At 55.2% G+C, this 194,473-nt stretch carries 178 protein-coding genes, 1 tRNA gene, 1 other RNA gene and 1 pseudogene; 95 read left to right on the plus strand and 86 right to left on the minus strand.

The genetic code is table 11. The features are described from left to right. Positions 1-228: 228 nt before the first annotated feature. Both ACOSDM_RS15430 and eutB read right to left on the minus strand, forming a co-directional pair. Complete coding sequence (locus tag ACOSDM_RS15430; protein ID WP_420725445.1) at positions 229-1,266, minus strand: cyclodeaminase; 1,038 nt, start codon at positions 1,264-1,266, stop codon at positions 229-231. Further along, positions 1,226-2,239, minus strand: coding sequence for a hydroxyectoine utilization dehydratase EutB (gene eutB / locus ACOSDM_RS15435; protein WP_420725446.1), 1,014 nt, complete (start codon positions 2,237-2,239; stop codon positions 1,226-1,228). Before eutB ends, ACOSDM_RS15430 begins: the two co-directional genes overlap by 41 nt. 137 nt (positions 2,240-2,376) lie before the next feature. Here eutB and ACOSDM_RS15440 point away from each other — a divergent pair, with 137 nt between their 5' ends. Next, a complete protein-coding gene (locus tag ACOSDM_RS15440; RefSeq protein WP_420725447.1) occupies positions 2,377-3,777 on the plus strand; it encodes an amidase in 1,401 nt (466 codons plus the stop codon). A gap of 11 nt (positions 3,778-3,788) precedes the next feature. On the opposite strand, the gene ACOSDM_RS15445 is transcribed toward ACOSDM_RS15440, so the two are convergent. Beyond that, complete coding sequence (locus ACOSDM_RS15445) at positions 3,789-4,628, minus strand: prephenate dehydrogenase/arogenate dehydrogenase family protein (RefSeq protein WP_420725448.1); 840 nt, start codon at positions 4,626-4,628, stop codon at positions 3,789-3,791. A 78-nt stretch (positions 4,629-4,706) separates the two neighbouring features. Between ACOSDM_RS15445 and scpA the strand changes: the two genes are divergently transcribed. The 3 genes from scpA to ACOSDM_RS15460 all read left to right on the plus strand — a co-directional run bounded on the left by scpA (position 4,707) and on the right by ACOSDM_RS15460 (position 7,419). Then, the gene (scpA, locus tag ACOSDM_RS15450; RefSeq protein ID WP_420725449.1) at positions 4,707-6,869 is read left to right on the plus strand and encodes a methylmalonyl-CoA mutase; all 2,163 of its coding nucleotides are present in this window, start codon (positions 4,707-4,709) and stop codon (positions 6,867-6,869) included. Positions 6,870-6,931: 62 nt separating this feature from the next. Beyond that, complete coding sequence (locus ACOSDM_RS15455) at positions 6,932-7,144, plus strand: TA system antitoxin ParD family protein (protein ID WP_420725450.1); 213 nt, start codon at positions 6,932-6,934, stop codon at positions 7,142-7,144. Next, positions 7,141-7,419, plus strand: coding sequence for a type II toxin-antitoxin system RelE/ParE family toxin (locus ACOSDM_RS15460; protein WP_420725451.1), 279 nt, complete (start codon positions 7,141-7,143; stop codon positions 7,417-7,419). Before ACOSDM_RS15455 ends, ACOSDM_RS15460 begins: the two co-directional genes overlap by 4 nt. A gap of 3 nt (positions 7,420-7,422) precedes the next feature. Here ACOSDM_RS15460 and ACOSDM_RS15465 read toward each other — a convergent pair whose 3' ends face one another. From ACOSDM_RS15465 to ACOSDM_RS15485, 5 genes are all read right to left on the minus strand, one after another. Further along, the gene (locus ACOSDM_RS15465) at positions 7,423-9,258 is read right to left on the minus strand and encodes a potassium/proton antiporter (protein WP_420725452.1); all 1,836 of its coding nucleotides are present in this window, start codon (positions 9,256-9,258) and stop codon (positions 7,423-7,425) included. A gap of 111 nt (positions 9,259-9,369) precedes the next feature. Continuing rightward, positions 9,370-9,621, minus strand: coding sequence for a hypothetical protein (locus tag ACOSDM_RS15470; RefSeq protein WP_420725453.1), 252 nt, complete (start codon positions 9,619-9,621; stop codon positions 9,370-9,372). Between the two features lie 23 nt (positions 9,622-9,644). Next, positions 9,645-9,845, minus strand: a complete 201-nt coding sequence (locus ACOSDM_RS15475; RefSeq protein WP_420725454.1) for a DUF6494 family protein — start codon at positions 9,843-9,845, stop codon at positions 9,645-9,647. 17 nt (positions 9,846-9,862) lie between these two features. Continuing rightward, entirely contained in the window at positions 9,863-10,885 is a 1,023-nt protein-coding gene (locus ACOSDM_RS15480) for a DUF6352 family protein (RefSeq protein ID WP_420725455.1), read from the minus strand. Between the two features lie 6 nt (positions 10,886-10,891). After that, complete coding sequence (locus ACOSDM_RS15485; protein WP_420725456.1) at positions 10,892-11,635, minus strand: biotin/lipoate--protein ligase family protein; 744 nt, start codon at positions 11,633-11,635, stop codon at positions 10,892-10,894. Positions 11,636-11,764: 129 nt separating this feature from the next. On the opposite strand from ACOSDM_RS15485, the gene ACOSDM_RS15490 reads away from it, so the two are divergent. Continuing rightward, complete coding sequence (locus ACOSDM_RS15490) at positions 11,765-12,661, plus strand: substrate-binding domain-containing protein (RefSeq protein ID WP_420725457.1); 897 nt, start codon at positions 11,765-11,767, stop codon at positions 12,659-12,661. 19 nt (positions 12,662-12,680) lie between these two features. Here ACOSDM_RS15490 and ACOSDM_RS15495 read toward each other — a convergent pair whose 3' ends face one another. Further along, positions 12,681-14,468, minus strand: coding sequence for an acyl-CoA dehydrogenase (locus ACOSDM_RS15495; RefSeq protein ID WP_420725458.1), 1,788 nt, complete (start codon positions 14,466-14,468; stop codon positions 12,681-12,683). Positions 14,469-14,503: 35 nt separating this feature from the next. Further along, complete coding sequence (locus ACOSDM_RS15500; protein ID WP_420725459.1) at positions 14,504-15,952, minus strand: FAD-binding oxidoreductase; 1,449 nt, start codon at positions 15,950-15,952, stop codon at positions 14,504-14,506. 196 nt (positions 15,953-16,148) lie between these two features. Here ACOSDM_RS15500 and ACOSDM_RS15505 point away from each other — a divergent pair, with 196 nt between their 5' ends. The 7 genes from ACOSDM_RS15505 to ACOSDM_RS15535 all read left to right on the plus strand — a co-directional run bounded on the left by ACOSDM_RS15505 (position 16,149) and on the right by ACOSDM_RS15535 (position 22,143). Beyond that, positions 16,149-17,231 (plus strand): LacI family DNA-binding transcriptional regulator, encoded by a 1,083-nt coding sequence (locus ACOSDM_RS15505; RefSeq protein WP_420725460.1) that lies wholly within the window; start codon positions 16,149-16,151, stop codon positions 17,229-17,231. Further along, positions 17,228-18,241, plus strand: a complete 1,014-nt coding sequence (locus tag ACOSDM_RS15510; protein WP_420725461.1) for an ABC transporter substrate-binding protein — start codon at positions 17,228-17,230, stop codon at positions 18,239-18,241. The genes ACOSDM_RS15505 and ACOSDM_RS15510 overlap by 4 nt, the downstream gene beginning before the upstream one ends. A gap of 87 nt (positions 18,242-18,328) precedes the next feature. Continuing rightward, positions 18,329-19,147 carry an ABC transporter permease gene (locus tag ACOSDM_RS15515; RefSeq protein ID WP_420725462.1) on the plus strand — a complete coding sequence of 273 codons (819 nt, stop codon included), beginning with the start codon at positions 18,329-18,331 and terminating at the stop codon, positions 19,145-19,147. A gap of 10 nt (positions 19,148-19,157) precedes the next feature. Next, a complete protein-coding gene (locus ACOSDM_RS15520) occupies positions 19,158-19,937 on the plus strand; it encodes an ABC transporter permease (RefSeq protein WP_420725463.1) in 780 nt (259 codons plus the stop codon). A gap of 18 nt (positions 19,938-19,955) precedes the next feature. Further along, positions 19,956-20,966, plus strand: a complete 1,011-nt coding sequence (locus ACOSDM_RS15525) for an ABC transporter ATP-binding protein (RefSeq protein WP_420725464.1) — start codon at positions 19,956-19,958, stop codon at positions 20,964-20,966. A 17-nt stretch (positions 20,967-20,983) separates the two neighbouring features. Further along, positions 20,984-21,802: a phosphodiesterase gene (locus ACOSDM_RS15530; RefSeq protein WP_420725465.1), complete on the plus strand. Its 819-nt coding sequence runs from the start codon at positions 20,984-20,986 to the stop codon at positions 21,800-21,802. A 113-nt stretch (positions 21,803-21,915) separates the two neighbouring features. After that, positions 21,916-22,143: a hypothetical protein gene (locus tag ACOSDM_RS15535; protein WP_420725466.1), complete on the plus strand. Its 228-nt coding sequence runs from the start codon at positions 21,916-21,918 to the stop codon at positions 22,141-22,143. Between the two features lie 78 nt (positions 22,144-22,221). Here ACOSDM_RS15535 and ACOSDM_RS15540 read toward each other — a convergent pair whose 3' ends face one another. Both ACOSDM_RS15540 and ACOSDM_RS15545 read right to left on the minus strand, forming a co-directional pair. After that, positions 22,222-22,704 (minus strand): peroxiredoxin, encoded by a 483-nt coding sequence (locus tag ACOSDM_RS15540; RefSeq protein ID WP_420725467.1) that lies wholly within the window; start codon positions 22,702-22,704, stop codon positions 22,222-22,224. A 112-nt stretch (positions 22,705-22,816) separates the two neighbouring features. Continuing rightward, positions 22,817-25,009, minus strand: coding sequence for a protein-disulfide reductase DsbD family protein (locus tag ACOSDM_RS15545; RefSeq protein ID WP_420725468.1), 2,193 nt, complete (start codon positions 25,007-25,009; stop codon positions 22,817-22,819). 201 nt (positions 25,010-25,210) lie between these two features. On the opposite strand from ACOSDM_RS15545, the gene ACOSDM_RS15550 reads away from it, so the two are divergent. The 5 genes from ACOSDM_RS15550 (at position 25,211) to rsmI (ending at position 37,400) form a co-directional block, all read left to right on the plus strand. Beyond that, positions 25,211-25,789: a YqgE/AlgH family protein gene (locus ACOSDM_RS15550; RefSeq protein WP_420725620.1), complete on the plus strand. Its 579-nt coding sequence runs from the start codon at positions 25,211-25,213 to the stop codon at positions 25,787-25,789. Positions 25,790-25,905: 116 nt separating this feature from the next. Beyond that, positions 25,906-26,895, plus strand: coding sequence for a protein-methionine-sulfoxide reductase catalytic subunit MsrP (msrP, locus tag ACOSDM_RS15555; RefSeq protein ID WP_420725469.1), 990 nt, complete (start codon positions 25,906-25,908; stop codon positions 26,893-26,895). A gap of 420 nt (positions 26,896-27,315) precedes the next feature. Beyond that, entirely contained in the window at positions 27,316-35,289 is a 7,974-nt protein-coding gene (locus tag ACOSDM_RS15560) for a FecR domain-containing protein (protein ID WP_420725470.1), read from the plus strand. A gap of 120 nt (positions 35,290-35,409) precedes the next feature. After that, the gene (locus ACOSDM_RS15565; protein ID WP_420725471.1) at positions 35,410-36,081 is read left to right on the plus strand and encodes a hypothetical protein; all 672 of its coding nucleotides are present in this window, start codon (positions 35,410-35,412) and stop codon (positions 36,079-36,081) included. Next, on the plus strand, positions 36,078-37,400 hold the full coding sequence (gene rsmI / locus ACOSDM_RS15570) for a 16S rRNA (cytidine(1402)-2'-O)-methyltransferase (protein WP_420725472.1): 1,323 nt from the start codon (positions 36,078-36,080) through the stop codon (positions 37,398-37,400). The genes ACOSDM_RS15565 and rsmI overlap by 4 nt, the downstream gene beginning before the upstream one ends. A 344-nt stretch (positions 37,401-37,744) precedes the next feature. On the opposite strand, the gene ACOSDM_RS15575 is transcribed toward rsmI, so the two are convergent. Further along, entirely contained in the window at positions 37,745-38,626 is an 882-nt protein-coding gene (locus ACOSDM_RS15575) for a LysR family transcriptional regulator (protein WP_420725473.1), read from the minus strand. Positions 38,627-38,858: 232 nt separating this feature from the next. On the opposite strand from ACOSDM_RS15575, the gene glyA reads away from it, so the two are divergent. The 4 genes from glyA (at position 38,859) to ACOSDM_RS15595 (ending at position 42,000) form a co-directional block, all read left to right on the plus strand. Further along, positions 38,859-40,178 carry a serine hydroxymethyltransferase gene (gene glyA / locus ACOSDM_RS15580; RefSeq protein WP_420725474.1) on the plus strand — a complete coding sequence of 440 codons (1,320 nt, stop codon included), beginning with the start codon at positions 38,859-38,861 and terminating at the stop codon, positions 40,176-40,178. A gap of 185 nt (positions 40,179-40,363) precedes the next feature. After that, positions 40,364-40,630 (plus strand): hypothetical protein, encoded by a 267-nt coding sequence (locus tag ACOSDM_RS15585; protein WP_420725475.1) that lies wholly within the window; start codon positions 40,364-40,366, stop codon positions 40,628-40,630. Then, positions 40,631-41,005: a helix-turn-helix domain-containing protein gene (locus ACOSDM_RS15590; protein WP_420725476.1), complete on the plus strand. Its 375-nt coding sequence runs from the start codon at positions 40,631-40,633 to the stop codon at positions 41,003-41,005. Beyond that, on the plus strand, positions 41,002-42,000 hold the full coding sequence (locus ACOSDM_RS15595) for a pentapeptide repeat-containing protein (RefSeq protein ID WP_420725477.1): 999 nt from the start codon (positions 41,002-41,004) through the stop codon (positions 41,998-42,000). Before ACOSDM_RS15590 ends, ACOSDM_RS15595 begins: the two co-directional genes overlap by 4 nt. Before the next feature lie 29 nt (positions 42,001-42,029). On the opposite strand, the gene ACOSDM_RS15600 is transcribed toward ACOSDM_RS15595, so the two are convergent. Continuing rightward, positions 42,030-43,175 carry an aromatic ring-hydroxylating oxygenase subunit alpha gene (locus tag ACOSDM_RS15600; protein WP_420725478.1) on the minus strand — a complete coding sequence of 382 codons (1,146 nt, stop codon included), beginning with the start codon at positions 43,173-43,175 and terminating at the stop codon, positions 42,030-42,032. A 106-nt stretch (positions 43,176-43,281) separates the two neighbouring features. Further along, the gene (locus ACOSDM_RS15605; RefSeq protein WP_420725479.1) at positions 43,282-44,187 is read right to left on the minus strand and encodes a LysR substrate-binding domain-containing protein; all 906 of its coding nucleotides are present in this window, start codon (positions 44,185-44,187) and stop codon (positions 43,282-43,284) included. Between the two features lie 211 nt (positions 44,188-44,398). On the opposite strand from ACOSDM_RS15605, the gene ACOSDM_RS15610 reads away from it, so the two are divergent. Continuing rightward, positions 44,399-45,355, plus strand: a complete 957-nt coding sequence (locus ACOSDM_RS15610) for a PDR/VanB family oxidoreductase (protein ID WP_420725480.1) — start codon at positions 44,399-44,401, stop codon at positions 45,353-45,355. A gap of 9 nt (positions 45,356-45,364) precedes the next feature. Further along, a complete protein-coding gene (locus tag ACOSDM_RS15615) occupies positions 45,365-45,826 on the plus strand; it encodes a flavodoxin family protein (protein ID WP_420725481.1) in 462 nt (153 codons plus the stop codon). A 946-nt stretch (positions 45,827-46,772) separates the two neighbouring features. Here the strand turns inward: ACOSDM_RS15615 and ACOSDM_RS15620 are convergent. From ACOSDM_RS15620 to ACOSDM_RS15645, 6 genes are all read right to left on the minus strand, one after another. Then, positions 46,773-47,765: an MDR family oxidoreductase gene (locus ACOSDM_RS15620; protein ID WP_420725482.1), complete on the minus strand. Its 993-nt coding sequence runs from the start codon at positions 47,763-47,765 to the stop codon at positions 46,773-46,775. A 27-nt stretch (positions 47,766-47,792) separates the two neighbouring features. Beyond that, positions 47,793-48,902, minus strand: a complete 1,110-nt coding sequence (locus tag ACOSDM_RS15625) for a dimethylsulfoniopropionate demethylase (protein ID WP_420725483.1) — start codon at positions 48,900-48,902, stop codon at positions 47,793-47,795. 139 nt (positions 48,903-49,041) lie between these two features. Further along, entirely contained in the window at positions 49,042-51,771 is a 2,730-nt protein-coding gene (locus tag ACOSDM_RS15630) for an ATP-binding protein (protein ID WP_420725484.1), read from the minus strand. Beyond that, entirely contained in the window at positions 51,771-52,061 is a 291-nt protein-coding gene (locus ACOSDM_RS15635) for a hypothetical protein (protein WP_420725485.1), read from the minus strand. Before ACOSDM_RS15635 ends, ACOSDM_RS15630 begins: the two co-directional genes overlap by 1 nt. Then, complete coding sequence (locus ACOSDM_RS15640; RefSeq protein ID WP_420725486.1) at positions 52,058-52,447, minus strand: response regulator transcription factor; 390 nt, start codon at positions 52,445-52,447, stop codon at positions 52,058-52,060. Before ACOSDM_RS15640 ends, ACOSDM_RS15635 begins: the two co-directional genes overlap by 4 nt. Before the next feature lie 78 nt (positions 52,448-52,525). After that, a complete protein-coding gene (locus ACOSDM_RS15645) occupies positions 52,526-54,136 on the minus strand; it encodes a helix-turn-helix domain-containing protein (protein ID WP_420725487.1) in 1,611 nt (536 codons plus the stop codon). Between the two features lie 318 nt (positions 54,137-54,454). Between ACOSDM_RS15645 and ACOSDM_RS15650 the strand changes: the two genes are divergently transcribed. The 10 genes from ACOSDM_RS15650 (at position 54,455) to ACOSDM_RS15695 (ending at position 64,500) form a co-directional block, all read left to right on the plus strand. Further along, positions 54,455-55,804 carry a substrate-binding protein gene (locus tag ACOSDM_RS15650; protein ID WP_420725488.1) on the plus strand — a complete coding sequence of 450 codons (1,350 nt, stop codon included), beginning with the start codon at positions 54,455-54,457 and terminating at the stop codon, positions 55,802-55,804. 118 nt (positions 55,805-55,922) lie between these two features. Then, positions 55,923-56,960 carry a branched-chain amino acid ABC transporter permease gene (locus ACOSDM_RS15655; protein WP_420725489.1) on the plus strand — a complete coding sequence of 346 codons (1,038 nt, stop codon included), beginning with the start codon at positions 55,923-55,925 and terminating at the stop codon, positions 56,958-56,960. Positions 56,961-56,964: 4 nt separating this feature from the next. Further along, positions 56,965-58,128 carry a branched-chain amino acid ABC transporter permease gene (locus tag ACOSDM_RS15660; protein ID WP_420725490.1) on the plus strand — a complete coding sequence of 388 codons (1,164 nt, stop codon included), beginning with the start codon at positions 56,965-56,967 and terminating at the stop codon, positions 58,126-58,128. A 2-nt stretch (positions 58,129-58,130) separates the two neighbouring features. Further along, the gene (locus ACOSDM_RS15665; RefSeq protein WP_420725491.1) at positions 58,131-58,886 is read left to right on the plus strand and encodes an ABC transporter ATP-binding protein; all 756 of its coding nucleotides are present in this window, start codon (positions 58,131-58,133) and stop codon (positions 58,884-58,886) included. After that, entirely contained in the window at positions 58,883-59,644 is a 762-nt protein-coding gene (locus tag ACOSDM_RS15670) for an ABC transporter ATP-binding protein (RefSeq protein ID WP_420725492.1), read from the plus strand. The genes ACOSDM_RS15665 and ACOSDM_RS15670 overlap by 4 nt, the downstream gene beginning before the upstream one ends. Before the next feature lie 928 nt (positions 59,645-60,572). Further along, complete coding sequence (pcaC, locus tag ACOSDM_RS15675) at positions 60,573-60,983, plus strand: 4-carboxymuconolactone decarboxylase (RefSeq protein WP_420725493.1); 411 nt, start codon at positions 60,573-60,575, stop codon at positions 60,981-60,983. Positions 60,984-60,987: 4 nt separating this feature from the next. Further along, positions 60,988-61,689 carry a protocatechuate 3,4-dioxygenase subunit beta gene (pcaH, locus tag ACOSDM_RS15680; RefSeq protein ID WP_420725494.1) on the plus strand — a complete coding sequence of 234 codons (702 nt, stop codon included), beginning with the start codon at positions 60,988-60,990 and terminating at the stop codon, positions 61,687-61,689. A 4-nt stretch (positions 61,690-61,693) separates the two neighbouring features. Beyond that, the gene (gene pcaG, locus ACOSDM_RS15685; RefSeq protein ID WP_420725495.1) at positions 61,694-62,284 is read left to right on the plus strand and encodes a protocatechuate 3,4-dioxygenase subunit alpha; all 591 of its coding nucleotides are present in this window, start codon (positions 61,694-61,696) and stop codon (positions 62,282-62,284) included. A gap of 83 nt (positions 62,285-62,367) precedes the next feature. After that, complete coding sequence (locus ACOSDM_RS15690; RefSeq protein ID WP_420725496.1) at positions 62,368-63,534, plus strand: acetyl-CoA acetyltransferase; 1,167 nt, start codon at positions 62,368-62,370, stop codon at positions 63,532-63,534. A 12-nt stretch (positions 63,535-63,546) separates the two neighbouring features. Further along, positions 63,547-64,500 (plus strand): cation diffusion facilitator family transporter, encoded by a 954-nt coding sequence (locus tag ACOSDM_RS15695; RefSeq protein ID WP_420725497.1) that lies wholly within the window; start codon positions 63,547-63,549, stop codon positions 64,498-64,500. 9 nt (positions 64,501-64,509) lie between these two features. Here ACOSDM_RS15695 and ACOSDM_RS15700 read toward each other — a convergent pair whose 3' ends face one another. The 6 genes from ACOSDM_RS15700 to ACOSDM_RS15725 form a co-directional block, all read right to left on the minus strand. Beyond that, positions 64,510-65,589, minus strand: coding sequence for a mandelate racemase/muconate lactonizing enzyme family protein (locus tag ACOSDM_RS15700; protein ID WP_420725498.1), 1,080 nt, complete (start codon positions 65,587-65,589; stop codon positions 64,510-64,512). 79 nt (positions 65,590-65,668) lie between these two features. Continuing rightward, positions 65,669-66,211 (minus strand): bactofilin family protein, encoded by a 543-nt coding sequence (locus tag ACOSDM_RS15705; RefSeq protein ID WP_420725499.1) that lies wholly within the window; start codon positions 66,209-66,211, stop codon positions 65,669-65,671. Positions 66,212-66,349: 138 nt separating this feature from the next. After that, positions 66,350-67,321, minus strand: a complete 972-nt coding sequence (gene trxB / locus ACOSDM_RS15710) for a thioredoxin-disulfide reductase (RefSeq protein WP_420725500.1) — start codon at positions 67,319-67,321, stop codon at positions 66,350-66,352. A 93-nt stretch (positions 67,322-67,414) separates the two neighbouring features. Then, positions 67,415-67,939 carry a dihydrofolate reductase gene (locus ACOSDM_RS15715; RefSeq protein WP_420725501.1) on the minus strand — a complete coding sequence of 175 codons (525 nt, stop codon included), beginning with the start codon at positions 67,937-67,939 and terminating at the stop codon, positions 67,415-67,417. Next, a complete protein-coding gene (locus tag ACOSDM_RS15720; RefSeq protein ID WP_420725502.1) occupies positions 67,936-68,349 on the minus strand; it encodes a TfoX/Sxy family protein in 414 nt (137 codons plus the stop codon). Before ACOSDM_RS15720 ends, ACOSDM_RS15715 begins: the two co-directional genes overlap by 4 nt. Before the next feature lie 10 nt (positions 68,350-68,359). Then, the gene (locus tag ACOSDM_RS15725) at positions 68,360-69,154 is read right to left on the minus strand and encodes a thymidylate synthase (RefSeq protein WP_420725503.1); all 795 of its coding nucleotides are present in this window, start codon (positions 69,152-69,154) and stop codon (positions 68,360-68,362) included. 39 nt (positions 69,155-69,193) lie between these two features. On the opposite strand from ACOSDM_RS15725, the gene ssrA reads away from it, so the two are divergent. From ssrA to ACOSDM_RS15740, 3 genes are all read left to right on the plus strand, one after another. Further along, positions 69,194-69,593, plus strand: a transfer-messenger RNA (tmRNA) gene (gene ssrA / locus ACOSDM_RS15730). A 165-nt stretch (positions 69,594-69,758) separates the two neighbouring features. Further along, on the plus strand, positions 69,759-70,304 hold the full coding sequence (locus tag ACOSDM_RS15735; protein WP_420725504.1) for a methanogen output domain 1-containing protein: 546 nt from the start codon (positions 69,759-69,761) through the stop codon (positions 70,302-70,304). Continuing rightward, the gene (locus tag ACOSDM_RS15740) at positions 70,304-71,491 is read left to right on the plus strand and encodes a sensor histidine kinase (RefSeq protein ID WP_420725505.1); all 1,188 of its coding nucleotides are present in this window, start codon (positions 70,304-70,306) and stop codon (positions 71,489-71,491) included. The genes ACOSDM_RS15735 and ACOSDM_RS15740 overlap by 1 nt, the downstream gene beginning before the upstream one ends. 223 nt (positions 71,492-71,714) lie before the next feature. On the opposite strand, the gene ACOSDM_RS15745 is transcribed toward ACOSDM_RS15740, so the two are convergent. Genes ACOSDM_RS15745 through ACOSDM_RS15755 form a run of 3 tightly spaced genes read right to left on the minus strand, consistent with a single transcriptional unit; the run spans position 71,715 to position 77,004 of the window. Continuing rightward, positions 71,715-74,774 (minus strand): efflux RND transporter permease subunit, encoded by a 3,060-nt coding sequence (locus ACOSDM_RS15745; protein WP_420725506.1) that lies wholly within the window; start codon positions 74,772-74,774, stop codon positions 71,715-71,717. Then, a complete protein-coding gene (locus tag ACOSDM_RS15750; RefSeq protein WP_420725507.1) occupies positions 74,774-75,862 on the minus strand; it encodes an efflux RND transporter periplasmic adaptor subunit in 1,089 nt (362 codons plus the stop codon). Before ACOSDM_RS15750 ends, ACOSDM_RS15745 begins: the two co-directional genes overlap by 1 nt. Further along, positions 75,859-77,004 (minus strand): efflux RND transporter periplasmic adaptor subunit, encoded by a 1,146-nt coding sequence (locus ACOSDM_RS15755; protein WP_420725508.1) that lies wholly within the window; start codon positions 77,002-77,004, stop codon positions 75,859-75,861. The genes ACOSDM_RS15750 and ACOSDM_RS15755 overlap by 4 nt, the downstream gene beginning before the upstream one ends. Before the next feature lie 157 nt (positions 77,005-77,161). On the opposite strand from ACOSDM_RS15755, the gene ACOSDM_RS15760 reads away from it, so the two are divergent. Continuing rightward, positions 77,162-77,593: a MarR family winged helix-turn-helix transcriptional regulator gene (locus ACOSDM_RS15760; protein WP_420725509.1), complete on the plus strand. Its 432-nt coding sequence runs from the start codon at positions 77,162-77,164 to the stop codon at positions 77,591-77,593. 114 nt (positions 77,594-77,707) lie between these two features. Here ACOSDM_RS15760 and ACOSDM_RS15765 read toward each other — a convergent pair whose 3' ends face one another. Beyond that, positions 77,708-78,598 carry a putative metalloprotease CJM1_0395 family protein gene (locus ACOSDM_RS15765; protein ID WP_420725510.1) on the minus strand — a complete coding sequence of 297 codons (891 nt, stop codon included), beginning with the start codon at positions 78,596-78,598 and terminating at the stop codon, positions 77,708-77,710. Positions 78,599-78,887: 289 nt separating this feature from the next. On the opposite strand from ACOSDM_RS15765, the gene ACOSDM_RS15770 reads away from it, so the two are divergent. Then, a complete protein-coding gene (locus ACOSDM_RS15770; protein ID WP_420725511.1) occupies positions 78,888-79,604 on the plus strand; it encodes a phosphoadenylyl-sulfate reductase in 717 nt (238 codons plus the stop codon). A 29-nt stretch (positions 79,605-79,633) separates the two neighbouring features. Here ACOSDM_RS15770 and ACOSDM_RS15775 read toward each other — a convergent pair whose 3' ends face one another. From ACOSDM_RS15775 to gpmI, 5 genes are all read right to left on the minus strand, one after another. Continuing rightward, positions 79,634-80,179, minus strand: a complete 546-nt coding sequence (locus ACOSDM_RS15775) for an RNA pyrophosphohydrolase (RefSeq protein WP_420725512.1) — start codon at positions 80,177-80,179, stop codon at positions 79,634-79,636. A gap of 97 nt (positions 80,180-80,276) precedes the next feature. Then, positions 80,277-81,647: a divergent polysaccharide deacetylase family protein gene (locus ACOSDM_RS15780; protein WP_420725513.1), complete on the minus strand. Its 1,371-nt coding sequence runs from the start codon at positions 81,645-81,647 to the stop codon at positions 80,277-80,279. A gap of 272 nt (positions 81,648-81,919) precedes the next feature. After that, the gene (locus tag ACOSDM_RS15785) at positions 81,920-83,194 is read right to left on the minus strand and encodes a S41 family peptidase (protein ID WP_420725621.1); all 1,275 of its coding nucleotides are present in this window, start codon (positions 83,192-83,194) and stop codon (positions 81,920-81,922) included. A 92-nt stretch (positions 83,195-83,286) separates the two neighbouring features. Beyond that, positions 83,287-84,678, minus strand: a complete 1,392-nt coding sequence (locus tag ACOSDM_RS15790) for a murein hydrolase activator EnvC family protein (protein ID WP_420725514.1) — start codon at positions 84,676-84,678, stop codon at positions 83,287-83,289. Further along, a complete protein-coding gene (gene gpmI / locus ACOSDM_RS15795; protein ID WP_420725515.1) occupies positions 84,665-86,224 on the minus strand; it encodes a 2,3-bisphosphoglycerate-independent phosphoglycerate mutase in 1,560 nt (519 codons plus the stop codon). Before gpmI ends, ACOSDM_RS15790 begins: the two co-directional genes overlap by 14 nt. A gap of 146 nt (positions 86,225-86,370) precedes the next feature. Here gpmI and ACOSDM_RS15800 point away from each other — a divergent pair, with 146 nt between their 5' ends. Continuing rightward, positions 86,371-86,877 (plus strand): hypothetical protein, encoded by a 507-nt coding sequence (locus ACOSDM_RS15800; protein ID WP_420725516.1) that lies wholly within the window; start codon positions 86,371-86,373, stop codon positions 86,875-86,877. Here the strand turns inward: ACOSDM_RS15800 and ACOSDM_RS15805 are convergent. The 8 genes from ACOSDM_RS15805 to ACOSDM_RS15840 all read right to left on the minus strand — a co-directional run bounded on the left by ACOSDM_RS15805 (position 86,872) and on the right by ACOSDM_RS15840 (position 94,612). Then, complete coding sequence (locus ACOSDM_RS15805) at positions 86,872-87,366, minus strand: GNAT family N-acetyltransferase (RefSeq protein WP_420725517.1); 495 nt, start codon at positions 87,364-87,366, stop codon at positions 86,872-86,874. The two genes, ACOSDM_RS15800 and ACOSDM_RS15805, sit on opposite strands and share 6 nt — an antisense overlap. Further along, positions 87,360-87,809: a molybdenum cofactor biosynthesis protein MoaE gene (locus tag ACOSDM_RS15810; protein ID WP_420725518.1), complete on the minus strand. Its 450-nt coding sequence runs from the start codon at positions 87,807-87,809 to the stop codon at positions 87,360-87,362. Before ACOSDM_RS15810 ends, ACOSDM_RS15805 begins: the two co-directional genes overlap by 7 nt. Before the next feature lie 3 nt (positions 87,810-87,812). Beyond that, positions 87,813-88,064, minus strand: a complete 252-nt coding sequence (moaD, locus tag ACOSDM_RS15815; protein ID WP_420725519.1) for a molybdopterin converting factor subunit 1 — start codon at positions 88,062-88,064, stop codon at positions 87,813-87,815. After that, positions 88,065-89,360 carry a gephyrin-like molybdotransferase Glp gene (gene glp / locus ACOSDM_RS15820; protein ID WP_420725520.1) on the minus strand — a complete coding sequence of 432 codons (1,296 nt, stop codon included), beginning with the start codon at positions 89,358-89,360 and terminating at the stop codon, positions 88,065-88,067. A 70-nt stretch (positions 89,361-89,430) separates the two neighbouring features. Then, positions 89,431-91,155, minus strand: a complete 1,725-nt coding sequence (locus ACOSDM_RS15825) for an adenylate/guanylate cyclase domain-containing protein (protein WP_420725521.1) — start codon at positions 91,153-91,155, stop codon at positions 89,431-89,433. 65 nt (positions 91,156-91,220) lie between these two features. Next, positions 91,221-91,727: a molybdopterin-guanine dinucleotide biosynthesis protein B gene (gene mobB / locus ACOSDM_RS15830; RefSeq protein ID WP_420725522.1), complete on the minus strand. Its 507-nt coding sequence runs from the start codon at positions 91,725-91,727 to the stop codon at positions 91,221-91,223. A gap of 21 nt (positions 91,728-91,748) precedes the next feature. Then, entirely contained in the window at positions 91,749-92,303 is a 555-nt protein-coding gene (gene pgsA / locus ACOSDM_RS15835; RefSeq protein WP_420725523.1) for a CDP-diacylglycerol--glycerol-3-phosphate 3-phosphatidyltransferase, read from the minus strand. Positions 92,304-92,395: 92 nt separating this feature from the next. Continuing rightward, complete coding sequence (locus ACOSDM_RS15840; RefSeq protein WP_420725524.1) at positions 92,396-94,612, minus strand: primosomal protein N'; 2,217 nt, start codon at positions 94,610-94,612, stop codon at positions 92,396-92,398. 153 nt (positions 94,613-94,765) lie between these two features. On the opposite strand from ACOSDM_RS15840, the gene fsa reads away from it, so the two are divergent. From fsa to ychF, 7 genes are all read left to right on the plus strand, one after another. Continuing rightward, positions 94,766-95,419, plus strand: coding sequence for a fructose-6-phosphate aldolase (fsa, locus tag ACOSDM_RS15845; protein WP_420725525.1), 654 nt, complete (start codon positions 94,766-94,768; stop codon positions 95,417-95,419). A gap of 54 nt (positions 95,420-95,473) precedes the next feature. After that, positions 95,474-96,181 carry a DUF484 family protein gene (locus tag ACOSDM_RS15850; protein ID WP_420725526.1) on the plus strand — a complete coding sequence of 236 codons (708 nt, stop codon included), beginning with the start codon at positions 95,474-95,476 and terminating at the stop codon, positions 96,179-96,181. 40 nt (positions 96,182-96,221) lie between these two features. After that, positions 96,222-97,178 carry a tyrosine recombinase XerC gene (locus ACOSDM_RS15855; protein ID WP_420725527.1) on the plus strand — a complete coding sequence of 319 codons (957 nt, stop codon included), beginning with the start codon at positions 96,222-96,224 and terminating at the stop codon, positions 97,176-97,178. 207 nt (positions 97,179-97,385) lie between these two features. Continuing rightward, complete coding sequence (locus ACOSDM_RS15860) at positions 97,386-98,321, plus strand: ribose-phosphate pyrophosphokinase (RefSeq protein WP_420725528.1); 936 nt, start codon at positions 97,386-97,388, stop codon at positions 98,319-98,321. Positions 98,322-98,476: 155 nt separating this feature from the next. Further along, entirely contained in the window at positions 98,477-99,142 is a 666-nt protein-coding gene (locus ACOSDM_RS15865; protein WP_420725529.1) for a 50S ribosomal protein L25/general stress protein Ctc, read from the plus strand. A gap of 34 nt (positions 99,143-99,176) precedes the next feature. Further along, complete coding sequence (pth, locus tag ACOSDM_RS15870; protein ID WP_420725530.1) at positions 99,177-99,887, plus strand: aminoacyl-tRNA hydrolase; 711 nt, start codon at positions 99,177-99,179, stop codon at positions 99,885-99,887. A gap of 32 nt (positions 99,888-99,919) precedes the next feature. Then, positions 99,920-101,020, plus strand: coding sequence for a redox-regulated ATPase YchF (gene ychF, locus ACOSDM_RS15875; RefSeq protein ID WP_420725531.1), 1,101 nt, complete (start codon positions 99,920-99,922; stop codon positions 101,018-101,020). Here ychF and ACOSDM_RS15880 read toward each other — a convergent pair. After that, on the minus strand, positions 101,017-101,940 hold the full coding sequence (locus ACOSDM_RS15880; RefSeq protein WP_420725532.1) for a LysR family transcriptional regulator: 924 nt from the start codon (positions 101,938-101,940) through the stop codon (positions 101,017-101,019). The two genes, ychF and ACOSDM_RS15880, sit on opposite strands and share 4 nt — an antisense overlap. Before the next feature lie 106 nt (positions 101,941-102,046). Between ACOSDM_RS15880 and ACOSDM_RS15885 the strand changes: the two genes are divergently transcribed. Continuing rightward, positions 102,047-102,646 carry a short chain dehydrogenase gene (locus ACOSDM_RS15885; RefSeq protein WP_420725533.1) on the plus strand — a complete coding sequence of 200 codons (600 nt, stop codon included), beginning with the start codon at positions 102,047-102,049 and terminating at the stop codon, positions 102,644-102,646. 258 nt (positions 102,647-102,904) lie between these two features. Here the strand turns inward: ACOSDM_RS15885 and ACOSDM_RS15890 are convergent, their stop codons facing one another. From ACOSDM_RS15890 to ACOSDM_RS15900, 3 genes are all read right to left on the minus strand, one after another. Next, positions 102,905-104,569 (minus strand): heparinase II/III family protein, encoded by a 1,665-nt coding sequence (locus tag ACOSDM_RS15890; RefSeq protein WP_420725534.1) that lies wholly within the window; start codon positions 104,567-104,569, stop codon positions 102,905-102,907. A 29-nt stretch (positions 104,570-104,598) separates the two neighbouring features. Beyond that, positions 104,599-105,264, minus strand: a complete 666-nt coding sequence (rpe, locus tag ACOSDM_RS15895; RefSeq protein WP_420725535.1) for a ribulose-phosphate 3-epimerase — start codon at positions 105,262-105,264, stop codon at positions 104,599-104,601. 81 nt (positions 105,265-105,345) lie between these two features. Then, on the minus strand, positions 105,346-105,720 hold the full coding sequence (locus ACOSDM_RS15900; RefSeq protein ID WP_420725536.1) for a VOC family protein: 375 nt from the start codon (positions 105,718-105,720) through the stop codon (positions 105,346-105,348). A 98-nt stretch (positions 105,721-105,818) separates the two neighbouring features. Between ACOSDM_RS15900 and ACOSDM_RS15905 the strand changes: the two genes are divergently transcribed. The 4 genes from ACOSDM_RS15905 to ACOSDM_RS15920 all read left to right on the plus strand — a co-directional run bounded on the left by ACOSDM_RS15905 (position 105,819) and on the right by ACOSDM_RS15920 (position 109,381). After that, the gene (locus tag ACOSDM_RS15905) at positions 105,819-106,265 is read left to right on the plus strand and encodes a GlcG/HbpS family heme-binding protein (RefSeq protein WP_420725537.1); all 447 of its coding nucleotides are present in this window, start codon (positions 105,819-105,821) and stop codon (positions 106,263-106,265) included. A 17-nt stretch (positions 106,266-106,282) separates the two neighbouring features. Beyond that, the gene (locus ACOSDM_RS15910) at positions 106,283-107,041 is read left to right on the plus strand and encodes a class I SAM-dependent methyltransferase (RefSeq protein WP_420725538.1); all 759 of its coding nucleotides are present in this window, start codon (positions 106,283-106,285) and stop codon (positions 107,039-107,041) included. Between the two features lie 350 nt (positions 107,042-107,391). Further along, the gene (locus ACOSDM_RS15915; protein WP_420725539.1) at positions 107,392-107,829 is read left to right on the plus strand and encodes a universal stress protein; all 438 of its coding nucleotides are present in this window, start codon (positions 107,392-107,394) and stop codon (positions 107,827-107,829) included. A gap of 10 nt (positions 107,830-107,839) precedes the next feature. Next, positions 107,840-109,381: an alanine/glycine:cation symporter family protein gene (locus ACOSDM_RS15920; protein ID WP_420725540.1), complete on the plus strand. Its 1,542-nt coding sequence runs from the start codon at positions 107,840-107,842 to the stop codon at positions 109,379-109,381. Between the two features lie 31 nt (positions 109,382-109,412). Here the strand turns inward: ACOSDM_RS15920 and ACOSDM_RS15925 are convergent, their stop codons facing one another. Both ACOSDM_RS15925 and ACOSDM_RS15930 read right to left on the minus strand, forming a co-directional pair. Next, on the minus strand, positions 109,413-110,237 hold the full coding sequence (locus ACOSDM_RS15925; RefSeq protein WP_420725541.1) for a glycosyltransferase: 825 nt from the start codon (positions 110,235-110,237) through the stop codon (positions 109,413-109,415). 16 nt (positions 110,238-110,253) lie between these two features. Then, positions 110,254-111,189 (minus strand): hypothetical protein, encoded by a 936-nt coding sequence (locus ACOSDM_RS15930; RefSeq protein WP_420725542.1) that lies wholly within the window; start codon positions 111,187-111,189, stop codon positions 110,254-110,256. A gap of 311 nt (positions 111,190-111,500) precedes the next feature. Here ACOSDM_RS15930 and ACOSDM_RS15935 point away from each other — a divergent pair, with 311 nt between their 5' ends. The 4 genes from ACOSDM_RS15935 to queG all read left to right on the plus strand — a co-directional run bounded on the left by ACOSDM_RS15935 (position 111,501) and on the right by queG (position 115,719). Next, positions 111,501-112,082: a queuosine precursor transporter gene (locus tag ACOSDM_RS15935; RefSeq protein ID WP_420725543.1), complete on the plus strand. Its 582-nt coding sequence runs from the start codon at positions 111,501-111,503 to the stop codon at positions 112,080-112,082. A 7-nt stretch (positions 112,083-112,089) separates the two neighbouring features. After that, a complete protein-coding gene (queA, locus tag ACOSDM_RS15940) occupies positions 112,090-113,148 on the plus strand; it encodes a tRNA preQ1(34) S-adenosylmethionine ribosyltransferase-isomerase QueA (RefSeq protein WP_420725544.1) in 1,059 nt (352 codons plus the stop codon). A 292-nt stretch (positions 113,149-113,440) separates the two neighbouring features. After that, positions 113,441-114,568, plus strand: coding sequence for a tRNA guanosine(34) transglycosylase Tgt (gene tgt / locus ACOSDM_RS15945; RefSeq protein WP_420725545.1), 1,128 nt, complete (start codon positions 113,441-113,443; stop codon positions 114,566-114,568). Between the two features lie 26 nt (positions 114,569-114,594). After that, complete coding sequence (gene queG, locus ACOSDM_RS15950; protein ID WP_420725546.1) at positions 114,595-115,719, plus strand: tRNA epoxyqueuosine(34) reductase QueG; 1,125 nt, start codon at positions 114,595-114,597, stop codon at positions 115,717-115,719. A 71-nt stretch (positions 115,720-115,790) separates the two neighbouring features. Here the strand turns inward: queG and rpmB are convergent, their stop codons facing one another. Continuing rightward, the gene (gene rpmB / locus ACOSDM_RS15955; RefSeq protein ID WP_420725547.1) at positions 115,791-116,084 is read right to left on the minus strand and encodes a 50S ribosomal protein L28; all 294 of its coding nucleotides are present in this window, start codon (positions 116,082-116,084) and stop codon (positions 115,791-115,793) included. Between the two features lie 312 nt (positions 116,085-116,396). Here rpmB and ACOSDM_RS15960 point away from each other — a divergent pair, with 312 nt between their 5' ends. Further along, entirely contained in the window at positions 116,397-116,918 is a 522-nt protein-coding gene (locus ACOSDM_RS15960; RefSeq protein WP_420725548.1) for an acyloxyacyl hydrolase, read from the plus strand. Here ACOSDM_RS15960 and ACOSDM_RS15965 read toward each other — a convergent pair. Continuing rightward, positions 116,915-117,358 carry a VOC family protein gene (locus ACOSDM_RS15965; protein ID WP_420725549.1) on the minus strand — a complete coding sequence of 148 codons (444 nt, stop codon included), beginning with the start codon at positions 117,356-117,358 and terminating at the stop codon, positions 116,915-116,917. The two genes, ACOSDM_RS15960 and ACOSDM_RS15965, sit on opposite strands and share 4 nt — an antisense overlap. Positions 117,359-117,360: 2 nt before the next feature. Beyond that, positions 117,361-118,302, minus strand: a complete 942-nt coding sequence (locus tag ACOSDM_RS15970; protein ID WP_420725550.1) for an MJ0042-type zinc finger domain-containing protein — start codon at positions 118,300-118,302, stop codon at positions 117,361-117,363. A 217-nt stretch (positions 118,303-118,519) separates the two neighbouring features. Between ACOSDM_RS15970 and ftsE the strand changes: the two genes are divergently transcribed. The 5 genes from ftsE to ACOSDM_RS15995 all read left to right on the plus strand — a co-directional run bounded on the left by ftsE (position 118,520) and on the right by ACOSDM_RS15995 (position 123,993). Then, positions 118,520-119,200, plus strand: coding sequence for a cell division ATP-binding protein FtsE (ftsE, locus tag ACOSDM_RS15975; RefSeq protein ID WP_420725551.1), 681 nt, complete (start codon positions 118,520-118,522; stop codon positions 119,198-119,200). Then, complete coding sequence (locus ACOSDM_RS15980; protein ID WP_420725552.1) at positions 119,193-120,095, plus strand: cell division protein FtsX; 903 nt, start codon at positions 119,193-119,195, stop codon at positions 120,093-120,095. The genes ftsE and ACOSDM_RS15980 overlap by 8 nt, the downstream gene beginning before the upstream one ends. An 11-nt stretch (positions 120,096-120,106) precedes the next feature. Beyond that, positions 120,107-120,739 (plus strand): YdcF family protein, encoded by a 633-nt coding sequence (locus tag ACOSDM_RS15985; protein WP_420725553.1) that lies wholly within the window; start codon positions 120,107-120,109, stop codon positions 120,737-120,739. Next, positions 120,736-121,458: a lysophospholipid acyltransferase family protein gene (locus tag ACOSDM_RS15990; RefSeq protein WP_420725554.1), complete on the plus strand. Its 723-nt coding sequence runs from the start codon at positions 120,736-120,738 to the stop codon at positions 121,456-121,458. The genes ACOSDM_RS15985 and ACOSDM_RS15990 overlap by 4 nt, the downstream gene beginning before the upstream one ends. A 249-nt stretch (positions 121,459-121,707) precedes the next feature. Then, positions 121,708-123,993 (plus strand): adenosylcobalamin-dependent ribonucleoside-diphosphate reductase, encoded by a 2,286-nt coding sequence (locus ACOSDM_RS15995; RefSeq protein ID WP_420725555.1) that lies wholly within the window; start codon positions 121,708-121,710, stop codon positions 123,991-123,993. Positions 123,994-124,122: 129 nt separating this feature from the next. Here ACOSDM_RS15995 and ACOSDM_RS16000 read toward each other — a convergent pair whose 3' ends face one another. From ACOSDM_RS16000 to ACOSDM_RS16020, 5 genes are all read right to left on the minus strand, one after another. Continuing rightward, complete coding sequence (locus tag ACOSDM_RS16000; RefSeq protein WP_420725556.1) at positions 124,123-125,244, minus strand: alanine racemase; 1,122 nt, start codon at positions 125,242-125,244, stop codon at positions 124,123-124,125. 4 nt (positions 125,245-125,248) lie between these two features. Beyond that, positions 125,249-125,407, minus strand: a complete 159-nt coding sequence (locus tag ACOSDM_RS16005) for a YqaE/Pmp3 family membrane protein (protein ID WP_420725557.1) — start codon at positions 125,405-125,407, stop codon at positions 125,249-125,251. A gap of 96 nt (positions 125,408-125,503) precedes the next feature. Continuing rightward, entirely contained in the window at positions 125,504-126,274 is a 771-nt protein-coding gene (locus ACOSDM_RS16010) for a 2-keto-4-pentenoate hydratase (RefSeq protein WP_420725558.1), read from the minus strand. Between the two features lie 3 nt (positions 126,275-126,277). Next, complete coding sequence (locus ACOSDM_RS16015; RefSeq protein ID WP_420725559.1) at positions 126,278-127,033, minus strand: dimethylsulfonioproprionate lyase family protein; 756 nt, start codon at positions 127,031-127,033, stop codon at positions 126,278-126,280. 14 nt (positions 127,034-127,047) lie between these two features. After that, on the minus strand, positions 127,048-128,256 hold the full coding sequence (locus ACOSDM_RS16020; RefSeq protein ID WP_420725560.1) for a pyridoxal phosphate-dependent aminotransferase: 1,209 nt from the start codon (positions 128,254-128,256) through the stop codon (positions 127,048-127,050). 251 nt (positions 128,257-128,507) lie between these two features. On the opposite strand from ACOSDM_RS16020, the gene ACOSDM_RS16025 reads away from it, so the two are divergent. From ACOSDM_RS16025 to ACOSDM_RS16035, 3 genes are all read left to right on the plus strand, one after another. Then, on the plus strand, positions 128,508-130,634 hold the full coding sequence (locus ACOSDM_RS16025; protein WP_420725561.1) for a marine proteobacterial sortase target protein: 2,127 nt from the start codon (positions 128,508-128,510) through the stop codon (positions 130,632-130,634). Continuing rightward, positions 130,631-131,248, plus strand: coding sequence for a sortase domain-bontaining protein (locus ACOSDM_RS16030; protein ID WP_420725562.1), 618 nt, complete (start codon positions 130,631-130,633; stop codon positions 131,246-131,248). Before ACOSDM_RS16025 ends, ACOSDM_RS16030 begins: the two co-directional genes overlap by 4 nt. A gap of 88 nt (positions 131,249-131,336) precedes the next feature. Next, a complete protein-coding gene (locus ACOSDM_RS16035; RefSeq protein ID WP_420725563.1) occupies positions 131,337-131,636 on the plus strand; it encodes a hypothetical protein in 300 nt (99 codons plus the stop codon). On the opposite strand, the gene serB is transcribed toward ACOSDM_RS16035, so the two are convergent. Next, the gene (serB, locus tag ACOSDM_RS16040; protein WP_420725564.1) at positions 131,609-132,514 is read right to left on the minus strand and encodes a phosphoserine phosphatase SerB; all 906 of its coding nucleotides are present in this window, start codon (positions 132,512-132,514) and stop codon (positions 131,609-131,611) included. The two genes, ACOSDM_RS16035 and serB, sit on opposite strands and share 28 nt — an antisense overlap. 145 nt (positions 132,515-132,659) lie before the next feature. On the opposite strand from serB, the gene miaA reads away from it, so the two are divergent. The 3 genes from miaA to ilvN all read left to right on the plus strand — a co-directional run bounded on the left by miaA (position 132,660) and on the right by ilvN (position 136,115). Continuing rightward, positions 132,660-133,619: a tRNA (adenosine(37)-N6)-dimethylallyltransferase MiaA gene (gene miaA, locus ACOSDM_RS16045; RefSeq protein WP_420725565.1), complete on the plus strand. Its 960-nt coding sequence runs from the start codon at positions 132,660-132,662 to the stop codon at positions 133,617-133,619. Positions 133,620-133,731: 112 nt separating this feature from the next. Then, positions 133,732-135,498, plus strand: a complete 1,767-nt coding sequence (locus ACOSDM_RS16050) for an acetolactate synthase 3 large subunit (protein WP_420725566.1) — start codon at positions 133,732-133,734, stop codon at positions 135,496-135,498. Positions 135,499-135,548: 50 nt separating this feature from the next. Next, positions 135,549-136,115, plus strand: coding sequence for an acetolactate synthase small subunit (gene ilvN, locus ACOSDM_RS16055; RefSeq protein ID WP_420725567.1), 567 nt, complete (start codon positions 135,549-135,551; stop codon positions 136,113-136,115). Here ilvN and ACOSDM_RS16060 read toward each other — a convergent pair. The 4 genes from ACOSDM_RS16060 to ACOSDM_RS16075 are packed head-to-tail and all read right to left on the minus strand — an operon-like array spanning position 136,112 to position 138,254. Then, a complete protein-coding gene (locus ACOSDM_RS16060; protein ID WP_420725568.1) occupies positions 136,112-136,315 on the minus strand; it encodes a ribbon-helix-helix domain-containing protein in 204 nt (67 codons plus the stop codon). The genes ilvN and ACOSDM_RS16060 overlap by 4 nt on opposite strands. A gap of 56 nt (positions 136,316-136,371) precedes the next feature. Next, entirely contained in the window at positions 136,372-137,343 is a 972-nt protein-coding gene (locus ACOSDM_RS16065) for an aldo/keto reductase (RefSeq protein ID WP_420725569.1), read from the minus strand. A 39-nt stretch (positions 137,344-137,382) separates the two neighbouring features. Continuing rightward, positions 137,383-137,868, minus strand: coding sequence for a hypothetical protein (locus ACOSDM_RS16070; protein WP_420725570.1), 486 nt, complete (start codon positions 137,866-137,868; stop codon positions 137,383-137,385). Positions 137,869-137,876: 8 nt separating this feature from the next. Beyond that, positions 137,877-138,254: a c-type cytochrome gene (locus ACOSDM_RS16075; RefSeq protein WP_420725571.1), complete on the minus strand. Its 378-nt coding sequence runs from the start codon at positions 138,252-138,254 to the stop codon at positions 137,877-137,879. A gap of 120 nt (positions 138,255-138,374) precedes the next feature. Here ACOSDM_RS16075 and ACOSDM_RS16080 point away from each other — a divergent pair, with 120 nt between their 5' ends. From ACOSDM_RS16080 to ACOSDM_RS16100, 5 genes are all read left to right on the plus strand, one after another. Further along, positions 138,375-140,420 carry an EF-hand domain-containing protein gene (locus tag ACOSDM_RS16080; protein WP_420725572.1) on the plus strand — a complete coding sequence of 682 codons (2,046 nt, stop codon included), beginning with the start codon at positions 138,375-138,377 and terminating at the stop codon, positions 140,418-140,420. 3 nt (positions 140,421-140,423) lie between these two features. Then, a complete protein-coding gene (locus ACOSDM_RS16085; RefSeq protein ID WP_420725573.1) occupies positions 140,424-140,807 on the plus strand; it encodes a VOC family protein in 384 nt (127 codons plus the stop codon). 140 nt (positions 140,808-140,947) lie between these two features. Beyond that, positions 140,948-142,867, plus strand: coding sequence for a 1-deoxy-D-xylulose-5-phosphate synthase (dxs, locus tag ACOSDM_RS16090; RefSeq protein WP_420725622.1), 1,920 nt, complete (start codon positions 140,948-140,950; stop codon positions 142,865-142,867). Positions 142,868-142,881: 14 nt separating this feature from the next. After that, positions 142,882-143,247 carry a YbaN family protein gene (locus ACOSDM_RS16095; RefSeq protein ID WP_420725574.1) on the plus strand — a complete coding sequence of 122 codons (366 nt, stop codon included), beginning with the start codon at positions 142,882-142,884 and terminating at the stop codon, positions 143,245-143,247. Between the two features lie 87 nt (positions 143,248-143,334). Next, positions 143,335-144,738, plus strand: coding sequence for an MATE family efflux transporter (locus ACOSDM_RS16100; protein ID WP_420725575.1), 1,404 nt, complete (start codon positions 143,335-143,337; stop codon positions 144,736-144,738). Here ACOSDM_RS16100 and ACOSDM_RS16105 read toward each other — a convergent pair. From ACOSDM_RS16105 to galU, 4 genes are all read right to left on the minus strand, one after another. Further along, complete coding sequence (locus tag ACOSDM_RS16105; protein WP_420725576.1) at positions 144,735-145,436, minus strand: HAD family hydrolase; 702 nt, start codon at positions 145,434-145,436, stop codon at positions 144,735-144,737. The two genes, ACOSDM_RS16100 and ACOSDM_RS16105, sit on opposite strands and share 4 nt — an antisense overlap. A gap of 3 nt (positions 145,437-145,439) precedes the next feature. Beyond that, complete coding sequence (pgmG, locus tag ACOSDM_RS16110; RefSeq protein WP_420725577.1) at positions 145,440-146,831, minus strand: phosphoglucomutase/phosphomannomutase PgmG; 1,392 nt, start codon at positions 146,829-146,831, stop codon at positions 145,440-145,442. 64 nt (positions 146,832-146,895) lie between these two features. Next, complete coding sequence (locus ACOSDM_RS16115) at positions 146,896-148,212, minus strand: UDP-glucose dehydrogenase family protein (RefSeq protein WP_420725578.1); 1,317 nt, start codon at positions 148,210-148,212, stop codon at positions 146,896-146,898. A gap of 49 nt (positions 148,213-148,261) precedes the next feature. Continuing rightward, positions 148,262-149,131: a UTP--glucose-1-phosphate uridylyltransferase GalU gene (gene galU / locus ACOSDM_RS16120; protein WP_420725579.1), complete on the minus strand. Its 870-nt coding sequence runs from the start codon at positions 149,129-149,131 to the stop codon at positions 148,262-148,264. Positions 149,132-149,400: 269 nt separating this feature from the next. Between galU and ACOSDM_RS16125 the strand changes: the two genes are divergently transcribed. Further along, on the plus strand, positions 149,401-149,631 hold the full coding sequence (locus ACOSDM_RS16125) for a hypothetical protein (protein WP_420725580.1): 231 nt from the start codon (positions 149,401-149,403) through the stop codon (positions 149,629-149,631). Here the strand turns inward: ACOSDM_RS16125 and ACOSDM_RS16130 are convergent. From ACOSDM_RS16130 to ACOSDM_RS16140, 3 genes are all read right to left on the minus strand, one after another. Continuing rightward, positions 149,628-150,353 carry a DnaJ domain-containing protein gene (locus tag ACOSDM_RS16130; RefSeq protein ID WP_420725581.1) on the minus strand — a complete coding sequence of 242 codons (726 nt, stop codon included), beginning with the start codon at positions 150,351-150,353 and terminating at the stop codon, positions 149,628-149,630. The two genes, ACOSDM_RS16125 and ACOSDM_RS16130, sit on opposite strands and share 4 nt — an antisense overlap. Next, positions 150,350-151,078: a VWA domain-containing protein gene (locus tag ACOSDM_RS16135; protein ID WP_420725582.1), complete on the minus strand. Its 729-nt coding sequence runs from the start codon at positions 151,076-151,078 to the stop codon at positions 150,350-150,352. The genes ACOSDM_RS16130 and ACOSDM_RS16135 overlap by 4 nt, the downstream gene beginning before the upstream one ends. A gap of 64 nt (positions 151,079-151,142) precedes the next feature. Continuing rightward, positions 151,143-152,189, minus strand: coding sequence for a division plane positioning ATPase MipZ (locus ACOSDM_RS16140; RefSeq protein WP_420725583.1), 1,047 nt, complete (start codon positions 152,187-152,189; stop codon positions 151,143-151,145). 214 nt (positions 152,190-152,403) lie between these two features. On the opposite strand from ACOSDM_RS16140, the gene ACOSDM_RS16145 reads away from it, so the two are divergent. The 6 genes from ACOSDM_RS16145 (at position 152,404) to ACOSDM_RS16170 (ending at position 156,875) form a co-directional block, all read left to right on the plus strand. Then, positions 152,404-152,973 carry a hypothetical protein gene (locus ACOSDM_RS16145; protein WP_420725584.1) on the plus strand — a complete coding sequence of 190 codons (570 nt, stop codon included), beginning with the start codon at positions 152,404-152,406 and terminating at the stop codon, positions 152,971-152,973. 72 nt (positions 152,974-153,045) lie between these two features. Beyond that, positions 153,046-153,825 carry a DUF3750 domain-containing protein gene (locus ACOSDM_RS16150; protein ID WP_420725585.1) on the plus strand — a complete coding sequence of 260 codons (780 nt, stop codon included), beginning with the start codon at positions 153,046-153,048 and terminating at the stop codon, positions 153,823-153,825. A gap of 111 nt (positions 153,826-153,936) precedes the next feature. Continuing rightward, positions 153,937-154,674, plus strand: a complete 738-nt coding sequence (locus tag ACOSDM_RS16155) for a TerB family tellurite resistance protein (RefSeq protein ID WP_420725586.1) — start codon at positions 153,937-153,939, stop codon at positions 154,672-154,674. Then, on the plus strand, positions 154,671-155,549 hold the full coding sequence (locus ACOSDM_RS16160) for a DMT family transporter (protein WP_420725587.1): 879 nt from the start codon (positions 154,671-154,673) through the stop codon (positions 155,547-155,549). The genes ACOSDM_RS16155 and ACOSDM_RS16160 overlap by 4 nt, the downstream gene beginning before the upstream one ends. Before the next feature lie 22 nt (positions 155,550-155,571). Further along, on the plus strand, positions 155,572-156,231 hold the full coding sequence (locus tag ACOSDM_RS16165) for an N-acetylmuramoyl-L-alanine amidase (RefSeq protein WP_420725588.1): 660 nt from the start codon (positions 155,572-155,574) through the stop codon (positions 156,229-156,231). Positions 156,232-156,266: 35 nt separating this feature from the next. Then, entirely contained in the window at positions 156,267-156,875 is a 609-nt protein-coding gene (locus tag ACOSDM_RS16170; RefSeq protein WP_420725589.1) for a 2-hydroxychromene-2-carboxylate isomerase, read from the plus strand. A 100-nt stretch (positions 156,876-156,975) separates the two neighbouring features. On the opposite strand, the gene ACOSDM_RS16175 is transcribed toward ACOSDM_RS16170, so the two are convergent. Next, positions 156,976-157,317, minus strand: a complete 342-nt coding sequence (locus tag ACOSDM_RS16175) for a DOPA 4,5-dioxygenase family protein (protein ID WP_420725590.1) — start codon at positions 157,315-157,317, stop codon at positions 156,976-156,978. 244 nt (positions 157,318-157,561) lie between these two features. Here ACOSDM_RS16175 and gmd point away from each other — a divergent pair, with 244 nt between their 5' ends. The 4 genes from gmd (at position 157,562) to ACOSDM_RS16195 (ending at position 161,902) form a co-directional block, all read left to right on the plus strand. Further along, positions 157,562-158,602, plus strand: coding sequence for a GDP-mannose 4,6-dehydratase (gene gmd / locus ACOSDM_RS16180; protein ID WP_420725591.1), 1,041 nt, complete (start codon positions 157,562-157,564; stop codon positions 158,600-158,602). A 5-nt stretch (positions 158,603-158,607) separates the two neighbouring features. Next, the gene (locus ACOSDM_RS16185; protein WP_420725592.1) at positions 158,608-159,561 is read left to right on the plus strand and encodes a GDP-L-fucose synthase family protein; all 954 of its coding nucleotides are present in this window, start codon (positions 158,608-158,610) and stop codon (positions 159,559-159,561) included. A 24-nt stretch (positions 159,562-159,585) separates the two neighbouring features. Then, positions 159,586-160,962 (plus strand): SLC13 family permease, encoded by a 1,377-nt coding sequence (locus ACOSDM_RS16190; RefSeq protein ID WP_420725593.1) that lies wholly within the window; start codon positions 159,586-159,588, stop codon positions 160,960-160,962. Between the two features lie 109 nt (positions 160,963-161,071). Further along, positions 161,072-161,902 carry a universal stress protein gene (locus ACOSDM_RS16195; RefSeq protein WP_420725594.1) on the plus strand — a complete coding sequence of 277 codons (831 nt, stop codon included), beginning with the start codon at positions 161,072-161,074 and terminating at the stop codon, positions 161,900-161,902. Positions 161,903-161,952: 50 nt separating this feature from the next. Here ACOSDM_RS16195 and ACOSDM_RS16200 read toward each other — a convergent pair whose 3' ends face one another. The 6 genes from ACOSDM_RS16200 to ACOSDM_RS16225 all read right to left on the minus strand — a co-directional run bounded on the left by ACOSDM_RS16200 (position 161,953) and on the right by ACOSDM_RS16225 (position 168,698). Beyond that, positions 161,953-163,050 carry a TAXI family TRAP transporter solute-binding subunit gene (locus ACOSDM_RS16200; RefSeq protein ID WP_420725595.1) on the minus strand — a complete coding sequence of 366 codons (1,098 nt, stop codon included), beginning with the start codon at positions 163,048-163,050 and terminating at the stop codon, positions 161,953-161,955. A gap of 161 nt (positions 163,051-163,211) precedes the next feature. Next, positions 163,212-164,213 carry a ketopantoate reductase family protein gene (locus ACOSDM_RS16205; RefSeq protein WP_420725596.1) on the minus strand — a complete coding sequence of 334 codons (1,002 nt, stop codon included), beginning with the start codon at positions 164,211-164,213 and terminating at the stop codon, positions 163,212-163,214. A 167-nt stretch (positions 164,214-164,380) separates the two neighbouring features. Continuing rightward, positions 164,381-165,148 (minus strand): amino acid ABC transporter ATP-binding protein, encoded by a 768-nt coding sequence (locus tag ACOSDM_RS16210; protein ID WP_420725597.1) that lies wholly within the window; start codon positions 165,146-165,148, stop codon positions 164,381-164,383. A 23-nt stretch (positions 165,149-165,171) separates the two neighbouring features. Next, positions 165,172-166,287 carry an amino acid ABC transporter permease gene (locus ACOSDM_RS16215; RefSeq protein ID WP_420725598.1) on the minus strand — a complete coding sequence of 372 codons (1,116 nt, stop codon included), beginning with the start codon at positions 166,285-166,287 and terminating at the stop codon, positions 165,172-165,174. Positions 166,288-166,296: 9 nt separating this feature from the next. Then, a complete protein-coding gene (locus tag ACOSDM_RS16220) occupies positions 166,297-167,496 on the minus strand; it encodes an amino acid ABC transporter permease (RefSeq protein WP_420725599.1) in 1,200 nt (399 codons plus the stop codon). A 185-nt stretch (positions 167,497-167,681) separates the two neighbouring features. Then, positions 167,682-168,698 (minus strand): amino acid ABC transporter substrate-binding protein, encoded by a 1,017-nt coding sequence (locus ACOSDM_RS16225; RefSeq protein WP_420725600.1) that lies wholly within the window; start codon positions 168,696-168,698, stop codon positions 167,682-167,684. Positions 168,699-169,173: 475 nt separating this feature from the next. On the opposite strand from ACOSDM_RS16225, the gene ACOSDM_RS16230 reads away from it, so the two are divergent. Further along, the gene (locus tag ACOSDM_RS16230; protein WP_420725601.1) at positions 169,174-169,581 is read left to right on the plus strand and encodes a hypothetical protein; all 408 of its coding nucleotides are present in this window, start codon (positions 169,174-169,176) and stop codon (positions 169,579-169,581) included. Positions 169,582-169,625: 44 nt separating this feature from the next. Next, positions 169,626-170,249, plus strand: a complete 624-nt coding sequence (locus tag ACOSDM_RS16235) for a flavin reductase family protein (protein WP_420725602.1) — start codon at positions 169,626-169,628, stop codon at positions 170,247-170,249. Between the two features lie 47 nt (positions 170,250-170,296). On the opposite strand, the gene ACOSDM_RS16240 is transcribed toward ACOSDM_RS16235, so the two are convergent. Further along, positions 170,297-171,106 (minus strand): DUF4197 domain-containing protein, encoded by an 810-nt coding sequence (locus ACOSDM_RS16240; RefSeq protein ID WP_420725603.1) that lies wholly within the window; start codon positions 171,104-171,106, stop codon positions 170,297-170,299. A 187-nt stretch (positions 171,107-171,293) separates the two neighbouring features. Between ACOSDM_RS16240 and ACOSDM_RS16245 the strand changes: the two genes are divergently transcribed. Together ACOSDM_RS16245 and ACOSDM_RS16250 are read left to right on the plus strand one after the other, a co-directional pair. Beyond that, a complete protein-coding gene (locus tag ACOSDM_RS16245) occupies positions 171,294-172,223 on the plus strand; it encodes a hypothetical protein (protein WP_420725604.1) in 930 nt (309 codons plus the stop codon). 39 nt (positions 172,224-172,262) lie between these two features. After that, entirely contained in the window at positions 172,263-174,056 is a 1,794-nt protein-coding gene (locus tag ACOSDM_RS16250; RefSeq protein ID WP_420725605.1) for an ATP-binding protein, read from the plus strand. 15 nt (positions 174,057-174,071) lie between these two features. On the opposite strand, the gene ACOSDM_RS16255 is transcribed toward ACOSDM_RS16250, so the two are convergent. Then, positions 174,072-174,506: an acyl-CoA thioesterase gene (locus ACOSDM_RS16255; protein ID WP_420725606.1), complete on the minus strand. Its 435-nt coding sequence runs from the start codon at positions 174,504-174,506 to the stop codon at positions 174,072-174,074. A 343-nt stretch (positions 174,507-174,849) separates the two neighbouring features. Between ACOSDM_RS16255 and ACOSDM_RS16260 the strand changes: the two genes are divergently transcribed. After that, positions 174,850-176,511: an ATP-binding protein gene (locus tag ACOSDM_RS16260; protein WP_420725607.1), complete on the plus strand. Its 1,662-nt coding sequence runs from the start codon at positions 174,850-174,852 to the stop codon at positions 176,509-176,511. Positions 176,512-176,624: 113 nt separating this feature from the next. Next, on the plus strand, positions 176,625-177,230 hold the full coding sequence (locus ACOSDM_RS16265; protein WP_420725608.1) for a histidine phosphatase family protein: 606 nt from the start codon (positions 176,625-176,627) through the stop codon (positions 177,228-177,230). A gap of 136 nt (positions 177,231-177,366) precedes the next feature. Here the strand turns inward: ACOSDM_RS16265 and mtgA are convergent, their stop codons facing one another. Both mtgA and ACOSDM_RS16275 read right to left on the minus strand, forming a co-directional pair. Next, positions 177,367-178,032 (minus strand): monofunctional biosynthetic peptidoglycan transglycosylase, encoded by a 666-nt coding sequence (mtgA, locus tag ACOSDM_RS16270; RefSeq protein ID WP_420725609.1) that lies wholly within the window; start codon positions 178,030-178,032, stop codon positions 177,367-177,369. Then, complete coding sequence (locus ACOSDM_RS16275) at positions 178,033-178,779, minus strand: cupin domain-containing protein (RefSeq protein WP_420725610.1); 747 nt, start codon at positions 178,777-178,779, stop codon at positions 178,033-178,035. It abuts the gene before it with no gap. A gap of 430 nt (positions 178,780-179,209) precedes the next feature. Between ACOSDM_RS16275 and ACOSDM_RS16280 the strand changes: the two genes are divergently transcribed. The 4 genes from ACOSDM_RS16280 (at position 179,210) to ACOSDM_RS16295 (ending at position 184,677) form a co-directional block, all read left to right on the plus strand. After that, the gene (locus ACOSDM_RS16280) at positions 179,210-180,109 is read left to right on the plus strand and encodes a hypothetical protein (RefSeq protein WP_420725611.1); all 900 of its coding nucleotides are present in this window, start codon (positions 179,210-179,212) and stop codon (positions 180,107-180,109) included. A 203-nt stretch (positions 180,110-180,312) separates the two neighbouring features. After that, complete coding sequence (locus ACOSDM_RS16285; RefSeq protein WP_420725612.1) at positions 180,313-181,011, plus strand: hypothetical protein; 699 nt, start codon at positions 180,313-180,315, stop codon at positions 181,009-181,011. A gap of 439 nt (positions 181,012-181,450) precedes the next feature. Then, positions 181,451-182,428, plus strand: a complete 978-nt coding sequence (locus ACOSDM_RS16290) for a tyrosine-type recombinase/integrase (RefSeq protein ID WP_420725613.1) — start codon at positions 181,451-181,453, stop codon at positions 182,426-182,428. A gap of 1,574 nt (positions 182,429-184,002) precedes the next feature. Continuing rightward, positions 184,003-184,677 (plus strand): recombinase family protein, encoded by a 675-nt coding sequence (locus tag ACOSDM_RS16295; protein ID WP_420725614.1) that lies wholly within the window; start codon positions 184,003-184,005, stop codon positions 184,675-184,677. A 402-nt stretch (positions 184,678-185,079) separates the two neighbouring features. Here ACOSDM_RS16295 and ACOSDM_RS16300 read toward each other — a convergent pair whose 3' ends face one another. The 3 genes from ACOSDM_RS16300 to ACOSDM_RS16310 are packed head-to-tail and all read right to left on the minus strand — an operon-like array spanning position 185,080 to position 190,223. Next, on the minus strand, positions 185,080-186,300 hold the full coding sequence (locus ACOSDM_RS16300) for a hypothetical protein (RefSeq protein ID WP_420725615.1): 1,221 nt from the start codon (positions 186,298-186,300) through the stop codon (positions 185,080-185,082). Next, positions 186,297-186,779, minus strand: a complete 483-nt coding sequence (locus ACOSDM_RS16305) for a hypothetical protein (RefSeq protein WP_420725616.1) — start codon at positions 186,777-186,779, stop codon at positions 186,297-186,299. The genes ACOSDM_RS16300 and ACOSDM_RS16305 overlap by 4 nt, the downstream gene beginning before the upstream one ends. After that, positions 186,780-190,223 carry a hypothetical protein gene (locus ACOSDM_RS16310; protein WP_420725617.1) on the minus strand — a complete coding sequence of 1,148 codons (3,444 nt, stop codon included), beginning with the start codon at positions 190,221-190,223 and terminating at the stop codon, positions 186,780-186,782. It lies immediately after the preceding gene. 319 nt (positions 190,224-190,542) lie between these two features. Between ACOSDM_RS16310 and ACOSDM_RS16315 the strand changes: the two are divergent. After that, a pseudogene (locus ACOSDM_RS16315) lies at positions 190,543-190,713 on the plus strand (transposase); the annotation flags it as partial. Positions 190,714-191,286: 573 nt separating this feature from the next. Here the strand turns inward: ACOSDM_RS16315 and ACOSDM_RS16320 are convergent. Together ACOSDM_RS16320 and ACOSDM_RS16325 are read right to left on the minus strand one after the other, a co-directional pair. Then, a tRNA-Val gene (locus ACOSDM_RS16320) sits at positions 191,287-191,361 on the minus strand. A gap of 116 nt (positions 191,362-191,477) precedes the next feature. Then, on the minus strand, positions 191,478-192,734 hold the full coding sequence (locus tag ACOSDM_RS16325) for a hypothetical protein (protein ID WP_420725618.1): 1,257 nt from the start codon (positions 192,732-192,734) through the stop codon (positions 191,478-191,480). A 56-nt stretch (positions 192,735-192,790) separates the two neighbouring features. Between ACOSDM_RS16325 and ACOSDM_RS16330 the strand changes: the two genes are divergently transcribed. Continuing rightward, positions 192,791-193,510, plus strand: coding sequence for a hypothetical protein (locus ACOSDM_RS16330; RefSeq protein ID WP_420725619.1), 720 nt, complete (start codon positions 192,791-192,793; stop codon positions 193,508-193,510). Positions 193,511-194,473 lie beyond the last annotated feature (963 nt).

Genomic DNA, 194,473 nt, shown 5'->3' on the forward strand with positions numbered 1-194,473 from the left:
GCGCGCGGGTCCGGCAAATCCCCGAACGTGTCTTCAAACTGCTCCATGAGGTCCTCCGCAAATGGAAAACCTCCTTAGAATCCTGTTCGCCGCCTATGGCAAATCTGCCATATGCGATTCCCCTGCCTCAAGGGGGGAGGGGTAAAATATGGGGCTCCCCTCCTCAAGGGGGGAGGGCAATAGAAAGTTCTCATGCGATGGGCGGGACCAGCTATCCGTCCTTAAAACTCAGTTTGAGATTTTAGTGCCAAAGCCGTTTTCTTCGGCAACGCTCAGCGTATGGATGGCAATGGCGGTGTCTTGTACGCCGGTGCCGGTCAGGTCACAGATAGTCACATCACTGGCGGATTTGCGTCCCTTTTTCGGGGTGCTTAGGATAGCGCCCAACTCTGCAACGGGCATGTCTTCTGGCACGATTCCGGCCCCGACCGCGTGATGCAATTCGCCCAGGCGGGCCGACTGGCTGTGACGGTCACAGGTGAACAAATCCGCTTCTGCGATCACATCAGGCGCCAGTTCGTTCTTATGTTCGGCATCGGATCCCATCGCGGTGATGTGCAGGCCGGGATGCAGCATGCTGGCATCAATCAAAGGTTTACGGCTGGGGGTGGTGGTGACCACGATATCGGAATCCCGTACCAGACCGGCTATAGAGCTGGATACCGTGACAGTGGCGGATGTCAGGCGTTCAATATCCTGGGCGCAGGCTTTGGCCTTATCGGCATCGCGCCCCCAGACATGGACCGTATCAATAGGCCGCACCATCGCCAGGGCCTGCATTTGCAGCCGGGCCTGAACGCCGGTGCCGATCACGCCGGCGCGTGTCGCCCCTTCCGGGGCCAGACAGCGGGCGGCGACCGCGCCTGCCGCTGCGGTGCGCATGTCAGTCAGATAACCATTGTCCAACAGCACCGCGCGAACCTGGCCTGTCGTGGCATCATGGACAACCATCAGTCCGCTGGTGGTTGGCAGGCCGATTTTGGGATTGTCAAAAAAGCCGGGGCTGATCTTGATCGCAAATCCTTCCAGACCGGGGACATAGGCGGTTTTTACGTCCACTTCGCCATTCTTGTCTTCCATATCCATCCGCAGGATGGGCGGCATGGAGACTTTGCCCGCCGATAGTTTCTTGAAAGCATCTGCGATCAAATCGATCAGGGTCATATCCAGCGATACCGCCTGGCGCAGCTCGTTTTCTGTCAGGATCAGAATTTCCCGCATTGGGTTATGCTCCTCCGTCGGGTTGCACATTGGCAAGGTCAACATCTTCCCCACCTGCGATGCGGGTGAAGATATCCATATCAACATTTCTGCCGCTGATCACAACGGTAATTCGTTTGCCTTTGGCTTGTATTTTATCGGCCAGCAGGGCGGCAATGCCGACGCTGCCCCCACCTTCTGCAACAATTTGTTGATCGCGATACAGGGCGCGCATGCCTGCTGCAATCTCTGCCTCGCTGACCAACAATGTCTCATCCACCAGATCGCGGCACATGGCGAAGGTATAGTCATTCTCCAGGCCAATGCCGCCACCAAGAGAATCCGCCAGCGTCGGCGTTTCAACTACTTCGACGGGATGGCCTGCGCGGATGCTGTCATACATGGCGGGCCCGCGCTCCATTGTGACCCCGATAATTCTGGTGTCGGGTTTCAGGGTTTTCACAGCCTTGGCAATACCCGCCATCAGGCCGCCCCCGGATAGCGGCACGATGACCATATCCAGTTCCGGCCAATCCTCGATCAATTCAAGCCCAATCGTGCCCTGACCGGCAATGACATCGGGATGATCAAAGGGGGACAGATAGACCAGGCCTTCCTCTTTCATCAGGCGCAGGGCTTCCAACTCTGCCTCATCCTGGCTTTTGCCACAGATGCGGACCTCGCCACCGAATCGTTTGATGCCATCGATCTTCACTTTGGGCACCAGTTCGGACATGCAGATCACCGCGCGCACGCCCAGCAAATTGGCGGCATAGGCAACGCCGCGCCCATGATTCCCGGTGGAGCATGTCACGACGCCCTTGGCACGGTCTTCCTTCGATAGGGTCATAATCGCATTGGTCGCACCGCGCAGTTTGAACGCGCCGGTCGCCTGCAAGGTTTCCAGCTTCAGGCGAACCTCTGCCCCACACGCATCGGACAGCGGAAAGGCTGGCACCAGGGGGGTGCGCAGCACATGCGGGGCTATTTGATTGCGGGCCGCCTCAATCGCGGAAAAGGGAACGTGTTTCTGTGTCATCGTGCCAAGGTATGTGTCTGAACCCGATAGCACAAGATGCCGATGTATTGTCGGCGAAACACGAACCTGCTCTAGTATGGGAAAGCCTGTTTTCATATCACTGCCCCCATGCTTCTTCTCCGAAAGGCCAATTGACGATGAATGTTACACGGCAATCCGCTGGTGTTCTGGTGGCTGAAATGCGGACGGGTCGGTTGCGTTGTGTTGAGGTGATGGAAGCTTTTGCTGATCGGATAGAGCGGTATAATTCACGCGTGAATGCGATCATTCAGTTGGACCTGGTCAAGGCTTTAGATGCTGCTGCGGTCGCAGATAAGGCGCGCGATGCCGGACAGGCGATGGGGCCGTTATTCGGCCTGCCGGTTGCGGTGAAGGATAATTATGATGTGGTCGGGTTTCGAACCACCTATGGTGCCCCTGCTTTGCGCAACAATTGGCCGGATGCAGACAGTTTGCATATCGCGCGAATGAAGGCCGCCGGGGCCATTGTCGTGGGCAAAACCAATATGCCGGAATTCGCCTTTGGGGAGGATACGGATAATCCCCTGTGGGGGCGCACGCGCAATCCCTATTGCCTGAACCGCACGGCCGGATCCAGTTCCGGCGGGTCCGGCGCGGCACTGGCATTGGATCTGGTCGCGCTGGCCGATGGCAGTGATCTGGGCGGGTCAACCCGCATCCCCGCCAGTTGGTGCAATATCGTCGGCTATCGCCCGACCACTGGGGTGGTGCCTAAGGTTCCCAGTGTGGCCCCGTTCGACCGGTTGCATGTGGTGGGGCCTATGGCGCGACGGGTCGATGATATCCGACTTTCCCTTTCGGTGGTGTGTGGCCGTGATGTCAGAAGCCCGATCACCGCCCCCTTTGGACCACAGGAATTCGCCGCGCCGCTGACAGGCAATCTGGCGGGAATACGGATCGCCTTTTCCGTGGACAGCGCGATCTTTCGCATCGATTCCTCGGTGACGGACGCCCTGACCCCCTGTGCGGATGTGCTATCTAAAGCCGGGGCCAAGGTAACTGACGCCGCACCGGATGTGCGGTTCCTTGCCCGCAGTCAGCCGGTCTTTCGCGCCCTGTGTGCGGCGGAATATGCCGGTTGGGCGGTCGATGAACATGGCCTGGAACTGGGGCATCTGATCCTGGACCTGGTGGGTCAATCCCGCCGCCTGACAGGGTATGAGATTGAGCGCGCCAATATGATGCGGGTCAAGGCCTGGCACCGCATGGCAAATTTCTTCGACAGTTATGATCTGGTCTGTTGGCCAACCAGCAGCGGTTCCCCCTTTGCGCCGGATATGCCGGGCCTGAAGGAATTTGACTGGGATACGGTTTGCATCAGCCCGGCGCTGGATTTGCCCAGCATCTCTGTGCCGGCAGGGTTCACCCAGGATGGATTGCCAACAGGCCTTCATATCCTGGGACCGCCCGGCAGCGACCGGCTGGTGTTGGAAGCGGCGGAGGCAATAGAGCGCGGTCTGCAAATGTGGCAGCGCAATCCCCCGAATGAGAAACTGGAAGTGGCCTCAACGCGATAATTAAGCTGGATTCAGGCAGAATTGCCTGTCTGTGGAATTGGATCCAGGTTCAACAGCCTTTGTCGGATGGATTGTTCGCTGATATCGAACCGCCGGACGACATCCTGACAATAGGGGTTGAAGCGGCAGACTTCTTCAAACAGCTGCATATCATGGCGCACGCTGTCGACCGCATCCATCAGGAAGCCAAAGGATACCGTGTCGATTTCTGTGCGCTCAAAGCCGCTATGGGAAATGATCTGACCGATGTAATGGGTCAGGAACAGTGTTTCGGCCAATTCACGGTCATGGGTGTCGGCAGTCTTTTCCACCACAACGAAGCCTTCCTGGCGCAACCGCTCCCGGAAGGGTTGGTCCAGGTCAGGGCCTAGATTCGATTCCGTAATGACAATGCGGAAACCAGAGACATTTCCCGCCTTCTTCGCATAGCTTTCGGGCCCGAACATCGGGTGGGTACAGATATAGGGCTGATTGGGCACCAGGTCGCGGATCAGTTGGCCCGTATAGCCCTTGACGGTTGCAACATCGATCAGAATGGTATCGGGGCGCAAGCGGTCACGGATCGACAGCAGTGTATCGGCATAGGCACTGATTGGCATGCACAACAGCAAGGCATCACAGTCCAGGGCGTCTTCCAGCGTTGTGAACAGGCCGTCTCCCGGTGTGGCGCGACGACGATACAGGCGCACGGATACATCTGGCAGAAAACGCTCTGCCAATTTATGCAGGAACGAGCCGAAATGCCCATAACCTAAGATACCCAGCGAGAAGCCCGCCATATTCACCACTCCATACTGCGATAATGCCGCGTCTTTATCGGCTTCGTCGCCAATGGGCAACCATGCTGCCATGCAAACGCAACAATTGAAGCATTGGACGAACCGGGTTTAGGGGCGATATACTAGGGGAAACATAAGGAGTAATGCGGAATGGCGGATTTTGAGAAGAAGACTTTGGCGGAATGGCGCGCCCTGTTGGAAAAGGAATCCAAGGGGAAGGGCGAAGCCGATTTGACCTGGGACTCCCCGGAAGGAATATCGGTAAAGCCGCTGTACACCGCTGAGGATCTGGCCGGGCTTGAGCATATTGATACCATGCCGGGTTTCGCGCCCTTCACCCGCGGCCCCAAGGCATCGATGTATGTTGGTCAGCCCTGGACCGTGCGCCAATATGCCGGTTTCTCTACCGCCGAAGAATCAAATGCCTTCTATCGCCGCAATCTGGCGGGTGGGCAGAAGGGGTTGTCTGTTGCCTTCGATCTGGCGACCCATCGTGGCTATGACAGTGATCATCCTCGTGTCGTGGGCGATGTGGGCAAGGCGGGTGTTGCGATTGACAGCGTTGAGGATATGAAGATCCTGTTCGACCAGATTCCCCTGGATCAGATGTCGGTTTCCATGACCATGAATGGGGCGGTGCTGCCGGTTCTGGCAGGCTATATCGTCGCGGCGGAGGAACAGGGCGTATCCCCGGAAAAGCTGTCCGGGACGATCCAGAATGATGTGTTGAAGGAATTCATGGTCCGCAACACCTATATCTATCCCCCCAATCCATCGATGCGGATCGTGGCGGATATTATTGAATATACCGCCCAGAACATGCCGCGTTTCAACTCAATCTCGATTTCTGGCTATCACATGCAGGAGGCGGGATCGACGCTCACTCAGGAACTGGCGTTTACGCTGGCTGACGGGCTGGAATATGTGCGTGTGGCGGCTGCCAAGGGATTGGATGTGGATGCCTTTGCGCCGCGTTTGAGTTTCTTTTTCTGTATCGGCATGAATTTCTTCATGGAGGTCGCGAAGCTGCGCGCTGCGCGGTTCCTGTGGGCCGATCTGATGAAAAAGCACTTCCAGCCGAAGAATCCAAAATCGTTGATGTTGCGCACCCATTGCCAGACATCCGGCTGGTCGCTGACGGAACAGGACCCTTACAACAATGTCGTGCGCACAGCGGTTGAGGCGATGGCAGCCACGCTGGGCGGCACGCAATCGCTGCATACCAATGCCTTTGACGAGGCAATTGGCCTGCCCACGGATTTCTCTGCCCGGATTGCCCGCAATACGCAATTGATCCTGCAGGAGGAAACCCAGATCACCCGCACCGTCGACCCGATGGCAGGCTCTTATTACGTGGAAAGCCTGACCGGTGCGATGATTGAGGAAGCCCGCAAGCTGATCGATGAAGTCGAAGCCATGGGTGGTATGACCAAGGCGGTCGATACCGGTTGGCCAAAGATGAAGATCGAAGAAAGCGCGGCAGCCCGCCAGGCCCGAATTGATCGGGGCGAGGAAACCATTGTTGGTGTCAATAAATACAAATCCGGCGATAAGGACCGCATCGATATTCTGGATATCGACAATGATCAGGTGCGCGAGAAACAGGTTGCGCGGTTAAAGAAAATCCGCGCCAGCCGGGATCAGGCGGCCTGTGACGCGGCCCTGGACGCCCTGACCGCGGCAGCGCAGGATGGCTCTGGCAATTTGCTGGACCTGGCCGTTAAGGCCACGCGGGCGCGGGCTACAGTGGGCGAGATTTCTGATGCGATGGAAAAGGCGTTCACCCGGCACCGGGCCGTCATTCGCTCCATTACCGGGGTCTATGGCTCCGCCTATGACGGGGATGCGGGCTTTATGAAGATACAAGAGGATATTGCCGGATTTGTCGAACGCCAGGGCCGCCGCCCGCGTATGCTGGTGGTGAAAATGGGCCAGGATGGTCACGATCGCGGTGCCAAGGTCATCGCCACCGCCTTTGCCGATATCGGCTTTGACGTGGATATCGGGCCGCTGTTCCAAACCCCGGAAGAGGCCGCCAACCAGGCGATTGAGGCGGATGTCCATGTTATTGGTGTTTCTTCTCAGGCAGCGGGTCACAAAACACTGGTGCCCCAGATGATCAAGGCCCTGAAGGACAAGGGCGCCAATGATATCCTGATCGTCTGCGGCGGCGTCATTCCGCCTCAGGATTATGACTTCCTGCTGGAAGCAGGCGTCTCAGCAATTTACGGCCCAGGCACCAACATCCCGGCCGCAGCAGGCGAAATTCTGGGCCTGATCGAAGAGGCGGTGGCAGCACAGGCAGCGGAGTAGGGTTGCAAAAAGGACCGAAAAGGACCATTTTGGACCAATCCAGTGACTGAGGAGGTTCTGCTGTGGCTGTAAATGTTAAGTTATCAGAAGCGCTGGTTGCAGAGGCCAAACGGGTGGGGTCTGTAAGTCATCGCTCTTTACCTAAGCAGATTGAATATTGGTCGCAGATCGGAAAAATATCTGAAGAAAATCCCGACCTGCCCTTCAGTGTCATTAAAGATATTCTGACGTCGCGAACTGAAACGGCGACGGAAGAGTATGTCTTTGGCGAATGACGCGCGTCTTTCAAACACCCACATTTAAGCGAACCATAAAAAGGCTGCGTGGCGAGCAAAAGGTGGCCCTTGATGCTGCGATTCGGGCTGTTCTGAACGCACCAACGCTGGGAGATGCCAAAGTTGGTGATCTGGCGGGCGTGCGCGTTCACAAGTTTCGCGATCATACGCATATGGTGCTTATGGCCTATGCGTATTCTGAGGCAGACGATGCAATCACGTTACTGGCGCTTGGCAGTCACGAAAATTTCTATCGTGATTTGAAACGCGGTTAGGATTCAGTCTGTGTCGGGCTTGTTGTCCCGGCTGAGCCCGCGCCTGCGGGAAAAGTCGCTGAGGCGCAGTTGGGTGCGTTGGCGCATCAACTGAACATGGCTGCGCAGGGTGGGGGTCTGTTTGGGTTCCAGGACCAGGCCGATTTCTGTGATTTTGCCATCGTCATCAATGGTCCGCACCACCAGTTCGACGCTGCCCAGGCGGGCGCGGTCGCCCTGGGCGGGCTGGCCATGGAATTCCTGGGTCATGAAGTCCGCCAGGGACAGTTGGGCATTTGCGGCAGGAACGGTCGCGCCATATTGTTCTGATACATCCGCCAGTGTCGCCTCCGCCGATAGGGTGAAGTCGCCTAGAATGGCGGTGTCATCGGACCCGGCGGGTGCCGCATAGATGTTATCCAGCAAGGAGATCAGGCGGGGGGCGGCGAATAGATAAACATGGTCATTCGCCTTCAAAGGCCCTGCCTTATGCACGGTCAGGGCCTGACCATCGCGCAGGATCAGCACCGGCCTTGCCCAGCGCGGTACGCGATCGCCCCGGGCGACGGTGCTGTCTGGATGAATGCGATAGGAAATAAGCTCCATCGCAGCATTGCCGGGCAGTTCCAGTTCCACACGCTCAACAATACCCGGCTCGTCCGGGGCCAGCACCTTCAGTTTTCGGGCGGTCAGCGGGATCGTCCAACCCTGAATCAACAGGGACGACAGAACCATGATGAAAACGATGTTGAAGTATAAATCCCCATTGGGAACCCCACCCAAAGTGGGCATGACTGCCAACAGGATAGAGACCGCGCCGCGCAGCCCCACCCAGCCGACAAAACCGATTTCGCGGTTTGAGAACCGAAAGGGCTTGAGGCAAAGATAGGTGGCAACGGGCCGGGCGATGAAGATCAGGAACAGCGCCAAAATGATCGCGGGCAGGGCAACAGCGGCAAATTGTGAAGGGGTCGCCAACAAACCCAGCGCCAGGAACATGCCAATCTGGGCCAGCCATGTCATGCCCACCTGAAAGCGCCGCAACCGGGCGGCATAACGAACCCCGCGGGCGCGGGCGACGACGCCGGCCAGATAGGCCGCCAGAAACCCGCTGCCGCCAATCAATCCGGTTCCGGCAAAAAGCATCAGGGCGGCGGCCAGGGCCAGGATGGGATACAGCCCGGCCTCTAAACTGCGCATCCAGTTCAGCATCCAGGCGATGGCGAACCCACCGACCAGCCCGGCCAGGAAACCGATCCCAATTTGTTGTGCGAACCGGTTCAGCAATTCCCATCCCAATGTATCCAGCGGCAACCCTTCGCTTGCGGCAATCAGACTGACCAGGCTGGCGACCAAAAAGATTGCCATCGGGTCGTTGGCACCGGATTCGATTTCCAGCGTTGTGCGCACACGATTGCGCAGCGTAATGCGCCCCGTGCGCAGCAAAAAGAACACCGCCGCCGCATCGGTAGAAGCAACGATCGCACCGATCAGCATCCCTTCCTGCCAATCAAGATCCAGTAGAAAGTAAGCCGCCACACCGACCAGACCGGTCGTCAGGATGACGCCCAATGTGGCCAGAACCAGGGCCGGTGCGCCGGCCGTGCGGTAACTTTTCAAAGGGGTTTCAAAACCACTGTCGAACAGGATGATCGCCAATGCCAGGGAGCCGATGAAATAGGCCGTGGCCCCGCTGTCAAAATCAATCCCCAACAGGCCGTCTTCGCCGGCCAAAAGGCCGATACCCAGAAACACCAGCAATAGGGGCGCGCCAACACGCTGAGAGATCAGGCTGGTCAGCGCACTGATGGCGACCAGCCCAGACCCGATAAGGATTGCAATGTTGATGCCGTCAAACACGTTTTTTCTTCTTTATAAATGCAATGAACTAGATATAGGGCATCTGACGAATATTTATAGCGATAGAATTGTTTGCAGGCAGCCAAACAGGCCTGACCCCCTACAATGGGATCACCCCCCGGCCTGACTGCGGCACAAGGCATCGGCGCGGGATTTGAACAGGGTGGCCTGCTGGGCAGTGATGGTGCCATCTGCCTGCATCTTATCGATCCCGGCATCGCGTTCGGTGACACAGGCCTGATAGGCGGCCTCTGCTGGATCAATGGGGGCAATGGGGGCGGGCATCAGGTCGTCGCGGTGGTGCCAGGCGATCACACCGGCGCTAGCAATCATGACCAGAACTGCAATCACACGACCCAGCATGATTGGATCCTTACTGCATGGGATTAAGCGACATCAATGGTACCATTAATTTCCACAGTCAGGTCCACCCCGTCTACCGTCAGGACCATTTTTGCTTTAAGCGGTGAGTCCAGTCCCCCTTTTTCTGAGGCCTGGCGCACCGCAGCCTCTATTTCCCGTTGGGAGGTGACCCCCACCGTTTTCAGGAACTTGCGGACGGACATGTTAAAGGCATCTTCATTCATGGCAGATTACTCCTGTTTCAGCCGACTTCATTCAAGGGCAGGTTGACCAGAAGGTTCTGGGGCTTCATGCGCAGGGTGTTGGTATCATCCATCGCCAGGCCCAGATAGATCGGTCGACCCTGGACCCGCTCCAGCACTGCATCCTGGTTTTTGATCTCCAGACGGAACAGAGATAACAGACGGGCAAGCCGGGCTTCTTCAGGTTCCTTCCCATGATACAGATCATTCAGCAGCGCCGAGGATTCCGTGTCCAACCCGGTATGCCAGACCCATTTCTCGTCCCGAATGGATTGCACGGGGTGAATCCGGCATTCCACGTCCAGAAAATAGGCGATCCATTTCTCCGCCACCCGACAAAAGGCATCCAGACCCGGCTGGGCGAAGGTCAGGTTCAGCACTGTATCAAACCGATCAGATCGCGCCCAATAACTGCCTGCCGTTTCTTCGGTCAGGACATCCAGATCCACCTGGGGCATCGCGGTTTTGCTTTCCACCAATAGGCGTCCCAGGTCGCCAAAGCCGCCGGTCGTGGCATAACGATCCACGGTTTCTTCATCGGCCAGCATGATCTGACCATCCTGAATGGTCACCTTTTGCGTGCGAAAGAACAGCTCTGCTGCGCGCGCTTGCAGTGGGTTTTGTTCAGCATTCAAAATGTGGCGCATCACGGCATGGGCCAATTGATCCATAAACAGCGCGGGGACGGGAAAGGTCGGCCCCTGGACCAGTTTACGATATGCGGCTTCCAGGGTTCCGGCCTGAACCAGAAGGTCGCGGAAATTCAGAAAAACCTCAAAATTGTAACGCGCATCCTGGTCTTCGAAGGCATCCAGCCGCGCGGTTTCAATATGTTGACGTGGGTTGTCCATCAGGTCGGCATGAACCGCCCGCTCTATGGCGCAGGACTCGGCGACCGGCGCTAATTCCGGGCGGCTCAGATAGGCGCAAATCAGCGCATCGGTGACCGGCAAATGCCCTTCGGCATTCGGGGGGGTCAGTCCATAACCGGAGGATATCCAAAAATCGGGTCGAGAGGCCATAATCACCTATAACTCCCAGCTTGGGCCAGCAAGCAAGCCGCTGAGCTTCAGGGTTTGAGGCTTTCCATCGCCGGTGATGATCAAGTCACCCGTGTCCGTCAGGTCTGTGACCAGACCGCGCACCAGCGTCCCATCATTGGGGAAGCTGACCTGACTATCGCGCCCGGCGGCGCGTTCCAGCCATAAATCCTTTATAGAGACCAGGCCATCACGCTGCCAGCGATCCAGCCAGTTCAGAAAATAGCGACAGAAGCTTTCCAGCAAAGCCGGGGCGGAGGCTTCCCCGGCCCCCTCTTCATACAGCGATGTGCGGTCCAGTGTTTCACCGGGAAAGGGGTTTTTAGGATTGCCCATGATATCAATGGAAATCCGCGCCAGCATCCAGTCAGGAACAGTTGAAAGGTCCTCTTGCTGGGTGAATAAGGCCAGCCCCCCGGCCAGAGCGCCATTCACAAATAAGCGGTCAGGCCACGCCATATGAACCGCAACGCCCGGCGGCAGGGTTGCGCCCAGGGCATCATTGGCCGCCAGCATCAGGGGATAGATCACCTGAATCGCGTGCGATAATTCCGTTTCCGGTGCCAGCATGATAATGGCGTCCAACTGATCGGGGCGTTGTGAATAGCAAACCGTGCCGGGATCCATCCGCCTGCGTGTTGCGCGATACAGTGCCTCTCCCGGCAGGTTTGCATCGGGGGCGAAACCCATTCCAGTAAACAGCGGTGGTAGATTCAGGTCTTGTGACGGCACAGAGAACACACTTTCACGAAACGAAGTCTTGCGGTCAGCGTTTCTGACGTTAAGACTGTCCAATATTAATCCTTGTGAATATCTTTACGGTATCGGAGCCGACGTTTCCAGATGTCGAAACAGCATTTGATGACAACCAGTGAAATTGCCGCCTATCTGCGCATTAAAGAGCGCAAGATTTATGATCTGGTCGCCTCGAACCGGATCCCGTGTACGCGGGTGACCGGCAAGCTGCTGTTTCCCAAGCCCTTGATCGATTTATGGATCGCGTCAGAAACAGAAGGCGGCGGATTGGAGCGGACAGAGCGCCGCCCCCCAATCGTTGCAGGCAGTCATGATCCTTTGCTGGATTGGGCCTTGCGACAGGCCGATGCCGGGTTGGCGACCCTGTTTGATGGCAGCCTGAATGGATTGCGGCTGTTCCTGGAGGGTCAGGCGCTGTTCTGTGGTCTGCATGTGCCCGATGCCAGCGCCGAAGACCCTTTGGGGTCGACGGCGAACCGATATCTGTTTGGTGCTGGGGGAGAGGCTGGCGGCGCTGCCGCCCGTGTTGTTCTGGTGGAATGGGCACGGCGCAGCCAGGGACTGATCTTGCCAAAGGGGAATCCAAAAAATATTCAATCCTTGCAGGATCTGGCTCAGCAGGGGGCGCTGTTGCGTCCACGCCAGCCCCAGGCTGGCAGCCGGGTTTTGCTGGAAACCCTGATCATGAAAGCAAATATGAAACCCGGTTCTGTGCAGATGGATAAGACCGTCGCCCGCAGTGAGATGGAAGCCGCAACCGCTATTGCCGATGGAGAGGTCGATGCGGCCTTTGGCATTGCAGCGGTCGCGAAACGATTCGATCTGGATTTCGTCCCACTGGCGACGGAACGCTATGATCTGGCCATCGACAGGCGCGATTATTTTGAAAAACCGTTTCAGGCCTTGCTGGCCGTTACCCGCAGTTCGCAATTTGCAGAGCAGGCAGAACGGCTCACCGGCTATGACATTTCCGGTCTGGGCCAGGTCATGTTTAACGGCTGAGGGTTAAATCGCGGTTCTGTTACAGTGCGTCATCGGAGATGGTACGCAGCGTTTGCCAACCGCCCTCCATGGCGATGAACAGGGCCGGCACTTGCGGCAGAATGTTTTCCGCATAAAATCGCGCTGTGGCAATTTTCGCCTTCAGGAATTCAGTATCCCCTTGTGGGTCTTGAGCCAGCTTTTCCAGGCACGTGCGGGCTGCGCGGGCCAGGACGGCACCCCCTGCAGTAATGCCAAAGGCGCGCAGGTAATACGCAGCACTTCCGCCCACTGCATCCGGATTATCCTTTGCTGTGTCCAGCAACCATTCCGTGGCATCTTCCAGCGTGTCGACGGCGATGGCGAAACGCTTGCGAATGACGGCCATATCGTCGCCTTCGACATCGTTCAGGGCGGTGATCAGGATATGCACCTCATCCAGATATTCCTGGGCAGCCTTGCCTTCATCGCGCAGCAGTTTACGACCGACCAGATCCATTGCCTGAATGCCATTCGTGCCTTCATAAATTGGCAGGATACGACTGTCGCGGAAATGCTGGGCGATCCCGGTTTCTTCAATAAAGCCCATCCCGCCATGAATTTGCACGCCCATGGACGTCAGTTCGACCGCCATATCGGTAAACCAGCCTTTGATAACAGGCGTTAACAGACCGACCCGGCGTTCCGACCACAGGCGCCAGGATTCATCATGATGTCGCTTTTGTTGATCCAGGGCCAGCATGGTTTCCAACACCAGCCCGCGCATCGCTTCTGCATGGCTGCGCATTGTCATCAACATGCGGCGCACATCGGCATGATCCGCAATGGGGGCCAGCTTCTTGTCACCTGCGCGACCCTGTTTGCGATCCAGGGCATAGCTGCGCGCCTGTTGATAGGACCGTTCGATGATAGAAAGGCCTTGCAGGCCAACGGCCAATCGGGCGTTGTTCATCATCGTGAACATATATTCCAGGCCCCGGTTTTCTTCCCCGACCAGATAGCCGATTGCCCCGCCATTATCACCATAAGACATGACGCAGGTAGGTGATCCGTTGATCCCGGTCTTGTGTTCGATGGAGACACAGCGCAGATCGTTGCGCTCGCCCGGGGTGCCATCGTCTTTAAGGATATATTTCGGCACCACGAACAGAGAGATTCCCCGCACACCTTCTGGCGCATCTTCACAGCGGGCCAGTACCAGATGGATAATGTTTTCCGCCATTTCATGTTCGCCATAGGTGATGAAAATCTTCATCCCCTGAATGCGATAGTGATCACCATCCCGTTTGGCCCTGGTCTTGATCAGGGATAAATCCGATCCGGCCTGTGGCTCGGTCAGGTTCATCGTGCCGGACCATTCGCCGGAAATCATTTTTGGTAGATAGGCCGCTTGCTGTTCCGGCGTGCCATGGACCTGCAACGCTTCGACCGCACCCTGATTCAGCAGGGGGCACAGCGCCCAGGCCATATTCGCCGATTGCCACATCTCGGTAACGGCGGTGGCAATCGTCCAGGGCAGTTCCTGGCCGCCATATTCTGCCTCAAACGGCACGGAATTCCAGCCGCCTTCAACAAAGGCATGATAGGCCTCTGTATAGCCATCGGGGACACGCACGACGCCGTTCTCAATTGAGGCACCCTGCTTGTCGCCGGAATAGTTGATCGGGGCCAGTTGCTCTGAGGCAAATTTTCCAGCCTCCTCTAAGATCGCATCCACCAGATCAGGAGTTACCTCTCCGCAGCCGGGTAACTGCATGACCTGTTCCAACAGGCCCATGTCTTTCAGGACGAATTGCAGGTCACGGATCGGCGCGGCGTAAGGAATCATGGGAACCTCATTTCAACAGGAATTGGCGCAGATCTTTAAGCGTCAGGGATCGTTTTGCCGGGATTCATAAGTCCTTTTGGATCAAATAGAGTTTTCAGCGACCGCATCATATCCAATTCCACCGCAGATTTACAACGCAACAACTCGTCGCGCTTGGATCGCCCGATACCGTGTTCTGCTGAAATCGACCCATCCAGGGACAGGGCGACATCATGAACACGATGCTGCAACTCGGCATAACGGCCCAAAAACTCCCTGGCGGGCATGTCGATCGGCTGGGACAGATTGTAATGAATATTGCCATCGCCGACATGGCCGAAGGGATAGGGGCGAATGCCAGGCATCATCTCTTCCACCGCCGCATTGGCCTCGCGGATAAAGCGTGGAACCTGGCTTACGGGGACGGAGACATCGTGCTTCACCTGAGCCCCTTCGCGAACTTGCGCTTCGACAATGGCTTCGCGCAGGAACCAGATCTGGGCGCGTTGATCTTCCGATTGTGGCAATACCGCATCGATCACAAGGCCGTCTTCAAAGGCGCTTTCCAGCAGGGATTCCAGGGCAATTCTGGCGGCCCCATCGGTGCGGGGCCCACCGATTTCCATCAGGATCGTCCAGTCATAGGTTGTGTCGAAGGGCTGTTTGGCTCCCTCGACATACTTTTCTGCCCAATCCAGCGCAAATCCAGGCATCAATTCAAAGGACATCAGCGCATCGCCGCTGGCGGACCGGGCCCGCTCCAACAGGGTGACAGCCGTATCAAGATCGGCAATAGCCACCAGGGCGGTTGCACGTTCTTTTGGCAGCGGGAACAGCTTCAACACCGCTGCTGTGATAATGCCCAAAGTACCTTCGGACCCTAAAAATATCTGTTTCAGGTCATAGCCGGTATTGTCTTTGCGCAACCGTCGCAATCCGCTCCAAATCCGCCCGTCGGGCAGCACGACTTCCAGCCCCAGCACCAGATCGCGGGCATTGCCGTAACGCACAACATTAATACCCCCGGCATTGGAGGCCAGATTACCGCCGATCTGACAGGACCCTTCCGCCCCCAGGCTGAGTGGGAACAGTCGATCTGCCTGTTCCGCCACGCCCTGCAGGTCTTTCAGAATGCAACCCGCCTCAACCGTCATTGTGTAATTGGCGGCATCCACATCGCGCACCGAATTCATGCGCCCCAGATTAAGCAGCAGTTGCCGTCCCGTTGTATCGGGTGTCGCCCCCCCGACGCGGCCGGTATTGCCACCCTGTGGCACAATTTGCAGACCTGCTTTGTAAGCGATTGCCAGTATTTCGGCCACTTCTTGTGTATTGGCGGGGCGGGCCATTCCCAGGCACCGTCCTTCATAGACGCGCCTGGAATCAATCAGCCAGGGGGTCAGCGTTTCAGCATCGTCGACCCATCCTTTTGGGCCGAGGCATGTGCGGATACGAGACAGCGCGTCGCGCTCCACGTCGGTCGGTGTATAGGGCATCTCTGTCATAAGGTCAGATGTAGACCTTGATCCGCCGTCAAGCAAGAAGCTGCGTAAGGGGATGGGCGAAGGACACCCAACATACGATATGAAATATTAAATTTGTCACATCCGGGTCACACAGAAGTAACTCAGAAAAACTAAGAATGTAAACGGTTACAGCCTAGACTTGGGCGTACCTTATTTTGTGCGGATTTGATGGAAGATGTCAGATAAGAAGCGATCAAAAAATACGATCCGGGATGTGGCGCTGGATGCAGGGGTTTCCATCGCAACGGTTTCCCGGGTAGTCAACAAATTGGGGACCGTCAGTAAGGAAACTGAAGAGCGGGTGCAGCAATCCATTGATCGCATGGGTTTTCGGTTAAATGCATTTGGGCGCGGCCTGTCGACATCGCGCAGTTATACTATCGGGGTGATGATCCCCAGCCTGTCCAACCCGGTTTTCGCCGATGCGGTATCCGGGATCACTCAAGAGGCCAGCAAGGCTGGCTATAATGTCATGATCGCTGCAACGGACTATCAGCATGCGGCAGAAATCAGCACTGTTTCGACATTCCTAGAGCGACAGATCGACGGAATGATTTTAACCGTCGCCGACCCGATGCACAGTGATGCCCTGGATATGCTGGAGGCTGCACAGGCCCCCTATGCCCTGATTTACAATCAAGTCTCAAAGAGTGACAGGCTGACTGTGACGGTCGATAACGTTGCGGCCGGGGACGCTGTGGCGCGGTGTTTTCATGCTCAGGGTCACAGAACCATGGCGATGATATCCGGCAGTTTTGCAGAATCCGATCGCGCCATTGCCCGTCGGGATGGCTTTGTGACGGGGATTGCCGCACTGGGTCTGCCCACGCCCGTCATCCATGAAGTCGGCTTTGTGAATCTGGATATAGAACCTGTCTTGCAATCTCTGTTTGAAGATCAGGACAAAGCCCCGACCGCGCTGTTCTGCTCTAATGATCTGCTTGCCATATCCGTCATCAGCGGCCTGGAGCGACGCGGCCTTCGTGTGCCCGATGATGTTTCGGTCATGGGCTTTGATGGAATTGCAATCGGCACACATCTTCACCCCACTCTGGCAACGGTGGTTCAGCCGTCCAAACGGATGGGAGAAGTTGCGGCGCAGTGTTTGCTGTGTCGTATCAACGGGGAGGGGGGCATGCAGTCAACACTCCTTCCCTTCACATTAAGACTGGGAGAATCGACGGGGCGCGCCTGCAAGCAACTCCCCGCCGATCTTCAGACCCCACACAAATCCGTGCACAGGAGACCCGCACAATGATTCATAGGACCCTGAAACTGTTAGGTTTGGCCGCTGCATTCAGTGTAACGGCAGGATTATCCGCAGCGCAAGCTGAAGACGCCATTTGCTATAACTGCCCCCCGCAATGGGCCGATTGGGCAACGCAATTGACGGTGATTAAAGAAAATCTGGGTTATGACATTCCCCATGACAATAAGAATTCCGGTCAGACCTTGTCTCAACTTCTGGCGGAAAAGGACAATCCTGTCGCAGACGTCGCCTATTATGGTGTGTCCTTTGGCATCCAGGCGGCCGAACAGGGTGTCGTAGACGCCTATAAGCCCACCCATTTCGATGAAATTCCAGAAGGCCTGAAAGATCCAGAAGGCCGCTGGTTTACCATTCATTCCGGTACGCTGGGTTTTTTCGTGAATGTGGCGGCGCTGGAAGGCAAGCCGGTACCCCAGTCCTGGGCTGACCTTTTGAAGCCGGAATACAAAGGCATGGTTGGTTACCTGGATCCGACATCCGCTTTTGTTGGTTATGCGGGCGCCGTTGCCGTTAATCGCGCGATGGGGGGCAGCCTGGACGATTTTGGTCCCGGTATCGAGTATTTCAAGAAACTGGCCGCCAATGATCCAATCGTGCCGAAACAGACTGCCTATGCACGCGTCGTGTCGGGTGAAATTCCAATCCTGCTGGATTATGACTTCAACGCCTATCGCGCGAAATACAAGGACATGGCCGATGTTGCCTTTGTCATTCCCGCCGAAGGCACCGTTGTGGTCCCCTATGTGATGAGCCTGGTTAAGAATGCCCCCCATGCGGAAAAGGGCAAAAAGATACTGGACTTCATCATGTCCGATAAGGGTCAGGCCGTTTGGGCCAACGCCTTCCTGCGTCCAATCCGGGCCTCTGCCATGAGTGAAGACGTGGCGAAGAAATTTCTGCCCGAGTCAGATTATGCGCGCTCCACGCCGGTTGACTATTCGAAGATGGCCGCCGTGCAGGACGGTTTTGCCCAGAAGTACCTTGCCGAAGTTCGTTAAGGTTTAAGCGTCTCCAGGCGCGGGGGGATGCATTCCCCCGCGCCTGGATGGCCCTTCAGATTGACCCTTTATTGCTTGGATCGCCTGATGAAAGCCAACAATACCCTATTGTTTTTTCTCGCCTTACCAGCGGGTCTGGTCTTTTTGGCCTTCTTTCTGATCCCCATGGTTCGGTTATTGGGTATCGGCGCATCCGGGGACGAGGGAATGGCTGCCTATCTTTCCATCCTGACAACACCGCGCCATTTTCAAAGCATGATCGCGACCGTTCTTCTGTCCTGTGGTGTGACCCTGGCGGCGGTTGCTGTTTCAACGGTTTCTGGCCTGTTTCTGGTGCGCAATCAGTTTCCAGGCCGCAGCATTCTGATTTCCATGCTGACCTTACCGCTGACCTTTCCCGGCGTCGTTATTGGCTTCCTGGTCATACTGCTGGCCGGACGACAGGGCCTCCTGGGGATCTTCACTAAGGCGATCAGCGGGGACAAGGTTGTCCTTGCCTATTCCATGGTCGGTTTGTTTATCGGTTATCTGTATTTTTCAATTCCGCGGGTGATTTTAACGGTTATGGCCGCAGCGGAAAAACTGGACTCCGCCCTGGAAGAGGCCGCCCGGTCGCTGGGTGCACCCACCTGGCGTGTTGTGTGGGATGTTATTCTGCCTGCGCTGAAACCCGGTCTGATCGCGTCCGGGGCGATCTGTTTCGCGACATCGATGAGCGCGTTTGGCACCGCCTTCACGCTGGCGACCAATATCGATGTGCTGGCTATGACGATTTACACGGAATTTACCTTGGGTGCCAATCTTGCAGGCGCAGCCAGCCTTTCCATTGTCTTAGGGCTGGTGACCTGGGCGGCCCTGTTTATCGCCCGCAACCTGTCAGGCGCTGCTGTCGCCGGGGGCGGGTAGGAAACATCCAATGAAATCGCGCACTCTCTTTTGGCTGCAATTGGCATTCACGTTGGTCCTGTGTGCCTTCCTGATTGGACCGGTGCTGCTGTCCGTCGCTGCAGGCGTTACGGAAAACTATTTCCTGGGCATAACCAGCGGCATCACAGTGCGGTGGGTGATGGAAGTATTGGCCCTGTATATGGATACAATCTATCTGTCCCTGTGGATCGCTGTGTGTTGTTTGCTGTCCAATCTGGTCCTTGGTGTGCCCATGGCCTATGTCCTGGCAAAAAAGGGCGGGCGTCTGGCGCGCTTTCTTGAGGAACTGATCGTCCTGCCGATCGCCATTCCCGGCCTTGCCATCGCCCTGGCTTTGATTGTCAGCTATGGCGGTTTTCGGGATTTCCGAACCGGCTGGGCCTTTATCCTGGTCGGTCACATTCTCTATACGCTGCCCTTTATGGTGCGGTCAGTTCTGGCCGTCCTGCAAAGCATCAATTTCCGCGAATTGGAGGAAGGGGCTGCCAGCCTGGGGGCAGGTTTCAGGCAGCGTTTTTTTGGTGTCATCATTCCCAATTGTCGTTCCGGCATATTGGCGGGGGCCTTGATGACATTCACGCTGTCTATCGGGGAATTCAACCTGACCTGGATGCTGCATACACCGCTGACAAAGACATTGCCCGTTGGACTGGCCGATTCCTATGCATCGATGCGGTTGGAAGTCGCTAGCGCCTATACCCTGATTTTCTTTATTCTGATCGTGCCGGTCCTGATCCTTATGCAGGCGCTGACCAATCGACGTTTCTGATCGCAGAAGGGGACCCCAATGTCCGCTAAGACTGAAATACATCTACGCCAATGTGGTAAAACATTTCCAGATGGCACCCGGGCACTGGAGCCCCTGGACCTGACCATCGCAGGCGGTGAAACGCTGGTCCTATTGGGGCCTTCGGGCTGTGGTAAGACGACCTTGCTGCGGATGATTGCTGGATTGGAAAGCCCTGATCGGGGCGGCCAGATCGTCTTTAACGACGATGATGTGACCCATCTGCCTATTGAGAAACGGGCTGTTGGGATGGTGTTTCAATCCTATGCCCTGTTTCCAAACATGACCGTTTGGGAAAATGTCGCCTATGGCCTGAAGGTCCAGCGACGCCCGGCTGCGGAAATCAAACAGCGCGTCCGGGGCGTCATGGATATGATGCAGATAACCCCATTGGCCGATCGTCGCATTAATCAGCTCTCCGGGGGGCAGCGCCAGCGGGTGGCCTTAGCGCGTGCGACGGCGGTTCAACCCCGGGTGCTGCTGTTGGACGAGCCGCTGACCGCCCTGGATGCATTATTGCGAGACCATCTGCGTGTCGAAATTGATACCCTGCTGCGCACGCTTGGGATTACGGCGGTCTATGTCACGCACGATCAGGGCGAAGCCATGGCACTGGGCGACAGGATCGTGGTAATGAGCAACGGTCGTATCGAACAGATCGGAACGCCACGCCAAATCTATTTTGAGCCCCACACCGATTTTGTGGCTGATTTCATCGGCACAATAAACCGGGTGCCGTCATCGCTGATCGCGAATGACAAGGGAAGCTCCCATCACGGTCCTTCTGTGATGTTCAGACCCGAGGATGTCGAAATCGTGCCTGTCGGGCAGGGGGAAATGGAAGGTCATGTCGTCTCCTGCCTATTCCTTGGGGATCGTGTTCGCATTGTCTTGGACGTTGCGGCGACAAATACTGTCACGATTGATCTGCCCGCCCGTTACACTGTTGAAATTGGTCAGAAATTGGCGCTGGTCATCGCAAAGAAGATGGCCCTGTCCTGCGTCGAATAAATCATAAGGATGATCCTATGCGCATCGCGCAATTAACCGACACACATATAAAAGCCCCTGCAACCCTGGCCTATGGGCGGGTTGATACTGCCCGGTATTTGGAAGCCGCAGTCGCCCATATCAATAGCATGGCGTCGGATCTGGATGCCGTCTTTATAACAGGTGACTTGGTCGATGGCGGTAAGGCCATAGAATATGCGGTTTTGTATTCCATCCTATCAGGCCTTACCGTTCCGTTTTATCTGGCCTGTGGCAATCATGATGACCGTGCCGGCATCCGTCAGGCTTTTCCCGATCCCCGATATGACGATGACCCCAAAGCCCCGCTGCAATATGTGATCGAATGGAAAAATCTGCGCGGCATTGTGCTGGACAGTTCTGTCCCAGGCGAATCCCATGGACAGTTTTGCGAAAGCCGTCTGGCATGGCTGGCAGATACATTGAAAGCGCGCCCAGATATCCCGGCTATGATCTTCATGCATCATCCGCCCTTCGAAACCGGCATCCATCATATGGATGTACAGAATTTACGTCAGTCTGAACGGTTTTTTGAGGTGCTGACAAAGGCAGGCACGGTACGCCATATCGCCTGTGGACATGTTCACAGGGCCTGCGAAACGGTCCTGAACGGCATTGGCGTCAGCATCGCCCCAAGTCCTGCCCATGCTGTGTCTTTGGATTTTGACCCAACTGGGCAGCCTGGATACACACTGGAACCGCCACTGCTGAGAGTGTTCAATGTCAGCGACAAAGGACAGGTCGTTTCGCATTTGAGCCCGATTGGCCAATTTGACGGTCCCCACCCGTTCTTTAACAGCGATGGTTCTTTCTTATAATCAATCACTATCGGGTATTGTGACACACTGGTGGAGAAATATGCCGCGTTAAGCACACGTTAATACCTGCTGCTTTATCATTAATGAATATAAGGTAGTAGGAGCGTGATGACATGATATCTGCATGCAAGAATGCTGTTAGCAACGCGTATCGTATGATCGGGGATCTGGACGAGTCCGGTGCATCGCGCGTTGAGAAGCATTTGTCCGCATGCAGTATTCGCGATGCCTGTCCCTATGCACAAGAATGCAGCCGGACGCTGGCCCTGTTGCGCCGCGATATCGGTGATACGAACGGGTCAGATATCGTGTATCTGTTTTCCCGTCACGCAGCACAGTAATCGCAATGTGCTGGAAAACACAAACGCCCCCGTAACCAGGACGGGGGCGTCAATGTAACGCTGTATTGGCCCACTGATTTACAGGGCTTTCAGGATTGCCTCTGCGGAGGAAACTTCGAAAGCGCCCGGTGCTTCAACAGCCAGATGGGTGACGGTGCCATCGTCTACCACCATCGCGAACCGCTGACCGCGCACGCCCAGACCGGCCGCGACCAGATCCAATTCAAGACCCAGGGCCTTGGTGAAGGCGGCGGAACCGTCGGCCAGCATATCGACCTTATCGTCTGCGCCCTGGTCCTTGCCCCAGGCGCCCATGACAAAGGCGTCATTGACCGCAAGGCAGGCAATCTTGTCGACGCCCTTAGCCTTCAAGGCGTCGGCATTTTGCACGAATCCCGGCACATGTTTGGCAGAGCATGTCGGGGTAAACGCACCTGGAACCGAAAACAGGACGACCTTACTGCCTGCAAAATACTTTGCCGTATCAACTTCTTCAGGCCCATTCGTGCCCATCTTCTTTAATGCAATGGCAGGAATTTTTTCGCCTTCTTGTATGCTCATTGGTTTGCTTCCCTTTGATCTGGTTTGTAATGGGCCACGCCTGATTTGTGACCGCCGTTAATCGTATCTGGACATAAGCGGTTTTCAGGACTTGTCCAGAGGGTCCTGTTTCTTAATCTGAGGTCGCTATGCGCGCCTGTGGATCTGCCTGCACGGCAGCGGATTTCACCGCGTTGGCAGTCAGCAGTTCCGGCAACGCTATGCCTTGTGGGGCGGCAGGTCCATAGACAATGTTAAACGGAATACCATAGCGTCCATGCTGGGCCAGGAAGTCGGAAATAACCGGGTCCGGCTGGGTCCAGTCGGCTTTCATGGCAATCACATCGGGCCCTGACAGCCAGTCAGCGACAGATCCAACCTCTACAACCGTTTTCTTGTTCCATTGACAGGTGACGCACCAATCCGCCGTGACATCGACAAAGACGGTTTTGCCACCTGCAACCAGATTGGAAATCGCGCCAGGGTCAAATTGTTGCCACTGAATGCCTGAAGCATCGGCGTGGCTTTGCCCACCGGCGGTCGGGCTGTGCGGGGTCATTGTCAGGGGGGCCAGTACTGCGGCCAGGGCCAGGACGGCGGAAACGGGCCAGGCGGCCCGCGCCAACCTGGATCCTGCAAGTTTACGGGTTCCCAGGACCAGTGCGGCCAACAGGGCCAATGCGCCGACAGCCAAGGCGTTTTCTGTGCCTATCGTCGCACTTAGGACGGTCAGCAGCCAGGCCGCCGTGCCTGCCAGGGCCAAGGCCAGGACCCCTTTCAGTGCCAGCATCCATCGGCCGGGACGCGGCAGGAACCGCACCAAATCGGGGACCATGGCGACCATCAGATAGGGCAGCGCCAATCCCAAGCCCAGCGCCAGGAAAACAGCCAGAATTTCCAACGGGCCCGCGCCCAGGGCAAAGCCAACGGCCGTTCCCAGAAAGGGCGCGCTGCAAGGCGTCGCCAATAGGGTTGCAAAGGCCCCGGTCAGGAAATCGTGAAACAGGCTATCGCGTCCCGCACCCATTGCAGCCGCCCGATCCCCCAGGCGTCCGGGCAAACGAAACTCAAACAGTCCCAACAGATTACAGGCAAACAAGGTAATCAGCGCGACCATCAGGGCCAGGAATACCGGTTGTTGGAACTGGATGCCCCAGCCAACGCTGAGGCCAGCCTGTTTGACGCCAATCGCGGCCCCCGCCAGGAGTAGGAAGGAAACGATAATCCCGGCGGAAGACGCCAGGAACCCGGCACGAATTGACGCGGCAGATTTGCCGGATTTCGCCAGAACCGACATCAGCTTCAGAGAGAGGACCGGCAATACACAGGGCATCAGATTTAAAATCAGCCCCCCCAAAAGGGCTATACCCAGGATCGTCCACAGCGTTATCTGATCTGTCGGCCCGGCCATGGCACTATCCAGAGGCAGGGCATCTTGAATGGGCGTGATATGGGATTCCAGGGCACGCGGACCATCCACCACGGTCACCGTTACACCTTCTTCTTGCAGGGATGTCAGTGTCATTCGGGGCGGGGCGGTAACGCGCAGAACTGCTGACATTTTGTCATCAGACAGGGACACTTTTGGCGCGTCAAAATAGGCACCACCGGGTCCTTCGATAAAGGCGTCGGGCTGGGTAAAGGGGGCGCCCTGTGCGGTCACGGTAATGCCAAGTTCCACCTGATCCTGGGGGCGGTGTTGCAGGCTGGCATGTGTGACAGTCATTCCAGCCAGGGCGGTATCCGTGGCAGGTACGGTGGCGCGATACTGGTCGATCAGATGCGCCCCCGACGCCAGGTCGGGTTTGCCGGTTGGAAGGTCCAGGGCGACACTGGCATGTCCGGGGATGCAGATTTCTGCACAGACCAGGAAATCAATCTCTCCATTCAACTGGATTGGCGCACCGGAATGGATGGGGGTCACTGTCAGGGGAAAGACGACCGCATCTTCGTACCCCAAAGTCCCGATATCAAAAATTTCAAACCGTTTGGGAACCGGCCACTGCATGCTGACGGCCTCAACATTGTCTGACCCGGTCCAATCTGCGACAGGGGGCAGTCCCGCGTCGCCAGGGCTGCGCCAATAGATTTTCCAGCCGGGCTGCATGCGAAATTGCAGGCCCAGCCGCAGGGCTTCATCCTGACCGACCGCCGTTGTTGCAGAAATCAGCCGGGCAGAGGCATATTCGTTTCCGTCCCAGGCGCTTTCCCCAGGGTTTTCTTGGGCATAACTTGACCCGGCGCTGCCAATCAACAGGGTGACTGCGACGATACCGGCATGGAATGCCTTAAGAAACCTGGACTGGATCGCATTTGAAAACTGCATAAAAATCCAATGTTTTCGGCTGTGCCTTTGAATACAGCCCCCTATATAGGCCAGATGACGGTTGCTAAAAACTCACAACTGCGTGCGGCCCTTCGTCGCTTGATAATTTTGATATGTGTCGATGACGCTGGAACTAAGCCATAATTTCTTGATAGACTGGGATCAATGTCAAAGCCAACTCAAACCAATGATGCGGGGCCGATGCCAGAAAAAACCCATAATCATTCTGGATACTTAACCGGACAATTCCTGGTGGCGATGCCCAGCATGAATGATCCACGCTTTCAGCGGACGGTGATTTTCGTCTGTGTGCATAATGCAGAAGGGGCGATGGGCCTGGTGGTTAATCGGCATGTAGAATCGCTGACCTTCGATGAATTGCTGGAACAGTTGGATATCAGTCGCGCGGGTATCGGTGATCCGATCAGCGTGCATTTTGGCGGTCCGGTCGAATCCGGGCGGGGATTTGTCCTGCATTCAACGGACTATATGCGCGAAGGCACCGTTGTTATGGATAACGGCATTGGATTGACGGCAACTGTTGATATTCTGCGCGATATTGCCGAAGGGGCGGGCCCCCAGGAAACCTTGTTGGCGTTGGGGTATGCCGGTTGGGGGCCAGGGCAACTGGATTCAGAAATACAGGAAAACGCCTGGCTGACGGTTCCGGGCGATGCCAGCCTGCTGTTTGATTCCTCGTTAGAGGAGAAATGGGACCGCGCCGTCGCGTTGCTGGGATTTGACCCCAATCTTTTGTCATCAGACAGTGGTCGCGCCTGAACATACTTTCTCACGTCCGCGTTACCTGCAATTGACGCCAGCGCTGTTTCGCTCAAATTTGGGATCAGGCGCCGGATTTTTGGCGTGGTCACAGTTTTTGAGGGAGCGCGATTTCAATGCTAATCAAGATCAAACGGGGATGGGAACTGCCTGAATCCGCCGCCATCAGCGAGAGCGACTATCACAACCGTCGCCAATTGTTGAAGGGGTTGGCCAGTGGCGCATTTCTGGCCGGGACTGCATTGGCAACCGGCATTGGCGGTAGCCGCCGCGCCTTTGCTGATACCGACCCGTCCGCTGGACTATATCCGGTTCCCCGCAATGAATTGTATAAGGTGCCAGAGCGCGGTCTGACCGACGAAAAGGATGCGACCACCTATAACAATTACTATGAATTTGGCAGCCAGAAGAGCATTTCCGAAGAAGCCCAGGCGCTGAAAATCCGCCCCTGGGAAATCAGGATCGATGGCATGGTCGAACAACCCATGACGCTGGACATCGATACCCTTTTGAAAAAGGTTCAGTTGGAAGAGCGCGTTTATCGCCACCGCTGTGTTGAGCGTTGGGCAATGACCGTGCCCTGGTCCGGCTTTCCAATGTCGCAACTGATCGCGCTGGCAAAACCCACTAATGACGCGAAATACGTCAAAATGCAGACATTGGCTGACAAGGAAACCATGCCGAATCTGTCCGCTGATTGGTATCCCTGGCCTTATACGGAAGGCCTGACGATGGCAGAGGCGATGAATGACCTGACCTTCCTGGTGACCGGGATGTATGGCAAACCCGTGCCCAAGCAGAACGGGGCCCCGTTGCGCATCGCGCTGCCTTGGAAATATGGGTTCAAATCAATCAAGTCGATTGTCAGCTTCACCTTCACCGATCAGCGCCCGGTCAGCTATTGGGAAGAGTTGCAAAGCAGTGAATACGGATTCTGGGCCAACGTGAATCCGGATGTTCCGCATCCCCGCTGGTCCCAGGCACAGGAACAATTGCTGACAACCGGTGAAAGAGTCCCCACGAAAATCTATAATGGATATGGTGAGTTTGTCGCCAGTATGTATGACGATATTCGTGAGAGTGCCGGGGATCGGCTGTATCGCTAAAGAACACAACGCATTGAAATAGAACGCTATTGTGAGGCCCATTCCGGAGCGTCCTCTCTGGAATGGGCCTTTTTATTTTTCAAAATTAGCTAAAATACCATGTAAATTTTCGGAAATTTTAATCAGAGAAATTGGGAGAATTTGCAAAAAGTCTTATTATCAAGAAATACTGGTGTGATGGCCTTGCGACTATATCGCAAGCATATGGATTAAAGAGGTTTTGTGCCGAGGGTCATGGATCGTCGAAGCCGATAAAAACCTTGGATCCGGGCCAGAAAGTAGGTGGGTCGTCGGTCGAAGTGTGACGACCATCACCGAAGAGTGCGGACAATATATTTTATATTGGATTTAGCTGGTTTTGTATCCTGACCCCAGCGCCAGCGTTAAGGGTCTCTTGGAATAGATTGTGGGTAACGGAATATGAATATTCTTCAGGCCTTGCAGGCTCAGAACGGTTCAGAGGGCGAAACTTTCGTCGAACTGAACGCCAATGGTCCAACCGTCGTACCCGGTGGGGATGACGTTCTGTTGGGGGAATATTCACATGTCGGCCCCGATCTTCAGATTATCCTGCCCAGTGGCGAAACAATCGTTGTCGTTGATTACTTTGCAGGCGGGGGTGCGCCCCCGGATTTGGCCACAGATGGTGGGGCGGTTGTAAATGGCGGCCTGGTTTCACAACTGGCAGGACCAATGGTGCCCGACCTTCAGGTCGCCCAGACTGGCACCAGTGATGCAACAGGAGAACCTGCCGGTTCCGTCGACAGCCTGAAGGGGATTGTGACGGCGCAACGCGGCGGTGTTGAAGTTGAACTGGGCGCAGGCGATCCGATTTATGAAGGCGATGTGATCGTCACCGGCGGTGATTCGGCGGTCGGGATCGTGTTCGCGGATAACAGCACCATGTCGATGGGCGGCGATGCCCGAATCTCGATTGACGAGATGGTCTATGACGCCTCTGCGCAATCCGGGTCTCAACTGTTCGATATCGTTCAGGGGGCGTTTGTTTTTGCCAGCGGCCAGATTGGGCACAATAATCCAGAAGACGTGCAGGTCCGCACGCCAGTTGCCACGATCGGTATTCGCGGCACGAAATACGGCGTCAATGTGGATCAGGAAAAAGGCGACGCCACCGTCACCCTGTTTGAAGGGGCGGTCGTGGTGGAAAACAGCGCCGGTCAGGTTCTGTTAAGCTCGATTGGTCAGTCTACGATTGTCACCTCTGCCTTCACGGCACCAGGCAACGTCTTTACCATGGACCCGGATACACAGACCGCCACCTATGGCGATGCCATCGACTTCAGCCCGAACGCGCCGCAATTGCGGGAAGATGACGACGGCGGGGGTAATGATCCCGATGACTTGAGTGCAGATGAACTGGAGGATCTGGCGGACCAGTTGGATGATTTGGACACCGCCGCAGGCCCCAGCGGTGCGATAGCCGGCCTCACAGAGAGCGGGCTATTTTTACGAATCCTCAATGCAGGGCTGGGAAATGACACCCAGGCACCAATTGGAACCCTTGGCGGCAGCAGCCCCGGCGGCAGCAGCCCATTTTTCAATGGCAGCGTATCGGACAACAACAGACCCACCGTCTCGGATTTTGGTGGTGGCACTGTAAGTGGTGGCAGCAGCAGCGCCTTCCAGACATTCACATTCGGCAATTCCGGTGGCTCCTATACCTATAGCTATGGCAGCGGTAATTATGATGTCATTGGTGGCAGCGGTTTTGACCTGTTCACCATCAATGCGTCGGGCGTCACGTCCGGCACGGGGTGGAGTGTCGGTCAGGATTCTTCCGGGAATGTCCTGATTAATGAAGTTGGCGGCATTGGCACGTCAATCAATATGGATGGCGTTGAAGAACTGGGGGTCAATACCGGCAGCGGAAGCGACTCTATTTCGATTGGAAACCTTGTCGGCACCGATATCGCCGAAAGCACGGTTATCTTAAATACCGGCGCTGGCGATGATGTCGTCGCCGCAGCAGAAGCGGGCAAGCGCCTGGTGGTGGATGCCGGGGATGGCAATGACACCGTCGTTGGCAGCACGTCCAATGATGATATGCGCGGCGGGGCTGGTGACGATATCCTGGATGGCGGCACCGGCAATGACCTGCTGCGCGGGGAGGCTGGCGATGACATCCTGCTGGTGACGCTGGAAGGCGGCACGGTAGAATTTTCTGAAACAGCAGGACAGTCCGATTCCGAAGAATTCGAATTTGGCGACAGCGACGCTGCGCAAAACCGGGTCTATGACATTGTTGAAGGGGGCGAAGGAGACGATACGGTTATCCTGCGCTTCACCGATGAACAGGCGCTGAACGCCGATTTCGTGTCGGATTTGATCGCGCTGAAAGAATTCATTGCCAGCGGGGATACGGAAACCGTTCGCACCTTTGACACTTTGGGCCTGCAAATCAGTGGTGTCGAAAATGTTGAATTTGCGGGCAATTTCCCGGATCCCAGCTTTACCCCGACACTGAGTTTCACCCAAGGGGTTGAGGATGGCACGGTCGCGTTGAGCCTGACGCTGGATGACGGGGCCGACAGCCCGTTCTTAAGCGTCTCGGTATCCCTGACAGGCATTCCTGAAGGGGCCGTTCTGACCGCTTCGGATGGAACGCAATTTCCGGGCGGCACAGCCATTTCCCTGACCGTGGCGCAATTGGGCGATATGTCCATTCAACTGCCGCCGGATTCGGATCAGAATCTGGATCTGGATGTCTCTGTATCGGCACAGAATGTCCTGACCGATGCGTCCGGTGTGACGGAAACCACCGCCACGGTTCCTGTTCTGGGGGTCGCTGATGATCCGATTGTGACGGTCAGCAATGCATCCGGGTCGGAAGATGGGGCAATTTCCCTGTCTATTTCTGTGGCACAAGGCGACGCGGATGGGTCGGAGACCCTGACGGTTGAGATAGAAGGATTGCCCGTTGGCGCATTTCTGACCGATTCAGAAGGCACCTTGCTGGACCCAGCGAATGTGCCAGTCGCGGCCCTGTCTGGCCTGCAATTGCAACCGCCTGCGAATTATTCCGGCACGCTCTCTCTCAGCGTTGTCGCGACAAGTTCCGAAAACGGGACCAGCGCAACGGTCAGCCAAAACTTCACCGTTGATGTTGCAGGGGTTGCCGATAAAGCGGTCATCGAGGCACAGGATGCCACAGGACTGGAAGGTGGAACAGTTGCGTTGGGACTGTCCGTTGGACTGCCCGATGGTGATGAAACGCTGACGGTTGCTATTTCAGGCCTTCCATCCGGCGCGACGCTGGTGGATGCAGGCGGGAATACTGTTGATCCTGCCAATATTCCTGCGGATGGTGTCAGTGGCCTGTCGGTGCAAGTCCCAGCGGATTATTCCGGCGACATGAATTTGACAGTGACCGCAACGACCCAGGACGGCAACAGCACGGCGGTTGCCACACAATCGCTGATGGTTTCGGTTTCTGGCGTTGCAGATGATCCTGTCATTTCGGTTGGCAATATTCAGGGCACAGAAGATGGCGTGATTGCCTTGTCCTTGAATGTCGCCTCTGGGGATGCCGATGGGTCAGAAGCGATAACGGTTTCGATTTCGGGCCTGCCCGAGGGCGCGCGCCTGTTGGATGCGCAAGGCCAGGATATCACCGATCCGTCGGCGATGACGCCTGATCAACTGGCGGGTCTGCAGTTGGTGCCGCCGCTGAATTTCTCTGGCACGATTGATCTGACGGTTTCGGCGACCAGTTCAGAAGACGGAACCCAGGCGACATCGACGGAGACATTCAGTGTCGCCGTGATTGGCGTTGCCGACGCGCCAACCCTGGATGTTGTCCAGGCGGAAGGTCTGGAAGGGCAGGAAGTGCCCTTGTCGATCTCCTCTGTGCTGACCGACACTGATGGATCGGAAACGCTGAGCATCGAAATCAGCGGCCTGCCACAGGGCTTCACCCTCAGCGATGGGACCAATACCTATTCAGGCAGCCCGGTTTCCATTCCTGCCGCGTCTTTGTCTTCCCTGGCCCTGATTCCCTTGGCCGGGTTCGCAGGCTCTGTCGCGCTCAGCGTGACGGCAACCGCGACAGAAGGCGACAGTGTCAGCAGCGTAACCGAAACCCTGGGTGTGACCTTTGGGGCCGTTGCGGTGCAGCCGGTCCTTAGCGTTCTGAACGCAACGGGATCTGAAGACAGCAGCATTCCGCTGACCATAAATGCCAGTGCCTCCAGCGGTGGGGATGCAGTCAGTGTTACAATTGCGGGCCTGCCTCAAGATGCCGTTCTTACCAATACGGCAGGCGATACCTTCAGCGGCAGTCCGATTGTCCTGACGCCAGACCAACTGACGGGATTGACCGTTACGCCGGGCGCAAATTCGGATGCGGATTTCACCCTGACCATTACCGCAACTGCGCAGGATGGCGATCAGACGGCGGAATTGTCGTCCAGCCTGACCGTGACGGTTGATCCGGTGGCAGACACACCCAGCCTGACGGTTAATTCTGTCGTCGGCATTGAAGACCAGCCGATTGCCCTGTCCCTCAGCGCGGCCTTGTCCGATACGGATGGGTCGGAAAGCCTGACGGTAGAAATTGCCGGTCTGGATGAAGGCTTCGTTCTGAAAGATGCTGATGGCGTCACGTATAGCGGTGATCCGGTTGAGGTCCCAGCAGATGCCTTGGCGGGTCTGTCTTTGATTACCCCGCTGAATTTCTCGGGCAGTGTCGGGCTGACGGTGCGGGCGATTTCGACGGAGGCCGATGGCGGCGCATCGAAAGTGGTGGAAAAGAACTTTTCTGTCAGCGTTACCCCGGATCTGGACCTGCCAACAATTTCCCTGGTCAGCGCCAGCGGCGCGGAAGACGAGAGCATCCCGCTGGACATCACCATCGGCAATGTCGATCCCAGCGAGACTGTCAGCGTCACGCTGTCCAATATTCCAGACGGCGCGACCCTGACCAATTCTGCGGGGGAAAGTTTTGAAGGCAGTTCTGTCAATCTGACGGTTGATCAGTTGGACGGTTTGGCGATCATTCCGCCACAAGATTCCAGCGTGGATTTTAACCTAAGCGTGACCGTATCGACCAGCGATGGCGTTTCATCGGAAAGCACGTCGCAAACCCTGGATGTTACCGTTGCAGCCCGTGCGGATGCGCCGGACTTCACGGTCAGTGATGTGAATGTGGTTCTGGGCCGCGCTGACTCTTCAACGGAAATCGGAACCTCAGGCGATGATACGATCATCGGCGGGGCTGGCAGCGATACCCTGTTGGGTGGCGATGGCAATGACCATCTGATCGGCGATGGCGATAATCTCAGCGCAACCGTCTCATTGGATATCGCAGCGGCCGTGACCGACATAGACGGGTCTGAAATCGCGACCGTCACCTTGTCCGGCCTGCCCGATGGTGTTCAGCTGTGGCAGGACGGCGAACTGCTGGTGACCGGGGGCAGCGTTACCCTGGCTTCAGATGCTTTGGAGTCAGTACAGTTGATCGTTCCCCCTGGAACGGCTGATTTCGACCTTAGCGTCACGGCGCGGGTAACAGATCGCGACCCTGATGGTGGCGGACATTCCCGCACGGAAACCAAGAGCTTTACTGTTTCTGTCGACGATGGAACCGGGCAGGGCTCTAACGACGTGCTGAATGGCGGTGCGGGGGATGACATTCTGGAAGGCGGGGCCGGGGCCGATACGCTGATTTCTGGCGAAGGCGCTGATACCCTGCTGGGGGGCAGCGGCAATGATGCCTTGCGTGTTATCAGTGATGGCGTGGGGGTTGATGTCGTCGATGGCGGCGCGGGGGTCGATACGCTGACCCTGACAGTGATGCCCTGGGATCTGGAAAATCAGACAATCGTTGACGAGCTTCATGCCCTGGTTGAATTCGTTCAGTCGGGTGATGCGGCCACAGGGGCACAGGTTTTCTCTGCGCTTGGCCTGGATGTGCGGGGGGTTGAGGCCCTGTCAATTGTCGACATCAATGGCAGCCCCATCGACGTTGGCAGCATCGTTGTCCCGGACCCGGATGCCGGGATCGTCTTTACTGGCGATAACAGCGACAATGTTGTGACGGGCACGGAAGGGGACGATACCCTGTCGGGCGGCGGCGGCAATGACACGATTACCGGCGGTGGCGGCAATGATACGCTCAGCGGCGATGCTGGAAATGACATCTTGTATGGTGGTGCAGGCAATGACAGCCTGGATGGCGGCACTGGTAATGACACCCTGTATGGTGGCGCTGGCGATGATTCGATGGCGGGTGGTTCTGGCAATGACACAATCTATGCCGATGGTGGATCAGACACCGTAGATGCGGGTGCTGGCGATGACCTGACGGTTGTGACCATCGACCCCAATGAAGTTGGTCGGTCCCTGAACCTGAATGGCGGTTCGGGCGATGATGTTCTGCGCATCGCACTCAGCGAAAACCATCCCAATCTTGACGCCGTGATTGCTGATATCGCAGCGGCGACCGTTGCTGCCCATAAGAATAGTGCCGGGCCGCATACGATTGCCAGCCTGGGCATCAATTTCGAAAATTACGAAGATTTGCAGATCACCGTTGGCGGTGCCTTGGTCGATTTCGCACCTGAAGTCACGCAACCAGACGATCTGTCGCTGGATACTGATGCGCTGACCGGGGGCGTTGCGGTGCTGGATGGTGTTGATATCTCTGATTTCGATGGGGACCTGTTGATGCAGGCGACGGTCGAAATCTCTTCGGGCTTCAAGGCCGGGGATGCCCTGGACGTTGATACGGACCTTCTGGACAGTTTCGGCCTGACGCTGGAAACAGCGACACAGACCGCCACGGGCTATAAGCTGGTGATCTCCGGCGATGCCTCCCTTGCGGATTATGAGGAGGCTTTGGCTGCTGTACGCCTGTCCAGCAATGACAGTGTGCCGGAGCCTGGAACCCGTGTGATTGGCGTCAGTGTTATTGACGATGATGGCAATCAGTCTGACGTGGCCTCCGTCTCTGTCGGGGTGGCGATGCCTGATGCGCCGGATTTGATCGACTCTTCGGATGAGGCACAGAATTCCGCCCTGTATCTGACAGAAGCCAGCGAAACCGGGGCAACCGTTTCGGATATTGATACCGTACCCTCCACTGCGACCGAAACATTGGTGCTGGAAGTTGGCAAATTGGGCTGGGGCAGCACTGGTCAGTTCGAAGTTCTGATCGGTGGGCAATCCTATGGCACCTTCACCACGACGGTGAAGGCGAATGGCCATGAAGGGGCTTTCCAAACCATCGAAATTCCAGGGATCACTGTCAGTCGTGATCAGGAAACCAATATCGAATTGCGCAATGTATCGGCCAATTCCAACGTCGTGGTTGGCAGCATCGCCTTTGGTGCCACAACCCTGGCGGCCTCTAACGGCTGGTCTGGTCAGGGCAGTCATGACCAGGGGGATGAGGGTGACGATGAAGACAATGACCACAATCATGATCACAATGGTCATGGATGGGGTCAGTTGCTGCATTTCTTCAATTTCTATCTGTTCGGGAATCAAGGTGGCTGGAATCAGGGTGATGACGATGATGATTATCTGACCCTGTCTTCCAATGGCGACACGCTGGGCTTCACGATTGAAGCGGAAGAACTGGCCCCTGGCCTGGAAGCCTGGCAGGTGGATGAAAATGGCGTTCTGCGTGACTTCACGGATGCCGATCTGGGCACGCGCTTTGACGATATTGATATGGGCGAAGGCACCGATTGGGCCGTCGCTGCCGCCGGTGTCACCGAAAACCTGCATGTCGACCTGTCCAGTTCCGTCTGGAATGGCACCGAAAATGTTCTGGGCGGGGCGGGCGATGATGTCCTGATCGGGAATGACGACGCCAACCTGATCGCAGGCGGCGATGGCAATGATGTGCTGATCGCGACAGGGGATAATGATCTGCTGGTCGGTGGTGCTGGCGATGATGAGGGGCATTACGACATAAGTGACCTGCAACAGGCGGCGCAGACACAGGATGGCTCCGGGTTCGGTACGCTGGATCAGGCCATTGCGGATGCCTATGCCGCCAATGACTTGGATGGCGCGGCTGCCCTACAGGGACTGAATGCCGGATTTGATGGCGGCAGCGGCACCGATACCCTGAAACTGGGCGGTGGAAATGCCGCAGGCAACAGCCTGTCTGGCGATGACCTGGCCAACACGATCCAGAATATCGAAATCCTGGATGTCACCGGGGTTGAGGGCAAGGTTGATATGTCCCTGTCGGTCGATGACCTGATGGAGATGACCGATGACCGCGACGAATTGAAGATCCTGAAAGATGGCGAAGACACGGTCACCATCAACGATCAGCAATATGCCGCAGGCGAACATGTCATCAATTATGAGGGCGTGGACTTCAAGATCACCATTGAAGATACCGAACCGCCGCAGGTCTGACGGATCAAACTGTGCACTGAATGACCCCGCCTTGCATGCAATGGCGGGGTTTTTCATTTCCGGCCCAATACGGTAAGACGGGCCCGTATCCCATCATGAATTTGGAAAGTATTGGTCGGCGTGAGCACATTTGATCAGATCCTTGGGCGCAAGGTGACGCCGCTGGAGCCCGCCCTGTTGGACGCGGCCTGCCGTCAGGTGCATTCTGTCCTGATCGATGTTGGCACCGGCCAGGGAAAATTCATCCTGGATGCAGCGCGAGAAGAGATAAACCGCCTGTGTATCGGCATTGATGCGGTGGCGGAAAACATGGCGGCCAGCGCCCGCACAGCCCGCAGCTCGCCCAAAAAGGGGGGGCTGCCCAATGCCCTGTTCGTTCGGGCGGCGGCGGAAAGACTGCCCGGCCCCTTTGCCGGTCTAGCCGATGAATTAACGGTTCAATATCCCTGGGGCTCCCTGATGCGCATCGTGTCCCAGCCTGCCATCGAGCATCTGTCATCGCTGCGTGCGCTGTGCAAGCCAGAGGCGAGGCTCAGCGTGCTGCTGAATTATTCAGTGTTTGAGGATCGCCCCTATCTGGAGCGCCTTGGCATGGGCGATATTGTCGATCCTGCCGATAATCCCGACTTGATCACCGCCTATGCGACCGCCGGATTTACCGTCACGAACCGGGAGCTGATCCACGGCGATCCCCCGATCCGCAGCGCCTGGGGCCGCCATCTGGTGCGGGGCTCTGCCCGTGCCACACTGATGATCGACGCCATTGCCGATCCCACTTGGCAGGGGAGGTGATTGACAATGGCCCGACGCCCGCCAATCCTGCGCCCATGAAACATCCGGCAAAGCCTGTCCTGATCCACTGCAAGGGTCATCCCAATATCCGCGCCTCTCATGCCAAGACATTTGAGGTAACGCGCGATCTGGACCTGACCGCGTCTGGCACCTGTATCATTGGGGTCGATGCCCAATATGACGAGGGTGCCTTGCTGACCCTGCGCGGTGCGGTGCAGATGACCCTGCGCTGTGGACCCCATGAAGACACCGCGACCGCCCGCATCAATCCGAAATATCAGGCAGGGGCCCCCCTGATCTGGCGGCGCATGCCAACGCCGGAACCGCGCACCTTCTGCATCGGGCTGGATAAAGGCGCGTCCCAGCTAAACCGCGACCTGATCAAGGCGTTGCAGCAGGAAGGCGCGGAACTGGAAATCACCGTCGCACCGTTAGAGGCCCAGGATTCCGAAGGCCCGGGTGGGGGGGGCGGCATCCTCTATCTGGTCGGCACGCCCATTGGGAATATGGATGACTTCTCCCCCCGCGCCCTGTCGGTGCTGCAAAGCGTCGATATGGTCCTGTGCGAGGATACCCGCACCACCAAGGAATTGCTCTCCCCCTTTGGCATAGAGGCCCACCTGACCGCCTTTCATGACCATAACGAACGTGCCCGCACGCCAGAGATGATCGACCGCCTGCGCCAGGGTGCGCGCCTCGCGCTCGTCTCCGATGCAGGCATGCCGCTGATCAGCGATCCGGGCTTCCCCCTGGTCCGCGCGGTGCGAGAGGTCGGGCTGACCGTAACCGCCGTGCCCGGCCCCGATGCCGTCACCACCGCGCTCTCTATCGCGGGCATCCCGCCAGACGATTTCCGCTTTATGGGTTTCCTGCCGCGCAAGCCAACCCTGCGCCGCACCCGGTTCGAAGAACTGCGCACCACCCCCTATACCTGCGTCTTTTACGAGGCCCCGCACCGCATCGAAAAGACCCTGTCGGAAATCGCCGAAATCCTACCCGACCGCGATATCGCCCTGTGCCGCAACCTCACCAAATTTGGCGAAAAGGTCCTAACCGGCCCCGCTGCAGAGGTCCTGGCCCGGATTGAGGCGGGGGAGGCGGTCAATGGCGAATTGGTGCTGATCCTGGCCGGCGCTCCCCCCAAAGACGACGCCCCCGCCGCCCCCGCCGATGCGGGCGCAATCGACCGCATGCTGGAAAGCCTCGTCGCCGCCGGCCTGCCCACCAAGGCGCTCGGCGACGCCCTCGCCAAAGCCACCAACATCCCCCGCCGCGACGGCTTTGCTAAGGTGCAGGCGATGAAGGATGCGCTGGAATAGGGGGAAGCTCTAAACCCACTCCATCGTCATTCCCGCGCAGGCGGGAATCCAGGGCCACACGCACCTATCGCGCCTACCGCCCTGGACCCCGGATCAAAAAAACCAATGCCTCACCCTGAGGAGCGCAGCGTCTCGAAGGGTGTGCTCGCTGCAAGCGCCACCCCTTACATCCCCTCCTTCGAGACGCGGCGTTGTCGCTCCTCAGGATGAGAATGGTGTTGGCTGTTAAGGGTAGCACGTCTAAATCGTTACCTGCCGCCCTGGACCCCGGATCAAGTCCGGGGTGACGGTTCATTCAAAGGGATATCTTGATTTACGGGGAGGAGATGAGGTGATTCTTCTTATTAATCTCCCCCCAGCATCGCCAACACTTGCCGCACAGCCTTCGAGGCCTTCTGGTGGGGCGCTACCGTGACCGTCAGGGCTTTTCCCGTTGCCACCTGTTCCCCAAACGGTGCGACCAGATCGCCGGATTTTAGGGCGGAGTCGACCAGGGCGGCGTGGCCGATCAGGATTCCGGCGCTGTGTTTGGTTTCTTCCAGGGCGATGGTGTAGAGGGAGAAATGGGGGCCGTTGGGCTTTTTCTTCAGGCCCGGTGCCGCCTGGGCCAGCCAGCGGTCCCAATCATCGGCCCAGACGGCGTCATACAGCCAGGTTTCATTTAGCAGGTCTTCGGGCGATTTCAGCCGCGCGGCGACCTCTGGGGAGCAGACGGGGAAGATCACATCCTCTGCCAGGATGGTTTCCCCCGGCTGGCCGGTGGGGGTGTCCAGAAAGATGCTGATATCGAACAATTCGCGCTGCAGGTTTGGGGGTGTTTCCAGCGCCGTGACGGACAGGCGGTGCCCGGCCAGGGCGGTGCGGATCATCGGCAGGCGTGGCGACAGCCACAATTGCGCAACGCTGGGCAGGGCGGCGATGTGGATCGTCTGCTGTTCCGCGCCGGAGCGGAGATGGCGCACGGCCTGACCAATGGAATCGAAGGCTGTGGCGAAAGGCGCGGCCAGCGACAGGCCAAACTCTGTTGGCACCACGCCCTGGGAGCGACGCTCAAACAACGGCGCTTCGGCCCAATCCTCCAGCGCCTTGATATGCTGGGAAATCGCACCCGGCGTCACGCAAAGTTCGTCTGCAGCCTGGGCAAAGCCGCCCAGCCGGATCGCCGCCTCAAAGGCTCGCAGGGCATTCAAAGGCGGGCCCTTCGGGCGCGGCGGGGAGACGGGCATGGTCGATATCCCTGATCCTACTCGATTGATAATCTACCCTTAGTTTTTCTAGGGCAAAATTTAGCAAATCTGATTTGCGGGGGCAATCGGTGCGGCATAGTTTTAACTGAGCTTTCGGCAAATCCCGAGCAAACGGACTCGTTTGCGACGACGCATTTGCTGAACACCAAATGGCCAGAGTATCTTGTGCGCGCGCATGCGAGCGCAGGATGCTCTAACAGGAGAGATCATCATGGCCTTGTCGCATCGCAAGTGGGTTCCAGCAGAGTGTGAAACCTATATCCAGGGAATTGCCCAGCGGGTTTCTGCGCAATCTTCCGCAGAGGTCGAGGCGTCGATTGGAGCCCTGGCAGAGCGGAACCGTGAGATTCATGAGCGCGATTGCTTCAACCTGAACCCGGCCACCAATGTGATGAATCCAAAGGCAGAGGCGATGTTGGCCTCTGGCATCGGGTCGCGCCCGTCGCTGGGCTATCCCGGCGATAAATATGAGATGGGGCTGGAAGCGATTGAGCAGATCGAAGTGATCGCCGCCGAACTGTGCGCCGAGGTCTTTGACGCAGACTATGCAGAAATCCGGGTGCCGTCGGGCGCGATTGCCAACCTGTATGGCTTTATGGCGACCTGTCAGCCCGGTGATACGATCATCGCGCCGCCGCCCTCCATCGGCGGGCATGTTACCCATCACGGGGCGGGCTGTGCCGGTCTGTTCGGGTTGCGCACCGTCAGCGCGCCGGTGGATGCCACGGGCTATACCATCGATGTGGCGGCGCTGGCGGAACTGGCAGAGCGGGAACGCCCGAAGCTGATCACCGTGGGCAGCAGCCTGAACCTGTTTGAACATCCGGTGCGCGAGGTGCGCCAGATCGCCGATAGCATTGGTGCGAAGGTCATGTTCGATGCGGCCCATCAATGCGGGCTGATTGCCGGGCGGGTCTGGAAGAACCCGCTGAAAGAAGGCGCGCATTTCATGACGATGAGCACTTATAAAAGCCTGGGCGGCCCGGCGGGCGGGATCATCGTTTCCAATGATGCAGAAATTACGGAACGTCTGGACGCCATCGCCTTTCCCGGTCTGACAGCGAATTTTGATGCGGCGAAATCAGCGGCCCTGGCAATCACGATGCTGGATTGGCGCGATTTCGGACCGGCCTATGCCGCCGAAATGGTGACGGTGGCCCAGGCGCTGGCACAGGCCCTGGCGGCAGAGGGCCTGCCCGTCTTTGCAGCCGACAAGGGCTTTACCACGTCGCACCAATTCGCCATCGAAGCCGCCCGCTTTGGCGGCGGTCAGGCGGCGTCTAAGACCCTGCGCAAGGCAGGCTTCCTGGCCTGTGGCATCGGTCTGCCGATTGATCCCGTCGCGGGCGATATGAACGGGCTGCGCATCGGCACACCGGAACTGGTACGCTGGGGTGTCACAGCCCAGAACGCCCCAGAATTGGCCAGCCTGATCGCCCGGGCGCTCACCTCAAACGATCCAGAGTCCCTGGCCGACGAAACCCGCGCCCTGCGCCAGGGGTTCAACACGCTTCACTATATCCGGACCTGAACGGGCGTTTCCTTCGGCGTCCCCCGTTTATTTGGGTCAGACCAGCGTCAGATCGCGGGAAAATTATTGACCTTTTCAAGTACAGATGGCTGAAATAACGGCGTTTGGGCGTAAATTCCGCATGAGAGCACGGTTGATCCCAATATGGGAACATTTTGCTTGATCCCAATATGGGAACATATTATATGCGTATAACAGGAAAGAACATTCTGCAGGCGGCGATCAATAAATCGCCCCAGTCGATAATGGCGCGCGATCTCAAGGCGTGGCTTGCAATTGCAACACAGTCGAATTGGGTTGGCCCAGCGGATGTTCAGTCAGCCTTCTCCCAGGCGCGTTCGCTGGGTGGTGGCAAAATGTGGGAATTCCCGATGAGCGCGTCTGGCGTTACGATTACGGCGATTATTGGGTTCAAAGGGAACGGATCAATCGTTGTTAAAAAGGTCCAGTAAATGACGGAAATCAAGGTTATTCAAAACGACCAGGATCATGCCCAAGCTTTGGCGCAATTGGAGCGGCTTATCTTGGCGGATAGGGATGAAGACGTGCCTGTGATGGACGCATTGGCGCTTCTGATTGACGCCTATGAACGCAAGAAATTTCCCATTCCGGCGCTGTCGCCCATTGAAATGATCCAATTTCGTATGGAGCAGCAAAATATGTCTCAGGCCGCGCTGGCCCGTGACACGAAAATCTGGCGCAGTCATATATCTGAAATCCTGAACGGGCATCGCGGATTGAGCTACAACGCGATTCAGAAGTTACATACCACGTTGGATATTCCCTATGCCGCTTTCTTCGATGACAATGATCAGAAAGCTGAATGATGAATGGCGCCGTTGTTTCGGATCAGAATACCGCTGAGGCCGGGACTGAAGCCGTCCCGCTTTCAACTAAAGCTGATTTCGAAGCTGCGACAGGCGTGGTAAGCGGTCTCAACTTCAAAGAGGTAGACTTGCGCGGCACCGAGGCCCCGACCGACGTTATCTTTTCAAACTGTGACTTTTCAAGAGCAAAATTTGCGAATGTCAACCTGTCGGGCTTGGTGTTCAAGGGATGTTTGTTTCAACAAACAGACTTTTCCGGCAGCATCCTGTTGGGTGCCGATTTCTCTGAGGGTTGCAATTTGACGGAGGCGATCCTGAAAGGCGTGGACGCTTCGAATGCCAGTTTTGTTGATTGTAACATGTCGCGTGCGATCGCCACTGGTGCCGAGTTTGTGGAGACGAATTTTAAAGATACGAAAATGGAAAGAGCGGTATTTGATCGATCTGATCTGTCCAACGCGAAAGATTTTGAGCCCGACTGCACGCAAGTCGACGGAACCGTGTTTACTGGCAAATCTGTGGATAGTTGGACATATCTGCGCGGTGAATATACCGGTTTGAATTTGGTCGTTGCCATCATCCCGGTGCTGATTTTTGTGATAAGCTTGCTTGGCAAGGCCTATTTAAAAGTGGCTGTAAGCGCCTATGCGACCTATGCAAATCCAGAGGCGGTTTGCGACGTGTCAGGAAATCTGTGTGAAAAAGTCCCTTTATGGGAAATCATGCTCGGTCTTCGCGATGGCACAATGGCGACTGTCTTCATTGTCTTTTCTATTGTTTACAATGTCGCGCGGTATCTGGTGACGAAGCGGGTCTCCGCCTTGGCCGAAACAGAAGATCGAACGCATACGACACCACGCCAGAAAGGCTTGGGTGGGTATCTTTTGCTGCGGCGGGTATCCTACTTCGTCTGGTGGGCGAAATGGGGGATGCTAATCTTGTTCGGTTACAACATGATTGAGCTGTTGTCTCACCCCATCCTCTTACCGAAGTGACGCCCGTCCGGTGTTCTGAGCTTGGTCGCTTAACTGGTCAGTTTAGACGCGACCCAGCGGTGGAAGATATGGGTGGGGCCGTCCATGACGGGGGAGAAATGGCCCCCGTCAAAGCGCGGGGCGTGGCGGCCCTTCTGCATGCCTTCGACGACGAAGACGTCTTCGACGAAGATACCCTTCCACTGCCGGGAATTGCGGTCGCGCAGATCGGCATAGTCGCCGTCCAGCATGCGCTGATTGGCGTAATAGATTTCGACCCGCTCGTTGGTTTCTTCCAGGCCCTTGGGCTCCAGCAGGATCGCATAGACATGGTCGCGATGGACACCAAACAGCACATTGGGGAAGAAGGACACATATTCCGCCGCCCGGTCCCATTTGTCTGACAGGCCGTCGAAATTCTCAAAGGCGCGGCCCGTATTGTCCAGTTGCGGGTTATAGACAACCGTCCCCTGACCGGAGAATTTCCCATCTTCTTCAATATGATAATGGTCTTCCAGGCGGGAATAGCTGTTCAGGCCCGGATGCACCATGGGCAGATGATAGCTTTCGCAGTAATTCTCCACCGCCAGCTTCCAATTGCAGTTCACCGACAGATTAAAGGAGCTTTCGGGGCCGCCATGATGGATCGGCTTGTCGAACTCCTTCCAGCGCGCGATCAGCTCTGCGGCATAGTCTTCAAAGGCCGGGGCCTCACCCGACAGATTGACGAAGACAACATCGCGCCACAGCGTCGCGCGGACTTCCTGCAGGCCCAGACCGGTCTTGTCGACATCGGGATGTTCATTGACGCCCGGCCCGCCGATATCCGGCGTGCTGCGCAGGCTGCCATCCAGGCCATAGCACCAGGAATGATAGGGGCAGCGAATGACGCCCCGGATTGTGGTCGGTTCCGCCACCAGGATCATGCCGCGGTGGCGACAGATGTTCTGGAACACCCGCACCGCGCCGGATCGGTCGCGCAGCATCAACAGGGGGATGCCCAAAAACTCAATCGGCACCGCATCGCCCGCGCGCGGCACATCCTTGCCAAATCCGATCCCGGCCCAGTTTTCGAAGAAGACCTTTTGCTTCTCAACCTCAAACGCGGTGGGATCGATATAGGCTTCATTGGGAAGGCCGGTCGCTTTCGCAATCGGCTGCATGACATTGTTCAGGGCGATCGAATCCAACGGCATGGCGGCTCTCCAGATAGGAATTCAACTGTCAGTCTGAATTCTATCCATAAGTCCGAATGGCATTGGCGCTCAACTGTGGAAAAATACGCGGTCGCATGCGTAAAACTCACGCGAGGGCCTGTTCCTGCAACCAGTCACAGAATTGCACCATGGGGCGGGACGGGGTGCGGGCCTCGTCCCAGATGACGTAATGGGCGCCGGGTGAGGGCATGGCCTGGTCCACCAGGCGCACCAGTTCGCCGCTGTCCAGCAGCGGGGTGACCAGTCGTTCCCACCCCAAGGCGACGCCCTGACCGCCCCGTGTAGCTTGCAGGACGACGGTGTAGTTATTCAGGCTGCGCCCCCGCTTTTGGGCACTTGTGCCGGATACCCCCGCCCAGGCGAACCAGGCGTCCCAGTCAATCCAGGACGCATCCACACCCGTCATGCGCAGCAGCGGAAGATCAGGCAAATCCGCTGCGGTGATGCCGGGATGGGTGGCGGCAAAGTCCGGGCTACAGACGGGGATCAGGTGATCTGAAAACAGGCGTATCGCGCGGATGCCCTGCCATGTGCCATCGCCATAGCGCAGGGCCAGATCTATATCGCCCCGCCGCAGGTCAATTGGATCGTCGGAAATCGCGTGATTGACCGTGACGTCGGGAAAACGTTGCCAGAAGCTGCCAATGCGGGGGATCAGCCAGTATCCGGCAAAGGCAGTCGTCGCGCCAACCGTCAGGCTGGGCGTATCGGTCTGGCTGCGCAGGCGGCGACAGACATCTGCCGTGCGCGCAAATCCCAGCGCCAGAGTTTCCGCCAGTTCTGATCCCTCAGATGTCAGTTCCAGCCCACGATGAACGCGCACGAACAAGGCGCGTCCCAATTCTTCCTCCAGCGCCTTTACCTGACGGCTGACCGCGCCTGGCGTCACATTCAGTTCAGATGCCGCCGTCTTCATGCTGCAATGGCGAGCGGCGGCTTCGAATGCAGCCAGCGTTGTCATGGGCGGCAGGTCATAGGGACGTCGGGCCATCGGGGGTCTCACCTACTTGTGATAATGACCCGAAGCTTGCAGCCTCGATTGAGTTCAACACAATCCAATCTGCGGATTATTGTATCCAAGATGCGCCGCCTTGTCCTTGCGCACCTTGTTTGGTTAAGGCATCGTTTCCGCACATTTATCGTGGAAAATACCGCGAAAACGATACAAATCACCCTTATTGAGAGGGATGGGAGCCTTGCTGATGTCGCCGACCCCCTTTTCCGCAATTCTGACATCCATCGACCGTTTGAGCGATGAGGTGTGCAGCTTCACCTTTGAGGCCGCACAAGGAATGCCCTTTCAGGCCGCTGTACCCGGTGCCCATATTGATATTCTGCTGCCCAATGAAATGTTGCGGCAATATTCATTGTGGAAATGGGCACCAGACGGGCGCAGCGGGTCCGTTGCCGTGAAACGGGAAGATGCCGGCCGGGGAGGATCGAAGGCGATGCATGCCCTGACCATCGGCACACAGGTCACCCTGAATGGTCCGCGCAACAATTTCCCATTGGACGAGGATGCCCCCCATTCGATCCTGCTGGCGGGCGGAATCGGGGCAACGCCCATCTATGCCATGGCCGCGCGCCTGTGCGATCTGGGCCGCCCGGTTCAGGTGCATTACCTGACCCGCAGCCAGGCGCATGCAGCCTTTCAGCCCGCCTTTGAGGGGTTGGGATTGGGAAATGGCTTGTCCTGTCATTATGATGACATACATGGATTGGTGGATCTGGGCGGACTGCTGGATGCCGCGCCGGTGGGATCGCATCTGTATGTGTGTGGGCCGGAACCCTTGTTGCAGGCCGCCCTGAATGCGGCAGCATCCCGTCTGCCAGAGGATCAGGTTCATTTTGAGCGATTTGCCGCCGATCCCAATGCATTGGAAGGACCGTCGGATTCGTTTGAAATCGTGCTGGCGAAAAGCGGGCGCAGCCTGCGTGTCCCTGCCGACCGGTCTATTCTGGACAGCCTGCAAGAGGCGGGTGTGGCTGTCGATTTCGGCTGTACGGAGGGGGTGTGTGGTGCCTGTATCGTCGATGTGCTGGCAGGCGAGGTCGATCATCGTGACAGCGTATTGACCAGCGACGAGCAGGCGGAAAATTCCATGATGTGTGTGTGCGTTTCCCGCGCCAAAGGAAAATCGCTGACATTGGATTTATAGGAGGTCCCCTTGAAACGCCTGTTGATTGTCGGCCATGCGCCGTCGGCCAATACAAAGCGCCTGCGCGATGCGGTCGTGGCCGGAGCCCAGGATGCCGAAGCCGAGGCGGTGGAGATTGTCGTGAAGGCCCCTTTGGAGGCCGGGCCACAGGATGTTCTGGCTGCCGATGCGATCATTCTGGGGACGACCGAAAATCTGGGCTATATGTCCGGGGCATTAAAGGATTTTTTTGACCGCACCTATTATCAGGTGATTGAGGAAAAGCAGGGCCTGGCCTATGGCCTGTATATCCGTGCAGGGCTGGACGGTACCGGCACACGCCGCGCGGTGGAAAGCATCGTGGGCGGTCTGGGCTGGAAGGCGATCCAGGACCCCGTCCTGTGCAAAGGGGAATGGGACGAGGCCTTCCCTGACCACTGCCGAGAACTCGGCATGCTGGCCGCTGCCGGATTGGATGCCGGCATTTACTGATGGCAAACCTTCCCGCCTGCGCGGGTATGACGAGGGGTCATTAGAAGATTTACCGCAAAGGGCGCGGAGAAGGCGCAAAGGACGCTGAGGCAGTGGTCCTGCCTTTGCGCCCTCTGCGTTGCTCAGCGGTCTCTGCGTTTTCACCTTATTGAGAAAATAGGACCGTCACCCCGGACTTGATCCGGGGTCCAGGGCGGTAGGCAGACAGTTGGACGTTTGGCCCTGAATACCCGCCTGCGCGAGTATGACGAGGACTATATTTTAAAGATTTACCGCAAAGGGCGCGGAGAAGGCGCGGGGGACGTTGAGGGAGTGGTGCTGCCTTTGCGCCCTCTGCGTTGCTCAGCGGTCTCTGCGTTTTCACCTTATTTAGAAATTAGGACCGTCACCCCGGACTTGATCCGGGGTCCAGGGCGGTAGGCAGAGAGTTGGACGTTTGGTCTTGGATACCGCCTGCGCGGGTATGACGAAGGCTATATTTTAAAGATTTACCGCAAAGGGCGCGGAGAAAGCGCAAAGGACGCTAAGGGCGTGGTGCTGTCTTTGCGTTTGCTGCGTTCTCAACTTACAGAAAATCCAGGCACGTCACCCCGGACTTGATCCGGGGTCCAGAGCCGCAGGCAGACAGTCGGACGTTTGGTCCTGGATACCGCCTGCGCGGGTAAGACAAGGGATCTTTTAAAGATTTACCGCAAAGGGCGCGGAGAAGGCGCAAAGGACGCTGAGGGAGTGGTGCTGTTTTTGCGTCCTCTGCGTTGCTCAGCGGTCTCTGCGTTTTCACCTTATTGAGAAAATCGGACCGTCACCCCGGACTTGATCCGGGGTCCAGAGCCGCAGGCTCAGTTTGTGCTTGTGGCCCTGGATATTCGCCTGCGCGGGTAAGACATGTGTGGGCTAAAATCTCATCCTGAGGAGGCGCGACAGCGCCGTCTCGAAGGAAAGGGCGTTACGCGTTCACATCGACGACGACACGACCACGGATTTGACCCTTCAGAATGGCTGGGCCCAAATCAGGCAGGTCGCCTAGTTTCTTATCCACGACCATTGCGTCCAGCTTATCGAAGGGCAGGTCTGTGACGATGCGGTCCCAGGCGGCAAGGCGGTCGGCGGTTGGGCGCATGACACTGTCGATGCCCAACAGGTTTACACCGCGCAGCAGGAAGGGGATCACGGTTGTGGGCAGTTTCGGGCCGCCCGCCAGACCGACGGCAGCAACGGAACCACCATAGCAGATTTGCGTTAAGACCTTTGCTAGCATGCTGCCACCAACGGCATCGATGCAGCCAGACCACAATTCCTTTTCCAGTGGTTTTCCGGACGGTTCGGCAAGTTCTTCCCGAGCCACGATCTGGCTGGCGCCCAGGTCTTTCAGATAGTCCGATGTTTCAGGTCGTCCTGTCACGGCGGCTACTTCATAGCCCAGTTTCGCCAGAATCGCGGTGGCAACAGAGCCTACGCCACCCGCAGCCCCAGTGACCAGCACAGGCGCGCCGCCCGGTTTTAGGCCATGCGCTTCCAAGGCCAGAACGGACAGCATGGCGGTGAAACCGGCTGTGCCAACCGCCATGGCGCGTTTCGTCGATAAACCCTCGGGCAGGGGGACCAGCCAATCGGCCTTGACCCGCGCCTTTTGGGCATAACCGCCCCACCAGATTTCGCCCACGCGCCAGCCAGTCAGAACAACCTTGTCGCCCGGCTTGTACCGGGGGTCGTCTGATGATTCTACGGTGCCAGCGAAATCAATACCGGGCACATGGGGAAAGGTCCGAACCAGCCCACCTGTCCCGGTAATGCACAGACCATCCTTATAATTCACGGTGGAATAGTCGACCGCAACGGTGACATCCCCGTCTTCGGGCAACCGGTCTTCAGAAATGTCCTGAATCTGGGCGGAAACCGCGCCTTCCGGGTCTTTGTCGACGATCAGTGCTTTGAACATGGACTTCCTTTCAAACGATTTCGGCTTTTACAAGGGCAGCGATACAACCTGTGCATCGCGTGGACCGGATGGCGTGTCTACAACCAGCGCTGTTCCAGGTTCCCAATAGTCTTTTTCAATCATAGCAATTGCAACGGTGGTCTCAAGCCTTGGGGACCAGGCGCTGGAGGTTACCTGTCCGGCATGGTGGCCGTCAGCGGTCAGCACAGACCATGGTTCAATAGTAAAGGGTAAGTTTCTGGCATTGATCTTCAAGCCACGGATCATGCGCTGAGGGCCTTCCATGATCGTCCGGATCAGGGCGTCGCGGCCGATACAGCCAATGGCATCCACGGTCTGACAGAATTTCCCCAAACCGCATTCATGGGGCGTGTTCAGGCGGGTCATGTCATTGCCATAGGACAACAAGCCTCCCTCAATCCGTTCGATCAGGTTTGGCCCCCCGGCGCGAATACCGTGGGGTTTGCCGGCTTCTTCAATCGCATCCCACAGCGCTTCGCCATAGGCGGAATCCTGCAGATAGATTTCAAAGCCACCCTGTTTTGAATAACCGGATCTGGCGACGATATATTCCTGTCCATTCAGCAACATCGGTTCGAAGCGGAAGAATTTGATGCCGCGCACGCGCTCCCCAAATACAGCGGCAACGACATCTTCCGCTTTCGGGCCTTGCACCGCCAGGGGGGACACATCCGGTTCCGTGACTGCAACATCCATGCGGGTTCCGGCAGACAGGCCCTTCACCCACAGCAGCAAGTCGCTGTCGGCGATTGAAATCCAATAGCGGTCGTCGGCCAGCTTAAGGGTGACCGGGTCATTGATCATACCGCCGGTTTCATCAACCATCGGGGTGTAATAGCATTGCCCGATCTGCATGTTCGATAAATCGCGCGGTGTCAGCAATTGCAGCAGGCGTGCTGCATCCGGTCCGCGCACTTCGACCTGACGTTCGCAGGCGACATCCCAGATCTGCACCGACTCTCGCAAATGGAAGTAATCATCCTCCAGCGAGTTAAACACGGTGGGCAGCAGCATGTGATTGTAAACCGTATAGGCCTTAACCCCGGCCTGGGTGACACGGCGACTAAAAGGGGTGCTGCGGGTGCGGCGAGAAATGGAAAGAAAAGGAGCGGTCATGGGCGAAACTCCAAAGAGAATAATGACGGCATTTCAATGTTTCCCCTACACCTGTCTGGGGTTCAGCGAAACATCGAAAATACTCATGGAAAATCGAATGAATTTCATCTGAATGGGGGGATCGCAGCCCGCAGCAGCATCACTCAGCCGCTTTTGAGGTTTTTATGGAAACGAAGGGCAGCGTTACCCGGAAACATGCGCCATCTCCCGGTGTCTGAGGCAGCAATTCCAGGTCACCCTGCAGGCGTTGCATGATTTGCCAACTGATGGCCAGGCCCAGGCCCGTCCCGCTGCGGCCATCTTTGGATTCGCGCCATCCTCGGGAGAATTTCTTAAAGATACGCTCCCTGTCATCGGCGCGTATTCCTTCGCCATTGTCCTGGATATAGACACAATAGCGATCATCCTCCAGCGTCGTGCGAATGGTTATAACGGGCTTATCAGATGTGTTGTACTTGATCGCATTGGTAATCAGATTCAGATAGACTTGGCGCAGGCGGTCGGCTTCCGCTTTAACCTCAATACCCGCCGCGCGCGCTCCAAACTCTATCTTAGTGTCCGCCTGCGATGCCAGGCCATGACAGGTCGCCACGGCCCGTTCCAGGGTTTCTTCTGGATCAACCCGTTGCAGAATCCAGGGTACCTGTTCGCCCTCCAACCGTGCCAGGTCCAGGATTTCATCCAGCAATCGTGTCAGGCGCATGCTCTCTTCCAGAATGATGCCGGTAAAACGCTGGGTCTCCTCAATAGTCATATCTGGCGTTTCCAGCAGGATTTGTGCGAAGGAGCGAATGGAGGTCATGGGTGTGCGCAGTTCATGGCTGACCTGACTCAGGAAGTCATCTTTCTGCATATCCAGTTGTTTCAACCGCTCATTGGCGTCGCGCAATTGACGTGCGGTTTGCTGCAACTGGTGGGATTTGACTTCCAACTGTCGACTGTAGTCGATGACCTGCTGCGTTTCATCGACGATCTTCATCAATTCATCCAGGCTGATGGTTTCCCCTTTCACCACCTGGGAAATCATCGCCCGGGCCGTCGCCGCCCCGACACTGCCCGCCAGTTCCCGTTCCAGATGACCGATAAACTCATCATCGGCGCGCGGCAGATGGCCGGATACCCCCTGTTTCTTGGCAAAATCGCTGAACAGGCGATAGGCGGTATTGGTGCCCAGAATTCGCTGGGCCAGGACAAACAGATCGCTGCTGGCGGCATAGCGGCGGATGAAACGGGATTCATTGTCAGCCGGTGCGCGGAAAACATCGATGAACAGGGCGCCCTGTAGCCGTTCCAGCGGTTTTGGGTCAAAAATCACGGAGACGATCACAAACAGAAATGTGTTGATCGACAGGCTCCAGAACAGGGCATGGACCAGTGGGTCCATGTCGGTTAATCCGAACAACGCCTGAGGCTGTAGGAAGCCAATCCCCCATGGTCCATTCTCAATGACGCTGAGCGGCATTACAAACTGGCCTTCAAAACTTGGGAAGAACAAGGTGTACAGCCATAGCATGAAACCCGCCGCAAGCCCGGCAAATGCCCCTTTCGCGGATGCCTGGCGCCAATACAGGCCGCCGATCAGACTGGGCAGAAATTGGGCAACCCCCAGAAAGGCGATCAGGCCAATGGATGCCAGGGCATCTGATTTGGCGCTGAGCCTGAAATAGACAAATCCCAGCAGCAGCACCAGACAGATACTGACTCGGCGGCTGAATAACAGCAGCTTTCGGATGTCGCCACTGGCCTTCATCTCAATCCAGGGCAGCCGCAGGGCAAGGGGCATAACGACATGGTTCGATACCATGGTCGACAACGCAATGCAGGCGACAATCACCATGGATGTTGCCGATGAAAATCCTCCCAGAAATGCAATCAGCGCTAAGGTGTGCTGATTCATCGCCATGGGCAGGGTCAGCACGAACATGTCCGGATTCGCGGTTTCAGGCAGGAACTTCAGTCCCGCTATAGCGATAGGCAGCACGAACAGACTGATCAGCATCAGGTAAAGCGGGAACATCCAGGATGCCGTGAACAAGTGCCGCTCATCCGAATTTTCGACAACGGTGACCTGAAATTGTCGGGGCAGGCAGATTACGGCCGTCGCCGCCAGAAATGTCAGGCTGACCCAACGCGGGCCGAAAACATCCTCAGTATTCAGAAAATCTGGCGGCGCCCAGGAGAAGACTTCCCCGGGGCCATCCGCGAGGGAAAAGACGACAAATAACCCAACCGCCAGCAGGGCGAACAGCTTGACCAAGGCTTCCAGCGCGATGGCAGCGACCACCCCGTGATGGCGTTCATTCGCATCAATATTGCGGGTGCCAAAGACAATTGTGAAGATCGCCATGCCAAACGCAATCCAGAAGGCAGTTGTGTAGTCCGGATCGCCAAAAACAGGATGGGCAAGATCGCTTACAACAGTGCCGCTGATCACTTGAAAACTGTTGGTCACCGCCTTTAGCTGCAGCGCGATATACGGCGTCGTGCCGATCACCGCGATCAAGGTGACCAGCACGGCCAGGCTTTCGCCCTTGCCATAGCGGGATGACAACAGGTCAGCGATGGAGGTGATGCGGTGAACGCGCCCGATGCGGACCAGTTTTCGCAACAGATACCAGAATCCAATAAAGACGATGGTTGGACCAATATAGATGGTCGCAAATTCCAACCCGCTTCTTACCGCCGATCCGACCGCGCCATAAAATGTCCAGGACGTACAATAGACCGAAATAGACAGGGTATAGATCAGCGGCGATTGGAACAGGCCGGAAGACCCGGTGCGTGCCTTCTTGTCGCCCCAGAATGCGACAAAGAACAACAGGATCACATATCCCAACGATACCGCAAAGACGAGATTACCCGACAGCATTAGGGGGGAGAATCCTGCGGATCCATGACCAGGGGGTCATTGGTTTCGGGCGTGTTCAAACGCCGTGCGTTCCAGGCCGTTAATACCACGGCCAATGTCCACAGACCGAACAGATACACGACGATTGCGGGAATGCCCGCCAGGCCTGGCTCAGGTCCGAATAAATGGATCATTGGCTTCATGATCAGCAGGGTGAAAACAACAGGAATGATCATCGCGATGTCGCGGGATTTGCGAATGGTGGTCGCGAAGGCGGCGCCGGAAATTGCGGTCCGTTGCGTGCGGCTCATGTCAATTCCCCTGAACGGCTGCTCAGTTGCTGGACGGTTTCAATAATGTGCTGGTTTGAAAATGGTTTGGTCACAAAGGCATTAGCGCCAATCTCTTCGGCCATGCGGCGATCCTGGCTTTGGCCTTTTGCGGTCAGGATGATGATCGGGATATCCTTCACGGTCTCGTCGGATCGCACGGCCTTCAAGACTTCAAACCCGTTCATTTTGGGCAGCATCACATCCAGAATGACAACATTTGGTTTGTCTGCGCGGATGCTGTTCAAGGCCGCTTCCCCATCGGTGACAGATGTCACATCGCAGCCTGATCGGTTCAGGATAAAACTGAGGGATTCAACAATATTTGGTTCGTCTTCCGCGACCAATACGCGTGTCGTCACAGCCATACCCTCCCCAATAGCATCATGCCGGTTGTTCCAGCTTATACACAGAACGGTAACGCTGGACCGCAGGTTGCGCAATGATTACGACATAAGGGTCGATTCGAAAGGGCTGGCCGATTTACCTGGTTCCACCAGGGGCGCTTGCTCTCGATAGGCGCAGGCGCGCCGCGTGCACAGCCTGCAACTGGGGCCGACAGGCACTTCCAGCGCGGCGGCGTTTAAATCCAGCCCATCGGCATAGATCGTGCGGTCCGCATACAGAATGTCACAGGCGATCATCACGCTGACAAGATGACGGGGGGCATTGAACCGGCTCTGCGCCTTACCCTGGGCGCGGGCGATGAACAGAAACCGCTCCCCATTCGGGAATTCTGCAATCTGCCGACAGATTGCCCCTGGCGTTTGGAACGCATTATACACTGCCCATAAAGGACAGGCATTCCCGTATCGAGGCAGGGGCAGGCGGGGCAGGGGCATTCGCTTGGTGATGAAACCTGCCGGGTCCGTGCGCATGAAGGCAAAGGGCACTCCTTCAGCACCCGGGCGCTGTAGCGAAACCAGGCGATGGCAGATCTGTTCATAGCTGGCCCCATATTTTCGGGCAAGATATTCAATGTCATACCGCGCGCGCTCTGCATCTTCCAAAAAAACCTGATAGGGCATCAGCAGACAGGCCGCACCATAAGAGGCCAGAGCCCCTTGCGCACGGCTGCGGGCTTCATCGCTGCGCAACAAGGGGGATGTTTCAACCAGTGTATCAAGCACCTTGCGCAAGGCAAAGCGACAGATCAGCCGGGCGATCTGCAACCGATAACCCGCAGCCGGTGCACTGTCTTCAATATGGAAAACCTTTGTCGATTCGTTGAATTCGACATTGTTCCAGACCCGATCCCGATCCATTTGATCGCTGGTCACGAACTGGACGGCAATACCAAAGCGCCGTGTCAGATAATCAATCATTTTAGAATCAACGGGGATCGCAAAGGCATCGATTTCCCGGCGCAAAGATTCTGCCGCCTGTTCGATTTCTGGAAAATGGTTGTTCCGATCCAAGATAAAATCGTCCACTTCCTCCAGAGGAGTCATGGCGGCGGTCTCGGTATCAGCGGTATCAAAGAACTGTGCAATGCCTTCTGCAATTCCGGAAAGATTGGTGCTTTCCATGGCCAACATGGACTGAAATCGCTGCCTTTCCTGATCGTCCAGATCTGTGATCGTATCCAGGATTTCGGCGGTCGAGCGAATGGTCGTGATCTTGGTCAGCATTTTGTGGATAGCCTCACCCAGATACGGATCCTGGTTCAGGCGATCTGACAAGGCGGCAACGGTTTCGTTACGATTGATATATGCACGATAAATCGCAACCATGGCTTTCGCCCATTCCGGGCTGCGGGCAACCAGATCCGCTGCGGAGCTTTCCCCGAGATCGAATTCCCGTAGCACCGGATCTGTTGCCAATTCTTGTATTTCCTGAACCAGACGACGTTCTGCTTCGCCGTCCAGCCATTCAATATCGACTTTCAGGTGGTCTGCCAGACCATTTAGCAGGCGCGAGGCAATGTTGCGCTTGTTGCGTTCAATCAGGTTCAAATACGAGGCGGAGATCCCCAAACGCTGTGCCAATTCCGTTTGAGATAGTCCAAGTTTTAGTCGCCGGTCTCTAATTTTTAAACCGATTGCTGATTGCGCCATCGTTAATATCCTCGCCCATGGGCTGAAATTACGTGGGGTAAAGTTACCTAATGATCGGCTAAATCGTTAGAAAGTTTCGTTTTTGTGCGGTGCGGGGTAAAGTTTTGACAGTTCACAGACTTAATTTTGTTTATCTTTTACAAGAAAATCATTTTAAGTCAATGAGTTATTGAATTTTTGACAAAACTAATTTACAGATGTGCCTGCGTCGCGGAAATTCATCACCCATAACGGGGATGCGGCCGCACGTCGGCCGCTCTTGCGTTGATAAGGGGGCGGATGCGCAAACGAGATTTGAACAATAGGAGGAAACAGAACATGGGTGGTTTCATTAAACCGGTAAACCGTCGTACCCTGCTTAAGGGCTCGGCTGCTTTGGGGGCGGCTGCTTTTGCCTCTCCTTATTTCTTCACCAAGGGTGCCAGCGCCTACGTGAATGACCCAACGAACAAGAGCAGTGTTGTGCTTGGTTTCAACGTACCGCAAACGGGCGCATATGCAGATGAAGGTGCGGATGAATTGCGCGCCTATCAGCTGGCAGTTGAGCACCTGAATGGTGAGGGTGATGGCGGCCTGATGAACACGATGAAGCCGCTGGCCCTGAAGGGTAACGGCGTGTTGGGTAAAAAGGTCGAATTCACCACAGGTGATACACAGACGAAGTCTGATGCGGCCCGCGCTTCTGCCAAGCGTATGATTGAAAAAGATGGTGCGTTGATGATTACCGGTGGGTCGTCATCGGGTGTTGCTATCGCGGTTCAGTCTCTGTGTCAGGAAGCTGGCGTTATCTTCATGGCCGGCCTGACCCATTCGAATGACACGACGGGTAAAGATCGTCGTCGCAACGGGTTCCGCCATTTCTTTAACACCGAAATGACGGGTTCTGGCCTGGCGCCGGTGCTGAAAGCCAATTACGGCACGGATCGTAAAGCCTATCACCTGACGGCTGACTATACCTGGGGCTGGTCTCAGGAAGGGTCGATCAAGAAGTATACCGAAGCCATGGGCTGGGAAACGGTCAATGCCGTTCGCACGCCACTGGGTGCTGGTGACTTCTCTCAGTACATCACGCCTGTTCTGAATTCCGGCGCCGATGTGCTGGTGTTGAACCACTATGGCAAGGACATGGTCAACAGCTTGACCCAGGCGGTTCAGTTCGGTCTGCGTGACAAGATGGTCAATGGTAAGCAGTTCGAAGTCATTGTTCCGCTGTATTCCCGTCTGATGGCACAGGGTGCCGGCGATTCCGTTAAAGGAATCTTCGGGTCCACCAACTGGCATTGGTCGCTGCAGGATGAAGGCTCCAAAGCTTTCGTGAAATCCTTTGGTGCGAAATATGGCTTCCCGCCGTCACAGGCAGCACATACCTGCTATGTTCAGGCGCTGCTGTATGCCGATGCGGCTGAGCGTGCTGGTACGTTCGACCCATGTGGCATTGTTGATGCGCTGGAAGGCTTTGAGTTCGACGGCATGGGCAACGGCCCGACGCTGTATCGCGCCGAAGACCACCAGTGCTTCAAGAAAGTGCTGGTTGTGAAGGGTAAAGAAAACCCGTCGTCACAGTTTGACTTGCTGGAAGTCGTCCAGGAAGTTCCAACTGAGCAGGTCACGTATGATTCAAGCGAAGGTGAGTTTGCAGGGGACCTTGGTGCCTGCAACGCCGGCTAAAAGGATCATCTGATCTAGTTTCGGATAAGGCAGTCGTCCCAAAGGGGCGGCTGCCGACCGAATCCAAGGGCTGTTCAGGTTTATATTCATTACTTTTGAAGAGGGGAGGGCGGTCGCCATGGATGCGATTCTCCTGCAGGTTCTAAACGGACTCGACAAGGGGGCGGCCTACGCATTGATTGCGTTGGGGCTGACCTTGATTTTCGGGACCTTGGGGGTCGTGAACTTTGCTCATGGCGCCTTGTTCATGTTGGGCGCGTTCTGCGCGGTCACGATCAACAAGGTGCTGACGCTCCAAAAGGTGGTTCTGTCCCAGACGGAGACCACGGCCTGGGGCACGCCGTTGGAGATACGCACACCTTTGGCGCAGGAATGGTTTGGCGATCTTGGTCTCACGATCATCGACTTTTCTGTCCCTATTTCGATAATTGCTGCAATTCCGGTCATGTTGCTGATCGGGGTGGTGATGGAGCGCGGGCTGATCCGTTACTTCTATAAGCGCCCGCATGCAGAGCAGATTTTGGTGACCTTTGGTCTTGCCATCGTTTTGCAGGAAATCATCAAGGCCTTCTTTGGTGCCAATCCAATTCAACAGAACGCGCCGGAAATGCTGCAGGGGGCGATTGATTTTGGGGCATTGTTCGGCAATCCAGGCGCCCTGGTTTATCCTTTATGGCGAATGGTTTACCTGGCCTTTTCCGTGATTGTGATTCTGTCCGTCTTTGCCTTCCTTCAATTCACAACATTCGGGATGGTGGTCCGTGCGGGGATGGCGGATCGCGAAACCGTGGGCTTGTTGGGAATTGATATTGATCGGCGATTTACGATCGTCTTTGGCATCGCCGCGGTGGTCGCCGGAACAGCAGGGGTGATGTACACACCTATCCTGCCACCGGATTATCATATGGGGATGGATTTCCTGGTTCTGTCCTTTGTCGTCGTCGTTGTTGGTGGGATGGGCAGTCTTGGCGGGGCTGTATCCGCAGGCTTCCTTCTGGGTATCCTGCAGTCCTTTGCGTCAATGTCGGAAATTCGGGATCTCTTGGCGAAGGTTGGAATCATCGGCCTGGATCAAATCATCATTTATCTAATCGCAATCGTCATTCTGTTGGTCCGCCCGCGCGGTCTGATGGGACGCAAAGGCGTGATGGAGTAGGGCCATGTTGTCATTGTTTACAAAATCGTCCGAAAAGTCGGACCTGCTTCTTCTCGCGCTGTTTGCCGTTGTCGTTTTCGCCATGCCGATCTGGCTGGCTCCCTTCGGGGCTGCCTATCCGGATCTGATGCAGCGCTTTGCGATCTACGGCATATTTGCGACTGGGTTTAATATCCTGTTTGGTCTGACCGGTTATCTGTCTTTTGGCCATGCTGCCTTCCTGGGTGTCGGGTCCTATACTGCGGTCTGGACATTCAAATTGCTGGGCATGAATCCGATTCCGGCAATCATTGCTGCCATCATTGTTGCGGGCCTGTTTGCATTGCTGATTGGGTTTATCAGCCTGCGTCGCTCTGGGATCTACTTTTCGATCCTGACGCTTGCCTTTGCGCAAATGTGTTACAATCTGGCCTATTCGGTTCTGACGCCGATTACCAATGGGGAAACCGGCCTGCGGGTGTTGCGCGATGATCCCCGTCTGTTTGATGCGCCAACCGTTGGCGATGGGGGGCCGTTGATCTCCCATATCGCAGGGATTGAGATGACTGGCATGCCCGGATTCTATTTCGCTGCCGTACTGCTGGTCATCATGGTCGGGTTGGCGATGCGGATTTTTCGGTCTCCCTTTGGGATGATGCTGAAAGCCGTAAAAACCAACCAGACCCGGCTGAACTATACGGGCGTCAATACGCGACCCTATACACTTGCGGCCTTTGTTATCTCTGGCATGTATGCCGGTCTGGCAGGGGCTCTTTTATGTGTGATCGATCCCCTGGCCGGGGCGGAGCGTATGCAATGGACGGCCTCTGGTGAGGTTGTGCTGATGACCATTCTGGGTGGGGTCGGTACGATCATTGGACCAATCCTGGGGGCGGCGCTGATCAAGTATTTTGAGAATATCTTCTCGGCCTTCAACGATCAGACATTGAACGATATCTTCAGCTTCCTGCCGGATCAATTGCGAGAAGGTGTTGTTTCCGTGACCTCCCTTTTCGTGGGCGAGGGCTGGAATTTGAGCCTGGGTATCCTGTTCGTAATCATCGTTGTTTTCCTGCCGGGTGGCGTCACAGAGGGACTGAACCGCATCGGCAGGTTCGGATTGCGGCGACTGGGGATAGGACGCAAATCAAAAAATGAGGATGAAACCTCACCCGCACCGGGAGAATAGTCATGGGCATTCTTGAAGTAAGAGATGTGAATAAGAATTTCGGGGGCCTGAAGGCGCTGCACAATGTCAATCTGGATGTCCAGGAAGGCAGCGTTCACGCCATCATTGGGCCTAATGGTGCGGGGAAATCCACCTTACTGAACTGCTTTATCGGGCGCCTGACACCGGATACCGGGTCGGTGATGTTTAACGGATCATCGCTGTTGGGCCTGAAACCGCATGAGATAAATCAGGCCGGTGTGGTGCGGGTGTTTCAGACGCCTGAGATTTTCTCAGAATTATCTTTGCTGGAAAATGTCATGATCCCGGCATTTGCCAAACGGGACGGCGCTTTCAAATTGAATGCTTTTTCTGATGTCGCCCGTCATGGCGAAATCCGGGAAAAGGCAATGCATATGTTGGAAGAAGTCGGCCTGGCCAATGATCGGGATAAGACGTCCTCCAGCATGTCGCGCGGGGACAAGCGCCGATTGGAACTGGCAATGTGTCTGGTTCAGGATCCGGTGCTGCTGTTGTTGGATGAACCAACGGCGGGGATGTCTCGCGCCGATACGAATGCAACAATCGATCTGTTGAAAAAGATTGGTGGCCGGGGCATCACCAAGATCGTGATTGAGCACGATATGCATGTTGTATTCTCTCTGGCGGATCGGATTTCCGTTCTGGCTCAGGGGACGGTAATTGTTGAAGATGTTCCCTCCAAAATAAAAGGGAATGAAAAGGTTCAAGAAGCTTATCTCGGGGGAGCGCATCTATGAATGGGACACAAAGAGCCGCGCGCGTTCAACCGGCGGCGACCTCTGGCGGTGATACCGCCTATTTCGCAGTTCATAATCTGCATGCTTATTATGGTGAAAGCTATATCGTTCAGGGCGTTAGCTTTTCCATCAAGGAAGGCGAAATTCTTGCCCTTTTAGGGCGCAATGGGGCGGGTAAGACCTCAACATTACGGGCGTTGGCGCGCGTGGCTTCTCCAGAGTTACGACAGGGGGAGGTCTGGCTGGATCATGAACCCCTGCACACGATGGAGGCACATCAGGCCGCCCGAACCGGTATTGGTCTGGTGCCGGAAGATCGACGCATCATTCAGGGCCTGACCGTGCACGAAAATCTGCAATTGGCACAAATCGCCCCACCGGTCGGCTGGCCAATTGAACGTTTGTATGAATTGTTTCCGCGTCTGGGAGAACGCCGCAGTCAGGAGGGGACAACCCTGTCGGGCGGAGAACAGCAAATGCTGGCTGTTGCCCGCGCCCTGGCGCGCGATGTGAAACTGTTGCTGTTGGACGAGCCCTATGAAGGTCTGGCCCCCGTGATCGTGCAAGAGATTGAACGGACGCTGGAAGAAATCAAGAAATTGGGCATGACGACCATCATCGTAGAACAGAATGCCATTGCGGCCCTGCATCTCGCAGACCGCGCCCTGATCCTGGATATGGGCCAGGTGGTGTTCGACGGCACCGCAAAGGAAGTGCTGGATAACGCGGAACTGCGCCAGGAATATCTGGCGATTTAATCAAGGGCGTCTCTGTGAGGAATTGACTTTTGGCGCGAAAACGCCTATCTGTCATGTGTGTCATAAAGAGCATTTTGAGTTGGCGTCACCTGTAAATCGGCCTGCTCATGTGGATGGTAAACTCTGCAGGGAGTTTATTCGCAGGACACTTCGGGTGGTTTCCGAACCCATTGAGCTAAGGAAACGCTGCTACTGCGACACCTAAATTAGCGCACGGATCCCACACGGGTTCCGTGCGTATTTGTTCCTGAAAAAGCTGTGACAATTGACCAAATTGTGCCGTCGTTTCGTTGAATGCATTCCAGAATTGCAGTGCCGGAGACATGACGGACAGCCATCAGTCGAATTTTACGCGAGTATCTGTCACCGAAGTATAGTGGTGTTCCAATTTGGACAATGTTTGAGACAAAGTTTGGGACTTCATCAAAAGATGTCAGTCCGATTTGCGCCATTTCTTTGGCGTGTTCTCTCCAAATATGTATGGCTCCGAAGCCCCTGTTCGGACCCACATGCTTTCCTTGAAAGAGAAAAATGTCTCCCGTCGGAATGATATCAATTTTGGATTTAATTTGGGGTACATTTCCAAATATGTATGATCCTGATCTTGGGTTTATTAGCAGTTTTTTTTGACATTCTTAATACTTCGCTTCTTAATTTTCTGCTGATGCTATAGGCCTCTGGTATGAAGTGCTATCAGCTTGTTGAAGCTGTTATAGCGCGAAGAAGAGGGTTTCAAGCGATCCATGATTGGATGGCTTGTAGTAACCTATCGATTTTATTTACTCCTAACATCGAATAGAAGAACTGACGGTAAATCTGCCTGTCTTTCCGATTCTCAAAGATCGTTCAGATTGAGGTGTCGGGGGATCAGCGCTAAAGTGATCAAAATAGTTAGATGTCGAAGAATAATGTTAGGGAGGGTACATCAATGACAACATCATCGGGTCCAAAAGATCGCTACACAAAAGGCATGACTGTCCGTCGCAGTGTTCTGGGCGACAAGCATGTCGACCGTGCTGAAGCCAATAAGACTGATTTTGATATTCCCTTTCAGAATTTCATCACGGAAGGGGCCTGGGGCACCGTCTGGGCGGGAGATCATTTCACCAAGCGGGAACGCAGTCTGGTGACGATTGCCTTATTGGCGGGTCTTGGTCATTACGATGAGGTTGCGATGCATGTTCGCGCCAGCCGCAATACAGGCGCCACGGCGGAGGATATTCGCGAAGTGATGATGCATGTCGCAGTCTATGCAGGGGTGCCCGCCGCGAACAATGCCATCAAATATGTGAAGCGTGAATTGGCCGCCATGGCCGAAGAAGAAAAAGCAGGAGAATGACGCCATGACGGATTCTTTGTCGCCGCGCGATTGGGCCAGCCACCCCGCCTATATAGATCCTGGATACAAATCGACCGGTCTGCGGGGCCCAAAGCAGCCCCTGATCAAACTGCCAACAGGGTTGGGAGAGGGGTTGGGGCCGCGCTTTGGGAAGGACCATGTCTTTGAGCATGATGCCGACCTGACCCGCAACGGGCGCGTGAATGGCGAACCCCAGGGCGAGCGTATTATCGTCACCGGCCGCGTGTTGGATGAGGATGGTCGCGCAATCCCCAATACCCTGGTGGAAATCTGGCAGGCCAATGCGGCCGGGCGGTATGTTCACAGCAAGGACCAGCATGATGCGCCCCTGGACCCGAATTTCTTTGGCGCCGGCCGGTGCGCCACCGATGATCAGGGTGTCTATCAGTTCATGACCATTAAGCCAGGCGCTTATCCCTGGCCGAACCATTTCAATGCCTGGCGCCCCAATCACATCCATCTGTCGCTGTTCGGACCCAGCTTTGGCACAAGGCTGGTGACTCAGATGTATTTTCCGGGAGATCCGCTCTTGGCGCTGGACCCGATTTTTCTGGCAACGCCGGAGGGTGCACGGGATCGCCTTGTCGCGGATTTCGCAATTGATGTGACACAAGAGGCCTATGCGTTGGGATATCGCTTCGATATCGTTCTGCGTGGCCGCAACGCTACCCCGATGGAGGAGTGAACCAATGTCAAAGCTGGGTCAAACCCCGTCACAAACCGTCGGGCCCTATTTCGCCTATGGCCTGACGCCCACACAATATGGCTATCCGTTGAAAAGCGCTGCCGGGCCGGAAGTGGAAGGGTTGGCAGAAGCAGGTGGCCCGCGTATTCGCCTGGAAGGGCGCGTATTGGATGGCCAGGGGGCAGTGATCGAAGACGCCATGCTGGAAATCTGGCAGGCGGATGCACAGGGACGCTATCCTGGTGCGCCCGGCGGCGCAAACAGCGGGTTCACGGGATTTGCGCGCTGTGGAACGGGCACGGCACCGGACAAATCCTATCGTTTCGAGACTGTGAAGCCTGGCTGTGCGGAGCCTGGCTGTGCGCCCCATATCAATATGATCGTGTTTTCCAGGGGGCTGTTGTCCCACGCCTATACGCGGGTTTACTTCCAGGATGAAGCCACCGCCAATGACAGCGATCCCGTTCTGGCCCTGGTGCCGGAAGACCGACGCAATACGCTGATCGCCAAACGTCTGGAGACGGATCAGGGAATTGTTTATCGCTTTGACATTCGCATGCAGGGGGATGGGGAGACTGTGTTCTTCGACCTGTGACTTTATGCTCAGGGGGGAGGCCTCGACCGTCTCTTCCAGTTGGGATAGAGTCAGAGAAACAAAACATTTGAGGAGACGATATCATGACCGCAGCAATCGTTGGCTGGGCCCATACGAAATTTGGGAAGTTAGAAGATGAGGATGTTGAAAGCCTGATCGGGCGTGTTGCCGAACAGGCGTTAGCCGATGCTGGTGTTGCGGCGGAAGATGTCGATGCGATCTATCTGGGCTGGTACAATGGCGGCTTCTCCAAGCAGGATTTCGGGTCGTCTCTGGTCATGAACTCTGTCGATGGATTGCGCTTTAAACCATCAACACGGTTGGAAAATGCCTGTGCGACCGGATCGGCTGCGGTGCATCAGGGCGTGAACTTCCTGGAGGCGAAACAGGGGCGCATCGTATTGGTCATCGGTGTGGAGAAGATGACGTCAACGCCCGGACCTGAGATTGGTGGTATCCTGTTGCAGGCGTCCTACCTTAAGGAAGAAAGCGGTGTCGAAGGGGGCTTTGCAGGCGTCTTTGGGCAGATCTGCAATGGCTATTTCCAGAAGCATGGCGATCAGTCCGACGCGCTGGCGACCATCGCGGCCAAAAATCACAAAAATGGCTGTGACAATCCCTATGCTCAGATTCGCAAAGATCTGGGATTTGAGTTCTGCCGCACCGTTTCGGACAAGAACCCGATTGTCGCGGGACCTTTGAAACGCACGGATTGTTCGCTGGTATCGGATGGCGCTGCGGCGCTGGTCATGGCCGATATGGATACCGCCTTGGGCATGAAGAAGGCGGTCGCTTTCCGGGCACGGGCACAGGTGAATGATTACCTGCCGCTGTCCCGGCGGGACATGACCTATCTGGATGGCTGTGCGCGCGCCTGGGATCAGGCGTTTACCAAGTCCGGCCTGAAACTGGATGATCTGGATTTCGTCGAAACCCATGACTGCTTCACCATCGCGGAATTGATGCAATATGAAGCTATGGGCCTTGCCAAGCGTGGTGAGGGGGCGAAAGCAGCTCTGGACGGTGTTACTCAGAAAGACGGCAAGTTGCCGGTCAATGCGTCCGGTGGCTTGAAGGCAAAAGGCCACCCCATTGGGGCGACGGGCGTTTCCATGCATGTCTTAACCGCCATGCAAACCCGGGGCGATGCCGAGGATATACAGGTGAAGGATGCCAAGCTGGGCGGTATCTTCAACATGGGCGGTGCGGCGGTTGCCAACTACGTCTCCATTCTGGAGGCAGTGAAATAACCAGGAAAGGCCATGGCGGGTCATCACCACCACCATCACGTTGATCCCGAAGCAGGGGATGCGAAAGTGTTCTGGGCTGTGTTCGTGAACATGGCCCTGACGGTGGTGCAGATTGTCGGTGGTGTCCTGTCGGGCAGTCTGGCCCTGATCGCCGATGCCCTGCATAATTTTTCGGACGCGATTTCGCTGATCATTGCCTTCGTTGCCCGCAAGATCGCCAGGCGACCGGCGAATGAGGATATGACCTTTGGCTATGGTCGCGCAGAAGTCGTTGCCGCATTGGTCAATTATACGACCCTGATCGTGATCGGCCTGTATCTGGTCTATGAGGCCGTGATGCGGTTCTTTCAACCTGAACCAGTGGCGGGGTGGATGGTGGTCATCATTGCCGCTGTTGCGCTGGTGGTGGATCTGGTCACCGCCCTGCTGACCTATTCGATGTCCAAGGACAGCATGAATATCCGTGCGGCCTTCCTGCATAATCTGGCCGATGCGATGGGGTCGGTTGCGGTTATTCTGGCAGGCAGTCTGGTGATCCTGTTTGACTGGTGGCTGGTCGACCCCTTGGTGACGCTGCTGATTGCGGGCTATATTCTGTATATGGCTTTTAGTGAGATTGGCCCCGCCATCCGCATCCTAATGCTGGGCAATGCGCCCGGACTGGATACGCAAAAGGTGTTGAGTGATATTCGCGCCGTGCCTGGGGTGGACAGCATCCACCATGTCCATCTGTGGCAGATGCAGGAACACGAAAACGCCCTGGACGCCCATGTCGTGATTACAGAAGGCAAATGGTCGCAGGCCGATGCGATCAAACATGCGATCAAAGACCGCTTAGCCTCCCACTTCCACATCCACCACGCCACATTGGAATTGGAATGCACCCATCATGCCTGCCCAGAACCCCAGACGATCGGGCACGCGGCAGAAGACAGTCCTGCGCTCAAACATACCCATCACCATTAAGGCAATGCTCTAAACCCGATATGCCTCCAGTGCGTCCAGGTCGAAGGTGAAGCCGGTGCCGGGGCGGGTGGGGATGTCCAGGGTGCCGTCTGGGTTGATTGTCACCTTCTCGCGGAACAGTGGGGCGAACCAGGGCATATATTCGATGAATAGGCAGTCGCTGGTGACCAGGGACAGGCTGTGTTCGGTAAACAGGTGAGGGGAGAAGGGGATGCTGGCCGCCGCCATTTGGCCGATGACCCGCCGAAATTCCGTATAGCCGCCCATGCGCTGAAGATCGGGCATCAGGATATCGGCTGATTTCTGCTCAATCATATCCCGGATGCCATAGCGCAGATATTCCGTCTCCCCAGATGCCAGGGCCATGGGGATGGCGGTGCGGATTTCTGCGTGACCGGCGCGGTCCCAGGTGGGGACGGGCTCTTCAAACCAGAACAGGTTGTATGGTTCCAAGGCGCGCCCCAGTTGGATGGCTTCAGGCACAGACAGGCCCTGATTGGCATCGGCCATCAGTTTGATATCCGGACCAATGGTGTCGCGTACGGCTTCAACCCGTTCGATATTCTGTGCCAGGGGGATCTTACCCAGCCGGACCTTCATTGCCTTAAAGCCCTGTTTCAGGAAATCCTGTGCTTCCTGGACAAGATCAGTCGGGCTTGCGGCCAGCCACATCCCGCCGCTGGCATAGGTCGCGACACGCTGGCGGCTGCCGCCAAAGACCCGGTGTAGGTTCTGGCCGCTGGCCTTGCCCACAATATCCCAGCAGGCGATGTCGATTGGGGTCATGGCCATGACCGATATGCCCGCCTGGCCCAGGAAATTGCTGTTCTGGAACATGTCGGCCCATAGGGCTTCTGTCATAAAGGGGTCGCGGTTCAGGACCATCGGGACAAATGCCTGAACCATGGCTTCCAGAACCCGCAATTTCTCAATACCGAATGCGAAGATATGCCCTTCACCCTCAAGGCCAGTGTCCGTTGTCAGGGTCACCAGCAGGCAGGAGACGGAGTCTATGCGGTGAATGGAGGTCCGAAGCGGTTGCTCCAGAGGCAGGTCCACCCGCCGCAGGGTAATGTCTGTAATCAGCATGGCATGTCGCACTTTCGGCAAAGGTCAAAAATCATCCTGCCCCTACAATGAGCGGAATGGACCGATGCTGCAATCTGACTCAGTGCGGTTTCGCTTCTGTCGTTATGCTGAACGATTCAGATTTTGGTTTCTCTGACAGGGTCCCTGTCTCAGACAGGGCGGGGTTGATCTGATTGATCGCGCCCGCTGGCGTCTTTGGCGGTTTTTCACCACTGTCGGTCTTATGCGAAGATTTCAGAGTGGGTTTGGGTAAGGCCTTTTCTGAGATGTGGCTGTAATTGCCTTCGATCTTGGCACCGGCAGCGACCTCGATCACTTCATGGCGGACATCCCCGATCATCGTGGCGGTCACGTTCAACTTCACGATCTTGGCTTCGATGCTGCCAAAAACAGAGCCGTTGATAATGGCTTCCTGCGATTTGATCTGGCCGGACACTTCACCGGTTTTTCCGACCGTTACGGAACGACAGCGAAGATTTCCCTCCAGCTTTCCATCCAGCAAAAGATCGATGTCGCCATCAATATCGCCTATCACAGACATGCCCTCAGCGATGTGAGACCGTTGCGCGGGGCGCGTCTCTGTGACTGGCCGTGGTTGCTCCCGATCCTTTGAACCGAACATATGGTACTCCTCCTCCCCATAAGAACCAGATGTAGAAATCCTTAACTAATTGTTAATCAATGTAGATTAGCCTGCGACAAGGTTCAACCGTCGCATTGTTAAGATTTCAAAAAGGCTTCGTGAATGGGAAGAGAGAACCTATTCCGCAGCTTCAGAGTCGGCGGACGATTCCAATTCAGCGATGAATTTCTCGGCCTCCAGGGCAGCCATACAGCCCATGCCTGCGGCGGTGACGGCCTGTCTGTAAATCTTATCCTTCACATCGCCCGCAGCGAAGACACCGGGTCGATTGGTGGCCGTCGAATCCGGCGCGGTAATCAGATATCCTTCCTCATCCATCTCCAGGTGGCCCTTGAAGACAGCGGTCGCGGGATCATGCCCGATGGCAACGAATATGCCATCGACGGCAAGTTCGGACACGGCGTCTGTGTTTCGATTGCGCAGTTTCAGGGATTCAACACTGGGGGGATTTTGAGAGCCACAGATTTCTTCAACCACCGTATCCCAGATTACCGAAACTTTTGGATGTTTGATCAGGCGGTCCTGCAGGATCTTTTCCGCACGCAAACTGTCGCGGCGGTGGATCAGGGTCACTGATTTTGCATGATTGGTCAGATACAGCGCCTCTTCGACGGCGGTGTTGCCGCCCCCGACGACGGCGACATCTTTACCCCGGAAGAAAAATCCATCACAGGTCGCGCAGGCAGAAACGCCCCCGCCCATGAAGGTCTGTTCACTGGGCAGGCCCAACCAGCGGGCCTGGGCCCCAGTTGCGATGATGATGCTGTCGGCCAGATAGACTGTGCCACCATCACCGATAGCCTTCATCGGGCGGCTGGTAAAATCAACATCCATGATCAGGTCATAATGGATCTTGGTGCCGACTTTTTCAGCCTGTTTTTGCATCTGGTCCATCAACCAAGGGCCCTGGATCACATCCTCATAGCCGGGATAATTCTCAACATCCGTGGTAATCATCAATTGCCCGCCGGGCTGCAAGCCTGCAACCAGCATGGGTTCCAGATTGGCACGCGCGGCATAGATAGCGGCCGTGTATCCTGCCGGTCCGGCACCGATGATCAGGACTTTGGTGTGATGCTGCTGGGCCATGAGATGTCCTCTGCTGGATTGTTGGTGGCGCGGGGGCGGTGATCTTTCGTCAAGATAATCACCCGGCCCGCATCCGCAACCGCTTCCTTGCGATTATTTCCGTGTCAGCAGAATAAATGAATAATCCGGGGCGGAAATGGCTGGGTCCGTTGGTGGCGGCCCGGGTTCTCGCCATGCTTCCTGCCATTGGCTGCGATCAAAGTCTGGGAAGAATGTATCAGCCTCGGGCTCTGCATCGACCTCTGTAATATACAGGCGTGTCGCAACAGGCAGGGTCTGGCGATAGATTTCTGCGCCGCCGATAACACTGATTTCATCGACTCCCATTTCTCGTGCCAGATTGCGCCCTCGGGCCAGGGCATCATCGATATGGGAAAACACCTCGGCCCCATCCGCTTTATAGCCCGCGTCGCGAGTAACAATCAGATTCGGGCGACCGGGCAGGGGCTTGCGGGGCAAAGATTCCCAGGTCTTGCGCCCCATCAGGATCGGCTTTCCCATCGTCATGCGTTTAAAGAAAGCCAGGTCACCGGGCAAACGCCAGGGAAGTCCCCCTTCAATACCAATGGCCCCATTGCGGGCAATGGCGACAACAAAGGCGATGTGAATTTCTGTCATGGTTTTGTTTTTACCTTTTTCGCCCGACTGGCCTTAGCCGAAGGCTTCTTGGTTCTGGCCTTACGTGCAGCCTTCTTCAACGCTGCGCGACGCCCTGCCTCCAGGCCTAACCGTGCCCAGTCTAACAGCAGGTCATCCTCGTCAAAGGCCTCATCGGGGCATTTGCGCAGAGCGGCGACGATGGTGGTGCCGGTTTTCTTCTGGTAGCTGAAGGGCGCGCAGTCTGCGGCATCGAATTGTGCCGCGGTCAGGGCATCGCTCTTCCAATACAGCGTGTCATTCAACACAATGCCAAACATCGCCCCGTCGATGAACAGGCCCGCGCCGCTGAACATCCGGCGCGGCGTGATGGGCCCCAGCGGCTCCAGTCGTTCACACAGCCAGTCCAGATAATCTTTGCTGACCGCCATGCCCTGCCGCCTAAACCGCGATCGGGGCTTTTATGGTGGGGTGCGGATTATATTCAGTAAGCGTAAAATCGTCGTACTGGAAACCAAAAAGATCGTGAACGCGCGGGTTCAAGGTCATTTTCGGCAACGGGCTGGGACTGCGCGTAAGCTGCAGGTCGGCTTGTTCCAGATGGTTCAAATATAGATGCGCATCGCCCAGCGTGTGGACGAAATCGCCAGGTTCCAATCGACAGGCTTGCGCCACCATCATCGTCAACAAAGCGTAGGAGGCGATGTTGAATGGCACACCCAGAAAAATGTCGGCGCTGCGCTGATAGAGTTGGCAACTCAGGCGTCCTTCGGCGACATAGAATTGAAACAGGCAGTGACAGGGGGGCAGCGCCATGGAGTCGATATCCGCCGGATTCCAGGCGCTGAGCATATGCCGGCGGCTGTCTGGATTGGTCTTGATGCTCTCCAAAAGGGTGCTCATCTGGTCGATGATGCGTCCGTCCGGTGCCGCCCAGGACCGCCATTGCTTGCCATAGACCGGGCCCAGATCGCCATTTTCATCGGCCCATTCATCCCAGATCGAAACACCATGTTCTTTCAGATAGGCGATGTTCGTGTCGCCTTTCAGGAACCACAGCAATTCATGGATAATAGAGCGCAGATGCAGCTTTTTTGTGGTCAACAGGGGGAAGCCCTCTGACAAGTCAAAACGCATCTGTCGCCCGAAAACAGACAGCGTTCCTGTCCCGGTTCGGTCGGTCTTTTCGATGCCGTTGTTCCGGACATCCTGCAGTAGATCTAGGTATTGCTTCATGGCGACACTATTAAAGAGGATTCTGAGGCAATCTGAAAACCCCTTTCATTCATTCGGGGAACTCCCTATATATATTTCGTCGAGCAATCGACTATGGCGCTAGAGGGCGCTGCGGAATAAGCGTAGTGGACCCGGGGGCAGTACCCGGCGCCTCCACCAATTTCGCCGATGGAGCCAGCGTAAAGATGGTCCCTCGGCACCTCCCTTGAAAGACAGGGAGGGACTATGGGGGCGAAATAGGATCGACACGCGTGGTAAAGGCAGATGTCTGCGTCCGGCATGGTACCGCCGTATCGGGCCAAATCGCTAAATGCGAACGATAACGACGAGATGGTTGCTGTCGCTGCGTAAGCAGTCTCGGTAACAAAGTCGTAATTCCTAGTGGACTCATCCTCTGCTAGGTGGGGCCTGGGGGGGCCTAGCAACAGAACCCCCCGTTTTCTGAAAAGCTGCCGATTGTGCAATATTTTTGATATTCCTCCGATTTAAGGAGGGAAGGTCGGTTCGATTAATCTGATAGTCACCTGCCTATGGCATTGATAGCGGGTGGTAAATATGAAACAATTAATAGCATAGGCTTATTTTAAGCCTGATTCTAGAGGATATGATGTCCCAGAAACGCAAAAACCGCTCTGAAATCGATGTGCCGTTGGATCGTGACAGCTTTATGCAAAGTATGTTGCGTGATTTGGCGGGGGTTTTGCAGGATTCCATTGGAATGCAAGAAGCCCGCGGGTTCGTGTCCATTGTCGGCGCGCGTATGGGGGATACTTTAAATACACTGTATCGGAAATCATTTGGCCAGAGCCGACTGACTGCAAACCAGGCGGTTGAAGCTATGGTTGATCTTAAGCAGCGCATTGACGGTGATTTCTATGTGATATCACAAGACGAAACGGAAATTGTGCTGGGCAATCGGAAATGCCCATTTGGGGAAAATGTGCGCGGTAGACCCGCCCTGTGTATGATGACATCAAATGTTTTCGGTCGCATCACAGCAGAAAATCTGGGATATGCCCGTGTCGAAGTCGAAGAATCATTTGCGCTTGGAAATGATCGATGTCTGGTTCGTATTGGGCTGAACCCGCAGGAGTCGGACAAGGAAAAAGCAAGCGGGCGAGAATATTTTCGCATTGATGAGGATCCCTAATGGCGGCCCCTCACCCAGAGGATAGCGATGAGGATGCAGCCCTTGCTATTTGGGGCTCTATTCCAGAGCCAATCCTTTTAATTGCAGCCGACGGGTTTGTTTTAAGAGGGAATGATCGCTTCGCCTCTGCTTTTGGCCATGTGATACGTCCGAAATCAGAGAAAAAGCTGACAGATATCTTCTCCAACTCGACGGAATTTTTTCAGCAGGCTTTAAGGGATTGGCTGGGAACCAGGGAGCCTTTGCCAAAAATTTTCCAACAAAGCGGGCAAAATGGCGTTTCGACGTCATTGCGTGTTGAAGGCTGGCGAACGCAGTATGGGGATCGCGCGGCCGTTATCTTAAGGTTTTTCCAGGGCAATCCCAGCATTGACCGTTTCATTGAATTGACGACGCTTGTCGATACCCTGAACAACGAATGCGCCAGACGGGCACGGATTGAGGATGAACTGCGCAGCCTATTGGGTCAGTTGAATGCCGTAAACAATATGCGTGATCTTATTATGGCGCAATTGAGCCATGATCTCAGGACCCCGTTGAATGCGGTGCTCGGGATGTCTGAATTCATCCTGTCTGAACCTTTTGGAAAGATGAATCCACGCTACAATGACTATGTTAATGACATTAAGCTCAGTGGCGAAATTCTGCTGGAACAGGTGAATTCTGCTCTGTCGATGACCGAAGACACGGATATTCTGGACCGGACGAAGGACCTTCTGGCGGATTTGTCAGACTGTCTGGATAGCTGTCATCGCGTCGCATCCCCAATTGCCCAGCGGCGCGGTATCGATTTGTTGGTGCCCACGAACATTCGCGCCCCCCGAATTCGGGCGGAAAAGACATTGGTTAAGCAAATTCTAATGAACCTGATTGGCAATGCCACGAAGCATATCGAAGAAGGCGGGCATATTAAGGTCGATGTGGATTGGCAAATGGGCTCTGACCTGAATGTCAGTGTGATTGATGATGGGCCCGGAATTGATCCTGAAAAGCTTGAAACTCTTTTGCGGTCTAATTCACGAGACGCCTATGCGACCAACAAGACCGGTTTTGGAATGGGATTATATCTTACAAGTCGATCTGCTGAGGCGATTGGCGCGCGAATCTCTATCGACAGCGCACCGGGGAAAGGGACAATTGCAACAATGACAATTCCCGCTGCGATGTTAGATATGTCCACGCTATAGCATTTCAAGGCGACGGTTTTTCGTAACCACAGGCGGGTATCAGCCACTGATCTGTGATGGGCGCTGCAGCCCACCCAGTTGCTGTCGCTGCGTAAGCAGTCTCGGTAACAAAGTCGTAATTCCTAGTGGACTTATCCTCTGCTAGGTGGGGCCTGGGGGGCCTAGCAACAGAACCCCCCGTTTTTCTGATCTCAATCGAGACTATGTCCATGCGCCTGGACTGTTATGCTGTGTTATTCGTTGCAGGCGGCTTTATCTTGAACCAGGCGATGTAGAGTGCTGGCAGGAAGAGCAGCGTCAGAACCGTCCCGACAATGATCCCCCCCATCATGGCATAGGCCATAGGCCCCCAGAAAATTTCCCGCGCGATTGGAATAAGAGCCAGGCTGGCGGCGGCGGCTGTCAGCATGATGGGTCGCATACGATGTTCTGTGGCCTCGATCACGGCGTTCCAGGGATCCATTCCAGACTTCCGCAAATCTTCAATTTGCACCACAAGGATCAGGGAATTTCGTATCAGGATGCCAATCAAGGCCAGAATCCCCAGAATCGCAACGAAACCAAGCGGAGCACCGCTTGAAACCAAAGCAGTGACAACTCCGATAAGACCCAACGGCGCGACAAGTACGACCAGAAATGCCCGTTGGAAGCTCTGCATCTGGATCATGATAATCGTTGCAATGGCCATCAGCATCATTGGGACAACCGCGATAATCGGGCCCTGGCCTTTCGCACTTTCCTCAACGGCTCCTCCGGTTTCTATATGGAATCCAGAGGGCAGGGAGTCGTTCAACTTTGTAATCTCTGGGGCTAAGCGGGAAACAATGGTGGCTGGTTGTGTTGAGCCAATGATGCTTGCCTTCACGGTTATTGTTGGCAGGCGGTTACGCCGCCAGATGGTGGGCGCTTCGGACTCGTAACTGATGTCTGCCACCGCCGACAAAGGAATTGGTGCACCGTTGCTGTTGGATAATTGAAGATTCTGGAGCGTTTCGATAGAGGCGCGATCCGCATCATCGGCGCGCCATACGACATTAATCAGGTAGATGTCGTCTCGCACCTGTGTTGCGACGGCACCGCCAACAACACTGTTCAGAGCAACTGCAATTGATTCCGATGTTACCCCTAGCTTTGCCGCCTTATCTTGGCGCACATTAACCCTCAGAACTCGGCTTGGCTCGTTCCAGTCGTAGACGGGTTCGCCAGTTTCGGGGTCCGATCCAATGATACCAGCGACTTTCTGCGCCAGTCGTCTTACGGCCTGGATATCAGGACCACTGATCCGGTACAATATGGGGCGACCGATCGGTGGTCCAATTTCCAGTAAGTGAACATAGGCATCGGTGCCTACAAAATCTTTCGTGACGATGGCTGCTAATTTCGTGCGAAGGCGATTTCGGGCCTCAATGTCCTTGGCGACAATTATGATCTGACCGAAATTCGCGGAGGCGGGTTGCACATCAACCGATAAGAGGAAGCGTTCGGTGCCACGCCCGATATAGGTAGACCAATGATCGATGTCATCGTCCCCTTTCAGGGCCGTCTCCTCAAATCGCTTGATCTGCTCCAGCGTTTCGTAAATTGACGCATTCTGTCGAACGGTCCAATCAACCAGCAATTCATCGCGATCTGACGCCGGAAAGAATTGCTGTTCCACAAATCGCATGCCGCCAACGGCGGATACAAACAGAATCAGGGTGACAATGATTGTGACCCATTTCCATTGCATGCAGAAAAGCAGGATGGTGCCGAACATCCGTCCAAAGCGGCCGGGCCCTTCATGATGGGATTTTATTGTCTTGGGCAGCAATGCCACACCAAGCAAGGGGGCAAAAAGAACCGCCACAACCCAAGAAATGATCAGGGCGGCGGCGATTACAACGAACAGAGTGAAGGTAAACTCGCCGGCGCTGCTGGAGTTGAAGGCCACGGGCATAAAGCTGGCGATCGTGACAAGTGTCCCAGACAGCATCGGCCAGGCTGTCGAGGTATAAACATACGTGGCCGCTTTATGCAGAGAGTCGCCGAGTTCGAGTCTGGAAACCATCATCTCTATGGCGATCATCGCATCATCAACCAGCAAACCCAGAGCAATGATCAGGGCCCCGAGTGAGATTCTCTGTAATCCGACGCCATAGACGTCCATCACAACAAAGGTTAGGGCCAAGACAAGCGGTATTGTGATGGCAACGACAAGGCCGGGACGCACACCCAGGCTGATAAAACTGACAATCAGTACAATGACGACGGCTTCGATCAGGGCTTTGATAAAGCCCCCTACGGCATCGACAACCAGATCGGCCTGATTGGACACCATATGAACACCAACACCAATGGGCAGTTCGGCGACCACCTTGTCCATCTCTGCTTCCAGGGCGGTGCCAAATTCTGTGATATTGCCCCCTTTTGCCATACCAACGGACAGGCCGATTGCAGGCTGTCCATTGAAACGGAACAGGGTTGTCGGCGGATCCACATATCCGCGGGTGATTGTCGCGACATCATCCAGGCGGAAGAAGCGGTTGTTGATGTTCAGATTGATCGCGCGAAGACTGTCTTCAGAGGTGAATGAACCGCTGACGCGAATACTGACCCGCTCCCCATCCCCTTCAATCGTGCCGGAGGGAGTTATTTCATTCTGGGCCTGAAGACGTTCCACGACCTGTTGTTCCGTCAGGCCAAGGGCGGCGAGCCTGCGGGTTGAGAATTCCAGATAGATCACCTCATCCTGCGCGCTGACAATATTGATTTTTCCGGCGCCCGGAACGGCCAGTAATCGGGTGCGCGCATATTCGACATAATCGCGCAACTTTCTTTTGCTCAACCCATCAGATGTGAAGGCGTAGATCATGCCAAAGACATCGCCAAAATCGTCATTGAATGTGGGCCCTACAACACCGGCAGGAAGGTCACTTTTTATGTCGGAGATCAGGTTGCGAACGCGCTTCCATTTGGCCGTCAAAGTTTTTGGATCCGTCGTGGCCTTCAGATTCAAATAGACAGTGGTATGTCCTGGCGTCGTGATGCTTTTCGTGTAATCGAAATCCTCTATATCTTCGAGCTTCTTTTCTATCCGATCGGTAACCTCATTGATGGTTTCCTCAGTGGTGGCCCCCGGCCAACTCGCCGATATCAGCATTGTCTTGATCGTGAAATCTGGATCCTCAGCGCGCCCCAGATTGTAGAAAGACAATGCGCCAGCGACCATACCCACAATCATGAAGTACCAGATCATGGAACGGTGGCGCAGCGCCCATTCGGAAAGATTGAACTTTGACGTCATTACTCTACGCTTTCTTCCAGACGAATGGTCTGGTTTTCCGAGAGGCTATGAACACCGGCAATGACAACACGATCTCCAATCGATAACCCTGCGGTTACGACGACGGAGTCAGGATCATTCGATGGGGCAAGTGATACGATCATGGATGTCACGGTTTGTGAGGTTTCATTCACGATCCAGACAAAGGTCTTTTCTCCGCGCCGTAGGATCGCCGTGGCAGGGATTCGCAACGCGCCATCTTTGACCTCTGTGTGCGGCGTGGCAAAAATTGTGGCGCCGATTCGGAAGGCGTAGTTAGCGTCATCCAGGGTCATCCGGACGCGTCTTGTCCGGGTCTTGGCATCCGCTTCCGGTGCGATTTCGCGCGTGTGGGCCTGGGCGCTAACGGTGTTGTCAGCATCCAGCGTAACCGTGAAGGGCATGCCTGGCTTCAGGGCCCTGGCCGTCTCTTCCGGTACATCAATTATTGCTTCAAGCGGGTCTGTTTGGGCAATTTCAATCACCGTCTCTCCGGCGTTGACGGTTTGTCCTAACTCTGCGGTCTTTTTTGTGACGACGCCGTTGATATCCGAAACCAGATTGGCGTAGCTGCGATCTTCATGGGCTGACGCGAGGCGGGCCTTTGCCTGGTCTACAGCGGCTTGGGCGATTTTTCTTTCGACAATTGCAGAATCCAGCGCCGCCTGGGACGACACACCTTTAGAAACAAGCCCCTGGGTACGCGCTTCGCTGTTCTGTGCGTTGCGTAACGCGGATTGCGCCTTGTCCAGCTCTGCTTCGCTTGACCGAATCGCAAGATCAAAAGTTGTTGGGTCCAATTGCGCCAGCATTTCGCCAATCGTGACGATGTCACCAATAGTGACGTTGAACTGAGTGATGCGACCCAGAAGCTGAAATGCTCGAACGGACTTGTAGCGCGCATCAATTGTGCCTGCGAATGTGGTGGATCGCATGATTTCGGGGCGCACTTCTAATGTCAGGACCGGACGTATAATCGGCTTTTCTTCCGATTGATCTGTGGTGTCATCACACGCCGTGAGTGCAAGAAGACCTGTCAGTATCAGAAAGAGAATGAGATTCCGTCTCATTTCTGTGTTGCTCCCCCCGTTGATTGATTCATGAGGATAGGCGCCACGACTTGGCCGGGTCGCAAAAGCTGGGCACCCGCCACAACAACCAGGTCACCGGGGTTGATGCCTTCCTTTATGAGGATATCCTTGGTCTGATAGCTATCGATAACAATTGGCGTTAGGGATGCGACATTCGTGTCGGGATTGATGGTCCAGACTGCTGGTTCGCCCCTTTTTGTAAAAAAGGCTGTCCACCGAACCCGGATCAGGGCGTGTTGGTTGAATTGTCCCAGACCAGCTACGGCTGCGCCCAAAGTCATTTCTGGTGGGGTGTTTTCAATGCCGATCTTTACCTGAATGGATCCTGTTGCGGGATCAACGACCTGCGATAGCTCGCGTGGTACGCCAATGGCGCTTATATTTGGCTGTGACAAAAGGTGGATTGTGATGGTGCCGTTTGGGGGGCCTGCTGCTATCAGCGCTTCTGGCACATCGAAAACAGCGTCGCGGTCGCCATCATTTGCGAAGGTAATGACCGGCATAGCTGCAGCCATGACTTGACCGACTTCCGCATTTCGTGCGGTCACGACGCCCGCTCGGGGTGCCCGCAAAACAGCATTGTCGATGTCATTCTGGACTGAAGACAGATCGGCTTTGGCATTTGACATATCCGCTTTCGCCGCCAGATATTCCTGTTTGGCGTCGTCATACAATTCACGCGTTGTGAAGCCCCGATCCAGTAGCGATTTTTTGCGGTCCAATTCGATCGTTGATTGGTTCAATGTCGCTTGGGCAGAGTGCAGGCTGGCCTTTGCAACCTTCAAATTTGATTCCAGTTGCGTCGTATCCAAGGTCGCAAGGACGCCGCCAGCTTCCACATGATCTCCCACATCGGCGGAAATTGATGCGACACGTCCACTTATCCGAAAGGAAAGATCGCTTTGGATTCGTGCTTTGATTTCCCCGGTCAGGGTGGCGGTGCCAATGATCGGTAGCTTTTCCGCTTTTACGACACCAACGCGCAATGGTTCCTTTGGGGCGTAAGCGACAGGATCGTCACATCCAGATAGCATCGCCAGTGTAATAAGCACCGTCGCGATACAGCGCATGACCCCGCCCTCAACAATACGGCATTTATGCAGGATAAGCAGATTTCTCATTCCGTGGGACCCTGTTTTACAGATAGCCGCATCTGGCGTGGGATCAGGCAAGGCGAGATGTCGTTTGGCAAAATTATATGGACCTGAGATTATGGTGTTATATCTGGAATTTCGTTGATATAATCAACTAAATCCAATTATGCGCACAATGTGGACTATGTCAACAATCATGCATTCCGCCCTCAGTACCGATATTGTTCATCAGGTCGATCGCTTTATGCGGCGGCTCCACGCGTCTGTGCATTCCCAGTCTCATGAATTCGATACGGAAATGATCGGTCAGATCGGTTGCTTGTTATTATTGACTTTGGCTGACATACAGCCGGCGCGGATTCACGAGGTTGTGCAGCAGATGCAGCGCGACAAGTCGCAGATTACGCGGTCCATCAAGGTGCTGGAGGCTAATGGGTTGATAAAGCGTCAACAATGTCCGGAAGATGCCCGGGTTCGCATGATTGCTTTAACAGAAAAGGGGCAAGGGGTAGTCCGGGCTTTTCGCCGTTCATTATCAGAGATCCTGGAGGAAATTCTTTCTCCCCTTAATCAAGAAGAGCAAAGAGTATTTCAGTGCCTTTTACAAAAACTGTAAGGCGAGAGAACGCTTTCTGCGGCTATGCTGGACAAGTCGGTCTTATCGCATTCCGAAACACCGGCCCATTTTTCACCATTCCCTACGCTGGTATCATTCAATTCCAGTTAGGTATCAGCCACTAATCTGTGATGGGCGCTGCAGTGAACCCAATTGCTGGCTTTGTTGGAAAGCCTGTGCCGCGAAAAGGCTGCGTGATGCCCTGTCATCTTCGGTAGCCGTTGGGTCCGGCCGTGCGGTTGGATCTGGGGCCTGGCCTTGTTCGTTATCGATAGAAGCCAAGGGGTCTTCCCGTTCCTGGCGGGCCAATTCAGCGCGGGCCTGATTGATCTGTTGCTGTGCTAGGGCTGCGACCTGCTGATCCTGGGCAGAGGGGCTTTCCGGTGCCAATGCGGCGCGGCGGACTTGTTTTGCCTTCTCTATTGTCGCTTCAGGGTCACCAGGGATCGGGCTTGCGGCGATGCTGACCTCTCCGTCCACAACATACTGAACGCCATCCGGGCCGGTCTCGTACTGATATCGGGGGGAGCCCGCATATTGCCCCCCGACGGCAGCATGGGCCTGTTCATGGCGGCGCACTTCTGCATCGCGTCGCTTCAGGTCTGCAACTTCCTCTTCCTCTTGCGGTGTCAGACCGTCAGAGCCTTCCTCATCCTGGGCGGCGGCATCTTCGGCTTCATCCTGTGCTGGCGTGGCCTCTTCCGTCTGTTCTGGGGCGGAAGGCGGGGGGTGCGCAAAGAGGGGTGGCAGCGCGTTGGCATTGGCCAGAGCCGTTGGGTCATTGGCGGTGTTTTGGGGCGCATTTGCGGCATTTGCCTGCAAAACACTGACGGCTTCCTGACTCAAAGGTGTTTGACCAGAGACAAAGCCAGTTGCGCGCTGATCCTCGCGAATGGGTTGGGTCTGGGCCGATAGGGGCGCAACGGAACCCTGAGCCTGTACCGCGGTTACGGCAGGGCTTTGTTGTGTGGCGACAATCGCGGCGCTGACGGACTGTATCTGCATAACCAGTATCGACAGACGTTAGAAGGCAGCCTTTCTGCGCGTGAGCATTGTGTGCTGATCGTCGCTTTGAAAGGCGGTCCCTGTTGGGTCCGATGTCGTCCAATTTACGCATTTCTTGCTGAAAATTGGCGGGTTCCTGGAAGCTTCTGCCCCGTTCCAAATTAAGGATATCGGTATTTTTGAAAAAATGCCATAGCCATGAATTTCCTAAAAAATCATACTTCAGTGTTAAATATATTGAATCACATAAATTACATGTATATATTTATAATTAACATGGAGAAAACGTATGAAAATGAACCATAGTTCGCCAACCCATTCGCATCAATCTGCGATAGATACCTTAATCGGCCTTTCAGACTTACCCTTGTTGAGCAAGGCGTTGGAGGAAGTGTTTGTTGGCCGCGCCTGTGTGGTTTCTGCGTTCGGGGCGGAGTCTGCGCTGGTCTTGGATCTTGTCGCGCGGGTAAATCGCCACACGCCGATCCTGTTCATAGATACGGGAAAGCATTTTCAGGAAACACTGGATTACCGGGATTTGTTGATTGATCGCTTTCGATTGACCGATGTCCGATCCATTGGCCCGGCGACGGATCGGACGATCGGGGATCCAACCGGCGATCTGCACAAATCAGATGCGGATGCGTGCTGTGATATCCGGAAAGTGCGCCCTTTGGATCAGGCTCTAAGCCAGTTTGACTGCTGGGTCACGGGACGCAAAAGGTTCCAGGGCGGATCGCGCGCCGTGTTGCCAACAGCGGAACCGGATGGACCGGGCCGGGTGAAGCTGAACCCATTGGCCGATTGGACACCTGACCAGATCGATGCCTATTTTGACAATTATGCCCTGCCGCGCCATCCCCTGTGGTTGAACGGCTATCGATCCATCGGATGCGGTCCCTGCACATCGGCCCCTAAACCCGGGGAAGATGCGCGGGCTGGACGCTGGGCCGGAATGGGTAAGACGGAATGCGGCATTCACCGGTATGGGGGGCAGGCGGCCTGAATAAACGCAGCCTGAGTAAAGCGACCGGTTCAGGGATGCGCTAAATCTGAAAACTCCGCCAGCACCCGCTCATAGATCGGGCGTTTGAAGGGTACGATCAGGTCTGGAAGGGTTTGGATATCCACCCAGCGCCACTCCCCGAATTCCGGCTTGTGACAGGTCAGATCGATATCGTCATCCGTGCCCAGAAACCGCAGCGCAAACCATCGTTGGGTTTGACCGCGATATTTTCCCTTCCAAATCCGGCGCGACAGGCCCGCAGGCAAATCATAGGGGTACCAGGTCGCGCTTTCTGCCAGGACCTTGGCCTTATTGGTTCCAATCTCTTCCTGTAATTCCCGCAAGGCAGCATCCAAAGGCGTTTCTCCGTCATCAATGCCGCCCTGAGGCATCTGCCAGTGATCGCCGGGCACATCGATCCGATTGCCGACAAACACTTCTCCTTTGCTGTTGAACAGCATCAGCCCGACGCAGGGCCGATAGGGGCGTGGATCATCCCTGAACGGATCAACGGAATCCGTAATGGCCACTGGCCCCGTGCGGGTTGGCACATCCCCATCATCTGTGTCAGTCATTTCCACTCCCAACTGGTCGACCCCTTTTCTGGGGTCGTTATTATATGTTTGGCAAGGTCTGGCTGGCCCCAGCCATCCCGATTCCGACGAAAACGTGTCAGCCTTCGCGAAGGCGGGCGGTAATGATACCGGAAAGTGGCGTTAGTACCATGCCCTTGCCACTTAATTCTCTGCTCCAGCGCTTAACCCGTTGTAAAATCATTGGAAAAGGCTTGATGCTGACAATTGCTGTCTTCTGAGTTTTAGCCAACAATTCCAATTGGGTCAGATGTTCCAGAACGCTGCCCCGCGATTGGGTGGCGTCGATCATCATATCGGCGGTAGCATGCGGCATTCCGACGGACTGGGCAACTTCCGGTGCGATGCTGGTGGCATTGTCCAGCGTATCGAAATAGACCAGCCCCCGTTTGGAGAGGTCTTCCATCACAGGCTCCAGTGCCGCCCGGTTGGCGGTAAATCCAGATCCCTGATAGTTCACCAGTCCGATATATCCGCTTCCCTCGCTCATGACGCGCTGCAGGTTCAGAATGTTCTGGGCTGGTTCAACGCCCGTCATAAGGGATAACAGGCCGGCATCGCTGCGGGGGAAATCGCGGGGCTCCATTGGCAGACCCACCATGACTTCATGTCCGGCATTGCGTGCCTGGGCGATCCAGTCCTTCAAATTCGGCGCATAGGGCGAAAAGGATAGGGTGACCGCGCCGGGCAGGTCGATTGCAGCCTCTGTCGCTTGTACGGAAAGCCCCAGATTAATCACGACGATGGCGATCCGGGGACGGGTCTCCAGGCTGCTGGACGGGCGGGCGTATACTTTCCACGGCACCCGTCCATCTGCTCCCGCGGTTGGGACTTCGCCAACCGATGCAATGTCTTCAATCAGTCCTGGATCGGGATAGGCGGCAAGATTGCCAGCATAGGGGTCCGGGCCGTCATTTGCCAGGGGCGGCTCATCTGCATCGGATGCGGCTTGGGTCATTGCCGTATCTGTGGGCTGTTCCATTTGATCGGGTATTGCAGGTTCGCTGTGTGCCTCGACCGGGGCATCGGATGGGGACGCATCGGCAGTATCTTCGCCTGGTGCATCAACGGGTTCAGCGGTAGTTGCCGTGCCGCTATCCTGTCCCATCTCGCCTCTTTCATCGACGAATTGGAACTCCGAAATCTCCGCACGGGGGATACTCGCTTCCATTTCCGCCTCGATCGCGGGACCTTTGATCAGCAGATAGGCGGCAATTCCGATACCAGTCATCAGGAAAAGGCCATAGGCGGCGAAAACGGGCAGGACATGCGCCTTGCGCTGAAAAAAGGTTGGGCGCAGATGTTCGGGAATATCATCGTAATCGGGTTCTGGCGCGGCAGTTGCGGTGCCGCCCTTGCTGCCCCCCAGCTTGCCAGGAAGCATCGACTTCACCGCCGGGCCAAGGCCTTTGACCTTGCCCATCAGGCCGGAAAAATTGAGCTTTGGCATCGCAAGCTTCATAGCGCCTTTGGCAGGTTCTTGCGCGAGGCTGTTTATCGCCGCGCAGCAGGCACCCGCATCACTCCCCCGTCAGAGTTAATTCTAACTTTCTGATTTCGCGACCTTACCGACTAAATCAGCCTTTTGAATGTGCCTTGATTTGCACCGTGATTCAAGCGGCCCCGGTATCTGGGCGATTTGGCGTGGGATCACAAAAAAACCGAGGCCAAATTCGGAATTTGGCCTCGGTTCCATACGCATAAACAGAATTAGTGCCGACGTTAATTTGCCGCCTGACTGCGATACAGGCCAATCCCACGGATCAAATCCAGTGCGCGGGCCAATTGATAGTCTTCTATTGCGGTATCGGTGGCGACATTTTCCGTGGCGACAGCCCCTTCGACTTCATTTTTCAGGGATCCGGTCAGGTCTTTTTCGCTGCGTTGCGGTGTCGCCTCGATCACTTCGACACGGGCGCGTTCTACGGTGATGTCCGGCGTGATCCCCAATTGCTGGATCGATTTGCCGCTGGGTGTATAGAACCGTTGGGTTGTCAGCTTGATAGCGGAGCCATTTCGGCTTAACGGCGTAATGGTCTGGACCGAGCCTTTGCCAAAGGTCTGTGTGCCCAACAGAATGGCACGATGCTGGTCTTGCAGGGCCCCCGCAACGATTTCAGCCGCACTGGCCGATCCCCCGTTAATCAGCACGACAATGGGCATGCCATTGGTCAGATCCCCGGGCGTCGCCTGAAAGCGCTGAATATTTTCAGGCGTGCGGCCACGGGTGGAGACGATTTCCCCCTTTTCCAGGAAGCTGTCAGAAACGGAGACACCCTGGTTGAGCAATCCGCCTGGATTGTTGCGCAGATCCAGAACATAGCCCAACAAGGCGTCGCCCGCCTCGTCCTGAATGGACTCAATAGCTTTTTCCAGGCCGGATTGTGTTTGACCGGAAAAGCTGGTGATCCGGATATAGCCGATATTGTTTTCCACCCGGCTGCGGACAGATTGAACCTGAATTTTGTCGCGAATGAGGGTTACTTCGAACGGTTCGGCGACACCTTCACGAATGATCGTCAGCACAATTTCCGCACCAACAGGACCGCGCATTATCTCCACGGCCTCGTTCAGCGTCTTGCCTTTGACATTCTCGCCATCCAGCTTGGATATCAGGTCGCCTGCTTCAATGCCGGCGCGGGCCGCAGGCGTATCATCAATCGGACTGACCACTTTGACCAGCCCGCTTTCATCCATATTGACCTCAATCCCCAGGCCGCCGAATTCCCCTTTTGTATGGGTCTGCAGGGCTTCGAAAGATTCTGAATTCATGTAGGTCGAATGGGGGTCCAGGCTGCTCATCATGCCTTCAATGGCCGCTTCGATCAGCTCTTTGTCACTGACTTCTTCGACATAATCTTCACGGGCGCGATTGAAGACTTCTCCAAACAGGTCCAGCAGTTCGAAGGTGTCTGGCGTATCAGCATTCGTGGTCTCTTGCGCTTGGGCAATGCTCGACGGGCTTGCCATAAAGGCCATGCACAAGCCGCCCAGCATGGCACCTGTTAACACAAGATGCCGCAGGGACCGTGCCCCGGAGCCAGCCTCGCCCTGTTTGGAGGAGAGGGGAGATTTTTGTTCGCGCACGATCATCCGTTCATCCTAATACTGCCAGCTGTGATCCAACGGAGCGGATTGACCGGGTGGCCGCCGCGCCGTAATTCCATATAGAGTTGCGGACGGTTTCCGCCACTAGTTTTTGTGCCCACGGCGCTCTCAGAGACCGTACTGTATTCCTGTGGCATGATGCCAATCGGTTCACCTGCTAGAACCCAATTGCCTGTTGCGACATCAATTCGCTGAAAGCCTGCAAGTACTGTATGGTATCCGCCGTCATGTTCAATGATCAAGACTTGCCCAAGGTCCCGAAATGGACCCGCAAAGGCAATTTTTCCATCAAAGGGTGATAGAACGCTTGCTCCTGGTCGGGTTGCTACCACGATTCCCTTGGATATCTGGCCAAATGTTGTTTCCTGCCCATACTGAACGATCAGGGAACCAACGGCAGGCGCGGTCACCACGCCCTCGTCCGGGAAGGGACGAATGCCGTCGGGTTTGCGCGTCGGCAGGCGCGCCAGGGCCGCCAATTGGGCGGCTTCCCCGTCTTTTGCAACTGGTTCCGGGGGGGGCGCATTGGGCGTCGGCAATGTCACAGACGGTTGGTTTTCGGCCTGTTTTCGGGCGTCTTCTTCCGCCTGTATCTGGGCGGCTTCCTGTGCTTCGCGGGCCTTGCGTTCCGATTCAAGAGCGGCCATCAGTTCTTTCAGCGATGCCGATTTTTCTGTTAGCGTCCGCAGGCGCTCATTGGTTTTGCGCGATGCCTGGGATGTTTCATCATACAGCGCGCGCTTTTTTTCCAGCAGGGATTCGATTTTGGCGCGGTCCTGCATCAGGGACTGATCTTCCTGGTTCAGGCGTTCAAGTTTGCCGTTCAAATCCTTCTGCACGGCGCTCAGGGCCGCCAGATCCTCTCTCAACACTGAGGCTCTTTCCCCGATGACGGGTATCGCCGCGCGCAACAGAATGGATCCCCGAACCGCCTCCAAAGGATCGCCCGGATACAGAAAGAAGGCACGGGGCGCATCTTCGGATAATCCTGTCAGGGCGCTTAATGTGCCGGTCAATTGTCGATGCCGCTCCGCCAGGACAGATCGCCGCTGATCGGTTTCGGCGCGCAGCTCTTCGATTTGCAGTTCCAGATTGGAAATCAGCGCCTCGCGAGACTGAGTGTCTTTGGCCACTGTGACCAGTTGCACCCGCAACGCTTCCAACTCTTGCGAAAGCTGTCTGGCCTTGGTTTCCAGGGCACGGCTGCGTTCCTGTTCGGCCTTTAACTCCGTCTCGACCCGCTGGGCTTCATCGGACGGGGTTGTTGTCTGGGCCAGAACATGATGACCGGGAAGACCAATACCGATAAGGATCGCCAGGGCAAGCCCGACGGGGCGGAAAAGAGGCAGGGTGAGGCACCTATTCGGCTGCATGGCGGGCTGCGCGCTGCAGCAGGGTATGTCCAGTCATCGCCTTTGGCTGTGGCAGGCGCAACAAGTCCAATACGGTCGGGGCGACATCGGCCAGCCGACCGTTATTCAGCCCCGACACTTCTTCCGCCGGGGCCCCGACCAGAATTAAGGGTACTTGGCTGAGCGTGTGGGACGTATGGGCGATGCCGGTATCGGGGTTCACCATCATATCCGCGTTTCCGTGGTCTGCGGTGATCAACATCCGCCCGCCCTGTTTCAGAATTGCGGCCTCCAGGCGACCAAGGCATCGATCAACGGTTTCAACAGCCTGGACCGCAGCGTCAAAGACCCCGGTATGGCCAACCATATCCGTATTGGCATAGTTCACGACGATCAGATCGTAGCGACCGCTTTCAATTGCTTCCACCAAATTGTCGGTCACTTCCGCAGCAGACATTTCGGGTTTCAGGTCATAAGTGGCAACATCGGGGGAGGGGATCAGGATTCGATCTTCGCCTTCAAACACCGTTTCACGCCCGCCATTCAAAAAGAATGTAACATGGGCATATTTTTCCGTTTCGGCGATGCGCAGCTGTTTTCCGCCTGCCTGGGCTATGACATCGCCCAGGACATCGCTCAGCGCCTCTGCCGGGAACAGGGTTTCCATAAAGGCATTATGGGCGTCTGAATATTCCACCATCCCCAGAGCGGCGGCAAAGTTTGGTTGCGCCAATCCTGGAATAGCATTGAAATCAGGGTCCAGAAGCGCAGTCAGAATTTCCCGCGCGCGGTCGGCCCGGAAGGCGGTCATCAAAAGGCCATCGCCGTCCTTAACACCTTGATATCCATTCAGTGCGACCGGTTCCAGGAATTCATCTGAAACGTCATTGTTGTACGAGGCTTCGATGGCTGCAATCGGATCTGGGGCAGCGCTGCCTTTACCCTGAACGATAACGTCAAATGCCTTGCGGATACGATCCCATCGATTGTCGCGATCCATTGCCCAATATCGGCCGCATAAAGTTGAAATCGGAACATTCGGGGCGGCGGCTTGGAATTTTTTCACATAATCAAGTGCGCTGCGCGGGGGCGTATCGCGCCCGTCCAGAAAGCCATGAATGGCGACAGGTACACCTTCGGCGCGCAGATGTTCTGCCAGGGTAACCATGTGGTCCTGATGGCTGTGCACGCCGCCCGGTGAAATCAGGCCCAGCAGATGTGCTGTGCCGCCGGTCTTCTTCAAGCGCTGCGTAAAATCTTTCAGTTTGGGCGATTGTCCCAGGGTGCCATCGGCAATTGCCTGATCAATTCGGGGCAAATCCTGCAAGACGACACGCCCCGCCCCCAAATTCATATGACCCACCTCAGAATTGCCCATTTGCCCGCTGGGAAGGCCAACAAAAGTTTCAGAAGCTTCTAAAACCGCGAATGGATTCGATTTTTTTAATCGGTCCATGACCGGGGTCTGAGCCGCGACGATAGCGTTGTCATCGCTTGAGGCGCGCTCGCCCCACCCGTCCAGAATGCAAAGTAATACTGGTTTCGTCATTGAAGTGTTGGTAGTCATTGACCTAACAGGTTATGTTGTATCTGAGGAATGCTTTGTTTGTCAGAATGGGATATACTGATTCTGATGGGAGGGTTTTATCGCAGTCTGGGCTCAGTTAAAAGCCCAAGGATGCGTTGGTTTAATTGGTGGGAAAAGGAACCTATATGCCTAAAGAAAAAACAGTAGTTCCAATCGACCCGACCCTGCGTGCGCCAGCCTTAGCTTTGCGTGTGTTTGAGAAGGAAGTTGAGAAACTGCTAAACGGGATAGGAACGCCGCTTGCCAGACAAGATGCGGTTCAGCTTTCCAGCATTCAGAGCTATACGATCCTCTTGTTTCTGGAGGATTATGCGTCATCTGATTTAACTGAAAAGCAGTTCGCCGCACTACTGGCCCGACATGAAGTTGACACGCCAGGAAACATCCGGATTTTTCCGAATCTAAGCCAGTCTGCCCTGTTTGAAATCTTCGGAAACATTGGCGTTTCCAGAGAAACGATCCGTCGCCTGCTGATCCTGATGGCCCAATATGGTCTGGTGGATCGGGTAAGCAAAGGGCCACCCTTTCCGGATCAATTGGCAATTTCAAAGGTGGGCACAAAGTTATTGGCGCGCGTTGCCAAGAAGCTGTCGAAGGACATGTCAAAAGAAAAGGCGTTTGCCTATCTATAATTCGAGCTTCATGAACGGGCCAACATGGCGAAAGCCCTGCCGTTCATAGAAGGCTCGGGTTCGGGTCCATTCTTCACCATCGGGGCTGTTGACCTCCAACAGCTTCCACCCGCGGCTTTTTCCAATCTGCCGGGCTTCCTGAATCAGGCGGTCGCCGATCCCGGCTGACCGCGCATCGGGGACAACATACAATTCCATGATGATTCCCAAACGCCCTTCCGCATAAATCGCGACGGCTTCGGTCAGCGTCATGACGCCAACCGGGCGTCGCTCCATATCAAAGGCTAACAGGGCGCTGAACTGATTGTCTTCTTCCAGCAGTTGGCGGCAGACGGCGTGAATACGCTCATCATCCGGCGCACCGTGCCAGGCACCGATTTCATGTAACAGGCGATGGACCATGATTGCGACCAGATCGGCATCATTCTCTCCGGCCCGCACGATTTCCAGGGGTCCTGTTTCCATTCGCTCCACCTCGTCCACTACCATTTTGATGCTGCTTTTTCATCGCCCTCGCGGGCCTCGACCCATCGGGTTTCGCCACTGTCCAATTGTTCCGCTTTCCAGAAGGGGGCTTTTGTCTTCAGCCAATCGATCAGGAAATTGCAGGCCTGAAACGCTGCGTCGCGATGGGGGCTGGCGGCTGCGACCAGAACAATCCGATCGCCCGGCTGCAAGGGACCATAGCGGTGTATAATCAGGCTGGCCTGCAATGGCCAGCGTTCATGGGCCTGTGCTTCAATTTCTTCCAGCATCTTTTCGGTCATGCCGGGATAATGTTCCAGGACCATGCCGCCAACACCCGCCCCGTCATTCATATCCCGAACCAATCCGACAAAGCTGCATAACCCACCAATGCCGGTATTGCCCCTGGTCATGGCATCCAGTTCATGTCCCAAATCGAAATCTTCCGATTGCACCCGAACCGTCATGTCTCAGCCGCCCGTCACAGGGGGGAAGAAGGCAACCTCATCATTCGCGGCAATCGGTGTTTCGCGATCCCCGAATGTCTGGTTCACAGCAATCTTAACCGCACGGGCATCCTTGAACGCTGTCGCATAGCCAGGGCCACGGGTCGCTAACCAATCAATTAATTGGCCGGCGGTTGCCACCGTTTCCGGGGGATCAATCTGTTCCTCTCCGGTGCCGATCTTCTGGCGCAGCCAGGCGAAATATAGGATTCTCATTCAAAACACCTCCGCGAAGGACAGGAAATCAACGGCCGTCCCAGACTCTAGATAGGTATCATCTTCGGGCAATTCCACAAATCCATCTGCCCCGACCAGGGACGATAGAACGCCAGCCCCGCTGCGACCATGTTTAATGGCCCGGGGAAGGCCAGTGTTCGGGTCAATCCCGTCCAGACGTACCCGGACGAATTCCCGCCGTCCGGCTTTTTTCTTATAGTCAAAATCCGCACAGACCCGGAACCGGGGAAGGGCGGTGACGTGCAAGCCCGCCAGGGTCATCAGGACAGGCCGGGCCAATGCGGCAAATGTCGTCAACGCCGCGACCGGATTTCCCGGCAGGCCGATCACCGCGCAAGGGGGGGCGTCTTCCTGGCGGATCAGGCCCATCCCGATCGGGCGCCCGGGCTTGATTGCGACACGCCAGAAATTCAGACTGCCCAAGGCTTCGACGGCGGCGCGGACGTGATCTTCCTCCCCCATCGACATGCCGCCCGTGGTGACAATGGCGGCATGGCGCGTTGCGGCCTGGGACAATGTGCGGCGGATCACGGCCGCATCGTCTGGTAAGATGCCCAGATCTTCGACCGCACAACCCAAGGCTTGCAAGGCGGCCCCAATTGTATAGCGATTGGAATCGTACAGCGTTCCATTGGGGATGGGATTTCCCGGTTGCCGGACTTCATCGCCCGTCGAAAACAAGGCGACGGACAGGGGGGCAAATACTTGAACCTCCGCCAGGCCACAGGCGGCGATCATCCCCACTTCCTGCGGGCGCAGACGGGTTCCTTTGGTCAGTATCCTGGTGCCTGCTGCGACGTCATCCCCTGCCGGGCGGCAATTTGCACCCTGTTTGATTCCGGGTTTAAGGGTCACCTGTTGGCGATCTTCTGAAATGATACAGTCTTCAACCATCATGACGGTATCTGGACCTTTCACCCCGTCTCCCAGTGGCATCGGGGCGCCGGTGAATATTTGCACAGCTTCGGCGCGTTTCTGGGGGCGTGGCAGGGGTCTGCCTGCGGCAACGCGCCCGCCAATAGGCAGGATCGTGTCACTGTCGGAGGATAAATCGGCATGGTAAACAGCAAATCCATCAACGGCGGAATTGGCATAGGGCGGAATCGGCATTGGAGCGATGACATCTTGCGCCAAAATCCGGCCCAAAGCCTTGGATACCGGGCAGGGTTCCGGTTCTGCCACACAAACCAGCTTTGTCAGGATATGGTCCAGTGCGGCGGCAGCTGTGATAAGCGGGCCGTCAAAGGCAAAACAATCATCGGTCAGTTGCGCCATTCGGCGTATCCCTCCTTTTCCACCACATCGTTGGGCTGTTGGTAAGCCGTCGTGGGGGGATATTTCCAGGTTACTTGCTTAGCATATCAAAAACGCCATCCCAGTCACTGGGGGGCGGTGAGTTTTTGAGATGATCCAGCCGATTGAGAAAGACTTTGGACGGGCCGTCCTGTGGCTCGATTTCCAGGCATTTCTGAAATGCGCTGACAGCTTCGTCAATACTGCCCCTGCGATAGGCAGACAGACCGGTGTCAAAGCATCGCGCCAGGCGTTGTTTGGGCTCTGGTGCGGGGTCGAATACCATGGCTTCGAAGACCTTCACAGGTTCGCTGCGCCCCTTTACCCGCAAGGCGTCAATTTCCCGGAACAAAATGCCTTTTGTGTCTTTCCGTGTCGCTTCGTCCACCAACAGGCGCACGCCATAAATCTTGCAGGCCCCTTCGATCCGGGCAGCCAAATTCACCGTGTCGCCCATGATCGTATAATTACGATGGTGGGCGGATCCGACGGTTCCAACCAGGGCGGGCCCGCTGGCAATGCCTGAGTGGATGTCGATGGGATCACCATCAATTCTGACCCCCAGAATTTCCGGCACTTTCTTTTGGAAGGCTGCGATCAGGTTCAACTGGCGCAGGGCCGCTGTACAGGCATTTTGGGCCTGATGGGTGGCATCCACAAAGGGAGGGCCCCAATACGCCATGATCGCGTCACCGATGAATTTGTCGATGACGCCGTCTGTTTCCTGGATCGGGACGGACATATCCTCCAGATATACATTCAACAAAGTGACCAGCGCATCCGGCGACAGGCGCTCAGACAGGCTGGTAAAGCCCCGCATATCGGCAAACAGGACCGTCATATAGCGCCGGTCGCCACCGGGCTTGGTCATAGCCGGATTGCTGATCAGGGCGTCCACAACGCGGGAGTCGACATATTTACCGAATGTGTCGGTGATACGTTCCTTGGCGCGCAGGCCTTCAACCATTTCATTAAAGCCAATGGCCAGGGTTGCTGTTTCATCCCGCGTTGTGACGGCCAGGGTGGTTTCCAGATCACCTGCGCCAACCCGCTTCAATCCTTCGACCAGACTCTTCATCGGGGTGACAATCCGGCTTGTGACCATGGCAGCGAAGATCAAGCCCAACAAGGCGGCGATTGCGGTCAGAACCGCCATCAGAACATCCAGAATATCGTCCAGCCTGACGACTTGATCGACAGCCTCAACAACATGATCTCCCATCTCGCGGCGCAACGCATCCAACTGTTCGTAGATCCGGGCCTCAGATTGCGTCAGCATCTGATCCAGCAGGGGCATGCTGGCGAAATTGCCTGCGTCATGGGCTTCCAACAGGCGGTTCACATCCGCTTCATAATCACGGTATTGCTGCTCAACTGATTTCAGGGCTGCAGAGACTTTTGTGGTGGATACGGCGGTGGCCTTCGTCAGGTCATCCATATTGATCGCGTCCAGAATGGACCAGGCCCCTTTGAACTGATCATGGACACCAATACCCGCATCACGAATTGTCTTATGAACATCTTTCGAGATCAGATGAACACGCTCATCCTCCAGGGCTGTGCGCAGACGTTCAATCAGAACCTCCCCCTCCAGCACCTGGGATTCGATGTCTGCGATATGGTTGCTCAATGGCAGGAAGATCGTTGATTGCAGTTCCAATTCGGTTCGGACTCGGCTGACCATATATACTGAGGCGGATGACACGATGATCATCAACAGCACGAGGCCAAGGGCGATTGAGTATATTTTAGTCCCGATTGAATTGGCTTTCAGCACACCAAATCTCCTCCCTAATTTCAGCATCTTGGCCTGTTTCCTGATAATCAGGAAGAGGGATTCACTTATGTTGTGCCGGTGCGCATAAACCCGATCACAAAATCAGTAATCGCGGGGATGTCATCAATAGGCAGGATCGGCTGTTTCACGCCCATTAAAGTGTCGGTATCCGTCGCAATTGCGATGACATTGTCATCACTGTTCGCCAACAGCGGCTTTTCCGTGGCGGTGCGGTGGACTTCCAGTTTTGGATGGGTGCCAAATTTCCACCCTTCCACCAGGACCAGATCGACATCGCTCAATTTGCCAACCAGATCGTCCAGGCTGGGCTCTACGTCGCCGCGGTGTTCATGCATCAACGCCCAGCGATTGGCAGAGGAGATCAGGACCTCCGTCGCACCAGCATGGCGGTGCTGATAGGAATCTTTGCCCGGCGTATCGACATCAAAATTGTGGTGCGCGTGTTTGATGGTTGAAACGCGCAATCCCCGTGCGGTCAGCGCCGGAATCAATTTGGTCACCAGGGTTGTCTTGCCAGAGCCGCTATAGCCCGCGATGCCCAGAAGGCGCATGTTTGTGCATCCCCCTGCTGGTCAGTCTGTCATGTGTTTCAGACCGGCCCGAAGATAGTCAAAGCCGGTGACAACCGTCAGCCCGGCTGCGAGCCAGATCAGAATTTCACCAATCAGGACGCTTGGGATTATCGCCGGGCTGGCAGTGCCGACAATCAGGAATCCCAGGGCGAAAATTTGAATGGTTGTCTTCCATTTCGCCAGGCTTGAGACCGGCATGCCGACCCGCAGCTCCGCCAGAAATTCCCGCAGGCCTGATACCGTGATTTCGCGGATAAGAATGATCAGCCCCGGCAGGATCGCCCAGCCGGACAAGCCACCCGATGCGACCAGCATGAAGATCACGGCGGCGATCAGCAATTTGTCGGCAATCGGGTCCAGAAACCGCCCCAGCTTGGACACCTGACCCGTAGAGCGTGCAAGATATCCATCAAAGAAATCCGTGATGCCCGCTGCGGAAAACAGACCAAAGGCCGTCCAATGCGCCCAATAGGCATCGACATAAATAAATGCTGCAATCGGAACGATGGCGACGATGCGAAACAGGGTCAATAAATTGGGCAGGTTGAACAGCATGGAACCGGCGGGTCCTTCCCGGAAATAGCAAGTAAGACTTACTACCCTTCCGGGGACTGTCGCGCAATCATAAGCATCCAGCATTCAACCACTTACATAAAACTGTATGGATCTATGTCGACCTGGATGCGCACACTGGTGGGGGGCTTTACCCGGCCCAACCAATCACTGACGGCCTTCTGGATGCTGATTTTGCGGTCGGTTTTCATCAGCAGGCGACGGCGATAGCGACCCCGCAACAGGGCCAAAGGTGGCGCGGCAGGACCCAGGACGCGCAGGCCTTCTGCCTGTGGTGCGGTGCGTGCCAGATCGGCGGCGACCCGCTCCACCTGGCCCTCATCCTCTCCTGACACGATTAACGCGGCCAGCCTGCCATAGGGGGGCCAGGTCTGTTGGCGACGCATGTCTGCCTCTGCGGCATAGAATCCATTCCGGTCATTATGCGCAATCGCTTGCAATACGGAGGCTGTGGGATTGGCGGTCTGCAGCAGGACCCGTCCGGCATGACCGGCACGGCCCGCCCGTCCGGCGACCTGACTTAGCATCTGAAAGGTGCGCTCAGCCGCACGCAGATCACCGCCTGCCAGCCCCAGATCCGCATCCACCACACCAACCAGGGTCAGCAGGGGAAAGTGATAGCCCTTGGCAACGATCTGGGTTCCGATGATCAGGTTGATCTCGCCACTGGTGATGCGATCCACAAAGGCAGCGGCGGCCAAGGGGCCTTGCAGCGTGTCGGACGTGACAATCTCAATTCGGGCCTCTGGCAGCAGGGCGCTGGCCTCTTCAAACAAGCGTTCGACACCGGGGCCGCAAGCAACCAGGCTGCCGGTATCTTCACAGGAGGGGCAGATTTCCGGGGTCTTCATCATATAGCCGCAATGATGACATTCCAGCCGACGGCCAAAGCGATGTTCGACCAGCCAGGCATCGCACATCGGGCATTCTATCCTGTGCCCGCAGGTGCGACACAAAGTCAGCGGTGCATAGCCCCGACGGTTCAGGAACAGCAAGGCCTGCTCCCCCCGCGCCAGGGTTTCTTCCAGCGCATCCTGCAGCGGGGGCGATATCCATCTCTGGCGCGGCGGCGGTGTCTTGCGCAGGTCGATGATTTCTATGTCGGGCAGGCTGGCAGTGCCATGGCGGTCCGTCAGATGCAGGCTTTGATATCGGCCTGCCTCCACATTCGCCAAAGTCTCCAGGCTGGGTGTTGCAGAGGCAAGTACGATGGGACATTCAAAGATCTGCGCCCGCAGGACGGCCATATCCCGGGCGTGATAGATCACGCCTTCTTCCTGCTTGAAGGACCCGTCATGCTCCTCATCGACGACGATCAGGCCCAGATCGCGAAAGGGCAGATGCAGGGCGGATCGGGCCCCGACCATGATCCGGACGCGATCTTCTGCCACGGCGCGCCAGGTGCGGCGGCGGGTGCCGGGCGACAGGTCTGAATGCCATTCGGCTGGGCGGACGCCGAACCGCTCTTGAAATCGCTCAAGCCATTGTGCGGACAGGGCGATTTCGGGCAGCAGAACCAGTACGGTCTGATCTGCTGCGAGGGCGGTCGCGATGGCTTCAAAATAAACTTCCGTCTTGCCGGACCCGGTAATGCCGTCCAGCAAGGTCACAGAGAATGTATCGGCCTTTACCGCCTGACACAGGGCAACGGCGGCCTTCGCCTGATCAGGTGATAAGTCCGGCCCCTGCTTTGCAGGATCTGGGACATCGAAGGCTTCCCGATCCGGCAGGCGCAAGGGCAGCAGGCCGCCGGCATCGGCCAGGCCGCGAATGACACCGGGGGTGACGCCGGCTTCCCGCGCCAGGTCGCTGGCAGACAAAGCCGGGCTGTTCTGGGCAACCTGCATGACGCGGCGCCTGGCACCGGTCAGGCGCAAATCCCCCGGCACGGGGTCTGCGGCGGTATAGACCGTGCGCACGGGGGGTGGCTCCAGAGATTTTGGGGAACTCATCGCCATGCGCAGCACGCTGCCGGGCGGGGCCAGGGTATAGGCTGCGATGCGTTCCACAAACTGGCGCGACGCATCGGGCAGGGGCGGGACGGGCAGCACGGCCTCAATCTGGCGCAGCTTCGATTCGGGCACACCGTCTGGATCGGGCGGGTCATCCCAGACAATCCCGATGATGCGACGCCCCCCCAAGGGGACCTCGACAAAATCGCCAAAGTCCACGGACATCCCGTCTGGAACGCCATAGTCATAGCCCCCCGCCAGCGGCAGCGGCAATAGGACCTTGACCCGACGGGCGGGAGGGAACAAAGACTGGGTTTCAGGCAGCGTGTTTCGGCTCATACTCCCCTGTCCTCTAATCGACGGGTGTTTGATCCAAGACGCTTAGGAAAGCGGTTTACATCCGCGAATCGGGGCATCATCCCCACAGATATAGGGCTCCATCGCCGCCCCGACAGAGCGGGCAGCAGGCGGTGGGGTCGGAGCGAGGCGAACATGAAATTTTTCATCGATACGGCAGACATTGAAGAGATTCGCGATTTGGCCTCAACAGGCTTGGTGGATGGGGTGACAACCAACCCGTCCCTGATCGCCAAAAGTGGGCGCAATTTCCTGGAAGTGGTAGCGGAAATCTGTGACGTCGTCGATGGTCCCGTTTCTGCGGAATGTGTCGCGCTGGATTTCGAAACCATGCTGAAGGAAGGCCGCAAGCTGTCCAAGATCGCCGATAACATCGCGGTCAAGGTGCCCTTAACGGAAGCTGGATTGAAGACCTGCAAGGCGCTCAGTGATGATGGTATCATGGTCAATGTCACGCTGTGTTTCTCCGCTGCTCAGGCGCTGCTGGCGGCAAAGGCCGGGGCGACATTCATCTCCCCCTTCGTTGGCCGGTTGGATGATATCGGTCAGGACGGTATGGACCTGATCGCCGATGTCGTCACGATTTATGAAAATTACGATTTCGCCACCGAAGTCCTGGTCGCCTCCATTCGCCATCCCGTGCATGTGGTTCAGGCCGCAAAGATGGGGGCTGGCGTTGCAACCTTGCCGCCGAAAGTACTGCGTCAATTGTTTGGCCATCCGCTGACCGATAAAGGTCTGGATGGCTTTATGAAAGACTGGGCAGCCACCGGCCAAAGCATTCTGTAAGGGTTATCCAGGCCCCGCATCCCCGGGGCCCTGTGTCGAAGGAGGTCTAAAAGTATGAAAGCGTCTCCCGGCAGTCAGTCTGTCCCGGTGTCGATCGAAGCGAAGGATGTTGTCTCCTTCCTGCGCGACAATCCGGGTTTTTTGAATGAACATCCTGATCTGATGTCCGAACTGGACCCGCCCACACGGTCGGTGGGGAAGGGTGTTTCCGACTTCCAGAATGCCATGATCCGTCGCCTGCGGGACCGGATTGAGGAAACGACGGATGTCGCGCGGGAATTGATCGATACCAGCCGCGAAAATCTGAACAGTCAGGCGCGGGTCCATGAATGTGTGCTGCGTCTGCTGGCGGCGAATTCATTCGAACAATTGATCAATCTGATCCAGACCGATGTTGCGGTCGTGCTGGATATGGATGTCGTTGCGCTGGCCGTGGAATCCGAAAATGCGGAAGATTTCCCGGTGCGCAGTGTCACGCTGGTGCCGCCGGGCTTCGTCAATCGCCTGATGGGCCCGGATAAGGAAATGCTGTTGCGGGCGCATATTTCCGGCGACCCGGACCTGTTTGATGGGGCTGCAACGCTGGTGCAAAGCGATGCCTTGGTGCGGCTGCACATTTCATCGGCCTCCCCAGCGGCGCTGTTGGCGTTCGGGCATCGGGATCCGGAGAAATTCCACCCCGGTCAGGCGACGGAGTTGATCTGCTTCCTGTCTGCGGTTCTGGCGCAGTTGGTTCGAATCTGGCTAGACTTACCGGAATAGGTGGGACCAGATTGGTTCGACCGATATATTTGGTGGGGTCATGCCAAAAGATCGATTTGATCTGTCCAATCATCCCATTGCTGGCGATGGTGCGGTGGCAAGTGCTTTCCGCGCGTTTCTGGGTTGGTTGGCGGACGAAAAGCGCTATAGCCCGAAAACGGTTATCGCCTATCAGCGGGATTTGTCTGATTTTCTGATGTTTCTGTCGGATCATCTGGGCGAACCACCGACGCTGGAGGATCTGTCAAATCTGCAATTGCTGGATTTTCGCGCCTGGCTGACGTCTTTGGCGCGCGTCGAGATTAAGGACGTGTCCCGGGCGCGCAAGCTGTCGGCTCTGCGCAGTTTCTTTCACTATCTTCGTAGGCGCAAGCTGGTTGAAAATGACCGCATCGGCCTGATCAAATCTCCGAAATTGCCGCATTCCATCCCAAAACCGCTGACTGTGCCGGATGCTCAGTTACTGTTGGAATCGGTTGGGGATTTTGAAAATCAGCCCTGGTTGGCGAAACGGAACATCGCCTTGCTGACCCTGCTGTATGGCTGTGGTTTGCGGATTGCAGAAGCCCTGTCCCTGCGGGAACGGGATGCCCCGACAACCGATTCCATGAAAGTGTTGGGAAAAGGGAACAAGGAACGCTTCGTCCCGGTCCTTCCCGTTGTTCGGGAGGCGATTGCGGATTATCTGGCAATCAGCCCCTATGCGGGTGATCCGGATGGGCCCTTGTTCAGGGGTGTTCGGGGTGGTGTGTTAAATCAGGATTCCGCGCGAAAGCCTATTCGGTTGCTGCGTGTTGCGCTGGGCCTGCCGGATACGGCCACACCGCATGCCTTGCGGCACAGTTTCGCCACCCATCTTTTGTCAGCAGGGGGCGATTTGCGGGCCATACAGGAACTTCTGGGCCATGCATCGTTGAGCACCACACAGCGCTATACACAGGTCGATACCGCCCGATTAATGGCCGAATACGCAAAGGCGCATCCCAGGGCGCGCTAAACTGTGTCGAGGTCATTTACAGGTCCGGTACCCCTTGGTATACCCATCTCGCGTAACCGAATGTGACGTCCGATAATGTCTTTCGATATGGGGTGACTTTTAAGAGAGACAGGGGAATTCGCGTTCGGTAATTCATTTTTGAGAGTGGGGGAAGGCCTAGTCCAGCGAGACAAAGCCCCTCTTAGCGCGCCAGGGAAATGCTATCTCATGAAGATTCTCGCCGGCAATTCAAACAAGCCGCTTGCCGAGGCGATCACAGCCTATCTGAACGTCCCCTTAACCAAAGCTTCTATCCGACGATTTTCCGATATGGAAATCTTCGTGGAGATTTTGGAGAATGTTCGGGGGGAAGACGTTTTCGTCATTCAGTCGACGAATTATCCAACCAATGACAACCTGATGGAATTATTGGTGATGATCGACGCGCTGCGGCGCGGTTCGGCGCGGCGGGTGACAGCGGTCATTCCTTACTATGGATATGCCAGACAGGATCGAAAGACCGGCCCCCGCACGCCGATTTCGGCGAAGCTGGTCGCCAACCTGATTGAAACGGCGGGTGCCAACCGGGTCTTAACGCTTGATTTGCACGCCGGTCAGATCCAGGGCTTCTTTGAAGTGCCCACCGATAATCTCTTCGCGCTGCCAGTCCTGCATAAGGATTTGACGGAAACCCTGAAGGGTAAGGGCGAATTGATGGTCGTATCGCCCGATGTTGGCGGTGTGGTTCGGGCGCGCGCGCTGGCAAAGCGTCTGGAATGCGATCTGGCGATCATTGATAAGCGCCGCGAAAAGGCCGGTGTTTCCGAAGTGATGAATATCATCGGGGAACCACGCGGGCGGACCTGTATCCTGATCGATGATATCGTCGATTCCGCAGGCACCCTGTGCAATGCCGCCCAGGCGCTGATGGATGCCGGGGCGACGTCTGTTCATGGCGTTGTGACCCATGGTGTTCTGTCTGGTGGGGCAGTGGCGCGGGTTGCGGCCTCTCCCATGGAACAGTTGGTGATTACCGATTCGATCCAGGCAACAGAAGCCGTCCGGGTCAGCCATAATGTGCGCCAGGTTACCATTGCGCCCCTGTTGGCGGAGGCGATTAAGCGGATTTACGAAGAAAAATCGGTTTCCAGCCTGTTCGATTAAGTGTACAAGACGCCGCTTTTCGAGGTCGACCCCGCAATTTTGGGTGTCGGCGTCGAAATCTTTGGTCCTGCTGGGACCCCAGCCGACACCCCTGGAGGTCGGTCGCCGGGACGAGGGCGTTCCGGTGGAGAGTACCAATTGTAAGGAGAAACAAGATGGCTGAAGAAGCGATCTTCCCCGCGAAAATGCGGGATCGGGCAGGTAAGGGGGCAGCCCGCGCAGTCCGTCGTGAAGGACTGGTACCCGGCGTCATTTATGGCGACGGCAAAGACCCTCAAACAATCAGCATCGACCCACGCTTGATCATGAAGCAGCTTCAGATCGGCGCGCTGTTCAACACGATTTATACGATCGATGTTGAAGGCGGAAAAAAGGAAAAGGCGCTGCCCCGTGATGTGCAGTTCCATCCGGTTTCTGATGCGCCATTGCACATTGACTTCATGCGCCTGAAGAAGGGCTCGAAGATCAACGTCAACATTCCGGTCCACTTCATCAATGAAGACAAATGTCCGGGTATCGACGAGGGTGGTGTTCTGACGGTTCAGCGCGACGAAGTCGAATTGCTGTGCCCGGTGGAAGACATTCCGCACGAAGTGATCTGCGATCTGACCGGTTATGAAATCGGCGCGACGATCCGCATTTCCATGGTTCAACTGCCGGAAGGCACTGAACCTGTTATCCAGGACCGTGACTTCGTTGTCGCGTCTATCGCTGATCCGGTGATCTCTGAAGCCGTGGACGAGGACGAAGAAGACGAAGACGCAGTTGACGGCGAAGAGGAAGAGGGTGAAGGCGATTCTGAAGAAGAATCGGAAGAGTAATCCTCCTGCCCTTTAAGCAGAAAGGTGGCGTCCCATGCGTCTCGTTGTAGGGCTCGGCAATCCCGGACCGAAATACGAGGGGAACCGCCACAATGTTGGATTTATGGCGGTGGACGAGATTGTCCGCCGCCATTCCTTTAGCGCCTGGCGCAGTCGGTTTCAGGGTCTTGTCTCTGAAGGGGACTGCGCGGGCGAAAAGGTACTGATCCTCAAGCCCGCCACTTTTATGAATGAAAGCGGTCGTGCAGTGGGCGAAGCGATTCGGTTCTTTAAACTGCAGCCTGCGGATGTCACCGTTATCTACGACGAATTGGATCTGGCCCCGACCAAGGTCAAAATGAAACAGGGCGGCGGTAATGGCGGCCATAACGGGCTGAAATCCATTGATGCCCATATTGGTGTGGACTATTGGCGGCTGCGCATCGGCATTGGTCATCCAGGCGACAAGTCCAGGGTGATCGGTCATGTTCTGTCTGATTTTGCCAAGGTGGAACAGCCGGAATTTCAGCGCCTGTTGGAAGGAATTTCGGATCGATTTGATCTGCTGGCGGCTGGCAAGGCGTCGGACTTTATGTCCAAACTGGCAATGGACCTTAAGCCTGCCGCAGCAGAAAAGAAGCCGGTCAAGACTGACCCGCCTGACGTAACCCCTCCCGCAGTGAAGGCGGAACCGACGTCGGAACAACAGGGCGGTCTTGCGGCCCAAATGAAGCGCTGGTTATCCGGCGATGCGAAGAAAAACTGACTGTATTATTTTTTTGAAGGAGCGTCCCTGTCATGGGTTTTAATTGCGGTATCGTCGGGCTTCCGAATGTTGGGAAATCCACCTTGTTCAACGCCTTGACCCAGACTCAGGCGGCGCAGGCGGCAAACTTCCCCTTTTGCACGATTGAACCCAATGTGGGCCGTGTTGCGGTGCCTGATCCGCGCTTGGAGAAGCTGGCCGTGATCGCCAAGTCTGCCAAAATCATCCCGACTCAGTTGGAATTCGTTGATATTGCAGGCCTTGTTAAGGGGGCGTCCAAAGGCGAAGGGCTGGGGAACAAATTCCTGGGCACGATCCGTGAAGTGGACGCGATTTGTCACGTTCTGCGCTGTTTCGACAGCGGCGATATCACCCATGTGGAAGGCTCTGTCGATCCGATCCGTGATGCGGAAATCGTGGAGACGGAACTGATGCTGTCGGATATGGAAAGCCTGGAACGGCGCATTGTGCCGCTGGAAAAGAAGGCAAAATCCGGTGACAAGGATGCCAAGGCAGATGTTGACCTGATGTCCAAGGCACTGGATCTGTTGCGCGATGGCAAGCCGGCGCGTCTGGCTGACTTAAGCAAGGACGAGGTCGTGCCGTTCAAACGCCTGAACCTGATCACGTCCAAGCCTGTCGTCTATATCTGCAATGTTGAAGAAGACAATGCCGCGACGGGTAACGCCCATTCCGCAAAGGTCTTTGAGAAGGCAGCCGCGGAAAAGGCCCAGGCCGTGGTGATTTCTGCGGCTATTGAGGCAGAGGTCGCGCAGCTGGAAACCGATGAAGAACGCAAGGAATTCCTGGATTCTCTGGGCCTGGAAGAAACCGGTCTGACCCAGGTCATTCGTGCCGGATATGCGCTGTTGGATCAGATCACATTCTTCACCATTGGCCCGAAAGAGGCGCGCGCCTGGACGGTGTTCCGGGGCGCTAAAGGACCCCAGGCCGCCGGGGCCATCCATACGGATTTTGAGCGGGGATTCATTGCGGCCGAAACCATCGCTTATGACGATTACATCGCTGTGGGTGGTGAACAGGGCGCAAAGGAAACCGGCAAATTGCGCCTGGAAGGCCGCGACTATCTGGTCCAGGACGGCGACGTCTTCCACTTCCGCTTCAATGTCTAATTGCCTGTGTCTATTGGTGCCAACAATGCGGGGCGGGATTGAAACCAGTCCCGAATGAAGTCGATCAGCAGCCGGTTCTTTAGGGGCAGATGACCCTGATAGGGATAGACGATATAGATCGGGCTGGTGGGCGTTCTATAGCTCGTCAGGGCCAGTTCCAGCCGTCCCTTTTGCAATTCAGGCTCCAGAATATAACGGGGCAGCAAGGCGACGCCCAAACCAGATATCGCCGCATCGCGGATCAGGGGATAATGGTTCAGGCGGATCGGACCGGTGACCTTCACCGCGATGGGGTCCGCATCGGCATAAAAAATCCATTCCCCCAGTTTGTGCAGATGAAAATTCACGATACAGGGATGGTCTGCCAGATCTAATGGTGTGCGGGGTTTAGAGCAGGTTTCCCAATAGTGTGGCGCCGCGCAGATATGTTCCGAGAACTGGCCAATTGGCAGTGCGACTTGATCTGGGTCTTCTGTCAGGCCCTTCCGGATTGCGATATCCAGTTTGGCAGACTTCATGTCCTGAAACTTGTTTTCCATCTCCAATTCAATGGTGATGCCAGGATGGATGGTCTGGAACTGGGTTAATATTTCATGCAGGAAGACCTCCCCGAAAGAGATGGGAACGGTCATACGCACCAGACCTTCAGGCCGCGTGTAAAGGGCGGAGACATCTTCAAATGCCGTTTGCACCGTACCAATGATGCGTTGGCAATAGGGCAGGAATTGTGCCCCTGCCTCCGTCAATTCAATACGCCGGGTAGAGCGAAACAGCAATTGCGCCCCCAATGCCTCTTCCAGCCGCTTTACATGCTGGCTGATCAGGCCTTTTGACAGAGTCAGCTTTCGGGCGGCTGCCGTAAATCCGCCCTGTTCTGCAACAGCGGCAAAACTTAACATTTCCATGACATATTGCGTCATTGTTTACTCCATTAAACAATAAGTTCTAAATATATAATCTTATCAGTCCAAGCATTGCATGCCCATATATTCCTCACCAAACACGCATTGTAAGGATACAGACATTATGAAGATTTTAATCGTTGGTGCCTCTGGCACTTTGGGCAAGGCTGCTGCTGAGGAACTGGGAGCTCGTCACGATATCATTCGTGCGTCGCGCAGCGGGTTGGATATCGTCATCGACATTGGGGATGCGGCCAGTATTCAGGCTGCCTATAAAAAACTGGGCACAGTCGATGCTGTTGTCTCTGCTGTGGGTAATGTCCATTTCGGTGATCTGGCCGACATCGATGAGGAGAAATATCGCATCGGCATCGACAACAAGCTGATAGGCCAGGTCAATCTGGTTCTGATCGGGCGTGATTATGTCAGCGACACAGCCTCCTTCACCTTGACCACAGGGATACTCAGCAAGGATCCGATCCGCTATGGCAGTTCGGCGTCCATGGTGAATGGGGCGGTGGATGCCTTTGTTCGGGCAGCCGCCATTGAAATGCCCGCCAAACAGCGGATCAACTCTGTTAGTCCCGGCGTGATCGTGGAATCGATGGAAGGTTATGGACCTTACTTCCGGGGACACAATCCAGTCCCCGCAGCCCGCGCTGCCTTGGGCTATGCCAAAAGTGTTGAAGGACTGCAGACTGGACAGGTTTTTGAGATCTTTTAGTGTGGTGCGCGGTTATTTGGGATCGACCAGGACGCTGTTTGCGGTGCTCCGGTTAGGAGCGTTTCGCGAAGCGATGCGGGGCATCGCAAGCGGAAGGCGACGCGGCCCGGAGCGCCGCAAACAGCGCCTTTGGTCCCTTTATCGGCCCGTCGGACGGCGTCGAGAGCGTTTGACGATGAACCACATCGCCTGCACGCTCTCTTCTAGCCGACAGGCCGATAAAGAGATCCTGGTGATTCCAAATAACCGCGCACCACACTAGCGCTTGGTTTCGCGCTGAAGCGCCCATTTCACCGACGCCCCTTCAGGGCCTGTGACGCCTGTCAACAGGATCTGTTGGGTGCGTTTGGTGTCTTGTGGGCCGCCCAGATAAATGCTGTCGGCCAGGGACATTTCCGCCCCGCTGACGCGCAATCGCCATCCGCTGCCCGATGGGGTTTTCAGCAGGGCGGCAGAATGATTCGACAATAGCGAGACCTGGACCTTCGGGTGCAGGTGGAAGCGCAGGGTGAATGTCCGCCCCTCCGTTCCTTCCAGCCGGTCCTCTCCGCGTAGATCGGTGCCTTCTGGTGCCAGATACAGGCGGCGGCGATGGGTGACGCCAAAGGGCTTCAGATAGCCATCATGGGACATGTCGATCCAGACAGCCCCGTCAGTCTCGTTCCGCTCTACCACTGTGCTGGCGCGGCGTCTGCCGATGCGCCCATCATTGCTGATTTCATCGGCATTGGTATCTTCAACGCCAACGGTAGAATGCGCCGCCGTGCTGCGTTGCGCTTTAGCCCAGTCCCCATCAATGACCTTGGACGCGCCGCAATTGACGATTAAGCGTTCCGCCCCATAACTGACTTCCATTGCCAGGGGGGCGGCATGGGCGTGGCTGTCATAGGGGGCACCAGGCGGCGCGCCCGCATCGACAATGACGTTCAGTTTACCGGAAACCAACCGTTCAAACCCGCCATGAGGACAGCGCGTGGGCGCGCGCCCCTTTGCATCGGCGCGCCCCAGAACGCCATCAATATCTGCTGATACGCCTTCGCGCGTGTCATGGAACAGGGCCAGCCCGCCATCGCCATGTCGGAAAAACCGCAAGACCGGGGCCATTCGGTCAATGGCGGTCACCAGACAGATGGGCACTTCGGCCTGTAGCTCGCTGAACAACTCGCGCAGGCCCACCAGGTCGCGCATAACCTCGAACTGAAGGCGGGGGCTGCGGGTCGCATGACAGCCATCGGGCAGGATGGAATAGGTCAATTCCCGCTCCATCAGGCCAACGGCCCTGGACAGGCGGGGATGAAAGGCGGGGACCATCAGACTGGCCTGAACCAGACCCAATATAGCGGTCAATCGTTCTTCACCATCCCCCTCTGCCCCGGCGATCATATCCAGATGTCGAACCTGTCGCCCCAGTGAGTTCAGGATTTCCGGACCCAGCGTGCCGGACTCTCCCCCGATCAGCATGCTCCAATGATTAAGCCAGGCCCGCACGCGCCGCCCGGTTACGGCAGCAGACCAGGCAATGCGATCAGCGCCCGGCTTCTTCGTGGCGTCCCAGTCCAGCCATAGACCAACCAGGGCCTGAGCACTGCGGGAGGAGTCATCGCCGCTGCCGCCAGCCGCCGCCAGGTCACGCAGCCAGCTAAAGCCATGCGCCTCGCGCAGCCATCCCGGAGGGGCGTCGGCGGCCTCCCATGGGGAGCCTTGCGGGGTTTGGGTCGTGCCTGCAAAAATATAGCGCCCGGACGCAATCGCACGCCCCAATGCGGGATCGCCCGACCACGGATCGGCAATGCTGCGACTGGGCGCGCCGGGGCGGGGGCCAGACAGCAGATATCGATACAGCCCCATAACGCGCGCCAATCGTGCGAGGATATAGCGCAATTCCTGACCAATCAGGCTGGGTGAATGGGCGACCGGTTCCATAGGGGTATTCGGCCTTTCAGTTACTGTCTTCACACGCCGCGAAGGCGACGGATATTATCGGCATAGGCATCGGGGCCGCCCTTGAATGTGGCGGTGCCGGCGACCAGCACGTCGGCTCCGGCGGCAATCGCCTGTGGGGCCGTTTCAAAATTGATCCCGCCATCCACTTCCAGGTCGATATCGCGCCCGGTGGCGTCAATGATTTTTCGCAGTGTGGCGATTTTGTCCAATTGGGACATGATGAAACTCTGGCCCCCAAAGCCTGGATTGACGGACATCACCAGGATCAGATCCACCAGATCCATTACCGGTTCTACGACCGATACCGGGGTAGCCGGGTTCAGAACCACCCCTGCCTTTTTGCCCAGCGCACGGATGCTTTGCAGCGTGCGATGCAGATGCGGACCGGATTCTGGATGCACACTTAAAATATCCGCACCGGCCTTTGCGAAGTCTTCGATATAGGGATCAACGGGCGAAATCATCAGATGCACATCGAAAATCTTTTTGCTGTGGGCGCGCAGGGCGGCCACAACGCCAGGACCAATGGTGATATTGGGCACAAAATGGCCGTCCATGACATCAACATGGATGAAATCCGCCCCGGCGGCATCAATTGCTGCAATCTCTGCACCAAGCGCCGCAAAATCGGCGGATAGAATGGAAGGCGCGATGCGGCACGGTTTCTGAGTCACGGCATGACCTTTGGACAGGGGAATATCTTCCTTACCTAGTCTCAGATTCGCCGTTTCGCAACACACAGCGCCCAAAACCAGTTAATCTGGCAGCGGATATTGGATTAATGTCAGAATGTTGTCGTCTGTATCGAAGAAATAGGCCAGTGCCCCACCCCAGGGCTGTAACTCCGGGCGACCGTCAAATCGCACCTTTTTGTCGGAAAGGGCGGCATAAGCAGCGCGGATATCCGCCACGGCGAAGGATATTCCCGTCAGGCGCCCAACCAGTTCAATCGCTTCATCCTCGTCCTGAGGGTCAATTGCCTCCAGCATCAGCTTGGTTTCGCCATTGGCAAAAATCGCCATGGTTTCGTCACTGATTGCCAGCTTCATTTCCAGGGCATCGCGATAAAAGGCAATCGCTTTGGGCAGATCCGTGGTGAACACGCGAATTGTATCAATCGGTCCCAGCATGGCACTCTCCTTATATCGGCAGAATGGGCGGTTGTATTTGACACATCCGGTAGGGTTGGACAACGATCCAGGGACCGAAACAGGGCAGGGAGGCGAAAATGAAAGCGGTGACTTTAACGCAAGCACGGGTGATCCTTACCCAGGCCATGGCGGCCCCCCGATCAGGACCTGAACGCCGCGTCGCCATCGCCGTTGTGGATGCTGGTGGTCATCTGCTGGCGCTGGAGCGGGAAGAGGATGCCCCCGCCCTGCTGGCACATATCGCCCAGGCCAAGGCACAGACCTGCATCAGCTATGGCAAACCGACCAAGACCATGATGGCCCTGGCAGAAGAATTCCCGACCTGGTTTGATGGCATCAGCCGTGTTTCCATGGAGCGCATGGGCCTGCCCCTGATCGCGACCAAGGGCGGCGTTTTCATGCGTGACCCAGCCGGCAACACCGTCGGTGCCGTAGGCGTGGCAGGAGAGGCTGGAGAGTATGACGAGGCCCTAGCAATTGCCGGTATCCTGGCCGCAGGCTTTGTCCCGGATGCGGGGGATTAGAGGGTGGGGAGAATGCAATGGTTGAGAGTGAATTGACATCAGTTCCCGATACAGGTTGGTCGGAACAGGACAGTGCCGACTTTATCGCCTATGGGCCTGAATTTACACCAGAAGGGGATCGGCTGCGCGAGACGGTGTTGAACCTATTAGCACCCGCTATTACTGACTCTGAAACGCCGCATGTTGTTGAACTGTGTTGCGGCGCTGGCCAGCTGTCAGCAGCAATCCTTGAACGCTTTCCAAGTGCAAGAATGTCTGCCTGGGACGGGTCGCCAGCGATGTTGGCGGAAACGCGCGAGACTTGCGCTGCGCATACAGATCGATTGGATACACAATTATTTAATCTGGCGGAGTCTGATTGGCGAGATGTTAATCCCAAGCCGACAGCTTTTGTCTCATCGCTCGCAGTGCATCATCTGGATGGTCCACAGAAGCAGAGTTTGTTTCATGATCTGTATTGCGCGTTAAATCCGGGTGGTTTGTTTGTATTGGTTGATATTATTATGCCAACAACACCTATTGGATTGGAAATTGCAGCCAAACAATGGGAAGACATTGTGCGGTCGCAATCGATGGCCAAGTATGGAGACCTCCGTGCATTGGTCGCGTTTGAGCGTTTGGGGTGGAACTTCTTTCTCGCACCGGATGCCGATCCAATCGACAAGCCGTCCTCTTTGGTAGGTCAATGCCTCTGGATGCGCGAATCAGGGTTTCAAGCGGTGGATGTCAGCTTTTACCGCGCCGGTCACGCCATACTCAGTGGCAGAAAGCCGTGACATGATTCAGTAAGTCGGCAGTCAAGTATACCTGCCCGTTTACCGACTGTTGCAGTTGCGAACATGTTGCAATGCATTCAAAAATAATCCCTTGAAATAGTATGGGTTTAAGCCGCAGCGTTGGATTCTACCGGCTCATTTGCATGATCTGGTTCATCGCGAAAGAACAACTATAGCGGTATTATTGTCTCGCGCGAACTTTCATAAAACTGCAATAAATTTCCTGAGAAGCCCACAAAACGCTTGTTTCCGATCCTATTCTGGTGCCCACTTTTTAATCAAGACATCCGTGGGATGTTTTTGTGCCGAAATGGTGCAGCACTTTGTTGTTCATAAATAGGGGAAATAAGATGACAACAAGTATCGTGGTTGGGCTCGACGGGGATGGATCAGGCATGCGTGCCCTGGACTTCGCAAAGAAGCTCGCAAAGAGCATGGGGACATGCGAACTGATCCTGGTTTATGTGATTGAATGGTCGCCGTATTCTTTCCAGACAGCGGAAGAAAATGCGGTGCGGCACAAACGCCGCGAGGAAGAAATCGAAGCGGCTCTGGAGCGTGTCGTAACGCCCAGTGTCGCCGCGTTGAAGAAAGACGGCTTCTCGGCCCGAGGCATCGTTCGACATGGCGATGTCGCGGATTTGTTGAACAAGGTGGCTGAAGATGAAGGGGCCGACCAGATCGTGGTTGCCCGTTCGTCCGAAGGCGGTTTCGTGAAACGTGTGTTTGGCACGGCGACCGCCAATCTGGTCATGCATGCAACCGTCCCTGTGACCGTTGTCGGCTGAGGAGAAAATCATGAAAAAACTGTCATTCGCGGCCCTTGCAGGGCTGCTTTCAACACCGTCTGCCGCCTTCGCACAAGAAGCCGGCGGGATCGATCAGGCCGTCAATGAAGCTTTTGCGGCGGTAACTGGGCCTTTCGTTAATCTTATCTTTGCACCGCTTCCGGGAACCAGTTTCCCTTGGATCGTGCTTTGGTTGGTCGTCGCGGCGTCGATTTTTACGCTGTATTTCGGGTTCATTCAGTTCCGGGCCTTCAAACATGCCATTCAATTGGTGAAGGGCGATTATTCAGACCCCAATGATGCGGGGGAGGTCAGTCATTTTCAGGCGCTGGCAACCGCTTTGTCAGGAACGGTCGGTCTGGGAAATATTGCCGGGGTGGCGGTCGCTGTAGGGATCGGCGGTCCTGGCGCAACATTCTGGATGATCCTGGCTGGATTGTTAGGCATGGCGTCCAAATTCACCGAATGTACCCTGGGCGTGAAATATCGCAATGAGTATCCAGACGGCACCGTGTCGGGTGGCCCGATGTATTACATTTCCAAGGGCTTCATCGAACGCAAGATGCCGGGTGGGAAGATCATGGCGATCCTGTTTTCGATCTTCTGTATCCTGGGCGCCCTTGGCGGTGGGAATATGTTCCAGGCGAACCAGGCCCATGCCCAGATTTCCGGTATCCTGGGGGATTATCCAGGCTGGATCACAGGTGTGATTTTCGCAGCCGTAGTCTTTGCAGTCATCGTTGGCGGGATCAAATCCATTGCCCGCGTGACGGAAAAAGTCGTTCCCTTCATGGGGGTTTTGTATGTCGTGGCAGCGCTTATCATCATCGCCGCGAATTATCACCAGATCGGCTGGGCCTTTGGTCAGATCTTTGAAGGGGCGTTTACCGGTCTTGGTATTGCCGGTGGCTTTGTCGGGGCCTTGATCCAGGGCTTCAAGCGGGCAGCGTTTTCGAATGAAGCCGGGGTTGGTTCTGCTGCCATTGCACACTCTGCCGTGCGCACGAAGGAGCCGATTACAGAGGGCTTCGTATCCCTGCTGGAACCATTCATCGATACGGTCGTGATCTGTACGATGACCGCTTTGGTTATCACGATCTCCGGTCAGTTGATGGTGGATCCGGCAACGGGCAACTATCTGATGGATGGCAATATGATTCAGACTGTCGGGGGCACGTCCGGTGTGGCGCTGACCTCTGCGGCTTTTGCCTCAGCATTCAGCTGGTTCCCCTATGTCCTGGCCATTGCGGTGGTGTTGTTCGCGTTTTCCACCATGATTTCGTGGTCCTATTACGGGTTGAAGGCCTGGACCTTCCTGTTTGGGGAAAGCAAGCGTGCGGAACTGACCTTTAAGGTGATGTTCTGTGTGTTCGTGGTAATCGGTGCGGCCGCCAGCCTGGGGCCGGTCATTGATTTCTCTGATGCGGCGATCTTTGCCATGGCGGTTGTGAACATTGCCGCCCTGTATGTCCTGATGCCAATCGTTAAGAAGGAGCTGAACTCCTATCTCAGTCGTTTGAAGTCAGGCGAGATCAAACGCTTCAAGGGTTAATGTAATCCCTACGAAAGGTGCCGGGGCCCGATCATTGGGTCCCGGCATTTTTATTGGACTGTCGGGCGATCCATTCCAGGCGTTTGGAATATCCCTTATCCAGCTCATTCAGGCGATAAAAGACGGTCGGCGTATGGGTTGGGCCGCCCCTGAAGTGTTGAACCAGGGCTGCAAAGACCTGGCGGTCGGCGGAAAGATTGGTATCGTCCCCTTTCATCGGAACACTCCACAGGCCCAGCACGGCAAGGCAGGCGATCTTGTCCAGCATCAGGCAATTGGGATCGACGAAGCCCCGCAGGGAGTCCTTGTACCCGCCTGCATCCGGCCCGACGGATTCCAACCGATCAACGCATAATGGTTTCAGGGTTGCCGGGTCGACATACCAGCGCAGGGTATAGGCATAATCATGCCCCTGTATCGCCTTCAGCAATTTTTCCACATGATCCGGTGCCAGCCAGTTGTCATCATCCAGATAGGCAACATAGCGGCTGTTGGCCATATAGCTGAGGATGGTGCGCAATGCCCCGCCATCCCAGGCGGCATGTACCCCACCGTGCCGGGTGGATGTTGAATAGCCCAGATTGACCAGTGTCGTGACACAATTATCGGGCTGTTCCTGAAATACGGGATTAATCGCAGCGATGTCCCCTTCTGCCCGGTCGACACCGATCAGAATATGAAGACGCCCAATATTTTCCTGGGCAAAGATCGATCGCAGCGCTTGCGCCAGACTGGGGCGCAGCAGTGTCGGGATTACGATGGCCGCGTCAAACGGTGGCTGCAACGCTGCGCCATCATGGCCGATATGGTGGGTCACTGGCATGGTGCCAATAGATGTTTCTGTTGGCGACTTCACGATTTCCCCCGATTCGTTACTTCAAAACTTGTAATGGGATATCTTCAGATTCAGTTTTTTCAAACTCTGTAGCTGTATCAAGAATATTTTTCACGTTTATTCGAATTCCATCAGATAAAATATCAAATCGATTATAATCAACTTCGTTATTTATAGGCGAAATAGAATCGATGAAATTTAAACAATCAATTATGGATTGTATTTTTACATGTTTTGCATTTTTTCTTAGGCGGGAGTCAAAGTCATGTTTAACTGATGATAGTGTATTTCTTAGTAACTCGACATGTGTTCTGCATAAAATGTGATGTTCTACATCGTAGGAAGGATAAATTTTGCTAGCAAGGTATTCAACTCCCACTAGTTTTTTATAGAAGGGGTCTTCGCGCAGAACTTTTCGTCTTTTATTTTCAAATTCAGCAAAATAGTTATAGATCCTATTCAAGCCAATCGTCAGTTTTTCTAAATGATCATGAATTAAATTTTCATAGTATAGCGTTTCACTTTTAATTGTCGTTTTCCCTTTATACGACACATAAGAAAACGATTCTGTATCAAGCATACTTCTAATAACAACGTGCGGTATTTTATTACTATGAGTTGGGTGACCTATAACGCAGTCTCGAGCCTCAATAAAATTGTTTTCTAATTTAATATCTCGATAATATAAATCAAACAAATTTAGAACATGTCTCAATGATATGACTCTAGAAAAGCAAGTTTGTAGTAAGAAATAAAGCAATACGTATGGATCATAAGATTTTCTCTTGTTCTTTGTGGTAACTGTTTCAAGAGACTGATTCGAATCACCTAAGAAATCGAGTAAGGAGCAAAATGCATCGTGGTGACCATCTTTTTCTAAAATTTTGGATCGGACAAAGTCGTATAGTAGAATTTCTCGACATTTTTGTTCCAATATTGATATTTTATTCAACTTTGTTTCTAAATCTTCCATTTATTCTACTGTCTCTGGTTCTGGAGGAGCCATTTTTATCAAAATAGAAATCGTTAGGTCAACTTTTTCTTCATTTTAGACATTAGTCAGCAAATGAGAGTAATGATGCCGAGTTCATCTAAAATAGTCGAGTCGCCTTTGGATAGGTTAGTCAAATGATGTTTCTTCGCTCTTTTCTTGACCGCGAAAGCACAAGGGCTTATCACCCGCGCATTCAGCGGATGCTGGGGGCGGGGCTATGTTCTCCGCTGGGGCGGCCCTTCGGCGGCGATAAGACCCTGATGCGCCCAGCACGAAAAGGAGTGATTGCCATGAAAATGGATGCGTCGTCTTTTGCGCGGCTGTTGCCCGCTATCATTGCCATGGGTGTGATCATCCTGGCGTCCAACATTCTGGTTCAATTTCCCGTTCAGGCCATGATCGGCAGCTTTAATGTCGCCGACTGGGTCACCTATGGCGCGGTCACCTATCCCATCGCCTTTCTGGTCACAGATACGACCAATCGCCTGCTGGGCGCGGCGGCGGCCCGCAGGGTGATTCTGGTCGGGTTCTGCTTTGGGGTTCTGCTGTCCCTGATCCTGGCGGATATGCGCATCGCCCTGGCCTCCGGGTCCGCCTTCCTGGTGGCGCAGATGCTGGACGTCTTTGTTTTTGACAAGTTGCGTCAGGGGACCTGGTGGAAGGCCCCGTTCCTGTCCACTCTGGTAGGGTCAGCCCTGGATACGGCACTGTTTTTCTCCATTGCCTTCATGGGGACCGGCCTGCCCTGGCAGACCTGGGCATTGGGGGATTTCGTTATCAAGGTGGCAATGGCGACGCTGTTGCTGCCTGTTTTCCGGGCCTTGATGACCCTGCTGCCTGCCCCTGCAGAAAAGGGCGGCATGGCCGTCTGATCCAGCGATGAAAGTTGATCTTTTCGATTTCGAACTCCCGGACCGGTGCGTCGCGCAAAGCCCGGCAGAGCCCAGAGACTCTGCCAAACTGTTGCTTGTGCCCGGGTCCGGGGCCTTCGCAGATCAACGTGTTTCAGACCTGCCCGACCTGTTGCAGCCTCAGGATCTGCTGGTCGTAAACGACACCAAGGTTCTGCCCACCCGCCTGTTTGGACAGCGTGGAACGGCAGGAATCGAAGTGACGTTGATCAAGGAGCGTGCCAGCGATCTTTGGGATGCCTTTGCGCGACCCGGTAAGAAACTAAAGCTGCAGGACCAAATCGTCTTCAATGATAGCCTGACGGCTGTGGTGCAGGATAAACGCCCGGATGGGCAAATCACCCTGCGGTTCAATTGTCAGGGGGCGGCCCTGCGAGAAGCGTTGTGGCAGCGCGGAACGATGCCGCTGCCACCCTATATCAAACGGTCCCGGACACCGGACCGCGATACCGATGCGAAAGACCGCGACCGCTATCAGACGCTGTTTGCGGAGCGGGAAGGGGCGGTCGCCGCCCCGACGGCCAGCCTGCATTTCACCCCAACCTTGCTGCAGCGATTGGACGCCAAAGGGATTCCCATTGTGCGCCTGACGCTGCATGTCGGGGCGGGAACCTTTCTGCCGGTGAAGGTGGAAGATACCGACGACCATCCCATGCACAGTGAGTGGGCGCAACTCTCCCCTGAAGCGGCGTCGCGCCTGAACGCCCATAAAGCGTCTGGGGGGCGGATCGTGGCGGTGGGGACAACGCCGATGCGCACGCTGGAAAGCGCCGCTGCCTCAGATGGAACCCTATCGGCGTTTGAGGGAGAGACCGACATATTCATCACGCCCGGCTATCGCTTCCGCGCGGTGGACCGCCTGATGACAAATTTCCATCTTCCACGCTCGACCCTGTTCATGCTGGTCAGTGCCTTTTCGGGGTTGGACCGGATGCAGGCGGCCTATGCGCATGCGATATCCAATGGCTATCGATTCTATTCCTATGGCGACAGCAGCCTGTTGGACTGCGTTCCTGTTGAGGGATGAAGATGGGTGCGTGATGCTCTGGACCCCGGATCAAGTCCGGGGTGACGGTTCGGTGTCATTCCCGCGCAGGCGGGAATCCAGGGCGATGGGTGAGATGGGTGCGTGATGCTCTGGACCCCGGATCAAGTCCGGGGTGACGATTTGTGTCATTCCCGCGCAGGCGGGAATCCAGGGCGACGGGTGAGATGGGGGCGTGATGCTCCGGCCCCAGGATCACGTCCGGGGTGACGCTCTCTTGGGGCGGCGTTCGGAAAAGGGCGCATTACAGGTTTGAATTTTGAAAGGCATCGATATGACTGAGTTTGGATTTACCCTGATGGGAACCGATGGCGGCGCGCGGCGTGGGCGGGTTCAAACGGCGCATGGATCCATCGAAACACCGGCCTTCATGCCCGTTGGCACGGCTGGCACCGTGAAGGCGATGATGCCGGAATCGGTGGCGGCGACCGGTGCGGAAATCGTGCTGGGCAATACCTATCACCTGATGCTGCGGCCGGGCGCAGAGCGGGTGGAGGCCCTGGGCGGCCTGCATAAATTCATGAATTGGCCCGGTCCGATCCTGACGGATTCTGGGGGCTATCAGGTCATGTCCCTGGCGGCCTTGCGCAAGATCACGGAACAGGGCGTGCGGTTCCGCAGTCATATTGATGGCAGCTATCAAAACCTGTCGCCGGAAAGTTCCATGCTGATCCAGCATCAACTGGATGCCGATATCACCATGGCGTTTGATGAATGCACACCTTTCCCGGCAGAAGAGGATGTTGCTGCTGCCTCCATGGAGCTTTCCATGCGCTGGGCGGCGCGATCCAAGGCAGCGTTTAAGGCGCGGCCTGGCTATGGCCTGTTTGGGATTGTCCAGGGTGGGATCTATGAAACTCTGCGCCATCGTTCCATCGCGGCGCTGACCGATATTGGATTTGACGGCTATGCGGTGGGCGGTCTGGCCGTGGGCGAAGGGCAGGAGTTGATGTTTTCCACTCTGGATTACACGACGCCCGCCCTGCCGGGGGATCGCCCGCGTTATTTGATGGGGGTTGGAAAGCCCGACGATCTGGTGGGCGCGGTAAAGCGCGGCATTGATATGTTTGATTGCGTCCTGCCCACCCGGTCGGGCCGCAATGCCCAGGCCTTCACTAGGCGCGGTACGGTCAATTTAAAGAATGCCCGCCATGCCGATGATCCAAGACCCCTGGACGAGGAATGCCCCTGTCCCGCCTGCACCAAGTACAGCCGCGCCTATCTGCATCACTTGATCAAGGCGCAGGAATTGTTGGGGCCCATGCTGCTGACCTGGCACAATCTGGCCTATTACCAGCAATTGATGGCCGGCATGCGGGGTGCGATTGAAGCCGCTCGGTTCCAGGATTTTGAGGCAGCATTCCATGCGGAACGGGCGGTTGGGGATATCCCAGTGCGTTAGGCTGTAAAACTCGATACTCTGCCGCTATGCAAGTCGTCCAATCAGATGAAGTAAAACAAGCTATCCGCTCCCAGGCGCTGGAGGCCGGGTTTCAGGCTGTGGGGTTTGGGCCCGCCGCGATGGGCGAGCGGGAGCAGGGGCGGTTGCAGGCCTTTGTGGACAGCGGGCAGAATGGGGATATGGCTTGGATGGGTGATCATCTGGACCGGCGGCGGTCGCCCAAAGGGTTGTGGCCCGATGTGCGCAGCGTGATTGTTCTGGCGATGAATTATGGGCCGGAAGAAGACCCAATGGCGATGCTGGAGCAACCGGACCTTGCCAATATCTCCTGCTATGCCCGCAACCGTGATTATCACGATCTGATCAAAAAACGCCTGAAGCAGGTGGCACGCTGGATCGTTGGTCAGTATGGCGGGGATGTTAAGGTCTTTGTCGATACCGCCCCGGTGATGGAAAAGCCGCTGGCCGCGCTGTCTGGTGTTGGCTGGCAGGGTAAACATACCAATCTGGTGTCCCGCGATTATGGGTCTTGGCTGTTTCTGGGGGAGATTTATACCACCCTGGATCTGGTCGCAGATGAAGCGCAGGGGGATCATTGCGGCGGGTGTCGGCGCTGTCTGGACATCTGCCCGACACAGGCCTTCCCCGCGCCCTATACCCTGGATGCGACGCGCTGCATCAGCTATCTGACGATTGAGCATAAGGGGCCCATCCCGGTGGAATTCCGCAAGGCGATGGGCAATCGGATCTATGGCTGTGATGACTGCCTGGCGGTCTGCCCCTGGAATAAATTTGCCACCCCCAGCCAGGAGACGTGGTTCCTGCCCCGCGAGACGGTTCAAGGGGCGACATTGGCGACGTATCTGGGTCTGGATGATGCGACGTTCCGGGCCTGCTTTTCAGGGTCACCGGTTAAGCGCATCGGGCGGGACCGGTTTTTGCGCAATGTGCTGATCGCGGCGGGCAATAGCGGGAATGATACATTGGTGCCTGCTGTGATTGGCCTGCTGGCTGATCCTAATCCGATTGTGCGGGGGGCGGCAGTTTGGGCCTTGAGCCAATTATCGACGACAGAGTTTCAGCGTTTAAAGTCTGAGCGAATGGAACCGGAAACCGACCCTGACGTTCTGGCGGAATGGGCAATCGAATAGAAAAGGCCCGCCCCTGTTAAAGGGGCGGGCCTGATACTCTAGCACACGCTATTTGCGCGGCACCCTTCGCCTTATTTGGCGATGGCGGCCTGGCGCTTCACAATGCGGCGCTTCAGCTTCTTGGCTTCATCCGTCAGCTTGCGGGCCGGCGTGTTCAGCAGGAATTCATCGATACCGCCCTTTTTATCCACCGTGCGCATGGCACGGGTGGTCAGGCGCATGCGAATGCGCTCGCCCAGGATATCGCTTTGCAGGCGGACAACTTGCAGGTTCGGCAAAAAGCGCCGACGGCTGTGGTTCATAGCGTGAGAAACGTTGTTACCGCTCATCACGCCTGTGCCGGAAATATCGCACCGACGAGACATGGCTTTAGTCCTTTCCAGTCATTTCAGAAGTTCCACCCGCTCTTCTTTCGGCGGCAGGCTTTCTTCCGCGTTATTGCTTGCTTATAAGCCCCCTTGGGATGTCTCCATCCAGGAAAGCCGGTGCATTTAGGGTATCGGACCCCTGGTCGTCAAGCCTTTCGCGCCGGTTTTAAGGTCTTGTTGCGCTTTGGCTACATAAAATGCGTCTGATTGGCACATTTGCGCATTTTTCGTGAGTTTTTCAAAATGTTGGGGCATAGTCTCGACGCTCGAGAGAGCTCAAAGATCAAGTGGTGTGTTGGGGGAAGAGCCGTGTTTTCACGTGTTAGCCTGATTTTCGCGATTTTCGCGGCTGTCTATAGTGTGTCTATGTCGCCTTCTATGGCGCAAGACACAGATAAAGAACCGTCCTTTATTCGATTTGGATCTGGCTATTACGATATCAATGACGACCACAGCGCGGCCGAGTTTCATCTGGAGTATATTTCAGGTTCGAAATGGTGGGTCTTTAATCCCTTCGTCGGCGTAATGGCGACCAGTGATACGGCGTTTTATGGATATGCGGGGATTCGGTTGGATTTGTTCATGGGGCGTCGCTTTGTGATCACCCCATCCTTTGCGCCGGGCCTGTATCATGATGGCGACGGCAAGGATCTGGGATATCCGGTTGAGTTCCGGTCTGCGATTGAATTTGCCTATCGATTCGATGATCGCTCCCGTCTTGGCCTCAGCCTGTATCATCTGTCGAATGCGGGACTGGATGAAAACAACCCCGGCACCGAAGTCATCAATCTGCACTATTCCTATCCTTTGACCAGTCTGTTTGGCGACTAATCAACCGGGTTGGTAATCCGGTCTGGGGGGCCCTTTAGCTCCACGACAGTCCCGTCTGGGTCCGTGATGTATAGCGAAGGGCCTTGACCGTCTGCACCATAGCGGGATGCAATATCTTGCTGTCGTGCGGGAATGCCGACGGCTTGCAAGTGAGCACACAGGGTCTCTGGATCAAAGGGATCGATCCGCAAGCAAAAATGGTCGACATTGTGCCCTTCTTTTCCAGGACCCACGCCGCCTGCAGCCCCTAATTGACCGTTTAACGGAATCAAATCGATCAGGCTGTCGCCCGCCCGCAATTGGAACAGGCCGATATCAGGCTGTTCCTTTTCCAGCGTGCACCCCAGGCTATCGCGATAAAACCGCAAGGATTTCCCTAGGTCAGCAATCCGTAAAACAATGTGATCTATCTGCTTAACATGAAAGGGGGGAGGCTGCATTTCTAATTGCTGTTTGTTTCGGTGCTGTGAGAGTCTGTTCCATGACTTTCGCTGTCCATAGTCTTGGAAGGGTCATCAGCATTCATTCCGGTAGGACCGTCATCAATCGCGCTTTCGGTGTTGGGCAGCAGCGTGAAATTCGCATTGGTCACACCCGGCGGCGGATTAACAACCTCTGTCGTGAAAGAAACCGTTTCCCCTGGCAGGATATCAGGCTTGTCCGCAGTGAAGGTCCAAACATGCAGTTCCTGCTGGTTGGTATCCACTAAAGATCCCCGCAGCAGGGGAATATCCACGCGCTCTGACAATTTCGATGTGATCTTACCGGTAAAGACCAGTCGAATGCCGTCTTCGGTCTGGATGGCCTTGGCGTCATCGGCCTCTGGAATCAGACCATTGATCAGCAGATTGGCGTCCAGTCCTACCCAGGAATAGACTCTGGCGATGGGGGGATAGGCGGCGACAATGCCATCGCGGAAGAAGAAACCGACGGCCCCGGTGGCGATCAGCAGAATCAGTAAAATCACCCAGGCCATGACGGGACTTTTCTTTTCCACCTTGGGCTGGCGCTGACGCAGCACGAAATCTCCATCCGGTGCAATCGGCGGCGGGTCCATGCCATCCGGCGGTGAATTCATATCATTGGCCGACATGCTATTGGGCGCGGGCGATCGCAGCGGTGCGGCGGCGGCGGGGGGCGGCGCGAAATCTTCCTCCATTCGGTCCGCAGGAGCCACAAATTCGGGCTGTTCTACTGGCGTGGGTGCAGGGCGCTGGCTGGAAGGTGGCGTGGACGATGGGGCGGGGGCAGGCTCTTCCATTCCTTCTGGCATGGCATGCCAGACATTTGCACAATTCCGGCATTTTACCTTGCGACCCGTTGGCCCAATCGCGTCATCTTTGACACGGAACTTAGTGCTGCAATTGGGGCATGTCAGAATCATAAGGACCGCGCCGCTTTCATAGGAAAACCAGGATAGTCAAATTGTCATCGCAGATTTTGGCGATTCGCGCAACTTTACCAGCGGTTTCAGCGGCGTCAATTTTAAGCCGGATATGGGCATGGCCCGGCTTTGCCAAGACCTGCGACGCGTGCCATTGTGCGCGGGGTCACAAGACCCCAGATTCACTTGTCTAATCATGGTAAATGGAACAACCGGCGTGATTCGGTTTGAAAATGTTGGCATGCGATACGGGACCGGCCCTGAGGTCCTGCGCGACGTGACGTTTGAGTTGCCCCCAGGCTCCTTTCATTTTCTGACGGGGGCCAGTGGTGCAGGCAAATCGTCCTTGATGCGGCTGATGTATCTGGCCCATCGCCCCAGTCGTGGCCTGATCGACATTTTCAATCGTGATTTGTCGACGATTCCCCGGGCCGATCTGCCCGCCTTGCGTCGCCAAATAGGTGTTGTGTATCAGGATTTCCGACTGCTGGGCCATTTGACCACGTTCGAAAATGTTGCCCTGCCGCTGAAGATCAAGGGGGCGTCCGAGGGCATGATTCGCAAGCATGTCGGGGAGTTACTGGCCTGGGTCGGGTTGAATGATCAGGCCCATGCCCGGCCTGCGACCCTGTCTGGCGGGCAACAGCAACGCGCCGCCATTGCGCGGGCCGTTGTGACGCGGCCGCAATTGCTGTTGGCCGACGAACCCACGGGGAATGTGGATGATGCCTATGCAGTGCGGCTGTTATTCCTGTTGCAGGAATTGCATCGCCAGGGAACAACCGTCGTGATCGCGACCCATAACCGTGCCTTGATTGAAAAGTTCAGACATCCCGTCCTGCATCTGGAAGATGGCATTCTAAGCCGCGTAGGAGAGGACCCGGTTTACGATGGCTAAACGTAAGACCGATATTCCGTTCAATCAGGATCCGGCCTCTCGTCTGATGCCCTGGATTGTGGCTGTTATGGTTTACATTGCCGGGCTGGCGCTGGCCGGGGCGTTTGTTCTATCGGCCTTTGCGGATCGATGGGAAGCGGGGTTGACTGGGTCACTGACCATCCAGATCCCTCCCCCTTCGGATGAAGCGCTGTCCCCGGATGTCCAGACCCAAAAGGTTGAGGCGGCGCTGAACGTTCTGCGCGGTACCAAGGGTGTGTCATCGGCGAAGGCCCTGGCCACGGAAGAGATGCGCCGTCTATTGGAACCTTGGCTGGGTCAAAATATTGACCCGCGTGATTTACCGCTTCCATCCTTGATTGCCGTTGAATTGCAAGGCGGTCTGATTGCGTCAGATCTTGATTTGCGTGATTTAAGGCGCCGATTGGATGCAGTTGCACCTGGTGTGCTGATTGATGATCATGGGCAATGGCAGGAACGTCTGGTGGCGTTTCTGGGCGCGTTGAGACTGGTATCGGCGGTGCTGGTCGCGATTGTCACGGCGGCGGGTTTGATCATGGTGATTTTTGCCACGCGGGGAGGATTGTTGGCCCATCGTCAAACCATTGAATTGCTGCATCTGTTTGGTGCACGGGACGGTTATGTCGCCAGCCAGTTTGCCCGGGAGGCAATGAAGGCTGGCCTTAAAGGCGGATTGTTTGGGGTCTTTGCCACGGCCCTGACTGTCATCGGGCTGGGCCAGGGGGCGGCATCAACCGGGGCCGTATTGCCGGGGGTTGCGGTGCTGGCGCCATTGGATTGGGCTGTTTTGGCCCTGTTGCCGTTGGCGACAGCCCTGATCGCGATGATTGCGGCGCGCATCACAGTGATGCGGGCGCTGGCGCGGATGGTCTAGGAGGCCGCGCGATGGCACGACGAAGGGACAGCCGAAAGCGGCGCTACCCAATTGGATTGCTACTTGTCGCAGTGCTGGCGACGGGCTGGGCGCTGGGCTTTGTCGTTTTTGCCAGCACGATCCCGGAAACCCCGGCTCCCCTATCGGAAAAGACAGATGCCATTGTTGTGTTGACCGGCGGCACGCTGCGGCTGGAGGCGGGCATCGAACTGTTGGAGGCAAAGGCGGCTGACAGATTGTTCGTGTCCGGGGTGCATCGTGGCGTGGATGTCGCAGAATTGCTGCGCATTCAAAAGCGCGCGCCGGATCGACTGCAATGTTGCATCATTTTAGGGCATGACGCGGTGGACACCGATGGCAATGCCCAGGAAACGGCCGCCTGGGTTAAGGAGGCTGGAATTCATTCTATTCGACTGGTGACGGCTGGCTATCATATGCCGCGCAGTTTGCTGGAATTTCGCGCTGTGATGCCGGGAATTAAGATTGTTCCGCATCCCGTTTCCCCTGATCATGTGAAACATGAAAGGTGGTACCGCTATCCAGGCACGGCAGCCCTGATCGCGGGAGAATATACGAAATTTATTCTGGTCTGGATTCGTCAAACCCTTCGGGAATTGGTGCTCGGCCCGGAGGAGAGACTATGACGGTTTTGCGGTCGCTGTTGTTTGGATTTGCTTTTTACGGCGGAACGATTGTTATCGGATTTCTTTATCTGCCCTTGATCCTGTTGCCTGAATGGATCGGGCGACCGTTCTTTCGGTTCTGGATATTTTATGGTGTGGCCTGTGCCTGGCTGTTTGCCGGGATAAAATATCGGGTGGTTTATGCCGAAGGGGCGGCTCTGGCCGACGGCCCTGCGATTTATGCGTCCAAACATCAATCGGCCTGGGAAACGATGGCGTTCAGCCATATTCTGCCAAAGCCGGTCTTTGTCCTAAAGCAGGAACTGAAATCAGTTCCGTTCTTTGGCTGGTATCTTTCCAAAATGCGCATGATCGCCGTTGATCGCGCCGCCGGGGCTTCGGCTATGCGCAGCATGGTGCTGCAGGGGCGCGCCGTCATCAAAGATGGCTATTCGGTCGTTATCTATCCACAGGGGACACGCGTTGCGCCGGGGGTGACCGCGCCCTATCACCCGGGCGTTTATGCCCTGTATCGCGCGTTGAATGTTCCGGTGATCCCGATTGCGCTGGATTCGGGGATGCGCTGGCGGCGCAACAGTTTCCTGAAGCGGGCGGGCACGATCACTGTTTCCATCCTGCCTGCCATACCGCCTGGTCTTGACCGGCAAAGCTTTATGGACAGGCTGGAAAATGTAATAGAATCAGAGTGCAAACGGATCGGTGAAGAAACCTGTGGATAACTTTGTGGAGTGTTTCACAGGGCAGCATGAATTGCCCGAACTTCTTTGATTTCAAAATCTTATCCAAATTATCGCCCAAGATCTCTTGAATTGACTGTCATCAAACAAAAACAGAACATCGATTGACTTGAATCGCATTTGCGCGTTATAATAAAAAAGTCATTATATATCTGATAGTTAGGCGGAAATTGGAAATGCCTGTAGCCAATTTCACACCAATCTCAGAACGATCCAAACGAGGATAACCATTTGGAATTTAGTACTTTTTCCAAGCGTATCTGGGATATGAAATACCGGCTGAAAAAGCCGGATGGGACGCCTGTGGACAAAACGTTACAGGATACCTGGCATCGGGTGGCTAAGGCCTTGGCGTCAGTGGAAAAAGACCCTTCGATATGGGAGCCGCGCTTCTATGAAGCGATGGCAGATTTTAAGTTTCTGCCCGCCGGGCGGATTCTGGCCGGGGCCGGGACCGAACGTGAGGTAACGCTGTTCAACTGCTTCGTGATGGGCACGATTCCAGACAATATGGTCGGCATTTTTGACCATCTGAAAGAAGCGGCGGTGACGCTGCAGCATGGCGGCGGGATCGGTTATGATTTTTCCACGCTGCGCCCGCGGGGGGCATTGGTTAAAGGCGTCGGGTCCGATGCGTCGGGTCCGGTGTCTTTTATGGAAGTCTGGGATTCTATGTGTCGCACGATTATGAGCGCCGGTTATCGCCGGGGCGCCATGATGGCGACGATGCGGTGCGATCATCCTGATGTTGAGGAATTTATCGCTGCCAAGCGCACGGCTGGGAAGCTGACCAATTTCAACATGTCGGTTCTGGCCAGTGATGCCTTTATGGAGGCCGTTGCCGCCGATGGGCCCTGGGATCTTGTATTCGGTGGCGCTGTGATCCGGACTGTTAAGGCGCGGGATCTGTGGGACAAGATCATGCGGTCCACCTATGACCATGCGGAGCCTGGCGTCATTTTCATCGATCGTATCAATGCCCGCAACAATCTGCATTATTGTGAGACGATTCAGGCGACCAATCCCTGTGGAGAGCAGCCTTTGCCCCCCTATGGCGCGTGCCTGCTGGGGTCGATTAACCTGGCGCGTTTGATCCAACAACCGTTTACGGAAGCGGCGCATCTGGATGTGAATGCTTTGGCGGAACTGGCGACCATCGCGGTTCGGATGATGGATAATGTGATCGACCTGTCGCGTTTTCCAATGGATGCGCAACGGCAGGAAGCGATGGCGAAACGGCGTATTGGCCTGGGCGTGACCGGTCTGGCAGATGCCCTGATGATGTGCCGCACGCGCTATGGCAGTGCGGATTCCTTGAAATTAACGGAACAATGGTTGGCCAGCCTGCGCGATGCAGCCTATCGCGCCTCAATTGATCTGGCGGGGGAAAAGGGTGCATTCCCATTGTTTCAGGCGGAACCCTATCTGGCCGGGGAAAGCATCGCGGAATTGCCAGAGGATATTCGCAAGGATATCGGGCGCTATGGTATCCGGAATGCGCTGGTCACGTCCATCGCGCCGACCGGCACGATTTCCCTGGTGGCGGAGAATGTGTCATCGGGGATCGAGCCTGCCTTTTCCTTTCGCGCCCATCGCAAGGTCCTTGCACCCGATGGCAGTCGGGAAAGTCACGAGGTTGTGGACTATGCCTATCGCCTGTATCGGGACTTGTTCGGTGCAGAGAGTGAGTTGCCGGACTATTTCGTCGACGCACAGGCCCTGCAGCCGGAGGATCACCTGGCAATCCAGGCCGTCGCGCAGCGGTTTATCGACAGTTCGATATCCAAGACCATTAATCTGCCTGCTGAAATTTCCTTTCAGGCCTTCAAGGATGTCTATGCCCGCGCCTATGCCCTGGGATGCAAGGGATGCACAACCTATCGCCCCAATGAGGTCACTGGATCAGTACTCAGTGTTGAGGCGACCCCGCCTGCGGACGCTGCCCCCGTGCCGCAGACAGCGCAGGCAGAAGGGGATGTGGTTTACATGTCCCAACCCCTGGACCGTCCCGGCGCGTTAGAGGGGCAGACCTATAAGTTGCGCTGGCCGGAAAGCGATCATGCGACCTATATCACCATCAATGATGTGATCGAATCGTCGGGTCGACGCCGCCCGTTCGAGGTCTTTATCAATTCCAAGAATATGGAACATTACGCCTGGACCGTCGCCTTAACGCGGATGATCAGTGCGGTGTTCCGGCGGGGCGGCGATGTTGCCTTCGTGGTGGAAGAGTTAAAGGCGGTTTTCGATCCGCGCGGTGGCTATTGGGTAGAGGGGCGCTATGTCCCTTCCATCCTGGCTGCCATTGGGGAAGTGATTGAGCGTCATATGATCGCCATCGGCTTTCTGGGCAGTGATGAGGATGGGGAGATCACGCGACCCGCAAGAGGCACCAAGCGGGCCCATGGATCAACAGACAGGGGCGGCGCGCAATGCCCGCGCTGTGGTCAGCCCAGCCTGGTGCATCAGGAAGGCTGTGACACCTGCGAAAGCTGTGGCTGGTCCCGCTGCGGCTAACCGGTTCAGACTGGTCTTTAGAGCAAATCCCGAGCAAACGGAATCGTTTGCGACGACGCATTTGCTAAAGAAACAAGTGGTTAGAGTGTCATGTGTGCGCTCATGCGAACGCATGATGCTCTAATCACCTTACCAACCGTTACAGCGGTCCCATTGGTCAAAGACCGTCTCCCCATCCGTCACATTGTAGACGGGATAGGCGGCGGCGGTCATACAGACATGGTTGGGTAGAACCCGCACCTGACTGCCCACCGGCAACCGATCAAACAGGGCCGGATCCGTAACCTTCACATGCCCATGTTCCTGACTGACAGAGGTCACATAAACATCGTCCAGGGCCGGGCCATCCACGGCCACCACGGCTCCGTAGCGGACTTCAGGACGGAAGGCGTTGGCACCGATATCCTTTGACAGGGCAAGGCCCCCGGCATCCAGCAGAATTTTGCTGGATTCCCGGTTATGCCCGATAACCGTTGCCAGAACGCTAAGGGCTAGATCCTGGGTTTGACAAACACCGCGCGATTGCTGGTCCAGATCAAAGAAGACATAGACCCCTGCGCGATATTCGGTCAGCCCGGTCGCATCCTGGCTGAACAAGGCAGTCGGGGTGGATCCGGCGCTGACGGTGTTTACGGCATGCCCGGCGGTGCGCAAACGTTCTGCGGCATGAACCACGGCCTGGCGTTCATCTTCTGCAATCTGTTGGATTTTTGGGATGTCATTGACGCCATAGGAATGACCGGCATGGGTCAAAACCCCATCCAACCGGGCCGCTTTGGACCCAGACAGGCAGTCGGCTATTTCCAGCAACGTTTGCCCGGTGGCAGACACCCCGGCCCGCCCGTCACCACAATCAATTTCAACAAGCAGCTTGAACGCTGCACCGTGATCAGCAATCGCCCGGGCCGCATCGACCGTATCGGCTAGGACCTTTAAATCAACGCCGCGCGCGATCAGGGCTGCGGCACGGTCCAGCTTGCCCGGCGCAAGCCCCACCGCATAGGTGATATCCTTAAATCCATGATCGGCGAAATATTCAGCCTCCCGCAGAGTAGACACCGTGATGCCAAATTTGTGATCCTGCGTTGCCAGCACGCCCACTTTCGCGGATTTGGCGGTTTTCAGATGCGGTCGCAATTGCACGCCCAATCGGGTGACCGATTGAGTCATGCGCGCGATATTGTCCGCCAGCTTCGCCTGATCCAACAGAAGGCAGGGTGTTTCCAGTGCCGCGATTGAAGTCACGGTCACACTACTATTTCTTCACAACAAGCCACAGCGCATGGATCGAGCCTGGCAGAAAAAAGAAGCATGTCAGAATAAGGTTAAGCCAGAATTGCAGGCCCAGACCCACCGTCAGGAATGCCGCAACGGGAGGCAGAAACAGGGCGATGATAATGCGAACTATGTCCATGATGCTGTCTTCCTTGGTTTCGATTCGACCAGACGGTACTGTCTTTCACTTCAAATTACCAGTGTCGTTGGCAGAATGACCCTTGCGGGATCAGCCTTAGGCCAGGACGATTTCAACCTGACCCAATGCCCCAAAGTCGCCAATAATCGGGACACCTCGTTTGCCTTCAAAGACGGGGGCCAAAGAGCCGGTGATAATATAGTTCCCGGCATTCAACCGTTTGCCCTTCTGGCGCAATTCTTCCGCCAGCCAATGTAGGGCCTTCAGCGGGCCGCCCATGGATTCAGCGCCTGTCCCCGTGCCCATAACCTTACCATCCATCGCGACCGATACGGCAAGCTCTGGCAGGTTCAATGCGCGCCAATCTGTGCGGCCTTCGCCATAGATAAAGGCATGGTTTGCCGCGCCATCGGCGATCAACCATTTCGCATCCACCGGCTTGCCCGTATCGCGAAAGCGACGGTCCACGATTTCAATGGCGGGATGGACGGATCCTATGGCATCCGCGACATCCTGTTCACTGAATGCTTCGTCGCGCAGTTCCAGATCGCGCTTCAATCGGAAGGCGATTTCCACCTCGACAACCATCAAGGCGCCATTCGGGGTCGGTATCCGGGTCGGCGCAGCATAGGTCCAGCGATCGAATAGAGGACCATACAAGGGTTGATCCGTATTCAGTCGGGCGCGGGCCTCGGGACTGTTAGCCCCGATTTTCCATCCGACCACAGGCACGCTGATCGTCTCGATCATCTCGTCCTGGATTTCATAGGCCTGCGTCAGGCTTTTCGGGGTCGGGCCAGGGTCAGCCGCAAGCTTTGTCCCGTCCAGCCGCGCAGAGGCCAGAGCCCTGCCAATGGAGCTGTTCATGGATTACTCTTTCTCACTTAAAGTTTGTTGGGCCAACATGTCCTGATCGACCGGCTGTGCCTTGCCTCGGTTCCAGACGCCCGTTGAGTCACGTGACCACTCGACACGCTCCCATATACCGGTTTTAGCCTGATGCCACCAATAAATTGGTGCCCCCAGCGCACCCACCCATGCAAAAAACAGCAAAACGGGTTCAGACTCGGTGGAAAGCGCATGAACGCGCTCTATCGGAGTGATCGAATAGTCACCGCCATTGAGTGAAAAAGGCGCACCATTCACGCCATGACGCAGCGTCAGCGTGCCGGAGAGACAAAAATAAAGCTCTGCGGCACCATGACTGTGCAGCGGATAATCGATATTGGGGGCCAGGGTGAACAAGCCCGCGCGCATGCCAGGCATGCCAAGAATGCCCAATTCACCAAAAATATGGGCAGCATGCATTCCGCCGGATAAGGCGGGATCAACATCAGGATGCGCGGATACAACATCGCGCCAATGACACAGGGGCGCGGTATCCTGAACGGCCTGGCGCAATGCCTCCGATCCCGAAAAATTATCCAGACTGGGCTGAAAAGCTGGCGGGGCGGGCGCAGGGTTCGTCGCTGGTTGTGCAACAAATCCGTCCCGCGCGCCGCGAATCAACGGGGCCAGGAACGGAAGGAGCGTTATATCCTCCCGCGCCCGGACCCGTAATTCCTCTATCACCACGTCGGCAAAGCGCAGCGCGGTCGTGTCCGGCGTATCGTCGGATTGACTCATTTGTGAATATTACCTCAGCTCAACTGGCCGCATGCGGCCTGAATGCGTCGGCAGGCTTCCTCCAGGGCTTCCGTGGATGTGGCATAGGAAATGCGGAAATAAGGGGACAGGCCAAACGCCGCGCCCTGCACCGTTGCCACGCCCTTGTCTTCCAACAGATAGGTGACGAAGTCCTGGTCGGTTTCCAGCACTTTGCCCGATGGCGTTTTGCGCCCGATCACACCCTCGCAGGATGGATAGACATAAAATGCGCCTTCCGGTGTGGCACAGGTGATTCCCGATGCCTGATTCAGCATGCCCACGACCAGATCACGGCGATCCTTGAATATGGCATTGTGCTTTTCGATAAAGCCATGGTCCCCATCCAATGCGGCAACACCGGCCCATTGCACGAATGTCGTAGGCGAGGTGGTGGATTGGGAATTCAGCATATTCATAGCCTTGATCAGGTCCGCATTGCCCGCTGCATAGCCCAGGCGCCACCCGGTCATGCAATAGGCCTTGGACAGGCCGTTCAGCGTCAAGGTGCGTTCTTTCAGCTTTGGTTCGACCTGCGCGATGGTGGAGAATTCAAAACCGTCATAGACGATGAATTCATACATATCGTCGGTCATGACATGGACATGCTGGCAGGCAGGCTCCATCAGGACATCTGCCAGGGCTTTCAATTCCGCGCGTGTATAGGCTGAACCTGTCGGGTTAGACGGGCTGTTTAACATCAACCATTTGGTCTTCGGGTTGATCGCCTTGCGCAACTGGTCCGGTTGCAGCTTGAAATTCGCCTCTGCTGGGCAATCGATCAGAACCGGCTCCCCTTCCATCAGGGCCACGATATCGGTGTAGCTGACCCAGAATGGGGCCGGGACCAGGACCTCATCACCGGCATTCACGGTCGCCATGAACGCGTTGAAAATTGTCTGCTTACCGCCGGTTCCAACCGTGATCTGCGAGATATCGTAATCCAGACCGTTATCGCGCTTCAACTTGCGGGCAATCGCCTCACGCAATTGTGGGATGCCTGGGGGCGGGCCGTATTTGGTCTTACCCGAAGCGATGGCGTCATAGGCGGCTTTTTTGATGTGTTCCGGGGTGTCGAAATCAGGTTCCCCCGCGCCAAGGCCGATAACATCGACGCCCTGCGCTTTCAATTCGTTCGCCATTGCGGTCACAGCAACGGTCGGGGAGGGCTTAATTCGCTTCAATCGATCGGCAAGAAAGGCCATGGTCCTGCTAGCTCCTAAGCATTGAAATCATGTTGTGCGCGAATGGGCGAAACCTACGCCGAACGACCGGATGCTGCAACGCCGTTCCGGCCAAAATTCATGCGAATAGACCCGAACTGTTGCGTAAACGTACAGGCAGGCCACAGTTCCGCCGCAAAACAACCTTTAGCTTGCCGCGATACCAGCCCCAGCCTGCCGTGATTGCCCTGCAGGATACGCTCCAGATTAACTCAATCGAGGAGACTGGGACTATGAAGGTGCAGCTCTTTTCCCATCGTACAAGCCAATCCTATCGTCAGGCCAGACGGGATCGGTATCTGATCGGCGCAATCGCCCTGATCACGTTTCTGACGGTGCTGATATCGTCGGTTCTGGCGATGACCAGCGCAGCCAGCGCGGCGGAGGTGCAGAATGACGGTCTGTATCTGCGGCCAATGGGCCAGTCCGAGGCCCCCTTTGCCTCAGCCCCCAGACTGGCGCAATCGGTGCAGTTGGATATTGCCGCCATCGTTGCGCGGGGAACAGTCATTCAATTGTTCCGAAATGACAGCACGGATTGGGTCGAAGGCCGCTATCGCTTTCCTTTGCCCGATAAGGCTGCGGTTGATCGCCTGACCATTCGCGTCAACGATCGCGTCGTTGAAGGGGAGATTCGAGAGCGCAGCACCGCCAAAAAGGAGTATGATGCAGCAAAGGCGGCGGGTCAGACCGCGGCCCTGCTGGATGAGAACCGCCCCAATCAATTCATGCTTTCTCTGGCAAATATCGGTCCGGGGGAAATGATCTCCGTCACGTTGGAGTTTCAGTCGACGGTCGACCGGGATGGCGATTTGTTTGAGTTTCGCATGCCGCTGGTGACTGCCCCCCGGTATATACCGGATATGAAACTGTCGGCCCTGGAAATCCCGCAGGTTAAAGCGGAGATTGACCGTCAGATGGCGGATGCCGCACGCCTTGGTTTCCCGATTGATGAACAGCGCCAGTCAAACCCAACAGGATTGCAGGTTACGTTGGACGCCGGGGCCGAGCTGGCGACGTTGGAAAGTCCAAGCCATGATTTGGTTGTGACCCGCGAGGGGGAAAAGTACAAAATCGGCCTGCGATTGGAAGCAGAACCTGCGGATCGTGACATCGTTTTGCGCTGGCGCACCCAGCGCAATGATATGCCGGGTGCGATGTTGTTCCATGAACGGATCGGCGCGGTGGATTACCTGCTGGCCATGATTCAGCCGCCCCGATCAGATCAGGCCAAGCAATTGGAGCGTCCCCGCGACGTCACATTCGTGATCGATACGTCGGGTTCCATGGAAGGGGAGTCGATGGAGGCGGCCAGCGCCGCGCTTATCCAGGCATTGGCGGCGCTGGGCCCCAAGGATCGGTTTGATGTTATAGAGTTTGATTCCAGCTTTCAGCGCCTGTTTGGTCAAACAGAACCGGCGACACCGGCGCGCATCCAAAAGGCGATTGGCTTTGTCGCGGGCCTGAAAGCCGATGGGGGGACGGAAATGATGCCCCCGCTTCGATCTGCGCTGGCGTCTGGACATGCCGTTGAAGGCCGCACCGATCAAACTGCTTTGCGCCAGATCGTGTTTCTGACCGATGGCCTGGTCGGCAATGAAGACGAATTGTTTCAGATGATCGAAGCCAATCTGGGCAATGCTCGTTTGTTTACGGTTTCCCTCGGCTCTGCGCCAAATGGATGGTTCATGCGCAAATCCGCTCAATTGGGCGCGGGTGAAACCCTAAACATAGCCAATGTGTCTGAGGCAGCCCCGAAAATGGCGGAATTCTATAAACGAATCGAAACACCGGTTGCGATTGATTTGGACGTGACGGCAGATCCTGCTGCCCGGATGGAGGTTTATCCAGACAGGTTGCCTGATCTGTATGGCGCCCGCGCGCTGATTGTGCCAATTGCGATGGAAAACTGGGGTGGGGACCTGACATTTACCGGCAAAATGGCACTGGACGATATGGTGGTTCACCTGACCCGCGCAGATCTGCGCCCCGCCAAAGGGATCGCGAAATTATGGGCCAGAACCAAGGTTGAATCGATTGAGGATGATATTCGCCGGGGCGCGATTGGTCCGGAGGAAGGGCGTCTTGCTGTTGTGGATATTGCCCTTCCGCATCGATTGGCAACTGCCTATACCAGCTTTGTCGCGGTGGATCGTCCGGTTCGCCGTCCTGAATCGGAAGACCTGCGGCAACGTGATATGCCCAATAATCTGCCCGCCGGCATGGTGATGGCGTCCCTTGCCGGGCCTGCAGGGGCAACCGGATGGCAGGGGATGATTCTGATCGGCGTGGGGCTGATTGCAGGCTCGATTGTGCTGTTGTTGATCAGCCGCAGGCGTCGCTTTGGGGCGCGGAAATGAGGGTTGTTGCGGCGCAAGACGACGGCAAGCACGCCAAAAACTCCCAATCCCCCCGACGCAATCGGCCTTTGTTGGTGCTGGCCATTATCCTGGCCGGGTTTGGGGTCTGGCAGGTGGGGCAGTCTGCAGTGATCCTGGTAAAGGCGTGGCTGGCCCCGATCCTGATCCAGCGGGCCTGGGCGGCGGTGCAGGACGGACAGACAGGCGATGCGGTAAAGCCCTGGCCCTGGGCCGATACTCAGCCAATTGCGAAACTGCATTTCCCAAGTCTGGGGCGGGACAGGATCGCCCTGGCCGGAGCATCACCCCGGGCGATGGCCTTCGGTCCAACCCTGACACCAGGAGCCGACGTTCCGGCCTTTTTCGGGCATCGTGATACCCATTTTCTGATGCTGCAGGATCTGCAATCGGGCGACCCGGTTTTATGGGAAAAGGCCGATCAGTCAGTGGCGCAATATCGCGTGATTGACGCGTCCGTGCAGCATAAGGACCATTTGCAGGTGCCATTGGGAAGTCCGGGTCAGTATATCGCCCTTGTCACCTGCTGGCCCTTCGATGCGGTTCAGGCGGGTGGGCCCCTACGATATGTGATACTCGCACAGCGAGAGAAATGACAAGCCTCGCGAAACCGATTACGATTTGTTAATAAATCGCTGTCATTTTTATGACATCAGCCGCCGGTGATGCAAAGGGAGCACAAAAATGGGCAGAATGTCACCGCATTGCACATTAAGTTTACGAATGGTGGAAGGGGCCTTGTTGAAAGGCGACTGGGCCCGTGCCCGTAAACTTGTTGTTGCTTGGGAATGTCCTGAAGGCGGCGGGTGTGGCCATGGGGAAAGTTGCACCGCCCATCGTGGTTATTTGCACCATGTGGCCTTGACCGTGAAAATTATGGGTCTGGAGGCTGCGCGCACACATCTGGTGCATGCCATGCCCGTTCCCATTGCCCAGCCCGCGCGGATTTTACCGCTTCAGATGGCGAATTCGTCTTCGCTGTAGCCTTGATAAAATAACAGGGCCGTCATGTCTGTATGTTCAATGCGCACGCGGGTCTGTTCCCGAACGATGGGCTTTGGGAAAAAGCCGATGCCCAGCCCGGCCGCGGTCAACATATCCAGATCATTTGCACCATCGCCAATCGCCGCTGCGCCGCTGCGGGGCACGGCCTGGCGGATGCACATTTCATCCAGGATTTCCAACTTCGTTGCCCGCCCAACAATTTTGCCGGTCAGATTGCCGGTGAAACAGCCATCATCGCCAATTTCCAAAGTATTGGCGGCATGTTCCTGAAAGCCCAGCTGGGCATGCACCACTTCGGTCGTAAAGGTGAAGCCGCCCGATACCAGGGCACATAGCGCGCCATTTGCCACCATTGTCTTGACGGCACGTTCCGCCCCGTTTGTGTGGAGAATCTGATCCATCACAACAGCCATCGACTCGGTAGCCTGATAGCCTTTCAACAGGGCGACGCGGGCGCGCAGGCTCTCAATGAAATCAAGCTCCCCCGCCATCGATCTTGCCGTGATCGCCATAACCGCATCACCAAATCCCAGCGCGGTCGCCAATGTATCCAGGGTTTCATTTTGGATCATTGTTGAGTCCATATCTGAGACAAGGACTTGTTTGCGGCGGCCTTCCGGGGCTTGGACCGCACGATCTATACCGTCCAGACCTGGGGCATCTTCCAACGCGGCGATCAATGCCAGTTGCGTGGCACCATCCGCGATAAACTCCGCAGCCCAACCCCGTGCCAGGGTTTTGGTGTCCGTGGAAGGCACAGCCCCTGCGCGCCGTGCAGCGGTGCGCGCGGCGGTCAAATGATCTTCACTGAGAGCGGTGCGATTGCGGTTTGCAACCAATGTGATGACGTTTTGCATAGGGGAGTCGCGATACCCGAGGTGGCCCATTCCCGCAAGCGACAAATTCATGACGCTGGCGGATTTCTGATCTATACGCTTCGGTCTCGCCCCGTCGGTGGGAAACGTCTAAACTGCGCCGCGTTGCAGCGTGAAGGATGTTTGTGTGCCCCTGAAATCTGACAGTATCAGCCCCTGCATAGTGCTCTATGGTCCGACGGCTTCCGGGAAGTCGGCGCTGGCGCTGGCGCTGGCGCGCGCATTTGGCGGTGTCGTCATCAATGCTGATTCGATGCAGATTTATCGCGATTTGCGGATTTTGAGTGCCAGACCCTCAGAAGAGGAGGAGGCCCTGGTGCCTCATCGCCTGTATGGTGTTCTGGATGGGGATGATGTCTGTTCTGCTGCCCGGTGGCGGGATATGGCGAAGCGGGAAATTCAGGCGGCGCAGGCGGCAGGTCAGATCCCCATTCTGTGCGGTGGAACCGGGTTTTACATCAAGGCTCTGATCCAGGGCCTCTCACCTATGCCACAGGTGCCGCCAGAAATTCGGGCGCAAATACGGGCTGAAGTTGCCGCTGCACCTGGCGTTTCAGCCTGGGATCGGTTGCAGGCGCTTGATCCTGTGGCGGCCGCCCGCATTGAACCGATGGATATGCAGCGCATCAGTCGGGCGTTGGAGATTTACGCCGCAACCGGTCGCATCCTGACCGAATGGCAGAATGATCCGCTGGATGGTCCGCCGCCTGGGCTGACATTTCTGACCTGTGTTATGGTGCCGCCTCGGGCAGAATTGGTCGCGCGGTGCGATGCCCGACTGGATGCGATGGTGGAACAGGGGGCGATGGGGGAAGTTTCAGCCCTGATGGCCCGCAACCTGCCGGATGATCGCCCGATCATGCGGGCCGTGGGCGTCCCGGAACTGACTGCGCATCTGATGGGGCAAATCACTCTGCCGGAAGCCTTAGCGCAGGCAAAGACGGCAACGCGACGCTATGCCAAAAGACAGGCCACCTGGGCTAAAAATCAGATTGTTCCAAATTTTCTCATAAAAGAGAAATATTCGGAAAGTTTAGAGGGCAAATTTTTTGCATTTATTGAAGAAAACGGGTTGATTCGGGTTTAAGCCGCCCGTATTGTGCGCCGCACGCGATGAGGCGTCTGTCTGGCGATAGAATCCTTTCCCGAAATGAATGACCCCGCTGGGGTGCTTTTTTTAAACAAGATGGATGAATGACATGTCGACACAGCAACTTTCCGGCGCGGAAATGGTGATTAAAGCCCTAAAAGATCAGGGTGTCGATGTCGTATTTGGCTATCCAGGCGGCGCCGTTCTGCCGATTTATGATGCGCTGTTCAAACAGAACCATGTGCGCCACATTCTGGTGCGCCATGAACAAGGCGCTGTGCATGCCGCAGAAGGCTATGCGCGGTCCACCGGAAAGCCCGGTGTTGTTCTGGTAACGTCGGGTCCCGGTGCGACCAATGCGGTGACCGGTCTGACCGATGCGCTGATGGATTCCATTCCCATCGTCTGCCTGACCGGACAGGTTCCGACCCATCTGATTGGCAATGATGCGTTCCAGGAATGTGATACAACCGGGATTACGCGCCCCTGCACGAAGCACAATTATCTGGTCAAGGATGTCAACAAGCTGGCCCGCACGATGCACGAGGCCTTTTATGTTGCGACCAGCGGCCGTCCCGGGCCAGTCGTTGTTGACCTGCCAAAGGATGTGCAGTTCGCGACCGGCACCTATGAAATGCCGAAATCAGCGGCGCACAAGACCTATAAGCCGATCCTGAAGCCGGATCATTCCCGCATTGAAGCTGCCGTTGATCTGCTGCTGTCGGCCAAGCGCCCGATTGTGTATGCGGGCGGCGGGGTCATCAATGCCGGGCCGAATGCTGCAAAACTGCTGACCGAATTTGTCCGTATGACCAATTTCCCCTGCACGCTGACCCTGATGGGCCTGGGCGCATTCCCAGCCAACGAGCCGCAATATCTGGGCATGTTGGGTATGCACGGAACCTATGAGGCGAATTGGGCGATGCATGATTGTGATGTCATGCTGGCCATTGGGTCGCGCTTTGATGATCGCATCACCGGGCGGTTGGATGCGTTCTCTCCGAATTCGAAGAAAATCCATATCGATATCGATGCGTCTTCGATCAACAAGAATGTGCGCGTCGACCTGCCCATCGTTGGGGACGCTGGATACGCGCTGGAAGACCTGATCAAGGTTATGAAGGCGCGCCAGAAGAAGCCCGATGCTGCGGCAATGGAGCGCTGGTGGGGCAAGATCGATGAATGGCGGGCCTTGAAATGCCTGTCCTTCAAAAATGGTGAAACCGTTGCCAAACCTCAGCAGGCAATCCGCCGTCTGTATGAAAAGACGCTGGAAACCGGCAAGGATACCTTTATTACGACCGAAGTGGGCCAGCATCAGATGTGGGCGGCCCAGCATTTTGATTTCCAGAAGCCCAATCGTTGGATGACATCTGGTGGATTGGGTACCATGGGCTATGGCCTGCCTGCCGCCATTGGGGCGCAGTTGGGCAATCCCGATGGTCTGGTGATCGATATCGCGGGCGAAGCCTCAATCCAGATGAATATTCAGGAACTCTCCACTGCCGTTCAATATCGCCTGCCGGTTAAGATTTTCATCTTGAACAATGAATATATGGGCATGGTGCGCCAATGGCAGGAATTGCTGCATGGCGGTCGCTATTCGGAAAGCTATTCCGAGGCCCTGCCAGATTTTGTGAAGCTGGGTGAGGCCTATGGCATGAAGGGCCTGCGGGCGGAAAATGCGGGTCAGCTGGATGATGTGATTGACGAAATGCTGGCCCATGATGGTCCGGTCATCGCGGATATTATGGTCGATAAGTCCGAAAATTGCTATCCGATGATCCCATCGGGGGCGGCCCATAATGACATGCTGTTGGGTCCGGTTGCTGAAGGTGAAGAAGCCATTGGCAATGCTGGGAAAATGCTGGTTTAAGACGACACTTGAAATAGGGTGATTTTACAATGCCGGAAGGAAGTTTTGGGATGGCGAACTCAGGGACCGTGGGTCAGCCGGGCGCAGCTTATACCTTTGCCAGCGGGGACGAAACCGTGCGGCGTCACACCTTTGCGGTGATCGTCGATAACGAGCCTGGCGTGCTGGCCCGCGTGATTGGGCTGTTCTCTGGCCGAGGCTATAATATTGAAAGCCTGACCGTGTCGACCGTCACGGCAGATGAAAGCGTCAGCCGCATCAACATAGTCACCACCGGCACGGAGATGATCATTGAACAGATCAAGGCGCAATTGCACCGCCTTGTTCCGGTCCATGATGTTCATGACCTGACCCTGGATGGCGCGCATGTGGAACGTGAATTGGCCCTGATTAAGGTCCGCGCCAAGGATCATGCCCGCCGAGAAAGCCTGCGCATCGCCGACATCTTCCACGCCAAAGTCGCCGATACGACGCTGGACAGCTTCGTCTTTCAGATCGATGGCGACCCGGAAAAGGTCGACAGCTTCATCGAACTGATGCGCGCGCTAGGCGACACAGAAGTCGCCCGCTCCGGCGTCATCGCGATTGCGCGCGGGAATGATGTCCTGAAGGTTTAACGAGTTTTATACTTTGCCCGCATTGACTGACAGAAAATCGCGGGATCAAACGGTTCAGGAACTCCGCTGTTCAGCCCGTCATTGATTGCTTCCTGCAGGGTTGCAATCGCACTTTGGCGTTCTTCGTCGCGTGGTGTCAGATGCCGGGCACCGCAGCTGGAATTGTTGTAGTACCCATTTTGCAATTGCTCTTCATTCATTAGAATTCCTAGCCTAAATATAAAAGTCCATTGCCGTGCAATCCAGGACTCGAACGCTAGAGTTCCTCATTCCGGTCTGTCGCCGAGGCGGGCTGTTGTGACAGTCCGGCGATTTCGGTCCATAGGGCGTCGGTCATATCGATCTTTACAGAATCTAGAGAGGCCTGGAGTTGTTCGACGCTGCGCGCGCCGATGATGGGGCAGGTGATGCCGGGGTGATGGGCGGCCCAGGCGACGGCCAGGCTGACCGGGTGTTCGCCTCGTGCATCGGCAAGGGCCGTGAATTTCTCTGCGGTTTCATAGTACCAAGGCACGTCATAGCGTTTTGAATACATCTTGTTCTGCACCAGACGGGTGCCTTCGGGGCGTTGACCGCTGCGATACTTGCCCGTCAGCAGGCCACCGGCATTGGGGCCGTAGGAGATGACAGCCAGGTCTTCGGCCTGCGCCAGGGGCAGGATTTCGACCTCTGACTGACGCTTCACCAAATTGTACATAGGCTGGATGATATCAAACCGGGACCAGCTATTCTTGTCCTGGATGCCCAATGACTTGGCCAATTGCCAGGCGGCGAAGTTACTGGCCCCGATATGCAGGACCTTGCCGGCGCGCACGAGGTCTTCCAAGGCACGCAGGCTTTCTTCAATAGGTGTTTCCGTATCCCATTTATGCAGGAAATAGATATCCAGCCGATCCGTGTTCAGGCGGCGCAGACTGTCTTCAACCGCGCGGGTGATGTGGCGGCGGTTGGAGCCACTGTCATTTGGGCCGCCTTCGCTGAGCGGCATGCCGACCTTGGAGGTGATGACCAGCTTGTCCCTTTCCGACGCGATCAGACGCCCCAGAATTTCTTCTGCGCGGCCACCATTGTAAACATTGGCACAGTCAAAGAAGGTGATGCCTGCATCCCTACATGCAGCATACAGGCGGCCCGCCTCCGCCTCGTCCGCATCGCCGCCGAAGGACATGGTGCCAAAGCATAATTCAGAGACAGTCAGGCCTGTACGGCCCAGTCGGACGGATTTCATTAAACACTATTCCTTTGCATAAAACCGGCGGGGGAGGGGTTATCCGCCGTTCTGTTCCGCGACCTTGATCAAGGCCATGATGTCGTCGCGCTTGCCATATTCCTGCATCAGGCGTTCACGCGTCGTGCGCTTTGTGATCGGCGGGGCATCCAATCTGGCACCCGCCAGGACCAGCATCTTGACCCAAAGGGAGCGCTTTTCAACCTCCCATCGATCCCAGGATATAACGGTGGCCAGCATATCGCCTTCCATTCCACCAACCGCCGGATTGGCGCCCAGTTCCAGATAGCGCACGGCAATCTTTGGGCAATCCTTAAAATAGGCGGCATAGAGCGGTGTCCAGACGGAACGGCCCCGTACCAGAATGGTATTTAAATCCTTGCCCTTATACGCTTTTTCCAGATCCTCGCATTTTGCACAGTAATCAGGATTCTGGTCATCGCATTCCAGTGCGTGCGCCGGTCGGGCCTGAAGCACGAGACCGAATGTCAGACACAGGATTGCGAAAAGCAGCGGGCGCAGCATAACAAACCTCATTTCACAGGCGCACAGCGAGAAGGGTCGTCCAGCAATTGCGCGCCATCCCCCTGACAGGCATAAAATGCCGCCAGGTCACGGATTGCCTGACCGTCCAACCGGCCAGCATAAATTTCCATGAACTTATGGGGGCGGCGGCCATCCCGGAAATTCTGCAACTGATTGATCAGATAAACCTCAAACTGGCCATCCAGGCGCGGGACACCCGGCGTTTTTGATCGCCCGAGCCCGGTTTCGCCGTGGCATTTTGGACATTTCATTTCGATCATCAGGGATTTGCCATTGGCGGGGTCCCCTGAGACATCTTGGGCCACTGCCGGTGACAGCCAAAGCAGCAGCGGTGTGACCAAAAGGCTTATAATGAATGTCTTCATGGATATAAGATAAAATACTTTCTATTTTTCGGCAATGGTAACCCCTGCTTTCAGATCAGAAGAATCTGTTACAAGAAAACACTGTCTACGCGGCAAGAACGCGCATTAGGAGCCATGGCAATGACCAAAAATGATACAGGGACAATTGTCAAACTGGGGCGCGACGCAATCTCTCAACTGCGTGACATTGAAACCCGATTTAAAGTGATTGCGGGAGAAGATGGAAAAATTGATCAGGCAGAGTTGCAGGCGGGGCTGGGGCTGCATGATGCAGATTATGCCGCCCGCATCTTTAGCCTGATTGATCGGGATGGCAGCGGCACTGTCACGCTGTGGGAATTTATTGATTTTGCACAGATTCTGCTGACTGGATCGCCGGATGAAAAACTGCGTATCGTCTTTGATCTACATGATCTGAATGGCGATGGTACGATTGATCAGGCAGAGCTGACCCATATCCTGGATCGCAGTCTGAATGAACATCATCTGGATATTCCACCGCAGAAACTGGAAGCCTTAAGCGAGGCGATGTTTCAGAAGGTGGATGCGGATGGCAGCAAATCCATCACCTTTGGGGAATTTAAGGCCTGCATCGATGCCCATCCGGCATTGAAAGACCAGATGGTTGCGAATTCCGCCACCTGGCTGCGATTGCCAGAGCGCATCGAGCGCGACCGTCGCCGCCCGCATGGACGCCTGCTGCATAACTTGACCGAAGGCGTCACACGCCTGTGGGAGAATGAGCGCCCCTGGCTGGTCCTGCTGGTGCTGTATTTCGCGGCTAATGCCTGGATGTTTCGCAGCGGTATACTGGCCGAAATTCAACTTGGGTCCGATCTGTTCACCCAGATTGCCCAGGGGGCGGCGGCCTGCCTGAAACTGAACGGGGCGATCATTCTTATCGCCATGTTGCGCCACTCCCTAACCTTTCTGCGGCACACCTGGTTTGGGCCGTTCCTGCCACTGGACCATGCGATCGCATTTCATAAGATCGTCGGCCATGTGACCTTTTTATGCGCGGTCATCCATGTTGGCGGTTATATCGGGGCCTATGAAAGCATCATCGACCCGGATTTTTTCACACGTGATGTTGTGTATGGCGAATTGTTCAAATCACGGGTTGGCTGGACCGGCCTGACCCTGATCGGACTGTTTCTGGTGATGTGGATATTTTCCCTGCGGTTCGTGCGGGACAAGGGGTTGTTTGACCTGTTCTATATCACCCATCAACTCTACTGGCTGTGGTTTGCTTTCTTCCTGTTGCATGTTCCAGGATTCTGGATGTGGGTGGTTGGTCCCGGCGCGCTGTATCTTATTGAACGGGGCATCCGGCTGGTGCACGGGTTGAAAACCACGGACTTGCAGCAAGCAGATGCGCTGTCTTCCAATGTCACGCGATTGCGAATGACACGGCCAGACTGGTTTCACTATCAGCCGGGCGAGTATGTTTTCCTGAAACATCCGATGATTTCCAGCTTCGAATGGCACCCATTCACCGCCACCTCCAACCCGGAAGAAACCGAAATGCTGGAATTGCATGTTCGGGGCGTGGGAAATTGGACGCACAAGCTGCATGATATGGCACAGCAGCCTATTCCAGAGCGACCGGCCGCATGGCCCAGGGTCTATCTGGATGGTCCCTATGGGTCGCCGGCATCCGATATTTTTGACAGCAAGATCCCCGTATTGATCGGGGCAGGGATCGGGGTAACGCCCTTTGCTTCCATCTTGCGGTCCATCCTGCATCAGCGCCAACAGGGGGCCGCCAGCCAGATGCAGCGGATCTATTTCATCTGGATGAACCGGGATCAGAAAGCCTTTGAATGGTTTGTCGATCTGATGGCGCAATTGGAAGAAGATCCCGCAACGCGCGATGTGATCGAAATTCAGGTTTATTTGACCGGATTGCGGGCGGAGCTGACATCTGCCAGCCTGACAGTCGCGATGGAAGTGTACCATCAGGAGACAGGGCGCGATTTGTTGACCGGTCTGCACGCACCCACACGCCTGTCCAGGCCCGATTGGCAGTCTGTTTTCAAATCAATCCGACAGGCCCATCCGGACCAGGCGGTTGATGTTTTCTATTGCGGGCCAGAAGGCTTATCGCGCGTTTTGTCACGGGAAGCAGGCCGCTTTGACTTTGGGTATAAGAAGGAGAATTTCTGAGCCATGCTGCGCCGTCTGGACCATGTCAATCTGCGCACCGCTCAGCTTCAGCGCATGATCGATTTCTATTGCGATGTCCTGGGACTGACAATGGGCGCGCGTCCTGATTTCGATTTCCCAGGTGCCTGGCTGTATTGCGACGGGTTTCCCATCGTACACCTGATCGGTGTCAGCGACCCACCCGCCCCCTATCGACCCGACCAGCAATTGGAACATTTCGCCATATCTGCCGACGACATGACGGGGTTTCTGGCGATCCTGCAGCGGGAAGGAATCCCCTATCACCGCGTTGATGTGCCAGGGATGCCGATCACCCAGATCAATCTCCATGACCCGGATGGCAACCATCTGCATATCGATTTTTCAAGAGAGTCCACATCCGTCTGACCTTGGAAATCACTGGAATTTCAATAATACGCCGTGATTTGGATTGAATTCGGTCTGGAAAGCACCGCAATTCCGGGCTAGGTATGTGTCAGAACTATTAATCACTGTGAAAGTGGTCATTTGTGACAGATGTAAGCCCCATGCTTGCCACGCCCTTACTGGATACGGTGTCCCTGCCGTCTGATCTGCGCGATTTGAAGCCAACGCAATTGCGGCAATTGGCTGATGAATTGCGCGCCGCGACCATTCGTGCGGTGTCCCAGACAGGGGGGCATCTGGGCGCGGGGCTGGGCGTGGTCGAACTGACCGTGGCGCTGCATTACGTGTTCAACACGCCCGATGATCGCCTGATCTGGGATGTTGGACATCAATGCTATCCCCATAAAATCCTGACCGGGCGGCGGGACCGCATCGAAACCCTGCGCCAGGGCGGCGGGTTAAGCGGCTTTACCAAGCGGGATGAGAGTGATTATGACCCGTTTGGCGCGGCGCATTCGTCAACCTCCATATCTGCCGGGCTGGGGATGGCCGTTGCGCGGGATTTAAGTGGCGATGACAACCATGTCGTGGCCGTGATCGGCGATGGCGCAATGTCGGCTGGCATGGCCTATGAGGCGATGAACAATGCCGGTGCGATGAATTCCCGCCTGACCGTTATTTTGAATGACAATGATATGTCAATTGCGCCCCCCGTCGGCGCGATGAGCGCGTATCTGTCGCGTTTGATGTCGTCGAAACAGTATTTAAGCCTGCGGGAAATCGGCAAACATATTGCAGAACGCTTCCCACGGTCTTTTGAGCGCGCGGTTGAAAAGGCTGAGGAATATGCCCGTGGTTTCGTGACGGGGGGAACCCTGTTCGAAGAAATGGGCTTTTATTATGTGGGCCCGATTGATGGCCATAATCTTGATCATTTGCTGCCGGTTCTGAAGAACGTCCGGTCTGCAAAGGAATCCGGTCCGGTCCTGATCCATGTCGTGACGCAAAAGGGGAAGGGCTATCCCCCCGCAGAAGCGTCTGCTGACAAATATCACGGGGTCGCGAAATTTGATGTCGTGACCGGTGCCCAGCACAAGCCCAAACCAAATGCGCCGGCCTATCAGAATGTTTTTGGTCAGGTATTGAGCGATCTGGCAGTAAAAGACGACAAAATCGTGGCTATCACTGCCGCCATGCCATCGGGCACAGGCCTGCATTTGTTTGAAAAGGCCCATCCCAGCCGGACCTTCGATGTCGGTATAGCGGAACAGCATGCGGTGACATTTGCTGCGGGTCTTGCGACAGAGGGATATCGACCCTTCGCCGCGATCTATTCAACATTTCTACAGCGTGGCTATGACCAGGTGGTCCACGATGTTGCCATTCAGAATTTGCCGGTGCGCTTCGCCATTGATCGCGCAGGCTATGTCGGGGCCGATGGGGCAACCCATTGCGGGGCTTTCGACCTAAGCTATCTGTGCTGTCTGCCCAATTTTATCGTCATGGCCCCGTCGGATGAGGCGGAATTGGCACGCATGGTAGTGACCGCCGCTGGTATTGATGATCATCCATCCGCCATCCGCTATCCGCGGGGAGAGGGCATTGGGATTGAGATTCCCAAGAACCCCGAACCGGTAGAGATCGGGAAGGGGCGGATTGTGCGGGAGGGGAAGACGGTTGCCATTCTGTCTTTGGGAACCCGTCTACAGGATGCCATGACTGCGGCAGAAGATTTGGCCGCCCATGGGTTTTCAACGACGGTTGCCGATGCCCGCTTTGCCAAGCCGGTCGATGCCGATCTGGTACGGAAATTGGCACAGACCCATGATGTTTTGATCACGGTGGAAGAAGCGGCCATTGGCGGTTTTTCGACCCAGGTGTTGAACATTCTGGTGGTGGAAGATCTGATCCAGGGCATTCGATTGCGCACCTTGTTCATGCCCGACCGCTTTATTGATCAGGACAAGCCGGATCGTCAGATTGCAGAGGCTGGATTGGATGCGGCAGGGATCGTGAAAACGGCCCTGGCGGCGCTGGAAACCGAAGCGGCGGCTGAAACGGATGCTCCGGCGCGGGCTTAGGATTGGAGCGGGCGATGCCGCGCATCGTCTATCTTATATTTGGATGCCTGTTTGTCGGGCTCGGCTTTATCGGGGCGTTCCTGCCGCTGTTGCCGACGGTTCCCTTCCTGTTGCTGGCGTTATGGTGTTTTGCGCGCTCGTCACAGCGGTTTCATGACTGGCTGTATCATCACCCCCGCTTCGGCCCGCCCCTTAGAGATTGGGACCAGCATGGTGTGATCCCGGTCCGCGCGAAGATCCTGTCCACGGCGATGATGGTGGTCAGCATGGCGATCATGCTGGCGGTAACGGATTTATCTGTTTGGACCTATGGGGGGATTGCAGCGGTTTTGACATTGGTATCCCTGTATATTCTGTCGCGCCCGGGAAGCCCTCCCTGATCGGCGGTAATCAGGTCTAGATTTTTCATTCCCGGTATATCCTCTATTTCCTTCCCCACTGCCTAAAATTGAGGCATAAGCCTCGGCATGACACAGGATGAAACGATACAGGCTCCCACGGTTCTGGACCGAAAAGCGGAGGTAGGGGCGACATTCTCGCTCGCCTGGCCCATGATCATGACCATGGTTGCGGTGATCATGATGGAAACCGTGGACATGCTGATGATCGGTCATCTGGGTCAGGATGCCATCGCGGCGGCGGCATTGGCGCTGAATGCCTGGTTTATTTTTCTGCTGTTTGGCATTGGCACATTGGGGGCGGTGTCGTCCCTGACCGCCCAGGCCGTTGCGCAAAATGATGATCGCGGTGTACGGCGCAGCGCGCGCCAGGGCCTGTGGATCGGGTTGATGATGGGAACGCCGTTTGCCCTGATCCTGCAATATGGAGAGGCCGCCTTTATCTTTCTGGGTCAGGACCCGGTAATTTCCCATGCTGCGCAAGGCTATTTGAACTGGATGGCACCGGTTCTTATCATCGTGTTTGTCACCATCCCCTTGCGATTGACCATGGCATCCTATGGGGTGACGCGGCCTGCCATGTTGTTTGCCTGGTCTGGTGTGCCCCTGAACGCATTGATGAACTGGGTCTTCATGTTCGGTGGCCTTGGCTTTCCCGCTATGGGCCTGCCAGGGGCAGGATTGGCGACCTTTGTGGTCGATATCTACATTTTGGTCCTAGCCGTTCTGTATATCAATTTCACGCCGAAATTCGCAAAGCTGCAGTTATTCGTGCGGTTCTGGCGACCGGACTGGCCGCGCTTTCGCCAGATGTTGAGCATCGGCCTGCCGTCTGGCGGCAGTTGGGTCATGGAGCATGGCCTGTTTGGCGCGACGGCGATTATGATGGGGTGGGTTGGCGTTACCCAATTAGCGGCGCATCAGATCGCCCTGCAGGTCATGTCGATCACCTTTATGGTGCCCTTTGGTCTGTCCCAGGCTGCTACAATTCGCATCGCCCTGGCAGCAGGCGCACGGGACCTGGCCGCGGTTCGCCTGCGGGGTCGGGTGATACTGGAAACGACGCTGGTTTTCATGCTGGGCTGCGCCATCCTGTTCTGGACAGTGGGTTATCTCTTTATTGGCCTGTTCCTTAGCGACGATGATCCAAACCGGGCGCAGATCATTGCCTATGGCGCGACCTTTTTAGCGGTCGGGGCGCTGTTTCAATTATTTGATGGGGTGCAGATCACGGCCGGGGGCATATTGCGCGGGCTGAACGATACGCTGGTGCCAATGGTTCTGGCATTCCTGGGATATTGGGTTGTTGGCATTGGCGGGGCCTATGTCATGGGGTTCGTTCTGGGCTATGGCGGTGTCGGTGTCTGGTATGGCCTGATGATTGGGCTGGGCTTTTGCGCCATCGCGGTGACGCTGCGGTTCTGGCGTCAGACCGGTCCCAATGGCAGCGCGTTCCATCGTATTCGCGGTTAGAGCATCTCAGGCAGAGCGGCGATCGAGTCCAATATCATTGCAGCCCCCGCAGCGCGCAGTTCTTCAGCGCTGGATGTGCCGGTCAGGACCCCGATGCCTGTCGCCCCAGCGGACAGGGCCATTTCTATGTCATGGCGATTGTCGCCGATCACCCAGATGCGGTCCGGGGGCAGGTCTGTGGCGGCGCAAAATCCATGCACCATGCCGGGTTCTGGCTTGCGTCCATGGCCGCTGTCAAAGCCGACAGCAAAGGCAAAGCGATGCAGAATATCAAACGGGGCCAGGGACATTCGCAAGCCATTGGCACTGTCAGCGGTGGCAACGCCCAGGGCAATATTGCGGGCCTGTAACTGCGTCAACAGGGCGGGCAGATCACAGACCGGCGTTGGCACCATATTGGCGGGAAAGGCGCTGTCCAGATAGGCGACAATGCTTTCAATCGTGCGGACTGGGCCGTCGGGCAACAGGTCCTGCCACAGGGTCGCGATGTCTTCCAGATCCCCCGCCGCCAGGGGACTGCCCGAGGCGACACGATCGGTTGCCTGATCCCATCCCCCGGCACGCAGCAAATGGTGGGCTGTGTTCAAATCACCCTGCGCCAGTTCCAGGGCAACCGCATGATTGGCTGGCATCCAGGTTGCGTGATATTCCAGCAGCGTGCCGTCTTTATCAAACAGAATACCTAAGGGCGCTTGCATCAATCAGGCGGCCAGATCACTGGCATCATCAATTTTGATACCACTGATTTTCAGTTGGGCAAGAAGCTGTTCTTTCAAATTTTTCAGGGACTTTTCGTCTGGCCCCTCACAGCGGGCAACCAATGCCGGTTGTGTGTTGGAGGCACGCAACAGCCACCAACCCCCAAAATCTGATACCCGGACCCCGTCCGTGTCATTGACAACGGCACCAGCCTCAATCAGGCGGGCTTTGACTTCTTCAACGACAGCAAATTTCCGCGCGTCGGGCACGTCTATCCGCACTTCTGGCGTATTGAGCATTTTGGGCAATTCATCCAACAGCTCGCTGGCTTTCTTACCGGAATTGGCAACCATCGCCATGAAACGCACGGCGGCATACAGCGCATCGTCATAGCCATAGTATTTGTCGGCAAAGAAGATGTGACCGCTCATTTCCCCGGCCAGGGGCGATTTATGTTCCAGCATCTTTGTCTTGATAATGGAATGGCCGGTCGGGCACATGACCGGTTTGCCGCCCAAACGCTCAATCTCATCGAACAAGACCTGGCTGGCCTTTACATCCGCCAGAATTGGGGCACCTGGCATTTCTTTCAGGACTTCGCGCGCCATCAGGGCCAAGAGCTGATCGCCCCAGATCGCGCGACCCTTATCATCGACAATCCCTATTCTGTCGCCATCGCCATCAAAGGCCAGGCCCATATCCAGCTTTTCCGTCAGCACCAGATCCTTTAGCTGCGCCAGATTTGCTTCGACGGTTGGATCTGGATGATGCGCGGGGAAGGTGCCATCGACCGTTTCATTGATCAGCAAATGCTCCCCCGGTAACCGATGCGCAAGTCGCAAGACGACGGGGCAGGCCGCACCATTGCCCGGATCCCAACCGACCCGCATGGATCTTTGGGTCTCAAATCCCAACAGAATACGGGTCGTATAGGCAGCCAATGTATCTGTTTCGACCATTGCGCCCTTGGCGCGTGCCCAGACACCGCGATAGGACAGGTCCCGGAGGCGCTGTATTTCTGCGCCATAAAACGGCATCCCGTTCAGGACGATTTTAAAGCCGTTATATTCTGGCGGGTTATGGGATCCGGTCACCATGATACCCAAAGACGCCTTCAGCATTTTCGCAGCGAAATACAGACAGGGCGTGGGCACCAGACCGATGCGCAAGACATACAGACCACAGGAGGCCAAACCGCGGCACAATTCCTCTTCCAGCATGGGGGAACTCATCCGTCCATCAAAGCCGACAACGGCGATGCGACCACTGCCTGCGACGGCAATCGTTCCCATTGTGCGCCCCAGGGCCAATGCATCGGACGCCGAAAGCGACTGGCCAACGACCCCGCGGATATCATATTCCCGTAAAATCTCGGGATCGAAACGATGCCCCATACTTACTTCGTCCTTCCCCACTGGATACCGCCAGTCTTACGCGCCCAAGATTATGCACCTATTGTTACATGCCGGGCGTCACACGCCCAACGCTGGAATACAGGAAACCCAGTTCCAGCATTTCTTGGGGCTCAAAGAGATTTCGCAGATCGACCATTATTGGCCGGGCAAGAACCTCTTTAGCACGGTTTAAATCCATTGTTTTATAGTCATTCCACTCCGTCACGATGACGACGGCTTCCGCGCCTTTCATCGCATCATAGGCATTATCAGACCATTTCACATTCTTGAGAAGCGTTTTTGCGACATCCATCCCTTTTGGGTCGTGCACAGCGACGTCCGCCCCTTCCGCCTGCAGGCTGGCTATGATGTCGATTGCCGGGCTTTCCCGCATATCGTCGGTTTCCGCCTTGAAGGTCAGGCCCAGAACGGCAATGCGCTTGCCTTTTACGGGCGCATCCAATGCGGTCGCAACACGGCTGGCCATGCCTTGTTTACGGGCATCATTCGACGCAACGACTGCTTCGACAATCCGGCTGGGGGTTTCAAACTTCTGGGCGGTAGCGACCAGTTCCAGCGTATCTTTTGGAAAACAACTGCCGCCATAACCAGGGCCCGGCATCAGGAATTTTGGCCCGATGCGGGTATCCATGCCAATGCCCTGGGCAACCTGATAGACATTTGCGCCGGTGCGTTCACAGATATCTGCGATTTCATTGATGAAGGCGATTTTGGTCGCCAGGAATGCATTGGCGGCATATTTGATCAGCTCTGCGGAATCCGGGTCCGTCATCAACAGGGGGATACCGCGATCGGTCATGGGCCTGTACACATTTGCCATGACCTCTCTGGCGCGGTCGGATCGCATGCCAACGACAATCCGGTCTGGATTCATAAAGTCCCCGATTGCTGCCCCTTCCCGCAAAAATTCGGGATTGGATGCGACATCAAATTCTGTGGCATCGCGCATCCGGCTGACAATCTTTGTTACCTCCCGCGAGGTGCCGACAGGAACCGTGGATTTATCAACAATGACGGTATAACCGGTCATGGCTGCGGCGATGGCTTCTGCGGCGGCATGCACATAGCGCATGTCGGCATGGCCATCTTCAGGGCGCGGGGGTGTGCCAACGGCGATAAAGGCAGCATCCGCGCCTGGGACTGCTTCAGAGATTTCAGTTGTGAAAGACAGGTTTCCTGCCGCGACAGTGCGGGCGACCATCGCATCTAAACCCGGTTCATAGATTGGGATAATGCCCGCTTCCAACTTGCGGATTTTTTCCGGATTGATATCAACGCAGACAACGGTGTGGCCAAGATCGGCAAAACATGCGCCGGACACCAATCCGACATAGCCGGTCCCAATTACTGCAATCTGCATTTCATATCTCTCCCCGTGATTGGGATGGTTTGGTGTGATCGCGCACGCCTCAGCGATAACGCGCTAAAATCTGTTCGGTCTGGTCGCGACGATCATCGCGGGCCAGGGAAAATGCTATATTGGCTGCCAGCCATCCTTCTTTGGTACCACAATCAAATCGTTCCCCCTGAAAACGTAGGCCATGAAAGGGCTGGGTGCCAATCATTCGGGCCATGGCATCGGTCAACTGTATCTCTCCGCCAGCACCTTTTTCATGCCGGTCCAAATGGGAAAATACGGATCCGTGCAGAATATAGCGACCGATAATCGACAGGGTGGAGGGAGCATCAGCGGGTTTTGGCTTTTCCACCAGACCCGTGATTTCCGCCAGTCGATCCTGTGGATTTGGCGTGTCCAGTATTCCATAGCGGTCGGTCTGATCGCGGGGCACGTCCATCACGGCCACCACATTGCCACCGGTTTCGCTATAAGCCTGCACCAGTTGCGCCAGGCAGGGGGGCTCCCCCAAAACCAGATCGTCGGGCGACAGAATCGCGAAAGGTTCGTCGCCAATCATATCGCGGGCGCACCATATCGCATGGCCCAGTCCCAATGCTTCACGCTGGCGCACATATTTGATCGCACCAGGGGGCGGCAGGAATTCATTGACCTGTTCTAATTCGGCGGTCTTGCCGCGTCGGTCCAGTGTCTCGTTCAATTCATAGGACAGGTCGAAATGATCTTCCATTGCTTGCTTGCCGCGACCGGTGACAAAGATGAATTCCTCGATCCCGGCCGCCACGGCTTCTTCAACGGCGTATTGGATCAGCGGCTTGTCAACGACGGTCAGCATTTCTTTTGGCATCGCCTTGGTCGCGGGTAAAAACCGTGTACCCAACCCGGCGACGGGAAATACTGCCTTTCTGATGCGCGCGACCATTCAATGCTCCTCATGCAGCCTTTTAGGAAAAGGCGAGAAAGTCCCGTTGGGTATTGCCATAGGCAATGGCCCAAGGGCAAGCGGAAGGGTGCGTTCCGGGCCTGCTTGTCATTGAATGGTCATGACAAACCATGATTGAACAGCGATTTGCCGCGATGCTGCCCCTTTTTCGCCCAATTTCAGGTGCGTAGTAAAAGGGTCAAAGGTTGTTACGCGACCGTTTATCGAATCACTTAAACGCTAAATCATTCCTTAGGGGAGTACAGGTTATGATGAATAAGAGCACCGACACCACGGTCAGTTTGGCGCGAACCCGCAGCCAGTCCCGTTTGGTTTTATCCGCTGTTTTCCTGATTGCTGCAGGCGTTGGTTTGCTGGGGCAACTAGATACGCACAAGGCTGCCTATGCACAGTCGGTCAGCCCCCATCCGATTTCAAATGTGATTATGCAGCCAACCGGCAATGCGGCGGAAATGAACTGTTCAACCCACCCGGTTTAACGGTTCAGCAATATGTCCTTCGCCTCGTTGACCCGTGCGGCCAGATAGGCAGAGCCGCCGGTATCCGGATGGACCTGTTTCATGAGGCGCCGATGCGCGGCCTTGATCTCATCGGTCGTCGCATCGGGCTTCAGGCCCAGCAATTTCAGTGCCTCGTCGACCGACATTTGGCCGCTATGATTCCTCTGTGAGGTGGAGCCGGCGGTGTTCTCTTCCGACTTTTCCCCTTGTGACATACGCCAGGCGGTCCCATGCGCCCGGTCCAGAAAGGCTTCCAGCAATTGCAAGGACCTGGGATCGTTGGACGCTTCGATATGGGTGTAAAGCTGTTGGCCTTCCGCCATCGATAATTCAGACAACAGCGCCCCTTCAAACGGACCTGCCTTGATGCGCCCGTCCATGACCCCGGTATCATGGTCCAGATAGACATCAAAGAATGGGGCGGAAATATGAGAACGTTGCCCCCCGGATGGGCCTTTCATTGATTTCCAAAGGCGGCGCAGTGCATTCAGGCGCATAAGCCACGGGATCAGGAATACGCCCAGTCCCCAGATCAGCTGAAAATTCTTGGTCAGCAGAACGATCAGCAGGATTGCTCCACCCAGGCCGATCGCGGTCCATTTTATCGTTTTAATGATATCCTTTGGATTGGCGTTGCGCGCCCAATTCAACGCTGTGAACAGGACGACCATGGCGACAATGCCCAGCAGAAACCATGTCATCGTGGTGGCTTACCTTTTGGCCCTTGAAGCTGTTGCAGCAAGGCGGTGGCCGCGCCGGCACGCTCTGTTCGGCCATAATCCTCCAGCGCCTTCAGGCCCCCTGCGGCATAAACGGCAACAGCGGATAGCAGTGCCTTTAACCGATCTGCGCTGGCCAGGTCAAAAGGGCACCAGGCGCCATTGGTCAGTCTGGCAATTTCACGAAAGGCCCGTTGGGCAATCGGATCCGCGCCTTCCTGGAAAACAAAGACGGGAACCCCCAGAATGCCCAATTCTCCGGCTGTATGGCAGACATCGTCAATGTCTTCTTCGAAAGCATCGCCGACATAGACCACGGCCCCAACCTTGCCTTGATCCGTCTGCTTTTTGACATGGGTCAGAACCTTGCCGATTTGGGTCTTTCCCGCGTGACAGGCAACCTTACTCATCAATCGGGCCAGGCCAGCGGCGTCGGGTTGCCAGGCGCCTGCCTTACATTCCCCGAATCCTCGAAAATAGACCAGTTGAACATCCAGGCCCCCGATTGCCCGGGTTGCGTCAAACATCTCCCCCTGGATCTGGCAGGCGACATCCCAGGTTGGCTGGCGGCTCATCGTCGCGTCCAGCGCAAAAATCAGGCGGCCCCGCTTGCCGGATGGGACGGCAGGAGCCGGGGTGCGGCGGACCTTTTCCAGGAACGCGTCGACATCGTGGGTGGCGTTATGATTGCGTGGCAGTTTGCTCATAGATTTATATATGGGCTTTTTGCGCCATTCGTCACCCTATGCCTTGGATTTGTTGCCCAACTGGCTAGTGTGCTTCCCGGTCCAGACCAATTGCTGCCATCAAATCGCGCACTTCCTGTCGGGCGGACAGATGGGACATATTCATGCGGATATCGGTCCCGGGCGTTTTCAGATCCAACAGCGTCAAGCCGTCCAGGAAAAGCTCCCGAAAGATCACACGTTCGGAAAAGCCGGGTACCTGGCGAAACCCGATGCGTGAACTGAGCTTCGTCAGGGCTTCTTCCATGGATCGCTGATTGCGTGATTCCAGCTGACCGGTTCTGTTGCGCATCACGACCCAATCAAAGGTTCGATTGCTTTTTTCCCGGCGGGCTTTTTGCATTTTAACCTGGAACACCATTTCCGCATATTTGCTGGGACGGGTCATGGCATAGGTTTCCGGATCAATCATCGCCAGAACATCCAGATCAATGAAACTGTCATTCAGGGGCGTGATCAGCGTATCGGAATAAGAATGTCCAACGCGGCTGAGGAAGTTATCCGTCCCTGGCGTGTCGATCACGATGTAATCGTGGCGCGGGGCCAGGTCCTGCACGGCCTTTTCAACAGAATGGGCATCATGTGCGCGTGCAACGTCAATTGAGGCAACGCTGGATGGCTCAATGGGGCGATGTGTCGGCATTACCAGATTAATACCGCGTCGTTCCGCGTATTTACGCCGGTTTTCGATGTAACGGGTCAGGGTTCCCTGACGCGCATCCAAATCGATGCTGGCGACACTGGCACCCGTCGACAGCAGCGAGGCGATGACATGCATGGTCGTCGTGGATTTGCCAGAGCCGCCCTTCTGATTGCCAACGACAACGATATGGGCGTACTTGTCCGACGCGTTGTCGGCGGATTCTGATGACTCGCTCGTGCCAGACGGATGTGGCTGTTCTTGTGCGTTTGCAGGGGCGTTTTCTGGCATGGCGTCCTTATCAGTCACATTCTGGGTGGCGGTTTTGGATTTGGTTTGATTTGGAAAGGCGGTGATATGCCCGCCAGGATCAGACGGGGGTTGGCGCAAAAAGGCCCGACCGAATCCCCATTCTCTTCCCGTCCATGCCATAAATCCATGCCCCCATGCCCGATTTCACACTCAGTATCCCTGTCAGAATGTGCGACCGTAGCGTCTTAAACCCCAAAAAGGTCGGAATCAATGCACGCTGTTCCCCTTGTTTTAGCGCGGCTTCGCTTTGACACAAGGGAATCTATCCGACAAGATTCATGGTACCATGAGATATTTGACTAAAATACTATTGTTTTTCGGGATTTGCGGACTTTTGGCCGCATGCGACGAATTGGGCTGGAATCCTTTGGACACCAGCGAGGCGACCCGTATTGCCCAAATGCGGGAAGGGACAATTCCGATTCTACTGCAAATTGACGTGCCAACCTTGACCGATGGCGCATCCTTTTATGATGAACAATGGGACCGGGAAACAGACGTGTTGAAACGACGTCGTACGTGGCGTGGCCCGCCTGGAAACGATGTATCCGCATCCCTTTTGGAACTGCGCCACAAGGATGGCGCCCCAATGGGCGATGCGCCAACGCCGGAAGAGGCAACCCGCAATTGGGATATTCTGGCGCAAAGGGAACTGGTGTTTCAGGACCTGTATTCCAGTCGGAATGCCGTTGGGCCGGTTCTTTGGCGACGCTTTACCATGGGTCCTAATATCTGTGTTTCGTTCGCTCAGGGCTACAGCCCTGACGGTGACATTCCGGCGCGCCACCTTCTGGGCTATTACTGTGCCCCGGCGGGGGAGTCTTTCAGTGATGGACAGGCTGAAACCGTTGTGCGTGCCATTCGCGTCCAGGAAGGGGACCCTGCGCTATCGCCTGATGGGTAAATTCCTGATTAGGGGCAATTAATTACTGTTCTGCCCTGTTTTTGCCATGCTGGCCCTATAGATCTTTGAACTATGAAAAAATGGCTTATTCAAAGGCCGCTTCGGGCGGTTACTCTGATCATTATGGTGCTGGGCGTATTGCTGGTCGGGCCCGCTACAGTGCTGGTCGCTGATGATACACGGCTGGCCCAAAGCTGGCGGTCGGCGCGGTCTGATTCTGCAGGTATTGCGCCATTACCATCGCAAGAACCCAAGGCTGTCATTCAGGTGTATGCCGCGCGGACATTTGGCTGGCGGGGGGCATTTGCTGTGCACACCTGGATCGCTACAAAACGCCCCGATGCGGCGCAATATCAAACTCATCACGTAATTGGATGGCGATCCGGTAACAAGGTGATCAGCCGTTGGGAGGCCCCGGACCGGCATTGGTATGGATCGAAACCGGATCTGATTCTGGACCTGCGCGGGGATCGTGCGGCGGAATTGATCGACGCGGTGGAAGCCGCCGTCGCCAGCTATCCCTATCCCGATAGCTATACGGCGTGGCCGGGGCCAAACAGCAATACCTTCATCGCCTGGATTGGGCGGGAAGTACCACAGTTGCAGTTGGAAATGCCCCCCCATGCCGTGGGCAAGGATTATCTGGGCGGGTTCAGGCTGGTGGATTGGACACCCAGCGGCACTGGTGCGCAGGTCAGCCTGTTGGGTGTGTTGGGTGTGACGCTGGCCCTGGATGAGGGGGCGGAAGTGAATCTGTTGGGGCTGACAATCGGGTTGGATCCACAAGATATGAATTTGAAGTTGCCTGGGATTGGGCGGGTTGGCCCCGCACCGGATCCGCGACGGGAATGATGCGGAATCGGCGTCCTGTATAGTTGGGCCTGTCACTTCTGTCTTGCCGGTTCGGGGCAGGGCGGGGATAACTGCATAACCGCATTTCGACGTAGGATTGGGTTTGGATAGATGAGCATCTGGGGAAAGATTGTTGGCGGTGCCGCCGGTTTGGCGCTGGGGGGTCCTATTGGGCTGTTGGTGGGTGCGGTTGGTGGCCATTTTGTCGACCGCATGCGCAATGACGGCGAGGTGGACCCGGATCGCGCGAAACGCTCTGTCGGATTTACCATTGCGGTTATCGTGCTGGGCGCCAAAATGGCGAAAGCCGACGGCGTGGTGACCGAAGATGAAGTCACGGCATTCAAGGAAGTCTTCAAGGTGCCTGAAGACGAGATGAAGAATGTCGCGCGCATCTTTAATCAGGCGCGTCAGGATGCCAGGGGGTTCGAACCCTACGCGGAACAGGTTGCCGGCATGTTCCAATCCACACCGGAAGTGTTGGAAGAACTGTTATGGTGCCTGGCCCATATTGCCAAGGCGGATGGTGTGATACATCCGGGCGAATTGGAATTCCTGAAACGTGTTGCACAAATTTTCGGATTTGATGATCAGAAATTTGAACGTGTGACCGCCTTGCAGCTGGATGGCGAACAGGCTGATCCGTATCAAATACTCGGCGTGTCCCGGGATGCCAGCGAGGAAGAAATCAAGAAGGCGCACAGGGCGCTGGTGGTTGAAAATCATCCAGACAAGCTGATTGCCAAAGGCATGCCGGAGGAATTCGTTGCTGTTGCCAATGAACGTCTGGCCAAAATCAACGCCGCCTATGACCGTATCCGTAAGCGGAAGGGTTCCGCGGGGGCATGAAACCTTTTGATCTTGCCATTGTCCTGTTCGTGGTCACGATCTGGGGTCTTAATTTTGTTTTCGTTAAAATCGGTGTGGCGGAAATTCCGCCCTTTTTGTTTATGGCGCTGCGCTTTGGCGTCGTTGCCCTGTTTCTAGTGCCTTTTATCAAATGGCCTCATGGTCGAGGTAAGGCGCTGATCGCCTATTCCATGATGTTGGGCGTTATCCATTTCGGCCTGATGTTCAACGCGATCCACTTGATCGATGCATCCACGGTTGCCTTGTTAAGCCAGTTAAACACCCCCTTTGCGGTGATATTATCGGCGGTTCTGTTTCGGGATTATCCGGGATGGAAGCGGGTTCTGGGTATCGCGATTGCCTTTGGTGGATGTTTCGTCATAGCCGGTGAACCCCGCTTCGACGGTGCCCTGTTGCCAATTCTGATGGTGGTCGGTGGCACATTTGCCTGGGCCGTAGCGGCCGTTCAGGCAAAGCAGTTGGGCTCCATCGGTCCCTTTGCCCTGAATGGTTGGATGGCGCTGTTCGCCACGCCGCCGCTGTTGCTGATTTCCTTGGCGACCGAAACCGGACAATGGGACGCGATGCGCATGATCAGTGTTAATGCGGTGATCTCTGTCCTGTATCAATCGGTTCTGGTTGTCATCGTCGGCTATGGTTTGTGGTACGGTCTGATCAAACGCTATCCGTTGAGCAGGGTCATTCCTTTCACACTATTATTGCCTGTCGTCGGCGTTGCCGGTGGCGTTCTGGCACTGGGAGAGGCGATGACAATGGAGATGGTGATTGGCGGTGGATTGATCATCGTCGGTGTTGGCATCGTCGCATTGCGTCAGGCCGCGCGGGGCGAAATCGCTCCTGTTCGGCCCCATTAGAGAGTTTGAGACCAGGATGCGGATGATCGAAACACCGTCCCCGAATTTTGGTGATCGTCGCAACGGCGACACGGTAAGCATGCTCGTCATACATTATACCGGGATGCGCAGCGCTGCGGAGTCTTTGGCCAGATTGTGTGACCCCGCAGCAGAGGTCAGCGCCCATTACCTGATTACAGAAGCGGGGGATGTCCATCACCTTGTTTCCGAAGAAAAGCGCGCCTGGCATGCGGGTCTTAGTCAGTGGAGGGGGGAAAAGGATGTGAATTCACGCTCCATCGGGATTGAATTGCAGAATCTGGGGCATGAATTCGGGTATCAACCCTTTCCCACGGCGCAGATTGACAGTTTGATTAATCTGGCGAAGGGTATTCTAGACCGACACAATATTCCTGCATCGGGCATTGTCGGGCATTCCGATATTGCGCCGGATCGCAAGCTGGATCCTGGTGAACTGTTTCCCTGGCCTGCATTGGCAGAAGCTGATATCGGGGTCTTTCCAAAGGCTGGTATCGATACCCAGGAACACTTGGATTCCTTGTTGACCCGCATCGGCTATGACCCCATGGCAGAGAATCGGATATCAGCATTTCAACGACGCTTTCGACCCGACAGGATAGATGGTCAGCCCGATATGGCATGCCAACGCCTTGCTGCTGCTTATCTGGCCGACTTGTCTTAGAAACAGCCTGAAATACACCAACAGGAGGAGCCGACATGCCCCAAGAGATTGATTATTTTTACAGCCATGTATCCCCCTGGGCATTTTTCGGGCATCCGCGCTTTTTGTCATTGGCGCAACGTCGGGGCGTATTGATTAACTTTCACCCCATCACCGTTGCGGAAGTGTTTCCCAAGACAGGCGGTCTTCCCCTGGCAAAGCGCCCGCCCGAACGCCGCGCGTACCGGATGGTGGAGCTGAAACGCTGGTCGAAATATCTGGACATGCCAATCAACTTTGAACCAAAGTTTTTCCCGGTGGATGATCGCCCGTCTCTTGGTTTTGCTCTTGCTGCGGCGCAGGCGGGCGCTGATCTGGGCAGCTTGTCCTATGCCGTGATGAAGGCCGTATGGCAGCAGGACCGTGATGTTTCCGACTGGTCAACGCTGGCGGAAATTGGCACTGAGGCCGGCCTGAATGGGGACGCCCTGGTGGCGGAGGCTCAGACCGATGCCATTAAAGCGAAGGGCGTGGCGGAATCTGAATTGGCCCTGCAGGCGGGTTGTTTCGGCGTGCCCTGGTATTCCTACAAGGGAGAGGGGTTCTGGGGCCAGGACCGCCTGGAATTGCTGGAACATGCATTAGAGCATCATGCGAGCGCATGAGCTTATACATTGAGAGCGTCATGCGAGCGCATGAGGCTCTTCCCCATGTTTTCTCCGCAAAACAGTCATCGGTAACGAGTTCGGGTCCGACGAATTTGCTCTAGGGTAAAAACATTTCGATGTTTAAAGGGACGCTGTCGCCCAGCCAGATCGCCGCGTCCCGGTGATCGTACAGATCGTCTCCGGTTTGGGGATGAACGAAAATTGTAAGCCCGGCGCGCTTTAAATTCAGCCAGGGGATGGCGGTGGCGAAAGTCTCCACCGGCACCGTTAGTTGGCAGCTCCAGCGGGGATGGGGCCCCACCAAACGCTCATGCATACGCCCCATCTCCAACCCGAATGTATCGCGCGCTTCCACCAAAAGGGCACGGGCCTGATCAATGGTTTCGGCATCGTAATAGACATGGGCATGATAGTTCTGAATATCGTTCAATTCTGGCATGGGGGACTTTCTGATAAGAAAATGCTGTATTGCCGCAGCGTATCATTAAATTGCGCTTTGGTGCCATACCTTGCGCGAATCCTTGACCGTCCGGGGCGGGGCGCGTAGCTAGATCAGGATGCCAAAACCAGATGCAATCGCGTGAGTCCATATAGGGTGATTTGGCATGGTGTTATAAAAACAAATACTTCGTCCCGGACAGGGGCGTCTGTCGGGATTTGATTTATCCAGCAAGGTGTTTCGAATGAAAAAAGCGTTGATCACGGGGATTACCGGTCAGGACGGTTCCTATCTGGCGGAGTTTCTGTTGAAAAAGGGATATGAGGTCCACGGCATCGTGCGCCGGGCGTCCACGTTCACGACGGAGCGGATTGATCATATCTATCAGGATCCCCATGAAAGCCATCTGCATTTGAAATTGCATTACGGGGATCTGGCGGACGGATCAGGTCTGCGCCGGATCCTGGAACATGTTCAACCAGACGAGGTTTATAATCTGGGCGCGCAAAGCCATGTCCGGGTCAGTTTTGATCAGCCTGAATATACAGCCGATGTTGTTGGGACGGGAACCTTAAGGCTGCTGGAAGCCTTGCGGGATTATATTCACACGGCCAAGAAATCTGCAAAGCTGTATCAGGCGGGCAGTTCTGAGATGTTTGGCGCGGCAAATCCACCGCAGAACGAAGCGACAGAATTCTATCCGCGCAGCCCCTATGCCGTGGGAAAGGTCGCGGGATTCTGGTTCTGTAAGAATTACCGGGAAGCATACGGCCTGTATGTTGCCAATGGCATTCTGTTCAATCACGAAAGCCCACGCCGGGGAGAAACCTTTGTGACCCGGAAGATCACCCGGGCGGTTGGGCGCATCAAGCTTGGCCTGCAGGATAAGTTATTCTTAGGCAATCTGGACGCCAGACGGGATTGGGGTTTTGCCGGTGATTATGTCCAGGCCATGTGGCTGATGCTGCAACAGGAAAAGCCAGATGATTATGTCGTTGCGACCGGCAAGGCCTATTCCGTGCGGGAATTCCTGGAAGCAGCCTTTGGCTATGCCGGGTTGGATTACAAAAAACATGTTGAATTCGACGCACGCTATCTGCGCCCGACGGAAGTTGATTATCTTCTAGGGGATCCCAGCAAGATCAAAAAGGAATTGGGATGGGAGCCAAAGGTCGGTTTTCAGGAGCTCGTTGCCATGATGGTTGATAACGACATGGACCTGGCGCGTCGCGAAAAGGTTTTGCTGGATGCTGGTCATACGGTTCCCAGCCCGGTTGGGGCATAAAGCCTGTGACGAAACCCGGTCTATCAGATTCCATTTTTGTTGCCGGGCATCGCGGTCTGGTCGGATCGGCAATTGTCCGCGCGCTGCAGGCGGCGGGTTATACCAATCTGATTACCAAACGCTCATCCGAACTGGACCTTAGAGAGCAATCGGCTGTTCGGGATTTCTTCGCTGCGGAACGTCCTCGCTATGTGGTTTGCGCCGCGGCTATGGTTGGCGGAATTGTGGCCAATCGGGATTTTCCGGGAACCTTCATTCATGACAACCTGGCCATTCAGACCAATGTCATTGAGGCGTGTCGCCAACAGGCGGTTGCCAAGCTGATTTATCTGGGGTCGACCTGCATCTATCCAAAATTTGCACCCCAGCCGATCCAGGAAGATCACTTGCTGACCGGTCCCCTGGAAGAAACCAACGAGGCCTATGCAATTGCGAAAATAGCCGGGCTTAAAATGTGTGAGGCTTATGCCAAGCAATATGGTTTGTCCTCCATCACATTGATGGCGACAAATCTGTATGGGCCCGGTGATAATTTTGACCTTGAGAAAAGCCATGTCATTCCGGCCCTGATGCGCAAGGCGCATGAAGCAAAACTGGCGGGGGCCAGGACCATGACGGTCTGGGGCACGGGAACGCCATTGCGTGAATTTCTGCATGTCGATGATATGGCAGCCGCCGCGCGCTATTGTCTGGAAAATGACACGCCCTATTCGATGGTCAATGTCGGATCAGGGGAAGAGGTCACCATCGCTGATTTAACCAGACTGATCTGTGAGGTCGTCGGTTTTCAGGGGGATCTGATTTTTGATTCCGAAAAGCCCGATGGAACACCCCGGAAATTCGCGGATTCTTCCAGGTTGCGAGGGTTGGGATGGAAGCCCGCTTTGTCCTTGCGACAGGGGTTGGAGGATACCTATCGCTGGTTTACGCAAACAAGCAATGCCCGCTTAGGGAATTAAAATTTTCGGGAAAAGTTAGGGATCATGTCAGGGTCTGTATCGTCTACTTCGATTTTAGCATGGTTCGGCCTGGCGGGGGCAGTTGTTATCGGTGTGCTGGATCCCTTAGGGTTGGGGCCAACAGTGGCGCCTGTCGCGGGGCTGGTGGCTGGGACAATCACCCTGTTTGCAACGGGCGCGGTGGCAGAACATTTGACTGCGCTGTTGTTTTTCGCATTTGCCATGGTTTTCAGTATTGCCCCGGCGGACCTGGTCTTTACCGGTTTCGCCAGCAAGGCATTCTGGCTTGTTGTATCTGGCATGGTGATTGGTCTGGCAATCCATAAAACCGGACTTGGGGCCCGCATCGCCCGGGCCCTGGCGCGGTTGTTTCCAGCCAATTATACCGGCTTGATCGCGGGGCTGATCTTTGTTGCCATGGCTATTTCCTTCTTTATGCCCTCCAGCATGGGTCGCATCGTGTTGTTGATGCCCATCGCGCTGGCCCTGGCGGATCGCTATGGTCTGGCGGAGAAGTCACTGGGGCGCAGCGGCGTGGCGCTGGTTGTCGGGTTTGCCTGCTTCAATCCTCCCAACGGCATATTGCCAGCCACCGTCCCCAACATGGTCTATGTCGGTGCGGTTGAGAAAATCTATGGTGTCGCCCCCCTATATGGCGAATGGATGTTGCTGCACTTTCCTTTGCTAGGGTTTGGGAAAGCAATCCTGATTTGGCTGGTTGGCTGCTTCCTGTTTCGTCAATCGGTCACAATACAGACAGAAACGGAACAGTCTTCGCCCTTGTCGGCTGAAGAAAGACGATTGGCCTTTATTCTGTTGTTTGCCCTGTTGGGATGGTCGACGGATATTTGGCATGGCATCTCACCCGCCTGGATTGGGCTGGTGGCGGCTGTATTGTGTTTGCTGCCAGGTGTCGGCGTATTGCCAAAGGACGCGTTCAAACAGATCAATATTGCCCCTGCAATCTATGTTGCCAGTATTCTGGGCATGGGGGCCCTGATTGCTGATAGTGGTCTTGGGGCGCTGTTGGGGACGGCAATGGCCGATATTCTTCCTTTGGCTCCAGGGGCCGCGGTGCAGAATTTCTTCTCATTGGCATTGGGGGGGGGCGTGACATCGCTTGTATCCACGATGCCGGGCCTGCCTGCAGTTATGGTTCCGTTAGCCGAACCGTTGCATGTCGCCTCTGGTTTGCCGCTGCAAACGGTATTGGCCAGCGTTGTCCTGTCCTATTCCACAACCATTTTACCCTATCAGGCACCCCCGCTGGTATTGGCGATCGGTATGACCGGCGCCCGGTTGATCGATGCCACCAAACTGGTTGTTCTGGTTGGTATTCTAAGTGTCCTGATCATTCTGCCCCTGACTTTTGCGTGGTGGCGATTGCTGGGTATGATTTAATCACATTTTCTTTGCAGCCTTGATTTGCATCAACGCGGTCCCGAAGTGGGAGGCATAGGATGCTGCCATAAGATTTGGCAATAATCAGTGTTATGCGAGGAGATATGATATGACTGTGAAGCGAATTTTGGTTCATTTTGATGGATCCAAACGTTCTGAGCGTGCGCTATCCGCCGCGCTGGAACTGGCGGAAGCACAGGATGCGCATCTGATTGGTTGCGCTGTAGAGGCAGAGCCGCGCATTCCAACCTATGCTGCGGCACAGATTCCAGCAGATGTCATTGCTTCAATGGCAGACGAACAGCGCCGCTATGTCGAAGCAGCAAAAGTATCTTTCGAAAAACTGGTGGCGGCATCCGGTTGGACGGATCGATCCGAATTCGTGATGGCAAAAGGGGATGCGACCCGCGCCTTGTCGCGCATAGCACGGGGCTGTGATCTGGTCATTCTGGGTCAGTCCGAGCCGGACACGGATTTCGTGGAAATTGAAGATCTTCCCGATAATGTCGTGCTGGAAAGCGGTCGCCCGGTTCTGATCATTCCCTATATCGGGAAGAAAAAGCCGATTGGCGGGCATGTTCTGTTGTGCTGGACCGATACACGCGAAGCTGCACGGGCGCTGTCAGATTCTATCCCCCTGTTGAATGAAGCATCAAAAGTGACGGTGTTGAGTGTTGGGGAGAGCCAAAAGAATCCTGCTGTATCAGCCGATGACGCCGCGCGATTGCTGGCGTCACATAACATTTCTGCGGAACTGCGCCATTCCCCTGGAAAAGGTGTGGATGTCGGCTCAGTCGTTCTGAATGAAGCGTCTGATCTTGGTGCGGATCTGATTGTAATGGGAGCGTATGGCCATTCCCGCTTGCGGGAAACGATACTGGGCGGCGTGACCCACACGATCCTGAAGGAAATGACTGTGCCCGTTCTGATGTCGCATTAGAACAAAGCCTGTGTGAACCTATGCGAAGGCATGATGCGCTAGAGTTTCTATCAACTGCTGTGAATTGTATCGTAGTAGGCTTGGGCACCTGGATGGACCGGAACACGTCCTTTCGGGCGCCCTTCCTCTACCGTCGGGAAGGTCAAACCCGGATTGTTGTGATTGAATAAATCTGCCGTGCTGCTTTGCCACAGCGCGCGCGTGATATTTTGTATCAATACAGCATCCATTTTTTCTTTAACCACCCATTTAACACCCAGTTTCACGGTCGTGATTTCTTCAATCTTGCGATAAACTTGGGATGGGATGGTTCCTGCGGACAGGAATGGGAAGAAGCCCTTCAGTGTTTGCTGGGCTGCATTGTCAATGGGCAACAGTTTTATGGTCTCTTCCTGTTGAAGCTCTGAAATGGCTTCGATAGGGGCTGCCCCCATTTCAAAGAACGCGTCAATAACCCCGGTGATCAAATGGTCTGCGGCTGGGCCTGGGCGCAAATATACCGGTTTGATGTCTTGGAGATTCAGGCCATTCAGGCGCAACAGCGTGTTTACGATTGTGCCTGTCCCGGCCCCTCTGGCGCCAAGGGATATGGTGCGCCCTTTCAGGTCCCGGATGCTGTTGATACCGGAATCGGCCCGAACAACAATATGCAGGGAGACGGGGATCAGGTCTGCGATTACACGCAGGTCGGGAACGCTGGCCTCGTCCGCGAAGGGGCCACCGCCGGTAAAGGCCCAATAGGCCATATCTGCGTGGACCAGCGCTGATTCCAGAACGCCATCGCGAATGTCACGAATATTGGGGATGGACCCAGCGCGGGTCTGGGCTACCGCGATCAGTCCGGGAACACCGCAGATGCCCCCTTCATCACACGGGCTGCTGCCGGGGGGACGACTGATCCCTGCTGAAATGGCGGTCCCCAGGCTGTAAAGTGACTCTGCTGAAGGGCCGGTCCCGATCCGGAAAAAGGAAAGGCTGGGGCGTTCATCCTGCGCCGATAGGGGGGTAAACGGAGTTGGCAGCAACAATCCCGCCACAGCACCCCCCAGGCTCGTGGCGAGGATGCGGCGTCGATTGGGCTTATCACTAACGAAAGACTCCTGAGTTTGGGCCAGGACCGTTGACGATGGCGGCTTTTCACGGGTCATTTACAATTCCACCGTGGGAGATCAGGACACAAGCATCATGCGTTCGCATGAGCTGACAAACAATATGCTAGCATCATGCGTTCGCATGAGCGGCAAAGCGATACTCTAGCAAATTGCGATTAAGGTAAAGACGGACCACAGGACGAACGCCCCGATTTACCCTATACGGGCTTTTGATAACAGCCTGTCGCTTCTGCCCGCATTCGGGTCAGGGCATAGACCATGCGCATTGTATCACACGGCGTCTTCAGCAGGTCGGCGACTTCTATCGCCGCGCCCAGGATCGCATCCAGTTCTATGGCGCGTCCACGGTCATAATCTTGCAGCATGGAGGTCCGGAATGCCCCCAGTTTCAGGCCCCCCTGGAACCGCTGATCGATGGTGACGGACAGGGAAACCTTCAACGCGGCACACAGGTCTGAGAACTCTTCCATCATACGCCGCCCGATCCCGGAAATCTGTGGATCATGGGTCATGATATCAAGTGTTCCGCCGGTCACGACAGAAAGCGGGTTCGCCCACAAATTCCCCATCAGCTTGTTCAACACGTCGGCGCGGATTGCTTCCGACACGGTGCATGTCAGTCCCGCCGCTTCCATGACGGGTGCGATTTCTGACAGGATGGCAGGGGGCGGTTGTGTGATGGCGCCGATGACCAGTCTGTTCGCCCCTGAACTTTTGATCGTGTAGGGGGCGATGACTTCTGAAGCCAGATAGACGGCACATCCAATAATTCTGGACGGATCGAACTGCCGTGACAGGGTGCCATCCGGATCCACATGTTTCAGGATGTGATTCTTGTGGGGACCGTCCGCGCCTTGGAAGAACCACCAGGGCAGGCCATTGATGGCGGTTAGAATATGGGTGCCGGGACCCATCAACGGGGTAATCATGGGCAGGGCGCTTTTAATCTGGTGGGCCTTGACGGCAATAATGATCAGGTCCTGTGGGTCCTCAACCTGTGGCGCATCCGTGACTCTGGGGTGACAGGTGAAACCGCTTGCAGCGTCCTGGAATGTGGCATCTTCAAAGGTCAGGCCATATTGGCGGATCGCAGCCAAAGTCGAACCGCGCGCGATTAACAGAGGGTCCGCCCCAATCCTGGCCAATAGTGCCGTGATCATGCCCCCGATAGCACCCGCCCCAACAATCGCAATCTTCATTTCGTACCCTTTATCGGTTCTTCACCGCACTGTAGCGCGATAGGAAACGGGCGTCAGAGGATTGCCACTGACGCCCGTTTGCTGATGAGGTGCCACTGCGATTGGGTGGCGACCATCCCCTCTTTAGTCTGATATCTCCCTAAACTCAGGCAATTTTTTCGCCGGGTTTAATGTCCCAGTATCTGGCTCAGGAACAGTTTCGTGCGCTCGTTTTGTGGATTGGTGAAGAATTCCTCAGGTTTGTTTTCCTCGATGATTTCCCCGCCATCCATAAAGATTACACGGTCGGCGACTTTGCGTGCAAAGCCCATTTCATGGGTCACACACAGCATTGTCATGCCGGTTGAGGCAAGGTCGATCATCGTATCCAGCACTTCGGAAATCATTTCCGGGTCCAGGGCAGATGTCGGCTCATCAAACAGCATGATACGCGGGTTCATGCACAGGGATCGGGCAATGGCAACGCGCTGTTGCTGACCACCGGACAACTGACCCGGATATTTTAATGCCTGTTCCGGGATTTTGACCCGTTCCAGGAATTTCATGGCGATTTCTTCTGCTTCGCGCTTGGGTGTCTTGCGAACCCAGATCGGCGCCAACGTGCAGTTCTCAAGGACCGTCAGATGCGGAAACAGATTGAAGTGCTGGAACACCATACCGACTTCACGGCGGATCGCATCAATATTCTTCAAATCGTTCGTCAGTTCGATGCCATCTACCAGGATATGACCTTGCTGATGTTCCTCCAGCCGGTTCATACAGCGGATCATTGTTGATTTACCAGACCCGGATGGGCCACAGATTACGATCCGCTCGCCCCGTTTAACGGTCAGATTGATGTTCTTGAGAACGTGAAATTCACCATACCATTTGTGCATTTGCCGCACTTCAATGGCGTTTTCATTTTCAACCTTACTTGTGGCAACCTCTGCCATGTCAGTATCCTCTCGTCGCGCGATTAGCGTTTGTGGCCTGTGTGCAGTTTTTTCTCCAGATACATGGAATACCTGGACATACCAAAGCAGCAGATGAAGAAGAATCCTGCCACGAAAACGTAGATTTCTACGGAAAGCCCATTCCAGACCGGGTCAGACACCGCGGATTTTGCAACGCCAAGAACGTCCAGCATCCCGATCACGATCACCAATGTCGTATCTTTGTACAGGCCGATAAAGGTGTTCACGATACCTGGAATTGATATCTTTAAGGCTTGCGGCAGAACGATCAGTCGCATCGTCTGCCAATATTTCAGACCCATGGCGTCGGCGGCTTCGAACTGGCCCTTGGGCAGGGATTGCAGCCCCCCCCGGATAACTTCCGCCATATAGGCAGAGGCAAACAGGGTCACCATGATCAGAACCCGCAGCAGAAGATCAAAGGTCGTCCCCGGCGGCAGGAAATAGCTCAACATCGTCGAAGCGACAAACAGCAAGGTAATCAGGGGAACCCCCCGGATGAATTCGATAAAGACGGTACAGACGATCTTGATCGCGGGCAGGTTGGAATACCGACCCAGAGCGAGAAGGATGCCCAATGGAAGCGAGAAGGTAATGCCGGTGACGCCGATCACGATCGTCAGCAACACGCCGCCAAACAACCGGGTGTCAACAGGTTCCAGGCCAAACACGCCACCCACCATCAGAACCCCCGCGATGATTGGGAAGGCGAGAGAGAACATCAGGCCATATTTACGGAACGGGATGTTGTCATACAGCACCGGCGCCAAGGCAACGAACAACAGGACAAAAGTCAGATTGGGGCGCCAGCGCAATTCATTTGGATAGAACCCATAGATGAAAACCTGGAACCGGTCCCCGATAAAGGCCCAGCAGGCCCCTTTTCCGAGTTCTGCGCATTCTGCCCGTGAACTGGCGTTAACAACGGCATCGAAAATGAAATAGTCCAGTATGCCCGGCACGATCAGATACAGCAGATATACTGACAGCAGGGTCAGTACCGTATTGGTGACGGTTCCAAACAGGTTATCCCAAATCCAGCGTTGCCAGCCGACAAGGTTCTTCGGGGGCGCAAGGCTGGGATGTTGACCTGGCTCGTAGCTTTTTGCGTCGCTCATCTCAGCCTCCTATCGCTCTATCAGTTTAATTCGGTTGTTATACCAGTTCATAAAGCCTGACACCGCCAGCGAGATGCACAGATAGATCGCCATGACCAGGACCATGCATTCCATTTCCCGCCCGGTCTGGTTCAATGTGATGCCCCCCAGCGTGGCAGTGATGTCCATATATCCAATGGCAATGGCCAGGGATGAGTTCTTGGTCAGGTTCAGATATTGGCTGGTCAAAGGCGGAACAATAACGCGCATCGCCTGGGGAATGACCACCAGTTGCAGGGTCCGGTTATTGCGAAGTCCCAAGGCGCCCGCGGCTTCCGTCTGACCATAATTCACGGCCAGAATGCCGGCCCGAACCGTTTCCGCGATAAAGGCGGAGGTATAAAGCGCCAAAGCCAATGTCAGGGCAATCAGTTCCGGTTTGACGACATAGCCGCCCTGGAAGTTGAACCCCTTCATAACAGGCGTGTCCCAGTCCAGGGGTGCACCGGTGATAAAGTAAACGATCACGGGCAGCACAACGATCAGACCCAGGGAAACATACAGGACTGGTAAAATCTTACCCGTTTCATCCTGTATTTTTTTGGCATAACGCTTGAAGATAATCGCGCCAATTATTCCCAGAATAAAGGTAATTGCCGTCGCCCAGAACAGCGGATGTGGAACCGGGCTTGGCATATTGATGCCACGATTTGAGAAGAAGAAGGACTCGCCCAGACCAAGCGCCTGCCTAGGACCAGGCATATTGATCACGATAAAGCCGTGCATCAACAGGATCCACAGCAGAACCGGAACATTGCGCAATGCTTCGACATAGCAATAGACCAGACGGTTCATCAGGAAGTTCTTGCTCAATCGCAGAACACCCATAATGAAGCCGACAACCGTTGCGATGAGGATACCCAACCCGGCGACAAGGAATGTGTTCAGCAAGCCGACGACAGCAGCTTTCAGGTTCGTACTGCGCGAGTCATATTCCAGAAAAGATTGATTGATGTCGTAATTGGCGGGCTGGAGAAGGAACTCGAAGCCCAGCGTTTTACCAATCGCGTCCAGATTAATGATGGCATTGCGAATAAGGTAAAAGACCAGTGCGAAAAGAACGGCGATCGTGAAGATCTGAATGATGACTTGTCGTGCTTCGCTATCGTACCACAATCGCATTATTCCGCCACGCTGCGGTGTGGAATCAGTGTCAGATGCTACAGACATCAAGAGTCTCCCTCGAGGTTTGCCGTAACTGGGGCCTCGTCAAAGGGTGTGAATGGCAAATACCGTCCGGTTACGATGACCTATTGCCGGTCAGCACAAAACGGGAGCCAAGCTTGTAAAGGAACATAGGGCTGAAAGAACCGAGGCGGCACCTTTCGGAACCGCCTCGGATACTCATTCAGTCTTTAGCGGATTGGCGGTGCGTAAAGAATGCCGCCTTGGCTCCAGAGAGCGTTCAACCCACGCTCCAGACCGATTTCAGTGTTCGGACCGATGTTGCGGTCGAAGATCTCACCATAGTTACCCACGGCTTTGATCGCGCGCAGGGCCCATTGATTGTCGAGACCAATCATTTCGCCGTAGTTACCTTCGGCGCCCAGGATACGGGCAACGCTTGGGTTTGGCGGATTGGCGGCCATTTCATCAGCATTTGCTGCGGTGATGCCATATTCTTCGGCTTCGATCAGTGCGTTCAAAACCCAACGGGTCGTGTCCGCCCAGGCATCATCACCCTGACGCACGGCCGGGCCCAAAGGCTCTTTGGAGATGATTTCTGGCAGCAGGATATGATCCTTGGGTGCTTCAAAGGTCGCACGGGTTGCCGCAAGACCGGACGCATCCGTGGTGTACACATCGCAACGACCGCTCAGATAGTTGGTCCGGGCTTCTTCGTTGGTTTCGATCGGAACCGGCTCATAGGACATGCCCTGAGCACGGAAGTAATCGGCCAGGTTCAATTCCGTTGTCGTCCCGGTCTGGATGCAGACCGATGCGCCATTGAGTTCTTTCGCAGAGGTAACACCCAAAGCCTTGTTCACCATGAAACCCTGACCGTCATAGTAGTTGACGCCCAGGAAGGTGAGTTTCAGGTCGGCGTCACGGCTCATCGTGACCGTTGTGTTCCGATACAGGATGTCGCCTTCGCCAGAGTTCAGGGCGGTAAAGCGGGTTTTACCCGTGGTCGGGACGAATTTCACTTTCTCGCCATCGCCCAGCACGGCTGCCGCAGTGGCACGACAGAAATCGACGTCAAAGCCGTTCCAGCGTCCGTTGGCATCCGTGTATGCAAAGCCGACGAGGCCGGTGGTGACGATGCAATTCAGTTCGCCACTTGCTTTAACGTCTTCAAGCGTGGCTGCATTGGCGACGGTAGCCGTCATTGCCAAAGCCGCGCCTGCGACCAGGATTGATTTGAGTTTCATGTGGTATTGTCCCCTATTCTTTCGGTTGTTGCCAGTTTCATAACTGGTCAAGCAGCTTGCTCAGGCCCTTTTTAATGCTCCCAAACGGCTGCTATCGCAGCTCTATTCTGGTTAGGTAAGAAAATATTCCAAATCTGATGACGTTTTGCAAACCGAAATCTTGCGGTGCACATTTTTTTAATCATCAGCGGTGTTTATTGTTGGATTTCTTACCCATCCTTAATCCCATACTCACACAACTAGTGTTGAATGTCCAAAAAATTGCAGCATTGGTCGCTTTTGGAATTCTCAGGCCACATTAACATTTTGGTATAGACGGATAAATGCACAGAAACGCATACACGTTTAATGTGCAGGTTACTATTTAAATAGACGCAACCGACCGCATTATGCGACATTATCCATGCGCGATCTGGAATTGAGCGCGCCCGGAATCTATACTGGGAAGAAATTTGCGACGCACAGGGGGCTGAGTATGGGCGAGTCAAACAGCAATGCGGGTATTCGAATTGATTCAGCGATGTTGGAGGGGCGGTCTCGTGAAGAGCTGATCGATGATATGGCGCTTCCGTTCCTGGACATGGCGGAACAGATTGAGGCCGCGAAACTGAACAATGTTTCCGGGGAGGCCTGGCAAAGCATTCTGGAAACCAATCTCTTCCTGTGGCGGTTTATCTCCAACTTTCTGCCCCGCCATTTTTCAGAAGATGTGACCACTGAAACGGCCGGATTATTGTCGAAAATCAGCGATTTTATGACGAAGGTCACAGTTGCGATGGCCGATGGCGGCGCGCGGGAACCCGAATTGCTGGATAAGATGATCAAGCTGAACCTGAATATGTGCGATCAGATCCTGGCAATGCGAAACAATCCGGACCTTTAGGCAGGGCGCGTTTCAGGATCCGTTTTCCGTCCATAAGGAGTGGTATGTTTTACAAAGCCAGCGAACCGCACGGCCTGCCGCATAACCCTTTCAATGGTCTGATTGTCCCGCGTCCAATAGGCTGGATTTCCAGTATGGATAAGGACGGTAACGTCAATCTGGCACCGTATTCTTTCTTTAATGGTGTTTCATACTTCCCGCCACAGGTCATGTTCTCGTCTACGGGTCCCCATACTCAGCATGACGGCCCAAAGGATTCCGTCAGAAATATTCTGGAGACAGGTGAGTTCGTTCACAATATTGCGACCTGGCCCTTGCGGGAGGCGGTAAACATATCGGCGGTTTCTGCACCGCACGGGGTTGATGAATTTGAACTGGCCGGACTGACCCCGGTGCCGTCCCTTCTGGTGGCGCCGCCACGCGTTCGGGAAAGCCCAATTCAGCTGGAATGCAAATTGGTGAAAGTCGTCGACCTTCCTTCGACCCAGGAAAATGGGTCCAACACCATTATCTTTGGGGAGGTGATAGGCCTTCATATCGACGACGCTGTTCTGGTGGACGGCATTGTCGATATCAGAAGAGTCGATCCCATTGCGCGGTTAGGCTATCGCGACTATGCGCGGATCACAGAAACTTTTTCCATGGATCGGCCAAGCTGGCCACTTTAGAGTAATGCTGCGCAGCATGCTGTAGCATCCGCCAAGAGCCTGATGCGCTATTTCGAAAACACCTTTTGCAGCAGTTCTGTGGTTCGTTTTGCCGGATTTTCGCGAATGGCGGCTTCTTCCTGCGCAACATAATGAAACAACCCTTCATAGGCTTTTTCGGTTGCGTGGGTTGTCAGATCACCCTTCACATCTGGAACAAAGGGCATTTTCTTGTAGCTGGCCATCATTTTATCCAGAGCCTCTACCGCGCCAACCTCTGTCAGCGCCTGGTCGACGATGGGGCGGATTTTCGCCTTGATGTCGTCGCCTGACACGCGTGCCAGATATTGTGTCGCGGCGTCATCGGGACCCTGTAGAATGCCTTTGGCATCGTCCACACTCATGGCTTGAATAGCGTTGATGACAATCTCGCCACTGTCTTCCATCGCGCTTTCTGCGGCGCGGTTCATCTTTAACTCAACTTCCTCACCCAGACTGCCCAGGCCAACCTTGGACAACATGGATTGTACTGTCTTTAGCTGATCCGGCAGGGGGATATGCACGACAGGGTCGGTGTTGAACCCGTCTTTTACCCCCAGCGTATCGACGACCCGCTCGCTGCCGATGCGCAGAGCTTCTTTCAACCCCTTGGTGATGTCGGCACTGCTGAGCCCGGATACGTCGGGCGCAGTGGACTGAGAGGAATTCAGGTTCTGGTTCAGCAATGATTTCGCACTGTCCAAAAGGCCGGTTGCCTGAGCCGTAGACGCCGATGACAAAACCAATAAGCCAATCACCAGAAATGGGCCGCAGAATAGGAAAACACCTGGTAGGGAGCAGCTTGATTTGGGCGAAGAAGCCAAGGAGGTAAAGCGCATTGTTGGCGAACCCTTTCAGAACAAAAGACAGTGATTGCTGTTGCATCAGCCTAATCTATGTGCCCCTGAAAGAGAACTAATTTGAGCGGTTTCTGCTCTTACCTGGCATCGTCCCCACGCGATAGGTGACCCCGCCGCTTTAACAGGTTAGACTGCGAACAACTTATATTTTAGGGGGACTCTGGTGATGTCATTTTACAGCAAGATCACGGATGGCCTGCGGTATCAGGGCGGAATTAAGCACATATGTGTGGGCCCCCTGGTGGCGCTTGGTCTGGTTGCGGCGCCCATTTCGATGGCATGGTCTCAGACAAATGGGACGGCTGAAGTCGGGGAAACCGGCTCAACGCTGCCTTCTGTTGAGACCGCTCCCCCCGGGGGACTTCCTATTCTCAACAAACTTGGCGAGCAGATGAGTGGTTTGAATGAGACCATCGGCGCAATGGCCAAGCAGTTACAAGAGAAATCAGAGCAAATTCAGTCATTACAGGCGCAAGTGGAAGCGTCACAGAATGAACTGAAGGCGGCGAAAGCCGAAGGGAAACAGAATGCTGCCCTGATTGATGAATTGCAGAATAATCTGATCGCAGCGTCGGGCACGTTAGACACAGCGCAAAAGGATTTGGCGGAGTCACGTACGGTGATTGAGGATCTGACCGCCCAGGTCGATGCCGGAAAGTCCAATGCCCAGGCTGTTTCAGATTTGAAGGCAGATGTCGAAGCCTTGACCCAATCAAACAAAGCACTGGAGGCAAAGGCCGCGGAAGCCACGGCGGCGCTGGAGACCGCGCAGGCGGACCAGAAATCCAGCGATGACATGCTGGCCCAGGTTCAAATGGAGCGCGATGCCCTGGCGCGGCAACGGTTCTGGCTGTCAATTCTGGTGGCATTGTCTTTGGTCGGGGTCGCGTATTTAGCGATGCGGGGTCGCCAGTCCAGTTCTGATGATGCAGTAACCAAACCGGACTCTAAGTCCGACCAGAATCAGAATGCCAGCGACACCCCGGCGAGTAAGCCCGACACAACGGCAAAGGGCGCCGCGTCCAAATCAACTCCGAAAACCAGCCCCCCGGCGGAAAAAACAAGTAAAGCCAACAGCGACGACAAGACATCATAGCAATGGTACGCAGATACCAGATGCGATAAGGGAGCATATGTGAAACTGGGTCTCAGAGTGATCCTGGCCTTGGCCTTCATGGTTGCGTCGATTGTTCCCTTATCGGTCTGGGCCGTTTGGGTGCGTTCAGCGGCATTGGACCGGGAGATTGAGGAAGTTCGGGACAGGCACCTGTTGCTCGCCCGGAATCTCAGTCTTGCCCTGGAGCGGTACGCCCAGGATGTGTCGGCGGTGTTTTCCCATGTCGTTGAAACTGATCCGGAATTGCGCGGGTCCCAACATTTGGGAACATTGTTGGCATCGCTCAGTTTTCGGCATATCTGCTTGATCGAAACTGACACGAAGCGCGTGGTTTCCGTTACGCCATCGGCCACTTACAGCATGGAAAGTATTGTTCTACCGCCTTTGGATCGGTTCATTGAAGTGGCGGAATATGGTCTTGGCAAACTGGTTTTCACCAATGTGATGCTGAATCCATCCGGCAAGCCGGCAATTTATCTGTTGAAGATGATAGAACCCAATGTGCTGGCGCTGGGGGAGTTGAGCACGGAATTCTTGCGAACAACCCAGCGTGCTGTGGCGTTCGGCGAGGGAGGGCATGCGGCTATCGTCGATGCCATCGGTCGTGTCGTAGGTCATCCCCGTGCGGATTGGGAAAGGGACTTGAAAGACCTGTCTGCCGTCGACCCAGTTGCTCGAATGATCAAAGGGGAAACCGGGGTCTCCAAGTTTTTCTCACCCGCCGCAAAGGAGGATATGATTGCGGGTTTCACAACCGTTCCCGCTACGGGATGGGGGGTGATGATACCTCAGCCGTATCGTGAATTGCAGGCCAAGGCCGATGAAGTGCAAAAGTCGGCCTATTTCATCGTCGCCTTTGGTGTTGGTTTATCCACTTTACTGGGGTTTGCCATTGGTGGCTTTATCGCCGGCCCGATTAAAGCTGTTTCAAAGGCTGCGGATCGCGTTGCGGATGGCGACGCCGATGTTTCTGTTTCTGTTCCAGGCGGCATTGTTCCGGTGGAAGTAAGGGCGCTTACCAAACGGTTTAATGAAATGAGCATTGCCTTAAACAAGGCGCGGCAGGCCGAGGTCAGGGCCTTGCGTGCCGCGGAGGAAGCTGTTGAAGCGAAATCAGATTTTCTGACCCGGGTCACGCATGAATTGCGCACCCCGTTAAACACGGTAATCGGATTTTCCGGGATGATCCGGGATCAGACTCAAGGACCCATCAATTCGCCCGAATACGTCGAATATGGTCGTTACATTCATGATGGCGGCCAGCGTTTGCTGGAAATGGTGAATGATATCATTGCCTTTTCGCGTGTCGACAGACGAGGCGATGACGTTGCGCGTTCTGTTGTGGATATCACCGTAATCTTGACCATGGCAGTTGAAAAAATTCGATCGATGGCAGGTGACGGGCAGATCAATGTTTCTTTATCTCTGGCAGAGGACCTGCCTGATCTTTGGGTGGATGAGGTGAAGTTTCGCCAGATCATTTCACATCTTGTGACGAATGCCGTTAAATTCACACCATCACGCGGATCTGTTGTTATTGACGCGCATACAGGTCCTGCGGGCGGTGTGGAAATTGTGATCCGTGACACGGGAATTGGCCTATCAGAAGAACAGATACCCCTGGCGTTAAGCCCGTTTGGACAGATATCGACCCATCTTGCGCGGGACTATGAGGGGGCCGGGCTCGGCCTGCCGCTGTCGAAAATGCTGGTAGAACAGCATGGAGGAACGCTCACGATTCAGTCGACGCCGGGGCAAGGCACCATCGTCACAGTATTCCTTCCCCCGGAATGCGTCGCTGCATCAGCCTGAAACAAGATGTTTCTGTCAGTCTATTTTGGCATCCGTAATGGTCAATGCCTCTGCGCTTTTCGCCTGATCCTCCGGCAGGGTAACGGTGGTACCGGTTTCCAGGCTGGCTTGAACCGCGGTTACGTCAGAGGTTGCGATCAGAGCGCCTGATTCCACATCGAACATGCGATGCAACAGCCGCAAATGTTTGCGACCCACGGCAATAAAACCGCTTTCGACGCGGACCAACTCCCCCCCGCGCAGTTCCCGGATATACTGAAAGTTCTGACGCACAACGGCGATACGTCGGCCTGCTTTCTTGATTGAACGCGGAGAGACCCCGATCCCATGCAACAGGAACCATGTCGCCTGATCGAACCGTTCGATATACAGACGCGAATTCATCGATGATTCCGGGTCATACTCAGATGCCAGAACGGCACCACGGAATGTTTCGGTCCAACTGCTCATAAAGGATTCCTCCGGTTTTGGATCGATGGATGTGATTTCTGGACTTGTCTTAGCAAAGTTCAGCAGGTAGGGCCATGCCCCCTGGCGATGCGACTATGGATTTAGATCGGCCTGCCACCCTAACGCACCTGTGAATTGTAATTCAGCCATAAGACGAAAAAACCTTGGTGCCGGAAATCAAAATACCATAAGGCGCCAAACTGGCTATAGTGGGAAACCAAAGGGGAATCTCAGGCCAAGTACTGGCTGTTGGGAGATTTGTATGGCGGTAAGGCGGGTGCGTCAGAACCGCAATTGAAACGGCGTTCAGAGCGATTGTCCGGATGTGAATTGGAGAATTCTGGTGTCAGAAGCAGGTAAATCACAACACGTTCTGATATTGCGGAAAGCCGCCGTCCGGTTCGCGTTGTTGCTGATCATTTGTTCGGCACTGGGCGTCCTTGTTGAGCGTATGATCCTTCAGGACGCGCTGTTGCAGATGCGTGTCGAGGCGCAGAAAGAAATGGGCAGCCTAAGGATTTCTATTGAAGGTGTGCTGAATAACAACACTCAGCGTGTACAAGGGCTCGTGGGCTATGTCGTTGACAGCCCGGATGTGTCTCAAGACAGTTTTTCCAGCGTAGCGAGTTTCTTAATCGGCAAAGATGAAGGGCTGATACGCAATATAGCTTTGGCTAAAGACCTGGTTGTTTCGCATATTTATCCGACCGCGGGTAATGAAGCGGCCCTGGGGTTGGATTATCGGAAAGATAGAATCCAATGGCCGGCTGTTCAGCAAAGCATCGAACAGAATAAGATAACGCTGGCGGGCCCTTTGGAACTTGCGCAAGGCGGAATGGGATTGATCACGCGCTATCCGATCTATCGCGACAATAGTCAAGGGAAGCCGGACCTTTGGGGAATAGCCTCGCTGGTTATTGATTATCAACGCTTTCTGGAAGCCATCCAGATATCCAGTTACTCACAAATCTATGATATCGCCTTGGTCGGCAGTGATGCGAAAGGAATGTCGGGTCCTCCATTCTGGGGAACCATGGAGGGTATGCCAAAAGCGCCCATTGATGTGGATGTCTACGTGCCTGGCGGAAAATGGGTAATCATTGCCGCCCCAAAGGGCGGTTGGCCGCGGGTTTCTTCAAAAGTCTGGTATATCGTGGCGGCATCCGTTTTTGTGTTTTGCATTGGATGTGCCGTCATTCTGGGCACGGTCCGGTTTGAAGTTGCGATGGTTGAATCGGCACAGGAACTGGAATTGTCGCGCAATGATGCGGAATGGGCGCGCATGCAGGCTGAACAGGCCAATCGGGCAAAAAGCTTGTTCCTGGCAAATATGAGCCACGAATTGCGGACCCCTTTGAACGCGATCATCGGGTTTTCTGAGATCATGTCCCATGAACTGATGGGCAAGATTGGGAACGAGCGCTACAAGGCCTATGCCATGGATATCTATAACTCATCCAACCATCTGATGGAGGTGTTGAGTGATATTCTGGACATCACCCGAATTGAATCGGGTGATTTGGAATTGAATGAAACGGTGATCGCGCCAGATTATCTGGTTAAATCAGCCCTGCGTCTGATCTCTGACCCTATGGATAAAAAGGCGGTGAAGCTGGAGGTGACAGTGCCAGAGGCATTGCCGAATATCTCTGTAGATGCCCGTTTGATGCGTCAGGTGCTGGTGAATACGATTCAGAATGCGATAAAATACACCCATCCGAACACGACAATTTCAATCACAGCCCATGTCCCGGAACAGGGCGGTGTCGCGTTTTGCGTTCTGGATCACGGCCCCGGAATTCCATCAGAGGATCTGGAGCGTATTCTGGAACCCTTTATTCAGATACGCCCCACCGCAGAGGTGACTTTTGAAGGGGCGGGCCTGGGCCTTCCGATTGCCAAGAAACTGATGGAAGTGCATGGCGGCAGCCTGAATATCGACAGTGTTGTCGGCCAATGGACTCGCGTGACCCTAACCATCCCCCCCAGTCGCATTGTCACCTGATCTGACCTGACAGATCGCGCCATCCCTGCCAAAGGATGCAATCTGAATAACCGTCCCCGACGTAGCATGAAAGAAGGGTCGTTATTCTGGCTTGCCGTGTGAAAGGGATTTGTATGTCTGATTTTTCCAGTGTCGGGTTTTACCGCTCGACCATCGTCACCGCTGTGGCCGCTGTGCTGCTGGGCGTCGTGATGCTGGCACCACCGACTTATGCATCGGATACTCAGAATCTGTGGCAGTCCCTGCAATCGGGCGGGCATGTGGTGCTGATCCGCCATGCGATTGCGCCTGGTACCGGTGATCCGGACACTTTCGATGTGAATGATTGCAGCACACAACGGGTGCTGTCCCAGGAAGGCCATCAGCAGTCAGACCGCATCGGCACCCTGTTTCGGGACAATGGCATCCAATCAGCACAGGTTTATTCCAGCCAATGGTGCCGCTGTCTGGAAACCGCACGGGGCCTGTCCTTGGGGGCGGTACAGGAAATGCCAGCGCTGAATTCCTTCTTTCAGAACAGGGGGATGCAGGGACCCCAGACCCAGGCATTGCGGGAATGGCTGCGCGAGGCACCGCTGACCCAGCCGACCGTTCTGGTGACGCATCAGGTAAACATCACCGCCCTGACCGGCCACTATCCGCAATCGGGCGAGTTGATATTTCTGCGCGTTGAAGAGTCAGGGGATGTGGTTCAGATCGGCACGATCCAGACGCGCTAGAGCATCATGCGCTCGCATGAGCTCAAACAAGATGCTGTTAAGCTCATCCTGTCGGATGATGCTGGGATTATTCGTTAAGCTCATGCGGTCGCATGATGCTGGGAGTATTTATAAAGCTCATCCTACCGGATGATGCTTATAGGCACCCCCACAATTCCGCCGGTGCGCGGTACAGATCGCCCGCAATCTTGTCCGCACGCGCCTGTGTCGACGCATCGGGATTGGCCGGGTTCCGCTCCAGCGGGTTGGGCAGCACAGCCACCAGCCGCGCCGCCTGGTTCCGGGTCAGGTCCTTGGCACTGACATTGAAATGCCGCCTGGCCGCCGCTTCCGCCCCATAAATCCCATCGCCCCATTCCGCGATATTCAGATACAGTTCCAGAATGCGCCGCTTGCTGAGCAGGAAATCCATCATCACGGCCAGGGGGATTTCGATCACTTTGCGAATGCGGCTGCGGGCGGGCCACAGATACAGGTTTTTCACCACCTGCATGGTAATCGTGCTGGCCCCCCGGCTGGCCGCACCGGTTTCCTGTAATTCGTCCAGCACCTTGGACATTTCCGTCCAGTCTATGCCCCGATGGGTGCAGAAACGCTGGTCCTCCGACACGATCACCGCCCGTTGCAGGGCAGGCGCGATCTCCTCAATAGAGACCCAGTCCTTATCCATCGGCGCGTCGCGCATCAGCATCAGTGGCGTGACTGGCACCGGCACCACGCCATAGATCAGGATCAGCAGCACCGGCAGCCCGATCAGGACCGCTGGAATGCCGATCAGCACTTTGCGACGGGTGATGCGCATTCACCCGGCCGCCGGTGTGACCGAACAGTAAATCTTGCGCACATCTTCTGTGCTGACCCAATCAACCTCCGCCCCCAGCGGCACCAGAAAGGTCTCGCCCGTCGTGAAGGTCCGGGGTTTCTGTCCGGTCTCCGTCAGGGTGACCGATCCAGACAGCAGATGCATCAGCTCATACCGCTCAAACCGCACCGGCTTGCGGTTATAGGGCGTGGACTGCCACAGCCCCACGATGAATTGCCCGGTCGCATCCTCATAGACCTCAACAGCCTGTTGTTCGGGGGCCGCCCCGATCAGGATATCCGCCCCCGGCCCAACAGAGGGCACCAGCGGCAGGGCGGGATCAATCACCAGTCCCGATCCGTCATGGCCCACCTCCTCAAGGGTCCCGGCTGCGCCCTGTTCAAAGATCATATAGACCTTCTTGATGTTCCCCGTCTGATGCCAGGCACAGACCAGCCCCTTGGGCAGGAAGAAACTCTGCCCCGCCGACACCGTAATCTCCGCCCCCGACTCCAGGCGGATCGTCACCGCCCCTTCCAGCACGATCATGAACTCATCCACCGAATAAGGCCCCATCTGCGCCGTCCAGGCCGTACACGCCCAAATCCCAGCGGTCAGCCCCAGTGCGGGCACCTCCAACAAATCCACCCCCCGATGAACCGGCGCCCCGGAGGCAATGACAGAGGCCGGAATCTCCGGCAACACCGGGAAGTCAGACAGATCATGTGGAAAAGAGAGTATGGGCATGTGCGATGGCTCCCCAAAAGGCACGGATGGTATGGCGCAATACTAATGGCGGAACGGGGAAAGAGCCATGCCTGGATTTCTCTAAATTCTAGCGAATTTCTACACTATTCGATTCTCGTCACTTGTGACCTTAAGGAACTGCGAATGTACTCCATGACTATCGAGGAAGTTGGTTGTTGGAAAGACTTGCACTCTTTAATGAATTTGGAGCAGCTATATTGTAACCTTTTAATTGTTCACCACATGATCTAGTATGCGACACTACGTTTGGTGAGGCGTCAGTCGAACCGTATGATGCAAATGCAGGCAACCAAGAGGCAGCGCTCCCGTGTCCAAAACTATCACGGATCCACAAATTATTGTTGCAAAACGCGAAAGTCGGATTTCAGGTTCTGAAAGCCACGCTCGAAATTGTGGCGGGGGAGCATTGATGGCGAAGTGGTTCTCGACATATCCCCAAATGGACGGATTGAGCGGATTTGCTAAGCAATCGGCAATACTCGCAGAACAGTTCCGTCCGTATACTAAATTCGCTAGCCAGATGCACCAGAGGCTTCGGCCTACCTTCGAAGTCGCCGAACAGCTTCATATTCGGATCGCGCCGATTTTCCGCGTAATGGAACCTCTGATGCAGATCTTGAGCCAAATGGGGGAGTTGTTCCAAACACCGCAGTTCCGTCGCTATGCTTCCGTAGAACGAAGCGGCACGATTCTGCATCCGATTTATATCGACCTCTTTGAGCCGGATTTCACCTCCGATGATGTTCGCAGCAATTGGCGGCGCATTCGTGCAAGGCTTTGGGCACGATTTCCAGATAGTCTCGACACGGACACCCGGAAGAGCAGGTACAAGGAGTTTCTGACCTGCCAAACCCAAGGCGCTTACGTGGCGGTTTGTCGGTCCATCTATGCGGAACTGGAAGCGCTGATCCGCGAGGAAGTTCTTTTTTCCGATCCTGAATGGTGGAAGGCGTTGCAGAGCGAGCTCACTGCTAGTGCGCGAAGAGGTAAATTGGGGCGTGAACTGGGGGGAATCGTTAAGTCTGAAAATCAGGACTTCCCACTGGTCAATCTCGATCAGCCGATTTCGCCCGAGACTATGTGTGCCGTTGCGTTCGTGAACCACCTTGAAAAAGCATTTGACAGTTTCGACCCGACCAATGTCGATTCGAAACCAAATAAGGCATATCGCCATCTGCACGCTCATGGCTGGATAAAGGAAGCATCCTTTATGGACTCTCTGAACGGACTGTTGGCCTACGACTATGCACTTCAACAAGTCGCGGTATATAAGACCGCGAGAAAAGCGAACTATGATACCGCCCTGTAATAGGCGACGGTTTGAAGACGACCGTTCCCTAGGTTCTGGCATGTCATACGAACTATAACACGGGCACGAATCCGTCAAAAATATATAGAAAGGTGTGGGGCGATATCTCGTATCGCCCGAGCAAATAGATGAGGCGTGGGGATGCGGTCGTGAGGGGGCCCAACTGTGATGGTGCATTTTCTGAATGAGAGGTAACTAAGCGAATGACAGGAGAAGCCGCCACAATAGAGTTCGGTTGGATCGCTCAGTTCTTGGCCGCGGGAGGCGGCGGTGCGGTTATTGCCTATGGGGTTTTCAAGATTCTTGGGCAGAACTGGATCAAACATCAATTCGCCAAGGATTTGGAACACGCGAAGAGCGCGATTTCTTTTCACGCCGCAAAGCGGATGCGCTTACACGATAAGGAATATGAGGTCTTCCCAGAAATCTGGTCGCGGCTTAGCGATGCGAAAGCGAGCTTGCAAGGCGCTCTCATGGAATTCCGCCGGATGCCGGATATCAACAACATGGAGGAAGAAGACTTCACAGATTGGCTCAATGGGCTTGATTTGGAGTGTGGCGAGAAAGATGCGGTCACCAAAGCACCGGATCGGATGTCTGCATTCAATCGTATTCTTGACTACAAAAGTCTACGAAAAGCCGAAGAAGATTATTTGGAATTTCAGACCTATTTGCAAAAGAACCGCATTTTTCTGAGCCCAGAGATCAGCACGAAGTTCGAAGAAATCAGGCGCTATCTTCGGAAAGCTTGGGCCGCCCGCACGACCGATGTGCGCTTGGGAGATGCGGCGGCAAGAAAGGATTTCCTGTTGGAGGCTCTGGATATCTTCGAAAAGCAGGTTGAACCCAAGATGGAAGAAATTGAAAGTGTTATACAAGGAAGACTTTTCCCCGAAAGTTAGACGAGGTCTGGAATTTTTTAGGTAGAATTTTGAGGGGTGAGGCCACACGAGTGATCTGATCCTATACGTGACAAAGGATGGTCGCACGAGCCTGAACCGGCTCGCCGAGGCGGATCCGGTCTAGCTAATCTAGTTGAAATTGCCGAGTTTTTCGTGACTACGAATCAAAACGCGACGCGGTGGTCACTCTGTCTTTCGCGGCAAACGCTTCTGAGAACGTGTCGTTAGCAACGGTCGAAAGTATTTGGTAATATCTGGCAAAGGGCATTCCAATTTGGAATTCCACAACAGCCCCAAACAAAACAAAACCCCCAGGTTTTCCTGGGGGTTTTGATGGTGGGCGCGGGAAGGATTGAACTTCCGACCCCTGCGATGTCAAGCAGGTAGCTTATCAGTCATTTCAAGTCTTTGCCTCTCCTTTCACAAGGGAGAGAAGTGAATGGCAAGTATCCGTGTATTGCGTTCCGGTCGGTACAACGTTCAAATCCGTCACCGGGGTAAGAAGCCTCAGTCCAAAACTTTTTTTAGCTATGACGAAGCGATGGCATGGGCGGTTCGAACTGAAAAACTTCCGGGCCTTCCATGTGTATCCAGACCCGAACCAAACGACCTAATCTTCGCGCCGCTTGGTCTGAGATACTGCAATACCATTTTGAAGAACAAACCGTCCCGGTTCATCACACTTGGACGCATCCGGCGTATTGCATTGCACTTGCAAGGCGACGTTCGGAAAATCACAAAAATGGATGTCAATGAATATCGATTAATGCGGCTTGATATGGTCGCGCCCACAACAGTTCGAGAGGAACTCCAGATTATCCACAGAATTTATAGATGGGCGAATCGAGAACTGATCCTAGACAAAGAATTGTATCCTTCACCCTGCAATGAAGTTCCAATGCCAAAGGCCAGTAAGCCTCGCAGTCGGGTCGTCGACAAAGACGAACTTCAACGGCTTATAGGTGCTCTTTCAGCAGTCATGGCTAGTATCGTCGAACTCGCATTTGAGACCGCGATGCGGCGCGGGGAAATAGTGGGGTTGAGGGTGCGTCACATTGATCTTAATGAGCGAATTCTTTCTGTTATCGATGGAAAGACCGGTGACAGATCGGTCCCGCTCACAACAAGGGCCGTAGAGCTGCTTGAGAGCGCCCTACAGCACTGTTCTAGTCTAGATGATTTCGTGTACCCCGTTCAAGCTCATAGCGTCTCTACGGCTGTTAGACGTGCTAGAAAGCAGGTTGGATTGGATGATGATGTTCGACTGCACCAGTTGCGCCATACGCGAATTACGAATGTTGCAAAACAGGGGTTTAACCAAGCGCAAATTATGATGGTAAGTGGGCACCGTGACGTTCGTAGTGTTCAGCGCTATACGCACTTAAATGTTAAAGATGTAGTCAGGCTGCTTGAGTGATTTGAGTACCCAGAAATGGGTAATTATTTTTGGGAGCTGATCTTGAAGCCGTTCACCGAGAGAACTACTTAAGATACTTGTCTTGTCGAAAATTTGTGATCGCTCAGGCATTGCTGTGGATGAAACCACAGTATTCATAGTAGCCAAAAAATCCTCTGGTGATATCGGGACTCTAGACCGACACTATAAGGCAGCTACAGCCGGGTTGATCGCAACAAGGCCTAAGTTCAGTTGCAAAAAGATAGCGCTCGAAGCACGAGCGCTGGTCTGTCGAACGTAGAGGGTTTTGCGTTCGGCAGTCGATCAAGCTCTTTAGCTTGTAACCGCGTTCGCTGGAAACAGCGAGGATGTCGGCACCGCAAGCGTGGTAAATGGACGCCACCACGCTACAGCACTCAAAACTGTAAGGTGCAAATCCCCTTTGACGGAAAAGAACTTCGTTACATCCCCCCGGCACATGACAGCCCCTATTAAATTATCAGTCAGAAAAGTTTTATGTCATGTGCCGGGGGGATAGAGGCTTTTCTGGAAAAGCATCCTATAATTTTACTTCCAACAATTATAAACGTTGAGTGAGTGCGGACGCTCCGCGTCCGCGCCGGCGCGTAGCGCCGCCTGAAGTTATCAACTTCCGGCAACATAATTAAATATTAATTAGTTACAGCACTGCTAGTGCAAGCTAAATCTAAAGCAGGCTTGGATGGGTCATACCAATCGGCCGTATAGGTGGTTTTCATGGATGATGAACTCTGTGCAGATCCAAATCCGGTAGCGGAAGACGCAACTGTCATTTCTTGTACATACGCGAGCTCACCATCCCGGTAGCACTTGGTTTCTACATTTGTCGTATAGCTGCAGCCTGAAACCGCAATAGCCAGAATAAATACACGAACTTTCATTTAATCCCCCAGATAGTAACACCAAGACATAGGAAAACTGCATGAATATCGATCCAAGTGCTTGGTTGGTAACACTTAATAACGCATACCGATAGTATGAAACGTAATGCCTCGTGCAAGTGGTAAATTCATCAAATATCTCCAATTAAAACTGTGTTTGCCGCCTTCAAATCTGAAAAGTGGGGGTTCGAAATCCAGTCATTTTTATGATTTTGACAAGTGTGAGACAGGAACTTTTAAAAAGAACGGGCTAAAGTGGGTCAGAAAACGGGTCAAACGGGTCAGAAAGCAGGTCATGACCCGTTTTTGACCCATTTCATAAACTAAGAAACGCTGGTTTTCTGCGATTCCTGAAAGGTGTTACCAAATCAAACGAATCAAAAAACAAAGGTCCAACCTAGCCTTTGATTCAGTTTTTTATATTTATTTTCAATAGTTTAATAGGTGTTCTGGGTCAGAACCGGGTCAAAATTCCGTACATCCCGATCCACTCTTTGAAATCGCATGAGCATAGGCCCCCCCCTTCCGTCACAGACTTTCTGTGGCACGCGATCTGAGGGAATCATGCATTCCTGGATAACCTATTGAAAAACCAAGGTTTCTATTGAGGTCCGCGTAAATCCTGTTTGTATCGGAATAAGACGAACGTTTTGAACCGATATGGAGGGTCGCAACATGACCACACAGCAAATTATCGCCTATCTTCGAGTGTCAACTGAGACACAGGGGCGGACCGGTCTTGGCATTGAGGCACAACGGCAACTTGTTGCCGCTTATGCCGAGCAGACAGACAGTCAGATCGTCCGCGAATATGTAGAAGTCGAAAGTGGCAAGATTGATGATCGGCCGGAATTGAATGCTGCAATTCGCGACAGTCGTCGCACCGGCGCGACTCTTGTTGTCGCTAAACTTGACCGCCTCAGTCGGAACGCAACTTTCTTGCTCACATTCGATGACATGGTAAAGCGCGCAGGGATTGACTTGCATGTTTGTGATCAACCCCATCTGGACCGGTTCATGCTCGGCATCCACGCCCTTGTTGCAGAACGAGAGCGTCACATGATCTCCGAACGCACAAAGGCTGCTCTGGCTGCTGCAAAAGCCCGTGGTGTGCGTCTGGGGACGAGAGACGGCAAACGACTGAGCGAAGCTGGAAGTGCTGCACGACGCTTGAAAGCGAAGCAGCATGCCATGAACGTGCTGCCGGTCATTTCACAGATACAAGCAACTGGTGCGATCACATATCGAGCGATTGCAGACGCATTGAACGCTCGTGGCGTGACAACACAGCAAGGAGGTGAATGGCACCCGACATCGGTCCGGCGCGTTGTCCTTCGAAAACAAAAGTAACTGTATGGATAAAAAAATGGTCCCCCGGAACCCTTCTTAGGGGTGTGTTTTGTTCAAAGGGTCCCACATGGACCCCTTACCCGTATTAACCTATTGAGGATAGATACTTCTCATGATTGAAACCCTATTAAGGTGTTTGGTTATGTAACAACTAATACGGGGCGGCGGCCCCCGTTTCGTAAAGGTCTCTGGCCGCTCTATTCGATATCGCCGTCGTTAACTAATCGAATGGGCAGACTCTAAGATGGTCAGACCCTACACAAATCTGAAGGAATTTTAAGGGCGCAGGTCAAAATAAAAATGTTAGGCCATTTGGCCGCCCTGTCCTTGGACGCGGGGGGTTATTCCGTGCGGCATATGTGTGGCGTTGGGTCTTATATCCTGGGACACGAGTCACTCGTATTAAACCAGCCTGTTCCCGTATTTTTCCATAAGCAGTTGCAGCACCCGAGCGCTTGCAAAGGCCGCAAAACTTTGACATTCATCGGCCTTGTCTTGATCTGCGAAGTCACAAACGCCTTTCAATGCGAAGACCTCTGGCTGAGGGCTGCATGCCGCTTTGACTGCGGCAAATAGACCATAAATTTCCATTTCAACGCCGATCAATTCTTGATGTTGTTGATCTTTCGTTTGCTTGATGATGTCACCGTCCGCAAGTACTGCGGTCCCAGATGCTACAGGACCAATCCGCAATTGATTAAAACCTGGACCGTCACCGTTAAATGTAGACATAGCTTCGCGGAAAGTGCTTACTTCAGCGCTAATCTGGGCAATATGAGAGCGAATTTTTGTGCTGGCTGGGATGTGATGAGGGCGAATTTTTAACCGGGCAATGTCCTTGTCTTTCGTTTGCTTACCGCTCTGATAATTCCAAGCTGGATCAGCAAACAACACGTCTCCCAACTTCACTTTTTCGCGTACACCAGCGCATATCCCAGTCATGGCCACAATTTTTGGCCTAAGCTTGATTAGTAGTGAGGTGGTTAGGATTGCAGTTTCAACCATCCCCATTCTTGGAGCACTTGCCGCGCAAACTGAGAGCGTTGTTCCGTTAGAATCAAGTTCGCCGTCGTGTACAAAAGTTACATCGTCGACAGGGCGAGCGGTTTTCCAATTCCACGGAATTTCTAGCACCTTAGTAAGCTCAGGGGCTTGCAAAGCACACACAATGAGAAGGTCAATCGGTGGTTCTTCCACAAGTTTTTTATGATCTTGACCCAAAATGTACGTTACGCAATTCAGCGTACGCTTGATCCACTCGTCGTCAGTTTCCGAATAATCGAGCACCGTCCAACAGCAATCGGAAAACCGCCTAACTGCATCACTCGCTATCTCACGATCCGAGGTAATTCCAAGTATCCAAGTGGGTTTGTTGACGAACGACTCTTCTTGAACTTCAAAAAGAAAATCAACTGAGTGGTCTGTATGCGCGTCATCTTCCGGTCGGAGCGGAATCAAAATATCCAATATAAGCAGGTCATATTTTTTCGATTGAATGCTTCTCTTCGCGTCAAAAATCGAAACAACGATGTCCACATTTTCAGGGCTAACGCCAGCAGCTTCGATCTCTGGGCGGAGTTTCCCATATCTTTTCGGATTGTCATCAACGATCAAAATATTCATTTCTCTTCTCCAATAATGCCTAAAGAATTTAGGGATGATTTTAGAGCAAGTTTCCATCTATCATAAGCTGAATTATAGTGGAGAACCTCAACAATATGCTCTTCGAATTCATCAATTAATTCTGCCTTTAGAATTTCTAAATTCACAATTTCTCCACCTTCTCTCAGAAACCCTTCGTACCCCGTAATTATTATCGTAGGACCTAGGCGTTCTGCCATAGACGCATGACGCAATATTTCTGTCCCGCCGAATCCTTGGGGTCGACCTCCACTCTCCCTTTCACCGATATCGAAGGTCGGAAGTGACATATCGAGAATTAGCAACTCAAACTCTTCGGATTCTATCAAACGAAGTGCGGACGTGACCGATCTTGCGGTTACTACGTGCGCTGTCGGTGCGAGTTTTTGGAGTAGTGCGCTAATGTGAGTCAGTTTCGGTGATTCATCTTCGACAAGAAGGATTTTTGGCTTTACTGGCATCTATAAATCCTCTCGTTGGAGAACGACGGAATATGTGATTTCCAGCTTAAAGCGACCCTGTTCTGTGAAGTAAAATTTTAGATTCCCACGATTCGATTTTTTCACAGACGCTGCAAGTTTGGCAAAGCCGCTACCCGAGTCTGATCTGGTCCGCCGCGAAAAACTTCCGCTTTCAATTGCATTTCGGATTTCGTTGGCGCGTTTCTCTTTCTCGATTCGAGCACTAGTTCTGCAGTCGCTCTCAATCTCAAACTCAAGGGTCGATTCAACTTCATTCCACGTCGCGACAATATCTACACACGGGTCTTTAAGACCGGAATGTTTAAATACATTTCCAAGGCCTACGAATAGCGCGTCATGCACGAAGACTAGGTCACCAGCATAAAGCGCTACTTCCCCAACTGATCGATGGGAAATTTGCGGTGAATATCCTCGCTGTGTTTTTTGGACTGCGGCGAGACCAATTTCGACGCATTGCTCAAGTGTGAAAGTTCTGCTGTTTGCTACGGTATCTGCATGGACAAACCATTGAGCAGCTTCATCGAGTTTCACCTGAACTTCGTTTGAGATTCTCCCCATATCTGCGTCGAACCCTAAAAATCCTGGATCGCCCTCCGCTAAGCTACGCACTGTCGCGCGCGTAGAATCAAATGATGCTATCAGCTCGTTTTTAATATCCTCCGAGATAGTTTTTCGAACTCTTGAGAGGGAAGTCTCTAGGGCGGCCCAAAGAGTTGAAATAGAGAAGCTTAGAAAATTCCTCAAATCTACATCCACTGTAGCAACGGCCTTGATAAGAGAAAACAACGCCTCTGAAATCGGCAGAACTATCATCCCGTCCGGCTTTTCTTGGGACTGAACATGGAAGTAATTGTCTTTTGCGGTCGTCAAAATATTGTCGAAGTTTCGAGAGAAAATTTTTAATGAATCGTCAATTTTGTTTAGTTTTTCTGATTCAGTGCAGGTAAAACGATTCAAGCAAACATCATTCCTATGGTATTCTCCAGTTTCTGAGTCTTTTGTTGTTATTAGGTTTGAAAATTCGAGAGGTCCGCGGATAAGTCCTATAAAAGATTGGTGACGAATTCTCTTGGAAAGAAAATAATCCAACCCATAGGTAGAGTTTGTCAGGAATTCATCAGATAACTTTTTCACTATGTTTAGAAGTACGGCATCCGCTTCATTATCAGGTGACAGCGCGGGTTTCTGTGGAGTATTTTCGACTATACCCCGTATAACATCATCAAATGATTGCGGAGTGGTTACGTTGAGAGATGCAAGATCACGATAGCGATTGAAATCTTCTTCCAATTCCCTCAATGCCCAACGTACCATAGAGTCATTGTCGACATGAATGCGCGTACTGTCGACAATCCATTTTCCTTCATCCAGGGCAAGCTGGTTCGAGATATGCATGACTTCATCTGAGTAATGTGATGAATTTTCTGTATCAAATACCTGAAGCTTACTTACAATTTCCAATCTCTCTTCTAAGAGTTCGCGGGTACTAGCGAACAACATGCTGGTATCTAAAATTTCTGGAACGCAGACGTTATCCAGAAAGTAAACTAACTCGTGATGGTCGAAACTCTGAGAAATTTCGAAAAGTTTTGATGGCTTGTTAACCTTTAGATTGCGTAAGGCTGCTCCTGTGCTAAATCGAAGGCGAGATAGTGTCTGACCGTCCTCCTGGCGACTCCAAAGAAGATGCAATGCGATTGGGGTTGAAAGCTGTCGATCAACGAGCTTGAAATCTTCCCAGCTATAGGCTGATAGCGTCGCTTCAATCGGCATAAAATCGCTGTGTGCGAGACTGCGAGCGCCTTCTTTGGAAATCAGCTCAATAACTTTCTGTCGATCCCCTAAACCGTGCCACGCGTGGAGTTGTATGAGTGACCGCAACGCATGCAATGGCTTCGGCCAATCCTCCACACTTTCTCCAAGAGCTTCTAACGCGTTGGAAATTTCTCCACGTTGAACACACCCGACAGCGTGAGCAAGAATGGCGGGCTTGAAAGTTGGAGGTCGTTGGCCAATTTGGATGTGCGTCCATACTTCGTTTGTGCGTCTAGCATTCGGAAGCCGCACGTTCACAGGAGCGCAGTCCCAACGCACATCCTCTGCCCCAAAAGTGGCGCTGTTTAAACCGATTAGCCAAGGCTTCCAGTCACTTCCAGGACTTGGACGACGAAGTTGGTGTAGTAGGCTTAGGACACCTGCGGCTATTGGGAGACCACTATAATTCAAGGTTAGTTTGGTTGTCTTAGCCCAAGCTTCTTCCGAATATTCACAGCGATTCTCAACATGCCCGATCATTCTTGCAATTGTTGTTGGCTTAGGTACCGGGAATGGGCGATCCCGTTCACTATGTGCAAGGGCATATCCTGCGTAGATTAGTATCCACGGATCTCGTACTTTCCGTATCGTTGCACGAGCGTCGTAGACACATTGCTTTAGACGGCCGTTGAACAGGTGCTCTGAAACTTTTGTTTCGCGATTTTGAATACAATGAGGGAGCGTTGGTGCGACGTGCCACGCAATCTTGTCGAGGCGTGGATCCGCAATCTCGGTAGATTGAACTAAGCTTAAAATAGCGGTTCGTTGCTTGATCAGAAAAGAATTTGATACGATGTGCTGAAGGATACAAACGAAGGTTTCGTAAAGGTCGATGATTCCATGGTTCTGCTCTACCCTCAGGACATCTGCCAGTTCAGTTTCAGTAATTGGTAGTTCATTTTTTAACCTAAACCGCAGGTAGGTCTTTGTTGCGTCTGCAAAAACGAGATGATTCTCTAACCTCGATTCCACATCATCAAGAAATTTATAAAGAGTCGTTCTGTCTTCATTCCTAACACTCGTAAAGTATGCGACAAACCCAAGAAGGCCAAATTTGTGTACAGCCCTGACTTCGGCAGAGTATTGCTTTTGACGTTCGAGCCCTCCCGCTTGATGCTCGAGGGCCAAGCGTAACTGAACGGACCAAAGAGAGACGCCATATACATCTTGAATTTGTTTTATGGACAGTATGGCTTCTTCATATCGCCCGGCGAACGTAGCCTCTTCTGCATAGGCCTTCTGATTTAAGTAACTGCGGATGGTGTTGCGCTCGACCCGTAGGCGTTCGCAAACCCATTCCAACTCGGTCATTAGCGGTAAGATGGGAGCAGATTTGTAGATGCCGGAGAGATCATCGTACTCAATCGGAATTTGACTCAGTTCTCTTACTTGAGTTCCGGCTAAATCAGATATCCACTCGAGCATTTCCCGGAACCGCGACGATGGAATCTCGGCGCGCACGTCTAAAAATAAAGTCGACAGATTGCTTCTGAAGGCATGGGAGCGCGCGACTTTTCGATCTTTGACGAACCGCTTTGATCTAAAAGCTGAAACCAGACCTCTGAAACGATGTTGCTGTTCTTTGAACAACCTATCATTTGGGTCCAAATCCTCTCCGTGCCCTCGATCCAATTGAAGTTTCCTCCAGTTTTTCTTACATATATTGAAGATTTTATATGTGGTTAGTAGGATTCTTTGAATTGTACAACGATTGGATGCGGGAGCCAGGCTGGAAAGCGAGGAATGTTGGAAATGAAGTCGGTCAAACAACCTGAGTTACATTTTTATAACAAGGGCTTAAATGTTAAGAATTGCAACATGTGATATCGGAACAAATACTTTAGCTAGTTATTCATTCTACGTGACCTACGCCCTTAAAATTCCTCCAGATTTGTGTACAGTCTGTCGACGTGAAGGAGACGGATTTATGAAGCGCAGCCGGTTCACTGAAGAACAGATCATCGTGATATTGAAGGAGCAGGAGGCTGGTCAGAGGACGGCGGATGTTTGGCGCGGTCGCAGTGTCAGAGAAGCGACCTTCTACAAGTGGAAAGCCAAGTTTGGCGGCCTTGAAGTATCAGAGGCGAACCGGCTGAAGGACTCTCCCTATGAATGGAGTATACTTGGGTCGCAGGTCACGAGCTTGAGAGCGGACATTACGACGTAAACGACCACGTCGGGAAAAAATTGGAACAATTTACATGGACCACTACGCGGAGAGTGAGGAATTATAGTTTCTTTCAAAAATTAGAGACCGAAGGCATCTAACACCAATCCACTTCCCGTATTCGGTCGATACTTTGTTGCAAGACAAAATCAGAGTTCGAGACTTCGTTTATAATTCGATGGTCCTTCAATTACGCTTTCACCTACTTCCTGCACAAAAAAAGGACTTAGCAATTCTCCGCTAAGCCCTTGAAAAGAATGGCGCGCCCCAAGAGTTTCGAACTCCCAACATCACGATCCGTAGGTCAGCCGGAGCGGTGCTATTCACCTTGCCGCAGCAAATGCACAGCGTGCAGGCTGCAAAAGGGCGCGTAGCTCAGTGGGAGAGCACTGAAAGACGACGTTCACAATTGACCTTGTGAATGTTTGTGAACAGAATGGGTTTTTGTCGGAGAGGCCGAAGGCCAGAAAAGACAAAACCCCCAGGTTTCCCTGGGGGTTTCGATGGTGGGCGCGGGAAGGATTGAACTTCCGACCCCTGCGATGTCAACACAGTGCTCTCCCACTGAGCTACGCGCCCTTTTGCAGTCTGCACGCTGTGCGTTTGCTGCGGCAGGGTGAATAGCACCGTGGGGCGGGTCCTTCAAGCGTTTGATCGGGGTGTGACAGATTTTTGTCTGTGGCCCGGATTTTGGCTCAGGGCGCGGTCCAGAACTGCTCTTTCAGGCAGGTCAGCACCGTTTCCATCCGCTGGGTCCAGGTATGGGTGCGGGCATAGTGTGCCTGGGCCGTGTGGCGGTCGTCGTCGGTGCGTGCCATGGCCTGGTCTATGGCGGTGGCGGCCCGGTCTGCGGCAAAGGGCAGCGTGGTGATGCCCAGCGTCGTTGCCTGCGCCGGTGTCAGGAAACGGCTGGGCTCTGTGACGACCGATGCGCCCCGCGACAGGCCATAGAACACGCGCTCATGCGCGCCATTGCGGAAGCTGGGGCTGCTGTTGATCAGCACGCGGGCGCGGCCCATTAGGTCGGCGGCGTCTTCAAAAGTGACGGCACCGCGATCTTCCATCGTGCCGGGCAGGGCGGTGCGCAGCGACGGGTCGATGACGCCGCAATAGACGATTTTGTGATGTTTCAGGCTGTTCAGCAGGGCAATCCGGCGGGTGCTGACCAGATGGGTTTCCAGATCATTGGTCGCGGCCAGCCAGTCCTGGGGGGACTTGCCGGGCAGGGCGGTCTTGCACAGGGCATACAGGGGGGCATAAGTCTCCCGCGCTGCCTCCATTGCCTGGGACAGGGCCTTGCGCCGACCGGTATCGCTGCCGCCATGGCGGGTTAGGAAGTCGTCCTGGCTGGGCGCGCTGGTGATGTTGCCCACAAACAGGACGGGGATGTCGCGCTGGTCATTGGACAGGGGGGCTGGCTCCGGCGGGGGACCGGCATGGGGGAAGGGGATGTGACAGCGGCTGGGACACGGAAAATCGGCCAGGATGTCTGGGAAATCCCCATCCACCAGCCCCAGAATGCTGTGTTCCGGCATCGCCTGAATCTTTGCCATATGGCGCAGGGGGGAGTCGGTGATAAAGCTCATCCTGGGCAGGCGATAGGCATCATATAGGGAGCCATTCTGGACCCGGTAATTCTCATTCGCATTGATATCCAGCACGAAGCGGGGGCCTTTGAATTCCGTGATCGCCTTGACCATGATGCGGTTCAGCCCCTCATTGGGGAAATCGCTGCGCAGATATTCCATGACCGACACGCCCGCATTTTCCAGCGCCGTGCGCATGCCGCGCCCCATATCCCAGATGGAGCTCAAGGGGGCGAAGTTGGCGATCAACAGGCAGCGTGGTTTGGTCATCATAAACTCCATCAAGAACCGCGCCACCTTACACAGCGCCGGGGGATAATCCAATTGTGCTGGGCTGGGGGCCTGTCGCTTTGCCGTCTCTGGCATGGTGCTTGCTTCTATTAGGGGCAGAGAGAGCGTTTGACACGGCTTGGAGAGGCCAAATGAGAGTTCTAACGATATGTGCCGGGTTCATTGTCTGTTTGGCAATCGGCGGGCTGGGTCCGTCCAGCGCCTGGGCCAGTGCGGATCAGGAAACCAGACCCCAGGCCGGGCCTTGTGCGGCGGCGATTTCTGTGGCGGAACGGGCGCGCAATATTCCGGTACACTTGCTGCAGGCCATTTCCCTGACGGAAAGCGGTCGGTGGAGTGCGGATGATGATGCCTTTGTTGCCTGGCCCTGGACGGTCATGGCCGAAGGCAGGGGGCGATATCTGCCCAGCAAGGAAGCCGCCATTGCCGAGGTTCAGGCCCTGAAGGCCAAGGGTGTGACCAATATCGATGTCGGCTGTATGCAGGTGAACCTTTATTATCACGGCAGCAATTTCGATGATCTGAACGAAGCCTTCGATCCGGTGCATAATGTGGCCTATGCCACGTCCTTCCTGATGGACCTGCGCCACAAGCGCAACAGCTGGACCCGGGCGGTGAAGGAATATCACTCCACCAATCGGGAGCGGCAGCAACTGTATCAGGACCGGGTCATGACGATGTGGGATGCCCTGAAGAAAGGCCGCCCGATCGCCGGTAAGGAGACCGGCATTGCAGAGGTCGGCCTGACCTATATGAGCAACGCCCAATGGCCGCCCAAGAATTATCATCAGCAAAAACAAATGGAAGCCGCAATCCGGGGCCGCGTGATGAGCGGGTCCGGGCAGTTTTAAGGCAATTTCGCCTGCCGCCCTGGATCCCGGATCACGTCCGGGGTGACGGTCCTGAATTCTCAACAAGGTGAAAACGCAGAGGGCGCTGAGCAACGCAGAGGGCGCGAAGACAGCACCACACTCTTAGCGTCCTCCACGCCCTCTCCGCGCCCTTTGCGGTAATTCTTCAAAAGACCCTCGTCTTACCCGCGCAGGCGGGTCTCCAAGACCAAACGTCCAACTGTCTGCGTACCGCCCTGGATCCCGGATCACGTCCGGGGTGACGGTCCTAATTTCTCAATAAGGTGAAAACGCAGAGATCGCTGAGTAACGCAGAGGGCGCAAAGACAGCACCACTCCCTCAGCGTCCTTTGCGCCTTCTCCGCGCCCTTTGCGGTAAATCTTTAAAAGATCCCTCGTCTTACCCGCGCAGGCGGGTATCTAGGGCCAAACGTCCGACTGTCTGCTTGCGGCTCTGGACCCCGGATCACGTCCGAGGTGACGGTCCTAATTTCTCAATAAGGTGAAAACGCAGAGGGCGCTGAGCAACGCAGAGGGCGCGAAGACAGCACCACACTCTTAGCGTCCTCCACGCCCTCTCCGCGCCCTTTGCGGTAATTCTTCAAAAGACCCTCGTCTTACCCGCGCAGGCGGGTATCCAAGACCAAACGTCCAACTGTCTGCGTACCGCCCTGGACCCCGGATCACGTCCGGGGTGACGGTCCTAATTTCTCAATAAGGTGAAAACGCAGAGATCGCTGAGTAACGCAGAGGGCGCAAAGATAGCACCACTCCCTCAGCGTCCTTTGCGCCTTCTCCGCGCCCTTTGCGGTAAATCTTTAAAAGATCCCTCGTCTTACCCGCGCAGGCGGGTAGGTGGAGTCACGTTTGAAGTGCAACGGTTATTGATCCTTCGTTAAATACCTCGAAGGGGGTTTTGAACCCAAGACATTTTCGGGGTGTTTGGTTTTGGGCGTTTTGGAT

Source organism: Hwanghaeella sp. LZ110, assembly GCF_048892525.1.
Lineage (GTDB): Bacteria > Pseudomonadota > Alphaproteobacteria > UBA8366 > Aestuariispiraceae > Pacificispira.

Excerpts from the sequence above, each read along its gene's own strand:
- ACOSDM_RS15430 (WP_420725445.1), bottom strand. The coding sequence starts at position 1,266 with ATGTTGACCTTGCCAATGTGCAACCCGACGGAGGAGCATAACCCAATG.
- eutB (WP_420725446.1), bottom strand. The coding sequence starts at position 2,239 with ATGACACAGAAACACGTTCCCTTTTCCGCGATTGAGGCGGCCCGCAAT.
- ACOSDM_RS15440 (WP_420725447.1), top strand. The coding sequence starts at position 2,377 with ATGAATGTTACACGGCAATCCGCTGGTGTTCTGGTGGCTGAAATGCGG.
- ACOSDM_RS15445 (WP_420725448.1), bottom strand. The coding sequence starts at position 4,628 with ATGGCAGCATGGTTGCCCATTGGCGACGAAGCCGATAAAGACGCGGCA.
- scpA (WP_420725449.1), top strand. The coding sequence starts at position 4,707 with ATGGCGGATTTTGAGAAGAAGACTTTGGCGGAATGGCGCGCCCTGTTG.
- ACOSDM_RS15460 (WP_420725451.1), top strand. The coding sequence starts at position 7,141 with ATGACGCGCGTCTTTCAAACACCCACATTTAAGCGAACCATAAAAAGG.
- ACOSDM_RS15470 (WP_420725453.1), bottom strand. The coding sequence starts at position 9,621 with ATGCTGGGTCGTGTGATTGCAGTTCTGGTCATGATTGCTAGCGCCGGT.
- ACOSDM_RS15475 (WP_420725454.1), bottom strand. The coding sequence starts at position 9,845 with ATGAATGAAGATGCCTTTAACATGTCCGTCCGCAAGTTCCTGAAAACG.
- ACOSDM_RS15480 (WP_420725455.1), bottom strand. The coding sequence starts at position 10,885 with ATGGCCTCTCGACCCGATTTTTGGATATCCTCCGGTTATGGACTGACC.
- ACOSDM_RS15490 (WP_420725457.1), top strand. The coding sequence starts at position 11,765 with ATGACAACCAGTGAAATTGCCGCCTATCTGCGCATTAAAGAGCGCAAG.
- ACOSDM_RS15495 (WP_420725458.1), bottom strand. The coding sequence starts at position 14,468 with ATGATTCCTTACGCCGCGCCGATCCGTGACCTGCAATTCGTCCTGAAA.
- ACOSDM_RS15500 (WP_420725459.1), bottom strand. The coding sequence starts at position 15,952 with ATGACAGAGATGCCCTATACACCGACCGACGTGGAGCGCGACGCGCTG.
- ACOSDM_RS15505 (WP_420725460.1), top strand. The coding sequence starts at position 16,149 with ATGTCAGATAAGAAGCGATCAAAAAATACGATCCGGGATGTGGCGCTG.
- ACOSDM_RS15510 (WP_420725461.1), top strand. The coding sequence starts at position 17,228 with ATGATTCATAGGACCCTGAAACTGTTAGGTTTGGCCGCTGCATTCAGT.
- ACOSDM_RS15515 (WP_420725462.1), top strand. The coding sequence starts at position 18,329 with ATGAAAGCCAACAATACCCTATTGTTTTTTCTCGCCTTACCAGCGGGT.
- ACOSDM_RS15520 (WP_420725463.1), top strand. The coding sequence starts at position 19,158 with ATGAAATCGCGCACTCTCTTTTGGCTGCAATTGGCATTCACGTTGGTC.
- ACOSDM_RS15525 (WP_420725464.1), top strand. The coding sequence starts at position 19,956 with ATGTCCGCTAAGACTGAAATACATCTACGCCAATGTGGTAAAACATTT.
- ACOSDM_RS15530 (WP_420725465.1), top strand. The coding sequence starts at position 20,984 with ATGCGCATCGCGCAATTAACCGACACACATATAAAAGCCCCTGCAACC.
- ACOSDM_RS15535 (WP_420725466.1), top strand. The coding sequence starts at position 21,916 with ATGATATCTGCATGCAAGAATGCTGTTAGCAACGCGTATCGTATGATC.
- ACOSDM_RS15540 (WP_420725467.1), bottom strand. The coding sequence starts at position 22,704 with ATGAGCATACAAGAAGGCGAAAAAATTCCTGCCATTGCATTAAAGAAG.
- ACOSDM_RS15545 (WP_420725468.1), bottom strand. The coding sequence starts at position 25,009 with ATGCAGTTTTCAAATGCGATCCAGTCCAGGTTTCTTAAGGCATTCCAT.
- ACOSDM_RS15550 (WP_420725620.1), top strand. The coding sequence starts at position 25,211 with ATGCCAGAAAAAACCCATAATCATTCTGGATACTTAACCGGACAATTC.
- msrP (WP_420725469.1), top strand. The coding sequence starts at position 25,906 with ATGCTAATCAAGATCAAACGGGGATGGGAACTGCCTGAATCCGCCGCC.
- ACOSDM_RS15560 (WP_420725470.1), top strand. The coding sequence starts at position 27,316 with ATGAATATTCTTCAGGCCTTGCAGGCTCAGAACGGTTCAGAGGGCGAA.
- ACOSDM_RS15575 (WP_420725473.1), bottom strand. The coding sequence starts at position 38,626 with ATGCCCGTCTCCCCGCCGCGCCCGAAGGGCCCGCCTTTGAATGCCCTG.
- glyA (WP_420725474.1), top strand. The coding sequence starts at position 38,859 with ATGGCCTTGTCGCATCGCAAGTGGGTTCCAGCAGAGTGTGAAACCTAT.
- ACOSDM_RS15585 (WP_420725475.1), top strand. The coding sequence starts at position 40,364 with ATGCGTATAACAGGAAAGAACATTCTGCAGGCGGCGATCAATAAATCG.
- ACOSDM_RS15590 (WP_420725476.1), top strand. The coding sequence starts at position 40,631 with ATGACGGAAATCAAGGTTATTCAAAACGACCAGGATCATGCCCAAGCT.
- ACOSDM_RS15595 (WP_420725477.1), top strand. The coding sequence starts at position 41,002 with ATGATGAATGGCGCCGTTGTTTCGGATCAGAATACCGCTGAGGCCGGG.
- ACOSDM_RS15600 (WP_420725478.1), bottom strand. The coding sequence starts at position 43,175 with ATGCCGTTGGATTCGATCGCCCTGAACAATGTCATGCAGCCGATTGCG.
- ACOSDM_RS15605 (WP_420725479.1), bottom strand. The coding sequence starts at position 44,187 with ATGGCCCGACGTCCCTATGACCTGCCGCCCATGACAACGCTGGCTGCA.
- ACOSDM_RS15610 (WP_420725480.1), top strand. The coding sequence starts at position 44,399 with ATGTCGCCGACCCCCTTTTCCGCAATTCTGACATCCATCGACCGTTTG.
- ACOSDM_RS15620 (WP_420725482.1), bottom strand. The coding sequence starts at position 47,765 with ATGTTCAAAGCACTGATCGTCGACAAAGACCCGGAAGGCGCGGTTTCC.
- ACOSDM_RS15625 (WP_420725483.1), bottom strand. The coding sequence starts at position 48,902 with ATGACCGCTCCTTTTCTTTCCATTTCTCGCCGCACCCGCAGCACCCCT.
- ACOSDM_RS15630 (WP_420725484.1), bottom strand. The coding sequence starts at position 51,771 with ATGCTGTCGGGTAATCTCGTCTTTGCGGTATCGTTGGGATATGTGATC.
- ACOSDM_RS15635 (WP_420725485.1), bottom strand. The coding sequence starts at position 52,061 with ATGAGCCGCACGCAACGGACCGCAATTTCCGGCGCCGCCTTCGCGACC.
- ACOSDM_RS15640 (WP_420725486.1), bottom strand. The coding sequence starts at position 52,447 with ATGGCTGTGACGACACGCGTATTGGTCGCGGAAGACGAACCAAATATT.
- ACOSDM_RS15645 (WP_420725487.1), bottom strand. The coding sequence starts at position 54,136 with ATGGCGCAATCAGCAATCGGTTTAAAAATTAGAGACCGGCGACTAAAA.
- ACOSDM_RS15650 (WP_420725488.1), top strand. The coding sequence starts at position 54,455 with ATGGGTGGTTTCATTAAACCGGTAAACCGTCGTACCCTGCTTAAGGGC.
- ACOSDM_RS15655 (WP_420725489.1), top strand. The coding sequence starts at position 55,923 with ATGGATGCGATTCTCCTGCAGGTTCTAAACGGACTCGACAAGGGGGCG.
- ACOSDM_RS15660 (WP_420725490.1), top strand. The coding sequence starts at position 56,965 with ATGTTGTCATTGTTTACAAAATCGTCCGAAAAGTCGGACCTGCTTCTT.
- ACOSDM_RS15665 (WP_420725491.1), top strand. The coding sequence starts at position 58,131 with ATGGGCATTCTTGAAGTAAGAGATGTGAATAAGAATTTCGGGGGCCTG.
- ACOSDM_RS15670 (WP_420725492.1), top strand. The coding sequence starts at position 58,883 with ATGAATGGGACACAAAGAGCCGCGCGCGTTCAACCGGCGGCGACCTCT.
- pcaC (WP_420725493.1), top strand. The coding sequence starts at position 60,573 with ATGACAACATCATCGGGTCCAAAAGATCGCTACACAAAAGGCATGACT.
- pcaH (WP_420725494.1), top strand. The coding sequence starts at position 60,988 with ATGACGGATTCTTTGTCGCCGCGCGATTGGGCCAGCCACCCCGCCTAT.
- pcaG (WP_420725495.1), top strand. The coding sequence starts at position 61,694 with ATGTCAAAGCTGGGTCAAACCCCGTCACAAACCGTCGGGCCCTATTTC.
- ACOSDM_RS15690 (WP_420725496.1), top strand. The coding sequence starts at position 62,368 with ATGACCGCAGCAATCGTTGGCTGGGCCCATACGAAATTTGGGAAGTTA.
- ACOSDM_RS15695 (WP_420725497.1), top strand. The coding sequence starts at position 63,547 with ATGGCGGGTCATCACCACCACCATCACGTTGATCCCGAAGCAGGGGAT.
- ACOSDM_RS15700 (WP_420725498.1), bottom strand. The coding sequence starts at position 65,589 with ATGCTGATTACAGACATTACCCTGCGGCGGGTGGACCTGCCTCTGGAG.
- ACOSDM_RS15705 (WP_420725499.1), bottom strand. The coding sequence starts at position 66,211 with ATGTTCGGTTCAAAGGATCGGGAGCAACCACGGCCAGTCACAGAGACG.
- trxB (WP_420725500.1), bottom strand. The coding sequence starts at position 67,321 with ATGGCCCAGCAGCATCACACCAAAGTCCTGATCATCGGTGCCGGACCG.
- ACOSDM_RS15715 (WP_420725501.1), bottom strand. The coding sequence starts at position 67,939 with ATGACAGAAATTCACATCGCCTTTGTTGTCGCCATTGCCCGCAATGGG.
- ACOSDM_RS15720 (WP_420725502.1), bottom strand. The coding sequence starts at position 68,349 with ATGGCGGTCAGCAAAGATTATCTGGACTGGCTGTGTGAACGACTGGAG.
- ACOSDM_RS15725 (WP_420725503.1), bottom strand. The coding sequence starts at position 69,154 with ATGAAGCAATACCTAGATCTACTGCAGGATGTCCGGAACAACGGCATC.
- ACOSDM_RS15735 (WP_420725504.1), top strand. The coding sequence starts at position 69,759 with ATGATGTCCCAGAAACGCAAAAACCGCTCTGAAATCGATGTGCCGTTG.
- ACOSDM_RS15740 (WP_420725505.1), top strand. The coding sequence starts at position 70,304 with ATGGCGGCCCCTCACCCAGAGGATAGCGATGAGGATGCAGCCCTTGCT.
- ACOSDM_RS15745 (WP_420725506.1), bottom strand. The coding sequence starts at position 74,774 with ATGACGTCAAAGTTCAATCTTTCCGAATGGGCGCTGCGCCACCGTTCC.
- ACOSDM_RS15750 (WP_420725507.1), bottom strand. The coding sequence starts at position 75,862 with ATGAGACGGAATCTCATTCTCTTTCTGATACTGACAGGTCTTCTTGCA.
- ACOSDM_RS15755 (WP_420725508.1), bottom strand. The coding sequence starts at position 77,004 with ATGAGAAATCTGCTTATCCTGCATAAATGCCGTATTGTTGAGGGCGGG.
- ACOSDM_RS15760 (WP_420725509.1), top strand. The coding sequence starts at position 77,162 with ATGTCAACAATCATGCATTCCGCCCTCAGTACCGATATTGTTCATCAG.
- ACOSDM_RS15765 (WP_420725510.1), bottom strand. The coding sequence starts at position 78,598 with ATGCAGATACAGTCCGTCAGCGCCGCGATTGTCGCCACACAACAAAGC.
- ACOSDM_RS15770 (WP_420725511.1), top strand. The coding sequence starts at position 78,888 with ATGAAAATGAACCATAGTTCGCCAACCCATTCGCATCAATCTGCGATA.
- ACOSDM_RS15775 (WP_420725512.1), bottom strand. The coding sequence starts at position 80,179 with ATGACTGACACAGATGATGGGGATGTGCCAACCCGCACGGGGCCAGTG.
- ACOSDM_RS15780 (WP_420725513.1), bottom strand. The coding sequence starts at position 81,647 with ATGCCAAAGCTCAATTTTTCCGGCCTGATGGGCAAGGTCAAAGGCCTT.
- ACOSDM_RS15785 (WP_420725621.1), bottom strand. The coding sequence starts at position 83,194 with ATGCTGGGCGGCTTGTGCATGGCCTTTATGGCAAGCCCGTCGAGCATT.
- ACOSDM_RS15790 (WP_420725514.1), bottom strand. The coding sequence starts at position 84,678 with ATGCAGCCGAATAGGTGCCTCACCCTGCCTCTTTTCCGCCCCGTCGGG.
- gpmI (WP_420725515.1), bottom strand. The coding sequence starts at position 86,224 with ATGACTACCAACACTTCAATGACGAAACCAGTATTACTTTGCATTCTG.
- ACOSDM_RS15800 (WP_420725516.1), top strand. The coding sequence starts at position 86,371 with ATGCCTAAAGAAAAAACAGTAGTTCCAATCGACCCGACCCTGCGTGCG.
- ACOSDM_RS15805 (WP_420725517.1), bottom strand. The coding sequence starts at position 87,366 with ATGGTAGTGGACGAGGTGGAGCGAATGGAAACAGGACCCCTGGAAATC.
- ACOSDM_RS15810 (WP_420725518.1), bottom strand. The coding sequence starts at position 87,809 with ATGACGGTTCGGGTGCAATCGGAAGATTTCGATTTGGGACATGAACTG.
- moaD (WP_420725519.1), bottom strand. The coding sequence starts at position 88,064 with ATGAGAATCCTATATTTCGCCTGGCTGCGCCAGAAGATCGGCACCGGA.
- glp (WP_420725520.1), bottom strand. The coding sequence starts at position 89,360 with ATGGCGCAACTGACCGATGATTGTTTTGCCTTTGACGGCCCGCTTATC.
- mobB (WP_420725522.1), bottom strand. The coding sequence starts at position 91,727 with ATGCGCCTTCTGGGCATCGCGGGCTATAGCGGCTCTGGCAAGACAACC.
- pgsA (WP_420725523.1), bottom strand. The coding sequence starts at position 92,303 with ATGCTGTTCAACCTGCCCAATTTATTGACCCTGTTTCGCATCGTCGCC.
- ACOSDM_RS15840 (WP_420725524.1), bottom strand. The coding sequence starts at position 94,612 with ATGAGCCGAAACACGCTGCCTGAAACCCAGTCTTTGTTCCCTCCCGCC.
- fsa (WP_420725525.1), top strand. The coding sequence starts at position 94,766 with ATGAAATTTTTCATCGATACGGCAGACATTGAAGAGATTCGCGATTTG.
- ACOSDM_RS15850 (WP_420725526.1), top strand. The coding sequence starts at position 95,474 with ATGAAAGCGTCTCCCGGCAGTCAGTCTGTCCCGGTGTCGATCGAAGCG.
- ACOSDM_RS15855 (WP_420725527.1), top strand. The coding sequence starts at position 96,222 with ATGCCAAAAGATCGATTTGATCTGTCCAATCATCCCATTGCTGGCGAT.
- ACOSDM_RS15860 (WP_420725528.1), top strand. The coding sequence starts at position 97,386 with ATGAAGATTCTCGCCGGCAATTCAAACAAGCCGCTTGCCGAGGCGATC.
- ACOSDM_RS15865 (WP_420725529.1), top strand. The coding sequence starts at position 98,477 with ATGGCTGAAGAAGCGATCTTCCCCGCGAAAATGCGGGATCGGGCAGGT.
- pth (WP_420725530.1), top strand. The coding sequence starts at position 99,177 with ATGCGTCTCGTTGTAGGGCTCGGCAATCCCGGACCGAAATACGAGGGG.
- ychF (WP_420725531.1), top strand. The coding sequence starts at position 99,920 with ATGGGTTTTAATTGCGGTATCGTCGGGCTTCCGAATGTTGGGAAATCC.
- ACOSDM_RS15880 (WP_420725532.1), bottom strand. The coding sequence starts at position 101,940 with ATGACGCAATATGTCATGGAAATGTTAAGTTTTGCCGCTGTTGCAGAA.
- ACOSDM_RS15885 (WP_420725533.1), top strand. The coding sequence starts at position 102,047 with ATGAAGATTTTAATCGTTGGTGCCTCTGGCACTTTGGGCAAGGCTGCT.
- ACOSDM_RS15890 (WP_420725534.1), bottom strand. The coding sequence starts at position 104,569 with ATGGAACCGGTCGCCCATTCACCCAGCCTGATTGGTCAGGAATTGCGC.
- ACOSDM_RS15900 (WP_420725536.1), bottom strand. The coding sequence starts at position 105,720 with ATGCTGGGACCGATTGATACAATTCGCGTGTTCACCACGGATCTGCCC.
- ACOSDM_RS15905 (WP_420725537.1), top strand. The coding sequence starts at position 105,819 with ATGAAAGCGGTGACTTTAACGCAAGCACGGGTGATCCTTACCCAGGCC.
- ACOSDM_RS15910 (WP_420725538.1), top strand. The coding sequence starts at position 106,283 with ATGGTTGAGAGTGAATTGACATCAGTTCCCGATACAGGTTGGTCGGAA.
- ACOSDM_RS15915 (WP_420725539.1), top strand. The coding sequence starts at position 107,392 with ATGACAACAAGTATCGTGGTTGGGCTCGACGGGGATGGATCAGGCATG.
- ACOSDM_RS15920 (WP_420725540.1), top strand. The coding sequence starts at position 107,840 with ATGAAAAAACTGTCATTCGCGGCCCTTGCAGGGCTGCTTTCAACACCG.
- ACOSDM_RS15930 (WP_420725542.1), bottom strand. The coding sequence starts at position 111,189 with ATGGAAGATTTAGAAACAAAGTTGAATAAAATATCAATATTGGAACAA.
- ACOSDM_RS15935 (WP_420725543.1), top strand. The coding sequence starts at position 111,501 with ATGAAAATGGATGCGTCGTCTTTTGCGCGGCTGTTGCCCGCTATCATT.
- queA (WP_420725544.1), top strand. The coding sequence starts at position 112,090 with ATGAAAGTTGATCTTTTCGATTTCGAACTCCCGGACCGGTGCGTCGCG.
- tgt (WP_420725545.1), top strand. The coding sequence starts at position 113,441 with ATGACTGAGTTTGGATTTACCCTGATGGGAACCGATGGCGGCGCGCGG.
- queG (WP_420725546.1), top strand. The coding sequence starts at position 114,595 with ATGCAAGTCGTCCAATCAGATGAAGTAAAACAAGCTATCCGCTCCCAG.
- rpmB (WP_420725547.1), bottom strand. The coding sequence starts at position 116,084 with ATGTCTCGTCGGTGCGATATTTCCGGCACAGGCGTGATGAGCGGTAAC.
- ACOSDM_RS15965 (WP_420725549.1), bottom strand. The coding sequence starts at position 117,358 with ATGCAGCCTCCCCCCTTTCATGTTAAGCAGATAGATCACATTGTTTTA.
- ACOSDM_RS15970 (WP_420725550.1), bottom strand. The coding sequence starts at position 118,302 with ATGATTCTGACATGCCCCAATTGCAGCACTAAGTTCCGTGTCAAAGAT.
- ACOSDM_RS15980 (WP_420725552.1), top strand. The coding sequence starts at position 119,193 with ATGGCTAAACGTAAGACCGATATTCCGTTCAATCAGGATCCGGCCTCT.
- ACOSDM_RS15985 (WP_420725553.1), top strand. The coding sequence starts at position 120,107 with ATGGCACGACGAAGGGACAGCCGAAAGCGGCGCTACCCAATTGGATTG.
- ACOSDM_RS15990 (WP_420725554.1), top strand. The coding sequence starts at position 120,736 with ATGACGGTTTTGCGGTCGCTGTTGTTTGGATTTGCTTTTTACGGCGGA.
- ACOSDM_RS16005 (WP_420725557.1), bottom strand. The coding sequence starts at position 125,407 with ATGGACATAGTTCGCATTATCATCGCCCTGTTTCTGCCTCCCGTTGCG.
- ACOSDM_RS16010 (WP_420725558.1), bottom strand. The coding sequence starts at position 126,274 with ATGAACAGCTCCATTGGCAGGGCTCTGGCCTCTGCGCGGCTGGACGGG.
- ACOSDM_RS16015 (WP_420725559.1), bottom strand. The coding sequence starts at position 127,033 with ATGAGTCAATCCGACGATACGCCGGACACGACCGCGCTGCGCTTTGCC.
- ACOSDM_RS16020 (WP_420725560.1), bottom strand. The coding sequence starts at position 128,256 with ATGGCCTTTCTTGCCGATCGATTGAAGCGAATTAAGCCCTCCCCGACC.
- ACOSDM_RS16025 (WP_420725561.1), top strand. The coding sequence starts at position 128,508 with ATGAAGGTGCAGCTCTTTTCCCATCGTACAAGCCAATCCTATCGTCAG.
- ACOSDM_RS16030 (WP_420725562.1), top strand. The coding sequence starts at position 130,631 with ATGAGGGTTGTTGCGGCGCAAGACGACGGCAAGCACGCCAAAAACTCC.
- ACOSDM_RS16035 (WP_420725563.1), top strand. The coding sequence starts at position 131,337 with ATGGGCAGAATGTCACCGCATTGCACATTAAGTTTACGAATGGTGGAA.
- serB (WP_420725564.1), bottom strand. The coding sequence starts at position 132,514 with ATGCAAAACGTCATCACATTGGTTGCAAACCGCAATCGCACCGCTCTC.
- ACOSDM_RS16050 (WP_420725566.1), top strand. The coding sequence starts at position 133,732 with ATGTCGACACAGCAACTTTCCGGCGCGGAAATGGTGATTAAAGCCCTA.
- ilvN (WP_420725567.1), top strand. The coding sequence starts at position 135,549 with ATGGCGAACTCAGGGACCGTGGGTCAGCCGGGCGCAGCTTATACCTTT.
- ACOSDM_RS16060 (WP_420725568.1), bottom strand. The coding sequence starts at position 136,315 with ATGAATGAAGAGCAATTGCAAAATGGGTACTACAACAATTCCAGCTGC.
- ACOSDM_RS16065 (WP_420725569.1), bottom strand. The coding sequence starts at position 137,343 with ATGAAATCCGTCCGACTGGGCCGTACAGGCCTGACTGTCTCTGAATTA.
- ACOSDM_RS16070 (WP_420725570.1), bottom strand. The coding sequence starts at position 137,868 with ATGCTGCGCCCGCTGCTTTTCGCAATCCTGTGTCTGACATTCGGTCTC.
- ACOSDM_RS16075 (WP_420725571.1), bottom strand. The coding sequence starts at position 138,254 with ATGAAGACATTCATTATAAGCCTTTTGGTCACACCGCTGCTGCTTTGG.
- ACOSDM_RS16080 (WP_420725572.1), top strand. The coding sequence starts at position 138,375 with ATGACCAAAAATGATACAGGGACAATTGTCAAACTGGGGCGCGACGCA.
- ACOSDM_RS16085 (WP_420725573.1), top strand. The coding sequence starts at position 140,424 with ATGCTGCGCCGTCTGGACCATGTCAATCTGCGCACCGCTCAGCTTCAG.
- dxs (WP_420725622.1), top strand. The coding sequence starts at position 140,948 with ATGCTTGCCACGCCCTTACTGGATACGGTGTCCCTGCCGTCTGATCTG.
- ACOSDM_RS16095 (WP_420725574.1), top strand. The coding sequence starts at position 142,882 with ATGCCGCGCATCGTCTATCTTATATTTGGATGCCTGTTTGTCGGGCTC.
- ACOSDM_RS16100 (WP_420725575.1), top strand. The coding sequence starts at position 143,335 with ATGACACAGGATGAAACGATACAGGCTCCCACGGTTCTGGACCGAAAA.
- ACOSDM_RS16105 (WP_420725576.1), bottom strand. The coding sequence starts at position 145,436 with ATGCAAGCGCCCTTAGGTATTCTGTTTGATAAAGACGGCACGCTGCTG.
- pgmG (WP_420725577.1), bottom strand. The coding sequence starts at position 146,831 with ATGGGGCATCGTTTCGATCCCGAGATTTTACGGGAATATGATATCCGC.
- ACOSDM_RS16115 (WP_420725578.1), bottom strand. The coding sequence starts at position 148,212 with ATGCAGATTGCAGTAATTGGGACCGGCTATGTCGGATTGGTGTCCGGC.
- galU (WP_420725579.1), bottom strand. The coding sequence starts at position 149,131 with ATGGTCGCGCGCATCAGAAAGGCAGTATTTCCCGTCGCCGGGTTGGGT.
- ACOSDM_RS16125 (WP_420725580.1), top strand. The coding sequence starts at position 149,401 with ATGATGAATAAGAGCACCGACACCACGGTCAGTTTGGCGCGAACCCGC.
- ACOSDM_RS16130 (WP_420725581.1), bottom strand. The coding sequence starts at position 150,353 with ATGACATGGTTTCTGCTGGGCATTGTCGCCATGGTCGTCCTGTTCACA.
- ACOSDM_RS16135 (WP_420725582.1), bottom strand. The coding sequence starts at position 151,078 with ATGAGCAAACTGCCACGCAATCATAACGCCACCCACGATGTCGACGCG.
- ACOSDM_RS16140 (WP_420725583.1), bottom strand. The coding sequence starts at position 152,189 with ATGGCATGGACGGGAAGAGAATGGGGATTCGGTCGGGCCTTTTTGCGC.
- ACOSDM_RS16150 (WP_420725585.1), top strand. The coding sequence starts at position 153,046 with ATGAAAAAATGGCTTATTCAAAGGCCGCTTCGGGCGGTTACTCTGATC.
- ACOSDM_RS16155 (WP_420725586.1), top strand. The coding sequence starts at position 153,937 with ATGAGCATCTGGGGAAAGATTGTTGGCGGTGCCGCCGGTTTGGCGCTG.
- ACOSDM_RS16160 (WP_420725587.1), top strand. The coding sequence starts at position 154,671 with ATGAAACCTTTTGATCTTGCCATTGTCCTGTTCGTGGTCACGATCTGG.
- ACOSDM_RS16165 (WP_420725588.1), top strand. The coding sequence starts at position 155,572 with ATGATCGAAACACCGTCCCCGAATTTTGGTGATCGTCGCAACGGCGAC.
- ACOSDM_RS16170 (WP_420725589.1), top strand. The coding sequence starts at position 156,267 with ATGCCCCAAGAGATTGATTATTTTTACAGCCATGTATCCCCCTGGGCA.
- ACOSDM_RS16175 (WP_420725590.1), bottom strand. The coding sequence starts at position 157,317 with ATGCCAGAATTGAACGATATTCAGAACTATCATGCCCATGTCTATTAC.
- gmd (WP_420725591.1), top strand. The coding sequence starts at position 157,562 with ATGAAAAAAGCGTTGATCACGGGGATTACCGGTCAGGACGGTTCCTAT.
- ACOSDM_RS16190 (WP_420725593.1), top strand. The coding sequence starts at position 159,586 with ATGTCAGGGTCTGTATCGTCTACTTCGATTTTAGCATGGTTCGGCCTG.
- ACOSDM_RS16195 (WP_420725594.1), top strand. The coding sequence starts at position 161,072 with ATGACTGTGAAGCGAATTTTGGTTCATTTTGATGGATCCAAACGTTCT.
- ACOSDM_RS16200 (WP_420725595.1), bottom strand. The coding sequence starts at position 163,050 with ATGACCCGTGAAAAGCCGCCATCGTCAACGGTCCTGGCCCAAACTCAG.
- ACOSDM_RS16205 (WP_420725596.1), bottom strand. The coding sequence starts at position 164,213 with ATGAAGATTGCGATTGTTGGGGCGGGTGCTATCGGGGGCATGATCACG.
- ACOSDM_RS16210 (WP_420725597.1), bottom strand. The coding sequence starts at position 165,148 with ATGGCAGAGGTTGCCACAAGTAAGGTTGAAAATGAAAACGCCATTGAA.
- ACOSDM_RS16215 (WP_420725598.1), bottom strand. The coding sequence starts at position 166,287 with ATGAGCGACGCAAAAAGCTACGAGCCAGGTCAACATCCCAGCCTTGCG.
- ACOSDM_RS16220 (WP_420725599.1), bottom strand. The coding sequence starts at position 167,496 with ATGTCTGTAGCATCTGACACTGATTCCACACCGCAGCGTGGCGGAATA.
- ACOSDM_RS16225 (WP_420725600.1), bottom strand. The coding sequence starts at position 168,698 with ATGAAACTCAAATCAATCCTGGTCGCAGGCGCGGCTTTGGCAATGACG.
- ACOSDM_RS16230 (WP_420725601.1), top strand. The coding sequence starts at position 169,174 with ATGGGCGAGTCAAACAGCAATGCGGGTATTCGAATTGATTCAGCGATG.
- ACOSDM_RS16235 (WP_420725602.1), top strand. The coding sequence starts at position 169,626 with ATGTTTTACAAAGCCAGCGAACCGCACGGCCTGCCGCATAACCCTTTC.
- ACOSDM_RS16240 (WP_420725603.1), bottom strand. The coding sequence starts at position 171,106 with ATGCGCTTTACCTCCTTGGCTTCTTCGCCCAAATCAAGCTGCTCCCTA.
- ACOSDM_RS16245 (WP_420725604.1), top strand. The coding sequence starts at position 171,294 with ATGTCATTTTACAGCAAGATCACGGATGGCCTGCGGTATCAGGGCGGA.
- ACOSDM_RS16255 (WP_420725606.1), bottom strand. The coding sequence starts at position 174,506 with ATGAGCAGTTGGACCGAAACATTCCGTGGTGCCGTTCTGGCATCTGAG.
- ACOSDM_RS16265 (WP_420725608.1), top strand. The coding sequence starts at position 176,625 with ATGTCTGATTTTTCCAGTGTCGGGTTTTACCGCTCGACCATCGTCACC.
- mtgA (WP_420725609.1), bottom strand. The coding sequence starts at position 178,032 with ATGCGCATCACCCGTCGCAAAGTGCTGATCGGCATTCCAGCGGTCCTG.
- ACOSDM_RS16275 (WP_420725610.1), bottom strand. The coding sequence starts at position 178,779 with ATGCCCATACTCTCTTTTCCACATGATCTGTCTGACTTCCCGGTGTTG.
- ACOSDM_RS16280 (WP_420725611.1), top strand. The coding sequence starts at position 179,210 with ATGGCGAAGTGGTTCTCGACATATCCCCAAATGGACGGATTGAGCGGA.
- ACOSDM_RS16285 (WP_420725612.1), top strand. The coding sequence starts at position 180,313 with ATGACAGGAGAAGCCGCCACAATAGAGTTCGGTTGGATCGCTCAGTTC.
- ACOSDM_RS16290 (WP_420725613.1), top strand. The coding sequence starts at position 181,451 with ATGGCAAGTATCCGTGTATTGCGTTCCGGTCGGTACAACGTTCAAATC.
- ACOSDM_RS16295 (WP_420725614.1), top strand. The coding sequence starts at position 184,003 with ATGACCACACAGCAAATTATCGCCTATCTTCGAGTGTCAACTGAGACA.
- ACOSDM_RS16300 (WP_420725615.1), bottom strand. The coding sequence starts at position 186,300 with ATGAATATTTTGATCGTTGATGACAATCCGAAAAGATATGGGAAACTC.
- ACOSDM_RS16305 (WP_420725616.1), bottom strand. The coding sequence starts at position 186,779 with ATGCCAGTAAAGCCAAAAATCCTTCTTGTCGAAGATGAATCACCGAAA.
- ACOSDM_RS16325 (WP_420725618.1), bottom strand. The coding sequence starts at position 192,734 with ATGCCAGAGACGGCAAAGCGACAGGCCCCCAGCCCAGCACAATTGGAT.
- ACOSDM_RS16330 (WP_420725619.1), top strand. The coding sequence starts at position 192,791 with ATGAGAGTTCTAACGATATGTGCCGGGTTCATTGTCTGTTTGGCAATC.